We start from the raw sequence: 184,719 nt of genomic DNA on the forward strand, positions 1-184,719 counted from the left end.
GAAAGCAGCCCACCATAGCCCCACGGTGACAAAGGCGAATCGGACGACTTGGTCGGTGTTTTCCAGCCCGATCCATCCAGGATGATAAAGCCATACCAAATGCACGGCCAACAAGAGGCCGCCGCCCACATAGCCGAAAGCGTACCCTAGACCGGAAAGCCAATCTTGTTGGGATGGAGTGGCGATATGGGGTAAGAAAGCATTGTAAAAGATTTCGCTAGCGGAAAAACAGGCGTAGGCGCCTATGAAAAAAAAGAGAGCCCGCCAGACGGTTCCCGGTCCTGTGGAAGCGAGAAACATTGTGGTTGCAGCTCCACAAAAAGCCAGTCCCAAGAAGAGCGTCTTACGCTTTCCGCGTATGTCCGCCCATCGGCCGATCCAAGGTGCTGCGACGGCGACACAGAAAAGTGACGTGGAGAGCGTGTAGCCCCACAGGGAGGAAGCCTGTGTGTGCCAATGAAAAAAACCTAGGTTGAGGGTCATGCCGTCGGAAGGCATGATCACTTTGGCAAAATAGACCGGAAAAAGAACGGCGAGAATGCTTGTGGCAAAGGTAGAATTGGCCCAATCGTAAAAACACCAAGCCCATTGCGCCTTGGTCTTGGGAAGCAGTCGCTCCATCGCCGTTTTCAAGGAAGCCCCCTATGCCCAAAGAGCGTTTCCATATGCTTTTGGCTTTAGAAGCCGCAAAAGTCCTGAGTCAGGGCAGGCGCCCACATTGGGACGAAGACTCCTATCTCCTGGGATCCATCATGCCGGACACCTTGTTCTATGATGTGCCCCATATGCGTCTTTCTCGATTGGGGCGGCGGCTTCATCGCATGCAAGGCGAAGCCGGCGCGCATGCCTGCCTTGAACAATTGTCTCGGGTCCCTTTCAACGACAGCGCTGCACGCTGGTGGCTTTTGGGCATGATGACCCATTTTCTTGCCGATGCCTTTTGGCACGGGTTGGTCAATCACTATAGCATGCCGCCCTTTTGGCCTTGCCGATACTACCGGCTCAAAGCCAGCTCTTGCCACTTTTGGCTGGAAAGCCAATTGGAAGCTCATTGGATTCCCCTTCTGGGGCCTCAGGACGGTTTCCGAAAAACCCTTCACCGTCTTCGTTTGTCTCTCTGGCGTCGGCATCCTGCGGCATCCTATTTCAGAGACTTTCTGAAAACCCTTTATGGGACCGCACCCTCTGAACAAGCCCTGAGGAAATGCCTTTTCTGGCAGGCGACCCTGCTGAGCCTTTTTTCAAATCCTCCGGGAGACGGTGTCCATGAGCGGCTTTTGCACAGCCGCTGGGGACGTCCTTTGGGAGCTCTGTTGGTGCCGAGAGCTTCTCGTCTTTCAGAACTCATGGAGATGGCCCCGGACCTTCCGGAATTCCATCTGGGATTGCATCCGTTTGATGGAAGGCTGCTCGCCAGATCAGTGGTGAGCATAACGGGGTTCCTTTGGGTCGTGCAGTCGTCGATCGTGAAGTCGTGAGGACCTAAGTTGTGAATCGGGAAGACGGGAAGTCGGCAATCGGGTAGGGGTGAGTGATGGAATGGGTAATCCAGAGGTTGAGCGGGGTTGGCTTGCCAAGTTGTGAAAAGGGGAAGGATCATGGGGTTTGGCCCCGCGTCTTGCAGGTTTGGAATGCTCAGTTTCATGAAGAATGAGTGTTGAAGGGACCACGTCCTCGCTATTCCCAAGGAGCGTGTCCGAGAACGAAATTTATTCTGAGCCCTTGTCCGAGAACTCGAACGAGCAGGGTCTTGAATGGCATTTCCAGGTAGGGGCGAGGCGCCGCCTCACCCCTACAAGCCTGAAACTCCGTTTTTTCTTTGAGGCGCGGGCCAAAGGCCCGAGCTTCCAGGAACCCATTGTCTGCCCTTGTTGCTGGATAGCCTTCTCGTCCCTGGGCTTCGGCTGCCTGACACCGTAGGACCCTAGGCATACAGCGTTTGAGTGGACTTGCAAGAAACGAGGCCTTTCATGAGATGAAAAAGTCAAGGCCTCCCTCAGTGTACGGCGTGGCTTTGCGCTCCAACGGCCTCCATAGGCGGAAAGCGCTCCGTCAAGCGATCCACCATGTCTTCAACGGCCTTAATGAACGGCGAAGTGGCATCGGGATCTTCCATAACGGGTTTTCCTTGGTCGCCCCCCGTGACTACCGCTGGATCAAAAGGCAGGGATCCCAAAAAAGTGACACCCATCAATTCCGCGGTCTTCTTTCCTCCACCCGTGCTGAAAATGGGAATGAACTGTTGGCAATGAGGGCAGTACAGCCCGGACATGTTTTCAACCAAACCGGCGATGTCCAGCTGAACTTTCTTGCAGAAGTTGATGGACTTTCGGACATCCGCCAATGCCACTTCCTGGGGAGTGGTGACAATGACCGCTTTGGCGTCGGGTAGAAGGCGCGCTATGCTTAAAGGCTCGTCCCCGGTACCCGGAGGGCAGTCCACCACGAGGAAATCCAAATCGTTCCAGGTGCAATCGCTGATGAATTGTTGAATGACACCATGTTTGAGCGGGCCGCGCCAAATAACGGCCGAATCCGTATCTTCCAGCATGGATTCGATGGAGACCACTTTGAGGTTGGGGCTGTATTCATGAGGAAGGATTTCCTGATCCTGGGACACTCGAAGCAGCCCGTGGAGTCCAAGCATTTTGGGAATGCTGGGTCCATGCAGGTCGATGTCCATCAAGCCCACTTGATACCCTTTTTTGGACAGAGCCAGTGCGATATAGACGGCGACACTGCTTTTGCCCACACCCCCCTTGCCGCTCATCACAATGATTTTGTTTTTAATTCGTGCCAGCTTACACGCCAGAATCTCGTCTTTGGAATGTTTCTTTCGACTTTCGCAGGTCGAACAAGATTTGCCTTCGCAGGTTCCCATCTCGTCTTCTCCTTGTATGCCGGATTCGGTAAAATCGGCGCTAAAGTAAAGGCAGGTTATGAAATTGTCAACGCACAGGTCGGATTCCTTGAAAACTAAAATGACAAGAAGGAGGTCGTGACATGTTGGAAAAAACCTTGGTGGAACAAACCAAACAAACGGCTGCCAAGCTGTTTTCTGGGCCGGTACGTCTCAAAGTTCCTTATGAACTCTGGAAGGAATTCGACCCTGGGCTGGCTCGAGATCTGTCTCTTTTCATCACCGGGAACATGTATTCTCGAACGGTTTTGAGCCTGCCGGAACGCCAAATGGTGGCGGTTGCGGCGCTGGCCGCCTTGCAAAAGCCGGACGAGCTGCGTCTTCATGTGCATGGAGCTTTGAACGTGGGCGTCAAGGCCCGGCATCTTGCCGAAACCATCTTTCAGGTCGGCGTTTATGCCGGGTTTCCGGCAGTGAACGCCGCCTTGGCCGTCCTGAAGGAAGTGCTTTTGGAGCGGGGGCAGTGGCCGCCTGAAAGGGAAGAACAGGCATAGAAAAGGATCCGCGACGAAACCCTTTTGAGGACTTTTACGGGCATAAGATCCGGGGCCATGTCAAGGTTGCATTTCTCGCGGGGATGACTAGTTTACAGCCCGTCGCTTGAATGTTTCGAACGCGCTGCATCACGTTTCGTTGGAGGAAGGCATCATGCCCATTTATGAATATCGATGTGAAAAGTGTGGGAACGAGTTTGAAAGTTTTATCTGGTCGGCTCAGGATCAAGAGGCTTTAGCATGTCCTCGGTGCGGATCCCGGGAAATCAAGAAACTACTCTCTTCCTTTGCCAGCAAGGGATCTCTTTCCAGCGTTTTGAGCAGCGGGTGCGGCACGGGCGGATTCAGTTGAGCAGGCTAGGGAGGGCCGATAGGGTATCGGTCGAGACAAAAAAAGGCTCCACATGGGCGAACCTCTTTAGGGAGGCAGGATTATGGAAAGAGATCTTTTATGGTTGGGTGGCGCAATTGTCCTTTGGGTCGTGCTTAATCGATGGATTTTACCCAAGCTGGGCATAAGTACATGAATGTCAAATTCCTGCGAGATCGGGTCGTCTCGCGCATCGAAGAACAAAAAAACCCATCCATAAAGCTTCAGGAGCGAAGTGGCATTCGATCTTTTTGATGCGGGCCGTCGCATGACCAGTCCCTCGAGGGCGAACCTGGATGTCCGCCCCCAAGTGATCCATGTGGAGGGGTGGATCCATGGGTCCGCCCCAGACGAGCCCAATTCACGTTAGTCGAAGGAACGTTTTTTGCGGCTCAGTTTTTTCAATCGCATGATCAGCGCCAGGGCGGCGAGGCACGCAACGATACCTCCTAACGTATAAATCAGGGGTCTCCAAAGGCGCTGCCAGGGGTAATCTCCGAGCAGCAGAATGGAATGCCAGAGACGAATGAAGATATTGGCCGGAGCTATATCTGTGTTGCTCGCCAAATCCAGCGTGGCCAGGGTGGTTTCGCCGGCTTTCAAATAGGCGCGTCCCAAGGATTGTCCCTTTTGAATGGGAGCAACCACCGCCGAGGGGAGATCCATAACCCACTGGACGTTTTGAGCTTTTTCTTTTCGCACCACAACCGGGTTTGTTTCTTTGAAAAAGAGGGAGACTTGAGGGGCGACCCCCTTCCAGACCTTGATGACCGCTGCCGGCTGATTAGGATTAGGCGGCGCAATGAAGGCGTAGAGACGATATCCGTAATTCAAAAGAGCCGAGGCTTCCTTTTCGCGAACGGCCGGACTGGGAGCTCCCATGACCACCGCCAATAATCGAAGTCCACCACGTTGCGCTGTGGCCATGAGATGGTAACCGGCATCGGCCACAAAGCCTGTCTTCAGCCCGTCGACGGAACTGTCCTTGCGCAACAAATGGTTTCGGTTGGGTTGTGTGATGTCATGGTAAGAGTATTCCGTCATGGAATGGAACCGCAGGCTCTGAGGAAATCGGCGCAGATAAGAGAGGGCCAATGTGGCCATATCCCGTGCCGTGGTCACCTGACCCGGAGCGGGCAGGCCATGAGGGTTGAGAAAGCGGCTGTGCTGCATTCCCAGTTCCTTGGCCTTTTGATTCATAGCGCCGACAAAAGCCTCCACGGACCCATAGAGGTGTTCCGCGACGGCCACGCATGCATCGTTTCCGGACACTACCGCAATACCCTTAAGCAGTTCCTCCAAGGGAATCTTGTTACCCAACTCCACAAACATCTTGGACCCGCCCGTCTGCCATGCCGTTTTGCTGATGTGGACCGGATCATTCAGTTTCACATCGCCTCTTTCCAAGGCTTCAAACACCAAATAAAGGGTGAGGACCTTCGTAAAGGAAGCCGGCGCAATGGGAGCATCCGGATTTTGTTCGAAGAGGGTTTCCCCATGCGTGACGTCCACAAGCATGGCCGACGTGGCATTGACGGCCAAAGGGATTTCTCCCGTACTCCACGCCGCTCCTGCGCCTAGGTTCAAAAAGAGCAAGCCCAAGACCCCAATGAAAAGCCCCTTTTGCAGGGGCTGACACCATCCGCCGCCTTTTTGCCTCATGAGCCTTGTGTCCTCCTAAAAAGTGAACCAACGATGCCCCTCAGGACACCGTCGCTTTTGGCCCACACCGTTTTCGAGTCCCGACACTCTTAGCAGCCCGTAACGTCAAATTCAAGGGTAAGGCCGCAAGATTTCTTTTCGAAAGTCTTGAACACTTTTTGAATTTACGGTGCCCAAAGGGCGGCATACCATAAAGACGACCCACGCAAACAAGATGTTCACGTGGGCCGAAACGGGATGCATCAAAGGTGAAAAATGCCGCGCCGGGGCGATGGCTTACAGGCGAGGTTGCCAGCTTTCTATTTCGGTATATTCCGATACCGAGGGCTCTTTGGATTTTTGTTCCAGCTTGTTGAGGGCATTGATGAAGGCCTTGGCGCTGGCCATGACTATGTCTGTGGCGAGGCCACGACCCTGCACGGCTTGGCCGTCTTCTTCCAAATGCACATGGACCTCGCCCAAGGCATCGGTTCCCGAGGTGACGGCACGGACTTCGTAACGAACGAGTTTTGGAAATCGGTGCGTCATTTTGCAGATGGTCTTAAAGGCGGCATCCACGGGTCCTTGACCGAATCCTGCGTCTTGTAACACTTGGCCGTCGATTTCCAATTGCACGGTGGCATTGGGAACGGAGATGGATCCAGCGGAAACATTGAGGTAAAGCAGCTTATACCTTTGAGGTGGAGCCAGAATGGTTTCATCCAAAAGGTTTTCCAAATCGGAGGCAAAGAAGTGTTCCTTGCGTTCGGCCAATTGCCGATAAGCCTCGTAACATTGCCGAAGGGCCTCGTCATCGACGGAAACAGCCATGCGCTGAAGCTGGGCTCGAAAAGCCTCAAAAGCCATGTCTTTGGAAAGAGGTTGGGCTTCGAGGTCCAGTCCGAACTGATGAGGATCCATGATCTGATACGGGGGTTGCGTGGATGCGTCACCCAATTGAGGCACAGTGGCTTCGTACACGAAGGCGTTGGATCCCACCACCGGTTTGTGGACCTGAAGACTGATGCCCGTCAAGCGTTTGACAAGGCGGCATGTGGCCCCGATCTGGGTCGTGTCCAAAGAAAGGTCCGAATCAAAAAGATCGTGGCGTGTCTTGAGAGCGGCTACCAACTCCTCCAAGGCCGTATTCCCGGCACGCTCTCCGATGCCGTTCACAGTCACATGAACTTGGGCGGCTCCCGCAGCGATAGCCGCCAGAGAATTGGCTACGGCCAGACCCAAATCGTTGTGGCAGTGAACACTCAAGGTCACACCAGGGGCCTCTTTCAAGGCCGCTTTGAGAGCTCGAAAGAGATTGTCGATTTCAAAGGGGGTGGCATATCCCACGGTGTCGGCAACATTGATCACCGTCGCTCCCGCTTCAGCCACCGCCCGAGCCATGGCGATCACATCCTCTTTGGAAGCTCGAAAGGCGTCCACCAGAGAAAATTCCACATCCTCACATCGCTCTTTGGCTAGACGCACGGCTTTTTGTGCCAGATTCAATGTTTCGGGAAAATCCTTTTTAAGGAAATGCTTTCGATAGAAAGGGGAGACCGGCACAAAGGTATGCAAGCGAGGTCGTGCACAGGGCGCCAAGGCACGCATGGCCACATCAAAATCCGTGGGGTTGGTGGCTCGAGCCAACGCGGCAATGATTGGGCCGGTAACCGTTTGTGCCACCTTGTGCACCGCTTCAAACTGAGCCTCTGAAGCCGCAGGAAAGCCGGCTTCAATGACATCCACGCCCAATCGTGCCAATTGAAGGGCCAGACGAAGCTTTTCAGGAACGGTGAGCATGGTGCCGGGCGATTTTTCTCCATCGCGCAAGGTGGTGTCAAACAGGCGAATGGCGGGCATGGGGTTCCTCCTCATGACATGGTGGGTGTCATCCTCGAGCGGGTCCTTCGTTTTTAAGCATCAAGCGATACTGACAGCCCCATCACCTTTTTGTCAACATGTTTACGAGATTTCGGTTGCATTTGAAAATTTTGTGTGTATAGTGTGCCCGTTTAACGCGCCTCCGTTTATGGCGTTTGGCTGGAAGCATGCGGTTAAGAGCCGAGTGCGGTTCCCCCCCATGAATTGGAGGTTTTTTGTTTTGTTAACCCTCAAAAAAGGTATACCCATGACGTGAGGAAGCGAAAAAGAAAATGAAATCACTAGGAAAACACCTCATCGTGGAGCTCTATGACTGCGACTTTGACCTCATCAACGATGTCTCCCAGGTGGAGAAGATCTTGGTGGAGGCGGTCGCCATTTCCAAAGCCACCATTGTCCAACCTGTTTTTCATCAGTTTTCGCCGCACGGCGTGAGCGGCGTCGTGGTCATCGCCGAATCGCATTTTACCATTCACACATGGCCCGAATACGGCTACTGTGCCCTGGACATCTTTACGTGCGGCGAACTGATCGACTCGGACGCTTCCTTAGCCTATTTGCAAGAGGCTTTCAAGGCGGGCAGCTTCTCCGTCATGGAGATCAAACGAGGGGTGTTGAATCTGCCGGCGGACCGATTGAGACATAAGCCGTGACGGAAAAACTTCAGGCCCGTCTGTGGTACCGCGAGCTGGCAAGCAGTGGAGAGGAGACCTCCTACGCATGCCGAGGAGTGCTTTATCACGGGCGGTCCCTTTATCAGCAGATCGATATTGTTGAGACGGAGATGCACGGCACCGTGCTTTTCCTTGACGGCGTGGTGCAGTCGGCGCAAAAGGACGAGTTTATCTATCACGAGGTGCTCGTGCATCCAGCCATGTGGAGTCATCCTGCGCCTCAAAGTGTGCTTATTATCGGGGGCGGCGAAGGCGCCACTTTGCGGGAAGTGTGCCGACACTCGTATGTGCGGCGCATTGTTATGGTCGAGATCGATGGGGAGTTGGTGGAGATAAGCAGGCGCCTGCTGCCTCAATGGCATCAAGGCGCCTTTGACGATCCAAGGGTCGAGCTGATCATCGGAGATGGAAGGACCTTTGTGGAAAATACCGATGAAAAGTTCGATGTTGCAGTGTTGGATCTCAGCGACCCAATGGACGAAAGCCCGGCGGCCTTATTGTTTACTCAGGAATTCTATCGAAAGGTGGCGGATTGCTTGACGCCTTTGGGATGTGTGTCTGTTCAAGGGGAATGCATCAGCCCTCAAAAGGTTGTGGCGCACGCGCGTATTTTCAATACTCTTAAACACGTGTTTCCCATTGTGAAAACGTGCCCCTACAGCTTGCACAGCTTTCATCGACCCGACGCCCATATTCTAGCCAGTAAGAACCCCGATTGGTCCACGGCTGATGTGGTCGAGCGGGCTCGATCGACGCATCTGCCGCTCCGGTACCTGAGTGCGGCTATGGTGGAAAAGCTTTTTGCTGTTCCTCCCTATCTTGAAGAAGCCTATGCAGTCCATTGCGAGCCGCTGACGGATGCCGCCCACCACTTGACCTCTGAAGATCTCTTGTAAACAAAAAAGCATCCTGGGCTCACGGGGCCTCGGCTTTACTAGACACCTTTCATGGATTTCTTACGGCACGCATGGTTTAAGGAAAGATCGGAGGAGGATGCCCATGCCTATTTATGAGTATCTTTGCCTTCGGTGCGGCAAGAAAAGCGAAGTCATCACCTTTCGTGTTTCCGAGCAGGTCCAACCCCAGTGTCGGCACTGTGATTCCGTAGAGCTTCAGCGGATCCCTTCGCGAGTGCGGGTGCGACTGTCGGAAGAAACGCGACTGGAACGTCTTGCAGATCCTTCCAAGTTCGGGGCTCTGGACGAAAACGACCCCAAAAGCATGGCTAAATTCATGAAAGCCATGACTCAGGAAATGGGTGACGATTTCGACGAGGATGTGGACGCCCTCATGGAAGAGGCCATGGAAGAAGAGGCAAGCTCCAAGGGGCAATCCAAGGAAGCATCCCTGAACGACGATTCCGATGAAGAAAGTGTGTGATGTTTTCATGGATGCTGTGGGCGGGGCGAATTTTTGGAAAACGATCGTTCGTCCTGATCAGGACGGCTGGAGCCTCTGGGAACTGATCCAGCGAGAGTGTTTTGTGGATGAAAAGGAAGCGCGTGAAGTAGTGGCTTTCGGCGCCGTCCACGTGTCGGGTAAAGTGGCGCGGGAAGCCGATCGAGCGCTCAGAACGGGTCAGGAAGTTCGTATTTATTGGCCTTGGACGGGCGTTCGCCGGTTTTACGAACTGAATCCCGATCGCATCCTGTATCAGGATGCCTGGATTCTCGCTTACAACAAGGAAGCCGGCATTCCTACGCAGCCGACACCCTTTGATGGCTACAACAACGTCTTTGAAGCCGCCAAGCGCTTCCTTGCTAACCAAAAAGTCAATGATCCCTACGTGGGACTTCATCACCGGTTGGATCGAGAAACCAGCGGTGTGTTGGTGATGACCGTTTCTCGAAAAGCCAACAAAGCCTTCGGTCGTGCTTTTGCCGAACATCTCGTGGAAAAAATTTATCTTGCCTGGGTCTTGGGAGTTCCAGACTGGGATACCAAAGTGGTTCGTGTCGACATTGCAAGAGGTGACGGACAGTATCAGGCCTGCTCGCATCGGCCGGGAAAGCCTGCCGAAACCCTTTTCAGGGTCAGGGTGCGAGGCTCAGGGCAAAGCCTCCTGCAAGCCGTGCCCACCACGGGACGTACCCATCAGATTCGGCTGCATCTTGCCCATGAAGGTTTTCCCATCCTAGGGGATCGTCGCTACGGCGGACCGAAGGCGGCTGCGGCGGCTTCTCGTCTTCTTTTGCATGCCCGGCAGTTAAAGTTCCATCATCCCATGACAGGCCGAAAGCTCAGCCTGACAGCTCCGCTTCCTGAAGACTGGCCTGACGATCCTGGTCCAGCCATTCCAAGCTGACCGCCCTTCGTAACTCCTCTATTTCCAGCAACTGGTCCTCTACCAAAGCGGCGGTGCTTTCCAAAAGCTTCAAGGCCTGGCTGCGCTTATCCTCTTCCATACGGCCCTGTTGCAAGAGCTGACGAAAATCCATATGAACCATGCGTGCTCGGGCATGAAAGGCTTCCAGCATTTGCGCCAAAGCCGCATCCAAAAGCTTGTGCAGGTACTGGTAGCGAAAATTTTGACGGTAATCCCGAAAAGCATAAATGAGTTCGGCACGGGTTTCGGCTTTGACTACTTCTACGGCTTCAAGGAAGGTGTCACTGACATCTTTCGCATTCTCGGAAAAAGCTTTTCTGCCCAAACGGTTTTTCAATGAGGAGAGAAACCGATTTAGGCGACCCAAGCCGAACTTCATGAGCAGCACACCTCGCCCCAGTGCATTGTCTTCCACAAAGCCGGTGAATGGGGGAGGCGTGATGCTCTTCCACTGAGACCATTCCTGATCGGCATGAAGACTCAAAGAATGCAGCGGAACTCCTAGAGACTGCAGGGCGCGCTGGTAATCTTCCAGGGCGTTCAGAAAGAGGGACCAGAAAGCCTGAGCGGCTTCGTGAAGGCGCCTTTTGAGATGGTCTTCCTGCTCCTTGGCAAATCGAACCGTTTCCACATGGACTCGATCCACTAAAAAAACCGAAAGGGATTGCCGAAATTCCATATAAAAGCTGTGAAGCTGTCGAACAATTTTGCGAGCATCACGCAAATCCTTGGCTCGGGCCGGATCGACGGGATACTGATTCACCAGACACAGCGTTTCCTGAACCAGGGATCCGGAATTGATATCGAAAAAAGTCGCGACGGCCTTGTCCAGCTCACTTTTGACCCTTTCGCGTAAGCCTTCGATAGCGTTTTCAAGGGTGCTTAAGGTCCCGATAAGTTCTTCCTGCCGTCGGTGAAGATGACTGGCGGCTCTTTCCAGGTTTTGAAGATCTTTTCCCAGCAATTGGGCTCTGGTGCGACAGGTTTCCGAAAGGGTTTGGGCCACGAGTGCCAGTCGGCCCAGTCCAGTGCTGAACAGCACACGGCGTCGCTGGGCGCCTACGCGTTCGGCCAATTCCTGTTTCAAGTCCTCAAATCCTGAAACAAAAGAAGAGATCGTTTCAGCGTCTTCACGCCAAAGCTGCAGTCGAAGGGTCTCCCGAGAAATGTCTTGAAGCGGTTGAGAATCCAGAAGGTGGTAAAGACCTGAAAAGGCAAAGACCTGAGGGCTTGGAATCGTCCAGCTGAGTTCTTTTCGAAAGCGTTCCACGGACGCTTGAATATCCATGGGACCCTGATGCGTGTCCAAGTCCAGATTAAGGACGAAAAGGGTCTGAGGGGTCATGCGAAGGGTTTTGATGAAATCCAGAAGCTTGTGGTCCGCTTCTCGAAGCCCGGTACGGCTGCTCACCACGTAGACGATAAGGTGGCTTTTCAAAAGGTATTGTTGCAGCAAAGCGAAGTGAAGAGGGTTCGGGGAATCGCTTCCCTGACAGTCGGCGATTTCCACAAGGTTTCCGATCCATGAGGCTGGATAATGAATTTCCACATCCTTCAAATAAACGGCGCGAGATTCTTCGCCGACGAAATCCTGATGCCGTACCACGGAATCCCGGTCAAAAGTGAGTCGTCGCGGCTGGTCCTGGAGCAAGTCTTTGATCTTGGGATAGCCTTCCAGGTAGGCGTGAAGCAGAATAAAGGCGGCACTAGGAGCCCCTCGTTGGGACTGGAGTTCTCTCTGGACCGCAGCCAATTTCTTCAAAAGGTTTTCTCGGTGACCGCTTTTTCTAAGATCCCAGGTTTTTTTTGAAAGAGCTTCGTCTTCGCTCAGGGGCAGCATGGCCACCGCCCCGTTAATTTCCTGATGGATCTCTTCCCAGCTTTTGAATTCAATCCATCCTCCGGGAATGTCCGTGGAACGGATTCGAGTGATAAACGAAGTGATAATGCCGGCACCCCTTTTCAGCAGGTCTCCACCAAGAAGGGCGTTGATCAAAGTGCTTTTACCCGATTTGACGGATCCGGCGACGGCGATGCGTACCAAGGCTTCCTGCAAGGCGGTGCGGACCAGATTCAGGTGATCCAGCCACAAACTTTCCTGCTGGGCGTCAACCAGCTTTTCCCGGGCAAGCCTCTCCACAGCCTGACGCAGGGTATGCTCTCGAAGTTCAATGCTTTTTTTGAAGGCCAGGTAATCGTTCATGTGTCCCCACGAATCGGTCTGGAAAAATCTCGCTCGAGCCCCTGGCTCAAAACCGCGGTATGCTAGCCCATTTCGCTCACCCCGTAAACCTGCATTCGAGTCGTTTCAGTGCTGAAAGAACGGTATCCACAATTTCCCTCCGGGATTCGGCATGAAACCATTGAAATTCCTGATCTCCTTTGAACCACGTGATCTGTCTTTTGGCATAACGGTGCGTGTCCCTTTGCATGGTTCGAACGGCTTCCTCAAGGGTCATGGTTCCGGCAAGGTAGCGGCATATGTGTCGATACCCCAAGGATTGCATGGGCTTGAGCGTACAGGGGTAGCCTCTGCGTAAAAGGCTTTCAACTTCGCCCACAAGGCCTTGGTCAATCATATGAAGCACACGTCGGTCGATGCGGTCATAGAGATCATGACGGTCTCGAAACAGCGCCACCTTGATGGTTGGATACAAAGCCCGCCGAAAGCCGTGGGCTTTCTGCCAGTGCGAAAGGGGAACCCCGGTGCTGCGAAACACTTCCAGAGCGCGAAGAATGCGTTGACGGTCATTGGGATGAATCCGTGCCGCACTGGATGGATCCACACGATGCAGTTCGGAATGGAGCCAAGAAAGACCGTGCCGTTTCAGGTCTTCCAAAAGCCGTTGTCGTATTTCCAGGTTTGCGGAAGGACCAGGGCAAAGGCCTCGTGTAAGCGCCTTCATGTAGAGCCCTGTGCCTCCCACCACCAAAGGAATTTTGCCTTGAACGTGCAAAGCTTCAATGACCGAACGAGCATCCTGAGCAAAGGCGGCGGCATCATAGGGCTGATCGGGGTTGACAATGTCGAGGAGATGATGACGGATGCGAGCACGTTCTTTCGCGGTCGGTTTTGCTGTTCCGATGTCCATGTACCGATAAACCTGCATGGAATCGGCGTTGACGATTTCCGTTCCCAGCTCTTCGGCAAGCTCCAAGGAAAGATCTGTTTTTCCGACGGCAGTGGGGCCGGCGATGAGAATGATGGGAAGAGTGATGTGGGATTCCGGGGAACACGTCATCATCGGTGAAAGAATCGCTGAATTTGATCCAACGTGATTTTCCACCAAAGAGGTCTTCCATGAGGGCATGTGGCGGAAAGGTGCAAGGCGTCCAGTTCGGTGACAAGACAGCGCATTTCTTCCAGGGTCAACCGTTGTCCTGCGCGCACGGAAGAATGACAGGCGGCGGTATGAGCCAAGCGCTGGAGAAGATCGAGCTTAGGAGAAGGATCGTCTGCCGGAGTCCTTTCCACAAGACGTCGAAGAAGAAGGCCGGGATCCACCTGCTTAAGCACGGCAGGCATGGCGTGAATGACAAAGGATCCTCCCCCGAAAGGTTCCACTTCAAAGCCTAGGGATTGTAGGTCGGGAAGCCAGCGGGTGAGAGCGTTTCCTTCCAAAGGGGGAAGATCCAGAACCACCGGAGGTGCCAGGCGTTGGGATTTGGTGGAAGCGCCCTTTTGCGAAAGACGTTCGTAGCAGATGCGTTCATGGGCGGCATGCTGGTCGATAAGAATGAGTCCGTCCGGAGCTTCCAAAAGAATGTAACTGCACGCCAATTGCCCGAGGATTCTCAGGGAAGAAAATTCGGAAGATGTCGAGGGCTTTGAAGGCCATGGAGCTTGGCAGGTCTCTTCACCCACGGGCGATTCCAAAGAACGGGAGGCCCAAAGCATCGACATTGGCTCCGGGTGAGTAAGGAGCTGCTCAGCTTTTTCATGTTCAGCGTCTTCAAGAGGTTTCAAAATCGATTGGACTTCACGGGCGGTCACCCGTCGTTCCAAAGGCACTGTGTTTTGTGACGGCACATAAAAGGGACGTGCCCAGGATGCCTTCATGGCGGAGGTTAGAGACTGTGACACGGCCTGGCGAACCACGTCTATGACTGAGGGAGGATCCCGAAAACGCACCTCCCTTTTGGTGGGGTGCACATTGACGTCCACATGTCGAGGAGGCAGATCCAGAAAGAGGATAACAAAAGGGTAAGCGCCTTTAGGCAGCAGCGTATCGTAAGCGCTCAACACCGCGTGGGTCAGCAGCGTATCCTTGACGGGTCTTTTGTTGACAAAGAGAAAAAGGCTTCGTGTGTTGGCACGTTGCAGTTCCGGTGGTCCGAGAAGTCCGCGAACCACGGTAAATTCTGATTGAAAATCCAAGGGGATAAGCGTCTTGGCCAGAGCGGCTCCAAACACGTGAAAGGCTCGGTCGTGCACGGAAGCGGCTTTGGGAAAATCGTGCACCGTGCGTTCCTGGTGGACCAGCTGCCAGGATAATTCGGGATGAGCCAAAGCCAGGCGAAGAAAGATGTCGGAAATATGAGCGGCTTCGGTCTCGACGGCGCGCAAGAATTTCCTTCGTGCCGGCACATTGAAAAAAAGATCGCGCACCGTGATGCTTGTTCCCGCCGGGCAGCCCACTTCTTCCACCGTGCGAATGGTGCCGCCTTCCACCACAATGCGAACCCCGGAGACCGCCTCCTTTTCCCGCGTCACCAGTTCCAGACGACTTACCGCCGCGATACTGGGCAGAGCTTCTCCTCGAAATCCCATGGACTGAATACTCTGAAGATCTTCCACCGTCTTGATTTTACTGGTGGCGTGCCTTTCCAAAGCCAGAAGCGCATCCTCCGGGTTCATGCCTTCCCCGTCGTCCACCACGCGCACCAAGCTGCGACCCCCTTTTTGCACCAGCACGCGAATCCGCTGGGCCAAGGCATCCACACTGTTTTCAACCAGTTCCTTGACCACGGCGGCGGGCCGTTCCACCACTTCCCCGGCCGCGATTTGATTACACAATTGATCTGAAAGAACTTTAATCTTACCCATGGTTATTGCCTTATTGACATCGAAGGAGGGTTTCCTCCACTATGTCGTGCCGACATGAAGGTTCCATGACATGAATCTCCAAGCCAAACGTGATTTTCCTGGTGACAAAGGGCCACGATGATGATGCCCACATTCCAATCAATGGTCAACTGGCTGAGCAATGTGCTGGATGCTTATACCGTAGCGTTTTTCGTTTTCGATCCTTTGAAAAACGGCTTTCGGCTTGTGTCCTACCAGTCTCTCAGTAAACACCTGCAAAGAAGCCTAAGTTTACCCAAGGACGGCAGCGGCATTCTTTCTCAAGTGCACAAAGTCGGGCATACGGTCCATCTAGGCAAGGTGGAAGTGGAGAAGTTTGCAGGTTCCCTTCCTTTTTATCGTGAAGGAGAAGAGGGGATCAAGGGGCTTTTGGTGACCCCTGTGGCCGGAGACCTGGGGCTCCTTTATGTGGACACAAAACGTCACTGGGGCTTTAACGATAAGCAGCAAAAATGGATTCACGAAACAGCCAGGATTCTGGAACAGCTTTGGGATCAGCATCATCGGCTTCAGGAAAGGGATAGCTTCTCTCGAATTCTGACCCTTTGGCATAACCTTGTCGAGGCCTGGACAAAGGCTCAAAGCCGCACCGAAGCGGCTCAGGCCCTGGTGCAAGGCTGCGCGGATTATGTTCGCGCCGATTACGCCTTTCTCGTGGGACGATCCTGCGCTGAGAAATTTTATCGCCTGGAAGGCGCCGCCGGGAAAGTGCCTCAAAGGCTTCTGCAGACTCCTGTGCCCAGGGATTCCAGAGGTCTTGTCATCGAGGCCTTGGAAGCTTCAAAAAACCTTTTCATTCCGGCACTCAACCCCGAATCCTCGAATCATTACCTTTTCGTGGCCGGAGAACATATTCCCCACCAGGGATCCTTGTGGGTTTTGTGTGGAGGGTCCGCGCAATTGGGGCCCCTTGGCTTGGCGTTGCTAAGCAAAAAGCGGCTGAGCCTCACCCAAGATGATCGCGTGGCGGTGGAAAAAAGTTTTCGTATCTTTGAAGCCTTCTACGAAAGGTGGCACTATCAGGAAACTTACGCCCAATGGACGTGCCGAGATGGCGCCAGCGGCTTTTTGACGCCTTGGGCCTTTTCGGCACAGGTCAAGGATGCGGTCCAGGCCGCTCTGCAAAGCAGTGAACCTCTCAGCGTCATGATCGTCCAGTATGAACCTTGGCAGTACGCTCAAGCCGTTATCCCTCCGTCGGAACTGAATGTTTGGGAAAAAGCCCTGATGGAAAGCCTTAAGATGATTGTTCCTCCAAGTATTGTGGTAGGGCGGCTGGCCCAAAACAGGTGCGGCCTTTTGGCCCTTGGAGGGGAATTGCGAGACCTTGTCCCGGTTGTGGAATGCCTCGGTCGGGCCTGTCGAGGCTTAGCCGGTCCAAAGAAAAAGAAGCTGGCCCTGAAAACCTTTCTGGGGGCGGCTCAAATGCCCCAAGACGGGGTCACCTATGATGAGCTATGGATGGTGGCGTGTCGAAGGCTCTTTGAAGCGCTTCACGGAGGTCGAAAAGAATCGGTGGAAACACCTGGGGAAGCGGACAAAATTTCAAATTGACCTCCTTCGGCCTTATGACTAGACTCTCTTCAGTTGTTGTCACGTAGAAAAACGGTTCTGCCACACTCGAGAAGGGGCATGGATGCTGCAACGGTTATTGGGTTTCTTGTCCAAAGACCTGGCCATGGACCTTGGCACCGCCAACACCCTTATCTATCTCAAAGGGAAAGGGATCGTTCTCAATGAACCTTCCGTGGTCGCCATAGACAGGGACAATCATAGAGTTGTCGCCGTCGGCAAGGAAGCCAAGGGCCTCATGGGGCGAACTTCCGAAAGGGTCGTGGCTGTTCGTCCTCTGAAAGATGGGGTGATCGCCGATTTTGAAGTCACCAGTGTGATGATCAAGACGTTTCTTGCCCGTGTGTTGTCGCGTCGCCCCTTGGTCAAGCCTAAGCTTGTGGTGGCTGTTCCCACGGGAATCACGTCCGTGGAAAAAAGAGCTGTCATTGAAGCGGCGGAGCAAGCGGGGGCAAGCCGCGTGCATTTGGTGGAAGAGCCCATGGCGGCGGCCATCGGTGCCGGTCTTCCAGTGGATCAGCCCATCGGTAGCATGGTGGTGGATATTGGAGGGGGCACGACGGAAGTGGCCGTGATTTCCATGTTTGCGGTAGCCTACAGTGAATCGGTGCGCGTGGCCGGGGATGAAGCCAACGAGGCCATCATGCGCTATGTTCAAAGAGAAAGACAAATGATTATCAGCGAAGTGCTGGCCGAAAACATCAAGATGCAGATCGGTTCGGCCATTCCCTTGGACAAGCCCATGAAACTGGAAGTGCCCGGTAAGGACATCGTCACCGGTATTCCTAAGAATTTCACCTTGAGTGATGAAGAAGTCCGCTTTGCCATTCAAGAGCCGATTCATGTTATTGTGGAATCCGTGCGCCGCGCGCTGGAAAAGACACCGCCGGAACTTTCCGCGGATATCGGTCAACACGGCATTTGGCTGGCGGGCGGAGGGGCTCTGATCAAAGGGTTGGATCGTCTCCTGGAACAAGAAACCGGACTCAAAGTGAACATTGCCGATGACCCTCTCACCGCCGTGGTGCGAGGAGCCGGTTCGGTCATTGAACATTTCTCATATTTCCGTGATGTCTTCGTGAACTAAAAGGAGCGTCCTTCATGGAAAAGGTGTTCACGGCATCGGAAGTTCAAGACAAGATGGATTGTTACGGAGAATTCAACCGAAATGACAAGATTTGCGTCGGTCATTGTGCCTTGAACGTCACTTGCGCCATTCTTAAGGCCCGCGGCATAGACACCATCGCCGTGCGATACCTGGACGGTGCCCGCATGCCGGCATACCCGTCGGAAGTGCCATAAGATTTCATGTTTTCAAAAATGCTTTAAGTGTTTCAGCACCCTGAAATTGGCGCAACCGCTTCCATCCCCGCTTTACCGGCATCTAAAGCCGCCGCACGATACTCACGAGGTTTTTGAGGGTTCTGAAGGGTGAACAAGGCGAAGGAGGGGTTTTTTTTCTGCGTCGGCCAGCATTTCAAGAAGATTCCTAATACCCTGTTGAGCTTCCCGAACCGATTCCATATACAGGACTCGTTTTCGCTCGTGTTCGGCTTCTTCCTTTTTTAGTTCCAAACGCACCCGTCGAAGCTTGTGATAAGGAAGCAGCGTTTTCCAAAATGACGTATTGAGAGGGCGACCGTAGACCTGTTCCAGTTGCAAAACCAAGGCCTCGGCGCCTCGATCTTTGAGGAAACGTTCGAGATCGAAAATCTCTTGATCGGGAAGATAGTAAGGGGAAGTCTCCCAAGCCGCCACCTCTTCCTGCAAGGCTTTAAAAAGAGCGTGTGCTGCATCGTCCTTGCGTGTCATGAGCACTCCTTTTCCCCATTGTGATTTTTGTCCTCTTTATCGTTTCAACCTAGAAAGCCTCTTCCATAAGCTAAGAAACACTGCGACAAAAATCGACCCCGGCATGAAACTGCTCAGATTGGGCGAAAGCTTCAGGCTTCAAAAGATTAGATCATTGTTTCAAAAAAGATTATGCTTTTGAGGGCCGAACGCGCGGAGCCGCGGGAAATGGAATCGTTTCGCTTTTCTCTGGAACAAGGGAGGGACAGAACATGTACGTGGGTTGGCACATGAAGACAAATCTGGTGACGGTTTCTCCGGACACACCCGTGCTGAAAGCGCGCGAAATCATGGATTCGAAAAAGATCTCTCACTTGCCGGTGACCGACGGCAGGGCTCGGCTTCTTGGCATTGTCACGGACCGAGACCTCAAGGAAGCCTGGGCCTCCCCGGCAAGCACCCTGAGTGTTTATGAACTCACCTATGTGCTTCAAAAACTCAAAGTCGAGGCCATCATGACCAAAAAGGTTCTGACGGCTACTCCCGATATGACCATCGAAAGGGCGGCGAGCCTCCTGCATGCGCACCGTATCGGGGCTCTCCCCGTGATTCAAAACGATAAAGTGGTCGGCATCATCACTTCAACGGATCTTATGGAAGTGCTCCTCCAGGCTTTGGGCATGAGTGAAGACAGCGGCCGTCTGACTATTCTGGTGAGGGATCGCATCGGCATCTTGGCGGAAGTGGGACGTGCTATGCAGGAAGCCGGTATCAATATTCGAAGCGTGATGACCTTTCCCCTGCAAGGCTTTGAGGATTTGTGGCAGCTGATTTTGCGAGTGAATCTGGCTTCGTTGGAAAGAGCAGCTCAGGTGTTAAAGGAACGCGGCTTCAAGGTGATCACGAAATACGTGGAAGACTTAACCCCTTTTCTGCCGTAACGGCCTTGTCTATTGAAAAAGGCAGGACGGGACCATGGCGGAACTTATCGACTTTTTGGAACGAAAAAAAGGCTCCAGCCTGATTTGCGCCCGCCCTGTGGAATTTCGTTGGGGGGTATGGGCTTCAGGTCCAGCCTGGTTGTGCGCTCGCAGTGAATCGGCGAAGTTTGAAGCACACCGGATCGAATCCCAACGACTTTTGGGCCATGTGCACCTTCAGTGGCTGCCCAACCACGTGAAGCTTGACGGAGGCAGCCACTACACGGTGCAGGCTCTTTTCCGTTATCGAGACGACGAAGATGCCATGCGCCGAGTGTACCGGTTGGCAGGGCTGATGGAATGCGTGACTCGAGGTGTGTCTCCGGTCCTGCGTTCCGATCTTCTACGCCGTATTTACGAAGCCATCATGGCCGAACGAAAGGCTTTGCAAGTGGTGTGGCGGGGATCCGTGGACCGTTTTCTTCTTCCCCTCTACCTTCACCACGGCGTCGTCGAACGCTTTCTTACCCTTTTAAAGCCCCTGGAAAGCCTCCAGGAACTTTTTTCCGTAATAGAACGCGAAACCGCCATCCAGTTTGATCTTTTGTCCACACAGTATGTTATCTATGTGCCTTTGGCTTTTCGATGAGGAACCTCCTGAAAATCCATAGAAAGAGCACCCATGTTCAACAGGGTCTATTGTATCGGAGTTGATGTCGGCGGGACTTTTATCAAGATGGGCCTCTTTGATGAGAAAGGGGATCAGCACCGATTTGAGCGCCTTCCGTCCAACGCCTCAGGCCCTCCGGAAGCTCTGCTTCAAAACCTGGCTCAGGCCTGCCGAAATCTGATGATCGCCGCTCAAAAAGCGCAGGGCCGTGTTCTGGCTGTCGGGCTCGGTGTCGCTGGAAAACTTGACACAAAGGAAGGGACGGTGGTCTTTTCCCCCAATCTTCCCAACATGCAGGGATTCCCCTTGGCACCGCGCCTTCAGCAAGCTTTGGAAATCCCTGTCTTTATGGAAAATGATGCCAATGTGTTCGGTCTTGGCGAAAGATGGGCCGGGCAGGGCCGAGATGTCTCCAACTGGATCGGCGTGACTTTGGGAACGGGTGTGGGTGGGTGTCTTGTGGCCGATGGGTCGCTCTGGCTTGGAGATCAGTTGGGTTTTGTCGGGGAGATAGGCCATATGATCATAGACCCCGATGGGCCATTATGTGCCTGTGGACAAACAGGATGCCTGGAAGCCCATGCCTCAGGATCCGCCTTGGTTCGTGACATGACGGAAGCTCTCCGGCATGGAACACCGATGCCTACTTCGATCGAGCAGGCCATCCTAGAAAAGTCTCTTACCGCGGAACATGTTTTTTATGCCGCCCAGGCAGGAAATCCCCAGGCCCGAGATCTCTTTCGGCGCATGGGCTGGGCCTTGGGTCTCGCATTGGGAAACCTCTTTACCTTTCTCGGCATTCAAACAGCTATCCTTGGAGGTGGAGTCAGCCAAGCGTGGCCACTGTTTTTTCCTTCCCTTATGGAGACCCTTCACACGCGTTATCGAATGCTCGACGCCACAAAGATCAAAGTTTACCGTAGCACTCTCGGTGCCCAGGCTCCCCTCTATGGTGCCGCGCATCTGGCCTGGAAAGCATTGAGGGGAGATTCCAAAACGCCATCCTCTAAGTCGCCTTGAAAACAAAAACGCATCGCACCAGATCGAAAGGCACACCTGCCATGGTGTCCGCAAAATGCGATTGGAGGATGCCAAAACAACGCCACCGTATCCAAGGGCATGGAGTGCGGCGCTGATCTTTTGCCCGGTGATTTCCGGAATACGACACCCTTTTCTTCTGGAGGTGAGGCGGCGCCTCGCCCCAAGATGCCTCGAACAGGGTTTTTCCGGGGAACGCCAACGGTTCCGGGCGCATGGTGAGGGGGACAACCACCACCGATTCCAAGAAAAACACCGGGCGCTCCTATTCTTAAACAGGCCGTTAGCCTCCGATGGAAGTCATGGGGCGGGCATGGCATTTGCGCCGAGGCACCGAGCCGCCGCCGCTGAGAGGATGGCTTTTGGGTTTTCTTTGGACGGCTTGCAAAATGATTCCGGCGATCTGTTCGTCGGAAAAACCATGGCGCAAGGGATGACGCAAGTCCACGTGACCATCGTCAAAGAGGCATGTTCGCAGGGAGCCTTCCGCGGTGATTCGCAGCCGGTTGCACGTGGGACAAGAATGATGGCTCATGGGGCTGATCAAACCGATTTTTCCCGGGGCTTTGGGGAACTGAAAATAGCGAGCCGGGCCGTTACCGTTTCCCGAACCGGTAGGAAGCAGAGGACCGATGACCGAAAGACGCTGCATCACAAGGTCAGAGGACAGGTAACGCTCTTCGTAGGCGTCCGGGCGAAAGGGCATGAGTTCTATGAATCTTACATGAAATGGATAAGTCAAAGTGAGTTGAGCCAGCGCTTCGATCTCGTCATCGTTGACACCTTTCATGGCCACCACGTTGATCTTGACAGGGGAAAACCCTAGATCCAGCGCCGCGTGTAAGCCGCGCCACACACGCCAAAAAGCATCCACTCCAGTAATGGCAGCATATTTGGCCGGTTGCAAAGTATCGAGGCTTACATTAAGCCTGCGGATGCCGGCCTGCCAAAGCCTTTCGATCAAAGATTCCAGAAGAACCCCATTGGTGGTGAGACTCACATCCTGAATGCCAGGCACCGCGGAAAGATGTGCCAAGAAATCTAAAATGTCCTTGCGCACGAAGGGTTCCCCCCCGGTAATGCGCACCTTGGAAATACCCAAACCCACGGCAATGCGCACAAGCCGCAACAGCTCTTCGTAACGCAGGATTTCTTCATGGGGAATAAAACGAAAACCTTCCCGTGGCATACAATAAGTGCACCGAAGATTGCACCGGTCTGTAACGGAAAGCCTCAGGTAATCCACGCGTCGAGCGTAGCCGTCCACAAGTTGCGTGCGCATATCGCTATCCTTGAACGTCTCTCCGTTGCTCCCAAGTCCTCTTGAAGTTATTAAGCGCTTTCCTCTCGCTATGTCAAGGTGAGAATAACGTAAACACGTCTTTTATGCCGTGCGGCTTCAGTGCTATGATGCAGCCGTCCTGAAGTTCAAAGGGGCAGTGGATGGGGCGCGCGAGGCCTTTTTCTATGGCCCATGATCGCGTAGTCTGGACGGCAGGACGTTGGAGTCTCCGTAGGTGAGGAGGTCCTTATCACAACAGTCTGAAAAGGGAGGCAGCGGCCATGCAAGGAAGGAAAGTGGGCGTTACAGTGACCGAGCATCTTTTGCGCCAGCAACGGTTGACGCCTCAGGCGACGGGGGCCTTCACGCTCCTTTTCAACGAACTGGTGGTTGCGGCGAAACTTATCAACCGAGAACTGAACAAGGCCGGACTGAACGACATTTATGGACTTACGGGAGACGTCAACGTCTACGGGGAGCAGGTACAGAAGCTCGATGATTTTGCCCACCGAGTCTTGGTCCGACGATTGAGTCAATCGGAGCAATTGTGCTGCATCGCCTCAGAAGAGGATGCGGATCTCATTGAAATTCCAAGCACAATCCCACGCGGCCCTTATATTTTGCTGATGGATCCTTTGGACGGATCTTCCAACATTGATGTGAACGTGAGTGTGGGAACGATTTTCTCCATTCGGCGTCGCCTTCGCGACACTGGTCCTGTAACTTTGGATGAAGTATTGCGCCCCGGCACGGAGCAGGTGGCCGCCGGCTATTTCATTTACGGTTCCAGCACCATGTTGGTTTACACCACAGGTCAGGGAGTGCACGGCTTCACATTGCACCCCGCTTTGGGAGAATTTTTCTTGAGCCACGAAAATATTCGTATTCCCAAAAGAGGCAAGATCTTCAGCGTCAATGAAGGAAACTACAACTATTGGGACGATTCGGTTCGCCTCTATGTGGATTACCTGAAGACCCCCGATAGGGAAAAGGGCCGTCCTTACACGGCACGCTATATCGGGTCTTTGGTGAGCGATTTTCATCGAAACCTTATGAAAGGCGGCATTTTTATGTATCCTGCGGACCGTAAGGATCCCAAGAAGCCCTCAGGAAAACTGCGTCTTATGTTTGAAGCGGCCCCCATGGCCATGGTGGCCGAACAGGCAGGCGGAGCCGCCACGGACGGGCTGCGACGTATTCTCGACATTGAACCCGAAACCTTGCATGATCGTGTCCCTTTGTTTGTGGGCAGTCAAGAGGACGTGGAAGAAGCAGCCCGATTCCTTCGTGGGGAAGCGCCGTAGTTGCGTAAAAGCGTTGAGAAAAACCATGCTTGTTCTCGGTATCGAGACTTCTTGTGACGAGACGGCTGCGGCTCTGGTACGAGACGGGCGCATCATCTTATCGGACGTGGTCGCAAGCCAAATCGCGGTGCATAGTCCCTACGGCGGCGTGGTGCCCGAGTTGGCGTCTCGAAAACACGTGGAAAGCATTCTGCCGGTCATTGCGGAAGCTTTACGATCGGGTGGGGTCACACTTCGAGATGTGGACGCCTTGGCGGTGACGCAAGGCCCCGGGCTCATAGGAGCCCTTCTAGTAGGCTTGAGCGCCGCCAAGGGATTGGCTTACTCGTTGAAAAAACCCCTTATCGCCGTCAATCACTTGGAAGGCCACATGGAAGCAGCTTTCGTGGAAACACCTCGACCGGAAGAGCCTTTTGTGTGCCTGGTGGTTTCCGGCGGCCATACAGCGCTGTATTTCGTGGATGCCGACGGCACCTCTCGCTGTGTGGGCAATACTCGAGATGACGCGGCGGGAGAAGCCTACGATAAGGTGGCGAAGCTGCTGGGGTTGGGATACCCTGGCGGCGTTATCATTGATCGGCTTGCTCAAGGCGGAAATCCTACGGCGTTTTCCTTTCCCAAAGCCCACCTGGAAAAGGGATCTATGGATTTCAGTTTCAGCGGCATTAAGACGGCGCTGGCCTATTTTGTCAAAAAACATGGTTCCCCCCTGGAAAACTCTACCACCCTTCCATACCGGCTCGAAGACGTGGCGGCCAGTTTTCAAGAAGCCGTCGTGGAGGTTTTGGTGGAAAAAACCATGGCGGCCGTGGAACATTTTCAAGTACGCCATGTGGCTGTTGCGGGCGGCGTGGCGGCCAACAGCCGACTGCGTGCAAAACTTCAAGAGGAAGCAGCGTATCGCAGGATCCACCTGTATCTTCCCGCGATCCGCTATTGCACCGACAATGCGGTGATGATTGCCATGGCCGGGTACCGCCTATGGCAGCGTCGTGGGTTCCTCTGCGATCCTCTGTCATTGGATGCTGTATCCCGATGGGTGGACCTATAAGGCACGCATGAAGGGTTTTCTTTCTCCGCAGGAATACTTCAAGATCACCGGAAAGCGTCCCAGAAAAGCTCTTGGACAACATTTTCTGAGTCAGCCCAAGACGGCCGAAAAAATCGTTCGTGCCGCGGGAATTCTTTCCGAAGACGTGGTGGTGGAAGTGGGCCCCGGTCTGGGCATTCTTACCGGCTTTGTCGCAGGCACCTGCCGTCGTCTTCACCTGGTGGAAGTGGATTCGGACTTGGCCCAGCTCGCGGAGCAAGCCCTTAAAGATAAAGAAGACAGCGTTCGAGTCCACCGCATGGACATCCTTCATTTTGATTGGAGTCGGCTGGCTGAGGAAACCCAAAGAAGGCTCGTGGTCCTGGGCAATCTTCCCTACCACATTAGCTCCCCTTTGATGTTTCGTCTTCTCGAACATCGCCGGTCTGTCCATCACGGGGTTTTTATGGTTCAGAGGGAAGTGGGAAGGCGATGGGCCGCAGCCCCGGGATCGAAGGAATATGGGGTTTTGTCTGTGCTGTTGAGCCTCTATGGTCGTGTTGAGCCTTTGTTTCCGGTAGGGCCCGGCCAATTTTATCCACCCCCGAAAGTGGAGTCTGTCGTTGTTCGAATCGATTTTCCCGAAGAACAATGCGATTTGAAAGACGTGGACTTTAAGCTGCTGAGAAGCTTGGTGAACGCTGTTTTTCAAAAGCGCCGAAAGACCTTGGTCAATAGCTTGGTCGGCTTTCATGGGCTTAACGCCGCAAAGGCTCGCAAGGCCCTTGAGGCGGCCGGCATGGATCCTGGAATTCGGCCTGAAGCCGTTGAGCCCGAAGCCTACGCAACCCTGGCACGAATCCTGAGGACTTTGAATCTCTCTGTCGAGAGGGACTCCACGAGGCATGACAATTCTTTAGATACTTAGCCCCCATGGTCTTTCAAGCCACGTTCAGGAGGCTCGCCCAAGAGTTTTTCCGAGAACTGGCAACACCAAGGTTTTTAATGGAAATTGCAGGTAGGGGCGAGGCGGCGCCTCGCCCTTATAAGGCTTCCAGGAAAACCATGGTCTTTTTTCAATGTCGGGCAAGCTTGAAGGTTTCTGCCGGCACCCCAATTGTGGGGGTGGACCTGTGTGTCCGGCCCAAAGGATTGTCGTGCCTGAACGGCCTAGGGGCGGACACATGGGTCCGCCTCTGGGAAGGCGACCGAAAATTTATCCTTGGGGCCGGGCACGTCCCGCACACAGAAATGGCAGGTCGGAGGCTCGAGCTCCCAGGAAAACAAGGGTCTTGCGGCGTAGGGGCAAGGCGCCGCCTCGCCGCTACGTCTCAGCTTGGAATGGCTCATTCGAGGTTCTCGGGGAAGCTCCAAGTGAGAAGCGAAGACCATAGCTTTCCAGAAGGAAAACGCCTCCTTGGCGAGAAGAAAGCCTTTTCGGCCTAGTCACGTACCGAGATTGCCGGAGTGCCGGATGCTTGCGTGTCAAAGGTTTTTTCAAGGTGATGGTCTTTATTGACTTTAGAGGCTGAGCTTGATAGGGAAGCTGCGGCATCGTGGGCGATGCCGGCAACGCCGCTTGGATCCTTGAAGGACCGAGACGGACGCGGCCGATGAAGGGCTTGATTTTACCAGGACAAGGGTTGTTTGCAGGGCCTTCTGGGCAGCGGTCTCGGGGGCTTTTTTTGTGAACAACCCCTGCAGGCAAAGAAAGGAGAAGCCATGCGCGTCATCGACACGGTCGGCGAGATGCAGCAGCAGGCGAACCTATGGCGTCGTGAAGGACGGGTCATCGGGTTCGTGCCCACCATGGGCTACCTTCACGAAGGGCACCTGGCTTTAATGCGGTGTGCCAAGGAAAGAAGCGACCGGCTCGTGGTGAGTGTGTTTGTGAACCCTACTCAATTTGCGCCGGGAGAAGACTTTGAACGCTATCCTCGAGATCTGGACCGAGATCTGGCTTTGATGCAATCGGTAGGTGTGGACGTGGTTTTTGCTCCCACGGTGCCCGAGATGTATCCGGACGGATTTCAAACCTACGTGGAAGTGCGCGAAGTGACCCAGCCTCTCTGCGGCGCCAAAAGGCCCGGGCACTTTCGTGGGGTCACCACGGTGGTGGCCAAGCTTTTTCACATCGTCAAACCTCATGTGGCGGTTTTTGGAGAGAAGGATTACCAGCAGTTGTTAACCATTCGACGCATGGTTCACGATTTGGCCATGGACGTGGAGATCGTGGGGCATTCGATTGTGAGGGAACCCGACGGGTTGGCCATGAGCAGCCGCAATGTGTACCTTTCTTTTGAGGAACGCGGTGAGGCCTTGCTGTTGTCCAGAGCCCTGGCGGAAGTCACACGACTTGTTCAAGCCGGAGAACGCGACGTTTCCATGCTGGTTTCGGCGGCTCGAAAGATCCTGGAACAGGGAACGCATGTGCGCATCGACTATGCGGAACTACGGGATGCTGAAACCTTGGAAGAGATGGCCTCATTGGATCGGCCGGGAGTGTTGGCTCTGGCCGCCTATGTGGGACAAGCGCGTCTTATCGACAACGCCGTACTTCGGCCTTGAAACTTTAAGCCACGTTCATGACGGAGGAGACACCATGCGTCGCACCATGATGAAATCGAAGTTGCATCGAGCCCGTGTGACCGATGCCAATCTGAACTACGAAGGAAGCCTGACCATCGATGCTCAGCTCATGGAACTGGCTGACATTTTGCCTTACGAACAAGTAAGGGTCTACAACGTGAGCACGGGGGCGCGCTTTGAGACCTACGCCATTGAAGGGCCTCGAGGCGGCGGGGATATTTGCCTCAACGGAGCAGCGGCCCGTATGGGTGCTGCAGGAGATCTTATCATCATCGTCACTTATGCCGACTATGAAGAGGAAGAAGCCAGAAGGCACGCTCCCCGAGTGATCCTTTTGGATGATCGAAACAAACCCAAAAAGCCGGAGCTGGTGCAGAGTTGGCGTTCCTGAAGGGATTGAAACACCGTCTACGAGGCTATTTCATAACGGGACTGCTCGCCGTGGTCCCGCTTACTTTCACCGTTTACGTGATCAGCATTGTCCTTCGAAATTCCGACAAGATTTTTAATTTGCTTCCCGAGGCTTACAATCCAAGGCGTTTGATCCCCTTTCCTATTCCGGGATTGGGAATCCTTGTCGTGGTGCTTGTTATTTTTATCATCGGGTTGCTGGTAAAAAACTATGTGGGAAGCCGCATCATGGATTTTGGGGAAAGAATCGTTTATCAAATTCCACTGGTGCGCCCCATCTATTCGGCCGTCAAACAACTTCTGGTGGCCATTTTCACCCAAACCGGCGAAGGGTTTGAAAGGGTTGTGCTTATTCAATATCCACGCCGGGGCATTTATGCCATCGGATTCGTTACCGGCGTTGCCCGCGGTGAAGTGCAGGAAATGACGGATCAAAGGGTTCTTAACGTCTTTTTGCCGACAACACCCAATCCCACGTCCGGCTTTTACCTCTTGGTGCCGGAAACAGACGTTATTCCACTCAGAATTTCCGTGGAAGACGCCTTTAAATTGATCATTTCGGGGGGACTTGTCAGCTCCCAGGAAGGGCTCTTGTGGAACGGTGTCCAGCGTAACTCGACCCCACCAGGCGAGACGCAGGCATTGAATGCCATTAACAAAGGAAAGGGAGAAGAATCATGTCCATGAGTCGATTTCTTTTCACGTCGGAGTCGGTCACCGAAGGTCATCCCGACAAGGTTGCCGATCGGATTTCCGACTCCATTCTCGACGCTATTATCGCCGAAGACAAGAGCGCTCGAGTGGCCTGCGAGACCTTGGTGACCACAGGTTTGGCCTTTATCGCGGGTGAAATCACCACCTCCGCATGGGTGGATATGCCTCAGATCGTGAGGGAATGCATTCGCGATATCGGCTATAACGACTCGTCCATGGGTTTTGATTGGGAAACCTGTGCGGTCATCTCTTCCATAGACAAACAATCTCCGGACATTGCCATGGGGGTCAATGAGGGTGAAGGCCTCTTTGACGAGCAAGGCGCCGGAGACCAGGGGCTTATGTTCGGATTTGCCTGCACCGAAACCCCGGTGCTCATGCCTATGCCTATCTACTACGCGCATCGAATCACTCGAAAACTCGCTGAAGTGCGCAAGAACGGACTTCTGGAATGGCTGCGCCCGGACGGCAAAAGCCAGGTGACCATTGAATACATCGACCGGAAACCTGTTCGCGTAGACACGGTGGTCGTGGCGGCCCAGCACGCCCCGGACGTCACCTACAAAACCATTCAGGAAGGGATCATCGAGGAAGTCATCAAGAAGGTCTTTCCTCCCGATCTTCTCGATGACAAGACGCGATATTTCATCAACAGCACCGGCCGTTTCGTCATTGGAGGCCCCATGGGTGACTGCGGGATGACGGGACGCAAGATCATCGTCGATACCTACGGCGGCCAAGGAAGCCACGGCGGCGGCTGTTTTTCGGGAAAAGACCCCACCAAGGTGGACCGAAGCGCTTCCTACATGGCCAGATATGTGGCGAAAAACATTGTGGCCGCCGGATTGTGCGAACGCGTGGAAGTCCAGGTGGCTTACAGCATCGGTGTCGCCGAACCCGTGTCCTTCATGGTCAACTCTCAAGGGACATCCAAGATTCCGGACGATGAGATCGCCAAGATAGTGCGGGAGGTTTTCAGTTTTAAACCGGCCAACATCATTCGCCATTTAAAGCTCCTGCGGCCCATATACAAAAAGACCTCCTGTTACGGTCATTTTGGACGAAACGATCCCGATTTTACCTGGGAAAAGACCGACATGGTGGATGTGCTTCTGGAAAGGGCGGGGCGTTTCGGTGCTTCGTAAACACAAAAAGAGCTGACCTGCAAGCTCAAGCTCGTGGTCCTCTAAGAGGAGATGGCATGGACTGTCATGTGAAAGATCAAGCTCTTGCAGAAAAGGGGCGTCTGAGGATCGAGTGGGCGGCTCGATCCATGCCCGTTCTTCGCTCCATTCGAGAACGCTTCGCCAAAGAAAAACCGTTACAAGGTCTGCGCCTTTCGGCGTGCTTGCATGTGACTACGGAAACCGCGGCTCTGGCCCAAACCCTGAAAGCCGGAGGGGCTGAGGTGCGTTTATGCGCGTCCAACCCCTTGAGCACTCAGGACGACGTGGCGGCTTCCCTGGCAGTCCACGACGGCATTTCGGTCTTTGCCATCAAAGGCGAAGATACGGAGACCTATTACCGGCATATTCATCAGGCCTTGGCCCATGGACCTCAAATCACCATGGATGATGGAGCGGACCTGGTGAGTACCTTGCATGCGGACCAAAAGGATCTTCTTCAGGGTATTCTCGGCGGAACCGAAGAAACCACAACGGGTGTTATTCGACTACGCAGCATGGCGGATCAAGGAGTGCTGCGCTATCCCATCATTGCCGTCAATGACGCCAAAACCAAACACCTCTTTGATAACCGTTACGGCACAGGCCAAAGCACCATCGACGGCATCATTCGGGCCACAAATAGACTGTTGGCCGGTTCCACTTTTGTGGTCAGCGGCTACGGGTGGTGCGGTCGTGGTGTGGCTATGCGGGCGGCCGGCATGGGAGCCAAGGTGGTGATTACGGAAGTGGATCCCCTGCGAGCTTTGGAAGCCGTCATGGACGGCTACCAGGTGATGCCTATGGCGGAAGCCGCCCGCATCGGGGATTTCTTCTGCACCCTTACCGGAGACATTCACGTCATTCGTCGAGAACATTTTGAAATCATGAAGGACGGCGCCATTGTCGCCAATTCCGGCCATTTCAACGTGGAACTGGACCTGGACGCTCTGGCGGCCATGGCTGTGACAAAGCGCTCGGTGCGAGACTTCGTGGAAGAATACAGGCTTGCCGACGGCCGATGTATCTATGTTCTGGGGGAGGGGCGCCTGGTCAATTTAGCGGCCGCTGAAGGCCATCCCTCCAGTGTCATGGACATGAGTTTCGCCAACCAGGCCTTGTGCGTGGAGTATCTGATCAAGCACGCCAAAACTCTGGAAAACAAGGTCTATGGTGTGCCCGAAGCCATAGACAAGGAAATCGCGCGACTTAAGCTGGAAAGCATGGGAGTGGCTATCGACCGTTTAACCGAGGAACAAGAAAAATACCTTCATTCCTGGGAAATGGGGACATAACGGATAGGCCATGCCCCCAAGATCGAGAAAGGCTCTCGAAAGGGTGAATCGACAAACCTTGTCGAGAAACCAGTGTGGATGGGTGTTATGGCTGCTGGTGACCGTTTTGGTTCTGGGGGGATGCGGCCTATTGAAACTTCGGCCAAAACCCCCGGACCGCTTTGAAAAGGTCTCACCGCGCAAGATACCGGAAGTGACCGACGACCTACAGACAGAGGGATTGGAAGCGGCCCTGGAACAGTCGCTGGTGTACCTGGACCGTGTGCGGGATTATCGCGTCCTTGAAATAAACGGACGCCCGGTCAGTAAGGAATGGGTTCGGGAAACCCTGCTCCTTTTTCGGGAAAGGCTTCGAGAGGGAAGGCTCAACCGGCGCACTTTGGCTCAGGACTTTGACTGGTATAAGGCGAAGGTCACATCCAAAGACGCTCAGGGCATGCTGATTACCGGCTATTATGAACCCATCCTTTCGGCGCGCCGGCATCCGGATGAAAAGTACCGGTATCCCATTTACGAACCGCCCTCGGATTTGATTCGAGTGGCCCTGGAGCGGTTTTCCGGGGTGAAGCTGGATCCCGGCGGCGTGCGGACCCTTGTGGGGCGTGTGGAGGGTCGCCTGCTTGTGCCCTATTACTCCAGAAAGGAAATCGACGGGGACGGAGTCCTTCAGGGAAAGGCGACGGCTTTGGCTTGGTTGGACAATCCCTTTGATGTCTTCAGTTTGCACATTCAGGGTTCCGGCGTTCTTCAGTTTGAAGACGGCGTGTTGCAACGCGTGGGTTATGCGGCTTCCAACGGTCATCCTTACGTGAGCGTGGGCAAGGTGCTCATTGAAGAGGGAGTGATTCCCAAAGAAGAGATGTCTTTGCAGAGTCTTCGTCAGTATTTTGCGACCCATCCGGAAAGGACCGCGGAGCTCTTAGGGCGAAACCCCAGTTACATCTTCTTTCGATGGGTGGATGTGGGGCCCGTGGGAAGCCTCAATGTGCCGCTGACGGTGGGACGATCCGTCGCCTTAGACAGTGAGATTTACCCCAAGGCCCTTTTGGGTTTTCTTCAAGGGACTCTGCCGGCCCCGCAGGACAACAACTCCACAGCCACGACGCCTTTCACTCGATGGGTGCTGCACCAAGACAGTGGAGGCGCCATTCGAGGCCCTCATCGGCTGGATCTTTTTTGCGGCACTGGCCTTGAAGCTGAACGGGTTGCCGGTCGCCTTAAATCCCCCGGTACTTTTTACATCATCCTGAAAAAAGAGGCGCCGCTTTCCAATTAGGCCGATGGACTTGAGTGATCCGCAAGTTTATGAAACAGCAGAAGCATTTCGTCAAAGCATCGACAAATGGTTCGTGCGGCTTCCATGGTTTCAGGATCGGGCGATGTTTTTTCAAGGTGTTCAAACAGGACCTGCTGAGCCGCTCGAAACCGGTCGGTCGCCCTTTCTGAAAAAGCTAAAAGGTGACGAAAAAGCAGGTCAGGGGAAAGTTCGTGTGCCAGCTCATCCAACTGGCGACGTTTCGAGTCGTAATCTTTGGCGAGGGAAACCAGTTCATTCAGGGCCGATGAGGAAAACTCTGTCATGGCAGACCTCCAAGCAGCCGCTCACCCCTAAAGACGCCGTGGCGCGTGACAAGGGTCTCGGTCGTGATTAATAATATTTAAAATCCATGATGCAGACACTGGGGGTTTTCCGAGAGCGGGAGTGCCTTGCAAATTTAGAGTTTTTTGATATGAGAATAAGGTCATCACGTCGACATCAAGGAGCTATGGACTGAACGATGCGGAAAATTCATACTTTTCGATATCTTGATCAAGGCTATCGCGGTTATCAGGACTTCCATCAGGGTGCTGAAAGTCCCATGGCGGCTAAGCTTCTCAAAATTTACGTGGCCGAGCAGGTTCGGTTTCCCGTAAGTGACGTTTCGCCTCAGGTCATGCGAAGGATACAGGATCGGCTCGTTTTTACCAATCCTGAATATGAGCAGAGGCATCTCAGAGGGGAATGGATCGGAGGGATTCCGCCCCAGATTCATTGTCTAAAAAAATTGGGTTCCAGCTACGTGGTGCCTCGAGGCTTTTTGGATCAGCTGTTGGATCTGTGCCGCAAGTTTCAGCAGCCATACAAGATTTTTGACAATCGACGATTGTTGGCATCGGTGCCCATGGAATTTCACGGGCAGTTGAAAGAGTATCAGCTTCAGGCGGCGGAAGAGATTTTGGAACGCGATGCGGCCACCCTTCTCGGCGGCTATAAGAGCGGCAAGACGGTCATTGCCCTCTATGTGATAGCTCAGCGCAAGCAGCCCACCCTGGTGCTCATTCCTCGTATGGATCTTCTGGAAGGATGGCTCACCAAGATTGTCAATTTCCTACAGATTCCTTTGGAGGAAATCGGCATTTTTGTTCAGGGTCTGCACAAGATGGGGGAACGCATCACGGTGGCCCATACGGCTGAAATGATGAAGGTTTGGAGGAAGGTCAAGGAAAACGTGGGTTTTGTGGTTTTAGACGAATGTCAAAGAAGTCCGGCCAAGGTGCTTACTCAGTTGATTCCCAACTTCGATAGTCGTTACCTGCTGGGATTGTGCAACGCCACACAGCGTTATGATTTGCTGTCGCGTTTTGTCTTTCTTTACATGGGTGATGTGGTTTACTCGATCAATGAGCAGGATGCACGGGAAGGTCGTGGTATTCTTCGAGCCCAGGTGGTGGCTCGCCCCACCGGTTTTGACTATCCGTACCAGAGTCGAGACGACTACGTGCCCATGTTGCAGGCCTTGATGAGTGATGAAGAACGTACACGTATCATTGTCAACGATATTGAAGCGGAGCTTGAGGTGGCTGAAGGTCCTCTTGTGGTGGTTTCCGGAGGAGAAGAGCAGACCGAGACGCTTCGAGCTCAGTTGAACCAACGGGGTATTGAAGTGCATATTCCAGAATGCCGGTGGGAAGAGCGCAGGGATCATGAGGAAGAGGAACTGGATACAGATGAAGATCAGGCCCGTGGGTGGTTAGAAAATTTTCCTCAGGGTCCGGCCGTCGTGATCATGAAAGCCGATGATCTTTTACGCTGCTATCGGCATGTGATCATGGAGGTGCTTTTCTTGGCTGTGCCTCTGTTTTTCAAAAAGAACGTGACACAGGCTCTTCGGGCCCTGTTGATGTCTTGCGGTGGTCATGGAGGCAACGGTTCCGGGGCTTCTTCCAATGGGCGGCGTGTCAAGATCTATGACTACGTGGATCAGAAAATCGGCCTTTTTGAAAACTATTTCCGCATGCGCAGCTACAATTACGGAGTCCACCCCGACATTCTTCTCAATAACAATTAATTGCCATTCCGTCCTTTAAAGCCTTGACCAAAGGATTCAGGCACAGAAGCCACCACAGGCGGCGGGGCCTCTAGGAAACCCTGAGTCAAGGCGTCTGAGGAGTTGCCTTGAGAACGGATTTTTTCCTGGGAGCGCGGGCCTAGGGCCCGCTGTTTGTGCTGGCGGGACGGGTGCGCTTCCAGGGAACGGCCCAATTTCGAGTTTGCGAGGGTGAGACGGCGCCTCGCCCTACCGTAAAAGGGCATCAGAGACCTTGGTATTGGGGATTCTTGAACACCCTTTAGATAAATGGCCATGAATCCAAAATAGATGGATTGAGGCGGGTTCCACAAACCTTGATGGGCTAGACACGAGGGTTTGCCCTGTGCCGATCGCCGAACAGAGAACGCACGGAGCAGCCAACTTTTATGGTTAGTGACCGAATGCAGCCTTATTCTTTTGTGGCTTTGGCATCTTTTCTAAGGCACGATTCCCGTGTGTTGACTCTGGGGGTTCGCCCCACCTTGGGGGATTACACTCCTGAAGAGCGGCGAAAGCTTCGAGAGGCCCATTGTGTGTTGTTTCCCACGATGCGTTTCGCCGAGGTCTTGGAAGCCGGCGGATGCCGATGTTTTCCTTCAGGGCCCACTTATCGGTATCAAAGGTGGAGGCCGTTACAGTGGACCCTCGCGTCTTTTTTAGGGCTTCCCATGGTTCGAGCCCGCTTGTGTTATGGAAAAAAAGGAAAGCGAGACGTTCTTTCAAACTTTAAACTTCCTTTTCGAGCCTTGGGCCCTCGGGCAGGACAAGACCCTATCGTTTTGGTGAAATCTCATGACGCATGGGAGGCCCTAGCGTCGTTATGGGATCCCGTCCTAGTTTTGGAGCATGCCCCGTACCGCTGGCAAGACGAGGTGTGGGTGGTTTGTGGCATGGTGGTAGCTCACAGAATCGGGCACTGGAACGGTGTGGACGAGCCCTTGTGGGGTCCATGGGTGTGGGTGTACCAGAAGAACCCTCAGGAGGAGATCTTTCATCTTAGCCGGCAGGTGTGCTGTATGGCGCACATCGACGAGGCCGTCTTGTGCTGGGGGCGCACGGAAGAAGGGCGTGGTTGTTTCTTTGAAGGCATGCATAGACCCCCGCCGTTTGTCAGCATGAAAGGTCAAAGACTGGGACGGCATGAGATCGCCTTTGATGCCTTGGTTCAAGGCATGCAGAATGGGGCCGTCACCCCGTGACATGCTGAAGGTTTGCCTGAAGAAAAGGACCTTGACTTCGAATCCTGTGGATGCTCACAAAGGCCGCGCACAAAAGTTGTGCTTGAAACAGTTCCAAATCAGGCTCAAGCCGGTGATGAACTTAGAAAAACGGACGGAGAGGTGAACAGTGATGGTGGATGAATGGGAAAAAGAATATGAAAAATCGGCGCAGTTGGCCCAGCGTCATTTTCGAAAGGATGTTTCGGGATTTCGGGAAAGGAGACGGTTCGAACTGGAAGATCTTTTGCGAACCGAACAGGAAAAGCCCGAGGACATGCGGGACGAGGCAAAGATTCGCTGGATCCTGGAAGAACTTCAAAGCATCGATGGACAGGAGGCCCGGAAGACCTGAACTTTTGTCTTTTACCGCCCAACCCTGGTGATCCTTCGTGAAACCGGGAGCCCCTTTCTGAACCTTGAAGGCATGAGCCACCCTTATACCGAGGTATCATATGATGCGACGACTCCGTGAGCGCTTTTTCCGTATAATGAGTCTTTCTACCTTGTTCTGTGTGATGGGTTTCCACGGGTGGGTTTCCGGCCTTGAAGCGGCGCCGTCTTCTGTGCCGCAGTCTTTTCTGGACCAGGTCCTGCCTTCTCAGGGCAAAGATGTTTTTGTCACCCTACGCAATGGACTGACGGTGCTCATTCGTCCTCGTGACGATACCGATGTGGTCGCCGCCAAGGTTTTTGTTCGAGCTGGATCACTCTATGAAGGGGAGAAAATGGGCGCCGGTTTATCCCATTATCTGGAACATGTGGTGGCTGGCGGAACCACCAAGTCTTTCACGGAAGAAGAAGCACGACGGCGGCTTGAAAAGTTGGGAGGGGCTTCCAATGCTTATACGAGTCATGATCGAACCGTTTATTACATCACCACTTCGGCGGATCACTGGCGTGATGCTCTAGATTTGCTGTTGTCGTACGTGACCGAGTGCACTCTGGATGCTTCTCAGGTGGCGCGGGAAAAAGCCGTCATTCAACAGGAATTCAAAATGGGCGAAAACGATCCTTCAAGGCAGCTCTGGAAGCTCTTCATGAAAACGGCCTATTCCATCCATCCGATACGGCATCCGGTCATCGGTTATGAGGATCTTTTTGTTCAAATCACTCGAGACGATCTGGTGTCCTACTACACCCTTCGGTATCAACCTCAGAACATGGTCTTGGCTCTGGTCGGGCATGTGGATCCCCAGGCGGTCATCGATTTTGTTGGTGAGAAAACGGCTCAAGTCACAAGAACACGTTGGAACACCGATGTTTTGCCAAAGGAACCCTCGCCCATGGGACGCCGCTGGGCGGAAAAACCTCTACCCTTGGCCCGTATGGTTCAAGCCATGGTAGGATTTCAGTCTGTGTCTCTGAGTCATGAGGACGTCTATGCTCTGGACGTCTTGGCCATTGTGATGGGCGAAGGACGCACAAGCCGCCTGTATCAGAGGCTTAAAGAACGGGATCAGGCCGTGCTTCAGGTTCAAGCCTTTCATTGGACACCCTCCTTTGTTCCGGGTCAGTTTGTGGTTTCCATGACTCTTTCACCGGAGCATTGGCCTCGTGTCTTGAGCAGCCTGAAGCATGAAATCCAAAAGATTCAGGACAAAGAACTCGCCGACTCCGAAGTGGAAAAGGCGAAAAAGAAGGTGATCGCCGCGCATGTGTTCGGCAAGGAAACCGCCAAGGAGATGGCCGCATCCTTGGGCTCGTCCTATCTGGACACGGGCGATCCTTACTTTGAGGACCGGTATGTGGAAAGAATTCGGCGGGTGACTAAGGAAGATGTGCGTCGAGCGGCGAAGCGCTATCTCGTGGAATCAGGAATGACCGTTGCCGCCGTTTTGCCCCTGAAGGCGACCGACGAGGCGGCGTTGGAAGCAACGGCATCAAAGGCTGTCGGCTCGAAAGCTGATGGTGGCAAAGTTCGGCGCAAGAGATTGGACAACGGCCTTCAGGTGCTTCTCCAAGAAGATCATAGATTTCCTTTTGTGACCTTGCAGCTTTACGGCATCGGCGGTGTCCTTTTGGAAGGGCCGGACGAAGAAGGCCACGCCGCCATGACGGCCTCCTTGCTCACGGCTGGAACAAAGAAGCGAAGCAAACTGGAGATTTCTCAAGCTCTGGAGTCGGTAGGAGGCAGTATCTCCAGTGGATCTCAACACAACACCTATGCGGTGACCGCCAAAGTCCTTAAAGAAGATCTTCCCTTGGCTCTGGACGTGCTGGCCGATGTGGTGATTCATCCCACCTTTCCAGCTCAGGAAGTGGAAAAGAAGAAGCAGGAAACCTTGTTGGCCATTAAGAAACAGGATGAGAATTGGCAAACGGAACTGGTGCGGTTCTTCAGGAAGCATTACTTTCACACTCACCCGTATCGGCATGACGTTCTCGGTACTGAAACCTCTATTCGAGGGATCACGAGGGAGGCTGTGCAGCGTTTTTACACCAAGATGGTGGTACCGCAGAGGGCCGTTTTGGCGATCTATGGGGATTTTGACGCGGATAAGCTGATGCCGTTGTTACGAAAGTCTTTTGAATCCTGGCGTCCCTCTGGTGCTTCCTCAATGCCTTCCGTGGTTTCGGATACCCTGGTGTTTCAGGGCATTCATGTGGTGGAAAAAAACACCGACAAAACGTCCCTAGGGCTTTTCGTGGGGACTCCGGGTCTGGATTTTAAGGATCCGCGTGTCCCCGTGCTGGATGTTTTGGACGCTGTGCTGTCCGGAGTGGGGTATCCCGGAGGGCGCTTGCACAGCGCTCTACGCGGCGGAGAAAACGATCTGGTGTATGTGGTGCATGCTTTTCCTTTCAGCGGATACCGTGCGGGATACTTCGGCGTGATCACTCAGACCACGCTGAAAAATGCATCTCAGGTGGAATCCATCATTCATGAGCACTTGGACCGGATAAGTCGGGAACCCATCGGTGACGAAGAACTGGAGCGAGCCAAGGATATGGTCGTCACCATGCATCTGCTCGGGTTGGAAAGTTTGGAATCCCGAGCACGAAGCGCCGCCGTGAACGAACTTCTCGGCCTAGGCTATGATTATCCTTTGAGGTATCCCGAACTGGTTCGTGCTGTGACAGCCCATGATGTTCAAGCCCTTGCCCAAGAAATACTGAAAGACAGGCTTGTCGTGCGTGCGGTTCCCGAAAATCCTGTGGAAGTTTTGCCGGAACAGATGCCTTCCACAAACCACGTGCGCTAAAAATCCGCCAAGGTATAAGCGCTTTCCAGGTTCCTCTGGATTCGTACGGTGAACACCAAAGGTGCGGCCGCTCCTGCATTTTCCGCCATAAGGAAGCCTCGTGGCGGCGGCCCTACCTTTACTCCGTGACACACGGGACACATGGTTTGTGGGGGCGGAGCGCGTGTCCGTCCAGCAGCAACCCATTTGTGTGGTCATGCCTGAATGTCCGTCTACGCCTTGGAACTCGTAGGGGCGGACCGACGTGTTCGTCCCTCGAAAAGGCTGTCCGAGAACGTGCCATAACATGAAGTAGGGGCGAGACGGCGCCTCGCCCCTACAAGCCTGAAACTGTGTTTTTTTGAAAGCATGGCCTCCGGCCCGCTTATTGTGCGAGCGGGACGCCAGTACCAGCGCTTTCGAGGATAAGGTCCTTCTCGAACAAGCCACGTGCTTTCCTGTCTGAATAGTTCCACCATCCGAGATTCCCTGAATTTTTTGCGACGTCTCATGACGATGCTGCAGGATACACTCGTCATGGCGAAGGGGAAAACGTGGCGGAAAGCCCAGCTCGTAGTCGATGCACATTCTCCCGTGCAAAATCCAAGGATGGATCCAATTCCAGAGCCATCTCATAGAGTCGCAAAGCTTCCTGAAAGTGGCCTAGCTCCCTCAAGTTGGATCCGATATTGGCATAGTCGATGGCGGATCCGGGATCGATTTCAATGGCCTTTTCAAAGGCTTCGATGGCTTCATGGTGTTTCTTGAGCCGGTAAAAGCAAAAACCCCTGAGATTGTAGATTTCCTTAAGGCTCGGGTTCCATTTCTCCGCTTCCTTTAAAGCTTCCAGGGCCGCCTCGTAGCGTTCCAGACTCTTGTGACAGGAAGCGATGTGGACATAGATGCTGGCGATTTCCTGCGGGTCTGGCTTTTGGGAGAGCGAACGTTCAAAAAGAGCCAGGGCATCTTCAAAGTGTTCCAGACGTTCCAGGGCGTGAGCGGTGAAAAAGGTAAGATCGAAACGTGGCCCGAAAAGATCCGTTAGACGTTTAAGTTGCTTGAGCGCTTCATCGGCATCCAAGCTTCGAAGGACTGTTCGAGCCATGTGTTGAGGGAAATCCGTGTGACGAGTGTGATCCAAAAAATGTGCTCCGGGAACAATGACGTAAACACTTGGAACCTGCAAAGCTTCATGGGTCACATTGACCACCAAGACAGGCCAGTCCAAACGGGCAAGACTTTCGACAGCCCGTTGAATTTCCACGTGAAGGTTGTCATGGCTTAGATCCGGCAAAGCCTGAAGGGGGACGGTGCCCTTGGATTCCATGAGATATCGTGCTTCTTGAAGGGTCTCGTATTTGGGCAGCGTGGGCCTGTAGGTGGTGCGATTTTCAAAATCACCGGCCAGCTGTGCCACTTCGGTCAGGGCCCGACACAAGGATTTGGCGGGATGCGACGTGGTGCCGGCCGTGAAGACGATTTCACTGCGTTGTGGAAAGGTTTCGGGATCATAGGCCAGCACGCCCACCGTGGGAATGCCCGTGTCCAAGGAAAAGTCGCGAACGAACAGACGAATCCCGCACCGTTCAAACTTTTCCAGCAGCTCGGTGGCCGCCTCATCGTGCACGCTTTTAAGATCAATGGCCGGAGTGATAAGACGGTCATGGGAAATCACGGAACCCACGTGTCGCTCCACCACTTCGCATAAACCCTGCAACACGGCTTCTTCCAGCGTGTTTCCCGCCGCAGGTCCATTGTATTCGTTGATGAGATAAAACCAGTCGATGGGAATCCATTGATCCTGATCATCCGTAAGGTTTCGTCCCGGCACCCATCGCAGAGGGCATGTATCCAGAAAGATTTTGGCACGATCCAAAGGGGTTTTCGTGTCGTGGACGGACTTGAGAAGCACTTCGAGTGATGTGGCCGGGCCGTGCAATTCTTTCAGGCAGGCCGTGAGGAACTCTTGCCCGTGAATGAAGGAAAAAAAACTGAATCTTTCTATGAGTTCCATGAGGGCGCTGGCTTCAGCCTGGGCTGGAGTGGCACCTTTACCCATCTGCTTCTTGGTCCCTGTCAAAGCGGATGCATCGGGCCCGCACAGACTGATGTAGACGGGGATGTTGAGACGCCCAGTATCGATACGCATTGTTTTGGCAAGAATACGCATGTTGAGGTTTTCCAACCGTCGGCGAACCCATTGCACTGTTTCTTGGGGGGCTCGAGCTTTTTCCTGATCATGGCGAAAGATCTTGAAGCAGTTTTGCAGTTTGATACGGGAATCAAGATGCATGGCAAACTCCATGAGTCTCAAATGTTTTTTTGGAATCGGCCAACCGGCGTTGAAAAACGAGCCTCAGAATATCAAGCGCTGCCTTCACGAGGACATTCTTTGGGGGAAGTACTGTCGTGGGTTTGCAGAGCTTCATGAATCACGTCCAAGAGCTGGCGAGCTTGAAGGCCGGTTTTAAAGGACTGAGGCAACCCTTTGATCGTGCGAAGTTCTTCCATGGTTTTGGGCATGCGTTGCGCCAACCGAATCAGAGCTTCGTTGGGGAGCACACGAAATGGAGCTCGGTCCAACCTTCTGGCGGTGGCATCTCGAAAGGCATACACTTCACGAAGGACGGCTCTGGCTCTACGAGAAAGGCTTCGAGAGCCCTGCAGTCGCTCATAGCCGTTGGAGGGAAAGCGTTCTCGGGGAGGAGCCTGGTCACAGACTTTGGCGAACGCTTCTTGGGCTTGAGCCCATAAATTACGGCGAACCAAAGCGTCATGGAGTTTGTCCCGTAAGGGAATGAGGTAGTGGGTATCCAATCGAGCGTAATGGAGTTGGGAATCCTTCAAGGGGCGTATACCCCAGTCGCAACGTTGCCATTTTTTGTCAAGCTGCACCTGAAAATGAGCTTCAAGAACATGGGAAAGGCCCAAGCGTTTTTCCCCTAAGAGCTTACAAGCTATGGCGGTGTCAAAAACATGGCGAAAGGTGAACTGAAAATCCCTTTTAAGGGCCCCGATATCGTTGGACGCCGCATGAAAAATCTTTTCCACGGCCGGATCGGCAAAAAGATTTGACAAGCAATCCGGGCGGGTGATGCTTAGAATGTCGATGATGTAATCGTCCTGATCCGTGGAAATCTGGATTAAGCACACCCTTTCGTGATAGGCATGATAGCCGTTGGATTCTGTATCCACAGCGATACGAGGGCACGCAAGGAGTTTATGGATCGTTTCATGGAGCTTCGGGTCCGATTCAATGAGAATATAAGGACGCATGCAAAAGGTCCTGGATTTTACCCCTTTGGTGTTGATTGGAAACCCATGGAGAGCGGCCATGAGCCGAAGATTCAAAAAAAACAGCAGTTCGTTAGCGTCGACAAAGGATAAAGCATCGACCGCCAAAGAGCATGGCTTCTATACTCCTTTCTCCTGCCTGAAGCAATATGTGAAACACAAGAAGGGTCGATGGAATGCTCAGGACGACTTTCCTGAGACGCCCCCAAAGGCCGCAGAGCCGATCAAGGAACCGGAAAGTGAAGAGACTCTTTTCCTGAAAGCCGTTTCAGATGTGAAGCCTTGGCCTAAGGAACACCGGGAACGTATTCCTCCTCAAGGGCCGACACACGGTTTTCCGCGTTTTGCCATGCATGAAGACTGGGAGGTGCTGGCCCATCTGGCGGATCTTGTCAGTGGAGAAAGCAAATTTTCCGTGCATTACTCGGACGAGTACATGGACGGAGCGGTGATCGGCTTAAACCCGAGTATTCTTAAAAGGCTTCGTAACGGGGATTTCAGCTACCAAGATCATGTGGACCTGCACGGACTCACTCGCCAAGAAGCTCAGATGACCGTAACCGATTTCATCCTGCGCAGCCACACTCAAGGCGCCCGATGCGTGCTCATCATTTGCGGCCGTGGGCTGAATTCCAAGGATAAAGAACCCGTCTTGAAACGAGAACTGGTGGTGTGGTTGACTCGAGCTCCGCTCAAACGCCTAGTGCTGGCCTTTGCCAGTGCGAGAACATGGGATGGCGGGGCTGGAGCCGTCTACGTGTTGTTGCGACGTCACAAGGGAAAAACACCCGTACGCACCCCGGCTCTTTGAAACCCATGCTTGCAGTTTCTTGGAAAGGGCTCCGCTCACGGATCCCTGTTCCGACAACGTGCTGACGCGCACACCCATGAGGATGAAAAGGGCGCCCACCAGCTGAGCCCAAGCCAAGGTTTCGTTCAGGATTACGCGAGCACATAGCACCGTGACCAGCGGAATGAGGTTGATCATCACGGCCACCTGAGATGCCGGAAGGATACTCAAAGAAAAATTGTAAAGCCAAAAAGCTCCTAGGGTGGCAAACACCCCCAAGAACAGAACACTGATGACCGCAGGAACCATAAGGGGTCCGGTCACAGGCTGGGAGTCGTCGAGAAGAGTCAACAAAGTGAAAAAGGTTGTGGCGAAGGTCGCCTGAATGGTTGTCAAGGTCATGGGCCGATACCGTGCACTCAAGGATCGGCTGACAATAGTGTAGATCGAAGCGCACAGAGCCGCACCCAGGATAAGAAGATTGCCTTGAAGGGGGGCCGGTCCTACCGACGAAGCATCCAAATCTTTATGCACAAGAAAGGCGATTCCTAAAAGGGTCATGGCGATACCGAAACCCGTTTTGGCATGCACGGGTTCTTTTAAGAAAATGGAGGCCAAAAGCATCACAAAAACGGGAATGGAGCCGATAATGAGTGAAGCCACGGAAGCGGTCGTGTAAAGGAGTCCTCGAGTTTCACAAAGATAGTACAAACCAGGTTCCATGAGACCTAAAAGGCAAAAGAGTCCCAGGTCACGCAGACACAGTTTTTCCCTTCGAAAAAACATGAAAGTTGGCACCAGAAACGAGGCCGCCATGGCAAAACGCAGAGCGAGTAACAGGTGAGGTGTAAAGGTGAGCAGAGCCACCTTGGTGGCCACAAAGGAACCTCCCCAAATCACGCATGCCGTTGCTGCCGCTAAATAACCTTTCGTGTTCTGATCCATTGTTTTTCTCGAGGGTACCAAAAAAAGAGAGAACCCGCTCAAGGGCCTCGACGGGTTCTCTCCTCAAAAATAGGCAATCCGCCATCAATCCCAGCTGAGAATCTGGTCGTCGTAAATTTCCTCGATCTTTCTCTTGTGTTTGATTTCTTCCTGCGCCAGCATCTCAAAAACTTTGGCCGTTTTCTCGTGCATGCACTTTTCTTTCCAAGCACTGTAAAAGGCATGCGCCTTTTCTTCTTTTTTCATGGCCAGCGTGAGGGCTTCCTGGTAGGTCATATCCTCTCGAAAAGGCACATCCATGAGATAGTCGCTGATCTTGAGATCTTCGACCTTATCCAGCTTGAAATCTTCCAACCCGGCAGGATCCAGCCCTTTCAGGAGTTCGCGATGCCTTTTTTCTTCTTCGACCATTTCAAGAAAAAATTCTTTGATGCCCGGATTTTTAGCCTTTTCGGCGCACTTTTGATAAAAATCCATGGCCAATTCTTCTTTTTTGATCGCGAAGTTTACCACGTCATCAAAGGATCGACAGGTCAAGACGGACATGATGGCCTCCTCTTTCGGTCGTTGTTGGAAATTTTTCCTTTGAAGCGTCAAGCCGCAAACCTGAATTCTCATAACAGAACCGTCAGGCTCGAAGCAACCGCTTTCCTAACTCATCGTCACTCTCGGCCTCGGGGCAGTCCCATAGGCTATGGGTCATCATAGACACCCAGGAGGGGCGGACCCATGGGTCCGCCCCAAAACATGCCACCAGGATCGCCCTATCAGGGCGCACACACCGGTGCCCCCTACAGGATCATGCCCATCCGTGCGGATTCACCGATTTCGGGGTGGTGCCCGTTTTTGCCTGCCATGACCGAGGAAACCCGGTGGACCTTCGGGTTTGCATTCCGACACACCATCCTGCCTGTAGGGGCGGACCCATGTGTCGGCCCCAAACCACGCCACCAGGGTCGCCCTATCGGGGCGCACACACCGGTACGCCCCTCCAGGCTTGTGCCCTCCATAGAGACAATCTCAGCGCTTCGACCCACTACGGAATGTGAAACTTCCTACCTTTGCGAACACCGCATACGGACATGACGGGAGCCATCGCTTTACTCAAACAAAGGAACCACTTCAAACCTTTCCACATCCACCAAACCTTGGGAACTCATCTTGAGTGCCGGAATAACCGGCAGTGCGAGGAAAGACAAGGCCATAAAGGGATGTTTTAGGGGGCAGCCCAAAGCCTGGGCCGCCTTTGTGACATTTTCCAGAGCTCCACACACTTCTTTTAGGGGCTCCAAGCTCATAAGCCCGGCAAGAGGCAAGGGCATGTGCGCGACGACACCCTGACCATCGCTGACGGTTAATCCTCCACGGCTTTTCACCACAGCCCGCACCGCATGGGTTATGGCTTCATCGCTGGCTCCCACGGCGATCAAATGATGAGCATCGTGAGCTACCGTCGCGGCCAAGGCCCCCTCTCTTAACCCAAATCCTTTCACAAAACCTATGGCGGGCTGAGCGGCTCCTTCGTAAGCGACGTAACGGTTGTAGACCACAATCTTCAAAAGATCCCGTGTGGGGTCACAGACTGCCACTCCGTTTTCTATGGTGGCTGGAAGATGCAGGTGATCCGTGATGAGACTATCTTCGCGCAATCCGATGACTCGCAGATTTTTTCCTGTAGCGGGAACGCGAAGCCGGCTTGGATCCACGTCTTGAACGGCCATGGGGCTGGGCATGGCTTGGAGCAGCTTGTCTTTGGGGGGTTTTTGAGGGTGGCACAAGCATCCGTTACGAGACACAAGAAGGCCCTCTTTAAAAACCATTGTAGGTTGCCAAGGATTCAAGGTCGGACTTACCGAAAAATCGGCGATGTACCCAGGCGCCAGGGCTCCTCGTCGTCGAAGGCCGAAAAGATGGGCGGGATTCCATGAAGCCAGAGCGATGGCTCGAATAGGGCTTAGGCCCAGGGCCATGGCACGGTTCACGATGGCGTCCATGTGTCCCTGGTGCAAGAGATCCGTGGGATGTCGGTCGTCGGACACGAAAAGGCAACGAGGCCAGGAGCTGTCGGTCACGGCGTCCAGCAGAGCGGCCATATCCTTGGACTGGCTGCCTTCTCGAATCATAAGGATCATACCCTTGGAAAGCTTTTCCTGAGCTTCCTTGAGCGCCGTGGTTTCATGATCCGAATGAATGCCGCAGGCAAGATAAGCGTTAAGATCTCGATCCGTCAGGCCCGGGCAATGACCGTCCATGAGGGTGTCCTGGAAAAGGACGATCTTTTCCAGAACATCGGGATCGCGGGCGAGCACTCCGGGAAAATTCATCATTTCCGCCAAGCCCAAGACCCTTGGATGGCCTCGAAGGGTGTGCAGGTCGCTTCCTCGTAGAACGGCTCCCGAAGGATCCAATGGCGCTGCCGGAACACAGCTTGGAAGCATGAAAAAAAAATCCAAAGGCAATCCTTCACACGCCTGCATAAGAGCACGAACACCCCTAAGACCTAAAACGTTGGCGATTTCATGAGGATCCAGCACAACGGCCGTCGTGCCGTGAGGCACCACGGCGGCAGCAAATTCATGGGGGCAGAGAAGTGTGCTTTCCAAGTGCAGATGAGCGTCGATGAAGCCGGGCGCCACATAAGCCCCGTCCAGGGGTATCTCCTGAACGCCTTGGTATTTGCCCCAGCCTGCTATCCGTCCTCGATGCACGGCGAGATCTCCGCACAGAACTTCACTCGCCCAGACATTGACGATTTGGACGTTTTTCAAACACAGTTCGGCTGGTTTCTGACCACGGGCGACGGCGATGAATTCGGTCAGGGTTTCCCCATCCACCATGGTGGCATGATTCCCGAAAGGCATGGTGAAGGCTCACATTTTGTATTTACCGAAGTCTTCGGGATCCAGTTTTTCCAGCAGTTCTTCCAGATTGTCCTTGTCTTCCTGGCGAAATACAGGGTGGGTTTCCTTTTCGGACACCTTGTGGGAACGCCGCAGGACTTCTTCCTTCACGTAAATGGGGGCGTTGGTGCGCAAGGCAATGGCAATGGCATCACTGGGACGTGAATCGATGGGACTGACTCCCATTTCCGTACGCAGATAGATCAAGGCATAATAAGTGTTTTCTCTCAGGTCGCAGACCTCGATCTTTTCTACCTGGACATGGAGGTAATCCAAAAGGTTCTTCATCAGATCGTGAGTCATGGGCCGAGGAAACTTGATATTTTCTAATTCTGTGGCAATGGATGTCGCTTCCAGCAGACCGATCCAGATGGGCAGATGCTCGTCTCCCTCAGGATCATTCAAAATAACGATGGGCGTGTTGGTCTGCGGGTCCATAACCAAACCGGCGACCTTCATCAATCGATACATGGGGTCTCCTTGTATGAAAGAAGCGAAGACGGTGCCCTGGCGGCCTCAAAGCTTCCCGAAATTCAAGGAAGTCTCACCGTTGTCTTCCTGAAGCGAGCAAGCCGGCCCTCCCTTGAGCGAATGTGCATAGGCTTCGATAATTCTTACCGGGATGATGCAACCTTTCAATGTTTCAGGACCTGGAAAATTGACGATGCGGTTCTGCGGGGTGCGCCCACTCATTTCTCCTTGCCCGGCCTTGCTCGTGGATTCCACAAGCACCTCGCGGGTTCTGCCGACTTCTTGCGAGTTCTTTTTCAAGGTGATGGCCGCTTGCAGCGCTTGCAGTTGCGTGAGTCGGTAGGCTTTTTCTTCCTCGCTGATCTTGTCGGGAAAGAGCCGTGCCGCTGTCAAGGGACGGTCGGAGTAGCGAAAGGAAAACAAGCTATCGAACTGCACGGTGCGAATAAGTTCCAGAGTGTCCTCAAAATCTTGTCGAGTTTCTCCGGGAAAACCCACCATGACATCTGCAGAAATGGCGATCTCCGGGCATGCGGCTCGAAGGAGCTCCACTTTTCTCAAGTAATCCTGCCGCTTGTACCCTCGGTTCATTTTCTCAAGAATGCGATCGGATCCCGCCTGAAAGGGTAAGTGTATGTGCGGGCACAACTTTCGCACATCCACAAAGCATTGGATCAAATCTTCCGTCAGGTCCTTGGGATGGGACGTAGTGAAACGGATACGAAGCGCGTCTGTTTCTTGAGCGATCAGGCGTAACAGATCGGAAAAGCGTGTTTTTTCGTGCAATCCCTTGCCGTAGCTGTTGACATTTTGGCCCAAAAGAAGAACTTCGCGGGCTCCTTTTTCCACCAAAATCTGAACCTCTCGAAGAATTTCCCGTACCGGACGACTTCGTTCCCTACCGCGCACATAAGGCACGATACAGTAGGTGCAAAAGTTGTCACAACCCTGCATGACCGTGACCGGGGCGACTACATCCGTTGCCCACGCTTCTGTTTGGCCAAAAAGTTCCCGCCAGCCTTCTTCATCCTCATTCGGCACATGGGCCACTCTGGAACCGCCAACACGGACGGAACGAAGAATGTCCGGCAAAGATCCCAAAGCTCGAGTTCCCAGAACGACATCCACATAAGGGAAGCGTTCCAGAAGGGAAGTTCCCAGCTGTTGAGCCACGCAACCGCCGACCACAATCACCAGGGAAGGCGTGCGATATTTCAAACGCCGCAGTCGTCCGAGAAGGGAATACACCTTTTGTTCGGCTTTTTCCCGTACGGAACATGTGTTGATGAAAATAACGTCCGCATCGGCTGCGCTTGAGGTGAGCGTGTAGCCGTCTTGAGCCAGCAACCGCTGCACACGTAGGGAATCATAAACATTCATCTGGCAGCCGAAGGTGTGGATATAAAGCCTCAGAGGTTGCGCTGCTGAATCTAAACAAAGTCCTTCCATTCTTTTGATCTTATGTCCTTTTCGGTCAATAGGATGTTGGCGGAAGCAAGCCTTCGAGCCAGTGTGCCGATAAGCTTCATGGCCAGTTTGGGGTTTTCGCTTATGATTTCTTCCAGCTGTTGTGGGCGAAAGACTTGCACGAGACTGTCTCCCATGCTGGTGACCGTAGCTTGGCGTGGTGCCTTGAGCAGGCAGGCCATTTCCCCAAAAAAATCTCCCGGACGATCGATGCGGCCTATTTCCATCCCTCTAAGGGTTACGCGAAGGCCGGCGTCGGAAGAAATCAAGCGATAAAACTCCTGGCTGAGCTCACCTTCCACGACGATGTTTTCCCCGTCCCGATAGTGACGAACTTCCACGTCACTTGGGAGCACCAAAGATTCTTCTCCATTGGCGGAAAACGAGGCGTCCGTGAGTTGTCGCAACAATGAAAGCACCAGTTCTCGGAAGGCTCGAGGGCGTGAGTACAAAAAGTCGTCAAAGGCTTCGGTCTCATAGACCATGAGCCGACATGGGGTTTGCGCTCTTGCCGTATAGGGAGACTTTCTTTTGAACACCATGGCTTCCAGGCCGAACACGTCCCTTTCTCCAAGGACACGGATCTTTCGATCCCCTCTGGAAAGGCGCACTCTACCGTCAAGGATGACAAAAAAACCTTGCGTAGGCTCATCCTCCACCACGATCAGCTCACCTTCCTGGTAGGTGCGAGCTTCCACCGAATAAGGCTGCGATTCCTCTTGAGCGTAAGAGCCATTGTCTATCGGGGGGGAGCTTTGGTCATTCATGGAATGTCGCCTTGTAGGGGTTTATGGTCTCCACGACCGCACTTTTTCCAGTTGCACGATGATCTTCAGGATCCTGTTCCTCTTAGTCCAACACACACCTTATTTCAAGGGACCGCTCTCCGTAAAGGATCGAATGCCCAGACGATCCTTTTCTTGTTGAAGAATTTTTTGCAGTTCCGGTTCGCAGCCCGGTGCCACGGCGATGCGTACCAGAGCTAGTCGAGGATCCTCCGTCGTCACAACGCCCAAACCTTCATAGGCTTCGACAATGGAGGTCAGCAGGTGAATGTTACGCGGGTGTATCCACACTTCAAAAACCTTGCATCGATCCATGTTCATGGAGTCCAAGTCCTGCCACTTTGAACTTTGAGTTGAGAATCAGCTTATGATAGCAATGAAAGGGTGGTAGAGGAAAGGATCGATGTTCGTGAGAGAGGACCCAAGTGTGTTTGCAGAGGATGGCGTGCGGAAAGGGTGAGGGGCTCATGGGAAAAAGTCTCGGTATCCGATGTGCTCTTGGGTTTCTATGCATCATTCTAGGGCTTGAAGGAGGGGCGCCATGGGCCGCTCAAGACCTGAGCCAGACATTTGTAGCCCAGGGAACATCCCCTTTGCAACCGGCTAATCGCGCTCAATCCCGCACCCAAGCTCTTGAAGATCTTCTTCGGCAGGCGGTGCTTCAAGCCGTAGGAACTTTGGTTCCAGGACAAGAACTGGCTCAAAAAAACAAAGAAATTCGAAATGGCATTGTCTCTCAGGCGGAACGCTATGCCCAAAGCTTTAAAATTCTAGCCGAATACACGGACGGGGATCTCTACCGCGTCCAAGGGGCTGTGGATGTGGCTTTGGGGACGCTGCGAGCCGATCTAGAAAAAATGGGAATTGCATTGCAGTCCGCACCCTCCTTAGGGGAAGGACTTCAGACGACGGGTTCCGAGGCTGCGGCGCGGGAAGAGGCTGGCTCGGCGTCGGCTCCCGTGGTTCCTGAAGTTCAGCCGCCGTTTTCCAAGGACCATGAGGCGCCTAAGGGACGCCTTCTTTGGGCTGTGACGGAAAACTGGGACCCGCCGAGCACGTCGACTCTCCAAGAGGGTTCCGTGACCCAGGGAGAACTGGGTGTGTGGTTTGCCGACGAAGCCCGGGATTATGGATGGCAGGTGACTTTTCCTAAAGAATCACCACAAGGAGTTCCTTCAACCGCGGAACAGCTGGTTCCATGGCTTGAGGAAGCTCGACGGCGAGGAGTGTCCCACCTGATCATGGGAACTGCCGGCAAAGCAGGAGATGCTTTGGAGGTTCGGCTTGAAGTGGTGGACGCGGGTTCGGGGCAATCCGTCGCTCGTTTGGACGAACGGGTTTCCGGTTTTAGCCATGAATCCAGTGAAGGCATGATCCTTTTAGCGGAGGTCCTGGCTTCCAAACTGGAACCGGTTCTTTCCAAGGGGACTTTTGCCGCGCAGGAACCAAGTCAGGTTCAGGCGGCACCGTCCCCAAGCCCTGCGCCCGTAGCCGGCCCAGGATCTTGGGAAGTGGTCCTCAAGGGTGATGCTTCCTACGCCGCGTGGTTGTCCATGGAAAAACGCCTCAAAGAAACGAACAAAGACTTTGCGGTGGATTCGGTGATCCTGGAAACCGAGGGTGTGGCTGCTCGAGCCAAAAACGTGGATCCTGAAGCGCTCAAGGGATTGGATGGCATGCCTGTGGGCATACAAATGGTGTTAAGGATGGAAGGAATCGATCCGGCGGCTCGAAGGATCACCTTCAGTGTGGTTCCTGTTGCCGAGGAATCCCAAGCTTCCCCAGCCCAGAAATCAGAAACTCCATGACCATACCGAACCTTCTGACACTTCTACGAATCCTGCTGACACCTCTGCTTGTCTGGCTTCTTTTGAACGAAAGGCTCACGGGAGCCTTGACGGTTTTCTTCTTGGCAGGCATCACCGACGGGCTGGACGGATTCATTGCTCGAGTCTTTCATCAAAAGAGCCGGCTGGGCGCCTACTTAGACCCTTTGGCGGATAAGATTCTCTTGGTGACCAGCTTTATTTTGCTAGGGCATTTGACACTGGTGCCCAATGCTTTGGTGATTGTGGCTGTGAGCCGAGACTTGTTGATTCTTACCGGAGTCATGACTTTTTGGTTTTTTCAGATACCTTTGGAGATTCGCCCCAGCCTTTTAAGCAAATTAACTACACTGGCCCAAATTGTTACCGTGCTCCTCACCTTGTCGCAACCCCTGATGGGTTGGTCACCGACGGTTCGTAAGATTTTGTACGCTTTGACAGGGCTCATCACCGTCGCCAGTGGATTGCACTACACTGTTCTGGGGTTTCGCATTTGGGAAAGAGGACGGCCTGCGGGAACGGATGGATTGGCATGACAGAGTCGAGAAGCATGCAGCTTTTGCCTTGACACGATCGGCTCACATTGGCTAATAGGAAGGCCAACTTCGTAGGCACGTAGCTCAGTGGGAGAGCGCTACCTTGACGCGGTAGAAGTCGGCGGTTCAATCCCGCCCGTGCCTACCATGAGAACCACCTGACGGGGTTCATGGAATGAGGATCCTGCTCAGAACAACGTATTCAAGAATGGTTTAAGGCTCGCGGGTGGAACAGCACGCTGTACGGGTTTTTCCTTCCAGCGCCCAGGCAGGTTGAACGGAGCCCAAAGCATCAGATCCGTCTTGAGGCGGCTGATGCTTTTTTTATGGATGCGGCAGATCCCTCAGGACCTTCAAGGTCTGCACGAGAAAACGAGGAAGAAAACAAACATGGTCGAAGAAACGGTTCGAGTCGAGTTTTCGGATGGAACCTCCCTGGAACTCCCTAAAGGAGCCACCATTAAAGAGGCTTTGGCGCAGTGGAAAAAATCCAAGAACGGTTGGGTGGCTGCGCGACTGAATGGAAAGCTTAAAGATCTTCGAGCACCCATTGAGGAAAGTGGCACCCTGGAGCCTCTGAACCCAGAGACGCCGGAAGGGTTGGAAATCCTTCGCCACAGCACATCCCACATCATGGCTCAAGCGGTCCAAGAGCTGTTCCCCGGCACCAGAATTGCCATCGGTCCTGCCATTGAAAACGGTTTTTACTACGATTTTGATGTGCCTGAATCCTTCAGCCCGGAAGATCTGGAAAAGATTGAAGCCAAAATGGCGGAAATCATCGCGGCGGGTTTGCCTTTTGAACGTCAGGAACTGCCCCGTGAAGAGGCCATCGAACTCTTTCGAGATCGCGGCGAAACCTATAAGGTGGAACTGCTCGAAGAACTGGCGGAACCCACGGTGTCCGTGTACCGTCAGGGAAATTTCGTGGATCTATGCCGCGGCCCTCACATTCCCGACACCAGTTATGTAAAGGCCTACAAACTGTTGTCCTTGGCCGGAGCCTACTGGCGCGGGGATGAACGCAATGCCATGCTGCAGCGTATTTACGGGACTGTTTTTCCGGACAAAAAAGGGCTCAAGAAGTACCTGGACTTTCTTGCCGAAGCGCAACGACGGGATCACCGTCGGCTGGGTCGGGAACTGGATCTGTTCAGTTTTTCCGACGAGGTGGGTGCCGGAATGGTCATTTATCATCCCAAAGGCGCCCTTTTAAGGCATATCCTGGAAACCTTTGAAAAGAAAGAGCATTTACGTCGAGGTTACCAGATTGTCATGGGGCCGACCCTGCTTAAGACCGATCTATGGAAGCGCTCCGGCCATTTCGACAATTACCGTGAAAACATGTACTTTACGGAAATCGAAGGGCAGTCCTACGGAATCAAGCCCATGAACTGTCTTGCGCATATGCTTATCTACAAGTCCAAGGTGCGCAGCTATAGGGATTTGCCCATTCGCTATTTCGAACTAGGGACAGTGCATCGACATGAAAAATCGGGTGTGCTCCACGGACTTCTGCGTGTTCGTCAGTTCACCCAAGACGATGCTCACATTCTTTGCACCCCGGAACAGTTGCATTCCGAAATTCAAGGCATTGTGGATTTCGTGATCGAGGTGATGGGGCTTTTTGGCTTTTCCTACGAAATGGAGATCAGTACACGGCCGGCAAAATCCATTGGAACCGATGAAGATTGGGAGCGGGCCACCAAAGCGCTTATGGCCGCTTTGGAAGACAAGGGGATTCCTTATCAAATCTGTGAAGGCGAAGGCGCCTTTTACGGGCCCAAGATTGATGTGAAGCTTCGAGACGCTTTGGAACGCAAATGGCAATGTGCGACGATTCAATGCGACTTTACCCTGCCCGAACGCTTTGACCTCACCTATGTGGGCCCGGACGGGCAAAAACACCGCCCGGTCATGCTTCATCGTGTGATTCTCGGCGCCATTGAACGCTTCCTTGGTGTCCTTATTGAACATTATGCCGGCGCTTTCCCCACGTGGCTGGCTCCCGTGCAGGCCATCATTGTCACAGTGACGGACAAGCAGCTCCCCTTTGCCCGTTCTGTGTATGCACAAATGAGGGATGCCGGGGTGCGAGTGGAACTGGATGAACGCAATGAAAAGTTAGGCTTTAAGATCCGTGAAGCGCAGATGCAAAAGATACCCTACATGTTGGTGATCGGGGACAGTGAAGTGGAGGCCGGAGCGGTGCGACCCAGAAAAAGGGACGGGCAGCAGTTGGAACTGATGCGGCCTGAGCAAGTGATTGAACTCCTTCGCAACGAATGCCTGGAAGGTTCCGGTGGAAGGATAGGGTTAGGCGCGGTGTAGCGGCCCCAGGGATGAAGCGCAACCTTGAACCTTGAGGAAAGGGAGGATTGGACTCTGAAAAAAGAACAAGAAAACATCAATGAAAAGATCCGCGCACGACAGGTGCGCGTCATTGGTGCGGACGGAAGCCAGCTGGGCATCATGTCCATCGATGAGGCCTTGAACGCGGCTCGAGAAGAAGGGCTGGACCTGGTGGAGGTGGCCCCCAATGCGGACCCTCCGGTCTGCAAGATCATGGATTACGGAAAATTCCGGTATCAGCAGAGCAAGCGTTCCCAGGAAGCCAAAAAGAAACAAACCGTCATTCAGGTCAAGGAAGTCAAACTCAGGCCCAAGACGGACGAGCACGACATCCAGACCAAACTGCGCCATATTCGCCGTTTTTTAGCTCAGAAGGACAAGGCGAAGGTGACGGTGATCTTTCGAGGCCGTGAAATCGCCTTCAAGGAACGAGGGGAGATGGTTCTTCAAAGGGTGCTGGATGAACTCAAGGACGAGGTTGTCGTGGAAATGCCACCCAAGATGGAAGGCCGAAACCTGGTCATGATCCTGGCCCCTAAATCTTAGGTTTTTTTCACATCCGTGAAGGGCTGGTCTCGTCCGATAAAACGCTTGACACCCTAGGGACCTGTCAATAGATTACACGCTTCGATTGCCGGGAGACTCGGGCACAGGGCGACGTGCGTCGAGCCCGAAGTGTTGTGACTTACTGAGAAAAAGATTGCGGAGGAATTCATGCCCAAGTTGAAAACGAAACGAGGGGCCGCCAAGCGCTTTCATCGCACAGGCGGCGGTTTATTTGCGCGGGCCAAGGCGGGCAAGAGCCATATTCTGACCAAGAAAAGTGCGAAGAGAAAAAGAGCTCTACGTCAATCCGCCCTTGTGGACTCCGCCAATTTCAGAGCTGTCTCGCGCATGCTTCCCTACGCCTAGGACGAGCCTGAAAGGAAGACGCCGTCTTTTGAGCGGCGAGCACCATGAACAAGTGAAGGAGTCGGAACATGCCTCGAGTGAAGAAAGCGGTGAAATCGCGCCAGCGGCGCAAAAAAATCCTCCATATGGCCAAGGGGTATCGAGGGGGTAGAAGCAAACTGCTGCGAACGGCCAAAGAGACGGTGCAGAGAGCTTTGGTGTACGCCTACCGGGATCGAAGGGCTCGAAAGCGCGATTTTCGTAGCCTTTGGATTATGCGAATCAACGCCGCCGCCCGTCAGCACGGCATGAGTTACAGCCGTTTCATGGATGGACTGAAGAAGGCCGATGTGAATTTGGACCGAAAAGTTTTGGCGAGCCTCGCGGTCCATGACCCCAACGCTTTTGCCAAGCTTGTGGCCCTAGCCAAAGAAGCCGCATAGAATCCATGGAAGACACAGCACGTGCTCTGCTCGTTCAGGCGGAAAAGGCCATCACCGACGCCCGAGACGACCTCAAGGCGTTGGAAGCGCTTCGAGTCCGTTTTCTGGGACGAAAAGGCGAACTGACGGCTTTGTTTAAAAATCTTGGCCAGGTGGATTCGAACCAGCGTCCCGTTGTGGGGAAAGTGCTGAACGAGGTGAAAGCCCGCCTGGAGATGCTTCTGGAAGAAGCGATTCAAGGAGCTAAGGAACGGGCCGCCCGTCAGGGTGAAGCAGTGGACATTACGGCACCGGGTCGGCGTCCTCTTCGAGGTCGTCTGCATCCCATCACCCAGACGGCCATGGAGATCGCCTCCATTTTTAATCGACTGGGTTTTGAAACCGTGGAAGGCCCGGAAGTGGAGCTGGATTATTATAATTTCGAAGCCCTGAACATCCCCAAGGATCATCCGGCTCGGGATATGCAAGACACTTTTTATGTGTCTGAAGACGTGGTCTTGCGCACACATACTTCCCCGCTTCAGGTGCGCACCATGGAACGTAAAAAACCTCCCATCAAGATCATCGCCCCGGGCAAGGCTTATCGTTGCGATTCCGATGTGACCCATTCCCCGATGTTTCATCAGGTGGAAGGCCTTATGGTGGGCAAGGGGGTCTCCTTCGGGGATCTTAAAGGTGTCCTTACGGTCTTTGTGCACCAGATGTTCGGGCCGGATGTGGGGTTGCGGTTTCGTCCCAGCTTCTTTCCCTTTACGGAGCCCAGCGCCGAAGTGGATATTCAGTGTGTGATCTGCAAAGGGGCCGGATGCCGTGTGTGCTCTCAGAGCGGCTGGCTGGAAATCCTCGGCTCCGGAATGGTGGACCCTGAAGTGTTCAAGATGGTGGGCTATGATCCCGAGGAAGTCACCGGGTTTGCCTTTGGCATGGGCATTGAGCGTATCGCTATGCTCAAATACGGCATCAATGATCTCAGACTCTTTTTTGAAAACGACCTAAGGTTCTTGCGCCAGTTTTGACGGAACCAAGACCGGGTTAGGGCGGCGACTAAGGTTTGCGGGCAAAGGGCACGACGGAAAAGAGGTCGTGCCCTTTGCCGTAGAAAGACCAAGAGTGACCGCCCGTTAAGGTTGTGACGAGGGGAGAATCCATGATTGTCAGTGGTGCGTGGCTTCGAGATTACGTCAATCTCACCATGGACATGGAAGAGCTGGCGGAAAGGTTGACCATGGTGGGGCTCGAAGTGGAAGCCGTGGAAAAACCTTACGCCTACTTGAAGACTGTGGTGGTGGGGCGTGTGACGGCTGTGGAGGCGCATCCCGAGGCCGACAAGCTGAAAATCTGTCGTGTCGAAGACGGAGTCGGCGAACGGCGCATCGTTTGCGGTGCGCCCAATGTGGCCGTGGGGCAACATGTTCCCCTGGCTCTTCCCGGCACGGTTTTGCCCTCAGGCATGGTGCTTCAGGAAACGACCATTCGCGGGCAATTGTCTCAGGGCATGCTCTGTTCCCAAAAAGAACTGCAGCTGGGCGAAGACGCTTCCGGGATCTGGATCTTGCCTCAAGATACACCTGTGGGCCGATCTCTTGCCGAAGTTTTCGACCTGGACGATGTGCGCCTGGATGTGTCCATTACGCCCAACCGTGGAGACTGTTTGTCCATGGTGGGAATCGCTCGAGAAGCGGCGGCTATTTGCGGAACATCCGTGCGTTATCCGACCATCACGGTCCAGGAAACAGGCCCGAAGATAGAATCGCTGGCTTCCGTGACTCTGGAAGATTCTGTGGGTTGTCCACGATATGCGGCGCGCCTTATTCAAGGGGTCACCGTGGGCCCCTCCCCGGAATGGATGAAACGCCGTCTGGAATCGGCAGGCATTCGTTCCATTAACAATATCGTGGATGTGACCAACTACGTCCTGCTGGAACTGGGACAACCCCTGCATGCCTTTGATTACGACCGGTTGCACGAAGGACGTATAGTGGTGCGTCGTGCCTATGCCGGAGAAAAATTCGTGACTTTGGACGGTGTGGAACGCACCCTTTTTGACGACACATTGCTCATTTGCGACGGGCGAGGTCCTGTGGCCATTGCCGGTATTATGGGAGGACTGGAGTCGGAAATCACTCCGTCCACGACACGGGTTCTCATTGAAAGCGCTTATTTTCAGCCGGAATGTATTCGTAGAAGCAGCCGAAAACTCGGATTGCGCACCGAATCCAGTTATCGTTTTGAACGTGGTGTAGACCCCGAAGGGGTGCTGCGTGCCGCCGACCGTGCCGCACAGCTCATGCTGGAACTGGCTGGAGGATCCATCGCGCAAGGGTGCCTGGATGCGTATCCCGTTCCTATAGCTCGCCCTCGCATTACGCTTCGTGTCCCCAAGGTGAACCAATTCCTGGGCATGGATCTGAGCGCCCAGAAAATGGCGGATGTGTTACGGTCCCTTGAGATGGATGTTGAAGCTGTGGATGCCGACACCCTTCAGGTGACACCCCCGTCTTTTCGCCTGGATGTCACTCGAGAAGTGGATCTGGCCGAAGAAGTGGCTCGGTTGGTGGGCTACGATCAAGTGCCCGTGACCCACGCCCAGGTGCCTCTTTACAGCGATCCCGTGGATCCCCATGCACAGACTCGGTGGGAAATTAAAAGACTTTTGGAAGCCGCCGGCTACCATGAAGTGCTCACTTTTTCTTTCACGTCTGAAAAAGCTTTGCGATCTCTCGGGTTTTCCGAAGACGATTTCAGGCTTCAGCCAGTTCGGCTGCTCAATCCGCTGAGCGAAGAGCAGGCTGTTATGCGCACATCACTTCTGGCGGGATTGCTTCAGACAGCCCGCCTGAACCTGGATCGCGGGAACTTGGATGTGCGTCTTTTTGAGTTGAGTAAGGTCTTCCTGCCGCAACCTGGGCAGTTATTGCCTCGAGAAGACCATCACCTGGCTGGGGTGATGGTGGGACGCCGGGATCCTCGCGCGGTTTATGGGGCCGAGGATACGGTGGATTACACGGATGTCAAAGGCGTGGTGGAAGAGGTTCTGGCAGCGTTGTATTTGGATGAATCCCAGGTCAGGTTTACTCGAGAGAAGATTCCACCTTACAGTGATCCAAGGTTTTCGGCAACACTTGAGGTCAAGGGTGTTCCGGTAGGTTCTTTGGGGCGTCTTCATCCTGATGTGCAGGAGGCTTTTGACCTGAAGCGGGAAGTGTACTACTTCGAACTGGATTTCGAAGCTCTTTTTGCTTTGAGAAATCCACATCCTGGATTTACGCCGCTTCCTAAGTTTCCTTCGGTGATCCGGGATATGGCATTGATTGTGGAAGCAAAACTTCCAGTGGCCGAGCCCTTGTCTTTTATTCGCTCGCTTTCGGAACCTCTTGTGGAATCTGTTTTCATTTTTGATTTGTACCGAGGAAAACCATTGGCCGATCATCAAAAAGGTGTGGGGTACCGAATCGTGTATCGTGCCGCCGATCGGAACCTCACCGACGAAGAAGTGAATGCCGTGCATCGGCGCATCACGGACCAGGTCTTGGATCGCTTTCAGGCCACCCTCCGCTAAGAAAAACAGGGACACATGTTTGGAAACGGTCTTATCCAGGACAAGGGGGAAGGGGATCGCCCCAAAGCAGTTCAGGTGACCTTTGTTCACGAATCCCATAAGGGCATGGGCCGTTCCATTCACTTCAACGAAATCGGCATGCTGGTGCTCTGTCAAGATCCGGCGCCGTTGCAGGCTCGTTTACGCCTGAGCCTTCATTTTCCCGGCTTGAAACATCCCATTGATGTCGAAGGCGAGGTGGTGTGGACCAATCCATACGGAGCCGATGACACCGTGACACCTCGGGGCATGGGTGTGAAATTCCTGGAGCTGGATCCGGCCAAGGCGAGGCTTTTAGCCGATTTCTCGGAGCGCTACAGGGTCTACGGGAATCTGTACGAAATCTTTTACACTTAGAACGTGCGGGAATCGATGTCTCCAGCGATCCATTTCGTCTACCCCATACTCAAGGCCTAATGAGATGATCTGGAGTATCGGCCTCGCAGCAAGATCCGGCAGGGGAGGCCCCATGTGTCCGCCCATAAACAGAGCCCATGGGAAAACGATTCCGTAAGCCCGTTCATCAAGAACACTGTAAGCGCGAACCCATGGGACTGTCCCGAACATACCAAAGGGTATGGGCAAGCCCATGGCTTGATGGGAGAATGTTGAACTGACAATTTTCTTTTCAAGGCAGAGACCTTATGCGTATTTCTTTCGATTGCCGAAAGTCCAGATACCATCTCCATGAAACCGAAACCATCCGCGTACCAAAGGAATGTCCTCCACCATCTTTGGGCGGACACAACGGTCCGTCCCTGCAGGTCTCTGGAAATTTGACGCGCGGCGTCAATAATTGATTCAAGCCTTTCGAACACTCTCTTGAAAAAATTTATTCCATGACCCCTCTGGAAACCTTTCTTCTTGCCGTAGCTTTAGGTTGTGACGCTTTTGCCGTGGGCTTGGGTGTGGGCACTCGATTTTGTGCGCCGCGACAGGTCTTTCGTCTCTCCTTTCATTTCGGGCTGTTTCAGTTTCTGATGCCCCTTGTGGGTTGGGCTCTGGGTCTGTACCTTGTGGGCCTGGTCCAAAGGTGGGGACCATGGTTGGCTTTTTTTCTTCTTGTTTTCATTGGTGGGAAAATGGCTTATGAAAGCCTTCAGGGTGAAGAATCCCGAGAAGTGTGTGCGGATCCCACTCGGGGCCTCAGCCTGGTGGTGCTCTCTGTGGCTACCAGCATGGATGCTTTGGGGGTAGGATTCAGTTTGGGCATTTTGGGTCGGGACCTGCTGGCAGCGGCGGTGTGCATCGGCATTACCGCCGGGCTGATGACCTGGGCGGCCATGCGCGTCGGTAACCGACTTTCCATTTTGTGGGGGCGTCGCATGGGCGTTTTCGGAGGCGTGGTCCTGATCGCTATTGCTTTTAAGCTCTTGCTAGGCTGAATGCTGAACAAACCGGTGGGAAGACTATGGCGGTTCGACTGGAAATTGCTTTAAAGCCTCACCTTTTTGATGCCGAAGGTTCCGAGCTGTGCCGCAAAATCGCCGATTATTTCGGCTGGCATGTGGGGAAGGCTCGAGTCATTCGCGTCATCATGCTGGAAACAAGTTTGAGCGCGGAGGAACTGGAGGCGGTGCGCACGGAGATTTTTACCAATCCCGTCACCCAAGTCTCTTCCTTTCGTCCTCTGGCCACGGCCCTGGGTTTTCAGTGGGCCGTTTGGGTCGGCTTTCGACCCGGTGTTAGAGACACGGCGGGCAGTGTGGCTTTGGAAGCCATCGCTGACTATCTCAGGCGTCCTCTACCTCGAGGCGATGCTGCCTATACCTCCAAGCTCTACCTCCTTCAAGAAGCCAACCTGGATCGCTTTCAGGTGGAAACCATTGCACGGGAACTTCTGGCCAACGACATCATTCAGCAATGGCGCATTTTCGCTCAAAATGATTGGAATCCCGAAGAGGGGATCGGGATTGTTTTACCCAAGGTGGCTTTGCGACACACTCCAACCGTGGAAAATATCGCCATTGGAAGCGATGAGGAACTCAAGGCCCTGAGCGATGCGCGTAATCTGGCCTTGAATCCTCGGGATATTCCCGTTATTCGCCGCTATTTTCTGCGACCGGATGTGCTGGAACAAAGAGCACGCGTGGGTTTAAGTCTGCCGACTGATGTGGAGTTGGAAGCCATCGGTCAGGCTCGAAGCGACCACTGCAACCACAACACTTTTCGCGGCCTTTTCCTTTATAGAGACATGGATACGGGTCGTGAAACCATCGTGGACAATCTTTTCAAGACCTGTATCGAAGCTCCCACATTAGCCGTGCAGGCCCAAAAGGACTGGGTTGTTTCGGTGCTTTGGGATAATGCCGGAGCCGCCCGGTTCGATGAAGAACATCTCTACGTGATCACAGGAGAGACCCACAACAGTCCGTCCAATATGGAAGCCTATGGCGGCGCCTTGACTGGCATTGTGGGCGTGTATCGTGATCCCATGGGCACCGGCAAGGGATCACGACTGATCGCCGGCCTTTATGGTTACTGCGTGGGGCCGAGGGATTATGCGGGACCTCTTCGACCCCATTTGCATCCACGACGGCTCTTGGATGGGGTCGTGGAAGGGGTTCGGGACGGCGGCAATAAGCACGGGGTGCCCACTGTGTTCGGGAATCTGTTGTACCATCCGTCTTATCTTGGGAAATGTCTTGTTTTTGTCGCCGCCATCGGCCTCATGCCTCGAACCATTCATGGCGAACCTGCAGAACGGAAGAAACCCAATCCTGGGGATATAATCATCATGGCCGGAGGCCGTGTGGGTAAGGACGGGATTCACGGAGTGACGGCTTCCAGTGAAAGCTACAGTGAACACACCCCCGCAGGCCATGTTCAAATCGGCGATCCGTACACACAGAAAAAAATGCACGATTTTCTGTTGGAAGCTCGGGATGAGGGACTGATCACCTTTATTACCGACAATGGGGGGGGTGGTTTGTCCTCGTCCATCGGGGAATCGGCCCAGCTGGCAGGAGGAGCCCATGTGGCTTTGGACCGAGTGCCGCTCAAATACGAAGGTCTCGATGTCTGGGAAATCTGGGTTTCAGAATCCCAGGAACGTATGACCGTGGCGGTTCGGCCGGACCATCTGGACCGTTTCATGGAACTGGCGGCCTTGCACGAAGTGGAATGCACCGCCATTGGCCGGTATGAAGCTACGGGAAAATTGCATCTTACATATCACGGAAAAACCTGCGCTTACCTGGACCTCAGCTTTTTCCGAGAAGAGTTCCCTCAATGGGAATTCGAGGCCCATTGGCGTTCCCCTGAATCCCGCGGCTTGACGGAACCCGTGATAAGTGAACCCAAGGCATACGGTCGGCTTTTGACTGAGTTGCTGGCGTCCGCCAACCTGTGTAGCCGCGAGTGGATTCAACGTCAATACGACCATGAGGTTCAGGGAACCAGCGTGGTCAAGTTCCTGGTGGGCCGCCGACGCGATGTGCCGAACGATGCTGCGGTCCTGAGACCTGTGCTCACATCGCGACGCGGCCTTACTGTCACCCAAGCCCTTCATCCTACCTATGGCCAGATCGACACCTACCATATGGTGGAAGCTTCCATTGATGAATGTGTGCGCCGACTGGTGGCGGTCGGAGGACTTTTGGACGAAATCGGCGGTGTGGACAACTTCTGCTGGCCTTCCATTCAATACGACCCAGAACGAAATCCCGATGGACGCTACAAAGCCGCGCAGCTTGTGCGGGCCAACTGGGCCCTTAAAGACATGTGTCTTGCCTACGGCATTCCCCTTCTTTCAGGAAAAGACAGCATGTATGTGGATGGGCACTTGCCGGGAGCTTACGGGGAACGCCATAAAGTGTCGGGATTACCGACCATGCAGTTTACGGCCACAACCATTGTGGAAGACATTGAACGCTGCCTTACCATGGACGTGAAGATGCCCGAAGATTGGGTCTATGTGGTGGGGATGACCCGGCACGAGTTGGGAGGCTCAGAATATTACGAAAAGTTCGGTTACGTGGGCCTGACTGTTCCCAAAGCCCATCCGGAATCGTTTTTGAACCTATACCGTGCCATGGAGGCCGCCGTGCAGGAAGGGCTTGTGGCGTCGTGTCACGCCGTGGGTCGAGGCGGTTTGGCAGTGCACGGAGCCCTTATGGCCATCGCCGGAGAATTGGGAATGGAGTGGCATCTCGGTGCTGTTCCGGCGGATGGAAATCTTTCCACAGCTGCCGTGCTTTTCAGTGAATCTTTAGGGCGTTTTTTGGTCACCGTGGCTTCGGATCGTCGGGAAGCCTTTGAAGCCCATTGTCGCGGCCTTCCGATGGGATGTCTCGGCAGAGTCACCGCCGAGCCCGTGTTCAAGGTTCGGAATGCTTCGGGACACATAGTGTTTGAGGAGCCCGTAGAAACTCTGGACAAAGCCTGGCGTTATCGCCAACTCATGAAATCGTGAAGTCGTGAATTATGAAGTGATGGCTTGTGAAGTTGTAAGAGATCGTAGGTTGTGAGTCGGGAAATCGTGGATACGGCAATTGGAAAGGGGCGAATGGTCCAAGGCTGAATCCAACGAACTGTGCCGCAATCTTCTAACCATTCCAAGCCCTCACGCCTCCACGATTTTCGATTTCGCGATTTACGAGTTTCAAGACTTCATGATTCCTAGTGGAGGTTTTCATGGCAGAGGTTCGAGCGTTGGTACTGACCGGGTTCGGACTTAATTGCGACTGGGAAACGGCGCACATCCTGACATTGGCCGGGGCGCATGCCGAACGTGTGCACCTGAATCAGCTCATATCGGGCGTGAAACGTCTCGACGATTACCACATCTTTGTCATCGGCGGCGGATTTTCCTGGGCGGACGATCATGGAGCAGGTGTCATTCTCGCCGTTCGCCTGAAGTATCGGCTTCGGGACGCTTTGCTTTCCTTCGTGGAAAGGGGAGGCTTGGTTCTGGGTATTTGCAATGGTTTTCAGGTCCTGGTCAATACGGGGCTCCTTCCTGGGTTTGAGCCGGGAAGCCTATCCCGCCAGGTGGCCTTAATTGACAATGACTGTGGCAGGTTTCGGGATCAGTGGGTCCATTGCGTCTTTGAAGCCTCATCGCCCTGTGTTTTCACTTACGGCTTGCAATCTATGGACCTTCCTGTTCGACATGGGGAAGGCAAGTTTTTCGCCGAACCTGAAGTCCTTGATCAGTTGGAAAGAAATCATCAGGTGGTTTTGCGTTATGCCTTTTCTGACGGTCGGCCGGCAGGTGGCGCCTTTCCTGAAAACCCCAACGGATCTCTTCATGACATCGCTGGGATCTGTGATGCCACCGGTCGTGTTTTTGGACTGATGCCTCACCCGGAAGCCTTTCATCATTGGACCAACCATCCTGACTGGACATGGGAAAAGGAGCGTCGACGGCGTCTCGGGCTGCCTCTGCCCCGTGAAGGCGACGGCGTACGCCTTTTTCGAAATGCCGTGGACTATGTGAGAAATCAAGGAGCCCGCTAATGGCATCACATGTTGCCCATCCTGGAGAAAAAGGCGCCGGATTTGAGAATGCGTCCTCAAGGGGGTCAAACCGGTTGCGGGTTGCCGTTTTGATCTCCGGCGGCGGCACAAACCTTCAGGCTTTGATCGATCGCGCTCAGGAAGGAAAGCTGGAGGCCGATATTGTGTGTGTGGGCAGTGATCGAGCGTCCGCGCAGGGGTTGGTGCGCGCCCAAAAAGCGGGGATTCCCACCTTTGTGGTTTCCTATGAAAAATATTTGAAAGCAGACAAGATCGAACCGATGGATGATGCTTTGGTGGCGGCGGTGGATGCACGTCAGAGAATCCTCCATGACCAGGATGATGAGGCACGCCGGGACCGCCTCGTTCGCCTTATGGCGGCGGAAAAGGAAATCATGGCTCATGTGGAATCCCATGGGGCTCGACTGGTGTGTCTTGCGGGTTTCATGAGGTTGCTGACGCCTTATTTTCTTAACCGTTTTCGTCAAGGGGACCGTCCTGGTGTGGTCAATATTCACCCGGCTCTTCTACCGGCTTTTCCCGGACAACATGGGTATCGAGACACGTACCGTTACGGATGCAAGTGGGGCGGCATCAGCATCCATTTTGTGGATGAAGGCGAAGATACCGGCCCGGTGATCGCTCAGGCCGTGTATCCCATTTGGGACGAAGATTCTTACGAAGAGGTGCAACAGCGTGGTCTGCACCTGGAACACATGATGTACGCTCAAGTGGTCAACTGGATTGCCAGGGATCAGGTGCGTGTGGTGGCCCGTTCCGGAGGGCGTCCGAGGGTGTGCATTGAGGATCCGGCTTATCGGGAAGTGGTTGGATCATGGGTTGAAGCGGCTTTTCGAGATCGCCCCGACGTGGTGTACCGTCGAACATAAATAATTCTTCAAAGACTCATGACAATCCGCTCCTGCACCTCGGGTTCCAGGTACGGATGCATGGGAAGACTGACGATACGATTGGCCAGCTCTTCGCTGACGGGAAAATCTCCTGCCTTATAGCCCAAATAGGCGAAAGCCGGTTGCAGGTGCAAAGGTATGGGATAGTAGACGGCGGTGGGAATTCCCGCCCTGCGGAGTCGTTCCCGAATGGCATCTCGTTCCTGCATTGATGGAGCCAGAAGAGAAAATTGTGCCCAGACCGAGGTCACGCCTTCGGGAACTTTTTGGACCGTCAAATCCGGCCGAGCATCTTCCAAGAGCTTAAGGTACCGGGCCGCCACATCCTGACGAAGCCGACACTCTTCACTAAAAATCGTCCACTTGGCCAAGACGATGGCGGCTTGAAGCGTGTCCAGCCGCCCGTTGATTCCCAGCCGCACGTGTTCGTAACGGTGGCTTCCCTGTCCGTGGACACGTATGGAGATGAGTTTTTGAGCCAAGGTATCGTCGTCGGTAAAACACATGCCACCGTCACCGTAACCTCCCAAAGGTTTGGCAGGGAAAAAGGATGTGGCGGCGGCATGCCCGAAACGGCACGCGGGAACTCCGTGAAGAGTGGCCCCAAAGGATTGGGCCGCATCTTCCAGCAGGAAGATTCCTTCCTCTTCGGTGATGCTCTCCAATTCCGCGTAGTCGGCCGGAACACCGAAAAGATCCACGGCGATCACACCGCGCACAGAAGCCTTTCGGGCGGTGTTGGGGAAAGGATGGAGGGATTGATCCCCTCTTTTCAGAGCTTCCAAAGCCAGCCGAAGCTTGTCGGGATCGAGATTGAAAGTTTCCGGATCCACATCCACAAAAACGGGGATGGCGCCGAGCATGGCGATCACTTCCGCGGTTGCGATGAAGGTGAAAGGGGTGGTGAGAATCACATCGCCTGGACCTACGTCCAGAGCCATGAGGAGCATCAGAAGGGCATCGGTGCCCGAAGCGCAGCCCACGGCATGACGGGTGCCCACGTACCGAGAAAGGGTGATTTCCAGTTCCTGAACTTCGGGGCCGAGGATATACTGGCCGTGGTTCAAAACCGCACCGATACGTTCCTCAAGAAGGGAACGTAGGCGTTTTTGCTGGGTCTTAAGGTCGATAAAGTCCATAGGCTCAGCTCTTTTTTTTCCGGGTTCTTATCGATGAAAGCTTGCCGTGAAAAAGATCGTTGTCCAAGGGCAAGCTGGTTTCCCCTTATGGGAGAAACCCGAAAACATGTCAACGGTTTCTCCTGGGACGAGGTCAAAAGATTCACTATCAATCAAGGAGGTACCGATGCCTGCTGTGTACGTGGAAAAGAGCGGTCCTGTAGCTCATTTGGTACTCAACAGCCCGGAAACACGAAATGCCCTGTCGCTTCCGGTGATTCACAGCCTCATGGAACATCTGCACGCTTTGGCTCGAGACGTGAATGTTCGGGCGGTGATTCTGCGCGGGGAAGGCCCGGCCTTTTGTGCAGGTCATAACCTTAAGGACATGGTGGCGGAAGGAGCCGATATTCACACCTATCGTGAACTGTTTTCCACCTGTTCCCAAATGATGTTGCAAATCCATACTTTGCCGCAGCCCGTTATCGCTCAGGTGCATGGCATTGCTACCGCCGCCGGCTGCCAATTGGTGGCCGCTTGTGATTTGGCTGTTGCGGAGACCGAAGCTCAATTCGCCACGCCGGGTGTCAAAATCGGTTTGTTTTGCTCCACGCCCATGGTTCCTTTAGTGCGCCTTATCGGTCGGCGTCGAGCCCTTGAAATGCTTATGACCGGTCGGTTCGTTTCCGCCCAGGAAGCTCTGGAATGGGGCTTGGTGAATCGGGTGGTCCCCAAGGACCAGCTGGCTGAAACCACCATTCAACTGGCCGAAGAGATTGCGCGATTCAGCCGATTTACCCTTGCCTTTGGAAAGGACGCCTTCTACCGGCAGGTGGATTTGGACGAAAGAGCGGCCTACAGCTTTGCCAAGGAAGCCATCGCCATCAACTGTCTTGCCGAGGATGCCCAAGAAGGGATGCGCGCCTTTGTGGAAAAACGTGCTCCCGTCTGGCGCCATACGTGATACGTGAAAGGATGCCGAGCTGGGGAAGGAGGGGTCTCGGCGCTCATCCAAGCCATTTCTAGACATTGTTATGCCTTCAAAGGAGGGGACGATCATGAAGGATCCACTGTTTCAACCTGTTGTAATCAACAAGATGGAAGTTCCCAACCGCATCGTCATGCCTGCCATGCATCTCAACATGGCCAAGAAGTTCCAAGTCACCGACCGCCTCGTAGATTTCTATGCCGAACGGGCTCGAGGCGGCGCCGGCCTCATTTGCGTGGGCTATGCGACGGTAGACGAACTGTCGGGAAGCCCTGGAAACATCGGCGCCCATGATGATGTTTTTATCGAAGGACTTGCGAGGCTTTCGGCAGCCATCAAAGAAAACGGTTCTCTCAGTGCCGTGCAGCTGAACCATGCGGGTCGATACAATCCTAGTATTCTCATGGGTGGAAAACAACCGGTGGCACCGTCTGCCGTTCCATCCAGGCTTACCGGAGAGACGCCCCGAGAGCTCACGGTGGAAGAGATTCAGGGCATTGTGGATCGCTTCGCCCAGGCGGCTCGCCGAGTCAAACAGGCCGGGTTCGATGCGGTGGAGATTCTGTGTGGAACGGGCTATCTCATCAGCGAATTTCTTTCGCCGCTGACCAACAAACGTACCGACCAATACGGAGGAGATCTCAACGGACGCATGCGTTTCGGCCTGGAGGTGATCTGTGCGGTTCGGGATGCTGTGGGCCCGGATTTTCCCATTTTGGTGCGGACCAACGGCAACGATTTCATGCCGGGCGGCGTAGGCCGAAAGGAATTGGCGATTTTTGCGCAAGCCCTGGTCGGGCATGGTGCCGATGCCTTGAACATCAATGTGGGATGGCATGAAGCCAGAGTGCCCCAGATCATATCGGACGTGCCTCGAGGAGCCTTCGCTTACCTGGCCCGAAGTATCAAGGAAAGGGTTTCCGTTCCCGTGATCGCCGGGCACCGAATCAATGATCCCCGCGTGGCCAGAGAACTCATTGCCGACGATCTTTGCGACATGGTCGCCATGGGTCGAAGTCTCATCGCCGACCCTCGACTTCCCGAAAAAGCACGCACAGGTCGAGAACATGAAATCGTCCATTGCATTGCATGCGCTCAAGGCTGTTTTGACAACCTCTTTGAGATGAAGTCCGTGGAGTGCCTTTGTAATCCCTTGGCGGGGCATGAAAGGGACCGCCAAGTGGTCAAGGCGCCTGCACGCAAGAAAGTTCTGGTGGCAGGAGGCGGCCCGGCAGGCATGAGCGCTGCCCTGGCGGCTCACGATCGCGGCCACGACGTGGTGCTCTACGAAAAATCGGACCGATTGGGCGGACAGCTTTGGTTGGCGGCGGCGCCACCGGGACGGTTTGAATTTTCCGAACTTGCCAGGGACCTGGCAACGCAGCTGGCCGTGCGCGGTGTTCGTGTGGTGCTCAATACGGAGGTGACGGAAGCCGTCATTCGAGAGGAAAAACCGGATGAGGTTGTTCTGGCGACCGGAGCGGAACCCATTACGCCGCCCGTTCCGGGAAGCCATCTTTCCCATGTGGTCCAGGCCTGGGACATATTGGCAGGAAGAGCTTTCGCAGGACGCCGCGTGGTTGTTATCGGAGGTGGTGCCGTAGGCGTGGAGACCGCGCTCTATCTGGCCCAACGGGGAACACTTTCCGGGGAAGCCCTTAAGTTTCTGGCTTTAGCTCAGGCCGAAGATCCCCAAGAACTCTTTCGGCTTGCTGTTCGCGGCACCAAAGAAATCATCTTGGTGGAAATGCTCGATGCCGTGGGCAAAGACCTCGGCCGAAGCACCCGCTGGGCCATGCTTCAAAACATCGCCGTGCACGGCGTGAAAGTCTACAAGTCAACAAAAGCCTTGGAGATCACGCCCGAAGGGGTTCAGGTTCAGACCCCGGAAGGGGAAACGCGGTATGTGCCATGTGATACAGTGGTGCTGGCAGCCGGATCCCGTTCGTATAATCCCTTGGAAGAAAAGCTTCGGGAAAAAGGCCTTTCCGTTCATGTGGTGGGGGACGCCGCCCGTGTGGGTAAGGCCTTTGACGCCGTCCATCAGGGCTTCCAAGTTGGCCGTGCCCTGTGAAACGTTTTCCCTCGGATGCCCTTGATTCCTCAGCGGTGGAACACTCAAGAGGGCTCATGGCGCTGAAAGCCCTGTACAAGGCCGTGGCTATGAGCCCTGGACCTGAGGAGCCCGATTTCTTAAGCTCAAGGGCGTGGCGGACCGCCATGGAAAGATCCACCCGTCATGGAAAGATCCACGGATGTGTACGGCTTTTTTTAGAAATGACGCGAAGCCTTTTATAAGCCCTTTCTTTTGCAAAAGACCTTCGCCGTATCGCGAAGTCAGCACCACAGGCAGATCCGGCCGAAGTTCCCAAACGGCTTCGGCCAGTTTTTCGACTGTGAGCTTAGGCATGGTGAGGTCAGTGATAAGAAGGTCCGTGTGGAAAACGTTTTCTTTCAGGTACTTCAGAGCTTCTTCCGCATCGGAAAAACCTTTGACGGTATAGCCAAGGTTTTCCAAAAGGTTTTTGGTCAAGTGAACCAACATGACCGCATCGTCCACCACCACGAGGCGTTCCGTGCCGCGCATGAGCGTCCCCACGGTTCTGTCCGTACTGCAGACGGCTCGATCCTGTGGTGATGCAGGAAGAAAAACGCGAAAAAGGCTTCCCAGCCCGGGGCGGCTTTCTACGTTGATGGTACGTCCTAGGCTACGAACGATGCCGTGCACCACCGAAAGGCCTAGACCGGTGCCTTCGCCTACTTCTTTGGTGGTGAAGTATGGTTCAGAAATTCGCTCCATGACCTCGGGGCTCATGCCGTGCCCCGTATCCCTTACCGACAAAATCACATGATCTCCTGGTTCCAACCCCAAAGTCTTTTCTTCACCGTGTTTGTCCAGCCGCACGTTTTCAGCCTTAAGTTCAGCGTGCCTCCATGGTCCTTCATGGCATGAAAAGCGTTGGTGCACAGGTTCATAATCATCTGCTGCATTTGCGTTGGATCCGCCATGACCGTGGGAACAAAATCGGCGTAGTGCTCCCGAACCTCAATGGTAAATGGCAAGGTCGATCGAAGCATTTTGACCGTCTCACGCATCCGGGAACTCATGGCTCGAGCCGGAATGTTAACTCGGTCGCATTGCAGAAGAATTTTATGCGGCTCTTCATCAAAGGCGTACATGACCGTGCGTTCTCCACGGCCGGCCGCTTCCTTGGCAAACGCCATGGCCAGAGTGCTTTTGCCCACTCCTGTAGGACCGACAATGGACGTGGTGGTGCATCGCTGAAGACCTTCACCAAGCAGCTGGTCCAGTTCCGGAATACGGCAGGACAGCATCTCCGCTGAGCGTTCCACACTCATCTCCCCGGTTCGTACTTTGGGATAAACTACGACACCCCGGGGAGTGATTTCGAATTCATGGCTGCCATGTCGGAACCGGGAACCTCGAAACTTGGTCACTTGAATAGTGCGAAGATCTTTGGACAAATGGAGACGAATGATCCCGTCGCAGAGAAACTGCAGGTCCTCGTCGGGTGTCTCCGGACTGGATTGCGACGAAAACAGAACCGTGGCTCCTTGTTCCACAAGAAACGGATGAAGGACAAGGATTGTTTCCAAAACATGAAAGGGTCACTGGAGAGATACCGAAACTGAGTCATGGAATCGATAAAAACCCGTCCAGGCTTGATTTATTGCACGGTTTCCACGATGCGCTGTGTGGTTCCCGCTCCACTTCAGCTGGAGCGAAGATGTCGTAAGACTCAATCTTGCCAAAGAATTCCGGTCCCGGACTCAAGTCCAGTATGTGGACACGAGAAAAATCAAAGCCCATGGCGACCCCGATGCGGCGAATCTTTTCGGCGGGTTCGCTGAGGGTAATGAATAAAGAGGTTTCGGAGTCGATTTGCGGGGCTGTAAGAAAGTGGAGTCCAAAGGTTGTCTTCCCGGTGCCACGGCCCCCTCGAATGAGATAAGAAAAAGTGCTGACAAAACCCCCGTAAAGCACGGTGTCCGTGCCCGGGATGCCTGTGGAAATCCTTGAAGGGGTCTCAAAGTTCATCCTCTGCCCTTTCCTTACAGCGCGAACCAAACCCATGCTAGCTATCAGCGATTCTTATCTGTCCAGGCTTTTGCACAAACTGAAGACACCCTAAGGCGGATAGCTCCTTTCCATGTACCCCTCGAGCGCTGCGAACAGAGCCAAGAAACAAACGATGTGCGTGGCCCCTTGTTCAAAGAGACATGACAGAAGTGGCCGCGGATCTGTTTGGGCGCAGGTTGCGTTGGCTGCAGCCATGGGAAACGTGAAAAGAGGGGGAACGATAACCTTAAAGAGGTCTCGACTTAATGAGCAGAGACGGAAAGAGCATGCGATCATGCATGGCGTTGCAGGAGGTTGCAGAGACAACGTTCCTTTTGACTAAGCATTACCCACAGACTTCGCGCACACTCTTTGTAACAGCGGATTCAGGCTTTTCGAGCAGATTTTCCCGTCTGCTAGAACGCCAAAAGAAAGAGTAGGAGCTTGTCCGAGAAGCATTTCTTCCTGTGAGTGCAGGCGGTCCGCCCCCACAAATGACGAGCCGAAGGTCCGCGCTTTCAGAAACAGTTTCAGGTTTGAAGGGGCGAGGCGGCCTTGTCCCTCCATTGAAATGACATTAAAGACCTTGGTGTTTCGAGTACTCAGGCGCGCTCCTAGGCTTTTGTAGGGACGAGACGGACGTGGTTTCAGAACCCAGTGTCGGTAAAGCTGCGGGGAATTGTGGGGGCGGCGAGGCTATTGGAAGGCGTCAGTGTCGAAGGACTAGGGTCAAAGATGGATTGGTGCAGGGAGCCGTTACGGCGTCGAGCGCGGCAGTCCTCGGCATCAAAGGCCTGGCATGGAAGGGGTTTGATGGGATGAATGGAGCAAAAATGGTGTTTGGAACCCGGAGACTGAAAGAGAAAGGGGCAAAGCTGCTGGTTGTCCAAGCGCGTGCCTTCCAGAAGGGCTCGCCAATGGGAAGGGTAGGTCACGCCTGGAGGAGCAACAGCGGGCACACCGCCGATTTCACAGCATGTGCCGCACATGTGGCACCACTGGCCTGAAGGCACAGGATGCGGGCGACTGTCCGTTGAAAGAAGCAAAGAAGCAAAAGAGGGCAGCCGTGCCAAATCATGGCGTATTTCTAAAAAAGCTTCGGCGAATCGGGTCAGGTCTCTCAGGAGCAGCGGCTGCATTTCTGGACGGTCTTTGTCGATATAAAAGCGCATGCCGGTGACATGGGAAAAGATTGTCCCTTGAATCATTTCCGCTGGAAAGTAAGGGTCGAGAAGGGCTTGAGTGAGGGTAACCTTGTCGGCCGAAGCCCCGGGCCATTGAAGCAAACGATCCAGTGCCTGAAGAAGGCCTTTCGGGACACCGCTTTCCAAGCCCTGTGATGAAGTCTTCTGAGCGTAAAGAAGAGCAGCGCTGAAACCCGACGAATCTTTGCAGGCGGCAAAGCTTTGCCGGCGTATAGCCGCAAAATCCAAAAAGAGCTGTCGAAAAGAAGGTGGCATGGGGATCTCCGAAGCGCCTATCGCGCAAGTCAGCTAACCGAACCCTTTTTATCACACAAGCGCCCAAGGCACCAACCCTGCCTGCAGGCCTCTTCCCCAGACCCAAATCCTACAGGGGTGGCTCCCTATGTCCGCCCCGATCACCACCGCTTCGTATCCACCGGCCCCATATTTTTGGACCTCCCCAAACATGGTGGAGCCGCACCTATGGGGTCTCCCCGATCCCTATCAACCCGTATATGCAGCTCCGTATGTTCGAACAACCACTAAACATCGTAGGAACGGACCTATGTATCCGCCCGCAGATTATCGGGTCGCAGGGAATGGGACGGGGCGCATACACCGGTGCGCCCCCACAGCAAAAGGTTTTTCGCCCATCCGAACGACCCTTCCATAAACCTTGGTCATTGACGCCAATGCCCGCCTGTGGCAGCTTTCCTGCGAATGTTCCCAAGAAACAGGCATCATAAGGGAGGACAGAACCATGACGTTTCTGTGTGTGGACGAAAACGCCTTTTGCCCCGCGCCTAAGCAACGTCCTCAAGCATTCTACCGCAGGCTGCCTTCAATCATCTTGCTTGGAATTCTGGTTCTTGGAATTCTTGGGCGACCTTCGCACGCCTCTCAAAAGCCTTTGCGTGTGGGAATTCTTCCGGTCTTGGACACTCTGCCCCTTCAGATCGCTTTCACAGAAGGCTATTTTGCCAAACATGGTCTGAACGTTCAGCTGATCTCCTTTGACAGCGCTCTGGAACGGGATGCGGCCATGCAGGCCGGGCAACTGGAAGGTTATTTCGGGGATATGGTGAATACGGTGCTCATGGTACGCAGCGGGGTTCCCATGCGCATCGTCACCGTGGCTTACGCCAGTCGCCCTGGCCAAAGGCAGTTCGCGTTACTGGGACGACCAGGCTTGGAAGCAACGTCCTTGGACGCTCTTCCCTCCGGAACCGTCGGACTTTCCAATGCCACCATCATGGAATACCTTTTGGACCTCATGGAAGAACAGGGTCTTGTACCACGCGGCCGTTTGGAACGTCTGGAAGTGAAAAAGATTCCCGTCCGCATGCAGATGCTTCTTGGAGGCCGTCTCGATGCAGCCATTCTTCCCGAACCCTTGGTGACCCTTGCGGAATCGCAAGGGGCACGCGTTTATGTTACCGACGAAAATCTTCAGGTGACACTCACTGTCGTAGGCTTATTGGATCGACTTTTGACCGATGATACCCAAACGGGAGAAAAGTTTTTAAATGCTTACAGGGAGGCCCTCTCCGCTCTGGCTGCAAATCCCGAAAAATACCGCTCTCTCATGGTAGCTTCCTGCCGCATTCCAGAACAACTGGCAGCCACTTTCCAGATGCCCGTATTTCCAGAAGCGGGGTTACCGCCCTATGCGGACGTGGAACGGCTCGTGAGTTGGATGCGGGCTCGAGGCCTTGTCACGGAGGCTATAAAAGTTGCGGATCTCACGTGGAGTGGCAGGCCGTGAGCCACGGCGTGGTTTTGGAAGCCCGGAATTTGGTGAAGAGCTACCCTCATCGAGGCATGGTGCTGTCCGAGGTGTCCCTCCGTCTGGGAAGAGACGATACCTATGCCGTGGTGGGACCGTCCGGGTGCGGCAAGAGCACCTTGCTGTATTTGCTATGCGGCCTGACGCGTCCCGATGCGGGTACGGTCATGTATGAGGGACATCCGGTGGATCGCCCGAGGCGGGATATTGCCGTGGTGCTTCAAGATTATGGCCTTCTACCGTGGAAGACGGTCTGGGACAATGTGATTTTGGGCTTGACCATTCAGGGAGTGTCAAGGGCTGAACGAACTCGGCGTGCTTCGGTTTGGTTACAAATACTGGGCCTCAAAGGTCGGGAACGCTGTTTTCCGGCACAGCTTAGTGGCGGGGAACAACAGCGCGTGGCGTTGGCTCGTGCGCTTGCCGCGGAACCGGGAGTGTTGCTTCTGGATGAGCCTTTTTCCTCCCTGGATGCCATCACTCGAGAACGTTTGCAGCACACACTCTTGGACATGTGGCAAAGTGTGCGCGTTCCCTACGTCCTTGTGACGCATAGCGTGGATGAAGCGGTTTTTCTTGGGCGAAAGATTTGTGTCATGGCAGGAAATCCGGCTCGGTTCGTCACCGTCGTAGACAATCCCTATTTCGGGAATGCTCGGGGTCGAAAGAATCCGGCCTTTTACAGTCTGGTCCAGCAGGTTCGTGCCGCCTTGGATCACGCCGTGCCGGGAGATGGGGCTTCATGAAAAATGATGCTGACACTTTCCTGCCACGCCTTTTTCGTTTCGGTGCGGCTCTGGCTTTTCTGGCTTTGATCTGGTGGATTCTCGCCCAAGGGTATCGAGGAGGCCAGGTTCTTCCGGGACCGGGTAAGGCCGCTACGGCGTTCCTGCAGGCTCTGGTGACCAAAAGCTTTTGGGAACACTTTCATGCCAGCACACGGCGCGTGGTTTTCTCCATGCTTGCGGCTTGGAGCGTCGGGTTTCCCCTGGGAATCCTCATGGGTAGTCACAAGAAAGTGGATGCCTGGCTTGCTCCTCTGGTTTTCCTCACCTATCCCGTTCCCAAGATCGTCCTTCTTCCGGTGGTGCTGCTGCTTTTCGGGCTTGGGGATTTTTCCAAGGTTCTTCTCATTGCCTTGATTGTAGGTTACCAGGTGCTGGTGGCCGTGCGTGACGGTGTGGCCGGCCTTAATCCTAAGTACTTGGATTCCGTAAGAACGCTCGGGGCCGGCCCATGGTCTCTGTTTCGCCATGTGCTTCTTCCCGCCGCTTTGCCCCATGGTTTTACGGCTTTACGATTGGGAACAGGCACAGGCGTAGCCGTGTTGTTTTTCGTGGAATCCTTCGCCACATCCCGCGGCTTGGGATACCTCATCATGGATGCATGGGGACGCCTTGATTACGGGAATATGTTTGTGGGCATTTTGGGCATGAGCCTTCTCGGAGCGGCTCTATTTGAAACCATCGCCGCCCTGGAAAAGGTTTTGTGCCGCTGGCAAGCGGCCCGCCGCCGTGGATGAGGTGTGACCTCAAGGGCTCATGGAGTAAACGGAAACGTCATTGTAACAAGATTGTCACCAGAACTTCAGCGACCGAGGATGTCTACTTCTCCTTACACGGGGTTGGAAGAAATTATGTGTCGTTGGGATCCAAGTCCTGAGTCAGAAGGCTCAGGCCCAAGGGAAGAGTTTCTCCGAACAGCCAGCTTTCTTCTTCGGGCCGAAGCGAACTTTCCGGGTTGAGCAGCCGATCCCGATACACTTCCGCACCCGATCCCAAACCGTCCAGCCATCGTTCGATGCGCTTCAAGATCTCTTCTGAAAGATCCCGAGCACGATCCCCGGTTCTTCTGGCCAGATGAACCACCATTTGAGCCACAGATTCCGTCGCCGCAGGATGTGCCGTCAGAATGCGATCGATCCAGGTGGAAACCACCGCAGAAGGAAGGACTCGATCCACGGGCCCGTAGAAAGGTTTTCGAGCTCCCAGCCGTGTAAGCACCCATAGGTCCTGAGGTGTGGGGCGTCGCACCAGGACCCGTTCCAGTGCGGTTTTTCCAAGGGATTCTTTGACATTAGCAGGAAGACGTTCGAAAGTGGCCAAAGCCATCCAGACTTCGTTCATTTCCTGAGGAAAAAGACGGAGGCCTGACTTTTTCTTGGATTTTTTTCCGCTTTCTTCAGCGACCAGTAAGGGTAAAACCTGTTGAGCCATGTGCCATTGGCGCCCTGCAGAAAGGCCTCCGGCCACTCGTCTCCAAAAAATCCACCATTCCACGCGACACTGCACATGTCGGGGAAAACAAAGACCTTGCGGATAGATTTTCCAGACTTCCTGCATGCGCCATTCGTCGACGGGATCCCCGTAACCGGGCCGGAGACAATAGCCTAAAAGATTGAGCCAACGCGCCTCATGCTGGGCACTCAAGGCACGGCCCTCTCGGTATTCCAGAAGCCCATCGGCCAGAGTGCGAATCAGGCTTGTGGACCATTTGTGCCGAGGCATCTCCAGAAGGTCACACAGATCCTTGACGAGTTTTTCCGGAGAAACTTTGGAAGTGTCGGGCTGGGAAGCTTTTGAAAATGCGGCGGCTATTCTTTCCTTGGCCTTTTGGACGACGGCTTCATCGAGGGTTTCGGCGGGGGATCTCAGATCCGTTGGGGATTCCGGGCTCTGACGCCTTACATCAAAGCGCAATCGCCATTCGTGAGGTGTGTGCAGGGATCGACACCAGAGTTCCAAGGTGCCCACTTCGGTGAGCTTTATGGCGATACGCACCGGAAGCTTTTGCGCGGTACCGCTCTTGCCGAAACGCAGAGCTGTGCGAATAGGCGGAAGTTCTGTTACTTCCTCCGGGTTCAAGGTGACCAGATCGCCTTGAGCGTCACCCAGGCGGGTGTGGGAACTAAAAATCTGAAAACCAGCCGGTTGATTGGTGAGCACGGCAAAGGTGGGTTCTTGCAACACGCTCTCATAACCTTCTTCGGTGCCTCGAGGCAGAAGACACACGGCGTGATGGATCGAAGCCTCCTGCGTTTCACCGATGCCTTTGGGATCTTTGGATTCCACCAGCAGATAGTAGGCTCGAGGCGTTCCGGCCCCGACTCGGATCCCGGCTCCCGTTCGCACCAGACCGTAATAAGCCGCCCCGACCGCCACAGCCAGATCCGGTCTCGGATTTTCCAGTTCTTCCGGCATCCAGCCCGGAAAGGTTCGGTCTTGAAACCATCGGCCGAGGACTTCTCGAAGACGTTGTCGAATCTTTGCAGGGCTCAGAGCCCCTCCATTGAAGAGAATAAAATCCGGATAGGGATGCGCCCGTTCGGTCTCCTGGCGCAAAAGTTGTTCATGACGACGCCAAAAGAAGGCGAGATGTTTTGTGATGGCGGGATCCTGCACGTAGGGAAGGCCGAATTCGGTAAGGCCCGAGCGACGCCCTTCCTGAGGGTCTTCTTCATAAGGAGCCGATGGGAAAAAGCCTTCCAAGATCCACTGAAAGACCTCGTCTCGAGTCAGGGTGCCTTTCAAGGTTCCAGCAATGAGTTTGCCGCCCGTGCCCATCACGGTGACATCGAAACGATCCCTGTCGGCCTTTTCTGAAAGAAGGGTTTCCTTGGCCTGTCGGCATCCGTGGCAGAGCTGATGCCAGCGCTGTGCGTCCAATTTCCCGGGAGCACCCAAAAGGGCTATTTCCAAACGCCGAGCTAAGGTCAGATCCATATTGTCACCGCCCAGCATCAGGTGCTCGCCGACGGCAAGACGGTCGAAACGAAGGCCGCTTCGACCCGCTCGCACGGCGATGGCCGTAAAGTCCGTGGTGCCTCCGCCTACGTCACAGACCAACACCAATTGCTGCGGTTTAACCCGACGTTCCCAGGAATCTTCATGGGCAGCCAGCCACGCGTAAAAAGCGGCTAGAGGTTCTTCGAGAAGCACCACCTTTTTGAGGCCCGCTTGAAGAGCGGCTTCGACGGTCAGTTCCCGGGCCACTTCATCAAAGGAAGCGGGCACGGTGAGAATGACCAGCTGTTCTTCGAGAAGGTTTTCCTCATCATCTGGGCCTCGAGCCATTTCGTGGTTCCAGGCTTCTCGAAGGTGTTGAAGATACCGTGCCGACGCCTCCACGGGAGACACTCGAGGAATATCACGGCCGGCTCCCCATGGCAAAATGGGGGCTTGCCGATCCACGGCGGCGTGACACAGCCAGGATTTGGCGGACGAGACCAATCGGCCGGGAACCAGAGCGCCCTGTTCCCGAGCAAATTCCCCCACGGCGTAGGATCGGGACGGATCCCAGGGGAGAGCCGTGGCTCCGGCCGGAAGGTCATAGGGACCCGGAAGGTACAAAAACGAAGGAAGCAAAGGACGCTTGGCCGTTTCGCCGGGAGCCACCAATTGAGGCACCGAAAAGACGCGAATGGCCGAAGAAAGTTTCACCTGGCCAGCCCGGGCACAATCCACATAAGCCATGGCCGAATTGGTGGTGCCCAGGTCAATGCCTACGATGTATCGAGACGAAGAATGTTCGGATATCATGAGGAATGATTGGACTCTCGCAGGTTAAACTGAAGTTTCCAACGACGTTTCGGATCATCCCGGTGCACACACCACAGTTCCAGCACGCCGGTTTCCGTATAGGCGGCTTCCAGCTTCACAGGGACGACAGTGCCGCCTTCTTCTGTTTCTGTAGGCTGCAGAGCGGTCTCCATGGTGATGACTTCGGTGATTTCTCCCGCCCAGTCTTCCACCACTTCACCGAGAGCATCTTCCTTACGTGTCGTGGAAGCCAGCAAAGGAAACACGGCCGGTTCCCCTACCACAAGACCGAAATCCCGGTCTTCCAGGGTAAGCGTGCTTCCTTCTTCCAGCCCGAAAGGAATGACACATAAGGCCTTGACCGGTGTGGGGATCCCCGGGACCGCCGGCATAGCCGATTCAATGCCGATGTAATAGGTTCGAGAAGCACCGGCTCGAATACGTAAGCCTCGCCCTCGACGCACCTGTCCATAGGCCGCCGCACCCTTGGCGACCGCCAGATCCAGATCTTCCGCGGGAAGTTCTCGAGGTGGTGCGTCTGGATACCATAGCCCGAGAATGTGCAGGAGTCGCTCGCGCACAAGGGGAGGCTTCATGACACCCCCGTTAAAGAGCACATGGGTGGGAGCTTGGGATCGGCTTGTGTCATGCCCATGAAGATGTTGCGAAAGAAAAGCCGCTAAATGGCGTGTGACTGCAGGGTCTGTTTCGTAGGGCAGTCCCATTTCCCGCACGCCTACCTTGACGGCAGGTTTTGGCACAGCGTTCCGTTTGCATTCCGGGAAAAAGCCTTCCAGAAGAATGTGTTCCAGTTCTTCCCGTGTCAGTTCCGTGCGTAGGGTGCCTCCGATAAGCGAGGTGCCTCGTCCCAGAACCGTGAGGGGCACACTGTCCAAGGCCGGTTTGCTCAGAAGTTTTTCCTTGGCCTGACGACACTGATGCCAAAGTCCTCGAAACTGCCAGGCATCCAGCTTCATGCCGGATGCCGCCAGCTTGGCTCGCACTCCATGAGCCAAGGCCAGATCCATGTTGTCACCGCCCAAAAGCAAATGATTCCCGACGGCGATTCGCCGAAGTCCCAAAGCACCGTCTTCGTCGATGACTTCAATAAGGCTGAAATCGGTGGTGCCGCCTCCTATATCGCACACGAGAATCACATCGCCCACGCGAAGAAGGTCCCTCCAGGTGTCGGCATGAGCCGCCAGCCAGGCGTAAACGGCCGCCTGGGGTTCTTCCAAAAGAGTAAGGTGTTCCAGACCGGCAGCACGAGCGGCCTGCACCGTGAGTTCTCGAGCGACGGCATCAAACGAGGCCGGAACGGTCAGGTAAACATCCTGATTTTCCAGAAGAAACGCGGAACTGTTCCGAGCCTTTAGATGGTTCCAAGCCTCTTTGAGGTGCCTGAGATAAAGTGTGGAAGCTTCCACGGGGGACACCTTGCGCACATCTTGAGGACTATCCCATGGAAGAATAGGAGCCGTGCGGTCTACCCCGGCATGACAGAGCCAAGATTTTGCCGAAGATACCAGACGATTGGGGATTTCCGAACCCCGTTCGCGAGCGAATTGCCCCACAACCCAGCCGGGATCTTCCGACCAGGGTAACGCCAAGCTACCTGAAGCCACATCGTGAGGGCCGGGCAAAAACAAAAAGGACGGCAAAAGCGGCCGAGGTTTGACCTCTCCGGGAGCTACTACCTGAGGAATAGGAGCGATTTGAATGTCCGAAGCGCCGCCGGAAGCAGCATCTTCTGCCGTCCAAGCCATGACCGAATGGGTGGTGCCTAGATCGATCCCCACAACATAAGGCGAGTGCAACAAAACAAGCCTCCTTAAGATTCTTCCAGAATTTCCACTTCCGCTGGGGCTACGATGCGTTCTTTGCCAAGTTGGGCTGTCAAGCGAGGCAGTTGCACGGATCGAACACGCCAGCCGCGATGACGTAGCACACCACGGAACGGAGGATCCCCCGAAACATGACCCGTCAGCCGAATAGCCGCCGGATCAAATCCTGAAGGAACCGTGACCATGGCCCCTTCTTCCTGTAACATGACAGCTTCCAACTCCACACACTCCCATAAGGCCGTCTTACAGGCTTCGTGAATGCTTCGGACTGCGGCTCCGATCTGAGCATCTTGGTATTGACTGAGATCTTCCTGAAGAAAATCGATGAAGCGTCCTTGTCTTTGCAACACAGAAAGCATTTGCACAGCACCCACCGTCTTGGGATCCATGTCTTGCGGAAGCACTTCCGAATCTTTGGGTTCTTGAGAAGACACCGTCACCTTGACGGAATGGGCCTGGGTAGAAGCTGCTTGGACGGCTTCGTCCACAGCTCGGCGTCCCAAAGCCTGCACCACGATCCAGAGAAACAGGGTCCCCAAGAATCCCAATCCGAAAAGGATCCAAGGTGCATAAAGTTGTGTTTGGTGGATCAGGGTTTCTAATCGACTCAAGGCTGTTGCCAATTCAGTGGGCAGCATGCCTGCTTGGTTTCCTTGGAACGGTTGAAGGCAGGTGAGAAAGCTTTGAAGCCCTTGACGCATCATCCAGAAAAAGGCGGCAAGCACCACGCCTTGAAAAAGCACACAGGCGATAAGGGTCTGCAAGGTTAATTTGGATTTTGGCTGCATGAGTCTCCTCCACGCTCTTATGGATGTCCACTTCAGCCCATGCCGAGGCAAGCAAGCAAGCTTACAGAAAGTTCCTTGCCGAAACAAGGGATCCAAAGGCTTTGTCACAAGATGTGTCGAAGAATGAAGAAATAGACGGTGCTGCACCCCACAAGGACTGCACTGGGACCGGCTACCAAACGCAGAACCTTGGTAAGTGAGGTCCCGAAATATTCGTTGGAAAGCAGCAGACACAGGTGAAGAGGTGACAAAAGAACTCCCACGAAGCCGCTTACCAGTCCAAGCATCATGTACCCCAAAATGGCATGGCCTTCTCCAAAACTATGCACCAAGGAAATGAGAATGGGGAAAGTGGTGCCCACAAACGCGATGGTGATGCCCACGACCATGCCAACAAGAAAAGGAAGAATCATGGTGATAGGCATGAGAGGGATTTTCATGGCCAGAAGTTCTGAACTGATAGCTTGCACGGCTTGGGCATCATCCAAAATGCCTTTGAAAACCAGAATGGCACCGACCATATAAAACATGTCCCAAAGCTGGCGGCGTTTGAGGATCCGCAGGCGCTCCGAGGTCGCAAGTCCCCCCGTGCGCCACACCCAGAAGATGCTGAAAGCCAGCGCTAGCATCAGGCCCAGTTCTTTGGCGATGGACACCGTGGACGGCAGGATCACGGAAAGGACGAACCCCAAGCCAAGGCCACCTGCGATAGCCATGGCGATAGGGGTCAATTCCCGAAGAAAAGGTTGAAGAGGAGGGCGATTTTTCGCATGATTTTCAGGCTCGGCGGCACGGGGATTTTTCAAGGGATTTTCGGCGAAAGAAAGAGGCAGATAGCCTGCGGCCACAGCCACAACGGTCATGGGAAAAAGGGCTGAAACAAAGACCCACAGATCCAAGCCGGCCATGGTGGTGGTCAGAAGTACACCAGGATACAGAGGCCACCAGTATTCCCAAATGTGGCGAAACCAATAGTTGATGTAACTCAGCTGATCTCCAGTGAATCGAAAGGCTTGTCCCAGAGTCTTGACCATGGGAGCGGAAAAGATCGCGCCTCCCGGCATGGGTAAAAGACCGATGAGCGATGGAAAAACGACCAGATTCAACCTCGGGGCTCGTACTAAACCCTGAAAGCTCGCCAGAAGACGCTCCATTTGACCGACGGCTTCCAGACTGTGGCTGAGCACTAGAATGAGAGAAACGATGGCTGCCAGAGAAAGGGTTTTGGCATGGGTAAAAGATCGAAACACCGAAACCGCCACTTCCAGCGGACCCATGGCGAACAGAAATCCCAAGGTAACGGAACCGAAAAAGAAGGCGTGGCCCAAAGGCACCTTCTTCCGAATGGCGATAAGCATGCCCACAAACACCATGAGCACCCGCACAAGGGCGGGAACGTGATCCAGCATGAAAAATGCCTCCTGTTAAGCTGTCGATAGTCCGTTACAGAGTACTTCAAACAAGAGTTCCCCATAAGCCATTGAAGTTATTTATATCGTTTTGGACAGGTCACGCCTTCAAACGGGTCCAGAGGATACGCACCAAAGGTTCCGTATCCGACCCAAAATCCATGCGGATGCGAAGGAACAAGGCCCGCTCTGCCAAGGCAGGAGGCATGCGCACAGCATCCTTTTCCGTAGTGACAACCCAGCGGGCTCCCGTGGTCTGAAGCTTCCGCCTGAGAGCCCGCACGTCTTCCAATGTCCACCGATGATGATCCGGAAAGGCCATAGAGGCTCGGCACGTGATACCCAGATGCCGAAGCATGTTAAAGAATCGTTCCGGTCTGGCAATTCCGGCAACAGCCAGGCACGGCTCTTCCAAAACCTTAAGTCTTGCGGGTTCATTTTTAAAGCTCGCACACTTTCCGTCGAACCCTTCCCCGTGGGTGGCCCTTTCGCTCAGAAGCTCGCGGGAAAGCGGCTTTTTCCCCGGGACCGTGTCTGAAAGAGAGCCCGTTCCTGGAAGCTCGGGCGTCCCGCCCGCATACATGGCGGGTCGAAAGTCTTTGCTTCCAATAAAGTCATCGCCGGCCTTCGATGTCGGACAGGCGGCGATCCCTAACGGTTCCATGGTTGCGGCATGATAAAACCCTTCGGGTTCCAGTCGAGCCCGGAAAATGGGGATTTCGGCCGAGACATACCCACGAATAAGATTGACTGCTTGCCGTTCATTCCGGGTTTCCCCCACCAAAACGATGGCATGAGCCCGAACCAGGTGTTCCGGAGGTTCTCGAAGCGGTCCTGCAGGTAACAGTTTTCCGTTACCCAAGGGTCGAGCGGCGTCCAGCAACACGAAATCGAGATCGCGATGGAGCTGAAGATGCTGAAATCCGTCATCCAAGACGATGATGTCGGGGTGATCGTGATCCACTGCATGGCTTCCGGACTTGGCGCGATCTGAGCCGACCCAGACCGAAACGTGGGGAAGGGTACGGGCCAAGAGCACGGGTTCGTCGCCGTAACGTCCGGCAAGTTCATGCGTAGGTGCGTCCAGTTGAACCTTGACCGTTTCAGATCCTGAGCGACCGTAGCCTCGGCTGAGAATGGTTACGGTCAAGCCCCGATGGGCGAGATGGCGGGCAATCCACAGCACAGCCGGGGTTTTTCCCGTGCCCCCAACGGTCAAGTTCCCGATGCTCACCACGGGGCAGGGAAGGCTTTGGCATTGACGACGCCGTGCCGTTTGATCGAAGCGAAGCCCTGCCAAATAAAGTTTTTCCAGAGGCCTTAACAGCCTGGCGGCGATTCGACGACCCAAATCGTCTGTGGTTCCATACCACAGCCACTCGAACACCCTATGTGCCACCATTCCCATGCCGTGCCCTTTCCAGCTTGACAAAACGCCTTTCCTTTTACCCAATTGCCTTAGCAGGAACAAGCACGCTGAGCCTGAGGCATAATCTGGACCACATGATTTAAAACCTTACAGTGGTGCCTTGGGGCATGCTTAGGCCTTGTTGGGGTGTCAGGGAGCCATCGACGGCAACAGACACGGAGGGGACATCATGGGGGAATTACTGTTTCTGGAACGCTTGGCATGGATGGACGCTCAGATTCGAGCCGGAAAATTCCCAAATGCTCGAAAGATGGCCGAAAAGTTTGAGATTTCTCAGAAAACCGCCCAGCGAACCATTGACTGGATACGGGACCGATTCGGTGCTCCTTTGGAATATGTCCCCCACAAAAAGGGATACCGCTACGAGGAAGATTTTGCTTTGCCGGTAACAGGGCTCACCTCGGTGGAACTCACCAACCTGTTGGCCATTCAAAAGCTCCTGGAAGACGCTTCCCATGGGGCTCTGGGCAAGGAACTCGCCAAGATCGTCGGCAAGGTTCAGAAAGTTCTTGCCGAACGTTTTTTCAACAGTGTTGACCCTCGAAAAGCCTTTTCCCTTCGTTGGACCAACGTGGCTCCCTGTGACGAAGAAACGTTCCAAAGTGTTCTCAAGGCCGTGATTCTACGCCGCCGTCTGATCTTTGACTACACCTCCCCGTATGGGAACGAAAAAACAACGCGGACCGTGGAACCCCATCACATGGTGAATTATCAGGGCACCTGGCACATTCTTGCCTGGTGCCTTCTCCGTGAAGACTGGAGGGATTTTGTCCTGGCGCGCATGCAACGTTGTGTGGTCTCCGTGGAGAGCTTTGTGCCAAGGGATTTCCGAGAGTGGCAGGAGCGGCTGGAGACAAGTTTCGGCATTTTTCGAGGTCGTGAGCGCTTCCATGTCACGTTGCGATTCGACGTGTCCTTGGCTCGATGGGCTAGGGATCAATACTGGCATCAAGATCAATCCGTAAAGATTCTGGATACTGGCGAGGTGGAAGTCACCTTTCCCGCCACCCATGAAACAGAAGTTTTGGCCGAAAGCCTGCGCTACGGATCCCATGTGGAGCTCGTGGCTCCTTCGTGGTTTCGCAAAAAACTACGGAACGAGCTTCGGGCCATGCTGAATATTTACAGTCAGGATAAGGATACCTGAGCGTATTGTGAGCCTCGACCCTGGGAACCTGCCCGAGAACCTGCAGAACCAATGTCGTCAATGCAGTTTCAAAGTAAGGGTGAAGCACCGCCTCGCCCCCAAAAAACCTAAAACAGTGTCCTTTTTCGGTACGGTAGGCCCTAGGCCCGCCATTCGAGCGGCTGGCATGCCCCGCCCCCAGGGAGAAATCATTTCTCAGATACGCTTCTAGCCTTTGGGATTGTCGGAGGGCACTGAATGCCGGCGTCTTGAGGTGGACTCCCTCCCTTGCTTCGAACGGCCTTCTAAGGTAAAAAAATGTAACTTTTCCTGAATAAACTGAAACATGCAACTTCCGAGGAAGGCCCTTGTTGGGCTAAGAGGTGCCAGAGTAATGGGAATGAGTGTCGCCCTTTACAGGAAACTAGAACGGATCGGTCCGGATCTTCGGGACGCACTTTTAACTCTCTTTGAGGAAGTGGAGCGCAACCGTGAAGAATCTGTGACCAAGCGAGAATTCAACGAACTCAAAGAAATCGTGCGAGATTTGGCCGAGGCTCAGCTTAAAACGGAAGCGCGATTGGAAGGTCTGACACTTAGGGTTGACCAGTTAGCTGCAGCCCAGAGGCGTACGGAAGAACGCCTGGAAGAGCTGGCCGCAGCTCAGAAAAAGACGGAAGAGCGTCTGGACAGCCTAGCGCTTAAGGTTGAGGAGCTGGCTGAGGCGCAGAAACGTACGGAAGCCCGTGTCGAAGAGTTAGCCGCAGCGCAAAAGCGCACGGAAGAACGCCTGGAAGAGTTAGCCGCCGCGCAGAAGCGTACGGAACAACGCCTGGAAGAGCTGGCCGCAGCTCAGAAAAAGACGGAAGAGCGTCTGGACAGCCTAGCGCTTAAGGTTGAGGAGCTGGCTGAGGCGCAGAGGCGTACGGAAGCCCGGGTCGAAGAGTTGGCCGCAGCGCAAAAGCGTACCGAAGAGCGCCTGGAGGAGCTGGCCGCCGCGCAGAAGCGTACCGAAGAACGCCTGGAAGAGCTGGCCGCAGCGCAGAAGCGCACCGAAGAACGCCTGGAAGAGCTGGCCGAAGCTCAAAAACAAACGGAGAAGGAAGTGGCCTCTTTGGCCCGTGGACTCAAGGCCACCCGGGAGCAAGTCGGTGGGTTGGCCCGCAGCATGGCCTATGCTCTCGAAAACGAAGCTTATCGAAAACTTCCGGCCCACTTGGCAACCTTTCACGGCATTGTGGTCCAGGACCGTATCGTTCGAGCCGACGTCGCCGATGAAGAAATCAACTTTTTTGCTCGTGCTCGAAAAAACGGAAAACCCGTGATTCTCATCGGGGAATCGGTGCTTCGCCTAGATGATGCTTCCAAGCTGAAAAGCCTTCAAGCGAAGTTGGAAAAGGTGAGCGCCTTGATGCCGGAAGAGCTCATCCCCCTGGTCGTGACCCATTACGCCAAACCAAAGGTCTTGGAAAAGGCTCGTGAAGCCGGTATGCTAGTTATTCAAAGCTTTGAATGGGATTGATATTGTCAGATAAGAGGAATGGGTGGAAAGGACTCCCGTGGAGCCCCTTTCCAGCCTGCCCACAGTCGCTGGGAATCATGAAGAGGAGCATGCTATGCTTTGGCCCCACCCCTACCAGATGGCCTTGATGGGATTTTTGTTCAGCGAAATCCAAAAAACCGACCTCTCGGATTATACGAAGCATCTGGAAACCTATGTGTCTAAACTGGAGCGGGAACTGGACAAGGTGCGGGAGCAAAACGAGGAACTTCGTCGACAGCTGAGCAAAGCCTTGCGTGAAAAAGATGAGATCCAAAGAGCGTTTGAAATCTACGTAAGGCTTCAAAAAGTCAAGAAACAATGCCCAAACCGGGAGACGCCTTCGGACGCAACAGCTCCGAGCAGCCCGACCGACACCCAGCTCCTGGAAAGTGTAGAATGGATGGAAAAAAGACGCCGGTTTCAAGAAGACATGGAACGAATGTTTCTGTTTTTGTCGAAGTTTTTCGGTGCCGAGCAAAATCCCTTCCTCACGTCCCGTGGCATGGCTTACCGAGAAAAAGTCCTTTTATTCATTCGGTACCTTGCCAAACAAATGCATGAAATCCTCTAACAGCGCTTTAGGGCACGAAATCGTTCGAGCCCACTAACGTTTTACAGTTCAAAGATCTGCTCCCGAGCTGGCGCTCCCCCGCCGTTCTAACTTCCCCAAATAGGAAACACATGATGCACGTGTTTTCTGCCCGGATCCCTGCCGATGATGGGTTTCAAGAAAAGATTTTTTGGGCGTCAATACTCGGACACTCTTTGGGGGACCAGTCTTGTTATAAACGGCCATCACGATCTCCGCCGGGGCGACAAACCTACGGCACGAAAAAGGAGGAAACGATCATGGCCAGAGTCTCAGAATTTATTCCTAAATCATTGTCGCTGGGGAACATCATTCAGCACGCCTCCCTGGGAATGCTTCCCATCAGGGACGGCGAAGCGGTCCATGAGTTCGCTGCGGTAGTACTCTTGGACGAGGCGTTGGAACAGGGATGGGCCGAAATCACAGAAACCGATGAAGCCGGTCAAGTTCCTTTCCTTCGCATCAAAAACCGTGGTCAAGCTCCGATCCTGGTCCTTGACGGTGAGGAGCTCAAGGGAGGGAAGCAGAACCGTATTGTCAATGCCTCCATTCTGGTGCTTGCAGGCATGACCCTCACCATGCCGGTTTCGTGCATGGAAGCTGGACGGTGGCGGGCCAAGCGCAAGGATTTCGAAGCCGCCAAAGCCGTTTTTCCTGCAATGTCTCGCCGTCGTCATAAGGAAAGTGTCACGGTGTCCTTAAGACATAACAGGGGCTATTTTAGTGATCAGCATGCCGTGTGGGATGAGGTTGCCTGTCGGCTGACGGAAGCGGGAGCCCGATCGGCAACACAGGACTTTCAAGAAGCCCGTAACCGTGCCGATGGGCTTATGGAAGAGTACGTGGAAAAACTAAAACCCGAGTCGAATCAAGTGGGAGCCATCTTTTTCGGACCGCAAGGGCTTCTCGGTGGAGAACTCCTGGGATCCGAGAATCTCTTTCAAAAGGCTTTCCCCAAGATTCTGAAAAGCTTTGCCTTCGAGGTGCTCTATAGGCCGCCGAATCCCCCTTCGGCTTTCGAAAAGGCTGCTGATTGGTGGCGCGGCGTGCTGCACAGTTCGGCAATGATTTTTCCATCTCCCGGTGCCGGAAACGATCTTCGCGTGGATTCGGCGGAGTTTATCGGATCCGGGTTGGTATGGTCGGAAAGGCTGCTTCACTTTTCATGTTTTCCCGGTGACTCGAACCAAAAGGATTGTCTCCTGGAACGGACGACACGGCGAGCTTCGGTTTCCGAGCGAAAACGACGCATGGGCCAAAGGAACCGCAATGGTGGGTCTTGACATTGAAAGCGGCCCGCGGTCATAGTGATTGACAGTGTTTTTCGCGAGGTTCGCCCGTCCAAGGGCGAACCTCCACAAGGGAGCTGCAGAGGGGACGGGGGACAGAGGAGGTTGGATTCGTGTTCAGTGCCGAGGAAGTGCTCAAGATGGCCGTTCGCATTGAAAAGAACGGCGAAAACTATTACCGCGACGCAGCGCGGATGCAAAAGGATCCTCTATTGCGAAAAATTCTTCTGGATCTCGCAGAAGATGAAGCCCGCCATGGAGTGTGGTTCGAGAATTTGAGGGAACGTCTCGGCAAGCCTGAAGGGGAAGAACTGTGGGTGCGAGAGATAAGCGGTGATCTTTTGCAATCCATGATCGGAGATCAGAGCTTCAGTCTGAAGGAAGTGGATCCGGCGCATTTGGACAGTGTGGCAAAGATTCTAGAGACGGCCCTGGAATTTGAAAAGGACACTATCCTCTTTTACGATATGCTCACGGGATTCATGGACGAAGGGGAGAGTGCTCGAGCCCTGCAGGAAATTATCGAGGAAGAAAAACTTCATGTGGAAATCCTGGAAGCACGCCTGGAGGCTCTGACCCTTCGCAGCAAGGTAACATCCTCCGCATGAGTTTTGAAGCAACCGCCGTCGGTCCGCAGCCCATAGCCGGTAGGGGCAGCCCCGTGTGTCCGCGGACGAAAAAGGGCCCCCAGGATAGTCTTGACATTTGGTGAAAATTCCGTGGGGGCGGACCGATGTGTCCGCTCCTGAAGGCACCTGCAACTGGGGCGAATCCGAGGAGCAGACGTCGGTGCGCCCCTAAGATCCCGTTTTTCGGATCGATGCCGACCAAGCCGGCCGCAACCCGATTTAGGTTCCTTGCCCTAGGGATGTTGTTCGGGAAGAACCGGCCGTCCAAGGGCTCGAGGGGCTCGCGCCTTGAGAAACCTCACAACCCTTCCCACCCAAGGCCGAGCGGCAGCCCAGCGTTCCATTTCAGGTCGTTCAGCCAAGTGCATAAAGGCGAGCGTAAAAATCATGAGCGGAAAAGGAGCGGTTTGAAAGACCTGAGAAGGAATACTCGGCCAAAGACCCTGCAGGGTGATTCCCAGCATTTGCAGCAAAGCGAATAGATAGGCACCAAGAGCCACCTTCAAGGGATGCCAGCCTCCAAAGATGACCAAAGCCAAGGCGATCCACCCGATCCCTTCGGCCCCTTGAGGCCGTCCCCAACCGGGCTTTACACTCAACGAAAACGCCGCTCCCGCAAGCCCCACAAGAAGACCACCAACCACAGTATACAGAAACTGCACTCGTGGCGCGTGGATTCCACGGGCAAAAGCAGCTCCAGGATTTTCTCCCACGGCTCGGAGGATCAAACCAAACCGTGTCCGATACAGAAAAACCCATGTTAGTCCAATGCATAGCACCGAGACGTACGTGACCGCGGTGTGCTGGAACAAAGAAGGACCGAGCAGAGGCAAATCTTTGAGAAGCGGCACGGGGATCATGGGCACTTGAGGTCCCGGCAGTCGGGCGTAGTTGTTTCCCAAAAAATAGGCGAGATCTTTGGTCATGAGGGTGAGGACGAAGCCTACAGCCACCTGCGATTGCCTCAGGTGAAGGCTCATGAAGGCCACCACAGCCGCCATGAAGGCTCCCGTTGCGGCTCCGGCGCCAAAACCCAGCAGCAAAGACTGCGTTTCCAAAGCCGTCACAAAAGCCGCCATGGCCGCCAGAAGAATGGTGCCATCCAGAGAGAGATTAATGATGCCCGCCTTTTCCGTGACTGTTTCCCCCATGGCGGCCAACACCAAAGGAGCTGCCCCAGCTAGGAGGCTTGCCACAAAAAGGGAAACATGCCAGTCGTTCACGAGGTGTTTCTCCTTTTTGAGGTCAGGCCCTGGACCGCCAAAGCCGAAAGCACCAGACTGCCCTGAATGACCCCGGCAAGTGAAGAATCCATACGCAGCATCATGGGCAGTTGAATGCTTCCCACGTTCAAGGCCGCAAAGAAAAAGCAGATGACGGGAATCGGCTGCCATCGTTCATCGGCCAGCATGACCACCAACAAAGCCAGGTATCCGTATTGGCTGGAAATATTGGGAATAAGCCGATGATAAACAGCCAGGGCTTGGTAAGCTCCGGCCAAACCGGCGAGCCCTCCCGCCACAAGCATAGCCAGCAGCATCCATCGCCAAGGACTTAATCCCAGAAGATACGAGGCCTGCGGGTTTCGGCCGATGGCTTTCAGAGCCAGCCCAAGGCGTGTGGTTTTCAGGATCCAGGCGGTGAGGCCCATGAAAGCCAAGGTGGCACCCAAAGCATATGGGGACACGGCCCACCCGGCCAGGCCGGGAAACCAGTAGGCTTCCGGAAAGGTTTCCGTGCCGCTCATGCTGGCAATACCCGGTTGTTTCCAGGGACCGAATATGAGCCATAAAAGGAGACCTGTCGCCACAAAATTGAGGCCCAGACCTGCAAAGATCTCATTGACACCGGCTCGTGTTTTCAGAAGTCCCGCCCCGAGAGCCCAGAAACCGCCACAAAGACCGGCTCCCAAAAGTGCCGCAGGCAACACCAACTCAGGGGGAGCTCCGTTGAACCAGCGCACCATGGCCGTAGCCCCCACAGCCCCCAAAACCACCTGACCTTCCGCGCCGATGTTCCACAATCCGATCTGAAACGTGTAAAGCAAACCCAGGGAACACAGGGTCAAGGGTATCCAGACTCGAAAAACCTGGGCGAGTTTTTGCCAGGATCCCAAAGATCCGAAAAGAATATGGCGGTAGGCGTCCCAGGGGGAAGCGCCGCTTAGAGCCACCACGGCGGAACTGAGCCCCAGGGCTAGAGCCAAAGTCCAAAAAAGGTGCTGAAGGGTTTGTCGAAAAGATTGTGGCTTCATAGCGTCCTTTGGCATCAGAGGGACACACGGCCGGCAATGGCCCCCGCGACTTTGTCCGGGTGAGCGTCTCGAGCGTCCACATCCAACAAGATGCGCCCGTTAAAAAAGACCAGCACACGGTCCGAAACCATAAGAATCTCATCCAATTCCGCGGAACTGAAAAGGACGGTCATGCCTGAATCCGCCAGTTGTAGAAGATGTTCCCAAACCCAGTGGGTCGATTCCACATCCAAGCCTCGAGTAGGCTGTTCCAGCAGTAACACGGAAGCTTCGAGAGGGATAAGTGAAAGAAGCAGGCGCTGCTGATTTCCACCGGAAAGAGCGTCCGCAAGGGATTCGCTGGATCCTCGAATGCGAAACCTTGCTATCCTTTCTTCGGCCATGCGGCGTGCGTGCTGCCATGGGACACGCCATGTAGGGGGACAAGCAGCGAGAGCGACATGTTCCGTGAGGGTGAGTCCTGCGATGAGCCCTTCCTCCAATCGTCCTTCCGGCACGAAAGCGACGCCGCGCCTTCGAAAAGCATGATGCTCCCATCCGGTGCAATCATTTCCGAAGAGGCGTAGACGGCCCGAGACAGGCTTTTGCAAGCCTGCGGCGAGCCTCAGAAAAACGCCCTGACCACTTCCTTCCAGCCCGGCCAACCCCACCACTTCGCCTCGGTAAAAGGTTGCCGTGGCTTCCCGCAGTCCCGATCGACCTCCAAGCCCGCTCACGTTTTCAAATTCCAAGCTGATGTGCTCAAAGGATCGAGCCGATTTCTGCAAAGGAGCCGGCGGGGTGCCGAACATAAAGGTAAGAATTTCCCGAGGATCAAAAGGAGCCTCCAGGGATCCCGTCACCTGCCCTTGGCGCAGAACCGTCACCTGATCGCATAAGCTTTCCACATCCTCGATCTTATGTGAAACCAAGAGCACGGTCTTGCCGTCTCGGGCCACGCGCCGTAAGGCTCGAAAGAGAAGTTCCTTTTGTGCCGTGGAAATGCCTGTGGTGGGTTCATCCAAAATAAGCAGACGGCATCCGAGAGATAACAAGCGGATCAGTTCCAATTGCTGACGTTCCCCCAAGGTGAGGGATTCCAGGGGAGTTTGAGGATCCAGGTAAAAACCGAAATCGCGGCACAAGGATTCCAGTGTGTCGGCCCATGTCTTGGAAGATTTTCGGGAAGAAGCCGGCTGTCCGACCAAAAAATTTTCCAGGACCGTCAGAGAGGGAAAATCCGAAGGTTCCTGATAGAGCATGCCGATGCCGGCTTGAAAAGCTTCGGCGGGATGGGCGAAACGAACCGGTTTTCCATCAAGCAGAATGTCTCCGGAACTTTTGGAAACGGCCCCGGCGAGGATTTTCATGAGGGTGCTCTTGCCCGCTCCGTTTTCTCCTAGAACTCCGTGAATGGTTCCGGAGCGTACCGTGAGATCGATGCCTCGATTGGCATGGACCGTTCCGTAGTGTTTGTGGATTTTTCTAAGTTCAATGTTCATGGAAAAGGTCCAAAGAAATTGTGTCAAAACGTCAAATGTTGTTCAGTCTGTCCCCTGTTTGAGATGAAGACGAAGCCCGGGTTTCGTGGCCGACACGGCGGTCGGCCCTTATGGGTGCTGCGCGGATCGGTATGTATGGGCCGACACGATGTTCGGCCGGAACGAGCTATCATGACAGGCAAGGGCCCTGAATGCGATCGGGTTTTGGGGCCGACACCGCGGTTGACTCCTACTGGGTGCTGCGCGGATCGGTTTGCATGGGCCGACACGGTGTTCGGACCCTACAGGGAACATGCATAGGGCCTGCCTGATTCGACCTGCCGTTCGGCTCCTGAAGGCTCCTCCGCCGGCGATCCGCACGAAAACGAGAGGCGGCTCGCTTCCATGAGCGCACCGCCTCCAGCATCTGCCCTTGTCCTCTGTCCTACTTGGCGCTGCTCTGGCCTTCCATGCCCTTCAGAAGCTGTTTCATGGTCCAAATGTCTTGATCCGAAGCGATGGCTCCGGCCGGTACAAACACGGAGCCATCCTGATAATACAAAGGCCCCGCGAACAGGTTCAGACTTCCGGAAGCCAGATCCGTCACAAAGCCGTCCAAAGCTTTGGCCGCTTCAGAGCTCAATGCGGCCCCCTTGATGAAACCGAGAGAACTGGTCTGTTCATTGTTTAAATCTTTCCAATCGGGTCCCAACCACAACCATTGGGATTTCCAAGCCCCCGACATGGCAGCCTGAAGAAGCGACACATATCCAGGACCCCAGTTGTAATAGGGCACACCCAGGCAGGCGTCCGGAGCGGTTTCACAGGCGCCCTTGTAGTCATAAGGCACCGCCCACACTTCTCGACCTTCCTTGCGCTTCTGGGATGCCACCGTCAAGGCTTCGGCCGTGTCGATTCCTGAAATAACCACATCGTAGCCGCTGTTAAAAAAGTTCTGAGCCACCTGAGTGGGATCCGCCGTGACTCCTGGAATATTGAACCAAAAACCGATCCAGGTGACCTTAAAGGCCAACTTTTCCTCCGGTTCCTTGCGTACCTGCGTCCATGCATGGCGGGCTCCCAGATAGGTTGCCGCCGCAAGGCGGCGGGTTTCTTCATTGATAAGCGGACCCAGGTAACCGATTTTTCCCGTTCTGGTCGTCAAAGCGGCCACAAAGCCAGCCATCATTTTGCCGTATTCCATGCGCCCCATAAGGTTGGAAAGATTCGAAGGGGCCTTGCCGGTGAGCACGTCGTCTCCGGAAACATGCACGAAGTAAACCTGAGGGTGCTGCAGCGACGCTTCACGAATGCCGTCCTTCATGTCATCGGAATTGGCGATAATCAGCTTGGCACCCTTGGATACCAGATCATCCACCACCTGGGGAATCGTGACACCGGGTCGGTCTGCAGGGTTGACTTTATCGATATAGAGCATTTTGGTTCCGGGAACAGTGCGTTCCACGTAAAGGCCGGCATCATAGTGTGCCTGGCTCCAACCCTTGTCGTTGTAAGGCCCCACCAGAAGCAGCCCGAACACAAAAGACTTTTCTTCGGCTCGAACCGGTGCTTCGGACCACAAAAGCACCACGATCGTTAACACCATTGCCCAAAGGCTTCGTGAACCTTTCACAGCCATTGTCCCCCTCCCGAAAGATGTGCGTAAGGTTTAAAGACATTTAAAAATTTCAAGTAGTTCCCGAACACTCGAACTCCATCGGCCGAAGGATTCTAAAGAAAAGGGCATGTGATTGCAATCGGAGCTTGTGAAAAAAGCTTTGTCCACAAGGGCGGCGAACCTTGACAAGGAGAGATCGAAGCTTATAATGCCGACGAAACATCTTGTGCGTCGTACACAAGGTCATTTCGCCCCACAAGCGGTAAGGAGGTCACAGGTTATGCCCATTTACGAATACGAATGCACGCAGTGCGGTCAAATCACCGAAGCCATGCAACGTTTTTCCGATCCGCCCCTGACCGAATGCTCCCATTGCCGTGGGCCGCTGCGCAAGATGATTTCCATGAGCACGTTCCACCTCAAGGGATCCGGCTGGTATGTTACCGACTATGCCGGAAGGAAACAAAACGACAACTCCCATTCCCAAAAAAATGCCGATTCCGGATCCAGCGGTTCCGAAGGTTCTTCGTGTTCCGCGTCCTCTTCAGGAGCCTCCAAATCTTCCGACGACTAAACGCAGTCTTGACCATTCGTTCAATACCAACAAAAGCGGGCCTAAGCCCGCTTTTTTCGTCCTAGACTTTGAAAACATCGAAACCGTCTCTGGACTGATAAACGGCTGTCCGGTACGTCCGAACCGTCCGTAAGTTTAGACCGTTGGAGTTGTCCCCCATTACTTCCAAACCCTTAGTGGCGGACCGATGGGCCCACCCTAGACCCTTTAAACGGTCCTATGAATCCCATTTTCTTGCCGGCATCTGAAGATCCAAGGGCTGGAATCCGGGTCTTCTCCCTCATCTTTTGCCCAGGGGATTCATCCATGATCTCCCTGCTTGCCGGATGCTTCGTTCTTTTTCCCTGAAGTTTCACACCAATTCGATAACTACACATCCAACCCCAGGGCCGCTCGTGTCGCCGGCCCTACAATGCCGTCCACCTTCAAGGTACCCTTGGCCTTTTGAAACGCAAGCACAGCCCTATGCGTTTCCGGCCCAAAGACGCCGTCCACACTCACAGGATACCCGGCTCGCCCTAGAGCTTCCTGAAGCCGTCGCACATCGTCTCCTCGTAAAGCCGGTGTCTGCAAACGAAGCAGCCGCCCCGATTCCGGTTCTTCGGCGGAAACACGCACGGGAGGGTCCAGTAAAACGGAGGCATCGATCAGCACACCACGCACCATGAACGGAAGTTCCAACCCCCATTTGTTCTGATCGATCAGGCTGCCGAAGCTTTCCATACGGTACACGGTTTTTCGAAGCAGGGTGTTGCTGTGATGTTCAAGCCAGTCTCGGCGGCAACGCACGTAGCCTTGAATCCATGCTTTTTCTCCCACCTGGGAGGGTTTTCCGATCTGTTGCGTGGTGAGATCCCGAAGACGCTGCCAGGATCCATGCACGCGGCTGTCGTAGACCACGGAAACACCCAGAGCCGTCGAAATTTCCATGGATTTCGCTGAGGTAAGGCTCGGTTCCCAGTAGATTCGGTCAAAAAATCGATCCTGGCATTCACGCATGACGGGATCCTGCCCGGCATCACGGAGAAGTCCTTTGAGGCGTTCGTCGTAATTGAGAGAAGAGTCCCGTTTGGCCAGGCGATCCAAATAGATGGAAAGTTCCGGGCCGAAAGCGCTGGAGAAAGAGGAGCAGTAGTCCCGCACCAAAAGGTACAGGTTTCCACTGGCCAGAGTGGTTTGGGATCGGCCGTAGGTGAGTTCTCCGGGATCCATAGGATGATAGGTGACTTTGCCGTAATCCCCCTGAGGACGGCCTGTTTCAAAAACATTCACGATGGCCTGCGCGGCCTTTTTTTGAAGGTCACTGATCATGGAAGGCTCCTTAAGGTTTGAAGGCCCTGCCGAGTCTTCACTCAAGAGGGAAAAGCCTGAAATTGCCCTACGCATAATCCGGCGGATGCCGCCTTGACAAGACCCCGCGCAAAAAGCTATAAACGCATTGCTTCCACACCGGGGATGTAGCTCAGTTGGGAGAGCGCAGCCTTCGCAAGGCTGAGGCCACGGGTTCGAATCCCGTCATCTCCACCAGGAAAGCCTCTCAGGCCGTTGGAAAGGTTCCGACGGCTTTTTCTTTTTGTGCCGAGGGAGCGTTCAGGGCGGCTAGAAAATAAAGGAAGCCGCCGGCTGCCAGGATGGCCTGAAATCCAAAAGTCATGGATCCCAAGGCAGCCAAAAGGGCGCTCAGAACCGAAGCACATCCGTTGATGGCCCATGCCCACGGCACAAAGTCCATCTCAGTGCGCGCTAAAGCCCGCAGCCCCAAAGGCATGGGCATGCCCATAAAAAACGCCACTGGAGCCATCCCTAAGAGCGTGAAAGCCCATCTGAAACCGTCTTGCAACCCTTGAACCCACGGCGCCCATGCGACCCACGCCGTACCCCATACCAGAACCATGCTTCCCGTGAAAACCGTCAAGACACCCAGAATGTTTCGGCGCCTCAGATAGGGTTTTGGTTCCAGCCGCAGCACACACCAGGAAGAGGCGAGGCTTCCCAAACCCGCCCACAAAAGAAATGATCCGACACTTGCAGCAAAACCATAGACCGAATGCCCCAACACAAAGATGTTTTTTTGAATCGCCACGGTTTCCACAAAAAGAAAGGCAAGCCCCAGGGAACCGAAGTAACAGAAAGTCTTGGCGACCGTCTGCGGGGATCGTCCAAGAAAGGTTCGAAAACGAAGAGCCAAGGGAAGTGCTAAGAAGAGTGCGGCTGCAAGGAAGGCTTGAACCAAAGTCGCCAGAATCACCGGAACACCCCAGGAAAGAAGCGGGACAGTTCGGCCATGTTGTGTCCCTAAGAGCTCTCGTAAGGTTTTCCATCGTAAAAAGTGAAACACATAAGGTCGATTGTCCGTTACCGGATCGATCCGAAAAGGGTAGGTTTTCATGAAAGTGTCGGCTTCCTGATTCAAAAGCGCCTTCATGGCTCGATAGAGGGATTCTCCCCCGGAAACATGAAATCTCTGAGCATCTCCTGCGGTCATGTCGTCAAGATAGGCCAGGTCAAAAGAACGTTCCGCACAAAATTCTCGAATGAAATCCTTTTCCTTGGATGAAAACATGCTTTTTTTGACTAAAAGCAGCGCAGTGTTCCAATCATGAATCAAGGCCATGTGACGATCCTGGTGAGGGATACCGCGCCTTTCCAGAGCTTCCTTGGCTGTGGCTGCGAACCGTAGCGTTGCTTGAGGCGGTACGGAAAGACTGTGAAGAACGGCAAGAAAGCCGTTGGAAGATAATCGATCCAGGTAAGCTGTAAAGGCTTCCACGGTGGCGTCGTAGACTTCCATAAGACTTGCGGCGCCGCTCGCCGAACCACTGAGTATTCCCAAAGAAACCGGATGAATCACGTCATAGACTTGAGTCCTATTGCGCAGGAACCTTCGAGTATCCGTCCCATGCACGAAGACTCGGTTGGAAACATCCTTTGACGTCAGCCCCCATGCCCAGTGGATGGTCATTCGAGCGACATCCTCATGTCTTTCGACCACGTCCAGAGCAGAGACACCTTCCAGTAAGGCTATGGCTGGTTCCCAATTTCCGTGAAGGCCCAGATGAAGGACTCGCGGCCCTTCAGGTTTTTCCCCGTGAAGCCGTGCCAGTCTGTAGGGTAGGGTGCTCATGAGGCATTCTCGAAACGACGGCGCCAAGACAAAGGCTTCTCCGGAAAACAGGGGAACAGGCCCGATACCATCCACAAAAAGGGCTCGAGGTGTCCATGGAGGTTCCTCAGTGCAGGAAAGACTCCATCCCGAAAGGGATCGATAGGGCACATGAGGGCTTTCCAGCACCGTGACCCAACCCACTGGCCCAAAACGCTCCGTCAGTACTCGGGTTTCGGGAACCTTAAGGGCGTATGAGAAGCCCTTGTAGGGATAGGGTGTGGGAACCAAAGCCTTCTGAGGCACAAGAACCTGGATCGCCAGACATGCCAGAACACAGGCCGAAACCGGTGGAAAAAAAGACAGCAAAAGAGACGGTATGATACCCGCCGAATCTTTTTCGGTGTTCCGCCTTTCTGCCTTGCCCATACAAGAAAGGATCGCGGCAATGGCGGCCGAAACCGAAACCGCTCTCGAGGCTGATGACACATCCAACACATGGATCAGCCCGACCGCCAAAGCGGCACCCAGGGCGGCTCCTGCAAGATCCGCAAGATAGACTCGGTGAGCGCGTTGCGGTTCAGAACGAAAGGCCAATCCGACTCCGAGACCCGCGGCCAAAAAGGGCAGGCTAAGGGTGAGAAAAACAGCGGCAAGGGAACCTATCTGGCGTGGGTTCCAAAGGATTTCCAGAGGATTAAAAGAAATTCGGGAGAGCCCGGCAGGGCTCAGGAGCACCATCCAGGAAAGAAAAACCGCCGTCACGGCAAAAGCGGCTTTTGAACGTCGAAGCAAGAGGCGCTGGGCCAGGGTAAGCCCTGTGGCGCCGGCTCCGTAACCCAGCAAGGCCAGGCTCAGAATCATGAAGGCGAAATGATGGTCATGAACGATGTGCAGAACACGAACCAGAAGGACTTCGTAGGCAAGAGCGGCACAGGAAAGAAAAAAGACCGCCGGCAAAGGAATCATGGCTTGGGGCTGCTTCGAACAAGCGGCACGAAGGCTACGGGAAGCACCTGTTTGGTGGTCGCTGTGCCGTCTTGAGCCTTGTGCACCACGGTAAGATACTGTGTTAAAAATGGAGGTCCGACAGGAAGGACGAGTTTTCCTCCGGGTTTTAGTTGTTGCATGAGGGGTGGAGGAATATGCGGGGCTGCGGCGGTAACCATAATGCCGTCAAAGGGAGCATGTTCTTTCCAGCCGAAATAGCCGTCCCCGGTTTTTACATGGACATTCACATACCCCAGGTTTTTCAGGCGAGTTTCGGCACCTTGCGCCAGCTCAGGAAGGATTTCCACGGAGTAGACTTCCTTAGCCACCTGGGCCAAGACTGCGGCCTGATACCCGGAACCCGTTCCAATTTCCAGGACTCTGGCGTCTTTAGGGAGATCCAAAAGTTCCGTCATGAGCGCCACGATAAAGGGCTGGGAAATGGTCTGGCCGAACCCGATGGGAAGCGGTCGGTTTTCGTAAGCGTCATTCACGAGATGGAGCGGCACGAAAAGATGCCTGGGCACTCGACGCATGGCCTCAAGCACGTTCAAGGAAAGCGTCTCCCGACCCGTTTCCTGAGCCGTTGCAGCCATGTCGGCCAGCACCACGCGCAGCATGGCTTCCCTCTTTTCACGATACTTTGGGTCTTCCTCGGCGACCGCCCCCGAGATGCCGAAAGCCCCCAGAACCCATAGCAACACGGCCAGGAGCCGTTGAGGGGCTCTACGGTCATTTCTTCGCATATTCTTGCCTGTCAAGGGCCTTCCCTCCTGGGCTCAACCCACCACACATGACATGATCCAGAAAGGACTCTAAACGCATTTTGATCCTGCACACCTGGGTATTGGTTCTGGATGTAACAAATCGTCTTTCCAGTGACAACGGTTACCCGAATTCGGCAAACCTTTCGAGGGAAGATTGAGAGGAGAAATAACAACGGGGGCTTCCGTCGAGGCCCCCGTAGCTTTTTTCGGTGGAAAGGATTTGTTGTTTAATTCTTTCGTTTTTTGCGAAGCCAGGCCACGCTTCCGGCAAGTCCCGTTCCAAAGAGGAAAAGCGTGGCTGGTTCTGGGATTATGTTCGGTGGCCCTCCCCCGTTCGGATCCCAGGTCACATCATGGGAGAATGGATTGTTTTCAAGCGTGGATCGAATCATTGATTGACCCTGTAAATCTGTGACAATGGCCAGCAAATCGAAATGTGCCCAAGATATGTATGGTGAATCCAGCCCAGACAGTGTGAGAGTCTTGATAGAACCATTATCGTTCCCTGTGCTTTCGTCGGAAAAATCAGGAACTAGAGTGGATTTCGTGAAATTTCCAATGTCGAAGAATAAGTAGGCATTGGCACTCGGAACTGGAGCATGATTGCGCACATCATTGTATTGACTGGGCCACCACGATAGGGTATTAAGGGATGTGTCGGTATAGTAAAAGGCTCCGTATGCGCCTTGGGCGTCGTCATCTCGATCAAGCTTTAGATTGTTGTAGGCGAAGGTAGCGTTATCGGTGTAAATCGAAACTAAAAGAATAGCTCCAGCGTCTTTAAAGGATGCATCAAATCCAAAGCTATATTCGGCATTATCATCATACCAATCCTTCCCTGTTCCGGACGAACCTGTGTATTGACCTCCAATCAACAAAGTTTGATTGTTGACACCATAGCTGGCTGCGGCATAGATGATATATCCAGATGTACGAGCAGTCTCCTCTTCCGGTGGGTTTGACCAGTTATTATAGTCTGCGTACAATCCAGTATCGCCCGGGCCGGCAGGGGCGCCCAACTGCAGGATAGGCACTGCCCAGCCCGTTGTGGGCATCATCGCCAGCGCCACCAAGAGCAAAGCCATCATAAGCCGTTTTTGCATAATCTCTCCTTTCTTTAAAGACGAGTGCGGTGCATCACAATTCCTTAAGCGCCTTATCCCTTTTAGAAAGTCTTTTCCTGCTCAAAACCTCATAGTCTTGCAAATCTGAGCGTACTTCCAGGTTCTGGAAACTGAATTAAGAACACACCATTAAACCTTGTTCTTTCATTTCTGACCTCAAAACCTCCTTAAAGACCGCCCCTACACATCCCATGACCGATCCTCATCCACAATCTTCTGCTAGGAGATGTTGTCGGGGCTTGGAAAACGGGTTTAGCAAGAAAAACGCCAGAGTTCACTTTTTAAAAACGGTTCAATATGTGTCATGAAATCGATAGGTTAGTGTGTCGCGTGTTCTAAGGGTCTTGGGTTGAGTGTGCAAAGACGTTCTCATATGTGCAAAGCCGTGCATCAAAAGGTGCAAAGTTTTGCACATTCCCTGAAAGGGATTCCGTGCGGGAGTCTCGGACTTCCATTTCCATGCAGGCGGTGGGCTTGGCTTTGTTTTGCTGCGGCGGAGATGGGCGAGGCAAAATCGGTTGTGGAATCGCTGAACGAAAGGCACGCCGAGTTTGGAAGCCCCACGGAGCCTTTCAGGCTCCCTGGGGCTTAAATTTTGCCAAAGGCTGTGCTTGAAACCTTATTTGATCACACGGATCGAAGTTTGCCCCTGGTTTCCTGCGGTGTCGGTGGCGACGGCCGTGATGGTATGCGTGCCCGAGGCGGCCGAAGAGGTGTTCCAGACATAGTCGAGTGACGAGGCGGTGGTGGAGGCTTTGAGCACGCCGTCGATGTAACATTTGATACCGGCGACTTTCACGTTATCTTTCGCCGCGATGGAAATGGTGACCTTTTTGGAAACCTTTGCGCCGTCGGTGGGGCTTGTGATGACTACTTGAGGAGGCTCGGCGTCCACAGGATCCGGAATGTTATCCACGGTGATTGTCACACCTGAGGATGTTCCAACGTTTCCGGCCTTATCCCACGCCTTGGCCGTCAAGGTAAGGGAGCCATCGGCAAATCCAAGCGTATCCACGGTAAACCCATAGGGAGCTTCCGTAGCTTCGCCGACCAATTGTCCATTGGCGTAGAGTTCGACGCGCTCGACACCCACGTTATCCGAGGCGGAGACATCCACCGCCACATTGCCGGAAACCACGGCCCCTGCTTTGGGCGCTGTGATGGTCACTTTGGGCGGTTCGGTATCCGGGGTTTGTGTTTGTGACGCCATAAGGGCTGCTGCGTGGGCGTCCACGCGACCGTACCCGTAGTAAATATCCCAGCCGTCGGATCCCAGATCCACTGCTGTTTGCTTCAAAATGTTTTCCACTTGATTCGGTGTGAATGCGGGATTGAGGGAAAAGACAAGAGCCGCTACGCCTGCTGCTGCAGGACTGGAAAAAGAAGTTCCGGAAACACTGGCATAGCCGCCGCCTCGAGCTGTGGTGAGAATGCCAGCTCCTGGAGCCGCCAGATCCACATAGTTGCCGTAACTGGACCAACTGGCCTTGACATCCGAGCTGGTGGTAGCGGAAACAGTCACGATAGCAGGGTTTTCCGAGATATTTTCCAAGGCTCCCGAGTTTCCGGCCGACGCAAAAACCAGCCCGCCCTTATTTCGAAAATAGTTGGCGGCGCTGGTGACAGTAGAGCTTCCGGTGACTCCGTAGCTGATGTTGGCAACCCGTGCCCCGTGATCCGCCGCCCAGGTGAGTCCGCTGGCGATGGTGCTGAAATAAGCATATCCGTCCGGCTGGCTGATCCTTACAGGCATGATCTTGGCGTTCCAAGCAAGGCTTGCCACTCCGAGGGCATTGTTGGCTGCAGCCCCGATGACCCCAGCCACGTAGGTGCCATGCCCATGAACATCGGAAGTGTCGGCATTGTTGTCATACATGTTCCATCCGGGAACAAGTTTTCCGGCAAGATCCGGATGGGTGCCGTCCACACCGGTGTCCAGAACCGCCGCAATGATGCCGTCTCCCAAGGTGTAGTCCCAGGCTGCGGGAGCCTTCATCAGGGGCAGATGCCATTGGCTGCTATACTTGGGGTCGTTGGGAACAGTGTCGTCGGGCGGAATCAGAGCATCCGGTTCGGCAAAGGCGATCTTGGGATGCTTGGAAAGGGCTCGAGCCACCGCTTCTTCCGCCTGGGGAGGCACCGAAACCACATGGACTCGAATCTTTTCCAAAACCCCAACACGACGAGCTCCATGTTCAAAAAGCACATCGTCCAGTTCGGTGTCATCGACCCCGACCCGGGCTTGGACCAGAATGCGTCCTTGAGCCCATTGGGGTTTTTCGGCCCAGGCTATAGAACCTTCCGCAAGCAGGGAAAAACCGAATCCGGCAAGAAGCAGAAGCATGCAGAGGTAAAAGGCGTTCAAGGCGAAAGCTGAGGCTCGAAACCTAAAAAGAGATCTGGAAAACCGTTTCAAACCGCTCATGATACACCTCCTGAGATTTTGGAATGTTTGGGCAGGAAACGGGAAGGCCATCTTCCGAGGCAGGAAGGAGGTGTTCCCGTTTCTTCGGCAACCCGGCCATCCCGACGGATCGGGATCCGTGGCTTTGCGTCCCCGCCTTACAACGGGTTTGCCCTTTCGGAAACGTGGGTCTCTTCGACCCTCGAGTTATCTATCGGAGGTTTCGGGAAGGAACTTGAGAAAATTTTGGAGTCTTTTTTGGAAGGGCTCGCTCATGCCATGGCAAGGGCGAGGAGCACGGCGCGCCATGCCCCGACCTTAGAAACATGTTTCAAGATCCAACATTTTTTCCGGTGCCGTAATAGTCGAGGTACCAGGCCACAAATTTTCGAATCCCTTCTTGAATGGACGTGGAGGGCCGAAAGCCGAAATCGCGGCTGAGATCGTCAATGTCGGCCGCGGTGGCGGGAACATCGCCGGGTTGCATGGGCAAAAATTCTTTGCGGGCTTCCTTGCCCAGGCATTCTTCCAGCACACGAATAAATTCCATGAGTTCTACCGGATGATTGTTTCCGATGTTGTATATGCGGTACGGAGCGGCACTGGTTCCGGGATCCGGGGCATCTCCGGTCCAGGTGGGATCCGGTGCGGGGGCTTTTCGCATCACACGCACCACCCCTTCGATGATGTCATCAATGTAGGTAAAATCGCGGCGCATTTTTCCGTAATTAAATACCTGGATGGGTTCATCGTTCAAAATAGCCCGAGTAAAAAGAAAAAGAGCCATATCGGGCCTCCCCCAAGGACCGTAGACCGTAAAGAATCGAAGGCCCGTACAGGGCAGACCGTAAAGATGCGCATAGGTATGGGCCATGAGTTCATTGGCTTTCTTGGTGGCGGCATAAAGGGAGACAGGGTGATCCACGTTATGATGAACGGAAAAGGGCATGCGGGTGTTGGCGCCATATACAGAGCTGGAAGAGGCAAAAACCACGTGCGCCCATCGGTGCCGACGGCCTCCTTCCAAAATATTCATAAACCCCATGAGGTTACTGTCCACATAGGCGTAGGGGTTCACGAGGGAATAACGCACTCCGGCTTGAGCCGCCAGATGCACCACAACCCGAAACGGATAACGTTCAAAAACGGCTTCCATGGCGGATCGGTCTGCCACATCCAAGCGATGAAACGTAAAACCCGGGTGAGCTTCCAGGATTTTCAGACGATCCCATTTGATCCGCACATCGTAGTAAGCGTTTACACTGTCCACACCGACAACGGAATAGCCGTCCAAAAGGAGCCGTTGAGCGAGATGGAAACCGATAAAGCCGGCGGCGCCGGTCACCAACACGGGCGCGGAAGGGTCCAGCAAGCTTGATTCGAGCATAGGGTGTTAGTCCTTTTTCTTGAGACGCACGGTGAGCACGGAACAGGGAGCTTTGCGCACCACTCGATCGGCCGTGCTTCCAAAAAGCACATGAGCGATACCCGTTAATCCCTGGGATCCCATGACCACAAGATCAATCCCTTTTTCTTGGACGAAACGGACGATTTCCGTGGCCGGATATCCCGACAGAATGTGAATTTCATAAGGCTGCTTTTCTTTCAGCTGCTTCACGTAACGTTCTTCGATGGCCGCTTTGGCCCCTTCGGTGGCCCGTTCCACAAAATGCACGTCCATTTCCAAGGGCACGTAAATTTCTCGAATGGGGGCTGTGGTAAACGTGACCAAGACATGGACCAGGTGAAGGGTGGCGCCGTAACGCCAGGCAAGGTCCTTGGCCGCAATGAAGGCTTCATCGGCATTGTCACTGAAGTCCGTACAAAAGGCGATGGATTTATAAAGATTTTCGCTCATGGCAAGCTCCTGTGTTGGAAAGAATCCAAAGCTCTATGGAAACCATCATGCATCCACGATCCAAACCGTCATGCCTCGAGCCAGTCCCGTGACGGACTTGGAAACACTTCCCACGAAAAATTCCTTCACACGGCTCAGACCCCTTCGACCCACCACAATGGTGGAACAGCTGAGGGCCTTGGCCCGTTCCACGATGATAAAGGCGATTTCCTGGACCTCCACTCCGAAATCTTCATGAATCACCGATTCCGAAAAACCTGCCTGCAGTAAAATGTCCCGAGCCGTGGCAAAGGTGCGCCGCATCTTTTCTTCATCTTCAGGATTCCAGAAGTAACCGCTCACGTGCGGATGGGATTCATGCATGCTTTCGATGCGGCGAATCACATCGCGTGAGAGCAGATTGGGCGATGCCGGCGGCAGCACATGAAAAAGGATGAATTCCACTTGGCTGGATCCCTTGAGAAGACGGGCGACGTATTCCACGGCTTTCAAGGATCCGGGCCGATCGTCCAAGGCGATAAGCACGCGTTCCATAAGGGCGGCTCCTTAGGGTTTAAAGGTCTTTAAACACCTTGGCGAGGGAATCTCCCGCCACATGGATTTTCCACTCGTTCAAATACCCAAAAGGGGTTTCCAGGATTGTAAAGCCCGTGCGCTCCAACCTCTGGCGAACTTCTTGCACCATGGCCTGGGCCGCGGAGTGGGAAGCTTTGGTTTCCGCCAGATGATTAAAGGAATGCAAGAGAACGGTGGTGGTTGCAAATTTTCGAGCCAGCCATTTGGCGTTTTTCACCCATTTTTCCACCACCTTGCTTTGGCGGTCTTCGTCATGAGCTTCCGCATGAAAGAAAATGACCACACAATCTCGGCATTCCTGTTCTTCATTCCGATCGGGCACTTCGGGAAGTGTTTTTTGAAAGGTGCGATACCAAAAATAGGGTGCGTAGAACATGAGCAGTTTCATGGAACCGATCGATCCTCTTTTTCCTCACTCGAGCCGTTCCACAAGCGCTTCGTTTATGGGCTGCGTTTCTTTTGAGACCTTGCAGTGTCATATACACCCATGGGGATGGATGGTGCAAGGCATCCCATGAAAACTGCATTTTTCCTCGGCGTGTCTTGACATTGGGGGGGGCTGCCGATAGGATTCGGCTTCGTTGAGGGCAGACCGAAATCCTCGCGCTTTTTGGCAAGCTCGCCAGGGGAAATAAGATCCTAGGGCCGTGCCCCGTTTAGGAAAAGGGCAAGGAAGGCAGTTGGGCTTCGATGACTTGGCGGGTCATGGCTTTTTCAAACCACAATGGAAATCGGCATGAACGTACGCTGGCGTGTCTTGGCCATTCGATCCATTCTCGGTATTGTCTTTGCCCTTGGTTTGGGAAGAGTCTTTTTCCCCGCCGCTCCGAGCGGAAGAATCATTGTTTTGGCCCTTTTGCTTGTTTTTTCGGCGTACGTTTTGGAGGCTCTTCGAGCCCAAGGAAAATGATGTGGACGGGCGAGCTTTTGCGGGAAACGCCGTCGTGACCTGACATAGGTTTGAGTGAGGAAGGAATCGGGGAGAACTCATGGGACCATCCCAGCAGGTTGTTGTGGATGGGCGGGCGTCCTCGCCCACAACATGAGCGGGCCGGAGGTTCCAGCTCCAAGCAAAAACGCAGTTTCAGGCATGGGGGGCGAGGCGGCGCCTAGGTCTTGCCTTGAAACGGCATTGGAAATTTTTGGTATCGCGAGTTATTGGACAGGCCCCTAGAGCGCGGTGATAACGGGCGAAGCTGACGGCCTGAAGGTATTCAGGCAAAGGAGGTTTAATGGATTGGCAAAGACCCCCGAACCGAGGCCAAGGACCCGGGGTGCCTCCGGACCTTGAGCAGGTCATCAACCGATTGCGCCAAAGGTTTCAGTTTCCTGGCTTCAAGGGTGGCGCCATTTGGATGGTGGGCTTGGTGGTGTTTGTGCTGGTGGTGGCCGCCAATGCCTACTACACCGTGGATCCTCAGGAAACCGCTGTGGTGCAGCGTTTCGGGCGTTTTGTGCGAACGGAGGGTCCCGGGCTGCATTTCAAGATTCCTTTCGGTGTGGAAACGGTTACCAAGGTGCTGACCGGCCGGGTGCTCCAGCGGGAATACGGTTACCGAACCGTCACTCCTGGTGTGCGTTCCCGGTTTACTGAAAAAGGGTTTGAAGAAGAAGCGCGCATGCTCAGCGGTGACCTGAACGTTGTGGATTTGCAGTGGACCGTCCAGTACAAGATTCGGGATCCTATGGAATACCTGTTTCGGCTGCATGATGTGGAAAGCACTCTGGATGACATTTCCGAATCCGTCATGCGTCGTGTTGTGGGGAACCGGTACGCCGACGATGTGCTTACGGTGGGGCGAGCTTCCATCGCCGAAATGGCCCGTCAGGAAATTCAACAGATTATGGATACCTACCATACAGGATTGCAGATCTTAACCGTGAAGCTGCAAAACGTGAACCCGCCGGATCCTGTAAAATCCGCTTTTAACGAGGTGAATGAGGCCCGCCAGGAAAAGGAGCGCATGATCAACGAAGCGCAGCAGGTTTATAACGAGCGCATTCCCAAGGCTCGAGGAGAAGCGCGCCAGACCATTACGCAGGCCGAGGGCTACGCCACGCAGAGAATCAATCGGGCTCAAGGGGAGACCACTCGGTTTCGAAGTATTTTGGACGAATACGAAAAGGCTCCGGACGTCACACGGCGTCGCATGTATCTTGAGGCCATGAGAGAGTTCGCGTCCAAGGCGGGCAACCTGTTGGTGCTGGATTCGAGCAGTGCCGGGGTGCTGCCCATTTTGGACCTGAATCAGGTGGTTCGGCAGTGGGCCGATGAAAGTTCAGGGTCCAGAAAGGCAGGGGAGTGATGGCCGTGCCGCAAAACTTAAGATTTCCCATGATTATTGTTGTCGTCGCTCTGGGCGTGCTGGCCGTCAGTTCGTTTTTCGTGGTTTCGGAAACGGAACAGGTGGTGATCACCCAGTGGGGAAAACCGGTAAGGGAACCCATCACTCAAGCGGGGCTCCATTTCAAGATTCCCATCATTCAAAAAGCCAACTTCTTTGAAAAACGCGTCCTGAAATGGGACGGAAGCCCAAACCAAATCCCGACACGGGATAAGAAATACATTTGGGTGGATACCACGGCACGATGGCGCATCAAGGATCCTCTGCTTTTTTTGCAACGTGTGGGTAATGTGGGCACGGCCATGAGCCGCCTGGACGGGATTATCGATTCGGTGGTGCGGGATCATGTTTCCAACAACCACCTGGTGGAACTCGTGCGTAGTGAAGGCTGGGAGCATGCTCGAGAAAGCCTCATGGAAGCCGGCCTGGGCGATTACCAGATCATGATGGGCGAAGAGTACGAAGCGGATCCTGAAGCGAACGCCACGCTGGTCAAAGGGCGTGAAAGAATCACTCGAGAAATGGTGGCCGACGCTTCCAGGCTTCTTCCCGAATTCGGGATTGAACTTCTGGATATTCGCATCAAACGCATCAATTATGTGGCGACGGTACAGGAAAGGGTGTTTGAACGGATGATTTCCGAACGGAAACGCATCGCCGCTCAATACCGTTCCGAAGGCGAAGGGGAACGAGCAGCCATTCTGGGGCAGATGGCTCGGGATCTGGCACGCATTGAGTCGGAGGCTTACCGAGCGGCGGAGGAGATTCGAGGCAAGGCGGATGCGGAAGCTACGCGCATCTATGCGGAAACTTATGGAAAAAACCCTGAATTTTACCAATTCTATCAAACGCTCGATTTCTATAGAAGCTACCAGAATCCTCGAGGTCTGTTCGTCATGGGCGCGGACGCCGAACTGTTCCGCTATCTGAAGGAACGGGAGCCGGAAGCGCAAAATCCATAGAGCGGCCGACGCTTTTTTCAGACTTTTCGGCCGTATAGGATTAGGACCTTGAGGAAGGATGCAAACAAGGGTGAGACAACGAGGAGTTAAAGGGAAAAGACCGATGCATCGGAGTTCAGAATGATAGCCGTGGAAGAGAATCCTCAAGGCGTTCAGAAGGTGGACATTGTTGTGGCCATTCCCACGTTCAATGAGGCGGCTTCTATCGGTCGGGCCGTGGAAATCGTGGGACGAGGGCTTCAAGAACACTATCCCGATCGGTCATCGGTCATCATCAATTGCGATAATGCTTCGGTGGACGGCACGCGGGAGATGTTTTTTCAAGCCCCTACGAATGTGCCTCGTATGTATCTTTCCACGGAACCTCAAAAGCGCGGCAAAGGGGCCAATCTGCGCATGCTTTTTGACAAAGTGACGGCCCTGGAAGCTCAAGCCGTCCTTGTTCTGGAAGCCGACATCACCAACATGACACCTCTGTGGGTGCGTCTGTTTCTGGAACCCATCTTTCGAGGCGCCGCCTACGTGACACCGCTTTACATGCGCCACAAATACGAAAGCACTCTCACTTCCACCATCGTGTATCCCATGCTTCGATGCCTGTACGGTCGACGCGTGCGTCAACCCGATGCGGGAGACTGCGCCTTTCGTGGAGACATGGCAGCGGCCTTTCTCAAGGCTTCGGCATGGTCGGAAGCTGTGGAAAACAAAGGGATTGATGTATGGATGGCCGGCGTGGCCCTCACTTCACGGGTTCCTGTGTGGCAGACCATCATTGGATCTCCCAAGAAACATCGCGTCAAGGATCCCTTTGCCCAATTGGCCGGTCGATTCCGTCATGTGCTCACAGCCTTGTTTGACCAGATGGAAGCCTATGCGGATTTCTGGAAACGGGTTAAATGGAGCAAGCCTACGGCCTTGTTCAACTTAGAAGGTCAGGAAATGGACAGCCCATCTCTGGTGGAGATCAACGCGGCGCGGTTGCATCAGAGGTTTTTGGAAGGCTTTCAGGAAAACGAACAGCTTTGGCGTCAGGTGTTTGATGCGGCGGCTTGGAACAAACTGGACGAAATACGGCGTATGCCTTACGAGCAGTTCACCTTTCCCAGTCAGACCTGGGCGGCGCTTCTGTTTGACACGGCCTGCGCCTACCGGCGCATGACACCCCAAGAGCGAGAACGTCTCTTGGATTCCCTGATTCCCTTGTACCTGGGGAGAGTGGTCGCTTTCGTGAAACGCACGGAACGCCTTTCCGTACAGCAGGCTGAAGATACGGTGGAACAGACCTGCGCCGTCTTTGAAGAGTCCAAACCCTACCTGGTGGACCGATGGCCATCATGAAAAAGAAGGGTCGCTTTTGAACGGTGCGTTTGCTTGCGGCAGGAGGAACCCTATGGCAAAGATTTTAGTGGTGGACGACGAAGAACATATTCGGCTGCTGTATTCGGAAGAGCTTCGGGATGCGGGATACGAAGTCATCACGGCGGAAAGCGGCTACAAGCTTCTGGAACGTATCGAGGAAGAAAAGCCGGACCTGGTGATTTTGGATATCAAGATGGTGGACTATGACGGTTTGGATCTTCTGCAGGATATTCGAAGCCGGTTTTATGACCTGCCGGTGATCCTTTCCACCGCCTACGACACGTTCAAGGAAGATTCCAAATCCATCGCCGCCGATTACTACGTGGTGAAAAGCTTTGACCTGACGGAACTCAAGAAAAAGATCGCCATGGCCCTGGAAACCCATCTCCCGGGCTGAAGGGTTTAGACAAGGACGTGATTTTTTTGAACTTCACTGGGGAGCCCGCATCCACAGAAAGGCTCCGATACCGGCAAACAATACATTTGGAATCCAGACCCCCAAAGCCGGAGAAAGGGTTTCCGAACGGGCTAAAGAAGAGCCCACTTGAAAAAGCACCAGGTAGGCAAAGGTAAGTCCCAAGCCCATGGTCAGACCTGAGGCGATGCCGCCTCGATGCCCCAGATGCAGGCTGAGACTGACGCCGATAAGGCCTAAAATCCCTGCCGCCAAGGCCGTCGCCGCCCGTGAATGCAGTTCCACCACGTACGGTACAGCGTTGTAGCCGTCGGCACGAAGTCTTAGCGTGTAACCATAAAGCTGGTCCCAGCGAAGATCTTCCGGAAGTGCTGCAGCGACGGTCAGGTCTTTGGGATCCAGATTGAGGGCGATCTCTTTTTCTGCAAACACTTGGTGCCGAGCCAGGCCTTCTTCCATCTGCAGAAGGATTCCCTTTTCCGCTTTCCATGTGAAAGGGACCCAGACAAGGCGCAGAGCGTCCACACGTTCACGCAGCCTGAAGTGTTCGTCCAGATAATAGATGGAAACTCCTTGAAAAATCTTGGACCTGTCATCGTAGGTTCTGGCCTGCAGAAAAAAATCCTGTCCGTGGTACCAGACGTTTTCCTGCAAAAAACCTAGCTGCACGCGTTTTTTGTCGATTTTTTCCTGCCAGACTCCGGCTGCTTTGTGACTGAGGGGACGACCGACGGTTTCGCCGGCTACGAAAGTAAGCAGCGCCAGCGCACAAGAAGCCGCCACCATGGGAGCCGCATAAACCCAAGCGGAAAGCCCTGCAGCCCGTAAGGCCATGATCTCTCGGTTTCTCTGGAGCAGGCCCAAGCCGATAAGAGCGGCCAAAAGGGCGGCCATGGGAATGCCTTGAGTAAGAATCGCGGGAAGCTTATAGGCGAAATAAAGGGCGGCATCCGAAGCGGCGGCCTTTTTTTCGAGAATGTCATCCAGCTTTTCGAAAAAATCCACCACAAGGTAAATGCCTCCAAAACCGAAAAGGGCGACACCAAAGACCGCAAGAAAGTGGTTCAAGACGTAGCGCGTGATAATTTTCATCGGCGGTCGGCTTTCATCCAAAGGAACACTGCCAAAAGTCCCGTCACCGCATTGGGAAACCAAATACCGATAACGGCGGGGATTACGCGTTGTTCCGACAGGGCGTTTCCGGCGGAAAGGAGCAGGTAATAGGCGAGAAACAAGGCAATCCCGAGCGTGATGCCGGTCATGCGTCGCCCTTGAGCGAAAAGGACGCCGAAAGGAGCGGCGGCCATGCCCAAGCAGAAACAAGCAAAAGGAAGAGCCAGACGCTTGTGCCATTCCAGGGCATAGCGTAAGTTCTGGGTTTTCATCATGGCTGAGCTTAATTCGGCAAGAGTCATTTCTCCTCTGGTCCAGGATACTTCTTTGTTCGATCCCAGAAGAGTGTCCAAGGACAGGACCAGATCGTAGTTTTGAAAGGTGATGGTTTGGCTGGTCTTCAAATCTTTGCCCATGCGGGAAAGCATACCGTCCCGCACATGCAGGATGATTTCTTTCCCGTCCGAGCGTTCCCGAATGACGGCTTCTCGTGCGGTGATGGTCACATGGGTGTGAGGGTTTCGAGCATCATGGATTAACACACCGCGGACGGTCTGTTCCGACGGTTCGACACGGTTGAAAAAGAAAACCATGTTCGGCAAGGTGTCAATGAAACGACCTTCACGCAAAAGCGCCGGAATGACGGCTCGACTGAGGGATTTCAAGGTGCTTTTCAGTTCCCGGTTGGCGGTTGGCAGAATCTGAGTGGAGGTGTAAAAGGACAAGGCGGTAAAGGCCAGAGCCAGGGCCAGGACTGGGGGAGCCAATTGGCGGAAGCTGAGGCCGGCGCTGCGCATGGCGATGATTTCATTGTCGGCGCTGAGGCGAACAAAGCCCACAACGGTGCCCATAAGACTTGCCATGGGTAAGGCGTACAAGGCAAGTTTGGGAAGGGCCAGGGCCATCACGGTGACGATGTCCGCAGTGGAAACGGAAGCCGAGGTCAGGTACTGAAGGAACTGCATGAGCCGGCCTGTGACGAGAATCATGAGCAGACCAAGGAAGCACAAGCATGCCGGCACCAGCTGTTCCAGGATGATGTATCGGTAAAGAATCCAGCTCATCGACGGCGTAAGCCCCCTCAAGAAGCCATTCCAATAGGGTTCGCCCGCATGTGACGCATGGCCCTCATACCCAAAGCCCAAGAGGTGGTCAATGGCCAAAAGGGAAAAGACGGCACGAAGTGATTTCCCGAGCGTTCGCCAATGGCTGGAAGCAAGGGAGTATGAGGTTTTGTCTGCCCAGGCGCAAAAGAGTGCGGAGACTAGAGGTCGCCTGCGCCCTGAGGATCCTGAATGTCCCCTGCGCACGGCGTACCAGCGCGATCGAGACCGGATTGTCCATTCCAAAGCCTTTCGACGTCTCAAACATAAAACCCAGGTGTTTCTTTCCCCCACAGGAGACCATTACCGCACACGCCTCACCCATACCCTGGAAGTTTCGCAGATTGCTCGAACCATCGGCCGAGCCCTGGCTCTAAACGAGGACTTGATTGAAGCGGTGGCTCTAGGCCACGACTTGGGACACACCCCTTTCGGGCATGGAGGAGAACGTGTCTTGAATCAAGTACATCCCGAAGGCTTCCGTCACCATGAACAAAGCCTTCGCGTCGTGGATTCCCTGGAGAAAGGGGGGCGAGGTCTGAACCTCACTTATGAAGTTCGAGACGGTATCCTGAAGCATTCCAAGGGAAAAACCCATCCTATTTTGACGGAACCTGCCAAAAGGCCTCTGACTTTGGAAGGACAGGTGGTGCGTGTGGCCGACATTGTGGCCTACCTCAACCATGATCTGGACGACGCCATTCGTGCCCGGGTATTGTCACCCCAGGATCTTCCTCAATCCATTCGGTCCCGGCTTGGGGAAACGCATGCCCAAAGGATTCACACGCTGGTTGAAGATGTGATTAACGCCAGTTGGGCGGAAGGATTGCAAGAGATACGCATGAGTGAGCCCATTTTGAATCTTGTGGAGCAGCTTCGAGCGTTTCTTTTTGAGAGGGTGTACGAGTTGGAAACCATACGTCAGGAATTTCAAAGGGTTCAGAAGATTCTCGAGGATCTGTACACTGTGCTTCTTAAGGACAAGGATTTGTTCCGGAAAGAGGTGGGACCTCGGGACTCAAGAGTGACCCGGGCCCAACAGGTCTGCGATCACATCGCCGGCATGACGGATCGGTATGCCTTGGATCTTTACAAAAAGATTTTTCTTCCTCGCCCGTGGATGCGTCTGTAAAAGACATGAGGGGGATAAGAGGGCATGGTCCAAGCAGCTTCACGGAGTGTTGATGGTTCGTTCGGGGTAGGCAGAAGCTCGAAAAATCGGCGAATTGCTTGACACTCAATTTTTTACCGTGCTAACGCTTGCGTGATTTTTTCCCTGACCTCGACGGGTATCTCAAAACCTTTGGCCGGAGGGCGAACATCGAAAAGACTTTCGAGGCCCACAAGGAGGGGTCATGAAAAATCCCAAGAAACCCAATGAGAAAAGTGATCTTCACTTCGAGGCGTCTGACGACATGCAAGACCTTTTCAAAGAAATCGAAAGCGTGGACGCGACTTTCGAAGACGAGGAAGAGGTCCTGGAACTGGAAGAGGTTGTGGAAGATGCCGAGAACGACCTCAAAGACCTTCCGGACCTTGACGAGGGTGTTTCGGATTTCGATGAGTTGGAACCCATGCTGGATGAGAGCCAGGAGGACGAATCTCTTTTCGACGAAGAGGAGGTAACGGTCGAGTTGGCTCCTCCTAAGGGAAAAGCTGAGGGAGTTCGACGTGAACCCCTGGATGAAGAGATTTTCAAGGAAGATCTCGAGAAGGCCGAGGAGCCGAAATCGGAATTCCGGGATCTACTTTCTGAAGAGCCGAGAGATCAAAAGGAACCGCAGGAAGACGTGCTTCCTGACGCCTTGAAGGAAGAAGAATTGGAAGAGTTCGAGGACGAACTGGAAGAACCGAAGCCGTTGGAAACGGCGACGTGGGAGACAGACGAAGAATTGGACGCCATGCTCAAAGGCTTTGACGTCAAGGAAGACCTCCTGGAAAAGGCGGACCGGGTTGAGCAGGAGGCACCGTCGGCGTTGATTCATGAAGAAGTCGCGAAAGAAGTGATTTCTCCAAAGAAACTTGCGGAGAAGCCCCTGGAGAGCGAGACCGACCTGGTTCAGGACGCTGCGGTGGCGGCTGTGACGACGATGGTCGCTCAGGAGTTGACGGAACGCCGTCTGGAGGCATTCATCGAACCTGCCGAGGAGAAAGCCATGGAAGAACGTCCGGCCTTGTTCCAACCGATTCTGGAAATTCTGGAAAAAAGGGTCCAAGTCATGGTGCAAAAGGCGGTGGAGGAGCAACTGCCGAGGATTGTTCGTCGGGTTTTGCAGGAAGAGATCGAACGGCTGAGGAGAAGCCTCGGCTGAAAGTGAATAGGAACGGGAAAGGTGGAGGGATTCTCTTGATGAGTCATGGGCCGTTACCGAAGGCGTATGAGTTCCACGAAATCGAGGAACGATGGGTTCATTATTGGGTGGAAAACCAGTGTTTCCGTGCGAATCCACAGGCTTCCAAGCCCGCGTTCAGCATCGTGATTCCACCGCCCAACGTCACCGGGCAGCTGCACATGGGCCATGCACTGAACAACACCCTGCAGGATATTTTGTGCCGGTACAAAAGGCAGAGGGGGTTTGAAGTCCTGTGGGTTCCCGGCACGGACCATGCCGGCATTGCCACTCAAAATGTGGTGGAACGCCAGATCGCCAAGGAAGGCTTGAGCCGACACGATTTGGGCCGTGAAAAATTCTTGGAAAAGGTCTGGGAATGGAAACAAACCTACGGGGACTATATCATTCGCCAGCTGAAGCGCTTGGGAGCCAGTTGCGACTGGACTCGTGAACGTTTCACCATGGATGAAGGCTTGTCTCGAGCCGTCCGCCTTGTTTTTGTGCGACTCTATGAGGAAGGGCTCATTTACCGAGGACATCGTATGATCAACTGGTGTCCCCGATGCATGACGGCCTTGGCCAACATCGAGGTGGAAGGGGAGGAAACCGACGGCCGCCTTTACCATATACGATATCCATTGGCGGATGGATCCGGTGCCGTCGTCGTGGCAACCACGCGCCCTGAAACCATGTTGGGGGATACGGCGGTGGCCGTGCATCCGGAAGATTCCCGATACCAAAAGGTGATCGGAAAGCAGGTGATTCTGCCCTTAATGAATCGGCCCATTCCCGTCATCGCCGACCTTTATGTGGACCGAGAATTCGGCACCGGGGCTCTCAAGATCACACCGGGTCACGATTTCAACGACTTTGACATCGGACAAAAACACGGCCTGGAACTCATTCGTGTCATCGGCGAAGACGGTGTCATGACCGCTGAAGCCGGCCGTTATCAAGGACTGGACCGTTACGAATGCCGAAAGAAGGTGGTCGCGGACCTTCAGAAAGGTGGATATTTGGTGACGGTGCAGGATCATGTGCACCGTGTGGGGCATTGTTACCGGTGCAAGAGCACCGTGGAACCCATGCTGTCTTTGCAGTGGTTCGTCAAGACTCGGCCTTTGGCCGATGAGGCTATGGCGGCGGTTCGGGACGGTCGGACGCGTATCATTCCTGAAAAATGGGAGAAGGACTATTTTCAATGGCTGGAAAATATTGAGGACTGGTGTATCAGCCGTCAGATCTGGTGGGGTCATCGTATTCCGGCCTGGTACTGCGACGATTGTCAAGGAATTACCGTGGCTGTGGAGGATCCTGCGGCATGTCAAAGCTGCGGTGGAACACGGCTCCAACAGGACAATGACGTCCTGGACACCTGGTTCAGCTCTGCACTGTGGCCCTTCACCACCATGGGCTGGCCTGAAAAAACACCGGAAATCCAAAAATTTTACCCCACGTCCGTTTTGGTCACAGGCTTTGACATCCTGTTTTTCTGGGTGGCCCGCATGATGATGATGGGCCTTCACTTCATGAAAGACGTGCCCTTTCATGACGTCTACGTTCACGCTTTGGTCCGGGACGCTCAAGGCCAAAAGATGAGTAAATCCAAAGGGAACGTGATCGATCCCTTGGTCATGATGGATCGCTACGGAACCGATGCTCTGCGATTTACCCTCACCGCCTTTGCGGCTCAAGGTCGGGACATTAAACTTTCCGAAGAACGTATCGAAGGCTACCGCCATTTCGTGAATAAAATCTGGAATGCATCCCGGCTGGTGCTCATGAACATCGAAGGCGCCACACTTTTGGAAGCTCTTCCCAGGGAACCGGAACGACTGGCGCACCGATGGATTCTCAGCCGTTTTCAATCCGTTCTCGACGAAGTGGAAACAGCCCTGGAAAACTATCATTTCAACCAGTACGCTCAGGGCCTTTATCAGTTCTTCTGGCATGAATACTGTGATTGGTACCTGGAAGTCATCAAACCGGACCTTTACGGCGAAGATCCCAAAGCCAAGGTGCTGGCTCAAACCATCGCCGCAACCTTGTTGAAAAACCTTCTGATCCTTCTCCATCCGGTCATGCCGTTTGTCACGGAGGAACTATCTCAACGGTTACCGGGAGCTAAGGAAAGTCTTGCGCAAGAGGCCTTTCCCGCCAAGGAGCCGTGGAGGGTGGATCCTCAGGCTGAAAAAGATATGGGCTTGCTGATGGATGTCATCACAGGTATCCGTAACATTCGCGGTGAGATGAACATCGCTCCAGGTGTGCGTCTTGAGGCCGTCTGCCTGTGTGTGTCCGAGGAAGAAAAAAGTCTTCTGGAAAACAACCAACAGATGCTTTTGGATCTTGCCAGATTGAACACGGTGACCGTAGGGCTGCAGGGACACATGCCCAAGCCTAAATTGGCCGCAGGAACCGTTTCGGCAGGCGTGGAAACATACGTGATCCTTGAAGGGGTTTTGGACTACGAGAGCGAAACCAAAAGACTGGATAAAGAAATCGGCAAAATTCAAAAGGAACTGGAAGGAACACGAAAAAAACTGGCCAACGAAGACTTTCTGAAAAGAGCTCCGGCGGACGTGGTGGAAAAGGAAAAGGAAAAAGCGGAACGCCTCGGCGAAAAGCTCGTAAAACTAAAAGCCAATAAACAACGTATGGAAGCCCTGGTGCGCGAAGCCGCCGCCCAAGGTTAAAGCGGCTTTCCTGTTCACCAAGAACGCCGAGGAAAATCATGCGACGTGTACCCACGGATATTCCCGAGGTTTTGATTTTTGAACCGCGGGTGTTTGAGGATGAGCGGGGATTTTTCTTTGAAAGTTACAATCGAATAACCCTCGAAGCTCTAGGGGTCGAGGAAGATTTCGTTCAGGACAATCATTCCAGGTCGCGTCGTGGTGTGCTTCGAGGCCTTCACTATCAGATGGATCCTCGAGCACAAGGGAAACTGGTGCGTGTTGTTGTCGGTGAAATCTTTGATGTGGCCGTGGATCTGAGGCGCTCCTCACCCACGTTCGGTCGTTGGGTCGGTGTGCATCTTTCAGCGGAAAACAAAAGACAGATCTATATTCCCAAGGGATTTGCCCATGGCTTTCTAGCTTTATCCCCATGGGCCGAAGTGTGTTACAAGACCTCGGACTACTATTCCCCGGAACATGAACGCTGTCTGCTGTGGAATGATGCCTCCTTGAACATCACCTGGCCCCTGCATCCAGGGCAAGAGCCCATCTTGTCTCCCAAAGATGCGCAAGGGGTGCCTTTGGATCAGGCTGATCTTTTTGAATGACAGGCTTGCCGCACCGTTTCATGAGACGAGAGCCCTATGAAAACCGTTGTGATCACAGGAATTTTAGGCCAATTGGGTTGGGAGCTGCAGCGCTCATGCCCTCAATCCATTCGGCTGGTTGGCGTGGACCTGCCGAAGACGGATATCACTCAAAGCGACCATGTGGTGCGGCTTTTTGCAGAGCATAGGCCGGACGTGGTGGTCAATGCCGCCGCTTATACGGCCGTGGATCGAGCGGAACAGGAGCCGGAAGCGGCCTATGCGGCCAATCGAGATGCCGTGCGGTTGCTGGCCGAAGCGTGTGCACCAGTAGGGACACATCTGATTCAGGTGTCTACGGACTTTGTCTTTGATGGAAAACTTTCAAGGCCCTATACACCGAACGATGCCCCGAATCCTCTGAGCGTTTACGGTGCCAGCAAATGGGCCGGAGAAGTCGTGGCATTGGAAATCCTCGAGGAACGTTGCACCATTGTACGAACCGCTTGGCTTTATTCCAGCCGAGGAACCAATTTCGTCAAGACCATGCTCAGGCTTTTTGAAGACCGCGATGAAGTTCGAGTGGTCAGCGATCAGGTGGGAACTCCCACATGGGCGGCCAATTTGGCGGATTTTTTGTGGGATCTTGTTCAAAGGGAGACTGTTCCCTCGGGGATTTATCATTTTACGGATGCCGGAGTGGCCTCCTGGTATGATTTTGCTGTGGCGGTGGAAGAGGAAACGAGAGAGAAACGCGGAAAACTTGTGATGGTGCGACCCATTCGCACCGAGGACTATCCCACGCCGGCACGGCGCCCCTCCTACAGTGTGCTGGACAAACAGAGCGCCTGGGCTTTGTGGCATCGGGTTCCGGATCATTGGCGTGAAGCTTTGCGGCGCATGCTTCGCGAACTGGACCACCCCGTTTCCTGACCCTTGACCCTTGCTGCAAGAGCACCTTCCCCCCCAGAAAAAAGCAAACTTTCACTGTCCGATGCAACCCGAAGGGGCGGATCCATGTGTCCGCCCTCAAAAGATTCGGTTCCGGGAAATCACTGGAGCGCATACACCGGTACGCTCCCACGGGGATTGCCAGCGTGTACCCGACTGCGTTTCAGGAAAATACGCCATTTGGTCCAGCCCGTTTCATTCCACCCTCACCACCGGCACGAAACTAGATGATCTTAGTCGTCACAGTCGGGCATTCCTGCCCGTAGGGGCGGACCCATGTGTCCGCCCCGGACAACACCACCGAGAACCGAGATCTTCCCCTGGTTTGTCACATCATCGTCAACAACCCGAAATGGCGGACCCATGTGTCCGCCCTCAAAAGATCCGGTTTCGGGAAATCACCGGCAGGCATACACCGGTGCGCCCCCTCAGAGGGCACTTCTCAGCGGGATATACCGCCAGGCAGGAAGATTGACTCAACCTACGGGTCCTGAAGACCTCTGCGAAAAAAAAGATCCCGATACCGGGAGGCCTCAAAGCCCAAAAGCCGCGGCAAAGGTCTGCCGTCAATGGCGCGGATGGGCATAATGCCCAAAAGGGCGTTGGTCATCCAAACGGCATGAAAATTAGAAAGGTCTTTTTCCTGAAGATCTTTTTCCTCCACTATCCAGCCGTCCTCGCGAAGGAGTTCCACAAGGCGCCCTTCGGTGGTGCCTTTAAGACGATATGGGCTCGCGGACACCGCACAATGTCCTTCGGTCAAGAACAAAAGATTTCCCGTAGCCGTTTCGGCCATACGTCCATCTTTGTCGTAAATGAGGGATTCATCATAACCCGCGTCCAAAGCCTGTTGGCGAGCCCATAAATAAAAAAGATAGTTGAGGGTTTTCATGGCCGCCGTAGGAGGCGTCCATCCTTTGGACAGGGTGCACAGCGTCCATCCTCGGTCATATTCTTCCGAGGATGGTGGTGTGTAAGGTTCCGCCAGAATCCCTATGGTGGGGGTCGTAGACCGTGGAAGTCCTACGCCCGAGATAGGACCCCGAGTTAAGAGAATCTTCACACGGGCAATTCCTTGATGTAGCCCGTTCCTTTTCAAAACGGCGCTGATACGCTCCCTCCATACCCAAGGTGATTCTAGACAAACCCAGGTCGCGTTTTCGTCGCCTTTATCGAAAAACCGAAGCTGTATTGCGGCTTCCCTGAGTCGTTTCCAATGGTCCGTGACGTACAGGGGTTGACCATTTTCGGCACGAAGGGTTTCAAACAAGCCGTCCCCGTACAGCAAACCTCGGTCAAAAGGCGAAATGCACACTTCGTCTTCCGGTAAGAGTTTGTTATTCCACCAGACAATTCGTTTTTTGGAAACGGCTCGGCCGGCGCTCATCGACAGGACTCCTCGTGATGTTGCGCCATGGCTCGAAACAGAGTGCGCCCTTTATGCAGTGTTTCCTCATATTCCGCGCTTTCGTCGGAATCGTAGACCACACCGCCTCCGACGGCGAAGTGCAACCGTCCATCCTTGAGAATAGCCGTGCGAATGGCGATGTTCATGTCCATGGTGTCATGCCAACCCAGGTAGCCGATGGATCCCGTGTAGACATGTCTCACGTGAGGCTCCAATTCATCGATGATTTCCATGGCGCGAATCTTTGGGCATCCGGTAATGGAACCTCCAGGAAAAGTAGCTCGAAAAATATCCCCCGGCGTTACGTTCGGTTTCAGCTTTCCGGTCACAATAGACACCAAGTGCCAGACGTTTTCATAACCTTCCAGGCGTTTGTGGTCCTTGACCACAATGGATCGGGGTTTGCAGACCCTTCCTAGGTCGTTGCGCAACAGATCCACAATCATGGAAAGTTCGGCATCATCTTTGGGGTTATGACAAAGGTCTTCGCGCAATCTTCGGTCTTCGTCCACGCTGGTGCCTCGAGGCCGTGTTCCCTTGATGGGTCGTGTTTCGATTTCATCGCCACGTCGGCACAGGAATCGTTCCATGGACGTAGAAAGAATGATTTGGTCCGGAAAGTGCAAATAGGCATAAAAAGGGGCGGGATTTCTTTGAAAGAGCCGCGTCCAGAGAATCCAAGGATCGCCTCGAAACGGTGCCGAAAATCTTTGGGATAGATTCACCTGATAAACATCGCCGTTTTTGATGTAGCGGCGGATTTTCGCCACAGCCTCCATGTAGGCATCTCGTGAGAAATTGCTTTGCAGCTTTCCGGCATGGAGATTGTCACAAGGTTGAAAAGGAGCTTGATATGGGGAAGATGCCGCTATGGGCTTCAAACCAATTGTTTCCAAGGTTAAATGAACGGTTTTTCCGGCACGCCTTTCAAAAATAAGAATATCTTGAGGAAGAAAAAAAAGGCTTTCTGGAAGATCGAGGTCGTCGTCGGCGTTTTGAGGCAAGACTTCGAATACGTTTTTTAATTCGTAGGCAAGATAACCCACAAGGCCGCCCGAAAAAGGTTCCAACAACAAAGGGACGTGAGGATGGGTGGCTTCGAGAAGCCTGTCGAGCACTTCGAGAGGATGCTTGTTTTGGGTGATGGTATCCTCGGCGGTGGTGATTTGGACATGAAATCCTTTGGAGCGAAAAACGACAAGCGGGTTCCAAAACGCCATGGAATAACGGGCGCAATCCAGGTCGGTTCCGCTGAGAAACACTGCGCTGTAGGGAAAACGCGCCAAGGGAGCCACCCTTTCCAGAAACGAAGCATCGGTTTCGTTTCTGAAAACTCCGGCGATGCTGACGCCTCGAACCGCCCCTCGAACCACGTCATCCATAAACATAAACCGGCTCCTGGTCGCCAAGAGTCCATGGCATGCGGATCCAAGGCCCCTCTGGAAGCTTGTTCGAGAACTCGGAATCGCTCCTCGCCCCTACTTTGAAACGGCCTTCGATGCAACGCCCGTTATCCGTGCTCGAACAAGCTTCAAAACCTCCATGCAAAGGCCTCATTCGAACTTCCATAGTTTTTTCGAACCCATGGCACCTCATGGCAGTGGCATCTTCAGGTTTTGTGGCCTTGGCTCACAAAAAGGTTCCTGGATCTGAATCCAGCGAGGAAACCGATCGCCTGGAAGGTTGGACGGTGCCGGCGAATAAGAAAACAAGGGGTGGGATGCCAAAAAACGTGCAGCCATTTCCAAACCGTATTGAGAAAGGAAGGATTCCGGGTGAAACTGCACGCCCCACACGGGAAGCTTCTTGTGCTCCAAGGCCATCACTACACCGTCTTCGGCCCAAGCGGTTTCCAGAAGATCCGGAGAACTCACATGGCATTGCAGGGAATGGTATCTGGCCACTTGAAAAGGCGAGGGTAGGCCCTCAAAGAGACCCGTGCCCAGGTGATGGATCCAAGAGCGTTTTCCATGCACGGGCAGAGGAGCCCGCCCCGTAGATCCCCCGTAAACTTCGTTGATCACCTGCATACCTAAGCACACGCCCAAAATGGGCACTTTGCCTGCGAAGGATCGCACCACGTCCTTGCTGATACCCGAATGGGCCGGAGAACGTGGCCCGGGACTGATGACGATCCAGTCCGGGTTCAGGGAGGCAAGGGCTGTCAAGGAAATCTTATCGTGTCGAAAGACCAGAACATCCAGGTCAAACTCGCAAAACAGCTGGAAAAGGTTGAAGGTAAAGGAATCGTAGTTGTCGATCAATATGAGACGCATAAGCCTTCCTTTCGGGAAAGTGAGGCTTTTCCCTGAAATAGAAAAGCCACCCCGCCATGAGGCTGGGTGGCTTTCGCCTGGCATACCTCGAATCTTATATGCCCTTTTTTGATCTCCTCGTCAACGCCGTTTACCCTTAGACATAAGCCTGAATGAGGCAATCCATTTGAGGACCTTTACGGATCCAATCCACCCTGCGAAACCCGGATTCCTTCAAAGCAGCCTCCGTCTCTTCAAAGGTGTACGTGTCCCCACCGTGGGTATTGACCAGCATGTCGATGGCAAACAGAGCCCCTGCCGGAGGATGGGTTCGATCGGGCTCCATGATGTGGTCTCGAATCACAAGACATCCACCGGGTTCCAAGACTTCTCGAATCTTACGATACAAGGCCAGGTTTTCTTCGGGGCTGTTTTGATGAATGATGGCCGAAAGAAGCGCCAGATCGCATCCGAGAGGTAATGGGTCTTTGTAGAAGTCTCCGGCAACCAGACGCACGCGATCCATGAGCCCATGAGCTTGAAGACGTTCCTGGGCCATGGGAAGAACATCGGGTAGATCATAGAGCACGGCGTGCATGGACGGGTTTCGTTCCAGAAAAGCGATGGTGTAGGTGCCCGAGGCGCCCCCGATATCCAAAAGTTTTCGAAAAGGTGAAAGATCCAGGGAAGCGGCGATGTCTCGAGAAAGGTTTTTCCCTACCACATGCATAGCTCCAATAAAGGCCCTCAAGGCCTCGGGAGCGGAATGGACAATACTCAGGCGATGCGGGTTGGTACCTTGGCGAACCGTTTCCGTCAAATGATGCCAGTTGTGCCAGATGTGAGCCAGATGCAGCACCATGGGAAGAACCGAATCCGAATGGTTGGAAGAGAAAACGGCGCCTTTTTCCGTCAGAGCGTAGATTTCATCAGATTTTTCGAGATGCCCGAAGGTGACTAGGCAATCCAAAAGGCGGGTTAGAGCTCGAAGGTCCGTTCCCGTGATCCGGGCCAACTCATGAGCCGAAGAAGCCTTGTGATCCAACAAGGTAAAAAGATCCAGCTCCGCCGCACTGAGAATCACACGACTTTTCATGAAGCTGCGCACATCTTCCAAAGGATCGTTTTGATGGCTTGTCATACGGTGCCCCTTTCGTGAAATGTGTTCAAAAATGCACAAAATAATCTGACAGTCTTGACCGTCTTTGAAGAGGTCGTTAAAGTCTGCCCGATTGGGTGAGCGGGATTCATTGAAGCCTTGATTAGGTTAGCAAGCTCCTCTAACTCTTGTCAATCGGGAAGCGACGCTGCATTCGAAGCAGGTGAGCGACCTGTGCTGGCAAGGGTTTGAGCTGGAAGCTTGTCCGGGAACCTAAAATGAGCCGTTCGAGTCCAAGACGTGGGAGCACGGCGCGCCGTGCTCCATGCCGTAAAACTTTTGTTGTCCTGGGAGCGAGGGCGTCCCGCCAGCATCAATGGCGGGCCGGAGACTCGACCTGTTGGGAAGGAGCTCCGTGTTAGGTTTTTTGGGGTCGGGCGACGCCTCGGCCCTAGGTGACGGCATGTGACACAGCGGTCCTTGGACGTTCTCGGACAGCCTTCCGGGGTAAAAGAGTGGATATCGGACACAGTTCAGGAATTTGAAAAACGGCAGGGGATGGAGCATGCAGACGTGGTATGCGTTTTTGACGGGACCGGCTCTATGGGTGACGTTCATTGTTTTTCTCGGGGGACTTGTGGTGCGGCTGGCCTTCCTTTACGGACTTAGCCGGGAAAGGGACCGCATCTTTTACAACCACATGGACTGGAAATGGGGGTTCAGGTCGATCCTTCACTGGCTCATTCCATGGGGGAGCGCTTCCATGCGATTGCAGCCTGTATTCAGTGCCGTGTTTATCCTTTTTCACGTGGGGCTACTGGCGGTTCCGCTTTTCCTTTCAGCACATAATCTTTTGTGGGATCGAGCCTTTGGGGTGAGTTTGTGGTCCATGAGTGATGCCTGGGCGGATGCTTTGACCATAATGGTCCTAGGGTGCGGTGTATTCCTTTTCGTGCGCCGGATGATTCGACCGGAGGTTCGTATTCTCACCACAGCTTGGGACTACAGCCTTTTGGCACTCACCTTGGCTCCTTTTGTGACCGGCTTTTTGGCCTATCACCAATGGGGTCCTTACGAACTTATGATGGTTCTTCATGTGCTTTCAGGGGAAATCCTTCTCATCCTCATTCCCTTTACGAAGTTGGGTCACATGGTCCTGTTTTTCTTCACGCGGGCTTTCATCGGATTTGAAATGGGCGCTCGGCGAGGGGCTCGAGCGTGGTAACTGTGGGTGAGGTTTCAGCGTTCGAAGCGCAGGCAATGAATGAGGGAGCGGCGGCAGTGGAGCAACGAAACGATTCGCATCGTCCCGTAGACGTTAAAAAGATTCAACAACTCTTGGATGCCAACAACGGAGCCCGTGTGCGCACATGGCTAGGCATTTGCTCTCGGTGTGGTTTGTGTGCGGAAAGTTGCTTTTTTTACCTGGCCCATAACCGAAATCCTCGGTTAAGCCCGGCTTATAAGTTCAAAGCGACCCTTGGGGAACTCTACAAACGTAAAGGGCGTGTGGACTGGGATTTTCTCCAACGTTGCGCCGACATTGTCTGGGGAGAGTGTACCACATGCAAGCGATGTTCTATGTTCTGCCCTTTTGGCATTGATGTAGCCACCCTGATCGCCACCACGCGAACCATCCTTTACTCCCAAGGCATCACGCCTCAAGGACTGGCTCGAGCCGTGGTCAATTACCGAGAAACAGGGAACCAGATGGGCATGAGCACCGAAGACTTTGTGGATACCTGTGAATGGATGGCCGAAGAGAGTCAGGATGAAGTCAGCGGTGTGACCATTCCCATCGACAAAAAAGGCGCCAAGTACATGTACACGGTGAATCCTCGAGAACCCATGTTTTACCCTCAGGACTTGGCCATGGCCGCAAAAATCCTGACCGTCGCCGAAGAAGATTGGACCATGCCTTCCACGGGCTGGGATTGTACCAATCTGCCCATGTTCGCGGGCGATCGTGCTTTGGCCGGGCAGGTGGTTCGCAACATGTATGAGAAAGCGGTGGAACTGGGTGTTCAAGCCATTTTGATTACGGAATGCGGTCATGCCTATCGTTCCGCCCTTTTTGAAGGCCCGTATCTGGCAGGGTACCCAGATGGAAAACCTCCGGTTCCCATCGTGCATTCCGTGCAATTGTTTTACGAATACATTCGAGACGGTCGTATTCGCATCGATCCTGCCAAGAAGTTGAAAGAGCCTGTGACCTATCAAGACCCGTGCAATGTGTCTCGAAATGGCGGTTTATGGGAAGAGGGAAGAAAGCTGGTGCAGTTCTTGGCCGAAGATTTTCGGGACATGGAGCCCAATCGAGATCATAACCATTGCTGCGGGGGTGGAGGCGGCTACATTCCCATGGGACCCGAATACAAGGCGCGGCGAATGGCGTCAGGGCGCGTAAAAGCCGAACAGATTCGGGCTACCGGAGCCAAGATCGTTATCGCTCCGTGCCACAACTGCTTCGACCAACTGAGTGACCTCAACAAGGAATATCAGCTCGGCGTTAAGGTCATGTCCCTCAAGGAAATCATCTGTGAGCTTATGGTGATTCCGGAAAAGTTCCAGCCAAGTGACGAAGGGGAAGGGGAAGGGGAAAAGGAGGCATAGAGGCGGGGGCTTTTTCACGATGGGTCGTCCATTCAGGGTAAGTATTATGAAATTCGAAGCACGGGACCGTGAGGGAGGGGAAGCATGTATCAAAAAATACTTTTTTGCGCGGATCTCTATGCCAGTTCCGATTATGCCTTTGCTGCGGCACTGGATCTCGCGGAACGGTCCGGAGCTGAATTGATCATCCTTCATGTGTTGGAGTCCCGGCATAGATATTCGGGTCATGTGATCACTGAAGACGGGGAAACATGGGCGGGTCCGGAAGTCATTGAAAAGCTCAAGAAAAAACTTCGAGAATACTACCTGATTCGTATCGAACAGGAGGACCCTCAAAACGTGCGCGTGGAAGTGCGTGCCGGCATTCCGTGGGTGGAAATCTGTCGGTTTGTGCGCAAGGAAAAAGTGGATCTCATTGTCATGGGCCCTTACACCATCCATGACCCGAAAGCACCTCTAGACCTGGAAAAGCCTCATTTAGGCCAAAATGCTCGGGAAGTGTCCCTTCGTGCTCCCTGTCAGGTTTCTATAGTGACCTCCCCGAAGCAACGGTTGGCTCTGGAAAAGGTTGAAGAAGACGCGCGGAGCAGAAAGCGGAAAAGGAAAACGGTTTGAACAGAGACAAAGGGTGGCAGGAGGTTTCATGAAACGCGGTGTTCGAATCCTGTGTGGATGCGGGATCATCTTTTTCCTGGTTTCATGGGCGTGGTCTCAGGAGGATGTGATTGTCTTTAAGGGAGATGGAAAAGGAAAGCGGGAACGGCCCGCTGTGTCTTTCCCCCATGAAAGGCATGCTCAGCTTGTAGAATGCACCTTATGCCACCATGACTATGACGTCTACGGTGTCAACAAGGGTAGTGAAGGTCAAAAATGTGCCGACTGCCATGGCCGATCTTCTGCGCAAAACCCCATTCCTTTGCAAAGGGCCTTCCATGAACAATGCCTATCGTGCCATGAACGCCTGCAGGCACGGAAGGGGCAAAACCTTCCTGTTATGTGCGGCCAATGTCACGTACGTTGACGGATGTGTCTAAAGGTGTCGCCGAACCCAGAGGCCGGCTTCACGGCCTCTGGTCGGGGCACATTTGGCGCAGGGCCGAGGAAACTCCTTGAATTGTCCTTGACATTTCCCTTTAGGCAAAGCACTAGGATCGTGTCCGGGAATTCGCAAGACCGAGGGCTTTAATGGCGTTTCAGGGTAGGGGCGCGCGCGGCCTTGCCCCTACCTTGAAGTGGCATCAGATGGATTGGTGTTGCGAGTTTTCGGATAGCTTCTAAGGAGCCACTTCGGGAAAATGAGCCAGGACAGGCCATGCTATTTCAGGAGGGGCACGGCGCGCCGTGCCCCGACGTCTGAAGTCCCTGGTTTTCCTGGGGACGAAGGGTCGTGAAATCGTAAAGCCGTGAAGTCGTAAATCGTGAAGCGGTGAATCGTGAAGTCCTAAGTTATGAAGTCGTGAAGGGGTGAATTGATAAGGGATTGTTTCGGGAATAGCGGTGAAGTTTTTTGGCGTGAAGGTTTAGGTGGTGTGAGGATTTCAAATCAGAGGAGGATGAATGGGTATGGAGCGGACCTTGTCGATCATCAAGCCGGACGGTGTGCAAAGAAATCTTGTGGGTAACATTGTGGGGCGCTTTGAGAGCGCGGGGCTTCGTATCGTGGGGATGAAACGCTTGTGCTTGACCAAGAAAGAAGCGGAAGCCTTTTATGCCGTGCACAAGGAACGGCCTTTTTTTGACAGCCTCACTTCCTACATGTCATCCGGACCGGTCGTGGTGATGGTTTTGGAAGGTCCTAATGTTATTCAGCGCAACCGTGAGATCATGGGAGCTACCAATCCGGCTCAAGCGGCTTCGGGAACCATTCGCAGGGATTACGGGTTGGATGTGGAAAAGAACACCGTCCACGGTTCTGATGCCCCGGAGACGGCGGCCAAGGAGATTGCGTTTTTCTTCAGCGAACTGGAGCTCATGCGTTAAGGCAGTGTGAAGGGAGGTCCTGCATGCGTTGGCGAATGGTGCTCACGGCCATGGTGAGCTTGGCAGTTTTTGCCTGTACAGGAATGGCGACCAAGCAGACCCAGGAACCTACCTCGGCTTCGGTGCCGCCGCCCTTGGCTCAACCCTCAGCTCCGCCTCAGTTTTCGGCTTTCATGGCGCCTTACGTGGCCCCCCCCGAAACACTGGACTTGTGCGGTGAGCCGGTCCCGATGCATCTGCAAGACGTCAAGGAACGCTTTGATCGGGAATTTACCATTGTGGTGTATTCGCACGCTCAGGTGTATTTGTGGCTCAAAAGGGCGGAGCGGTTTTTCCCCTGGTTTGAACAAGAACTCCGACGAAGAGGCCTTCCTGACGATTTGAAATATGTGGCCGTAGCCGAAAGCGATTTGCAGCACGGAGCCGTCTCTCCAGCGGGAGCCGCAGGCATGTGGCAGTTTATTCCCTCCACGGGAAGCCGCTATGGCCTCGACCAAAGCCTCCAGCTGGATCAACGCTATGATTTTGAAATGGCCACCGACAGTGCGCTGCGCTACTTGGCGGACCTTTACCGTCGGTTCAACAATTGGGCTTTAGCCCTCGCGGCATATAATTGCGGCGAAAAGCGGGTTTCCGATGAGATGGTCTTTCAGAGGGTAAGCGATTACTATCAGCTGAAACTTCCTTTGGAAACGGAACGCTATGTGTTTCGTATTTTAGCCATCAAGACGGTGCTTTCGAACCCGCAGAAATACGGGTATTATCTGCCGCCCGGAGCCGGGTATCCTCCGGAGCGGGTCGATGTGGTGACCCTCAACGCGCGTTCGGCGGTACCCATCGTGGCCGTCGCTCAAAAAGCCGGCATCACTTTCAGGGAATTTAAGAGGCTCAACCCGATGTTTACCACCACGACCATTCCACCGGGAACTCATCGAGTGCGTGTGCCGGAAGGACACGGCCGAGCTCTGGAACAAGATCTGGAATCCTTTCAGGCGAGTGACAAAACCCCTGAAGTGATCTTTCATAGGGTGACCCAAGGAGAAACCCTGAGCCAAATTGCAAACCGATACGGTGTTTCGCTTGCGGACATCAAGCAATGGAACGGACTCAAGGATGCGACGATTAAACCCGGACAGACACTGCGCATTCAACGCTGAGGGATTCCAGGGGGATCCTTGACAAGGCCGGAAGAACACCATTACCATGCAACGGCTGAGTTCCTTGAGTCTGTAGGTTGAACTGAGGCTTTCCCATGCAGGCATCGGTGATCAAAGAGGCGGCGGAGCGCCTTGCGGCCAGTACCTGGGCTGTGGCGCTTACGGGTGCCGGCATTTCCGTCGAAAGCGGCATACCCGATTTTCGAAGCCCCGGTGGGTTATGGTCTAAATACGACCCGCTGGAATACGGGGACATTCGGTCTTTTCGTGCCAATCCCGGCAAAGTGTGGCGAATGCTGGTGGATATGGACCGCATGCTCCACGAGGCGCCCCCCAACCCGGCCCATTACGCTCTCGCTGCCCTGGAACGGGAAGGCCGCCTGAAAGGTGTGATCACCCAAAATGTGGACAGTTTGCATCAGAAAGCGGGCAGCCGAAACGTGGTGGAGTTTCATGGGCATGGGCGAAGTGCTCGCTGCGACCAGTGCGGACGAGAGGTGCCCAGGGAAGCACTCAAACTGCAAGACTTGCCTCCTCGATGCGCCTGCGGTGGGCCCATGCGGCCCAATTTTGTCTTTTTTGGAGAGGGCATTCCGCGATCGGCGTATCTTCAGGCGGTCCATATGATGGAAAGCTGTGATCTTCTCCTGGTGGTGGGGACTTCGGCGACCGTGGCTCCGGCATCGCACTTGCCTCTCATGGCCAAAAGCCGAGGGGCTTTCCTCATTGAGGTGAACCCGAACCCGACAGAACTGACCTCATTGCACACGGATCTTTACGTCGCTTTACCGGCAGGACAGGCTCTGCCGGCCATTGTTTCGTCGATGGGACTGTCCATGGATCGGCGGTGACAGAAAGTGAGTGGAATTTTCATGTTTTTCTTAACCGTGTTTGTGCCTGTGATGGTGAGCGTCCTGGCGGCGGCGTCAAAGGCTGACGCCGCCAATGGCGTGACGGACATGATTTGGAACGCCGGCCCCATGGTCAAACTGGTGATGTTGATTCTGGTATGCATGTCCTTGGCCTGCTGGGGTGTGGTGCTTTTGAAGTTCAAGCTCTTTCGGCGTGCGGAAAAGCAATCGGAAGATTTTTACGACCTTTATCGCCAGAAAAAAAACTTTGGGGCTTTGTATCGGGAAAGTCAGCTTCTCAGCGAAAGTTACCTGGCTCAGGTGTTTCGCTCCGGTTACACCGAATGGGGACGCGTGACGAAAATCTTGGAATCTTTGGCCTCGGCGGAACCCGGGGCATGTGATGGGGAAGAAGCCCTGAGCACGGTGGAAAAAGCCATGGAAGGTGCCATGCTGCTGGAAACACGGCGACTGGAGCGGTTTCTACCCCTGTTGGCCACTACGGGCAATACGGCTCCGTTTATCGGGCTGTTCGGTACCGTTTGGGGAATCATGACGTCGTTTCATCAGATTGGATTGAAAGGGGCGGCGAACCTAGCCGTGGTGGCCCCTGGCATTTCGGAAGCCCTGGTGGCGACGGCCATCGGTCTTTTTGCCGCCATTCCCGCAGTGATTTTTTTCAATTACTTTATGAATCGTATCCAGGCGATTCAGGGGCAAATGCAGTATTTTGCCGGGGATCTTTACGCGGTGCTGAAAAGGGAATGGGTGCGGCGATCCTTGATGCAGTCCAAGGAAAATGCCGAAGAAGCCCCGGCCGTTGTCCGCACGTCGCGCTGAGAGTCACCGTCATGAAAACCAACGGATCCGGGCGACAGCTCATGTCGGAAATCAACGTCACGCCTTTTGTGGATGTGATGTTGGTCCTTTTGATCATTTTCATGGTCACGGCTCCCATGATGATGCAGGGTATCGATGTGGACCTACCCAATGCGGAAGCACCCGCCATTCCTACGGAAGAGGAAAGGTTGGTGGTGACGGTGGACGCTCAGAGAAAGGTCTATATCAATGAGTATGCCGTGGACATGGATACCCTTGGACCCAAATTGAGTGCCATATACAAGAATAAAGGGGGCAAACAGGGAGTTTTCTTGCGCGCCGATGCCTCCCTTCCTTACGGCTTCGTCATGGAAGTTATGGGCACCATTCGGCAGGCGGGTATCGATCAGATAGGAATGGTGACGGAGTCGGCGGAAAAACATGAAAAGGCAGCGAGTGGGTAAGGACTGATGACGGCTGCGGACGCTTTTGATCGTTTGCGTCTTCCTCGTCAAGACGTGGTCTTTGGCATGGCGGTTTCTTTGATCGTCCATGTGGCCATGGTTTTTGGGGTGGTCTTTTTGCCTCATGTGCTTCCCCGAAAGCCCGTGGAAATGCCGTTTTATGCCGTGAAATTGGTCAGCGCGGGTGAAGTGGGCCTGGATGCGGGATCCGGTGCCACAGGGCCTCAAACCAAGGTGAAGGCTCCATCGGCTCCGGCATCGGCACCACGAAAGGAAGCTCCATCGGTTCCCGTGGTGCCCGTAAAACGGCTTGCAGACAGTTTCAAAATGTCTGAAGCCAAGGTGGAAAAACTGGAGACAAGCTTGAGCCCCAAGCTGGAACCCATGGAAAAGCCTTCCATAGAGAAAAGTGTCGAGCAGCTTTTGCCCAAGGAAAAGGCGCAACGGCCCAAAACTCCAGCCATCCGCGAAGGGACTCCAGGAAAACAGGCCTCCGAAGGACCCGCATCGTCTTCGGATTCTAAAGAAACTTCCGCAAAGACGCCCACTTCCGGCTCCGGTATGTCAGGGGCTTCGGGTGCGACTTCGGGATCGGGCAAAGGAGCTTCCGGACCTTCAGGTCCTGAAGGTGCCGGGGATCAGTTGGCCTTGGCGCGACGCTTGTACTACACGGAAGTTTGGGCAGCCATCAAGAGGCAGTGGGTGCTTCCCAAGTCCCTGATTAACGAAAAGGGACTGGAAGCCGTGGTGGTCATCGTGGTGCGCCGGGATGGCAAGATTGAAAAGATGCAGTTTGAAAAGCGATCCGGCAATCAGCTCTTTGACGATTCCGTCCTCCGAGCCATTCAAAAGGCGGATCCGTTACCGAAATTTCCAGACATCTACAGTCCGCCTCGAGATGAAATCGGCGTGCGTTTTCGACCTGAGGATTTGGCCTGAACGTTTTCTTGTGGAAAAGGACATGGGTAAAAGAGGGCGCCGAGGATTTGGTTTTTGGATATGTTTTCTTGGTACATGGGCAGCCGTGACGTGTCTGCCGGCGTTTTCGGTATGGTCTGCGGAACGGGTTTACATCGACATTACACAACCGGGCTTTGTCAAACTGCCCATCGCGGTTCCGGACTTCAAGATGCAGGGAAATCAAGAAGCGGCCTTGGCAAAAGAAATGGCCGAAGTGATTCGTTCCGATTTGGACTTTTCCGGATATTTCAAGGTGTTGGATCCAGCCGGTTTCCTTGAATCTCCGCAGCAGATGGGAGTTTTGCCTTCAGAAATTCGTTTTGATACGTGGAAGGCTGTCGGAGCGGAATTCCTTGTGCGGGGCCTCTATGAAGTGCGCTCGGGAAGTTTGAATGCGGAGTTTCGACTTTTTGACGTGGTTTCCCAAAAAGTCGTCGTCGGAAAAGCCTATGAAGCCCGGGTGGCCGATGCCGTTGCCGTGGCCCATCGTATCGCCAATGAAATCATGGCCGCTCTTACCGGGGAACCGGGTATCTTTGATTCTCGCATCGCCTTTGTGCAAGCCGAAGGAGACACCAAGGAAATTTATGTGATGGATGTGGACGGCCGCAACCTGACGGCGATCACTCGAGACGGCAGCACGGCTTTGTCTCCAGCCTGGAGTCCCGACGGAACCCAGTTGGCTTTCGTCAGCTACCTGGAAGGATCCCCGAAGATTTACGTGGCTAACATCCTCTCGGGAGTTCGCCGGGCCTTGAGCGGTTACACGGGGATCAACATCACGCCGGCATGGTATCCGTCGGGGGGACGCCTTGCCGTGACCCTTTCCAAAGATGGAAACCCGGACATTTTTCTTATCGACTCGCAGGGATCGGTTGTGCAAAAACTGGTGAGCGGCTGGGGTATCGAGGTTTCCCCGACCTGGTCCCCCGATGGATCCAAAATCGCTTATGTTTCCAACGAATCGGGAAACCCTCACATCTATGTGCTGGATGTGGCCAGCGGGAATAAAAAACGACTGACTTATGAAGGAAAGTACAACACATCGCCTGCATGGTCTCCAAAAGGGGACTGGATTGCATTTTCCGGTGCGACGGGAGGCATACACAACATTTACATCATTCGCCCGGATGGTTCAGGGTTGCGGGCTTTGACCCATGGGCAGGGTTCCAACGAAAGTCCTACATGGTCTCCTGACGGACGCCTCCTTGCGTTCAGTTCCACGCGTGAGGGTGCCAGTTCCATCTGGGCCATGGCTGTGAACGGAGAGGGTCTAAGGCGGTTGACTCGATTGGTAGGGGCTCAGAGCCAACCGAGTTGGTCGCCGCGATCTAATCGGTAAATGTTTGATGCTCAAACCAGGGAGGGTTCTATGAATCATCGTGTGATGGGGGTTGGAATCTGGTGCTGCACGCTTTTAGCCATTCTCAGCCTGGGGGCATGTTCCAAGAAAGCTGTGCCCGGACAGGCAACCTATCCGACGACGGCCACAACGCCTATGGGACCGGGTACCGGCCGGTACACTCCGGGAGGTCCCATCGACGAAGCCACCTGGCAAAAATTGGGATTGCGCACGGAAGAAGAGCGCCAGAGGTTCCTGAAGGAAATGGACGAATTCCAAAACGAGGACATTCACTTTGAATTTGATGCTTATGTGCTCATGGATGAAGCCAAGGCCATATTGGACAAGAAGGTGGATTTTCTGCGACGTTACCCCGCCGTGCATATCACCATTGAAGGGCACTGTGACGAAAGAGGCACCAATGATTACAACCTGGCTCTGGGAGAGCGGCGTGCCAACAGTGCTTGGCAGTACCTGGTCAATTCCGGTATTGAGCCTTCTCGATTGAACATGATCAGTTACGGGGAGGAACGCCCCATTGCTCTCGGTCATGATGAAGCCTCGTGGGCTAAGAACCGAAGGGCTCATTTCGTGGTGCAGTTCTAAAGGGGAAAGGAGCGGTCCATGGGCGGCGAGGGACGGCGGTTCGGAGTCTTTGGGTTTGGATGTGTGTTTGGCGTGTTCATGATTCTTGCAGGATGCGCTTCCACACAGGAAAGCACCAGGCTCCAGAGCCAACTTGCCGGCTTGCAGATGCAGGTTCAACAAATGGATGATCGGGTGCAAAAGCTGGAGCAGGCGGTCTTCGGGGCCAAAGGCTCGACGGGATCCGGCCCTGGGGGCCTGGCCGCCTTGAATGCCCGCATGGATCAAATGCAGATGGATTTGGGGCAGATCAGAGGGCAGATCGAGGAACTGCGCTATCGGCAGCAGCAAGTGCCGCAGGAAACATCGGTTGCCAAACCACCTTCGGATCAGCCGGTGATTTCCATTCCAGGGGTTCCTGCTCCGGCAAAAGCCCCAGACGGTGCACCCTCGGCAACGGCCGCTCCAGCACCTGCGGCTCCGGCGCCGAGCCCTGAAAAAGATCTCTACAACAGCGCTATGGCCCTTTTCCAGAAAGGGGATCATGCCGCGGCTTTACAAAAATTCAAAGAGTTTATGAGCCGCTATCCCACGTCCGAACTTATGGACAACGCTCTATTTTGGACGGGCGAATGTTATTTGATGATGGGAAGTTATCAGGAAGCCATTAACAGTTACCAAGAGGTTTTGGATCGGTTTCCCAAGGGAAACAAGGCTCCGCACGCGCTTTTGAAGCAGGGGGCCGCTTTTGAGAAATTGGGAGACACCACCGCGGCACGCATTCTTTACGAGCGTGTCCTGCAGCAGTACCCCAAAAGCCCTCAAGCCCAAGTGGCCAAGCAATGGCTTGAAAGACTCAAGTAACAGGGCGTCACTTTGAGCAATCGCCTTTGCCGACTGTTCATCGGCGTGGCTCTTTCCCTCCTGATGCTGGCCTGGCCGCCGTCGCTTCACGGGCAGACGGCGGTTTCCCCCGCCGTTCGCTTTATCCGTTTTGTGGGTGTCAAGAGTTTTGAACCGAATCGCCTGGAAAAAATCATGGAAACCCAGGCGAAACGTTTTCGCTGGGGGCGCGGGTTTCCTCTGAAGGAAGCCGTGCTGCAGCGTGACGTGGAGCAGCTTGAAAAATTTTACAGAAGCCAGGGGTTCTATGACGCTCGCATCACCGGGCATCGTCTGATCCCTCTGGGCGGCCGGGAAGTGATTTTGGAGATCACGGTGGATGAAGGCCGACCCGTCATGGTGGAGAGTGTGGATCTCACTGTGGACGGTGCGGAGCTGAGCCCCTGGCATGAGGAGCTCGCCAAGATCATACCGCTTAAGAAAGGGCGACGCTTTACATCCCCGGATTTTTACGACACCGAAAAAACCGTTCGGCACTATCTGAGTCTGTGGGGATATCCACGAGCGACGGTGGAAACCACGGGCACGATGGACAAGGAAATGAAGACGGCGCGTCTTCAGGTCCATGTGACTCTGGGTCCTGCCTGTTTTTTTGGTCCCGTGCGCGTCGAAGGCAACCGCCGCGTGGAAACAGCCTTGATCCTCAAGGAGCTGACCTTTCGACCCGGAGAGCGGTACCGGGCCAAGGCTTTAAGCGATTCTCAAAAACGCCTCATGGACCTTCATTTGTTCAGCTACGTGGACATTCAGCCCCTTTTGGATGAATCCACCGGCGTTGAAGTGCCGGTTTCCGTCGTGGTCAAGGAAGCGAAGAGCCAGAGCGTGCGTGTGGGAGCGGGGTATGGGACGGAAGATCATCTTCGAGGTCGTCTCGGGTACGAATACCGCAATTTTCTTGGGGAAGGTCGAAATCTGGAACTGGATGCCAAGGCGAGTTCGCTAGTCCGGTTCTTCGAGGGACGCCTGACACAGCCCCATTTTCTTTGGGATCCCTTTCGCTTGACGGTCGCCGGCGGGGTCTCCCGTGAGATGCAGGAAAGCTATGAAAACGAACAGTATTTCCTAAGACCTCAGCTGAGCTGGCAGATCAGTGAGCATTGGCTTCTGAACGCCGGACCCAATGTGGAAGCGAACCGTTTGGTGGATGTGGATATCTCTTCCAAGAGCATTCGACCCAGTGACCAAAAAGGGGAAGAGTACTTTGTGTCCTCACTGCTATTTGGAGCGACTTACCAGAAAGTGGACGATATTTTGGATCCTCGGCGCGGGGTCCAATTTTTCCAAAGGCTGGAATGGGGAGGATCTCCTTTGGGTTCCGAGGTGGCGTTTGTCAAGGTCGGCCTGGAAGGACGGGCTTATGTGCCCATAGATTTTTTGGGAGTGCTGGCTTTTCGAGCTAAATGGGGCAGTATCACTGAAATTGAAGACACCGCTCGTATTCCCATCTTCAAGCGCTACTTCAGCGGAGGAAGCACCAGCATTCGAGGATACCCGTACCAAAAACTGGGACCCCTGGACGAGGACGGAAACCCTCTGGGGGGATTGACCCTCCTGGAATTAAGCGGTGAATGGCGTTTTCCTCTGAAAAGATCCTGGGAGGGAGTCCTTTTTATGGATACGGGCAACGTCTTTAAAACCCGATATGAGTTTCTCTGGGACCGGTTGCGTTCCACCGTCGGCGCTGGCCTTCGTTACAAAACCCCCGTGGGACCTCTACGCCTGGATTTCGGATACCAACTCAACCCCCCAGACCAGGATTTTTTCAACCGTTATCAAATCCACTTGAGTATCGGACAAGCCTTTTGATTCCGTCTCTGACTCACCGTTTGGCTTACGACACGGTGCTTCCTTTGCGCTCCATACTAAAAGAATAAGGCGTTGCCATGGGATTCATATCAGCAGGATTCGTTTGTAAGGCCGCTCGCATAAACTTTCAACGGAAAGATGGGGTGTTTTTGCTTACCTACTGCTGGTCCTTCAATAGTGGAGACGTTCACGACCAGGAAGATCTCTGTGATCACTTTCAGGCTGATCTTCTCACGTAACGGATTGCATTGGAGCGCCAGACACTCCAAAGATCTGTCCTTCATAGGCGGCATTGTCGGCCGGTCTTAAGGAAGAAGGACTCCTGTGCCTTCAATCCGGTCCGCTTTGAGGTCCTGAAGAGCCTCATTGGCGGCCGTCAAAGGATAGGTTCGTACGGTAGGACGCACAGGAACAGCAGCTGCTGTTTCCAGAAGTTCCAAAGCGTCCTGCCGTGTGTTGGCGGTCACGCTGTGAATGTTTTTTTCGTAAAACAGATGCTTTTCGTAATCCATCGGTGGAATTTGGGTCATGTAAATACCGGCGAGGGCCAAAGTGCCCCCTTTGTCCAGGTGTTCCAGCGCGTCTAGGACCAGAGGACCCGCCGGTGCGAACACAATGGCGTGCTGAACCTTGACGGGAAGATCCTTGGCGGAAGGCCCCGCCCATACCGCACCCAGTTCCAGAGCGAGCTTTTGATGGCGCTCGGTGCGTGAGACGGCATAGACTTCATAACCCCAATACCGAGCGATCTGCAGGACGATATGGGCGGAAGATCCAAAGCCGTAAAGGGCCAAAGTGCGAGAAGTGTTCCGTTCATGACGGTTCAAGGGGCCGCAAAGAGCCCGTTTAAGGCTGCGATACCCGATGATGCCGGCGCAAAGCAAAGGCGTGGCTTCGGCATCGGACAGGTTGTCCGGAATAGGATAGGCGAAATCTTCATGAACAACGGCATGCGTCGCGTAGCCTCCCGGGGCGTGATAGCCTGTAAAAAGAGCTTTTTCACAAAGATTTTCTTTGCCCTCCAAACAATAACGGCATGTGCCGCAGGTGTGCCGAAGCCACGCGATGCCCACGCGGTCTCCTTCACGAAAACGATGAGTTTCTGGACCCCTTTTATCCACACGCCCCACGATCTGATGACCTGGAATAACGGCATGGCCTAAGGGCGGTAATTCTCCTTCCACTACGTGAAGATCGGTACGGCACACACCGCAGGCCAAGACACGCACACGAATTTCTCCTTGAGATGGTTCGGGATCGGGGAGTTCCTCTAGGACAAGGGGGTTGTTTTCAACGGGCGCGCACCGATGTAAGACCATGGCTTTCATGGCGCATCCTTTCGTCAAGATAAAAAGACGTGAACATGAGTTGATTTGAAGAGCCGAGTGATCGATAATCGATCCATGTTGAAACATCAAAAACCAAACCCCATTCAGGGATGATCGAACCGTGGGATTCATGAAAGGTCAAGCAAAAACGCCATCGAACTCCACGAAAACACCGAGCCCATTGCCCAGGTTTTCGATATTTTCGGGTGTGTTCAAAGCCCTGATGCTTCTCGGCGCCTTTTGTCTTATCGTGCCGCTTTTGGGAGTGATTTTGATCCACACACCTGGGATCCAAGAACGGGTCTTGAAAATCTTGATTGACCGAATCCAGCAAGAAACCGGTGCGGACGTGGCCGTAGGTGGTTTTCGCTGGTCCCCTTTTGGAAGTCTTCGTCTCAAAGACGTTTCCGTGGAAACGAACGGAACTGTGGTGTTTTCCACGGACTTCGTGCAATTGGAGTACCGTCTCGGCTGGTTCAAACCCCATGTGTCCGTCCACGATGTCACACTTGAAAAGCCTTTTTTGCGACTGGAGAGATTCGAAGACGGTCGATGGTGTATTCCTCTGTCCCCGCATCGAGACGACAAAGGAGGAGACGAGACGCCGCGACGATGGCCTTTGTGGCCTTCCACTCAGGTGGCCATGATTGCGGGGCGCATTCAAGGGTTTCAAGGGGAACGCCGTGTGCTGGACATGTCCGACATCACGGGAAAACTGCGTCTCCATCGATGGTCTGAAGGGGACCGATCAGGTGTGGAAGTGCTTTTTGAGCCGTGGCGCATGGAACTTCGAACCCCGATTTCCGGTACCTGGACTTTTGCGGGAAAGGCTTTTTGGGAGAACGGAACCCTTCGGCTGGACACTCTGGAAGCGACGTTCAATGAAACATCGCGCGTAATAATTCGCGGAACATGGAACACTTTTCCTGAAGGAAATCTGTCGGCCCAGATTCAGCTCAAATCATGGCAACGGCCGGTCAAGGTTTTGGAGCAAAGGGAAAAGGGCCAAGCCCTTGGAGAAACAACGGAAGGTGTCATCGAAATCGAAGGTCTATGGCCAAGGCTGCAGGCTCGATACGATCTTCGACAAGCTCGAGGGCATCTTGTGGGGACCGGCTTCGGAACCTTTTCCAAGGAAGCCATGCTTTTCAAAACGGATGCTTCGGTGACAGGGTCGAAGTTGCCTTGGGGCTTAAAGGGATCTTCGGATTTTTCAGGAAAGGTTCAAATGGTCCTGGAACACAAGCAAGGCAGCCAGACGAAATTATCCCTTTCCGTGTCTCAAGGCCGGTACGGTTCGGGAAACCTTCTTTTGCAACAAATTGTCCTGGACATGGATCTTCAAGGGGATCTTCTCACGGTGCGCCGTGCTGCAGCTCGGTGTGAGAACGCATGCGCTTTTGAAACGGTGGGCACTGTGAGTTTCACAAAACAGACGACTTCGGAAAAAGTCGTTCCGACACTGGATCTCTCCATCAAAGCCGATCAGGTGCCCTTGGTTCTCCTGCAGGATCTGCTACCCAATCATAGTCTGATGGGTTTTTTTTCGGGAAACGGTAAACTTCAAGGAACCTGGCCGAACCTTAATTGGTCGGGGCGCATGACGGCACGGGATGTGATCATTGGAAGCTTTCGAGCCAAGACTGTGGGGATTGATGGAACTTCAAGCCTTTCCATTCTTCAGGGATCGAGAAAGCTTGCTTTGGAATTTTCCACCTTGAGTTACAGACGCTATGCGGGAGATTTTCTTTCCCTCACTCTGCGTCAGAATGGATTGTCCAACACGGTGGACTTTGAGGCCCAGGGGAAAGGCCTTGCGGGGCTTGAACGGCTAAGTGTTCAAGGCAGAATGGAATCCCTACAGAGTCCGCTCAAGCTTTTTCGCATTGAAAAGGGCGATTTTTCCGTGGCCGGAGAAAGGTATGGGCTGCAGGGAGAGATTCGAGCTGGCGAAGGGTCTGTGGATATTTCGGCGCTTCGTCTAAGCCGCGAAACGGAAGAGGTTCAACTTCAGGGAATCCTTGGAACTTCTCAACCTTTGAATCTGACCCTACGAGCAAAAAACATGAATCTGGCCCATTGGCTACCAAAGGTTTTTTCTCAACAGTCCTTCACCTTGGGTGAAGCGCTTAAAAAAACGCTTCAGGGGCGTCTGGAAGCTCAGGTCAGCTTTCGCGGGGCTCTGGAAAATCCCAGCATGCTTTTTCACGGGACCCTGACACAGATATCCGTACCGGGTCTTGAACAGGTATCCACCACCTTTTCTGGGCGTTATGAAACAGGATGGCTGACATTTCGAGGGGAATTTCAGAGTCCGTTCTTAAACACTCCCATGCTGCTGGAAGGAAGCTGGCCTGTGGAGCTTCGACTTTCACCCTGGATTTGTCGGCTTCGTGAAGGTGGAGAAGGGCAGCTACGATTCGCGGCTCGGAATGTTGCGCTGGAAAAGCTGAATGTCTTGATCCCCTTAGAAGAGCTTAAAGGCTTGGCTTCCTTCGATGGCCGTCTTGTGGGTTCTGTCACGAATCCCAGGCTGGAGGGTTCAGGCACGATCACAGGTGCTTCTTTTCTTTGGCCAGGCTGGAAACAGAAGATCCATGATCTGGACATTCAATGGCGTGCTGAAGGATCCTCGGTTCACATTGAAAACGCTGAGTTTACTCTGCTAGGCAGTCGCGGACGGGCTTACGGGGAAGTTTTGTTTCCAGGAACTAGGTTTGCAGGCTATACGCTGCATGTCGCCGCAGATGAAGTGCAGTTTCCCGAAATTTTTGGCATAGTGGGACAAGGTGCGGTGCGTGGCACGATTTCTCAGGCCGGATACGCATTTGCCCCGAACATTGTCGGGGAAGTCAATCTCACGAGGGCTTCCATCAGCCTGGGTGAACTGGAAAAGGACGTCGCCCGCCACATACGTCTCGTGGAGGAAACCAGCCAGGGATCCAAGGTGCTTCTTGGCAGACCTCGTGGCCAGGTACGTAAGCACGAAGTTTTCCAAAGTGTGGGGATGCAGCTTCAGATTCACTTGCCTTCAAAGGGTACCTGGGTGCGCGGATTCGGGTTGGAAGCCGAGGTGCAAGGGGGGGTGACCCTGCATAAGGTTCAAAACGGCCCACTTCAGCTTCTTGGGACCTTGGGGACTTCCAAAGGTGAATACGTCTTTCAAGGGGTGCGTATGAAAGTTGTTGAAGGGGAAGTGACATTTCGAGGACAAACCCCTCCGGATCCGTTTCTATCCTTGACATGCCAGAAGGATTTACGGGATGTGAGTATCACGGCGTCTCTGACAGGACAGATCAGTCGCCCTACGCTAGTCTTTTCCAGTACGCCGGAAATGGACCAAGTGGATATCGTTTCCATGCTGCTTTACGGTCGCCCGGCAAAGGATTTGAATCCCAGACAAACCCAGGATCTACGGGACCGAGGTGTCCAGTTTGCATGGGGAGGAACCACACCAGTGGTGAAAAGCCTTCTGAGTGGTATGCCTCTTTCACCGGATGCCGTGGATATTAAGGGAACCGAAAACGGCAGCGTTTTGGAGATCGGCAAATACCTGACCCCGGAACTCTACGTCACTTACCAAAAGAGCCTCGAAGGGGACAAGGACGATGAACTGCGCGCGGAATACCGAGTGAACCGATACCTTTCCGTGGAAAGCCAGGTCGGTCGGGAGGATCGTGCAGGGGTGGATGTGTTTTTCCGCTATGATTTCGGCAAATAAAAAAGGTGTTGACCTATGAAGATGCAAGAAATTCGAGCGAAAGCCAAGGCATTGGGGATCAATTCTTTTGGGAAAAAGAAAGCGGATCTTATTAGAGAGATCCAAAGGGCTGAAGGAAACTTCGACTGCTTCGGCACCGCTCAGGGTTATTGCGACCAGGAGGAATGCTGTTTTCGAAATCTTTGTCTTGCGGAATCTGATAAACCTCAGTTGTGATGTGATCTCCGGCACGAATGAAAAAGGGGCGGTGAGAAGGTCGCGTTGTTCCTTGGGCAAGAGCCGACGAAACATGGACCTACGTGGGAAAACAAAGGATACCTATGGAAACGACAGCGTCAGAAAGAAAGATTGAACTGCTCAAAGTCCAAAATCAAAAGAAACCCGAACAGGTCATTTCAGTCGTTCGTGACCCTCATGCTGATGGATTTCACACGGAAGGTCTCTCGCGCCTTTTTGGGCTCAAAGAAATCTGGATTGATACTCGTAACATTTCCGAATCGGTCCTGGAATACGCCAAAGTACTCTCCTTTATCATGGAAAGCATTTCGGAAGCTCAAGACCTAGGTCTCCCTTTTGGATACCAAGACGAATTCACTTTTCAGGGGCTCAAGTATTCTCTCAAGGACAAAGGAACCTATCGTGTGCTTCGGCGAGTACCCGAATTCGGCCAAGCCGCCTACGACGAGTAGCACCAAGTCCAAGGCCGGGTTTCCTTTTCACCAGGTGGGATTGCTGAAAGACAGCCTTTGGCATTGGTTCAGATAGGCTTTGAAACCCAGGGTAGGATTTTGGTCCATAGGGCTTCGAGCCCTTCTCGAGTAGTCGCCGAAAAGAGGACAATTTCCGTTGCAGGGAGTCCAAGAAGGCGAGCCGCCATCTGCAACTGCTGCTGTCGTTTACCTCGAGGAACCTTGTCCGCCTTGGTTAGCACGGGCACAGCGTGCCGTCCCTGGGTTTGCAACCAGTTCCAGAGTTGCAGGTCATCGGGAGTGGGCGGATGTCTCAGATCCATGATGTGCACCAAGCCGACCAGTTCTCGGCGTGATGTAAGATATTTTTCCACCATGGGTCCCCATTGTTCCCGAACGTGTTGTGGAACCTTGGCATAGCCGTACCCGGGAAGATCTACGAAGAAAAAGGCATCATTAATACGGAAAAAGTTAATGGTCTGGGTGCGGCCCGGCGTGGAGCTGGTATGCACGAGTTTTTTTCGACCGAGCAAGGTGTTGATCAGAGAAGATTTCCCCACATTAGATCGACCTGCAAAGGCCACTTCCGGCATTCCTTCCTGAGGATACCCCTGAGGGGACACGGCGGATGTGACGAACACCGCGGATCGAATCACAGGCTGCGGACACATCATGAGCTGCGTTGGGCGAGGAAACGTTCGAGTCGATCCATGGCTTCGGCAATGTTTTCCAAGGAATTGGCGTAACTGAACCGTAGGTATCCTTCTCCGCGACTTCCGAAATCCACGCCCGGAGTGACCCCCACACGGGCCTTTTCCAAAATCTCAAAAGCCAAAGCTAAGGAATCGGTGGAAAACTTTTTTGCGTTGGCAAAAACGTAAAAAGCTCCGGTAGGCTCCACCGTAATACCAAAACCCATGGCACGGAGTCTTTGAATCATGAAACGACGTCGCTCATCGTAGATGCGCACCATTCGAGCCACATCGTTCCGTACTTCGGGCACCGTCAAAGCCGCCAGACCGGCCCATTGAGAAACGGAGTTGGCGGAAATGAAAAAGTTCTGCATCAAGGCTTGCATGGGGCGGACCAAGTCTTTGGGCACCACGAGGAAACCGAGCCGCAGCCCGGTCATGGCAAAGAGTTTGGAGAAGCCGTTAAGGACAATGGCCTTTCGTGTAAATTCCAGGATGGAATGGGCTCGGCCTTCATAGACAAGCCCGTGATAGATTTCATCACTGAGAATCCAGAGGTCCAAATCGGCCAACGCCTCCAGATGTTCCTTGTCCATGAGGGTTCCCGTGGGGTTTGCCGGCGAGTTGATGAGCACCGCACGGGTTCGAGGTCCTATGGCTTGGCGAACCGCCTCGGCTCTTAGCTGAAAGCCGTCGTCTTCTTCTACGGAAACCAGCTTGGGAACTGCGTCAAGAAAGGTCAAAAAGCTTGGATAACATGCATAGTGAGGGTTTGAAAGAATGACTTCGTCACCGCAATCGACCAGGGTGCTGAGAGCCACGAGAAAGGCTGGAGAAGATCCGGAAGTGACCAAAAACTGATCGGGTTCCAGGTCGGTGACACCGTAATTTTCCGCATAGTAGGTGCATAGAGCTTCCCGCAAACGCCAGAGTCCCAAACTGTGTGTGTAATGAGTTTCTCCGCGCTGCAAGGCTTCGACGGCGGCTTCTAGGACGGCTCTCGGAGCCGGAAAATCAGGTTCACCCACTTCCAAATGGATGACCTTTTCCCCGGCCCGCTCCATGGCCTGAGCCTTTTCCAGAACATCCATCACCAGAAACGGTTTGACGTCTCGCACTCGACGGCAAATCATGGCATCTGCCTCTCGTTTTCGAGCTTGCGAAGAAAAATGTCGGCGGCATCGGCCAGCGGCGTTCCAGGCGCGATCTGCAAGACACGACGAAAAGCCACAATAGCCTCTTCGCTGCGGCCTTCGGCTGCGCAGATGCGGCCATAGTGAAATTGAGCGTCCGCCGACTGAGGTCCGTAAGTCACGGCTGCCTTGTAAGCGTGGCGCGCTTCGGCTCGTCTTCCCAGAGCTTCCAGGGCCCTGGCTCGATAAAGATGGGCTTCAGCGTAGGTGTTCTGGAAATGGAGCGCTTCATCGAAATAGGCCACAGCTTCCGCATAGCGTCCCTGATCCATCATGAGACGTCCCAAATTGTACAAGGGCTTTTCAGGAGTCCGGTAGAACGGGTTCGCTAGAGCTTTTTGGAAATGCTCCATTGCCTTGTCCTTCAACCCTTGCTCAGCATAAAAGGCTCCCAAAGCGTTGTGAGCTTCAGAATAATCGGGTTTCAGTTGTAAAGCCTTGAGAAAGTGCGCCAAAGCCTGGTCGGGCAATCGGCGTGCCGCGTAGGCCAAAGCCAAGCTATAGTGAATACGAGGGTTTTTCGGATCCTTTTTTTCTGCGGCCACCAGATACTGTAAGGCTTGTCCCGTGTCTCCGGCAGCCAGAAACTTATCCCCTAGAGCCTGCAGTTCTTCTCCGCTCATCCAGGCCGAGGGATCTTGTTCCGAAGAGGGCAATGGGGCGCAGCCCGTCACACTGAAAGCCAGCATCAGGGCAGCGAACCACAGATTCCGGAGCCTGTTCCTGGTCCCGACCATGTTCCGTGCCTTAGCCCCTTGTCGCTTCATACAGATTAACCCGGGCGCTTTTCCCCGCCACTCAGATGACCTTGTTCAAACTGTACTCGATGATGCCTTCCGCTCCCCGTTTGAGCAATTGCGGAATCAGTTCTCGCACCGTATGCTTGGACACCACCACTTCCACACTCAGCCAGTCGGACTGATAAAGATGCGCCGTGGTGGGCGAAGTGAGGCTTGGTAGGATTTCGATAACGTCGTTAAGTTTTCCTTTGGGCACATTCATTTTCAGACCTACCAGATCTTCGGCGCGAAGAGCGGCCTGAAGCAACAGACTGATCTGCTCGATTTTTTCCCGTTTCCACGGGTCGTTCCAGGCGGATTTGTTGGCGATCAGCTGGGTGTTCGTGAGCATCAGCTCCTTGACGATGCGCAGCCCGTTGGCTCTCATGGTGGCCCCGGTTTCCGTGACCTCCACGATGGCGTCGCACAAGCCGGCGATCACCTTGGCTTCGGTGGCCCCCCAGGAAAATTCCACATGCACGTTCACTCCGGCTTGCGCGAAATAGCGCCGCGTGAAATTGACCAGTTCCGTGGCAATCTTCTTGCCTTCCAGGTCGGCCACGTCTTTGACAGGTGAATCATAGGGAACGGCCAGAACCCATCGAGCCGGACGCTGACTGACTTTGGAATAGATTAGGTCCGCCACCACATGAACATCGGAGTCGTTTTCCAGAATCCAGTCCTTGCCGGTCAGACCCGCATCAAAGGTGCCACTTTCCACATACCGGCTCATTTCCTGAGCGCGACAGATACTGCACTGAATTTCCGGGTCGTTGATTTCCGGAAAATAATTGCGGTTCGTCAGCGAAATCTTCCAACCGGACTTTCGAAACAATTCGATGGTCGCTTCCTGCAGACTTCCTTTGGGAATACCGAGAATCAGCTGTCTCACGCTTTGTAAACCTCCTTGGGATCAAACACACGTTCTTCACAGATCACAAATGCGCCGTTTTCCAAACGGCGGAAAAAGCACGAGTCGTACCCTTCATGGCAGGCGGCTCCGGTCTGTTCCACCTCAATGAGAAGAGTGTCCGCATCGCAATCTATGTACATGGCTCGAACCCTTTGCACATGTCCCGAGCTTTCCCCCTTGAGCCACAACTTGTTACGAGATCGGCTCCAATAATGTGCCAGCCCGGTTTCCACGGTCTTGGCCCAGGCTGTTTCGTTCATGTAAGCCAGCATAAGGACGCGACGGCTGAAGGCTTCTTGTACAATGACGGGAAGCAGACCGTTTCCTTTAGCGAAATCAGGTTTTTCTGTCAACGTCGTCTCCTGTGTTTTGATCATCTATGAACCACCTTGCGCATGCGAATGACGCTCTGGGTCATAAACTTCAGAGGTGGCGTGAAACGCTATGGAGATACCATTCGAGCGGCCAGCTGTCCACAGGCGGCTCGAATGTCGGCACCGCGACTCTGACGAATGGTCACGGTAAAATGGGCCTGCTGCAGAATATCCTGAAAAGCCAGAACACTTTCTTCCGATGGCCGTTCAAAAGGTAAGGCAGGATGCGGGTTGAATGGAATCAAGTTCACTTTGCATCGCACGTGGGAAAGAAGCTTTACCAGACGTCGAGCGTCTTCCGGCCTGTCATTGACCCCCTTCAAAAGAAGATACTCAAAGGTGATCCTTTTTCGGGACGGCATTGGGTAGGTTCGACATGCTTCCATAAGAGCGGCCAAAGGGTATTTCTGGTTGATGGGCATAAGGCGGCTTCGTGTCTCATCATCGGCCGCATGAAGACTAACGGCTAAATTCACGGGACTTTCTCGTCCGAGGCGTTCCATTGAGGGCACCAACCCGACCGTGGAAACCGTGACGCGTCTGTGCGAAAATCCGAGTCCTCCGGGGTCCAGAAGAATCTTGAGGGCTCGCAGCACAGCCTCCTCGTTGGCCAAAGGTTCTCCCATGCCCATGAACACAATGTTGGTGATCCGCTGCTCCGACCCGACAACATGCTGCATGTGAATCAATTGGTCGACGATCTCCGCCGTTCGCAACTGTCTTTTAAACCCCATGGTTCCCGTCAGGCAAAACCGACAACCCAAAGCACAACCCACCTGGCTGGAAATGCATGCGGTGAGTCGTGGAGGATCGGGAATAAGGACACTCTCGATGAGATGATGATCCTGAAGGCGAAAGACAAACTTACGGGTTCCATCCTGGGCCTCTTCGGTGGCGACGAGGCTGAGGGCGTTTAAAAAGGTGCCGTATTCCAGTTGGGTGCGAAAGGTCTTGGGCAGATCGGAACATTCCTCCCAGGATCGGATCAATCGCCCGTAAAGGTGCCGAAAGATTTGGCGTGCTCGAAAAGCCCGTTCTCCAAGGCTGACAACCCAAGCTTCTAGAGCTTCCTGGGGAAAGTCCTTGATAAAAACACGATCCTGGACCATGGGCAGGTTAAGCCTTTCGAACCAAGTACCGATTGGTGGTGCGATCTTGCAGAAAGACTCGATCATAAGATCGGCCATGAACGGCATCGAACCATTCATAACCCAAGGCCACACATTCCGGACAGGCTTTTCTTGGAATGTGAATGGCGAAAATGTGATAGCCTCGGTCGGTCAAGGAATCAATGGATAAAACGCCGCTGCACACAGGGCAGACACGAAGGCGTTCCTTTTGGTTTTCCAAAATGTTGTCCGTATCATAATAGATTGTGCGTTCCCTTTGAGCAAATTCCTTGGTGGCACGGTTTTTGGCGATAAATTCCGGGCATCGACGCCAGTAGCCCAGAATCTCTTCAGCTAACCGGTCGATGTAAGCGTTAGTTTCTTCTGGTTGCCGAATGCGTTTCGGGTCGTAATCCGGTTCCTTGACCTTGCTGTAATCCAATCCGGCCAAAGCCAAAATGATCCCCACATTGACATATGGTAAGGCCCCCTCGATGGAATAACCTCCCTCCAAAACAGCGATATGAGGTTGCAGCATACTGGTCAAAGTGGCGTAGCCTTGGGCTGAAAAGTTCATGTTGGTGATGGGGTCTGTGTAATGATTGTCCTGACCCGCGGAATTAATGATAAGTTCCGGCTGGAATTCTTGCACAATGGGGAGAACGATCTTTTCCATGGCCCGAAGAAAGCCTTCTTCCGAGGTCTTGGGTGGGAGGGGTATGTTGATGGTCGCCCCCATGGCCGTGGGACCTCCCAGTTCGTGATGAAAGCCCGATCCGGGATACAGGGTGCGGCCGTCTTGATGAATGGAGATAAAAAGAGTGTCCGGATCGTGCCAATAGATATCCTGGGTGCCGTCCCCGTGATGGCAATCGGTGTCCACGATGGCGATCCTGTCCACACCGTACACATCACGCAGGTACTCGATCATGATGGCTTCAATGTTGATATTACAAAACCCCCGGGCACCGTGCACAACCCTCATGGCATGATGACCCGGTGGACGAACCAAGGCGAATCCTCGGTCGATCTTATGGGCCATAAGGGCCTTTGCGATGGTCATGGCGCCCCCGGCGCTGATGAGATGACTTTCGGTGAGCACACTGCGTTCGTCGGGCGCGCAGAAATGCACCCGTTGCACATCTTCGATGGTGGCGAGGTCCGGTTTAAATTCTAGAATGCCTTGAATGTCTAAAAGACCTTCCTCAAAAATCTGATCTTGTGTGTAAAGTAGCCTTTCTTCCCGCTCCGGATGTGTCGGGCTGATGGCCCAGTCAAAAGCAGGAAAGATCACCAAACCGGTTTTATAAGCAGCACGAAGCATGACCCGTTCTCCTTAGGAAGACCGTGCAGAGCCGCAGGGTGCGCTGGCATAGGTGATTTGCATTTTTTGAACCACAGATTGGTAATGGCTGATGAGGCCCGGTTTCACCTGGACACGGACACGGTAATACTTGCCTGTGGTGTAGAAACCTCGAACCATGTTAAACTGCAGTTTCTCTAAGACTTCCGTTTCCAGATCGTCGCGGCTTGCCCCTTCTCGAACAGCTTTTTCCGTAAGCAGTTCCAAGGCCAAGGACACCGCCTTTTCCATGGTGAAATCGCGTTTCACAGGCTGATGAAAAGCTTCTTCGGGCGCCGTGGCGATTCCTCGTTCCGTGTCCACAAACAAGGTCAGTTCACATGTGGTGCGGGCCAAGGCGGCTCCCACGGCGTTGGCCACATCCCACGAAGGCACGACACGTACGGAATAAGGCGAAATTTCCTGCATGCGTTTGGCAAAGTAGGGGGCCGGACCTCCCAGAACAAGGATTTCTTTCGGTTGTACCTGATAGCCTTCCAGAAGTTGACGCACGGTATAGACCGGTTTGGCGTTGATGGCTTGAACCATATCTTCGGCGGCCCGAAGAATTCCTCGGCATGCTTCATCAAAAACCCATTGAGCGGCTTCGCGCAAAGGCAACCCCAAAGCCTGAGCCACCTGAGCCATACCGCGTTCGGAAGCCGCCCGGTTTCCTTTCAAATCCTCGCCCAGGACAATGATGGCATCGGTAGGGGTGGGTGTGGGACCGCCGAAAGCCATAGCCGGCCCTTCTCGATCCGGTCCCAATTGGAGACGTCCGTCCTTGACCCGCACCGCAGTGTCTCCCCCCAAAGCCAGAGAATGGCTTCTCAGGGCGCGAATAAGCGTTCGGAATTGACCTACTTCAGCACCCTGAGCTGCCAAAAGAGGCACGGTGCCTACAAGGATGGCCATATCCGTCGTGGTGCCACCGATATCCAAAACAAGGGTGTCCAGGTTTTCCGTGGCATAGGGCAGGGAGCCCATCACACTGGCCGCGGGACCCGATAAAATGGTCTGTCCGGGAAGATCCAAGGAAGCGTCAAAACTCATGGTCCCGCCATCCGCCTTCAAGATATGAATGGGAATGGCCAGGCCGTTTCTTTTCAAGGAGCGTCGCACGGCGTCGAAGAACTTCTTGTGAATGGAATAGACTGCCGCATTGAGATAGGCTGTGGCGATACGGCGGGGAAAGTTCAGATGTCCCGAAAGTCGATGCCCCAAAACCACGTAATCAAAATGATCTCCAAGGATCTGTTGAATCTGGGTTTCATGTTTGGGATTACGTACGGAAAATTTCCCCACCACCCCCACGTGACGGACACCTTCCTTGCGCAACTTGGAAGCGATGGCCTCTATCTCCACGGGTTCGATGGGTTGAATTTCTCGGCCTCGATGATCGATGGAACCGGAAACCGAATAATAATGTTCGCTGGTGCGGAAAGCTTCAGGATCCAAACCTGGTCCGGCCGCCACAATCATCCCTACCGGGGGAAGCTTTGCTTCAGCGATGGCATTGGTGGTCAGGGTGGTACTCAACACAAGGCGTTCCACCTCATGAGGCGCCACGCCCAAGGTGACCGCTTCCAAACCTTTCCAGACACAAGCCAGCAAATCGTCGTGGGTCGTGGGAACCTTGGCTTGACATTCGATGCCCTGCTCGCCCAACAAGACCACATCGGTGTGCGTGCCGCCCACATCCAGTCCTATGATCATGACTAACCTCGAAGTCTCTGGGGAATTCCCGATGTCGCATGAAATCGCCTTTGGAAGTCGTCTAAGACAACGAAAAGGCTCACGTCGCGCCTCATGAACAAGGTCCTGCAAACATTGAAGATGCTAGTCAAAAGCCGTTCCTCTGTCAATGAACCGTTTCTGCTTTCGAAACACCAAACAACCATTGCTTTACAACAAATGCAAAAGAGGCTATCGTGCACCGATTTAGTGAGCATCAGAAGTCCTTTGAAACGACAAGGGCGACGAGCCGATGATACCCCTGCGAGATGCCAATCCTTCCAGGCGTTTTCCTGCGGTGACTTACGGGATCATAGGGATCTGTGTTCTGGCTTTCTTTTATGAATTGGCTTTGGGGCCGAGCCTGCGGGTGTGGATTTACCATTATGGCATCGTCCCCGTTCGCTACACGCATCCGCAGGTGGCGGCGCGCTTCAGTCTTTTGGAACAAGCGATCCCCTTTCTGACGACCATGTTCTTACACGGAGGTTGGATGCATCTGATTGGCAATATGTGGATCTTGCATATATTTGGAGACAACGTGGAAAGTGCTCTGGGGCATGGTCGTTATCTGTTTTTTTACCTGTTATGCGGCCTTGCGGCGTCTCTTTTCCACATTATCACAAACCCCGCTTCTTCGGTGCCCACGATCGGAGCCAGTGGGGCCATTGCCGGGGTGATGGGAGCCTATTTTCTGCTCTATCCGCGAGCCAGGGTGCTTACCCTGGTTCCGATCTTTTTTTATTTCAGCATTGTGGAGCTGCCGGCTTACGTGTTTCTCGGGGTGTGGTTTGTCATGCAATTTTTCAGCGGCACCTTTTCCCTCATGGGTAGCGGGACTCAGGTGGGCGGGGTGGCCTGGTGGGCCCATATCGGCGGATTTCTTGCCGGCATGGTGTTTCTAAAGGTCTTTCGAGGGCGTCCATGAATCGGGAACAGAAAGAGGGTTTCCCATCGACACAGGAAAAGCTTCCATCTTTTTTGCAGAATCATCCTGATGGAGCGACCGTGTCGGTGTCTGTGCAACCGAAGGCGCGTCGAACCGAGGTTGTGGGTGTTCAACATGGGGAGCTCAGGATCAAATTGTGTGCCCCACCGGTGGAAGGAGCCGCCAATAGGGAATGTCTTCGATTTTTGGCAGATTTAACGGGAACGGCAAAAAGCCGAGTCCGGTTGCTTTACGGGGATAAAAGCCGAAAGAAAGTGATTTTGATTCAAGGAACGAACGCCGAGCGGCTCGTGGAAATCTTTGAAGCGCTCGGGTATGGCGAAGAGCGGCCTTCGCCCACATCCAACGGAAGCTGAGAAGGAGGACGGAATCATGCGGGAAGCGGTTATTGTCAGTGCGGTGAGAACGCCGCTGGGAAGCTTCAACGGCTCTCTTTCGAACATCGGAGCTACAGCTCTGGGTGCCTTTGTCATCGAAGAGGCCGTGCGACGCGCAGGTATTCAAAAACAAGACGTGAACGAAGTGATCATGGGGCAGGTCCTTCCTTGTGGTTACGGGCAAAACCCGGCCAAACAAGCAGCCGTTAAGGCGGGTATGCCATGGGAAGTGGAATGCTTGACGGTGAACAAGGTCTGTGGCTCGGGCTTGAAGGCCGTCATGCTGGCCGCTCAAGCCGTTCAAACGGGTGATGCCGACGTGGTGGTGGCCGGTGGCATGGAAAACATGAGCATGGCTCCGTATTTTCTGGACAAGGCTCGCACGGGCTACCGCATGGGCCATGGGCAGCTTAAGGATCATATGATTCACGACGGTCTGTGGGACATTGTCAATGATTTTCACATGGGCATTTCCAATGAATTGTGTAGTGAACGCTATGGAGTGAGCCGAGAAGACCAAGATCGGTATGCGGAGGAATCTTATCGGCGCTCTTTGGCGGCTATCGCCGCAGGCAAGTTTCAGGATGAAATCGTGCCGGTGCCCATTCCGCAACGCAAAGGGGATCCTGTTCTTTTTGCCAAGGATGAATGCCCTCGGGAAACCACCTATGAAGCCCTTTCCAAGATGAAGCCGGCTTTTAAGGAAGGTGGGGTGACCACGGCGGGCAATGCGTCGGTTATTTCCGATGGGGCTGCAGCGGTGGTGGTCATGGCCAGGGAAAAAGCGGAAGCGATGGGCTGCCGGATTATGGCCACCATTGGAGCTCAAGCTTCTGCCGGCATTGACATGAAGTACGTGCTGGTAGCTCCCATTTGGGCAATCCCCAAGTGCCTCAAGAAAGAAGGGCTTGGACTCGAGGATGTGGACCTCTACGAAGTCAACGAAGCGTTTAGCGGCTCGACCGTGGCCGTCTTGAGGGAACTGAAGCTGGATCCGGCCAAGGTTAATGTCAACGGGGGCAGTGTTTCCTTAGGGCATCCTATTGGAGCCAGCGGAACACGTGTTCTGGTCACTCTGATTCATGAAATGATTCGACAGGACAAGAAAATAGGCCTAGCTTCCCTGTGCCTTGGCGGGGGTGAAGCGGTAGCGCTTGTGGTGAAGCGATAAAGAAAGAGGAGGAAACCCATGGAAGTGAAAACCTTTGGTGTGATCGGTGCCGGCCAGATGGGAAACGGGATTGCCCAAGTGGCAGCCATGAGCGGCCTTTCGGTGATCATGAACGATATTCAGGAAGAGTTTGTCCAAAGAGGGCTCAATACCATCAAGAAAAACCTGGCTCGTAGTGTGGAAAAAGGCAAGATGAGTCAGGAAGAAATGGACGCGGTGCTGGGGCGTATTCGCACCTCCGTGGATCTTAAGGACATGGCTGCCGCCGATTTCGTGGTGGAAGCGGCTACGGAAAATGAACAGATCAAGTTCAAGATTTTTCAGGATCTGGACAACCTTTGCCAGGCCCATGCCGTGCTGTCTACCAACACCTCCTCGATTCCCATAGGACGTATTGCCGGAAAGACCAAGAGGCCGGAAAAAATTATCGGCATGCATTTCATGAATCCCGTTCCGGTGATGAAACTGGTGGAAATCATTCGCGGCATTGCCACATCCGATGAAACTTTTCAGCTCACTTGGCAGCTTGCGGAAAAAATGGGCAAAACTCCGGCTCTGGCCCAGGATTATCCGGGCTTTATCGCCAACCGTATCCTCATGCCCATGATCAACGAAGCCGTCTATTGTCTCTACCACGGTGTGGGCACTCGAGAAGACATCGACACGGTCATGAAGCTCGGCATGAACCATCCCATGGGCCCTCTCGCCCTTGCCGACCTCATCGGCCTGGATACCTGTCTCGCCATCATGGAAACACTGTACCAAGGATTCTGCGATTCCAAGTACAGGCCGTGTCCGCTTTTGCGTAAATACGTGGAAGCCGGCTGGCTGGGCCGTAAGGCGGGTCGAGGCTTTTACGAGTACAGCTGAGAGGGGAGGAGAGCTTCGATGCATTTTGAGCTGACCGAAGAGCAAAAAATCATTCAGGATACCGCCGCCAAGTTTGCCAAAAACGAACTGGAACCCGTGGCGGCCGAACTGGATCGAACCAAGAACCGAGAGATACTGAAAAGAAACCTCAAGAAATTGGCGGAACTCGGCTTCATGGGTTTGAACGTGGATCCGGAATACGGAGGTACAGGGGCTGGGGTTGTCGCCTTTTCTCTGGCCATGACGGAGTTGGGACGTGCCTGCGCCGCCACCACCGTGACCACGTCTGTGACCAACATGGTGGCCGAAGTCATTCAAGCCATGGGCACAGAAGAACAAAAGAGGCGGTATATTCCTCCCTTGTGCAGCGGGGAATACGCTGCTGGAAGCTTCGCTTTGTCGGAGCCTGGGGCGGGTTCGGATCCTTCAAGCATACGCACCAGCGCCGTCAAGGACGGAGACCACTGGGTCATCAACGGCACCAAGTTGTGGATTACCAGTGGAGAATACGCCGGCATTTTTGTGGTGTGGGCCGTGACCGACAAGGAGGCTCCAAAGGGCAAAGGGATCACCTGTTTTTTGGTGGAACCGGGAACGCCGGGCTTTACTATCGGGAAGGATGAAAAAAAACTCGGCCAACACGGCTCTTCCACTAACGAGCTTCTTTTTGAAGATTGCCGCGTGCCGGAAAGTGCCGTGCTGGGCAAAGTGAATGATGGATTTCGTATCGCGGTTTCTGAATTGGCCGGAGGTCGTATCGGAATCGGGTCCATGGCTCTGGGGATAGGCTTGGCCGCCATGGATTTTGCCACCAACTATGCCAAGGAACGTATTCAGTTCGGTGTGCCCATTGCCAAGCATCAGGCCATTCAGTGGATGATCGCAGACAATTACACAAGGTTGGAAGCGGCCAGACTGTTGCTGCTTCGAGCGGCTTATCTTAAGGAAAAGAAGCGCCCCTATTCCAAGGAAGCCTCCATGGGAAAACTTTACGCGACGGAGGCGGCCAACAAAGCATGCTATGATGCCATTCAAATTCTCGGTGGCTATGGGTACACCCAAGATTTTCCCGTGGAACGTTATTACCGGGATGTTCGTGTGACGAGCATCTACGAAGGGACCAGTGAAATCCAGCGACTTATCATTGCTCGAGAACTCTTGAAATAAGAACCGCTTCAAACGCCGTTCTCGTACTGAGGGCACACATGGCGTGCCCTCGCTTTTTTGATACCTGCGTGGCTACGGAGACATCACTTGTTGGAAGCTGAAGAGGCGCGCATTTTGAGGTACTGAGGAGCGGGTCGAAAAATGGTGGCAAGTTGAGAGAGCAGCATGCCGGCAAGCATCAAAGCGCAACCCAGAAGACTTCTGAAAGAGAGCGTTTCTCCGAGAAGGATCCATCCGGCGAGAGCGGCGATGGGGCATTCCATACTCAAAAGAATAGCCGCATGGGCAGGTGGGGCGTTTTTTTGTCCCACCACTTGCAAGGTGTAGGCAATGCCGACGGAAAAAAATCCCCCATAAAGAATGGGAATGGCGGCATTGTGAACCGCCTGCCACGAAAAGGTTTCAAAGAAAAGGGCCGAAAGCAAACTAAAGGCCGAACATACCGCGAATTGACAGCATGCCAATTTCACGGGATCCCTTTGAGGGGATAGCCATCCCAAAAGCAAGACATGAGCAGTCCAAAAAAAAGCTCCGAGAAGGACAAGGAAATCACCGAACTCCATGGTAAATTCCTGGGTGATACTCAAAAAATAAAGCCCTACGGCGGCCAGAACAGCTCCAACCCAGGTACCCAAGGAAGGTCTTTGTTTCCAAAGCAAACCGAAGAGCGGAACCATGACCACATAAAGCCCCGTGATGAACCCTGCTTTTCCTGCAGTGGTAAAAACAATACCGACCTGTTGCAGCGTGGCGCCACCGAAAAGCACCAGACCAACGGGAAGACCGGATCGCCATGCCGCCCGCCACCTCGTGTCGGAATGAGGCAAAATCTTCCGGTCGTTTTTTCCCTTGTCCATCATGAGAATCAAGGGCACGAGAGAGAGACTTCCCAAGGCGAACCGTATGCTGTTAAAAGCCATAGGCCCAATGAATTCCATCCCTTTACGCTGGGCAACGAAAGCCACGCCCCAGAGAATGGCCGTTGTGAGAAGAAGTAGATCGGCTTTGAGCGTCTGCGTGTGCATGAACAAACCCCGCGGCGCGAGAGAGTCGATAAGCGGTGCCGTTTTCGGAAAGCTATCCCTTAACCGAGAAGATTTCAAAGAGTCAAGCTCAAGAGAGGCAAACCAAGGTCAGTTTGTTCTGCTTTCAAAGACGGCGTGTAATAGAGAATGCCGGTAAAGCCGTCGAAGGAGGCGCTCTTGGCTGGGTTTCCTGAAAGGCGGATCCCCACCTAAAAATTTTTTCAAAAATGGATTCTTCTTGGCATAGGCTTTCCACCACTGCTAAAGAACTTTCCTGAGAGTTCCCTCCCTTTTCGACTATTCCATGTAGGGGCGGCCCCGTCTGTCCGCCCCCAAGAGACCCGGCGGGCAATATCTTTGGGATTTTTTCGCTTAAATTTGCCCTTTCCAGCATTCCCTGTAGGGGCGGACCCATGTGTCCTCCCAAAGACGATTCTCTATGGCACCGCGTGTAGGATAGCCCGTTTCGGTTTTTCTTGCTTGCCGCATGGCAAAATGGATATGAATGAGCCAAGAAATTTCATGACAGTTGAAGTTAGGCATACTGAGGAAAACTTGGGCGATGCTTCTGAGGACCACCAAGATGTGGTCCTTTCGAAATGGATCGCCGTTTCTTGACCGCGGGGCAACGAACAGGTCCCGTCAGCTTCGTTTAAGGGATGCGCCCTATTCGGTGCTTGGATTGTTTTGCAAACCTTACGGAAAGTCGAGCGGCGGAAAGGCCGGGCCGCCCCACAGGGGACGGCGCCTGCCTCGATGGCTACCTTGCACGAAAGGAGTGTGCCCATGCACGGAGAGGAGCGATTCAGTAAGCCTATTTTAGTCACAGGAGCGACTGGATACGTAGGTGGGCGACTCACCCCGAGGCTTTTGGCCGCAGGTTACAGGGTTCGTGTCATAGCTCGATCCATTTCGAAGGTGCGATGCCGTCCTTGGGGACGTCATTCGAACCTGGAAGTCTTTCGAGCCGACGTCATGGATCGTGATTCTCTTATACGGGCCGCTCAAGGATGCCGAGCCGCGTTCTATCTGGTGCATTCCATGGCTCCCGGGAAAAAAGATTTTGCCCACGCCGACCGAATAGCGGCGGAAAACATGGTCATTGCGGCGGGCAAGGCCCGTATGGAACGAATCATCTACTTGGGCGGCCTGGGGCGTGAAGAAAAGGATCTCAGCAAGCATTTGCGCTCGAGAATGGAAGTGGCTCATATCCTTCAATCGGGGCCGACCCCCACCACGTTCCTTAGAGCGGCCATGATTCTTGGAGCCGGAAGTGCTTCCTTTGAAATTCTTCGGTATCTTGTGGATCGACTTCCCATCATGATCACACCGCGTTGGGTGCGCACACCATGCCAGCCCATCGCTATCAGCAATGTTCTTCACTACCTTGAAGGCTGTTTGGAATCTCCTCATGTGTTGGGTCAAACCCTGGACATCGGCGGTCCGGACGTCTTGAGCTACGAGGATCTCATGCGTATCTATGCGGAAGAAGCAGGCCTGCCACGCCGATGGATAATCCCTGTACCGGTGCTGACACCTCGGTTGAGTTCCTACTGGTTGAATCTTGTCACTCCCGTTCCTATGGCTTTGGCGAAGCCCCTTGCGGAGGGACTGCGAAACGCCGTGGTGTGCGAAGATTTTCGTATCCGCCAGTGGATACCTCAAAAACTTCTAAGCTGTCGTGAGGCGATTCGCGAAGCGCTTCAAAAGATTCAGCAGGCTCAGGTCGAAACCTGTTGGTCTGATGCGGGCTGGTCCGTACCACCCGAATGGGTCCAGTGCGGAGATGCCCCCTACGCGGGGGGAACCGTGAAGGAATGTGCCTTCCGAATGACGCTTTCCGCAAACCCATCAAGAATTTGGCAGGAGGTGGAACGGATTGGTGGAGAGCATGGCTGGTTTTTTGGGAATGAGCTCTGGCGTGTCCGTGGCTGGTTGGATCGACTTGTGGGCGGTTTCGGCCATATGCGCGGACGACGTGATCCCAATCGATTGTACGTGGGTGATACAGTCGATTATTGGCGCGTCTTGGAAATCCTTCCTGAACGACGTCTCTTGCTCCTGGCTGAAATGAAAATGCCCGGCGAGGCCATACTGGATTTTCGCCTGGCGCCTCTGGACGCCCAACGCACGGAAGTTCAAGTCATCGCTCGCTTTCTTCCTCGAGGTCTCACCGGTATAGCCTATTGGACTCTGTTGGCTCCTTTTCACAAGCGCATCTTTCGAGGTCTGCTGATAGGACTGGCTAAGGCTCTTGAAACCGTTCCCTTGGGAGGGCCGGAACCTTTTGATGCGCGTTTGCCGCATGTTTGTCATTTGGCAGCCTGACGGGCTTGGACTCGAAGAGGAGGAAAAGAGGATGAAAAAGACGGTAAAATTCTTGGTTCTTTTGGTATGTGTGCAGGGAATGCTGGGAACAGCCTCGAAAGCTCTTCCGTGGGCCTGGGCGGGGCCTCCTTTGATGATTGTGGGAGACAGCCTGGGGGAAGGTGTGCAGTCCGCGGACGCCAATCTACGAACCCAACCCTACAGCTACGGGGTCTGGGTGGCGCGCCAGGCCGGCTGGAATCTCGTGTTGCCTTACATAGTCAGCGGCCCTTTAGGAGTGGTGGGGGATACTTCTGTTCGGTATAGGCTCTTTCCCTATACGACATCCAGCAATCTAGCCGTTTCCGGAGCAGATTCCTGGTCTGTTCTAAACGATCGAGCCCTAGCTTCATCTCCTCGAGCCATTTCCAACGAGACGGAACTGGTGCTCTTTCCCAGGATAGGAAGCCAGATCGAAATCGTTGAAGCCGTAAAGCCCACCACAGTCCTTTGCTGGATTGGAAGCAACGACGTGTTGTCCGCTGTTCTCGCTTTTGACCAATTGAATTCGACCCAAATTTCTCTGCTCATGACCAGGCCGGAAGACTTTGAGAAAAACTATAGAGAACTTGTCTCTCGATTGGGCGCCAGCGCAAAGCAAGTGGTTCTGGCCGACATTCCCGATGTGACTCACATCGGCTTTCTGCTCGACAATGATGACCTCGTTCGATTCTTGGGGCCTGGAAATTACCTCGATGAAGGCTCCAGAACAACTGTCGCCGCTTTGTTTTCGATCCGACTCGGTCTTGCCGACTTGAGTATTTTGCAAGACCCTAACTATGTGCTGGACTCGGATGAAACGGCACTCATTCAGGACCGGACCAACGCCTTGAACCAGATTATCTACGAGACGGCAACACAATACGGTTTTCCGGTGGTCAATATTTCCGAAAAATTTAACCAGATTGCAGAAAATCCGCCTTACTACTCAGGAGTCCCCATCACGCCTCGTTACCTGGGTGGGCTTTTTAGCCTCGATGGTGTGCACCCGTCCAATATCGGGCATGCCCTGGTAGCCAACGAGTTTCTCTCCACATTGAAGGTCCGATATGGTTGGAATGTGTCCACGCTCAATCAATCCATTCTGAACGATATTGCTGCTAAGGATCCCTTTGTGGACCTGGACGGGGATGGCCGAGTGCGAGGACGCCCTTTGGCCGGTATGCTGGAAACCCTCGGGCCTATTCTGGGTATTTCCGGCGACGTGAATGAGTCCATCCCGGAAAGGACATCAAAGTTCATGGAGCTGTCCGTCGAAGATCGTCAAGAAGCACTGAATATTCTGGACACGTTACGAGACCCTTCAGCGCGGGGCACAACCCTGTGGACGCCGGATCAGGTTCGTCAAGTCTTTCGCGAGCTCTTCCGCCTGTAACTCCATGCCCTGGAGGTGTGTCAAAACAGGGCATGGTGTGGTGGGAGTAGTGTTCCAGAACGTGCTGAAATAACCTTTAAAGATTCGTAGGAATGTGGATAAAGCAGAGCCGAAGGCGATGTCGCCTTCGGCTCCGCCTTTTCTCCTCAAAGCTTTTGTCTATCTTCAGTCGGTCTTGGAAGGTGAGGCGGGTTTTGATGACGGGTTCGAAGCCTGTTTTTTCCGTGCTCGTGTGGCGGATCTGGGCTGTTGTGCCGAAGCGGTCACGGCAGGCTGGGTTTTTTCAAAGAAGTCTTTTGCGGAAAGCAGCCCTTACTTCATAGAATGAGAGCGGCTGCGAATAGAGCTACAAGAAGAAGCCACAGGCTTCAGGCTCTTAACTTTTCGGCATGGGGATCCTTGAGAGTCCTCTGGGTTCCTTCGGGAAGCCGAGCGACTCCGGTGAGGGTTTTTCCAAGGGGAATATTGAGTCGTGCGCCGATCTTCACAGCCCAGCCACAAGCATCGAGGATGAGTTTTCAGGTTGCGCCGGCGTCATTTCAGCCATGGGATGATCACGGACGGGCCGGAAATGGCCGGCACAAGACCTGCGAGAGCCAGAAGGATTTGCCACCGTTGCAGGGTCATCAAGCCGGTCATGAAGGAAGTCAAGGCTGTTCCAAGAGCGCCAAAGGCGCGACCGATCAGCGTAGAACTGACTTTCTTCAACTTCCCTGAAGTAGAATGGATTGCCTGAAAACGAGCTGCATCATGGAATGGCTCAACAAGGAATTTAGACACAGAACCAGACCAATGGAAACCCCGGCAGGAGAGTTCTCCAGGGACGCCCTGCCTGCCTTTTTTGCCTTTAAAATGGAAGCACACCTGAGGTCAAACCCTCTGGGAAAAGAGCGAAAAAACCTAGCAATACGGCAAAGTTTGGAAGGCAGAAAGTTGACACAAAATGCTGGGCATTAACGGAACTTTGAGGCTCTGTTCAGGCCACCTTTTGAGATGGATGGTGTTGCATCCTCATGAAGTCTTGACTATGATACAAAGTAAATTGCATGATAAAGCAGTGCTTTGAGAAAATGATCTGCTTGGGGTTTCGGTATGATTCAACCCGTGGATCAAAATCCTACTTTCTCGCCCTTTGACCGGAATGCGACCACCGTCTCCCGCCATGACAAAGTTCAGAATCTTTCGGAAGTAGAGATTAAGCAAGTCCAGAAGCTACAACAACGTGATCGTGAAGTTCGAGCCCATGAACAGGCCCACATCGTCGCCGGGGGACGCTACGTTCGAGGAGCGGCCCGTTTCGAATATCAGCGAGGACCTGACGGAAAATTGTACGCCATTGGTGGAGAGGTCACCTTGGACATAAGTCCTGTTCCTGGGGATCCTCAGGCCACGATGGCAAAAATGCAGGTGGTTAAGCAGGCGGCTCTTGCTCCGGCACAACCCTCCACACAGGACAGAGTCATCGCGTCAAAAGCTGACATGGAGATTCAAAAAGCCAGACAGGAACTCCTTTTAAAGAAGGCCCACACAGCCTACTCTCGTGAGAAGCTTCGCGAGCCATCGGAGGTGCCGTCCGTATTATCCGTTTACAGCTAACCCAAGTTTGTCTTTTTGGGGTTTAACTTATTTACTATTAGATCTCTACTTTTTTTATCCACTGCGGGTTTTATAGTCAACGTTCTTAAGGCTCTTGAACGGGCGAGTTGGTAGCCAAAGAACGTTGTCAGTCTCCACATAGATGGGTTCAGGCTCGGACGTATGCCGAATATGAATCCTCTGGCCTATGTCGTTCAGCATACTTGTTTTCAGAAGGACTTGTCCGCTCAAACGGGTGCGCAATGTGGCCCAAAGATGGCAAATGCCATGGGCTCGAAGGGCCCTTTGGTCTCATGACCTCGGAATCATCCGGCAATCTACAACTACCGAACGGCTTGCTATTGGGGTTGGAACGTAACAGAGAGTGCTTCTGCGGATCCATAAAACCGGTGTGAAGTTACTGTAACTTCCAGCAGGCCGAACTCATTCCTTGATAAGGCTAATCGGCTTGTTCCGGTGAATCAGCAGCCAGTTCGAAAGTTCAGCTAGGCACTCACTGCCGAGCTCCTGAACGAGAACGCGCCGTGTTTTCTCGTCGCCGTATCGCCAAATTTGCTGGCACCAGGAAAATGGTGCGGCCATAGATCTGTAACGTGAGGCGTCTTCCTCCCATCCACGGGTATGGGTGTAATGGCTTATGGCGCCAACAAGCAACAGTAATACGCTAGACAACATGGTTGTAAAAAATTCCCATTCGGCACTGACTGCACCAAGCCATGCCAGGGTTACGCTTGCCGCAAAACAAATGTTTGTAAGCCAACGTGCACAACGCGCAGCAAGCCCGCTAGCTCCGCTCCTTTTTTGGTAAAAACGCTGCTGGTCATCGATCCAGAATGTTTTCACCAAGTCAAGATCTGGCTTAATCGAGGTATCGGGAATCCACAATGCATTCACCGCACTTCGTATCCAGAGCAAATTGCCCCAATGTTGATTCAAAAAGCTATCTGTTGGGGTTGCTGTCACACCCGCCAAACGCCAAAAGCAGGCGATGCGGAGCACTTCGGCCAGGGCTCGGTACTCAAGATAGCGTTCAAGATTCCTGCCACGATTCGAAAGACAGATGACCAGAAGCGCGAAAGTCAAGAATAAGCTCGCGCCAATTTTCCCGGGTGTGGTGACCCAAACTTGCTGCACCACGTAACCTATAATTGCTAAAACAACGGACGCATTTAGGGCAAACCGAAACCGCCGTTGATGGAAAATTGCCAGGCGGTCTGCCAAAGCGAATACCCGACTCAGGTTGGACTCAACGAGTAGTTGCTCAGGCAGTTGTTTTAGGAAATCAGACACTGATGCTTTACAAACCTTCTTCGCTTCTGCATTAAATTGATCCAGTGGCGAGAGCAATTGGCTGAGATTGGTTGTTTGATCATCGGGATTCGCTGGCCAGATCCAATGTGGTTTTCGCCTTTTTTCACACGGATTTCGTGGACAGTGAATATGTAACACAGGGCCAATATAGTCAGCAACGCTCGAAAGCGTGTGCCCAGATTCTCCGACTTTAGTCCGGAGTTGCACAGTATGCGCCGTACCACCTGGCGCAGGCTCTTCCTGCTTGCCATCCCAAAGCGCGATGATGATCTGGCAGTGACGGGCAATCCATCGGCTGGCCCCCTCGTAGCCGCAGAATTCCGACTCGGTAGCGACAAACCAAGATTGCGCCTGAGCCAGCAAGTTCTCAAATTCGTTTTCCGAACCAGGAAAATCCTGTTCGAATAAAACTTTCTCAAATGGGAGCGGAACAATGAGTTTCATTCCCTTGGCAAGTCCTACCTTCGCTCCCAAACGATCCGCTCCAACTGCCAGAGAAGAAACCAAAACAACAGGCGTGTTCGGCACTTGTGATCGTATCTCATCCAGGGCTTGAGATAACTCCGCTTCCAGGTCGCACCGATATTCTTCCGGAAATTTGCGATGTCCGATGATTCCAATCAGCAGAGGAATGCTCATTGATTCTTCTTTGCGCCGGAATAGGCGTGCCAATGTGAAAGCAACACACGCTCGGGAGACGCTTCCATCACTCGCATCAAGTAAGCCTTACCCTTAGCCTCTCCCTCCCTCATAAGCCATTCAGGCAAATCATCACGCAGTTCAACATCGCGAGACGATTCATTTTTGATCTGATCCACCTGTCGATCAAAAATTCTGACAACATCGCCCACTCGCACACCGTAAATAGAGGGAAACGGCAGAAGCATGCCTACCTTGCGCAGGGTAACACCCTCGAAGTGTTTTAAAGCCTTACGAGCCCGATCCTTGGCATCTTCACAAGCCTTTTCAATAGCCCCCAACTCATTGCGGAGTGAGGCGAGCTCTTGTTCATATAGAGCCTTTTCTCTGGTATCTTGGCCTACATCTCGCTTGATCTCGTCCAATGACAGTTGCAGTTCCCCCAGCATGCTGCGATATTCTCTACGCCTATCGTAACCGACACTAGCAAAAAAAATAGCTATGAAAAAAGGAAGTATCGCATATCGTAGAAGGCCGAGGTAAATTAATAGAGACCCTAGCACAGCACCAACAGCGCTTGTCAATAGCATCGCCATTCCGGGAATGTCTATCCCATGCCGCGGAAATGACTTCAGTGAATGTGCTATTTCGTCTTTGCGTAAGCAATTGTTTTTTAATCGTTCCTCGACAGCCAGCAATCTGCTCTCGGTGGTTTCAATTTCTTCGCGCAATCGCTGCACTCGGCTGGGCTCGGGGAGTTCAACAGTTGCAGGAACATGCTCAAAAATGTAAGAGTCGTCGGAAAAAACCCACGTTCCATCGTCGCCGGTGCGTGCTGTCATGCGCACGGCAGTATGTCCCCGAAACAACCACGGAATAATCTTTGTTGATCCTTCATGTTGAAAGGAAAAAACGGTCTCCTCAGGCCGAATGACGTCACCGGGCTTTTTGAACCATTGGACGATTTGTGCCCGACCTGGTCGGTTGAATTTTAGCAGTTCCTTCGTCGCAGGCGGCAGCTTTGGCGCTTCGGCGTGAAGTTCCTGCATCTTCTGCTCGGCTTCATCTACGAGAGTGCAGAGGTAATCGTATTGCCGACGGCAGGACTCACGTCCAGCCTCAATCAATAGGTTAATCGTTTTTCCCTCAAGTTTCACCTCTACAGCGGATTTTCCTGCCAGCTTGGCGATTTCACCTTCAATTCGAACCACGTCGGCCGCGTCGCGAGCAATCTTTTCTTCTAGCTGTTGCAACAGCTTACCTATTTCTTTGCGAATGGGACGAAATACAGGATCGCGATAAACCTCGCGCAAGCTTTTGGGGTAAATCCTGAATGCCGTCTCGATCGCTTCGAGCGTGGCCTTTCTCTCGTTCTCGCGGCACAGCATGCTTTGGCGTGCCAGTTCAACATATGCTCGAGCAAAACGCGGTGCGACTTCAACAGCTTGTTTAGCAAAGCGGAGCGCCTCATCTAGACGACCAGCAAGTTGAGCCGCGCGGGCAGCGACCATGTAGGCCGCAGAAGCTCGATATGGCAGTTTCTCCAGCTCGGCGATGCGCCCAGCCCGTTCTGCCCTATCCATCGCCTCAAATGCTTTTTCTTTGCGGCCAAGCGCCACGTACAGCTGGGCCAGCCAGTAGTTGCTCATCAAATCAAGCGGCTTGAATTCCAAGGCCCGTTTTAAATGACGAATCGCCACGCTCCATTCGCCAACATCCAGGGCGCGCTGCGCCTGTACGCGCTGCTCCAGTGCAGCCACGGCCGCTGGTTGGGTGATCGCCGCCAATGTGTTCGTAAAGTGCGCCTTGTCGTCAACCAGCGATGGCGATAGCGAATTACGCTCTTCAAGCGCCCTGACCTCAGAATCGTCGAGCAGTGATTCATCTTCGATCGCGTCGAAAAGTTCGTACTGGACATCTTCACGTTCCTCCACCGAGAGCGCTCCGAAGCGCATCTCGTACAACGCAGCCAAAAGCTTATTGAAAATGGTTTGAGCAATCACCTCGACGGGGGTCTCAGGATCGAAGAAACCCATTGTATGGTTTTCTTCGACCTGTTTTTGCCACGCCGCTAGACGTCTGTCGTCTGAGTATCTTAATCGCCCACCCCGGTAATGTTCGCCTATTCCGAAAACCAGTACGCGGGTACCCGAGCCTTCGCTTATAGCCTCTTCGTATTCAAGGTGGGTGAATGACTTATCGGTTTTCGGTGCCAGACTGCCGTAGGTATCGCCCAGTAGTAGAATCATGAACTCGGACCGTCGCACGTACCCCAAGCATTCGGCCAATGGTGGTCTGTGGCTGACATGACCATCGTTGAGGTCGATGGGCGTAAGCTGCACTGCTCGGTGATTTGCAATCAGATCCTTGAGCTGCCTTCGCAACTCTGTAAATTCCTCAAAACGTGATGCGATAAAAACGGCGGTCTTGAGTAAGGCCATCTAGTTGTTCTCCTCTTGGTTAGGCGGTCATGCAGAAGGTAGGCTGGCGTGAAAAGCCTTCTGAAATTTTAAGTCCTGAATCCGTGAGGTGTGGTGGACCGATCTGAGTTGCTGGCATGGTGACCCCGTTTTGAGCAGTCGACGATGCCCTGTTTCAGTCGGTTGCCCGAATCATCGCCTCTCGAGCGGTAGAAAAGTGATCGTGACTGTGATCATTCAGCTGTTTTCGGGCATAGCTCATCCCCGTTCAATGTGAACATAGAATGGATCCAGGCTCTTGCAACGAATTCCTTTTGCCTTACCCTGGGCAAAAATTTAGATAGACGCTCCGAAGTGCTCGAAAGGCATGACAATACCGGCTAAACTGGAGCTTCAGCCGACGACCGCTTCGAATCAAGCGCCCTGCCAGATAGATCAGTTCCTGGATCACGGTCTTGATGCGACGCCGCTTGGCCCGATGCCGTACGGGCGAAAAACGGCCCAAGAGCCCGTTTTGCCCCAGGATGCGCAAGATGTTGTAAGCCAGTCCGCCCAGGGTCAACACCAAAGCATTGGTCGCAAACTTTCCAGAGGGCAATCGCTCCAAGTCCAGATCGGACTTGATCTCACTGTGAAACTGTTCACTCAGACCCCGCTTTTCATCCAACCGAATCCCTTGATCCTCATCGATGGAAAGAGACGTCCACCAACCCTCCAGCGTGATATCGGGCTGGATCAGCATTTGTCCCTTGGCATCCGATATTCGCTCGGTGACCCGGATCACCAGGCGAAACCGATAGCTTTCCCCTCCATAGTGTCGTGTCACCCATGTGCTGAGGATCGCCACTTTCTTGCCGGGCCGAGGCTCCGTCACACGGCCCTCCCTGAAGGCCCGATCACGCCAAGAAAGGCGGTCCGCCCCGCGTGGATTCCATTGGATGATGAAGTTCACATCAGGGTGTCGGCGAAGCTCCACAAGCGTTTCCACAGCATCGTGAGCCGAGTCGGTTCGCACCAGCAGGGGCCTTCGAGTATCCTTACGAGCATGCACCACCATCTTGCACAAAAACCCCACAAATCCGTTCTGGGAATGCTGAGACCCGGGTCAAAGCTTCATGCCCAGACACCATCGGTTTCGGCCGAGGTAGGCCGCAATCGACGCGTATTCCTCATCGTTCCGGTACGTCCGCGACACCCCTTCTTTCTTTGTGGAGGTCCTGACCCCATCCGCATGAGAAATCACCGGCCCTCCCGGAACTTCCTTCTCCAAGCTTTAGCAAAGGTCCGTGCCGCCGTTGATCCAATCGCCCACAAGAACCAGGCCCGAGTGACCGCTGGAGAAGGCCTTCGAGATTGTTCAAGCTCCATTCTTTTCATGAGGGCACCTGCCGGGTGAAATTGGGACAGGAGATCCTATAACACAAAAGCGAATGAAATTCAATACGATACATGCGACAAGATAGTTTTATCTACAGACACAATCTCACGGATTAAAGCCTTTCTCACGCAGAGCCGACCATCTCAAACCATCTCATGTCCATTCTGAACACTTTGAGTGGTTCCATCGTTTTCTTCGGACTCCGGGCAAATGCGGTTGTCTCGATTCAAAAGAGTGTCGACAAAAATCTAGGCGGTTTGGTCGTATCATTGACGTTGGTGGCGTGCCTCTCGTTTGCCCAAATTGATCAAAATGCTTGGAGCCGATCTTTGGATCTGCGTACCTTCCTCTGGTCTGTGGGCGATAGCGTCCGATAGGGAGGTGATGCGAGCCCTTAGGCGATCTTTTAGGTTCTTTTGATTGATTAAGGACAGAAGACACCAAAAAAGGGCTTTACCTCATGAAGGTAAAGCCCTTCTTGGTAACTGGCGGGGACGACCGGACTTGAACCGGCGGCCTCCGGCGTGACAGGCCGGCGTTATAACCGTCTTAACTACGTCCCCTTGTGTTGTGGTGGGCGGAACAGGGCTCGAACCTGCGACCCCCGGCTTGTAAGGCCGATGCTCTCCCACCTGAGCTATCCGCCCCCGAAAATCCGTCGGGATCATGTCGGCCTCGCCCTTACGTGAGGCCCCTTACTAGCCGAATTCCCACGACCATGTCAAGCGGTTTTTGGAGCCTTTCAGTGCGCGTGAATGTCCTCCGGGCATGGGACCGGTTCGGCTCCAAAGAACACAGGTTGCGCAGGCGTCGAAGTGTCCTTGAAAAGTTGGTCCGGATCGTCCAAAACCAGAGCCTTGCGCAGCACCTCGTCCATGTGCCCCACAAGTTCCACGTTGACTTCTTCGAGAATCTTCGCGGGAATATCTCGCAAATCCTTTGCGTTTTCTTCAGGAATAAGCACAGTCTTGATAAGACCTCGATGGGCTGCTAGAATCTTTTCCTTGAGTCCGCCAACCGGCAGCACTCTTCCGCGAAGTGTGATTTCGCCCGTCATGGCGAGGTCGCTCCGCACAGGAATCTTGGTCAGGGCAGATACCATGGACGTGGCCATGGTGATCCCGGCGGAAGGACCATCCTTTGGAATGGCCCCTTCCGGCACATGGACATGCAAGTCGTTGTTTTCATAAAAATCCTTGGGAATGCCTAAGCGTTCCGCTCGAGACCGCACATAGCTGAAGGCGGCTTGAGCGGATTCTTGCATCACTTCCCCAAGTTTTCCGGTAATGATAATCTTGCCCTTGCCCGGCATGATTACCGTCTCGATGCCTAAAAGGTCGCCGCCGAATTCCGTCCATGCCAACCCGATGGCCAAACCGACCTCATCCTTCTCCTCGGCTCGACCATAACGGAACTTAGGCACGCCCAAGTACTCCTGAATAATGTCTTCCGTCAGCACCACACGAGTCTGTGGGCCGCTTCGCACTACTTCTTTCGCCACCTTACGGCAGATGGAGGCGATTTCTCGCTCTAAATTACGTACTCCTGCCTCTTTCGTGTAGTGGCGAATAATGTGGAGCAATGTCTCATCGGAAAAGACGACATTCTCTTGCGTGATACCGTTGGCTTCACATTGTTTGGGCACCAAAAACCCTTTGGCGATCTGCAACTTTTCGATCTCCGTGTATCCGGGAAGTCGAATGATTTCCATGCGATCCTGCAAGGGTAGGGGAATGGAGTGGAGCGTATTGGCGGTGGTGATGAAAAAGACCGACGACAGATCGAAATCCAGATCCAGGTAATGGTCGTTGAAGGCGAAATTTTGTTCCGGATCCAAAACTTCCAAGAGCGCAGCCGCAGGATCACCTCGAAAATCCATGGTCATTTTGTCGATTTCGTCGAGACAAAACACGGGGTTGTTGCTTTTCACCTTGCGAAGGCTTTGAATGATTTTGCCGGGCATCGCCCCGATGTAGGTACGTCGATGCCCTCGAATTTCCGCTTCGTCTCGAACGCCCCCCAAAGACAGCCGCACAAAGTTGCGGTTCATGGCTCGAGCGATAGATCGGGCCAGAGAGGTCTTGCCGACGCCGGGAGGGCCCACAAAGCACAAAATGGGACCTTTGATCTTTTTCACCAAGGACTGCACGGCCAGGTATTCCAGGATGCGCTGTTTAGGTTTTTCCAACCCGTAGTGATCTTCATCCAAAACAGCCGCCGCCTGATCAATGTCCAATTTATCCTTGGTCTTTTCACACCAAGGCAAGGAGAGAATCCAGTCGATGTAATTACGGACCACGGTGGCTTCGGCGCTCATGGGGGACATGAGTTTCAGCTTTTTGAACTCATGACGCACCTTTGCCGCCGCTTCTTTGCTGAGCCGTTTCTTCTTGATGCGCTTTTCGAGCTCTTCCAGTTCGGACCTAAAATCGTCCTTTTCCCCCATTTCCTTTTGGATGGCTCGCATCTGTTCATTGAGATAGTATTCCCGCTGGGTCTTTTCCATCTGTTTCTTGACCCGGCCCTTGATGCGCTCCTCCGTTTTGATAATCTCGATCTCAGCCCGAATATGCCCGAAAAGTTTTTCCAACCGCCGCACGGGATCCAGGATCTCTAAAAGTTTCTGCTTGACCTCGATCTTGAACGGCATGTAGGCCGCTACCGTGTCGGCCAGTCGAGACGGTTCATCGATTTCATTGACGGCGTCCAGCACTTCCTGAGTAATCTTTTTGTTGTGCTTGGCATAAGAGCCAAAGGCGCTGCGCACACCCCGGCGCAAGGCTTCCACTTCCGTGGGGTCCGCATCGAAAACTTCTTCCAGGTTTTCAACCCTCACGTAAAAGGCATCGGGCTGGGAGAGAAATTCGGCAATACGGCAACGCGATTCCCCTTCCACCAACACCTTGACCGTCCCGTCCGGAAGACGCAACAATTGCAAAACAGTGGCCACGGTTCCGACACGGTAGATGTCGCCCGCACCTGGGTTATCCGTTTTGGCGTTTTTTTGGGCAGCCAGAACAATCCTCTTGTCGGTCTGCATGGCCTTTTCCAAGGCGTTTACCGACTTGTCTCGCCCCACGAAGAGAGGAACCACCATGGCCGGATAAACCACAATGTCCCTCAAAGGCAACAAAGGCATGACGATCGAGCGCCCCAATGCCGCGGGATTATCTCTTCTGCGAATTTTTTCCAACATAGGCAACCGCTTTCCCAGAAACCTTTCTACGCCGACTCTTGGCTCTGGCTGTGATAGAGCAAAATAGGTCGATCATTGTTGATCACGACCTCTTCATTGACCACGCATTCTTCCACGTCCGTTTGGGAAGGCAAATCGTACATAACATCCAACATGATATTTTCCATGATGGATCGCAGCCCTCGAGCTCCCGACTTGCGGCGAAGGGCTTCCTTGGCGATCGCTCGAAGCGCCCCTTCCGTAAAGCGGAGCTTCACGTTTTCCAGCTCAAAAAGCTTACGGTACTGTTTCACCAGGGCGTTGCGAGGTTCCGTAAGAATCTGGATCAGCTCTTCTTCCGTCAGTTCCCCTAGGGTAGCGATGACAGGAAGACGCCCCACAAATTCGGGAATCAACCCGAACTTGATGAGATCCTCCGGTTGCACCTGGCACAACGTTTCCCCTATGTTTCTTTCATCCTTACTTCTGATATCGGCAGCAAACCCAAGACCCTTAATCCCTGTTCGAGACTTGATGATGCTGTCCAGGTGATTAAAGGCGCCGCCGCAAATGAACAAAATGTTTGTGGTATCAATCTTGATAAATTCCTGTTGCGGATGTTTACGCCCGCCTTTGGGAGGCACATTGGCCACCGTGCCTTCCAGAATTTTGAGCAGAGCCTGCTGCACACCTTCTCCGGATACGTCGCGGGTGATGGACGGGCTGTCGGATTTCTTGGCGATTTTGTCGATTTCGTCGATGTAGACGATGCCTCGAGACGCCCTTTCAATGTCGTAGTCGGCTGCCTGAATGAGGCTTACCAGAATATTTTCCACATCCTCACCCACATAGCCGGCTTCCGTTAAGGTGGTGGCGTCCGCGATGGTAAAGGGAACATTCAGAATCTTGGCCAAAGTCTGAGCCAGAAGAGTCTTGCCCGAGCCTGTGGGACCGATCATCAGGATGTTGCTCTTTTGCAGTTCCACGTCGTCCTTTTTGTCCGGACGCAGCTCGATGCGCTTATAGTGGTTGTGCACCGCCACGGAAAGAATCTTCTTGGCCCTTTCTTGCCCAATCACATACTGATCCAAAGCCGCCTTGATTTCCGCGGGCTTTGGAATCTGAGTCGCCCGGTTGACCTCGTCACGTTCGTATTCTTCCGCGATAATGTCGTTGCACAGCTCCACACATTCGTCACAAATGTAAACGGTCGGACCGGCGATCAATTTCTTGACCTCATTTTGGCTCTTTCCGCAAAAAGAGCACCGCAGCTCTCCCGTTCTCTCATCACGCTTCTTCGCCATGGACTATCCTCCTCCGTTGACCCTAGGGGAAAATCTCTCGTGAATCAACCTCATGCCCCTAGGCCTGATACCGCCTTTGAGATCGCCAGCCCCATGTGCTGGTTGGTTGCCTTATGATAACCCTTGTGAGGCATCCTAGCAACGGCTCATGCCCCGTGCAACAAATAAAGCAAAATGTGAGCCAAAAACAAGAAGGGCGTCATCGCACGGCTTTCTCGGCGTGCCGTGGAACAACGCCCTTTCCCGCAAAGGTTCTGTTTTTTTTGCCTGAGAATCGGCCACTCGGGCACGCCATTGGAAGAGCCCACAGTTTTGGCCGAACCGACTTCTGGACCTACACGGGGCGAGGTCCCTCGGTGGGGCTTTCAGCGCGTCGCACAATCACTTCATCGACCAGACCGTAGTCCTTGGCCTGGAACCCCGACATATAAAAATCCCGGTCCGTGTCCTTTTCAATCTGTTCCAGAGGCCTTCCCGTGTGATGCATCAAAATTTTGTTCAGCTCTTCACGCAGGCGAAGGATTTCTCGAGCCTGAATATCCACGTCCGTGGCTTGTCCCTGAAATCCTCCCATGGGTTGGTGCAGCATAATACGGGCATGGGGTAGAGCGTAACGCTTCCCCTTGACACCGGCGGCCAGGAGCACGGCCGCCATACTCGCCGCCTGACCCATGCACAGCGTGGATACGTTTGGCTTGATGTATTGCATGGTGTCGTAAATGGCGAGACCGGCCGTCACCAGCCCTCCCGGAGAATTGATGTAAAAATGAATGTCCTTGTCCGGATCTTCAGATTCTAGAAAGAGCATTTGCGCAATGATCACGTTGGCCACTTCATCGGTAATGGCTGTGCCTAAAAAAATGATGCGGTCCCTGAGAAGGCGTGAATAAATGTCAAAGGCCCTCTCACCACGACTGCTCTGTTCAATGACAATGGGAATCAAAGACATGACACTGCCTCCCAACCTCAACTCGCCGTCGCCTCGCCACCGGCTTTGGCCACGGCGTGATCTTCCAGTAATCGAAAAACCTTTTCTTCCAGCTTTTGCTGACACATTTCCGCCACGATGGTGCTGTCTTGGTATTCCGTTTTGACTTGCTCCGGCGTTGTTCGATACATGCGAGCCACTTCCGTGTAGACGCTATCTTTTTCGTCTTCACTCAGTTCCAAGTTTTCCTGCGCTGCAATCTGTTCCACGATCAAACGCCAGCGAATATCCCTTTCTGCGCCGGGGCGTTGGTCCGCACGGACTTCCGGAGTGTAAAATCGGCTGGGATCGATCTTGAGTCCCTGAGCCGTCAGTTGATGCACAAAATGCTGAATTCGTCGATCCACCTCTCGATCCACCACTTTTTCAGGAACATCAAAGGACGTCTTGCTCAGCAGCTGTTCCATAATGGCTTCTCGAAGGCGCTGTTTGGCCGCCTGTTGGGCGGCTCGAGTGAGCCTTTCACGGAGCGATTCCTTGAGGGCTTCTACCGAAGCATGACCGCCCACTTTTTGGGCAAACGCGTCATTCAGTTCGGGCAAAATCTTTTCTTTGATCTCCTTTACGGTCACCTCAAAGTGCACCGTTTTTCCCGCCAGATCCCGACTTTCTGCGTCTTCGGGAAAATGCAAGTCAAATTCCAGAGTTTCACCCGCACGATGCCCCACAATATGCTGATCGAAGTCCGGATGAATCCTCTGAGAACCCAGTTCGACATAAAAATTCTTGTTGACGCCTTTTTCAAAAAGGGCTCCGTCCACAAAAGGGATCACATCCACAATGGCATAGTCTCCCCACTGAGCCGGACGGTCCTCCTGAAGGGATCGAATTTCCGCGTGTCTTTCCTGCAGGGCCTTCAGTTCTGCTTCCACCCTTTCATCGGTAATTTCCTCAGGGGGTGCCGCCTCCACCTCCAGACCCAAATAGTCCTTGACCTCAAAGATTGGACGAACCTCCACAATGGCAGCATAGGAAAAGGATCCATCGGGTTCAAACCGGTAATCCTCCACATCCCCTTCCATCATGGGCTTCAGGTCCGTTTGTTTCAAAGCATCAGGATAAGTTTCCTGAATGATGTGATTGGAAACCTCCCCTTGAATCGTTTTTCCGTAGTAAGATTCAAGGATTTTCCGCGGGACCTTCCCGGGGCGAAAACCTTTGAGGCGCACCTGTCGGCTGAGCTGCTTGTAGCGCTTATCCAGTTCTTTTTTAACGGCTTGAGGTTCAACAACAACATGCAGCTTTTTCTGGGTCGGCCCCAGGTCGGTCACGGTGACTTTCATTTCCACGGTCAAACCTTCCTTCTGTTTTCGCTTAGCTTTCCCTGGCCCTTTTTTTCAAAAGGTCACCCAAAACGTCCTGGATTCAATCCGGTTGATAAGCACGTTCGCGCAAAAACGAAACGAAGTTAGAAGCCCAATGGGACTAACTTCGTCATATCCACGGTCAGGCGGTGGCCGATTCGGCCCATCCTTTTTTGGACAAGATGGTCAAGGCGGCTCGGGTGCGAGAGGGGGGAGTCGAACCCCCAAGCCCGAGGGCGCTGGATCCTAAGTCCAGTGCGTTTGCCAGTTCCGCCACTCTCGCGAAATCGTCCGGCGCAGCACAGGCTCTTCTAATCGTTCCTCAGGCACAGTGTCAAGGGAAAAGGAATCAATAGGTTAGCCGCCCTGTTTGAAGAGCGGAGCGATCAAGAAAAAAGGTGCATCAAAGAGTGTTCATCGAGGAAGAAAATATGTACAATGGTTCCAAGTCGACGCTTCGACGCAGGTGTATGGAGGATGCCTCAGCGCGGAATCGTTCAGAAAATGGGCATGTGGAAACAAGGAGGTGGCATTCATGGTCGTGTATCGCCGCAAGGAAGACAGTCAGACATGGCATTGGTGTTCCAATTGCAGTCAGTACCCCACGGGTCAGGACATTATCAAGAGGCAGAGTCGGCCCGAGTATGGGGAATTTTGTAGCGAATGCACTGTCAAAGAGCAGACGGGGGACTGCAAGTCCGATTCCTTCTTTTCCGTGCGCAAATGATACAGGGTGGTGCGGGCAAGCCAAGCCTTTTCGGGTTTTTGGGGCGGCCGGAGGTGTGACATGAAAAGGCGGTTTCATGTCCTTCCTGGAGGAAAATCTCTTAGAGCCGGCGGATTCCTGCAGCCCATGAGGCTTTATCGTGCGTACTCCATTACCGAACTGGAAAAGGATCAAGTCACCTACTACGGGGTTCGGCTCAATTGGTACCGTCTGGACAGAACCGACCCCGTGCTTCCCATGGAAAACCTCATTGCGGGTTATGACAAGCTTGACGAGCGACAAAGGCGCCAGGCTTTGGAAGAGGTTTTACGGTACCTTACGGAAGAAGAGGTCTGGGGTCTGAGAACGTACTTACGCGAAAAGCATGGTCTGGAGGTGATGGCCGAAGAGGTGCCTTTGCCCCTTGAGGTGCTCACGGGGCCTTTTTATTCCCCTTACGGTGAGGTGTTCGAATTTCTGGAGTTGTCCGAGCAGGAAGGCTATTCGCTGCCTTACAAGATCTGGGGCTTTTATTCGCTTCGAGGATGCCTGAGCGGGCCGAACGTGGCCAAAGGTGTTCAGTTCCTGCAAAAGGCTTTGGAAAAACTTCAAACACCCCAAACATTTTCCACCAAGGATCTGGAAGGGGTTGTCAAAGCCTTGTATTTCGAAGATGGCCTGGTGGTAACGTCTCGAGGCCGAGAAGCACCTTGAGAAAAAGGGGCTGGAGATGCGGGTGTGAAGCAAACCCGTGCCCAGCCCCTTCATTGTTCAGTACAAGAACATGGGTTTACCCATGACGTGGCGCACCTTCGGGCGGTAGTTTTCCACGTCGTAGAGTTCGTGCACATCCACGCGTTTTTGTCCCGAAACCACGATGCTCACTGGCATGTCCGTGTAAATGCCTTTGCTGAGTGCCACCATGCGGCCGAAGTTTCTTCTGAGGGCCAAATCCACGGCCATATTGGCGAAATTGACCGCTACCATGAGATCCAAAGAATCCGGCGCTCCACTTCTCATGAGGTAGGAGAGCTGCTGGTAGATGATGTCTTGGCCTGTAAGCTTTTTAAGAATCTCGCCGGTGATCAGGCCGATACCGCCAAGCTTTTTGTGACCGTAGGCGTCTTCTTCGCCACGTTCCACAATCGTTCCGGTCATCATCCGAGCCCCTTCGCTGATGGTCATCATGGCGTAATTGCTTGGATTGTTCTTTTTATCTTCCATAATCAACGTCGCCAATCTTTCGGGATCAAAGGGCACCTCGCTGATGATGGCTCGATCCGCGCCAGCAAGGTAGGCACTGATGAGAGACGTTTCTCCGCAATGACGCCCGAAAAGTTCAATGACTCCGATGCGTTCATGGGATCCTGTGGACGTTCTCAAGGCGTGAATGAAGTTGACACTCCGCGTCACCGCCGTGGAAAAACCGATACAATAGTCGGTACCAAAAACATCGTTGTCCATGGTCTTAGGGACCGCCAGTACCGGAAAGCCCTCCTGGTGTAACCGAACGGCATAACTTAGAGTGTCATCCCCGCCGATGGCCACCAGGCAATCGACGCCGAGTTTGTCCAAGTTGTTGAGCACATGGGATGTGAGATCTTTCTTCTCCCCTTCGGAACGGAACTGAGATGCCAAGAAGGGAGGCGCTTCCTTAAGCCGCACGGCCGCGGGGTTGGTTCGAGAAGTGTGCAGGTAGGTTCCGCCTGTACGGTCTATGGTGCGGACCGTGTTCTTTTCCAGCCATTGAAAGCATTTGGAGAATGTTTCCGAATCTTCGGGATTGTAGTCGACAAGCCCTGCCCAGCCTCGGCGAATGCCGAGGACGCGAAAGCCCTCCTCGACACATCGATACACCAAAATTTTGATACAGGGATTGAGCCCGGGGACATCGCCTCCCCCCGTGAGGATGCCGATGGTGTGGATGGGTTTCAGCTCATAGACCATGGCAGCACCTCCTCTTTGTTGAGGCAATACTCGAGTCACTCCATGGGAATGGCGAAAAAGATTTCCATTCTACTGTATACGAAGCTTGGACAACCGCAAAGGGAGTCCTTTACGAATAAAGCGGCGATTGATAAAAAAACGGCTTGGGATTTTGGTTTGGAGTGACGAAAGACTCGTCAAATGCAAAGAGGTGGGATGAAGATGTCGGATAAAGAAGTCCATGATTTTTGGCAGCATCATTCAGAAAAATTTCTGGAAATGGCCTTAAGAACGGATCGCATGGAATCTCTCGCACATGCCGATGGTCACGGAATGAAAAAAGGCTCGTGCGGAGACACGGTAGAGTTTTTCGTCGTCACCGACCCTGATGGAGCCATACAACGCGTGGCATTTCAAGTCCAGGGGTGCCTCAATACCGTTGCCTGTGCCAATACCGTTTGTGAACTCATGGAAGGAAAGTTTTTGGAAGACGCCTGGGACCTGACGCCGGAACAGGTCGTCGAATACCTTGAGACTCTTCCAAAGCATGAACACCACTGCGCAGAACTGGCGGTGGGTGCCTTTTACCTGGCTATTGCCGATGTGCACCGAAAGAAAAAGGAACCCTGGAAGAAAATCTACGGAAGAAGCGACGAGAGCCACTGAAGAAAAGAGGCTACGTCGTCAAAGACTTTATGGATACCCGTGCGTCGAGCAAAATCAGGATCCCATTGAAAGACGGGCCCACCGGCCGCAACAATCACACCTTGAGGAAGCCCTTGAACAATGGCGGCCACAAGGGGTTCAGCATCGGCGCGAAGCACGGTCAGCCCCAAAATATCAGGCGGGTCTCGGCGACACGCCTCAAGGATCTCCTCGGGAGTACACAAAAGCCCTAAGCGAACTGTCTGCGCCCCTACAGCTTGAGCCGCAGCCGCGATGACCTCAAGACCGTTTCCCCAACCGTCGTCGATGGTTGCTAGAGCAATCTTCGGAAAACTGCCGAGAGGCGGTCGCGCTTCAAGCGGGACGGTTTCCAGAAGTCTCTGAAGATCTTCCAGATCTCGAAGGACATTCCATCGCCCGGGCAGCCGGTGAAGGCGCCAATGATGAACGCGGTCGAGAAGGTGCGCTTTAAAGTCTTGCCAGGATACACTCTGAGGCGGGTCAACGAGGCTCATGCATACAGATGCCTTCTGAAAGCAGCCTCTTTTCTTCCGCCAACCTTTGGCGCAACCAGACCAACACCTTGTCGAATTCGTCCCGCAATTCCCGTAAGGCTCGTCCCCGATGGCTCACCGCCGCCTTCTCTTCCGGTGTCATTTCCGCAAACGTCTTCCCTGCCGGCGGGTAATAAAAAAGGGGATCATAGCCAAATCCAAAACCACCTCGAGGTTCCGTGGTGATTTCCCCTTCGCATACGGCCTCATAGGTCAGGGCCGGACCTGTCGGTACGGCAAGCGAAAGGACACACACAAACCGGGCTTTACGATGGGTTTGGCCCTTCATGGCCTCAAGAAGCTTGCGGTTGTTGTCGGCATCCGTGGCGTTCTCGCCGGCGTATCGAGCGGAATGCACACCTGGCGCTCCACCCAAAGCTTCGACTTCCAAGCCGGAGTCGTCGGCCAGAGCCGGAAGCCCTAGAACGCGGGCTGTAAAAAGCGCTTTCTTGTAAGCATTTTCCTCAAAAGTTCGGCCGTCTTCTCGAGGTTCCGGCAGCGGGCCGAAATCCGTCACATCTCGAACCTCTACGGGAAAGCCCTCTAAAAGGGCTCGAATCTCCGCGGACTTTGCACGATTTCGAGTGGCAATGACCAGAGTTACGGTTTCCATGACGGCGTACGTGCCTCCTTGAAGCCTTTAGGCTGACGAGGCGTGAGACGTGGAAGTTTCTTCCGCATCCGACGCCTCGGCCTCTTCTTTCTTTTCAAAGAAATGAGCAATCCAGACACTCATTTCGTAGAGAATAAGCAAGGGAATAGCCATAAGAATCTGAGTAAAAACGTCGGGTGGTGTCAAAATGGCCGCCCCAATAAAGATGATAAGGATAGCGTACTTTCTATGCTTTTTAAGAAAACTCGCTTTGACCAGCCCCAGTTTTGCCAGAAAGAAGGTGACCAAGGGCATTTCAAACACGAGCCCAAAGGCAATGAGAAGCCGCGTGGCAAAAGAAAGAAATTCTTTGGTGCTGATCATGGGGGCGATGAATTCCGTGGCAAAAGAAGTAAAAAACTGAAATCCATAAGGAAAAACGATAAGATAACCGAAAGCGGCACCACCGATAAAGAAAATTGTAGACAAGATGACAATGGGGTAAAGATAGCGGCGTTCGTGCTCATAGAGGCCAGGGGCCACAAAACGCCAAAACTGGTAAAGAATGACCGGAATCGCCAAGGCCACACCACCGAGAAAAGAAACTCTAATATAGGTCATAAAGGCTTCGTGTGGCGCCGTATAGATGAGCTTCTGATGCCCGTCTTTGGGTAGGGCTTGCAGTAGGGGCTGCATAAGCCAAGAAAAGATCTTTTCCTTAAAGAAATAGGAAATGACAAACCCGACACCCACGGCAATGGCGCAAATAATAAGCCGTCGTCGCAGCTCCTCCAGATGTTCCGTGAACGGCATTTTATCAGAAGGCTGACTCATGGGACTTTTCGATTCTCTGCGGTTTCACTCTGAGGTTCCGTCTCTTTCGGCACTTCGGTCTCTGTCTTGGATCCTTCGGCCACCGTTCCTTGCTGTGGGGTCGTCTCAGGGGCTGATTCAACCTTGACGGCCTCCGGCTTGATGGATGAGCTCAAATTTTCCAACATGATTTGGCTTTGGGCCGTGCGGAATTCCTTTTTCAGCTCCTGGACCGTCTCATCCTGCTCAAAGGTGCTCTTAAGGTCGCTTGTGGCCTTTCGAAATTCCGCCAACCCTCGACCTAGAGCCCGAGCAAGATCCGGCAGCTTTCCCGGTCCCACCACGATAAGTGCGATAAAAAGAATCAGGAGGAGTTCCTGAAACCCCATGCCGAACATTTCATACCCCCTTGGAATCCGGTGGCTCTGACGGCTCTACGTGTTCCGACAGCTCATGGTATTGGGCTTCCCGCACATCAGGTTTTTCGACCTGGAAACCTTTCTTGAACTCGGTGACACTTTCGCCCAGAGCTTTGCCCACTTGGGCGAGGCGCTTTCCACCATAAATAAAAATCACGATGCCCAGTATGAGGAGCAATTCCGTGGGGCCCAAACCAAAAACCATGGATCCTTTCCTCTTAGTCCATGCCGCCTTCGATCGTTCGATTTTCGTCCTTTGATATCAGCCTTTCAATGTCTCAGGGATGGGATCACCTCCATGCTTGCTTTTTACTTCGTCGCGTAGCTATGCAAGCCGCTCAGCAAAAAATTTACACCAAAATAGGTGAAGAGGACTGAACAGAATCCAACAACCGACAACCAAGCCACCCTCGGCCCTCTCCAACCCCGCACCGCCCTCGCATGAAGCACCGTAGCATAAATAAGCCACGTGATCAGAGACCAGGTTTCCTTGGGATCCCAACTCCAATAGGATCCCCATGCCGAATCGGCCCACACGGACCCGGTGATGATGCCGATGGAAAGCCAGAAGAACCCGAAAAGGATAACCTGGTAATTGAATTCATCCAGTTCTCGAGCGCTGGGAAAAAGACTGGCGGAAAGGAGGGACCATGGCCGTCCTTCTTTTCTTCTGCGCCAGAGGTAGGCAAGGCTTAAACCGAAGGAAATAGCGAAGGCGCCGTAGCCCATAAAGCAGGTGACCACATGGGCGATAAGCCAGTTGCTCTTGAGGGCCGGCACCAAAGGTTGAATCTTGGAAACCACGTCAGGGGAAAACGACGCGTAGGCCATGGCCAGAAAAGCGATACCGGTCGGTACAAATCCAAGGGCACGGTGGCCCATCTTCCTTTCAAATACGACATAGATAAGGACCAGAACCCAAGAGCCGAAGACAAGGGATTCATAGAGGTTGGAAAGAGGGGCGTGGCCGAAACCAAGATCGTAGGATTCTTTCCAACGAAGCGCGATACCCGCGGTTTGAATGAGAAGAGTGACGAGCGCGCACCCTGTGCCCCAGGAAAGCAGTCTCGGTTTCTGAAAGGTGACCCCCGCCAGATAGACGGTTGTGGTCAGAAGATAAGCAAATGTCGTGACTCCAAGAAGAATGGAACTGTTCATGGCGCGCTATGTCCCCTATGTGCGGCGATGCAGAGTGTCCGCAAGGCGGTCACAAAGATGTTGGAATTCCCGTTCAAAGGCAAGGCTTTTCTTGTTGGTCCAGGCGGCGGCCACAAGGGTTGTGCCCGGATTGTTTCGATGTGCCCAGAGGTAAAGTTTTTTATGGGAGACGTAAAAGGTGCATAAAAGGCCTACGAGAAGAGCCACAAATCCGGAGAGGACAAGAGGAACCCCGGGATCCCGCTTCACTTGTAACCCGGTATAGTATCCCCGTTCCGAATCCAGCAAGGTCACCTGATACCCTTGCAGACGATTGCCGTGAAATTCCGGGTGATTCAAAAGGATCCAGGAGCCTGAGGGCTGCTCGCCCTCTTTCCATGTAGCCATAGCCACGGCGGGACCAAAACCGCTGAAATCTTCGGTGAAGTCCACAAGCTGAATCTTTCGGCCCGTGGAACCAAAGGGAAGGGCTTCCCCAAAGGGCAGTTCCAGTTCGAAACGCTCGCCTTCCTCGGATTTGGTAAAGGCAACCCTTGCCCTCTTCAGTAAAGCCCCATAGGATGCCTGATAAAAAGTGACACCACGGTAGCTGATGGGGTCGTTGACACGAATGGAGGCGTTCAAGACCGGAATGCCGTCTTCAAGAAGGGTCACGTCCGATCGAAACTCTTTGGGCACTCCGTTTTCATAAAAACTTACATCAAAATCATCACAGCGCACCTGAAAGGGAAGGGCGATCAAGGCGCGATGTCTGGGTACGAACACTTCTTGGCTGGTTTCACCTTCCGCCAGATTCAAGATTCCTTTAAAACCGTAGATGGAACCCACTAAAGCGCCGAAGAAGATCCAGAGCACACTCAGGTGGATCACATAAACCATATACCGGGACCAACGGCCTTTTTCCGCCACCAGGGCCAGAGAGTCGGCGGGAGCGTGCAGGTGCTGGAGTCGCCCAAAGGTCCGGCTTAGAACGTTTTCCGACAAAGAACGGACCCTGGAAAAATCCACCGGCACTTCCATGACCCGATGAAGGCTGTATTTGGTGAGCTTGGCAGGATCCAAAAAGTCGTCTCGTTCCCGCAAGAGGGCTCTCGTCTTGGGAAGCCGTTGCAGCGTGCAGGCGGTGAGGTTTAAACTGAGCAGGACGAGAAGAGCCTTGAACGCCACGGAGTGATAAAGATCGGTGATTTGCAGGGCCATGAGCCATCGGGCTTTTTCGAGCCCATAGCGCGCCATGATTTCGCGCTCGCTTAACCCTTGGGGGACCAAAGTCCCCACAATGCAGCCCACGACAAGGATAAAGAACAAGAATAGAGCCAGACGAACACTGGCCAGCTTTCGCCAAAGTCGGTGAACGGTATCTGTGAATGCCTTCATAAAACAGCCTTCCGTCATGATGATGGTCCCTGGGCGAAAAAGGGGTTCGAGCTTCCAGGGGTGTTTTTCAAAGAGACTGCTTTGTAACCTACGCCCAAGGCCAAAGCAAGGCGCATTGTACGGACCTTTACGGTTGCCTTTGCCTTTTGAAGGACTGGGTCTGGCTCTGTCGGACAAAGACGAAAGAAAGAAGCCTGGTGCACAGAGAAACCTTTTTCAGTCAGCGAGGACAACGTGAAAAACATTTTTTTCAGACAAGAAGGAAAAACCCCTTGACACTGGATCGTGGATCTCTATAATCCGGCCTCCGTTGACGCCACGCGTCGGCGTTTTTGAGGGTCTCGAAAAAAGTGCTTGACCAAGACCCTCAGCTCTGGTAGAAAGCAACTTTGCCTGCAGTGATCAGGCGGCGGTTCTTTGAAAACTAAATAGTGAGAAGCGTGCTGGGCCTTAAGAGAAAGGGGCAGCC

General features: G+C 53.7%; 163 protein-coding genes, 5 tRNA genes, 1 pseudogene and 1 riboswitch (1 of these 170 only partly in view). Of the genes and pseudogenes, 92 read left to right on the forward strand and 77 right to left on the reverse strand.

Annotated features, from left to right (window positions below; translation table 11 throughout):
- A protein-coding gene (locus tag WHS46_07435; protein ID MEJ5348506.1) for an MFS transporter crosses the window boundary here: on the reverse strand, nucleotides 1–633 show its start. 657 nt of this gene lie to the left of the window's left edge; only the first 633 of its 1,290 coding nucleotides appear in the window; it begins with the start codon at nucleotides 631–633; the stop codon falls past the left edge of the window.
- 11 nt (nucleotides 634–644) lie between these two features.
- Between WHS46_07435 and WHS46_07440 the strand changes: the two genes are divergently transcribed.
- The gene (locus WHS46_07440) at nucleotides 645–1,478 is read left to right on the forward strand and encodes a zinc dependent phospholipase C family protein (GenBank protein ID MEJ5348507.1); all 834 of its coding nucleotides are present in this window, start codon (nucleotides 645–647) and stop codon (nucleotides 1,476–1,478) included.
- 518 nt (nucleotides 1,479–1,996) lie between these two features.
- Here WHS46_07440 and WHS46_07445 read toward each other — a convergent pair.
- The gene (locus WHS46_07445; GenBank protein ID MEJ5348508.1) at nucleotides 1,997–2,881 is read right to left on the reverse strand and encodes an Mrp/NBP35 family ATP-binding protein; all 885 of its coding nucleotides are present in this window, start codon (nucleotides 2,879–2,881) and stop codon (nucleotides 1,997–1,999) included.
- A 122-nt stretch (nucleotides 2,882–3,003) separates the two neighbouring features.
- On the opposite strand from WHS46_07445, the gene WHS46_07450 reads away from it, so the two are divergent.
- Nucleotides 3,004–3,414, forward strand: coding sequence for a carboxymuconolactone decarboxylase family protein (locus WHS46_07450; GenBank protein MEJ5348509.1), 411 nt, complete (start codon nucleotides 3,004–3,006; stop codon nucleotides 3,412–3,414).
- Nucleotides 3,415–3,568: 154 nt separating this feature from the next.
- A complete protein-coding gene (locus WHS46_07455; GenBank protein ID MEJ5348510.1) occupies nucleotides 3,569–3,766 on the forward strand; it encodes a zinc ribbon domain-containing protein in 198 nt (65 codons plus the stop codon).
- Nucleotides 3,767–4,150: 384 nt separating this feature from the next.
- On the opposite strand, the gene WHS46_07460 is transcribed toward WHS46_07455, so the two are convergent.
- Both WHS46_07460 and WHS46_07465 read right to left on the reverse strand, forming a co-directional pair.
- The gene (locus tag WHS46_07460; GenBank protein ID MEJ5348511.1) at nucleotides 4,151–5,446 is read right to left on the reverse strand and encodes a D-alanyl-D-alanine carboxypeptidase family protein; all 1,296 of its coding nucleotides are present in this window, start codon (nucleotides 5,444–5,446) and stop codon (nucleotides 4,151–4,153) included.
- A 276-nt stretch (nucleotides 5,447–5,722) separates the two neighbouring features.
- Entirely contained in the window at nucleotides 5,723–7,285 is a 1,563-nt protein-coding gene (locus WHS46_07465; GenBank protein MEJ5348512.1) for a 2-isopropylmalate synthase, read from the reverse strand.
- Nucleotides 7,286–7,578: 293 nt separating this feature from the next.
- Between WHS46_07465 and speD the strand changes: the two genes are divergently transcribed.
- From speD to WHS46_07485, 4 genes are all read left to right on the forward strand, one after another.
- Nucleotides 7,579–7,959, forward strand: a complete 381-nt coding sequence (gene speD, locus WHS46_07470; protein ID MEJ5348513.1) for an adenosylmethionine decarboxylase — start codon at nucleotides 7,579–7,581, stop codon at nucleotides 7,957–7,959.
- Nucleotides 7,956–8,876: a polyamine aminopropyltransferase gene (gene speE / locus WHS46_07475; GenBank protein MEJ5348514.1), complete on the forward strand. Its 921-nt coding sequence runs from the start codon at nucleotides 7,956–7,958 to the stop codon at nucleotides 8,874–8,876. Before speD ends, speE begins: the two co-directional genes overlap by 4 nt.
- 103 nt (nucleotides 8,877–8,979) lie before the next feature.
- The gene (locus WHS46_07480) at nucleotides 8,980–9,360 is read left to right on the forward strand and encodes a zinc ribbon domain-containing protein (protein MEJ5348515.1); all 381 of its coding nucleotides are present in this window, start codon (nucleotides 8,980–8,982) and stop codon (nucleotides 9,358–9,360) included.
- Nucleotides 9,344–10,285, forward strand: coding sequence for an RluA family pseudouridine synthase (locus WHS46_07485; protein ID MEJ5348516.1), 942 nt, complete (start codon nucleotides 9,344–9,346; stop codon nucleotides 10,283–10,285). Before WHS46_07480 ends, WHS46_07485 begins: the two co-directional genes overlap by 17 nt.
- On the opposite strand, the gene WHS46_07490 is transcribed toward WHS46_07485, so the two are convergent.
- The 3 genes from WHS46_07490 to mutL form a co-directional block, all read right to left on the reverse strand.
- The gene (locus WHS46_07490; GenBank protein ID MEJ5348517.1) at nucleotides 10,221–12,509 is read right to left on the reverse strand and encodes a dynamin family protein; all 2,289 of its coding nucleotides are present in this window, start codon (nucleotides 12,507–12,509) and stop codon (nucleotides 10,221–10,223) included. The two genes, WHS46_07485 and WHS46_07490, sit on opposite strands and share 65 nt — an antisense overlap.
- A gap of 76 nt (nucleotides 12,510–12,585) precedes the next feature.
- The gene (gene miaA, locus WHS46_07495) at nucleotides 12,586–13,551 is read right to left on the reverse strand and encodes a tRNA (adenosine(37)-N6)-dimethylallyltransferase MiaA (protein MEJ5348518.1); all 966 of its coding nucleotides are present in this window, start codon (nucleotides 13,549–13,551) and stop codon (nucleotides 12,586–12,588) included.
- Nucleotides 13,548–15,353 (reverse strand): DNA mismatch repair endonuclease MutL, encoded by a 1,806-nt coding sequence (gene mutL / locus WHS46_07500; GenBank protein ID MEJ5348519.1) that lies wholly within the window; start codon nucleotides 15,351–15,353, stop codon nucleotides 13,548–13,550. The genes miaA and mutL overlap by 4 nt, the downstream gene beginning before the upstream one ends.
- A gap of 117 nt (nucleotides 15,354–15,470) precedes the next feature.
- Here mutL and WHS46_07505 point away from each other — a divergent pair, with 117 nt between their 5' ends.
- From WHS46_07505 to WHS46_07515, 3 genes are all read left to right on the forward strand, one after another.
- Complete coding sequence (locus WHS46_07505) at nucleotides 15,471–16,946, forward strand: hypothetical protein (GenBank protein ID MEJ5348520.1); 1,476 nt, start codon at nucleotides 15,471–15,473, stop codon at nucleotides 16,944–16,946.
- Nucleotides 16,947–17,028: 82 nt separating this feature from the next.
- Nucleotides 17,029–18,051, forward strand: coding sequence for a rod shape-determining protein (locus WHS46_07510; protein ID MEJ5348521.1), 1,023 nt, complete (start codon nucleotides 17,029–17,031; stop codon nucleotides 18,049–18,051).
- Nucleotides 18,052–18,065: 14 nt separating this feature from the next.
- Complete coding sequence (locus tag WHS46_07515) at nucleotides 18,066–18,266, forward strand: hypothetical protein (protein ID MEJ5348522.1); 201 nt, start codon at nucleotides 18,066–18,068, stop codon at nucleotides 18,264–18,266.
- A gap of 102 nt (nucleotides 18,267–18,368) precedes the next feature.
- Here WHS46_07515 and WHS46_07520 read toward each other — a convergent pair whose 3' ends face one another.
- Entirely contained in the window at nucleotides 18,369–18,776 is a 408-nt protein-coding gene (locus WHS46_07520) for a hypothetical protein (GenBank protein ID MEJ5348523.1), read from the reverse strand.
- 269 nt (nucleotides 18,777–19,045) lie between these two features.
- Between WHS46_07520 and WHS46_07525 the strand changes: the two genes are divergently transcribed.
- The 3 genes from WHS46_07525 to WHS46_07535 are packed head-to-tail and all read left to right on the forward strand — an operon-like array spanning nucleotide 19,046 to nucleotide 21,365.
- A complete protein-coding gene (locus WHS46_07525; protein ID MEJ5348524.1) occupies nucleotides 19,046–19,696 on the forward strand; it encodes a CBS and ACT domain-containing protein in 651 nt (216 codons plus the stop codon).
- A gap of 34 nt (nucleotides 19,697–19,730) precedes the next feature.
- Complete coding sequence (locus WHS46_07530; GenBank protein MEJ5348525.1) at nucleotides 19,731–20,324, forward strand: hypothetical protein; 594 nt, start codon at nucleotides 19,731–19,733, stop codon at nucleotides 20,322–20,324.
- 33 nt (nucleotides 20,325–20,357) lie between these two features.
- A complete protein-coding gene (locus tag WHS46_07535) occupies nucleotides 20,358–21,365 on the forward strand; it encodes an ROK family protein (GenBank protein ID MEJ5348526.1) in 1,008 nt (335 codons plus the stop codon).
- A 301-nt stretch (nucleotides 21,366–21,666) separates the two neighbouring features.
- On the opposite strand, the gene moaA is transcribed toward WHS46_07535, so the two are convergent.
- Complete coding sequence (gene moaA / locus WHS46_07540; GenBank protein ID MEJ5348527.1) at nucleotides 21,667–22,665, reverse strand: GTP 3',8-cyclase MoaA; 999 nt, start codon at nucleotides 22,663–22,665, stop codon at nucleotides 21,667–21,669.
- A 281-nt stretch (nucleotides 22,666–22,946) separates the two neighbouring features.
- On the opposite strand from moaA, the gene fbp reads away from it, so the two are divergent.
- From fbp to WHS46_07585, 9 genes are all read left to right on the forward strand, one after another.
- Nucleotides 22,947–23,969, forward strand: a complete 1,023-nt coding sequence (fbp, locus tag WHS46_07545) for a class 1 fructose-bisphosphatase (GenBank protein ID MEJ5348528.1) — start codon at nucleotides 22,947–22,949, stop codon at nucleotides 23,967–23,969.
- Nucleotides 23,970–23,994: 25 nt separating this feature from the next.
- A complete protein-coding gene (gene tsaD, locus WHS46_07550) occupies nucleotides 23,995–25,020 on the forward strand; it encodes a tRNA (adenosine(37)-N6)-threonylcarbamoyltransferase complex transferase subunit TsaD (protein MEJ5348529.1) in 1,026 nt (341 codons plus the stop codon).
- Between the two features lie 7 nt (nucleotides 25,021–25,027).
- Nucleotides 25,028–25,927 carry a 16S rRNA (adenine(1518)-N(6)/adenine(1519)-N(6))-dimethyltransferase RsmA gene (gene rsmA, locus WHS46_07555; GenBank protein ID MEJ5348530.1) on the forward strand — a complete coding sequence of 300 codons (900 nt, stop codon included), beginning with the start codon at nucleotides 25,028–25,030 and terminating at the stop codon, nucleotides 25,925–25,927.
- A 794-nt stretch (nucleotides 25,928–26,721) separates the two neighbouring features.
- On the forward strand, nucleotides 26,722–27,567 hold the full coding sequence (panC, locus tag WHS46_07560) for a pantoate--beta-alanine ligase (protein MEJ5348531.1): 846 nt from the start codon (nucleotides 26,722–26,724) through the stop codon (nucleotides 27,565–27,567).
- A 34-nt stretch (nucleotides 27,568–27,601) separates the two neighbouring features.
- Complete coding sequence (panD, locus tag WHS46_07565; protein MEJ5348532.1) at nucleotides 27,602–27,979, forward strand: aspartate 1-decarboxylase; 378 nt, start codon at nucleotides 27,602–27,604, stop codon at nucleotides 27,977–27,979.
- Complete coding sequence (locus WHS46_07570; protein ID MEJ5348533.1) at nucleotides 27,967–28,686, forward strand: DUF502 domain-containing protein; 720 nt, start codon at nucleotides 27,967–27,969, stop codon at nucleotides 28,684–28,686. The genes panD and WHS46_07570 overlap by 13 nt, the downstream gene beginning before the upstream one ends.
- Nucleotides 28,677–29,858, forward strand: a complete 1,182-nt coding sequence (gene metK / locus WHS46_07575; protein MEJ5348534.1) for a methionine adenosyltransferase — start codon at nucleotides 28,677–28,679, stop codon at nucleotides 29,856–29,858. The genes WHS46_07570 and metK overlap by 10 nt, the downstream gene beginning before the upstream one ends.
- A 56-nt stretch (nucleotides 29,859–29,914) precedes the next feature.
- Nucleotides 29,915–31,171, forward strand: a complete 1,257-nt coding sequence (ahcY, locus tag WHS46_07580) for an adenosylhomocysteinase (GenBank protein ID MEJ5348535.1) — start codon at nucleotides 29,915–29,917, stop codon at nucleotides 31,169–31,171.
- Nucleotides 31,172–31,181: 10 nt separating this feature from the next.
- Nucleotides 31,182–32,447 (forward strand): MltA domain-containing protein, encoded by a 1,266-nt coding sequence (locus WHS46_07585; protein MEJ5348536.1) that lies wholly within the window; start codon nucleotides 31,182–31,184, stop codon nucleotides 32,445–32,447.
- On the opposite strand, the gene WHS46_07590 is transcribed toward WHS46_07585, so the two are convergent.
- Nucleotides 32,444–32,752, reverse strand: a complete 309-nt coding sequence (locus tag WHS46_07590; GenBank protein ID MEJ5348537.1) for a hypothetical protein — start codon at nucleotides 32,750–32,752, stop codon at nucleotides 32,444–32,446. The two genes, WHS46_07585 and WHS46_07590, sit on opposite strands and share 4 nt — an antisense overlap.
- Nucleotides 32,753–32,949: 197 nt before the next feature.
- Between WHS46_07590 and WHS46_07595 the strand changes: the two genes are divergently transcribed.
- The 4 genes from WHS46_07595 (at nucleotide 32,950) to WHS46_07610 (ending at nucleotide 38,944) form a co-directional block, all read left to right on the forward strand.
- Nucleotides 32,950–34,500, forward strand: coding sequence for a DEAD/DEAH box helicase family protein (locus tag WHS46_07595; protein ID MEJ5348538.1), 1,551 nt, complete (start codon nucleotides 32,950–32,952; stop codon nucleotides 34,498–34,500).
- A gap of 407 nt (nucleotides 34,501–34,907) precedes the next feature.
- Complete coding sequence (locus WHS46_07600) at nucleotides 34,908–35,720, forward strand: hypothetical protein (GenBank protein ID MEJ5348539.1); 813 nt, start codon at nucleotides 34,908–34,910, stop codon at nucleotides 35,718–35,720.
- 151 nt (nucleotides 35,721–35,871) lie between these two features.
- Nucleotides 35,872–36,093 (forward strand): hypothetical protein, encoded by a 222-nt coding sequence (locus WHS46_07605; GenBank protein ID MEJ5348540.1) that lies wholly within the window; start codon nucleotides 35,872–35,874, stop codon nucleotides 36,091–36,093.
- Between the two features lie 160 nt (nucleotides 36,094–36,253).
- Entirely contained in the window at nucleotides 36,254–38,944 is a 2,691-nt protein-coding gene (locus tag WHS46_07610; GenBank protein ID MEJ5348541.1) for a pitrilysin family protein, read from the forward strand.
- Nucleotides 38,945–39,458: 514 nt separating this feature from the next.
- Here the strand turns inward: WHS46_07610 and WHS46_07615 are convergent.
- Together WHS46_07615 and WHS46_07620 are read right to left on the reverse strand one after the other, a co-directional pair.
- Nucleotides 39,459–41,216 (reverse strand): YcaO-like family protein, encoded by a 1,758-nt coding sequence (locus tag WHS46_07615; GenBank protein ID MEJ5348542.1) that lies wholly within the window; start codon nucleotides 41,214–41,216, stop codon nucleotides 39,459–39,461.
- Between the two features lie 71 nt (nucleotides 41,217–41,287).
- Complete coding sequence (locus tag WHS46_07620) at nucleotides 41,288–42,199, reverse strand: ribonuclease D (protein ID MEJ5348543.1); 912 nt, start codon at nucleotides 42,197–42,199, stop codon at nucleotides 41,288–41,290.
- 169 nt (nucleotides 42,200–42,368) lie between these two features.
- Here WHS46_07620 and WHS46_07625 point away from each other — a divergent pair, with 169 nt between their 5' ends.
- A complete protein-coding gene (locus tag WHS46_07625; protein ID MEJ5348544.1) occupies nucleotides 42,369–43,028 on the forward strand; it encodes a Smr/MutS family protein in 660 nt (219 codons plus the stop codon).
- Here the strand turns inward: WHS46_07625 and WHS46_07630 are convergent.
- The 7 genes from WHS46_07630 to WHS46_07660 form a co-directional block, all read right to left on the reverse strand.
- Nucleotides 42,918–43,952, reverse strand: coding sequence for a DMT family transporter (locus tag WHS46_07630; protein MEJ5348545.1), 1,035 nt, complete (start codon nucleotides 43,950–43,952; stop codon nucleotides 42,918–42,920). The genes WHS46_07625 and WHS46_07630 overlap by 111 nt on opposite strands.
- An 84-nt stretch (nucleotides 43,953–44,036) precedes the next feature.
- Nucleotides 44,037–44,498, reverse strand: coding sequence for a ferritin family protein (locus WHS46_07635; GenBank protein ID MEJ5348546.1), 462 nt, complete (start codon nucleotides 44,496–44,498; stop codon nucleotides 44,037–44,039).
- A 554-nt stretch (nucleotides 44,499–45,052) separates the two neighbouring features.
- The gene (gene ade / locus WHS46_07640) at nucleotides 45,053–46,813 is read right to left on the reverse strand and encodes an adenine deaminase (GenBank protein ID MEJ5348547.1); all 1,761 of its coding nucleotides are present in this window, start codon (nucleotides 46,811–46,813) and stop codon (nucleotides 45,053–45,055) included.
- Between the two features lie 9 nt (nucleotides 46,814–46,822).
- The gene (locus tag WHS46_07645) at nucleotides 46,823–47,323 is read right to left on the reverse strand and encodes a bifunctional nuclease family protein (GenBank protein ID MEJ5348548.1); all 501 of its coding nucleotides are present in this window, start codon (nucleotides 47,321–47,323) and stop codon (nucleotides 46,823–46,825) included.
- 45 nt (nucleotides 47,324–47,368) lie between these two features.
- Nucleotides 47,369–48,772, reverse strand: coding sequence for a tRNA (N6-isopentenyl adenosine(37)-C2)-methylthiotransferase MiaB (gene miaB / locus WHS46_07650; GenBank protein ID MEJ5348549.1), 1,404 nt, complete (start codon nucleotides 48,770–48,772; stop codon nucleotides 47,369–47,371).
- Nucleotides 48,754–49,557: a cyclic nucleotide-binding domain-containing protein gene (locus WHS46_07655; protein MEJ5348550.1), complete on the reverse strand. Its 804-nt coding sequence runs from the start codon at nucleotides 49,555–49,557 to the stop codon at nucleotides 48,754–48,756. The genes miaB and WHS46_07655 overlap by 19 nt, the downstream gene beginning before the upstream one ends.
- A 99-nt stretch (nucleotides 49,558–49,656) precedes the next feature.
- Nucleotides 49,657–49,896 carry a DUF4911 domain-containing protein gene (locus WHS46_07660; protein MEJ5348551.1) on the reverse strand — a complete coding sequence of 80 codons (240 nt, stop codon included), beginning with the start codon at nucleotides 49,894–49,896 and terminating at the stop codon, nucleotides 49,657–49,659.
- A gap of 146 nt (nucleotides 49,897–50,042) precedes the next feature.
- On the opposite strand from WHS46_07660, the gene WHS46_07665 reads away from it, so the two are divergent.
- From WHS46_07665 to purN, 14 genes are all read left to right on the forward strand, one after another.
- Nucleotides 50,043–51,383, forward strand: coding sequence for a hypothetical protein (locus WHS46_07665; protein MEJ5348552.1), 1,341 nt, complete (start codon nucleotides 50,043–50,045; stop codon nucleotides 51,381–51,383).
- A complete protein-coding gene (locus tag WHS46_07670; GenBank protein ID MEJ5348553.1) occupies nucleotides 51,380–51,937 on the forward strand; it encodes a CDP-alcohol phosphatidyltransferase family protein in 558 nt (185 codons plus the stop codon). The genes WHS46_07665 and WHS46_07670 overlap by 4 nt, the downstream gene beginning before the upstream one ends.
- Nucleotides 51,938–52,010: 73 nt before the next feature.
- Nucleotides 52,011–52,085, forward strand: a tRNA-Val gene (locus WHS46_07675).
- Nucleotides 52,086–52,327: 242 nt separating this feature from the next.
- Complete coding sequence (gene thrS, locus WHS46_07680; GenBank protein ID MEJ5348554.1) at nucleotides 52,328–54,268, forward strand: threonine--tRNA ligase; 1,941 nt, start codon at nucleotides 52,328–52,330, stop codon at nucleotides 54,266–54,268.
- Nucleotides 54,269–54,292: 24 nt separating this feature from the next.
- Nucleotides 54,293–54,835: a translation initiation factor IF-3 gene (gene infC / locus WHS46_07685; protein ID MEJ5348555.1), complete on the forward strand. Its 543-nt coding sequence runs from the start codon at nucleotides 54,293–54,295 to the stop codon at nucleotides 54,833–54,835.
- Between the two features lie 168 nt (nucleotides 54,836–55,003).
- Nucleotides 55,004–55,201: a 50S ribosomal protein L35 gene (gene rpmI / locus WHS46_07690; protein MEJ5348556.1), complete on the forward strand. Its 198-nt coding sequence runs from the start codon at nucleotides 55,004–55,006 to the stop codon at nucleotides 55,199–55,201.
- A 68-nt stretch (nucleotides 55,202–55,269) separates the two neighbouring features.
- The gene (gene rplT / locus WHS46_07695; GenBank protein ID MEJ5348557.1) at nucleotides 55,270–55,623 is read left to right on the forward strand and encodes a 50S ribosomal protein L20; all 354 of its coding nucleotides are present in this window, start codon (nucleotides 55,270–55,272) and stop codon (nucleotides 55,621–55,623) included.
- A gap of 5 nt (nucleotides 55,624–55,628) precedes the next feature.
- Nucleotides 55,629–56,639 (forward strand): phenylalanine--tRNA ligase subunit alpha, encoded by a 1,011-nt coding sequence (gene pheS / locus WHS46_07700; protein MEJ5348558.1) that lies wholly within the window; start codon nucleotides 55,629–55,631, stop codon nucleotides 56,637–56,639.
- 131 nt (nucleotides 56,640–56,770) lie between these two features.
- The gene (gene pheT / locus WHS46_07705) at nucleotides 56,771–59,182 is read left to right on the forward strand and encodes a phenylalanine--tRNA ligase subunit beta (protein ID MEJ5348559.1); all 2,412 of its coding nucleotides are present in this window, start codon (nucleotides 56,771–56,773) and stop codon (nucleotides 59,180–59,182) included.
- Between the two features lie 15 nt (nucleotides 59,183–59,197).
- A complete protein-coding gene (locus tag WHS46_07710; GenBank protein ID MEJ5348560.1) occupies nucleotides 59,198–59,578 on the forward strand; it encodes a PilZ domain-containing protein in 381 nt (126 codons plus the stop codon).
- 482 nt (nucleotides 59,579–60,060) lie between these two features.
- A complete protein-coding gene (locus tag WHS46_07715; GenBank protein ID MEJ5348561.1) occupies nucleotides 60,061–60,606 on the forward strand; it encodes a manganese efflux pump MntP family protein in 546 nt (181 codons plus the stop codon).
- 26 nt (nucleotides 60,607–60,632) lie between these two features.
- Nucleotides 60,633–63,635 carry an AIR synthase-related protein gene (locus WHS46_07720; protein MEJ5348562.1) on the forward strand — a complete coding sequence of 1,001 codons (3,003 nt, stop codon included), beginning with the start codon at nucleotides 60,633–60,635 and terminating at the stop codon, nucleotides 63,633–63,635.
- 221 nt (nucleotides 63,636–63,856) lie between these two features.
- Nucleotides 63,857–64,681 carry a phosphoribosylformylglycinamidine synthase subunit PurQ gene (locus tag WHS46_07725; GenBank protein MEJ5348563.1) on the forward strand — a complete coding sequence of 275 codons (825 nt, stop codon included), beginning with the start codon at nucleotides 63,857–63,859 and terminating at the stop codon, nucleotides 64,679–64,681.
- A complete protein-coding gene (purN, locus tag WHS46_07730) occupies nucleotides 64,681–65,571 on the forward strand; it encodes a phosphoribosylglycinamide formyltransferase (protein MEJ5348564.1) in 891 nt (296 codons plus the stop codon). The genes WHS46_07725 and purN overlap by 1 nt, the downstream gene beginning before the upstream one ends.
- Nucleotides 65,572–65,579: 8 nt before the next feature.
- Here the strand turns inward: purN and WHS46_07735 are convergent, their stop codons facing one another.
- Nucleotides 65,580–66,731: a DegT/DnrJ/EryC1/StrS family aminotransferase gene (locus WHS46_07735; GenBank protein MEJ5348565.1), complete on the reverse strand. Its 1,152-nt coding sequence runs from the start codon at nucleotides 66,729–66,731 to the stop codon at nucleotides 65,580–65,582.
- Between the two features lie 166 nt (nucleotides 66,732–66,897).
- Between WHS46_07735 and WHS46_07740 the strand changes: the two genes are divergently transcribed.
- Together WHS46_07740 and WHS46_07745 are read left to right on the forward strand one after the other, a co-directional pair.
- Nucleotides 66,898–67,674 carry an enoyl-CoA hydratase gene (locus WHS46_07740; protein ID MEJ5348566.1) on the forward strand — a complete coding sequence of 259 codons (777 nt, stop codon included), beginning with the start codon at nucleotides 66,898–66,900 and terminating at the stop codon, nucleotides 67,672–67,674.
- A 94-nt stretch (nucleotides 67,675–67,768) separates the two neighbouring features.
- The gene (locus WHS46_07745) at nucleotides 67,769–69,772 is read left to right on the forward strand and encodes an FAD-dependent oxidoreductase (GenBank protein ID MEJ5348567.1); all 2,004 of its coding nucleotides are present in this window, start codon (nucleotides 67,769–67,771) and stop codon (nucleotides 69,770–69,772) included.
- Between the two features lie 87 nt (nucleotides 69,773–69,859).
- On the opposite strand, the gene WHS46_07750 is transcribed toward WHS46_07745, so the two are convergent.
- The 4 genes from WHS46_07750 to WHS46_07765 form a co-directional block, all read right to left on the reverse strand.
- Complete coding sequence (locus tag WHS46_07750) at nucleotides 69,860–70,546, reverse strand: ATP-binding protein (GenBank protein ID MEJ5348568.1); 687 nt, start codon at nucleotides 70,544–70,546, stop codon at nucleotides 69,860–69,862.
- On the reverse strand, nucleotides 70,543–71,316 hold the full coding sequence (locus WHS46_07755; protein MEJ5348569.1) for an ATPase domain-containing protein: 774 nt from the start codon (nucleotides 71,314–71,316) through the stop codon (nucleotides 70,543–70,545). Before WHS46_07755 ends, WHS46_07750 begins: the two co-directional genes overlap by 4 nt.
- Nucleotides 71,317–71,353: 37 nt before the next feature.
- Nucleotides 71,354–71,758 (reverse strand): ATPase domain-containing protein, encoded by a 405-nt coding sequence (locus WHS46_07760; protein MEJ5348570.1) that lies wholly within the window; start codon nucleotides 71,756–71,758, stop codon nucleotides 71,354–71,356.
- A gap of 668 nt (nucleotides 71,759–72,426) precedes the next feature.
- Nucleotides 72,427–73,239: a hypothetical protein gene (locus WHS46_07765; GenBank protein ID MEJ5348571.1), complete on the reverse strand. Its 813-nt coding sequence runs from the start codon at nucleotides 73,237–73,239 to the stop codon at nucleotides 72,427–72,429.
- Between the two features lie 484 nt (nucleotides 73,240–73,723).
- Between WHS46_07765 and WHS46_07770 the strand changes: the two genes are divergently transcribed.
- The 3 genes from WHS46_07770 to WHS46_07780 are packed head-to-tail and all read left to right on the forward strand — an operon-like array spanning nucleotide 73,724 to nucleotide 76,271.
- The gene (locus WHS46_07770; GenBank protein MEJ5348572.1) at nucleotides 73,724–74,728 is read left to right on the forward strand and encodes an ABC transporter substrate-binding protein; all 1,005 of its coding nucleotides are present in this window, start codon (nucleotides 73,724–73,726) and stop codon (nucleotides 74,726–74,728) included.
- Entirely contained in the window at nucleotides 74,725–75,495 is a 771-nt protein-coding gene (locus WHS46_07775) for an ATP-binding cassette domain-containing protein (protein MEJ5348573.1), read from the forward strand. Before WHS46_07770 ends, WHS46_07775 begins: the two co-directional genes overlap by 4 nt.
- Nucleotides 75,492–76,271, forward strand: coding sequence for an ABC transporter permease (locus tag WHS46_07780; GenBank protein MEJ5348574.1), 780 nt, complete (start codon nucleotides 75,492–75,494; stop codon nucleotides 76,269–76,271). Before WHS46_07775 ends, WHS46_07780 begins: the two co-directional genes overlap by 4 nt.
- 112 nt (nucleotides 76,272–76,383) lie before the next feature.
- On the opposite strand, the gene WHS46_07785 is transcribed toward WHS46_07780, so the two are convergent.
- The 5 genes from WHS46_07785 to lpxK all read right to left on the reverse strand — a co-directional run bounded on the left by WHS46_07785 (nucleotide 76,384) and on the right by lpxK (nucleotide 84,736).
- The gene (locus tag WHS46_07785; GenBank protein ID MEJ5348575.1) at nucleotides 76,384–79,287 is read right to left on the reverse strand and encodes an Hsp70 family protein; all 2,904 of its coding nucleotides are present in this window, start codon (nucleotides 79,285–79,287) and stop codon (nucleotides 76,384–76,386) included.
- A complete protein-coding gene (locus WHS46_07790; GenBank protein ID MEJ5348576.1) occupies nucleotides 79,284–81,107 on the reverse strand; it encodes an Hsp70 family protein in 1,824 nt (607 codons plus the stop codon). The genes WHS46_07785 and WHS46_07790 overlap by 4 nt, the downstream gene beginning before the upstream one ends.
- A gap of 11 nt (nucleotides 81,108–81,118) precedes the next feature.
- Nucleotides 81,119–81,919 (reverse strand): DUF2760 domain-containing protein, encoded by an 801-nt coding sequence (locus WHS46_07795; GenBank protein MEJ5348577.1) that lies wholly within the window; start codon nucleotides 81,917–81,919, stop codon nucleotides 81,119–81,121.
- A gap of 104 nt (nucleotides 81,920–82,023) precedes the next feature.
- Nucleotides 82,024–83,328, reverse strand: a complete 1,305-nt coding sequence (locus WHS46_07800; GenBank protein MEJ5348578.1) for a DUF401 family protein — start codon at nucleotides 83,326–83,328, stop codon at nucleotides 82,024–82,026.
- A gap of 100 nt (nucleotides 83,329–83,428) precedes the next feature.
- A complete protein-coding gene (gene lpxK, locus WHS46_07805) occupies nucleotides 83,429–84,736 on the reverse strand; it encodes a tetraacyldisaccharide 4'-kinase (GenBank protein MEJ5348579.1) in 1,308 nt (435 codons plus the stop codon).
- A gap of 190 nt (nucleotides 84,737–84,926) precedes the next feature.
- Between lpxK and WHS46_07810 the strand changes: the two genes are divergently transcribed.
- The 5 genes from WHS46_07810 (at nucleotide 84,927) to WHS46_07830 (ending at nucleotide 89,912) form a co-directional block, all read left to right on the forward strand.
- A complete protein-coding gene (locus tag WHS46_07810; protein MEJ5348580.1) occupies nucleotides 84,927–85,904 on the forward strand; it encodes a WYL domain-containing protein in 978 nt (325 codons plus the stop codon).
- Nucleotides 85,905–86,277: 373 nt separating this feature from the next.
- Entirely contained in the window at nucleotides 86,278–87,405 is a 1,128-nt protein-coding gene (locus WHS46_07815; GenBank protein MEJ5348581.1) for a hypothetical protein, read from the forward strand.
- Nucleotides 87,406–87,499: 94 nt separating this feature from the next.
- The gene (locus WHS46_07820) at nucleotides 87,500–87,997 is read left to right on the forward strand and encodes a hypothetical protein (protein MEJ5348582.1); all 498 of its coding nucleotides are present in this window, start codon (nucleotides 87,500–87,502) and stop codon (nucleotides 87,995–87,997) included.
- Nucleotides 87,998–88,275: 278 nt separating this feature from the next.
- Complete coding sequence (locus WHS46_07825; GenBank protein ID MEJ5348583.1) at nucleotides 88,276–89,298, forward strand: DUF6569 family protein; 1,023 nt, start codon at nucleotides 88,276–88,278, stop codon at nucleotides 89,296–89,298.
- Between the two features lie 119 nt (nucleotides 89,299–89,417).
- Nucleotides 89,418–89,912, forward strand: coding sequence for a ferritin family protein (locus WHS46_07830; GenBank protein MEJ5348584.1), 495 nt, complete (start codon nucleotides 89,418–89,420; stop codon nucleotides 89,910–89,912).
- A 254-nt stretch (nucleotides 89,913–90,166) separates the two neighbouring features.
- Here the strand turns inward: WHS46_07830 and WHS46_07835 are convergent, their stop codons facing one another.
- From WHS46_07835 to WHS46_07850, 4 genes are all read right to left on the reverse strand, one after another.
- Nucleotides 90,167–91,156, reverse strand: a complete 990-nt coding sequence (locus WHS46_07835) for an ABC transporter permease (protein ID MEJ5348585.1) — start codon at nucleotides 91,154–91,156, stop codon at nucleotides 90,167–90,169.
- The gene (locus WHS46_07840) at nucleotides 91,153–92,187 is read right to left on the reverse strand and encodes an ABC transporter permease (GenBank protein MEJ5348586.1); all 1,035 of its coding nucleotides are present in this window, start codon (nucleotides 92,185–92,187) and stop codon (nucleotides 91,153–91,155) included. Before WHS46_07840 ends, WHS46_07835 begins: the two co-directional genes overlap by 4 nt.
- Nucleotides 92,188–92,201: 14 nt before the next feature.
- Nucleotides 92,202–93,668 carry an ATP-binding cassette domain-containing protein gene (locus WHS46_07845; protein MEJ5348587.1) on the reverse strand — a complete coding sequence of 489 codons (1,467 nt, stop codon included), beginning with the start codon at nucleotides 93,666–93,668 and terminating at the stop codon, nucleotides 92,202–92,204.
- A gap of 424 nt (nucleotides 93,669–94,092) precedes the next feature.
- Nucleotides 94,093–95,286 (reverse strand): BMP family ABC transporter substrate-binding protein, encoded by a 1,194-nt coding sequence (locus WHS46_07850; GenBank protein ID MEJ5348588.1) that lies wholly within the window; start codon nucleotides 95,284–95,286, stop codon nucleotides 94,093–94,095.
- Nucleotides 95,287–95,545: 259 nt separating this feature from the next.
- On the opposite strand from WHS46_07850, the gene WHS46_07855 reads away from it, so the two are divergent.
- On the forward strand, nucleotides 95,546–95,839 hold the full coding sequence (locus tag WHS46_07855; GenBank protein MEJ5348589.1) for an FmdB family zinc ribbon protein: 294 nt from the start codon (nucleotides 95,546–95,548) through the stop codon (nucleotides 95,837–95,839).
- Between the two features lie 369 nt (nucleotides 95,840–96,208).
- Here the strand turns inward: WHS46_07855 and WHS46_07860 are convergent, their stop codons facing one another.
- A complete protein-coding gene (locus WHS46_07860) occupies nucleotides 96,209–97,150 on the reverse strand; it encodes a peptidoglycan-binding protein (protein ID MEJ5348590.1) in 942 nt (313 codons plus the stop codon).
- Nucleotides 97,151–97,290: 140 nt separating this feature from the next.
- On the opposite strand from WHS46_07860, the gene WHS46_07865 reads away from it, so the two are divergent.
- Nucleotides 97,291–97,366, forward strand: a tRNA-Ala gene (locus WHS46_07865).
- A 10-nt stretch (nucleotides 97,367–97,376) separates the two neighbouring features.
- Here the strand turns inward: WHS46_07865 and WHS46_07870 are convergent.
- From WHS46_07870 to WHS46_07905, 8 genes are all read right to left on the reverse strand, one after another.
- A complete protein-coding gene (locus WHS46_07870) occupies nucleotides 97,377–99,911 on the reverse strand; it encodes a hypothetical protein (protein ID MEJ5348591.1) in 2,535 nt (844 codons plus the stop codon).
- A complete protein-coding gene (locus tag WHS46_07875) occupies nucleotides 99,908–100,693 on the reverse strand; it encodes a protein-L-isoaspartate(D-aspartate) O-methyltransferase (protein MEJ5348592.1) in 786 nt (261 codons plus the stop codon). The genes WHS46_07870 and WHS46_07875 overlap by 4 nt, the downstream gene beginning before the upstream one ends.
- Nucleotides 100,694–100,926: 233 nt before the next feature.
- Entirely contained in the window at nucleotides 100,927–101,802 is an 876-nt protein-coding gene (locus WHS46_07880) for a choice-of-anchor N protein (protein ID MEJ5348593.1), read from the reverse strand.
- A gap of 640 nt (nucleotides 101,803–102,442) precedes the next feature.
- Nucleotides 102,443–104,248 (reverse strand): S8 family serine peptidase, encoded by a 1,806-nt coding sequence (locus WHS46_07885; protein MEJ5348594.1) that lies wholly within the window; start codon nucleotides 104,246–104,248, stop codon nucleotides 102,443–102,445.
- An 83-nt stretch (nucleotides 104,249–104,331) separates the two neighbouring features.
- A riboswitch (cyclic di-GMP riboswitch) is annotated at nucleotides 104,332–104,411 on the reverse strand.
- 147 nt (nucleotides 104,412–104,558) lie between these two features.
- On the reverse strand, nucleotides 104,559–105,614 hold the full coding sequence (locus WHS46_07890) for an NAD-dependent epimerase (protein ID MEJ5348595.1): 1,056 nt from the start codon (nucleotides 105,612–105,614) through the stop codon (nucleotides 104,559–104,561).
- A gap of 6 nt (nucleotides 105,615–105,620) precedes the next feature.
- Nucleotides 105,621–106,085 (reverse strand): universal stress protein, encoded by a 465-nt coding sequence (locus WHS46_07895; GenBank protein MEJ5348596.1) that lies wholly within the window; start codon nucleotides 106,083–106,085, stop codon nucleotides 105,621–105,623.
- A 45-nt stretch (nucleotides 106,086–106,130) separates the two neighbouring features.
- The gene (locus WHS46_07900; protein MEJ5348597.1) at nucleotides 106,131–106,619 is read right to left on the reverse strand and encodes a universal stress protein; all 489 of its coding nucleotides are present in this window, start codon (nucleotides 106,617–106,619) and stop codon (nucleotides 106,131–106,133) included.
- A 19-nt stretch (nucleotides 106,620–106,638) separates the two neighbouring features.
- Entirely contained in the window at nucleotides 106,639–107,049 is a 411-nt protein-coding gene (locus WHS46_07905; GenBank protein MEJ5348598.1) for a threonyl-tRNA synthetase editing domain-containing protein, read from the reverse strand.
- A 348-nt stretch (nucleotides 107,050–107,397) separates the two neighbouring features.
- Between WHS46_07905 and WHS46_07910 the strand changes: the two genes are divergently transcribed.
- From WHS46_07910 to WHS46_07930, 5 genes are all read left to right on the forward strand, one after another.
- Nucleotides 107,398–107,571 carry a hypothetical protein gene (locus tag WHS46_07910; GenBank protein MEJ5348599.1) on the forward strand — a complete coding sequence of 58 codons (174 nt, stop codon included), beginning with the start codon at nucleotides 107,398–107,400 and terminating at the stop codon, nucleotides 107,569–107,571.
- Between the two features lie 322 nt (nucleotides 107,572–107,893).
- Nucleotides 107,894–108,967 (forward strand): FtsH protease activity modulator HflK, encoded by a 1,074-nt coding sequence (gene hflK / locus WHS46_07915; GenBank protein MEJ5348600.1) that lies wholly within the window; start codon nucleotides 107,894–107,896, stop codon nucleotides 108,965–108,967.
- Nucleotides 108,967–109,968 carry a protease modulator HflC gene (gene hflC, locus WHS46_07920; protein ID MEJ5348601.1) on the forward strand — a complete coding sequence of 334 codons (1,002 nt, stop codon included), beginning with the start codon at nucleotides 108,967–108,969 and terminating at the stop codon, nucleotides 109,966–109,968. The genes hflK and hflC overlap by 1 nt, the downstream gene beginning before the upstream one ends.
- A gap of 120 nt (nucleotides 109,969–110,088) precedes the next feature.
- Entirely contained in the window at nucleotides 110,089–111,306 is a 1,218-nt protein-coding gene (locus WHS46_07925) for a glycosyltransferase (protein MEJ5348602.1), read from the forward strand.
- Between the two features lie 52 nt (nucleotides 111,307–111,358).
- Nucleotides 111,359–111,724 (forward strand): response regulator, encoded by a 366-nt coding sequence (locus WHS46_07930; protein MEJ5348603.1) that lies wholly within the window; start codon nucleotides 111,359–111,361, stop codon nucleotides 111,722–111,724.
- 33 nt (nucleotides 111,725–111,757) lie between these two features.
- On the opposite strand, the gene lptG is transcribed toward WHS46_07930, so the two are convergent.
- Both lptG and WHS46_07940 read right to left on the reverse strand, forming a co-directional pair.
- On the reverse strand, nucleotides 111,758–112,834 hold the full coding sequence (gene lptG, locus WHS46_07935) for an LPS export ABC transporter permease LptG (GenBank protein ID MEJ5348604.1): 1,077 nt from the start codon (nucleotides 112,832–112,834) through the stop codon (nucleotides 111,758–111,760).
- Nucleotides 112,831–113,919 (reverse strand): LptF/LptG family permease, encoded by a 1,089-nt coding sequence (locus WHS46_07940; protein MEJ5348605.1) that lies wholly within the window; start codon nucleotides 113,917–113,919, stop codon nucleotides 112,831–112,833. The genes lptG and WHS46_07940 overlap by 4 nt, the downstream gene beginning before the upstream one ends.
- Nucleotides 113,920–114,010: 91 nt before the next feature.
- Here WHS46_07940 and WHS46_07945 point away from each other — a divergent pair, with 91 nt between their 5' ends.
- The 5 genes from WHS46_07945 to rfbD all read left to right on the forward strand — a co-directional run bounded on the left by WHS46_07945 (nucleotide 114,011) and on the right by rfbD (nucleotide 120,489).
- Nucleotides 114,011–115,090 (forward strand): deoxyguanosinetriphosphate triphosphohydrolase, encoded by a 1,080-nt coding sequence (locus WHS46_07945; protein ID MEJ5348606.1) that lies wholly within the window; start codon nucleotides 114,011–114,013, stop codon nucleotides 115,088–115,090.
- A 223-nt stretch (nucleotides 115,091–115,313) separates the two neighbouring features.
- The gene (locus WHS46_07950; GenBank protein ID MEJ5348607.1) at nucleotides 115,314–116,270 is read left to right on the forward strand and encodes a hypothetical protein; all 957 of its coding nucleotides are present in this window, start codon (nucleotides 115,314–115,316) and stop codon (nucleotides 116,268–116,270) included.
- Between the two features lie 38 nt (nucleotides 116,271–116,308).
- Nucleotides 116,309–118,987 carry a valine--tRNA ligase gene (locus tag WHS46_07955; GenBank protein ID MEJ5348608.1) on the forward strand — a complete coding sequence of 893 codons (2,679 nt, stop codon included), beginning with the start codon at nucleotides 116,309–116,311 and terminating at the stop codon, nucleotides 118,985–118,987.
- A 38-nt stretch (nucleotides 118,988–119,025) separates the two neighbouring features.
- Nucleotides 119,026–119,577, forward strand: a complete 552-nt coding sequence (rfbC, locus tag WHS46_07960) for a dTDP-4-dehydrorhamnose 3,5-epimerase (GenBank protein MEJ5348609.1) — start codon at nucleotides 119,026–119,028, stop codon at nucleotides 119,575–119,577.
- Between the two features lie 36 nt (nucleotides 119,578–119,613).
- Nucleotides 119,614–120,489 carry a dTDP-4-dehydrorhamnose reductase gene (gene rfbD, locus WHS46_07965; GenBank protein ID MEJ5348610.1) on the forward strand — a complete coding sequence of 292 codons (876 nt, stop codon included), beginning with the start codon at nucleotides 119,614–119,616 and terminating at the stop codon, nucleotides 120,487–120,489.
- A gap of 499 nt (nucleotides 120,490–120,988) precedes the next feature.
- Here rfbD and WHS46_07970 read toward each other — a convergent pair whose 3' ends face one another.
- From WHS46_07970 to WHS46_07985, 4 genes are all read right to left on the reverse strand, one after another.
- On the reverse strand, nucleotides 120,989–121,894 hold the full coding sequence (locus WHS46_07970; protein MEJ5348611.1) for an aminotransferase class IV: 906 nt from the start codon (nucleotides 121,892–121,894) through the stop codon (nucleotides 120,989–120,991).
- On the reverse strand, nucleotides 121,891–123,303 hold the full coding sequence (gene pabB, locus WHS46_07975) for an aminodeoxychorismate synthase component I (protein ID MEJ5348612.1): 1,413 nt from the start codon (nucleotides 123,301–123,303) through the stop codon (nucleotides 121,891–121,893). Before pabB ends, WHS46_07970 begins: the two co-directional genes overlap by 4 nt.
- 204 nt (nucleotides 123,304–123,507) lie before the next feature.
- On the reverse strand, nucleotides 123,508–124,191 hold the full coding sequence (locus WHS46_07980) for an aminodeoxychorismate/anthranilate synthase component II (protein ID MEJ5348613.1): 684 nt from the start codon (nucleotides 124,189–124,191) through the stop codon (nucleotides 123,508–123,510).
- 136 nt (nucleotides 124,192–124,327) lie between these two features.
- The gene (locus WHS46_07985) at nucleotides 124,328–125,311 is read right to left on the reverse strand and encodes a methyltransferase (GenBank protein MEJ5348614.1); all 984 of its coding nucleotides are present in this window, start codon (nucleotides 125,309–125,311) and stop codon (nucleotides 124,328–124,330) included.
- A gap of 523 nt (nucleotides 125,312–125,834) precedes the next feature.
- On the opposite strand from WHS46_07985, the gene WHS46_07990 reads away from it, so the two are divergent.
- From WHS46_07990 to bamA, 14 genes are all read left to right on the forward strand, one after another.
- Nucleotides 125,835–126,494, forward strand: coding sequence for a hypothetical protein (locus WHS46_07990; protein MEJ5348615.1), 660 nt, complete (start codon nucleotides 125,835–125,837; stop codon nucleotides 126,492–126,494).
- 56 nt (nucleotides 126,495–126,550) lie between these two features.
- Nucleotides 126,551–127,882, forward strand: a complete 1,332-nt coding sequence (locus WHS46_07995) for a (Fe-S)-binding protein (GenBank protein ID MEJ5348616.1) — start codon at nucleotides 126,551–126,553, stop codon at nucleotides 127,880–127,882.
- A gap of 84 nt (nucleotides 127,883–127,966) precedes the next feature.
- Nucleotides 127,967–128,497 (forward strand): universal stress protein, encoded by a 531-nt coding sequence (locus tag WHS46_08000; GenBank protein MEJ5348617.1) that lies wholly within the window; start codon nucleotides 127,967–127,969, stop codon nucleotides 128,495–128,497.
- A 28-nt stretch (nucleotides 128,498–128,525) separates the two neighbouring features.
- Nucleotides 128,526–128,903 (forward strand): cytochrome c3 family protein, encoded by a 378-nt coding sequence (locus WHS46_08005; GenBank protein ID MEJ5348618.1) that lies wholly within the window; start codon nucleotides 128,526–128,528, stop codon nucleotides 128,901–128,903.
- 536 nt (nucleotides 128,904–129,439) lie between these two features.
- Nucleotides 129,440–129,862, forward strand: coding sequence for a nucleoside-diphosphate kinase (gene ndk / locus WHS46_08010; GenBank protein MEJ5348619.1), 423 nt, complete (start codon nucleotides 129,440–129,442; stop codon nucleotides 129,860–129,862).
- A 23-nt stretch (nucleotides 129,863–129,885) separates the two neighbouring features.
- On the forward strand, nucleotides 129,886–131,019 hold the full coding sequence (locus WHS46_08015; GenBank protein MEJ5348620.1) for a transglycosylase SLT domain-containing protein: 1,134 nt from the start codon (nucleotides 129,886–129,888) through the stop codon (nucleotides 131,017–131,019).
- 95 nt (nucleotides 131,020–131,114) lie between these two features.
- Entirely contained in the window at nucleotides 131,115–131,870 is a 756-nt protein-coding gene (locus WHS46_08020) for an NAD-dependent deacylase (protein ID MEJ5348621.1), read from the forward strand.
- Nucleotides 131,871–131,891: 21 nt separating this feature from the next.
- The gene (gene tolQ / locus WHS46_08025) at nucleotides 131,892–132,710 is read left to right on the forward strand and encodes a protein TolQ (protein MEJ5348622.1); all 819 of its coding nucleotides are present in this window, start codon (nucleotides 131,892–131,894) and stop codon (nucleotides 132,708–132,710) included.
- An 11-nt stretch (nucleotides 132,711–132,721) separates the two neighbouring features.
- A complete protein-coding gene (tolR, locus tag WHS46_08030; GenBank protein MEJ5348623.1) occupies nucleotides 132,722–133,153 on the forward strand; it encodes a protein TolR in 432 nt (143 codons plus the stop codon).
- Nucleotides 133,154–133,159: 6 nt separating this feature from the next.
- A complete protein-coding gene (locus tag WHS46_08035) occupies nucleotides 133,160–134,092 on the forward strand; it encodes a TonB family protein (protein MEJ5348624.1) in 933 nt (310 codons plus the stop codon).
- A 22-nt stretch (nucleotides 134,093–134,114) separates the two neighbouring features.
- Nucleotides 134,115–135,455, forward strand: coding sequence for a Tol-Pal system beta propeller repeat protein TolB (tolB, locus tag WHS46_08040; GenBank protein ID MEJ5348625.1), 1,341 nt, complete (start codon nucleotides 134,115–134,117; stop codon nucleotides 135,453–135,455).
- Between the two features lie 30 nt (nucleotides 135,456–135,485).
- Nucleotides 135,486–136,061, forward strand: coding sequence for a peptidoglycan-associated lipoprotein Pal (gene pal, locus WHS46_08045; GenBank protein ID MEJ5348626.1), 576 nt, complete (start codon nucleotides 135,486–135,488; stop codon nucleotides 136,059–136,061).
- Nucleotides 136,062–136,079: 18 nt separating this feature from the next.
- Nucleotides 136,080–136,904 (forward strand): tol-pal system protein YbgF, encoded by an 825-nt coding sequence (gene ybgF / locus WHS46_08050; GenBank protein MEJ5348627.1) that lies wholly within the window; start codon nucleotides 136,080–136,082, stop codon nucleotides 136,902–136,904.
- 12 nt (nucleotides 136,905–136,916) lie between these two features.
- Nucleotides 136,917–138,749 carry an outer membrane protein assembly factor BamA gene (gene bamA, locus WHS46_08055; protein MEJ5348628.1) on the forward strand — a complete coding sequence of 611 codons (1,833 nt, stop codon included), beginning with the start codon at nucleotides 136,917–136,919 and terminating at the stop codon, nucleotides 138,747–138,749.
- A gap of 305 nt (nucleotides 138,750–139,054) precedes the next feature.
- On the opposite strand, the gene WHS46_08060 is transcribed toward bamA, so the two are convergent.
- Nucleotides 139,055–140,077 carry a zinc-dependent alcohol dehydrogenase family protein gene (locus tag WHS46_08060; protein ID MEJ5348629.1) on the reverse strand — a complete coding sequence of 341 codons (1,023 nt, stop codon included), beginning with the start codon at nucleotides 140,075–140,077 and terminating at the stop codon, nucleotides 139,055–139,057.
- Nucleotides 140,078–140,381: 304 nt separating this feature from the next.
- Between WHS46_08060 and WHS46_08065 the strand changes: the two genes are divergently transcribed.
- The 3 genes from WHS46_08065 (at nucleotide 140,382) to WHS46_08075 (ending at nucleotide 144,487) form a co-directional block, all read left to right on the forward strand.
- Nucleotides 140,382–143,798, forward strand: coding sequence for a translocation/assembly module TamB domain-containing protein (locus WHS46_08065; protein MEJ5348630.1), 3,417 nt, complete (start codon nucleotides 140,382–140,384; stop codon nucleotides 143,796–143,798).
- Nucleotides 143,799–143,813: 15 nt separating this feature from the next.
- Nucleotides 143,814–144,014 (forward strand): hypothetical protein, encoded by a 201-nt coding sequence (locus WHS46_08070; GenBank protein MEJ5348631.1) that lies wholly within the window; start codon nucleotides 143,814–143,816, stop codon nucleotides 144,012–144,014.
- Nucleotides 144,015–144,118: 104 nt separating this feature from the next.
- Entirely contained in the window at nucleotides 144,119–144,487 is a 369-nt protein-coding gene (locus WHS46_08075; protein MEJ5348632.1) for a hypothetical protein, read from the forward strand.
- Nucleotides 144,488–144,555: 68 nt separating this feature from the next.
- Here WHS46_08075 and yihA read toward each other — a convergent pair whose 3' ends face one another.
- From yihA to WHS46_08115, 8 genes are all read right to left on the reverse strand, one after another.
- Nucleotides 144,556–145,161: a ribosome biogenesis GTP-binding protein YihA/YsxC gene (gene yihA, locus WHS46_08080; GenBank protein MEJ5348633.1), complete on the reverse strand. Its 606-nt coding sequence runs from the start codon at nucleotides 145,159–145,161 to the stop codon at nucleotides 144,556–144,558.
- The gene (locus WHS46_08085) at nucleotides 145,158–146,312 is read right to left on the reverse strand and encodes a pyridoxal phosphate-dependent aminotransferase (GenBank protein MEJ5348634.1); all 1,155 of its coding nucleotides are present in this window, start codon (nucleotides 146,310–146,312) and stop codon (nucleotides 145,158–145,160) included. Before WHS46_08085 ends, yihA begins: the two co-directional genes overlap by 4 nt.
- Entirely contained in the window at nucleotides 146,309–147,109 is an 801-nt protein-coding gene (locus WHS46_08090) for a tetratricopeptide repeat protein (GenBank protein MEJ5348635.1), read from the reverse strand. Before WHS46_08090 ends, WHS46_08085 begins: the two co-directional genes overlap by 4 nt.
- Before the next feature lie 61 nt (nucleotides 147,110–147,170).
- Nucleotides 147,171–148,043 (reverse strand): ATP phosphoribosyltransferase, encoded by an 873-nt coding sequence (gene hisG / locus WHS46_08095; protein MEJ5348636.1) that lies wholly within the window; start codon nucleotides 148,041–148,043, stop codon nucleotides 147,171–147,173.
- Nucleotides 148,040–148,441, reverse strand: a complete 402-nt coding sequence (hisI, locus tag WHS46_08100) for a phosphoribosyl-AMP cyclohydrolase (GenBank protein MEJ5348637.1) — start codon at nucleotides 148,439–148,441, stop codon at nucleotides 148,040–148,042. The genes hisG and hisI overlap by 4 nt, the downstream gene beginning before the upstream one ends.
- Before the next feature lie 65 nt (nucleotides 148,442–148,506).
- On the reverse strand, nucleotides 148,507–149,547 hold the full coding sequence (gene rlmN / locus WHS46_08105; protein ID MEJ5348638.1) for a 23S rRNA (adenine(2503)-C(2))-methyltransferase RlmN: 1,041 nt from the start codon (nucleotides 149,545–149,547) through the stop codon (nucleotides 148,507–148,509).
- Nucleotides 149,548–149,554: 7 nt separating this feature from the next.
- Complete coding sequence (locus WHS46_08110; GenBank protein ID MEJ5348639.1) at nucleotides 149,555–150,871, reverse strand: histone deacetylase; 1,317 nt, start codon at nucleotides 150,869–150,871, stop codon at nucleotides 149,555–149,557.
- 12 nt (nucleotides 150,872–150,883) lie between these two features.
- Nucleotides 150,884–152,605 (reverse strand): hydantoinase/oxoprolinase family protein, encoded by a 1,722-nt coding sequence (locus tag WHS46_08115; GenBank protein ID MEJ5348640.1) that lies wholly within the window; start codon nucleotides 152,603–152,605, stop codon nucleotides 150,884–150,886.
- Between the two features lie 271 nt (nucleotides 152,606–152,876).
- Here WHS46_08115 and WHS46_08120 point away from each other — a divergent pair, with 271 nt between their 5' ends.
- From WHS46_08120 to WHS46_08140, 5 genes are all read left to right on the forward strand, one after another.
- Nucleotides 152,877–153,551: a rhomboid family intramembrane serine protease gene (locus WHS46_08120; protein ID MEJ5348641.1), complete on the forward strand. Its 675-nt coding sequence runs from the start codon at nucleotides 152,877–152,879 to the stop codon at nucleotides 153,549–153,551.
- Nucleotides 153,552–153,637: 86 nt separating this feature from the next.
- Complete coding sequence (locus WHS46_08125; GenBank protein MEJ5348642.1) at nucleotides 153,638–153,928, forward strand: DUF167 domain-containing protein; 291 nt, start codon at nucleotides 153,638–153,640, stop codon at nucleotides 153,926–153,928.
- Nucleotides 153,929–153,944: 16 nt separating this feature from the next.
- On the forward strand, nucleotides 153,945–155,120 hold the full coding sequence (locus tag WHS46_08130) for an acetyl-CoA C-acetyltransferase (protein MEJ5348643.1): 1,176 nt from the start codon (nucleotides 153,945–153,947) through the stop codon (nucleotides 155,118–155,120).
- 18 nt (nucleotides 155,121–155,138) lie between these two features.
- Nucleotides 155,139–155,990: a 3-hydroxybutyryl-CoA dehydrogenase gene (locus WHS46_08135; GenBank protein MEJ5348644.1), complete on the forward strand. Its 852-nt coding sequence runs from the start codon at nucleotides 155,139–155,141 to the stop codon at nucleotides 155,988–155,990.
- Between the two features lie 18 nt (nucleotides 155,991–156,008).
- On the forward strand, nucleotides 156,009–157,157 hold the full coding sequence (locus tag WHS46_08140; GenBank protein ID MEJ5348645.1) for an acyl-CoA dehydrogenase family protein: 1,149 nt from the start codon (nucleotides 156,009–156,011) through the stop codon (nucleotides 157,155–157,157).
- A gap of 83 nt (nucleotides 157,158–157,240) precedes the next feature.
- Here WHS46_08140 and WHS46_08145 read toward each other — a convergent pair whose 3' ends face one another.
- Nucleotides 157,241–158,182: a DMT family transporter gene (locus WHS46_08145; protein ID MEJ5348646.1), complete on the reverse strand. Its 942-nt coding sequence runs from the start codon at nucleotides 158,180–158,182 to the stop codon at nucleotides 157,241–157,243.
- Between the two features lie 786 nt (nucleotides 158,183–158,968).
- Here WHS46_08145 and WHS46_08150 point away from each other — a divergent pair.
- From WHS46_08150 to WHS46_08160, 3 genes are all read left to right on the forward strand, one after another.
- Nucleotides 158,969–160,510, forward strand: a complete 1,542-nt coding sequence (locus WHS46_08150) for an SDR family oxidoreductase (GenBank protein MEJ5348647.1) — start codon at nucleotides 158,969–158,971, stop codon at nucleotides 160,508–160,510.
- A 31-nt stretch (nucleotides 160,511–160,541) separates the two neighbouring features.
- Nucleotides 160,542–161,924 (forward strand): GDSL-type esterase/lipase family protein, encoded by a 1,383-nt coding sequence (locus WHS46_08155; GenBank protein MEJ5348648.1) that lies wholly within the window; start codon nucleotides 160,542–160,544, stop codon nucleotides 161,922–161,924.
- Between the two features lie 118 nt (nucleotides 161,925–162,042).
- Nucleotides 162,043–162,252 carry a hypothetical protein gene (locus WHS46_08160; protein MEJ5348649.1) on the forward strand — a complete coding sequence of 70 codons (210 nt, stop codon included), beginning with the start codon at nucleotides 162,043–162,045 and terminating at the stop codon, nucleotides 162,250–162,252.
- A 206-nt stretch (nucleotides 162,253–162,458) separates the two neighbouring features.
- Here WHS46_08160 and WHS46_08165 read toward each other — a convergent pair whose 3' ends face one another.
- Entirely contained in the window at nucleotides 162,459–162,632 is a 174-nt protein-coding gene (locus tag WHS46_08165) for a hypothetical protein (GenBank protein ID MEJ5348650.1), read from the reverse strand.
- A gap of 384 nt (nucleotides 162,633–163,016) precedes the next feature.
- On the opposite strand from WHS46_08165, the gene WHS46_08170 reads away from it, so the two are divergent.
- The gene (locus WHS46_08170; GenBank protein ID MEJ5348651.1) at nucleotides 163,017–163,520 is read left to right on the forward strand and encodes a putative metalloprotease CJM1_0395 family protein; all 504 of its coding nucleotides are present in this window, start codon (nucleotides 163,017–163,019) and stop codon (nucleotides 163,518–163,520) included.
- Nucleotides 163,521–163,943: 423 nt separating this feature from the next.
- Here WHS46_08170 and WHS46_08175 read toward each other — a convergent pair whose 3' ends face one another.
- The 10 genes and pseudogenes from WHS46_08175 to WHS46_08220 all read right to left on the reverse strand — a co-directional run bounded on the left by WHS46_08175 (nucleotide 163,944) and on the right by WHS46_08220 (nucleotide 176,322).
- Nucleotides 163,944–165,470, reverse strand: coding sequence for a hypothetical protein (locus tag WHS46_08175; GenBank protein MEJ5348652.1), 1,527 nt, complete (start codon nucleotides 165,468–165,470; stop codon nucleotides 163,944–163,946).
- A complete protein-coding gene (locus tag WHS46_08180; GenBank protein MEJ5348653.1) occupies nucleotides 165,467–167,911 on the reverse strand; it encodes a DUF4062 domain-containing protein in 2,445 nt (814 codons plus the stop codon). The genes WHS46_08175 and WHS46_08180 overlap by 4 nt, the downstream gene beginning before the upstream one ends.
- 298 nt (nucleotides 167,912–168,209) lie before the next feature.
- Nucleotides 168,210–168,983, reverse strand: a pseudogene (locus tag WHS46_08185) (transposase).
- Between the two features lie 771 nt (nucleotides 168,984–169,754).
- A tRNA-Asp gene (locus WHS46_08190) sits at nucleotides 169,755–169,831 on the reverse strand.
- Nucleotides 169,832–169,839: 8 nt separating this feature from the next.
- Nucleotides 169,840–169,915 (reverse strand) — tRNA-Val (locus WHS46_08195).
- Nucleotides 169,916–170,010: 95 nt separating this feature from the next.
- Nucleotides 170,011–172,464, reverse strand: coding sequence for an endopeptidase La (gene lon, locus WHS46_08200; GenBank protein MEJ5348654.1), 2,454 nt, complete (start codon nucleotides 172,462–172,464; stop codon nucleotides 170,011–170,013).
- 26 nt (nucleotides 172,465–172,490) lie between these two features.
- On the reverse strand, nucleotides 172,491–173,747 hold the full coding sequence (gene clpX, locus WHS46_08205) for an ATP-dependent Clp protease ATP-binding subunit ClpX (GenBank protein MEJ5348655.1): 1,257 nt from the start codon (nucleotides 173,745–173,747) through the stop codon (nucleotides 172,491–172,493).
- Nucleotides 173,748–174,081: 334 nt separating this feature from the next.
- The gene (clpP, locus tag WHS46_08210) at nucleotides 174,082–174,696 is read right to left on the reverse strand and encodes an ATP-dependent Clp endopeptidase proteolytic subunit ClpP (protein MEJ5348656.1); all 615 of its coding nucleotides are present in this window, start codon (nucleotides 174,694–174,696) and stop codon (nucleotides 174,082–174,084) included.
- 17 nt (nucleotides 174,697–174,713) lie between these two features.
- The gene (tig, locus tag WHS46_08215) at nucleotides 174,714–176,018 is read right to left on the reverse strand and encodes a trigger factor (GenBank protein MEJ5348657.1); all 1,305 of its coding nucleotides are present in this window, start codon (nucleotides 176,016–176,018) and stop codon (nucleotides 174,714–174,716) included.
- A 222-nt stretch (nucleotides 176,019–176,240) separates the two neighbouring features.
- Nucleotides 176,241–176,322 (reverse strand) — tRNA-Leu (locus tag WHS46_08220).
- Nucleotides 176,323–176,574: 252 nt separating this feature from the next.
- On the opposite strand from WHS46_08220, the gene WHS46_08225 reads away from it, so the two are divergent.
- The gene (locus WHS46_08225; protein MEJ5348658.1) at nucleotides 176,575–176,766 is read left to right on the forward strand and encodes a hypothetical protein; all 192 of its coding nucleotides are present in this window, start codon (nucleotides 176,575–176,577) and stop codon (nucleotides 176,764–176,766) included.
- Between the two features lie 60 nt (nucleotides 176,767–176,826).
- The gene (locus tag WHS46_08230) at nucleotides 176,827–177,459 is read left to right on the forward strand and encodes a hypothetical protein (protein ID MEJ5348659.1); all 633 of its coding nucleotides are present in this window, start codon (nucleotides 176,827–176,829) and stop codon (nucleotides 177,457–177,459) included.
- Between the two features lie 57 nt (nucleotides 177,460–177,516).
- Here the strand turns inward: WHS46_08230 and WHS46_08235 are convergent, their stop codons facing one another.
- On the reverse strand, nucleotides 177,517–178,692 hold the full coding sequence (locus WHS46_08235; GenBank protein MEJ5348660.1) for a 6-phosphofructokinase: 1,176 nt from the start codon (nucleotides 178,690–178,692) through the stop codon (nucleotides 177,517–177,519).
- Between the two features lie 201 nt (nucleotides 178,693–178,893).
- On the opposite strand from WHS46_08235, the gene WHS46_08240 reads away from it, so the two are divergent.
- On the forward strand, nucleotides 178,894–179,337 hold the full coding sequence (locus WHS46_08240; GenBank protein ID MEJ5348661.1) for an iron-sulfur cluster assembly scaffold protein: 444 nt from the start codon (nucleotides 178,894–178,896) through the stop codon (nucleotides 179,335–179,337).
- Here WHS46_08240 and WHS46_08245 read toward each other — a convergent pair.
- From WHS46_08245 to WHS46_08275, 7 genes are all read right to left on the reverse strand, one after another.
- Nucleotides 179,310–179,852 carry a cobalamin-dependent protein gene (locus WHS46_08245; GenBank protein ID MEJ5348662.1) on the reverse strand — a complete coding sequence of 181 codons (543 nt, stop codon included), beginning with the start codon at nucleotides 179,850–179,852 and terminating at the stop codon, nucleotides 179,310–179,312. The genes WHS46_08240 and WHS46_08245 overlap by 28 nt on opposite strands.
- On the reverse strand, nucleotides 179,839–180,504 hold the full coding sequence (locus WHS46_08250; GenBank protein MEJ5348663.1) for an XTP/dITP diphosphatase: 666 nt from the start codon (nucleotides 180,502–180,504) through the stop codon (nucleotides 179,839–179,841). Before WHS46_08250 ends, WHS46_08245 begins: the two co-directional genes overlap by 14 nt.
- Nucleotides 180,505–180,531: 27 nt before the next feature.
- Nucleotides 180,532–181,317, reverse strand: a complete 786-nt coding sequence (tatC, locus tag WHS46_08255) for a twin-arginine translocase subunit TatC (protein ID MEJ5348664.1) — start codon at nucleotides 181,315–181,317, stop codon at nucleotides 180,532–180,534.
- The gene (gene tatB, locus WHS46_08260; protein MEJ5348665.1) at nucleotides 181,314–181,694 is read right to left on the reverse strand and encodes a Sec-independent protein translocase protein TatB; all 381 of its coding nucleotides are present in this window, start codon (nucleotides 181,692–181,694) and stop codon (nucleotides 181,314–181,316) included. The genes tatC and tatB overlap by 4 nt, the downstream gene beginning before the upstream one ends.
- A gap of 1 nt (nucleotide 181,695) precedes the next feature.
- Complete coding sequence (locus WHS46_08265) at nucleotides 181,696–181,920, reverse strand: twin-arginine translocase TatA/TatE family subunit (GenBank protein MEJ5348666.1); 225 nt, start codon at nucleotides 181,918–181,920, stop codon at nucleotides 181,696–181,698.
- Nucleotides 181,921–182,024: 104 nt separating this feature from the next.
- Nucleotides 182,025–182,873, reverse strand: a complete 849-nt coding sequence (ccsB, locus tag WHS46_08270; protein ID MEJ5348667.1) for a c-type cytochrome biogenesis protein CcsB — start codon at nucleotides 182,871–182,873, stop codon at nucleotides 182,025–182,027.
- Nucleotides 182,874–182,888: 15 nt separating this feature from the next.
- Complete coding sequence (locus WHS46_08275) at nucleotides 182,889–184,268, reverse strand: cytochrome c biogenesis protein ResB (GenBank protein MEJ5348668.1); 1,380 nt, start codon at nucleotides 184,266–184,268, stop codon at nucleotides 182,889–182,891.
- Between the last annotated feature and the right edge of the window lie 451 nt (nucleotides 184,269–184,719).

This window comes from Desulfosoma sp. (genome assembly GCA_037481875.1).
In the GTDB taxonomy this organism is placed as follows: Bacteria; Desulfobacterota; Syntrophobacteria; order Syntrophobacterales; family DSM-9756; genus Desulfosoma.

Excerpts from the sequence above, each read along its gene's own strand:
- WHS46_07720 (MEJ5348562.1), top strand. The coding sequence starts at position 60,633 with ATGGCGGTTCGACTGGAAATTGCTTTAAAGCCTCACCTTTTTGATGCC.
- rlmN (MEJ5348638.1), bottom strand. The coding sequence starts at position 149,547 with ATGGTCCAGGATCGTGTTTTTATCAAGGACTTTCCCCAGGAAGCTCTA.
- rfbD (MEJ5348610.1), top strand. The coding sequence starts at position 119,614 with ATGAAAACCGTTGTGATCACAGGAATTTTAGGCCAATTGGGTTGGGAG.
- WHS46_08155 (MEJ5348648.1), top strand. The coding sequence starts at position 160,542 with ATGAAAAAGACGGTAAAATTCTTGGTTCTTTTGGTATGTGTGCAGGGA.
- WHS46_07890 (MEJ5348595.1), bottom strand. The coding sequence starts at position 105,614 with ATGCTCGAATCAAGCTTGCTGGACCCTTCCGCGCCCGTGTTGGTGACC.
- WHS46_08240 (MEJ5348661.1), top strand. The coding sequence starts at position 178,894 with ATGTCGGATAAAGAAGTCCATGATTTTTGGCAGCATCATTCAGAAAAA.
- WHS46_07970 (MEJ5348611.1), bottom strand. The coding sequence starts at position 121,894 with ATGAGCGCCGGCCGAGCCGTTTCCAAAAAACGAATTGTCTGGTGGAAT.
- WHS46_07530 (MEJ5348525.1), top strand. The coding sequence starts at position 19,731 with ATGGCGGAACTTATCGACTTTTTGGAACGAAAAAAAGGCTCCAGCCTG.
- lon (MEJ5348654.1), bottom strand. The coding sequence starts at position 172,464 with ATGTTGGAAAAAATTCGCAGAAGAGATAATCCCGCGGCATTGGGGCGC.
- panC (MEJ5348531.1), top strand. The coding sequence starts at position 26,722 with ATGCGCGTCATCGACACGGTCGGCGAGATGCAGCAGCAGGCGAACCTA.
- tolQ (MEJ5348622.1), top strand. The coding sequence starts at position 131,892 with ATGTTTTTCTTAACCGTGTTTGTGCCTGTGATGGTGAGCGTCCTGGCG.
- WHS46_07850 (MEJ5348588.1), bottom strand. The coding sequence starts at position 95,286 with ATGGCTGTGAAAGGTTCACGAAGCCTTTGGGCAATGGTGTTAACGATC.
- tolR (MEJ5348623.1), top strand. The coding sequence starts at position 132,722 with ATGAAAACCAACGGATCCGGGCGACAGCTCATGTCGGAAATCAACGTC.
- WHS46_07740 (MEJ5348566.1), top strand. The coding sequence starts at position 66,898 with ATGCCTGCTGTGTACGTGGAAAAGAGCGGTCCTGTAGCTCATTTGGTA.
- WHS46_07595 (MEJ5348538.1), top strand. The coding sequence starts at position 32,950 with ATGCGGAAAATTCATACTTTTCGATATCTTGATCAAGGCTATCGCGGT.
- WHS46_07505 (MEJ5348520.1), top strand. The coding sequence starts at position 15,471 with ATGATGATGCCCACATTCCAATCAATGGTCAACTGGCTGAGCAATGTG.
- WHS46_07990 (MEJ5348615.1), top strand. The coding sequence starts at position 125,835 with ATGCAGACGTGGTATGCGTTTTTGACGGGACCGGCTCTATGGGTGACG.
- WHS46_07655 (MEJ5348550.1), bottom strand. The coding sequence starts at position 49,557 with ATGAATGACCAAAGCTCCCCCCCGATAGACAATGGCTCTTACGCTCAA.
- WHS46_07510 (MEJ5348521.1), top strand. The coding sequence starts at position 17,029 with ATGCTGCAACGGTTATTGGGTTTCTTGTCCAAAGACCTGGCCATGGAC.
- WHS46_07905 (MEJ5348598.1), bottom strand. The coding sequence starts at position 107,049 with ATGAAACTGCTCATGTTCTACGCACCCTATTTTTGGTATCGCACCTTT.
- WHS46_07585 (MEJ5348536.1), top strand. The coding sequence starts at position 31,182 with ATGCCCCCAAGATCGAGAAAGGCTCTCGAAAGGGTGAATCGACAAACC.
- WHS46_07860 (MEJ5348590.1), bottom strand. The coding sequence starts at position 97,150 with ATGATCAGTGACCTTCAAAAAAAGGCCGCGCAGGCCATCGTGAATGTT.
- WHS46_07825 (MEJ5348583.1), top strand. The coding sequence starts at position 88,276 with ATGGCCAGAGTCTCAGAATTTATTCCTAAATCATTGTCGCTGGGGAAC.
- WHS46_07945 (MEJ5348606.1), top strand. The coding sequence starts at position 114,011 with ATGGCCAAAAGGGAAAAGACGGCACGAAGTGATTTCCCGAGCGTTCGC.
- WHS46_07785 (MEJ5348575.1), bottom strand. The coding sequence starts at position 79,287 with ATGATATCCGAACATTCTTCGTCTCGATACATCGTAGGCATTGACCTG.
- WHS46_07955 (MEJ5348608.1), top strand. The coding sequence starts at position 116,309 with ATGAGTCATGGGCCGTTACCGAAGGCGTATGAGTTCCACGAAATCGAG.
- WHS46_08175 (MEJ5348652.1), bottom strand. The coding sequence starts at position 165,470 with ATGAGCATTCCTCTGCTGATTGGAATCATCGGACATCGCAAATTTCCG.
- rsmA (MEJ5348530.1), top strand. The coding sequence starts at position 25,028 with ATGAAGGGTTTTCTTTCTCCGCAGGAATACTTCAAGATCACCGGAAAG.
- WHS46_08075 (MEJ5348632.1), top strand. The coding sequence starts at position 144,119 with ATGGAAACGACAGCGTCAGAAAGAAAGATTGAACTGCTCAAAGTCCAA.
- speD (MEJ5348513.1), top strand. The coding sequence starts at position 7,579 with ATGAAATCACTAGGAAAACACCTCATCGTGGAGCTCTATGACTGCGAC.
- WHS46_07465 (MEJ5348512.1), bottom strand. The coding sequence starts at position 7,285 with ATGCCCGCCATTCGCCTGTTTGACACCACCTTGCGCGATGGAGAAAAA.
- pheT (MEJ5348559.1), top strand. The coding sequence starts at position 56,771 with ATGATTGTCAGTGGTGCGTGGCTTCGAGATTACGTCAATCTCACCATG.
- metK (MEJ5348534.1), top strand. The coding sequence starts at position 28,677 with ATGTCCATGAGTCGATTTCTTTTCACGTCGGAGTCGGTCACCGAAGGT.
- WHS46_08145 (MEJ5348646.1), bottom strand. The coding sequence starts at position 158,182 with ATGCACACGCAGACGCTCAAAGCCGATCTACTTCTTCTCACAACGGCC.
- WHS46_08060 (MEJ5348629.1), bottom strand. The coding sequence starts at position 140,077 with ATGAAAGCCATGGTCTTACATCGGTGCGCGCCCGTTGAAAACAACCCC.
- WHS46_08085 (MEJ5348634.1), bottom strand. The coding sequence starts at position 146,312 with ATGATTTGCCGTCGAGTGCGAGACGTCAAACCGTTTCTGGTGATGGAT.
- ahcY (MEJ5348535.1), top strand. The coding sequence starts at position 29,915 with ATGGACTGTCATGTGAAAGATCAAGCTCTTGCAGAAAAGGGGCGTCTG.
- yihA (MEJ5348633.1), bottom strand. The coding sequence starts at position 145,161 with ATGATGTGTCCGCAGCCTGTGATTCGATCCGCGGTGTTCGTCACATCC.
- WHS46_07820 (MEJ5348582.1), top strand. The coding sequence starts at position 87,500 with ATGCTTTGGCCCCACCCCTACCAGATGGCCTTGATGGGATTTTTGTTC.
- WHS46_07635 (MEJ5348546.1), bottom strand. The coding sequence starts at position 44,498 with ATGTCCGTCTTGACCTGTCGATCCTTTGATGACGTGGTAAACTTCGCG.
- WHS46_07665 (MEJ5348552.1), top strand. The coding sequence starts at position 50,043 with ATGGGAAAAAGTCTCGGTATCCGATGTGCTCTTGGGTTTCTATGCATC.
- WHS46_08265 (MEJ5348666.1), bottom strand. The coding sequence starts at position 181,920 with ATGGTTTTTGGTTTGGGCCCCACGGAATTGCTCCTCATACTGGGCATC.
- WHS46_07855 (MEJ5348589.1), top strand. The coding sequence starts at position 95,546 with ATGCCCATTTACGAATACGAATGCACGCAGTGCGGTCAAATCACCGAA.
- WHS46_07615 (MEJ5348542.1), bottom strand. The coding sequence starts at position 41,216 with ATGCATCTTGATTCCCGTATCAAACTGCAAAACTGCTTCAAGATCTTT.
- WHS46_07780 (MEJ5348574.1), top strand. The coding sequence starts at position 75,492 with ATGAAAAATGATGCTGACACTTTCCTGCCACGCCTTTTTCGTTTCGGT.
- rfbC (MEJ5348609.1), top strand. The coding sequence starts at position 119,026 with ATGCGACGTGTACCCACGGATATTCCCGAGGTTTTGATTTTTGAACCG.
- hisI (MEJ5348637.1), bottom strand. The coding sequence starts at position 148,441 with ATGATCAAAACACAGGAGACGACGTTGACAGAAAAACCTGATTTCGCT.
- WHS46_08130 (MEJ5348643.1), top strand. The coding sequence starts at position 153,945 with ATGCGGGAAGCGGTTATTGTCAGTGCGGTGAGAACGCCGCTGGGAAGC.
- WHS46_07900 (MEJ5348597.1), bottom strand. The coding sequence starts at position 106,619 with ATGGAACGCGTGCTTATCGCCTTGGACGATCGGCCCGGATCCTTGAAA.
- rplT (MEJ5348557.1), top strand. The coding sequence starts at position 55,270 with ATGCCTCGAGTGAAGAAAGCGGTGAAATCGCGCCAGCGGCGCAAAAAA.
- WHS46_07980 (MEJ5348613.1), bottom strand. The coding sequence starts at position 124,191 with ATGCGTCTCATATTGATCGACAACTACGATTCCTTTACCTTCAACCTT.
- WHS46_07480 (MEJ5348515.1), top strand. The coding sequence starts at position 8,980 with ATGCCTATTTATGAGTATCTTTGCCTTCGGTGCGGCAAGAAAAGCGAA.
- WHS46_07810 (MEJ5348580.1), top strand. The coding sequence starts at position 84,927 with ATGGGGGAATTACTGTTTCTGGAACGCTTGGCATGGATGGACGCTCAG.
- WHS46_07925 (MEJ5348602.1), top strand. The coding sequence starts at position 110,089 with ATGATAGCCGTGGAAGAGAATCCTCAAGGCGTTCAGAAGGTGGACATT.
- WHS46_08020 (MEJ5348621.1), top strand. The coding sequence starts at position 131,115 with ATGCAGGCATCGGTGATCAAAGAGGCGGCGGAGCGCCTTGCGGCCAGT.
- WHS46_08035 (MEJ5348624.1), top strand. The coding sequence starts at position 133,160 with ATGACGGCTGCGGACGCTTTTGATCGTTTGCGTCTTCCTCGTCAAGAC.
- WHS46_07815 (MEJ5348581.1), top strand. The coding sequence starts at position 86,278 with ATGGGAATGAGTGTCGCCCTTTACAGGAAACTAGAACGGATCGGTCCG.
- moaA (MEJ5348527.1), bottom strand. The coding sequence starts at position 22,665 with ATGCGCACGCAACTTGTGGACGGCTACGCTCGACGCGTGGATTACCTG.
- purN (MEJ5348564.1), top strand. The coding sequence starts at position 64,681 with ATGGCATCACATGTTGCCCATCCTGGAGAAAAAGGCGCCGGATTTGAG.
- WHS46_07490 (MEJ5348517.1), bottom strand. The coding sequence starts at position 12,509 with ATGAACGATTACCTGGCCTTCAAAAAAAGCATTGAACTTCGAGAGCAT.
- rpmI (MEJ5348556.1), top strand. The coding sequence starts at position 55,004 with ATGCCCAAGTTGAAAACGAAACGAGGGGCCGCCAAGCGCTTTCATCGC.
- WHS46_07520 (MEJ5348523.1), bottom strand. The coding sequence starts at position 18,776 with ATGACACGCAAGGACGATGCAGCACACGCTCTTTTTAAAGCCTTGCAG.
- hflC (MEJ5348601.1), top strand. The coding sequence starts at position 108,967 with ATGGCCGTGCCGCAAAACTTAAGATTTCCCATGATTATTGTTGTCGTC.
- WHS46_07895 (MEJ5348596.1), bottom strand. The coding sequence starts at position 106,085 with ATGAGCGAAAATCTTTATAAATCCATCGCCTTTTGTACGGACTTCAGT.
- WHS46_08070 (MEJ5348631.1), top strand. The coding sequence starts at position 143,814 with ATGAAGATGCAAGAAATTCGAGCGAAAGCCAAGGCATTGGGGATCAAT.
- WHS46_08170 (MEJ5348651.1), top strand. The coding sequence starts at position 163,017 with ATGATTCAACCCGTGGATCAAAATCCTACTTTCTCGCCCTTTGACCGG.
- ade (MEJ5348547.1), bottom strand. The coding sequence starts at position 46,813 with ATGCCTTTCGGGAATCATGCCACCATGGTGGATGGGGAAACCCTGACC.
- WHS46_07735 (MEJ5348565.1), bottom strand. The coding sequence starts at position 66,731 with ATGGACTTTATCGACCTTAAGACCCAGCAAAAACGCCTACGTTCCCTT.
- WHS46_07605 (MEJ5348540.1), top strand. The coding sequence starts at position 35,872 with ATGGTGGATGAATGGGAAAAAGAATATGAAAAATCGGCGCAGTTGGCC.
- pal (MEJ5348626.1), top strand. The coding sequence starts at position 135,486 with ATGAATCATCGTGTGATGGGGGTTGGAATCTGGTGCTGCACGCTTTTA.
- lptG (MEJ5348604.1), bottom strand. The coding sequence starts at position 112,834 with ATGAAAATTATCACGCGCTACGTCTTGAACCACTTTCTTGCGGTCTTT.
- WHS46_07770 (MEJ5348572.1), top strand. The coding sequence starts at position 73,724 with ATGACGTTTCTGTGTGTGGACGAAAACGCCTTTTGCCCCGCGCCTAAG.
- panD (MEJ5348532.1), top strand. The coding sequence starts at position 27,602 with ATGCGTCGCACCATGATGAAATCGAAGTTGCATCGAGCCCGTGTGACC.
- WHS46_08090 (MEJ5348635.1), bottom strand. The coding sequence starts at position 147,109 with ATGGTCGGGACCAGGAACAGGCTCCGGAATCTGTGGTTCGCTGCCCTG.
- WHS46_08000 (MEJ5348617.1), top strand. The coding sequence starts at position 127,967 with ATGTATCAAAAAATACTTTTTTGCGCGGATCTCTATGCCAGTTCCGAT.
- tig (MEJ5348657.1), bottom strand. The coding sequence starts at position 176,018 with ATGAAAGTCACCGTGACCGACCTGGGGCCGACCCAGAAAAAGCTGCAT.
- WHS46_08005 (MEJ5348618.1), top strand. The coding sequence starts at position 128,526 with ATGAAACGCGGTGTTCGAATCCTGTGTGGATGCGGGATCATCTTTTTC.
- WHS46_07800 (MEJ5348578.1), bottom strand. The coding sequence starts at position 83,328 with ATGCTGGATCACGTTCCCGCCCTTGTGCGGGTGCTCATGGTGTTTGTG.
- WHS46_07765 (MEJ5348571.1), bottom strand. The coding sequence starts at position 73,239 with ATGCCACCTTCTTTTCGACAGCTCTTTTTGGATTTTGCGGCTATACGC.
- WHS46_07515 (MEJ5348522.1), top strand. The coding sequence starts at position 18,066 with ATGGAAAAGGTGTTCACGGCATCGGAAGTTCAAGACAAGATGGATTGT.
- WHS46_07745 (MEJ5348567.1), top strand. The coding sequence starts at position 67,769 with ATGAAGGATCCACTGTTTCAACCTGTTGTAATCAACAAGATGGAAGTT.
- WHS46_07940 (MEJ5348605.1), bottom strand. The coding sequence starts at position 113,919 with ATGAGCTGGATTCTTTACCGATACATCATCCTGGAACAGCTGGTGCCG.
- WHS46_07535 (MEJ5348526.1), top strand. The coding sequence starts at position 20,358 with ATGTTCAACAGGGTCTATTGTATCGGAGTTGATGTCGGCGGGACTTTT.
- miaA (MEJ5348518.1), bottom strand. The coding sequence starts at position 13,551 with ATGATGACGTGTTCCCCGGAATCCCACATCACTCTTCCCATCATTCTC.
- WHS46_08150 (MEJ5348647.1), top strand. The coding sequence starts at position 158,969 with ATGCACGGAGAGGAGCGATTCAGTAAGCCTATTTTAGTCACAGGAGCG.
- WHS46_08160 (MEJ5348649.1), top strand. The coding sequence starts at position 162,043 with ATGTCGCCTTCGGCTCCGCCTTTTCTCCTCAAAGCTTTTGTCTATCTT.
- thrS (MEJ5348554.1), top strand. The coding sequence starts at position 52,328 with ATGGTCGAAGAAACGGTTCGAGTCGAGTTTTCGGATGGAACCTCCCTG.
- WHS46_08120 (MEJ5348641.1), top strand. The coding sequence starts at position 152,877 with ATGATACCCCTGCGAGATGCCAATCCTTCCAGGCGTTTTCCTGCGGTG.
- WHS46_07725 (MEJ5348563.1), top strand. The coding sequence starts at position 63,857 with ATGGCAGAGGTTCGAGCGTTGGTACTGACCGGGTTCGGACTTAATTGC.
- WHS46_08275 (MEJ5348668.1), bottom strand. The coding sequence starts at position 184,268 with ATGACGGAAGGCTGTTTTATGAAGGCATTCACAGATACCGTTCACCGA.
- WHS46_07670 (MEJ5348553.1), top strand. The coding sequence starts at position 51,380 with ATGACCATACCGAACCTTCTGACACTTCTACGAATCCTGCTGACACCT.
- WHS46_08110 (MEJ5348639.1), bottom strand. The coding sequence starts at position 150,871 with ATGCTTCGTGCTGCTTATAAAACCGGTTTGGTGATCTTTCCTGCTTTT.
- WHS46_07880 (MEJ5348593.1), bottom strand. The coding sequence starts at position 101,802 with ATGCAAAAACGGCTTATGATGGCTTTGCTCTTGGTGGCGCTGGCGATG.
- WHS46_07645 (MEJ5348548.1), bottom strand. The coding sequence starts at position 47,323 with ATGTATCGATTGATGAAGGTCGCCGGTTTGGTTATGGACCCGCAGACC.
- tatC (MEJ5348664.1), bottom strand. The coding sequence starts at position 181,317 with ATGAGTCAGCCTTCTGATAAAATGCCGTTCACGGAACATCTGGAGGAG.
- WHS46_07840 (MEJ5348586.1), bottom strand. The coding sequence starts at position 92,187 with ATGAAGCCACAATCTTTTCGACAAACCCTTCAGCACCTTTTTTGGACT.
- WHS46_08180 (MEJ5348653.1), bottom strand. The coding sequence starts at position 167,911 with ATGGCCTTACTCAAGACCGCCGTTTTTATCGCATCACGTTTTGAGGAA.
- WHS46_07460 (MEJ5348511.1), bottom strand. The coding sequence starts at position 5,446 with ATGAGGCAAAAAGGCGGCGGATGGTGTCAGCCCCTGCAAAAGGGGCTT.
- WHS46_07620 (MEJ5348543.1), bottom strand. The coding sequence starts at position 42,199 with ATGCGTCCTTATATTCTCATTGAATCGGACCCGAAGCTCCATGAAACG.
- lpxK (MEJ5348579.1), bottom strand. The coding sequence starts at position 84,736 with ATGGGAATGGTGGCACATAGGGTGTTCGAGTGGCTGTGGTATGGAACC.
- WHS46_08225 (MEJ5348658.1), top strand. The coding sequence starts at position 176,575 with ATGGTCGTGTATCGCCGCAAGGAAGACAGTCAGACATGGCATTGGTGT.
- pheS (MEJ5348558.1), top strand. The coding sequence starts at position 55,629 with ATGGAAGACACAGCACGTGCTCTGCTCGTTCAGGCGGAAAAGGCCATC.
- WHS46_07445 (MEJ5348508.1), bottom strand. The coding sequence starts at position 2,881 with ATGGGAACCTGCGAAGGCAAATCTTGTTCGACCTGCGAAAGTCGAAAG.
- fbp (MEJ5348528.1), top strand. The coding sequence starts at position 22,947 with ATGCAAGGAAGGAAAGTGGGCGTTACAGTGACCGAGCATCTTTTGCGC.
- WHS46_07910 (MEJ5348599.1), top strand. The coding sequence starts at position 107,398 with ATGAACGTACGCTGGCGTGTCTTGGCCATTCGATCCATTCTCGGTATT.
- mutL (MEJ5348519.1), bottom strand. The coding sequence starts at position 15,353 with ATGGGTAAGATTAAAGTTCTTTCAGATCAATTGTGTAATCAAATCGCG.
- WHS46_07660 (MEJ5348551.1), bottom strand. The coding sequence starts at position 49,896 with ATGAACATGGATCGATGCAAGGTTTTTGAAGTGTGGATACACCCGCGT.
- WHS46_08115 (MEJ5348640.1), bottom strand. The coding sequence starts at position 152,605 with ATGATCATAGGACTGGATGTGGGCGGCACGCACACCGATGTGGTCTTG.
- WHS46_07590 (MEJ5348537.1), bottom strand. The coding sequence starts at position 32,752 with ATGACAGAGTTTTCCTCATCGGCCCTGAATGAACTGGTTTCCCTCGCC.
- WHS46_07930 (MEJ5348603.1), top strand. The coding sequence starts at position 111,359 with ATGGCAAAGATTTTAGTGGTGGACGACGAAGAACATATTCGGCTGCTG.
- WHS46_07440 (MEJ5348507.1), top strand. The coding sequence starts at position 645 with ATGCCCAAAGAGCGTTTCCATATGCTTTTGGCTTTAGAAGCCGCAAAA.
- tolB (MEJ5348625.1), top strand. The coding sequence starts at position 134,115 with ATGGGTAAAAGAGGGCGCCGAGGATTTGGTTTTTGGATATGTTTTCTT.
- WHS46_07885 (MEJ5348594.1), bottom strand. The coding sequence starts at position 104,248 with ATGAGCGGTTTGAAACGGTTTTCCAGATCTCTTTTTAGGTTTCGAGCC.
- WHS46_07710 (MEJ5348560.1), top strand. The coding sequence starts at position 59,198 with ATGTTTGGAAACGGTCTTATCCAGGACAAGGGGGAAGGGGATCGCCCC.
- WHS46_08135 (MEJ5348644.1), top strand. The coding sequence starts at position 155,139 with ATGGAAGTGAAAACCTTTGGTGTGATCGGTGCCGGCCAGATGGGAAAC.
- miaB (MEJ5348549.1), bottom strand. The coding sequence starts at position 48,772 with ATGGAAGGACTTTGTTTAGATTCAGCAGCGCAACCTCTGAGGCTTTAT.
- hflK (MEJ5348600.1), top strand. The coding sequence starts at position 107,894 with ATGGATTGGCAAAGACCCCCGAACCGAGGCCAAGGACCCGGGGTGCCT.
- WHS46_07795 (MEJ5348577.1), bottom strand. The coding sequence starts at position 81,919 with ATGCAGCCAAAATCCAAATTAACCTTGCAGACCCTTATCGCCTGTGTG.
- clpX (MEJ5348655.1), bottom strand. The coding sequence starts at position 173,747 with ATGGCGAAGAAGCGTGATGAGAGAACGGGAGAGCTGCGGTGCTCTTTT.
- WHS46_07760 (MEJ5348570.1), bottom strand. The coding sequence starts at position 71,758 with ATGAACTTTGAGACCCCTTCAAGGATTTCCACAGGCATCCCGGGCACG.
- WHS46_07450 (MEJ5348509.1), top strand. The coding sequence starts at position 3,004 with ATGTTGGAAAAAACCTTGGTGGAACAAACCAAACAAACGGCTGCCAAG.
- WHS46_07985 (MEJ5348614.1), bottom strand. The coding sequence starts at position 125,311 with ATGACAAGCCATCAAAACGATCCTTTGGAAGATGTGCGCAGCTTCATG.
- WHS46_08140 (MEJ5348645.1), top strand. The coding sequence starts at position 156,009 with ATGCATTTTGAGCTGACCGAAGAGCAAAAAATCATTCAGGATACCGCC.
- WHS46_08235 (MEJ5348660.1), bottom strand. The coding sequence starts at position 178,692 with ATGGTCTATGAGCTGAAACCCATCCACACCATCGGCATCCTCACGGGG.
- WHS46_07455 (MEJ5348510.1), top strand. The coding sequence starts at position 3,569 with ATGCCCATTTATGAATATCGATGTGAAAAGTGTGGGAACGAGTTTGAA.
- WHS46_07715 (MEJ5348561.1), top strand. The coding sequence starts at position 60,061 with ATGACCCCTCTGGAAACCTTTCTTCTTGCCGTAGCTTTAGGTTGTGAC.
- WHS46_07525 (MEJ5348524.1), top strand. The coding sequence starts at position 19,046 with ATGAAGACAAATCTGGTGACGGTTTCTCCGGACACACCCGTGCTGAAA.
- WHS46_07950 (MEJ5348607.1), top strand. The coding sequence starts at position 115,314 with ATGAAAAATCCCAAGAAACCCAATGAGAAAAGTGATCTTCACTTCGAG.
- WHS46_08250 (MEJ5348663.1), bottom strand. The coding sequence starts at position 180,504 with ATGGAAACCGTAACTCTGGTCATTGCCACTCGAAATCGTGCAAAGTCC.
- WHS46_08015 (MEJ5348620.1), top strand. The coding sequence starts at position 129,886 with ATGCGTTGGCGAATGGTGCTCACGGCCATGGTGAGCTTGGCAGTTTTT.
- ybgF (MEJ5348627.1), top strand. The coding sequence starts at position 136,080 with ATGGGCGGCGAGGGACGGCGGTTCGGAGTCTTTGGGTTTGGATGTGTG.
- tatB (MEJ5348665.1), bottom strand. The coding sequence starts at position 181,694 with ATGTTCGGCATGGGGTTTCAGGAACTCCTCCTGATTCTTTTTATCGCA.
- WHS46_08245 (MEJ5348662.1), bottom strand. The coding sequence starts at position 179,852 with ATGAGCCTCGTTGACCCGCCTCAGAGTGTATCCTGGCAAGACTTTAAA.
- ccsB (MEJ5348667.1), bottom strand. The coding sequence starts at position 182,873 with ATGAACAGTTCCATTCTTCTTGGAGTCACGACATTTGCTTATCTTCTG.
- WHS46_07845 (MEJ5348587.1), bottom strand. The coding sequence starts at position 93,668 with ATGAACATTGAACTTAGAAAAATCCACAAACACTACGGAACGGTCCAT.
- WHS46_07485 (MEJ5348516.1), top strand. The coding sequence starts at position 9,344 with ATGAAGAAAGTGTGTGATGTTTTCATGGATGCTGTGGGCGGGGCGAAT.
- WHS46_07600 (MEJ5348539.1), top strand. The coding sequence starts at position 34,908 with ATGGTTAGTGACCGAATGCAGCCTTATTCTTTTGTGGCTTTGGCATCT.
- WHS46_07870 (MEJ5348591.1), bottom strand. The coding sequence starts at position 99,911 with ATGATTCCTTTGCCGGCGGTCTTTTTTCTTTCCTGTGCCGCTCTTGCC.
- pabB (MEJ5348612.1), bottom strand. The coding sequence starts at position 123,303 with ATGTTTATGGATGACGTGGTTCGAGGGGCGGTTCGAGGCGTCAGCATC.
- WHS46_08230 (MEJ5348659.1), top strand. The coding sequence starts at position 176,827 with ATGAAAAGGCGGTTTCATGTCCTTCCTGGAGGAAAATCTCTTAGAGCC.
- ndk (MEJ5348619.1), top strand. The coding sequence starts at position 129,440 with ATGGGTATGGAGCGGACCTTGTCGATCATCAAGCCGGACGGTGTGCAA.
- WHS46_07630 (MEJ5348545.1), bottom strand. The coding sequence starts at position 43,952 with ATGGATCAGAACACGAAAGGTTATTTAGCGGCAGCAACGGCATGCGTG.
- tsaD (MEJ5348529.1), top strand. The coding sequence starts at position 23,995 with ATGCTTGTTCTCGGTATCGAGACTTCTTGTGACGAGACGGCTGCGGCT.
- clpP (MEJ5348656.1), bottom strand. The coding sequence starts at position 174,696 with ATGTCTTTGATTCCCATTGTCATTGAACAGAGCAGTCGTGGTGAGAGG.